The sequence below is a fragment of the Sorangium sp. So ce128 genome, assembly GCF_051525245.1.
GTDB lineage: Bacteria > Myxococcota_A > Polyangia > Polyangiales > Polyangiaceae > Sorangium > Sorangium cellulosum_B.
On the sequence record NZ_CP150313.1, the window covers coordinates 6719872 to 6947446 of the forward strand.

Sequence of the window (227575 nt, forward strand, 5' to 3'; positions counted from 1 at the left end):
GATTGGACGGCCGACGGCGGCTGGTCCGGCCCCATCGGCCTCGGCGGCAACATCAAGAAACAGCGGACCGTCAGCAACTTCGACGGCACCACCACGACCTACGTGAAGACCAAGGTGCCGTTCAACACCGAGGCGATGACGGATGGCTGGGGAAAGCTCGGCCGGTGCGCCGCGCAGGTCCTTCTGAGGAACGCCATCGGCCGCGGCCTCAAGGACATCGAGCTCGCCGAGGTGTGGCTCGACGTCAAAAAGGATCTGGGCACATCGGGCTTCCAGCACCAGCACGAGATCGGATCCTGCGAGCAGTGCCGCCGCTGCCTGGGGCGGCTCCTCTGCGAGGTGGGCGCCTGACCCGCAGGCACGGAGAACGTTCATGAACCTCGTCGACCGTTGCATCGAGTTCTGCACATCGCTCGATCCCGATTTCAGCCGCGCCCTCCGCGGCTCGACCCCGGATCAGATCGCCGAGCTCACCCGGGCGATGGGCCGGCCGCCGAGCGCGGTGCACCTCGCCTTCCTCGAGCGCATGGGCGAAGACACGGGTGCGTTGAAGCTCGGCCTCTACGCCACCTCCCCGCGCGAGATGATCGAGCGGCGCCCGGACATGCTCGAGGACATGCCGGAGGGCGTGGAGCCGTTCGCCGTGCCCGTCGGCGACGACGAGGAGGACATCTTCCTGCTCGGCGGCGACGATCCCGAGGTCGTGCGCCACGACGGCGCGCCCCTCGACGACGAGGGGCGGCTCGATCTCTCGCGGACCGAGCCCGTCGCGGGCTCGCTGTCGGAGCTGATCTGCCTGCCCGTCCTCAACGCGCGCCTCGCCACCCGGCTCCCTTTGCAGGCGATGTACACCGAGCGGGAGCTGCGCCCGGACACGCTGGCACGCTGCCGCTGGCTGGCCGGCCTGTTCGGGTTCGAGCCGTACTGGTTCTCCAATGCCCACACCTTCGCGGCGAAGCGAGGCTCGTTGCTCCTTGTCGCCAAGCAAGCGCCGGAGTTCTATCTCTCCGTCGGCCTCGCCGGGAGCGACGAGGCCGACTGGGGGGTCGTGTCGCGCACCCTGCAAAGGGAGCTGGAGCTCGATCCCTATCGGTGACGTGACCCGTTGAGGGCGAAGGGGCAGGTGCCCATGACAGCGCGGGCGCCGCGCAGAGCCGTTGCGCGGGTCGGGGTCCGCGTCTATGAGGCGGGAGATGAAGGACTGGGAAGCGCTCTTCGCAAAGAAGCTCGAGGAGACCGACCTCGGCAAGGATCCGGCCCATGATCTGGCGCACTTCGCGAGGGTGGTCGCCACGGCCAAGGCGCTCGCGGCGGACGAAGGGGCAAGGCTCGAGATCGTCGTCCCCGCGGCGTGGCTGCACGATCTCGTCAACGTCCCCAAGAACGACCCCAGGCGCTCCCAGGCGTCGCGGCTCTCCGCGGAGGAGGCGCTCTGCTTCCTGCGGAGCGTGGAGTACCCCGAGGCGTTCCTCCCCGACATCGCCCACGCCATCGAGAGCCACAGCTACAGCGCGGGGATCGAGCCGACGACCCTCGAGGCCAGGGTGGTCCAGGACGCCGACCGCCTCGACGGCCTGGGCGCGATCGGGATCGCCCGCTGCTTCGCCGTGGGCGGCCTGCTCGGCGTGCGGTTCTACGATCCCGGGGATCCGTTCGCCGAGCGGAGGCCGTGGGACGACCGGATGAACGCGATCGACCACTTCCACGTGAAGCTGTTCAAGACCGCCGAGAGCCTCACGACGGCCGCAGGGCGCCGCGAGGGCGCGCGACGCGCGGAGTTCATGAGACAGTACCTCGCTCGCCTCGCGCTGGAGATCGGCGGCGAGATGGCGCCTGACGTTATCTGACGTCAACTGACGTCAACTGACGTCAGATAACGTCAGCCCGCGCCGGCGACCGTCACCGCGGCCGCCACGGCGACCGGGATCGTGAAGTTGTCGTCCATCCGCGTGGAGAAGAGCTCGGTCGCCGCCCCGGCCAGGCCCGCGACGGCGGCCAGGAGGAGCCGCGAGGAGAGCGACGCCGGGCCGAGCGCCCACATCACGACGAGGGCGCTCAGCGCGCCCGCCGCGAAGAAGGCGAGCGTGCCCTCCAGCGAGCGGCCGTCGCGCAGCCGCGTGCGGCCGAAGCGGCGGCCGATGAGGGCCGCCGCCGGGTCGGCCACCGCCAGCACCACCACGGCGAGCGACTGGCTCAGCCGCGTCCCGAACAGCGCCAGCAGGAAGAGCGCTGTCACGTACCAGGTGGACGAGTTCACCCGGTAGCGCTCGTGCGGGTGCGCCACGAGCCGGAAGACCCCCATCAGCCGCTCGTTGACCCGCTCGCTGACCCGGCGGGCGATCTCCATCGACCACACCGCCACAACGAACGCGCCGCTCGCGGCCACGAGCCAGCCGCGCTCCGGCAGGAGCTGGATCAGCCCGAGCACCGAGAGCCCCGAGCCCACGTGCCACAGGCTGCGCACATGGTTCGTCGGCCTGACGCTCGGCGGCGCGGCGACCACGCCGCGCAGCGTCAGCAGCAGCGACTCGTAGGCAGGCTGCACCTCTCGCTGGAACGCAATCCACGCCGCCTTGGGCGAGGGTGTTCCGGTCGGGGTCGCCCGCTCGACCGCCGCGAGCAGCACGCGGAGCCGCTCGCGGAGCCGCTCGAGCCTGCCCCCGGTATCGTCGCGCTCGGCCGCCACGACGAGCTCACGGAGCCGCGACGCAACCCGTTCGACCCGGGCGCGAACCTCGGGTTCGTCGTGGAAGACGAAGACGGCGGGATCGACCTGACGCAACAGTACGCAGAGCTCTTCGGAGACGAGCTTGGTCTCGACGTGCAAGGCGTGGATCACGTTGGGTTTTGCGAAGATAATCCCCGGGGGTCGGGCGCCATGTCAGCGCTTCGTCATACTGGCACCCCGCGCGTGAGCTGGCTCGCGGCGCCAGCCCTGCATGAGTCCGCACATCACGAGCTCGCACCCCACGAGCCGGCCCTGCACGACGCGCCGCGCGAATCCGCACCCCACGAGCCGGCCCTGCACGACGCGCCGCGCGAGCCGACCAGAGGCCGTCCAGGTCCCGGAGCGGATCGCGGGCGCGACAACCACCCTCCTTGCACACCCCGCGGCGACCGAGGGAGCCGCTCGGCTCGCCTCGCGAGGACGCATGACACGGCAATTCATGGATTCATGCAATGCGCCAGCAAGGATTGCTTCTCTATTCCATTCTGGTCTCGGCGCCGCGTGACTCGCGCTCTGCAGAGCGCCCGGACGAAATCGCATGAGAGGCGCCTTACGACGCCGGACAGAGCGAGAGCCGTCGCGCTTTCCCTGCGCGCACGCTGGGGCTAGGTTGCCTCGCGCCGCGGATTCGACGGGTGGGCGCGAGGCGCCCGGGGAGGAAGCGCGCGGCCTACCCGCGCGCGGCCGGTCATGCGTCGTCCGTCGGAGTCGGAGAATCGAGGAACATGAAGGTCTCAGTTCGGTACACCGCGCTATCGCTCGCGCTGCTCGCAGGCCCCATCGCCCATGCGCGGGAGCGCCCGGACTACGACGCATACTTCAAGGCCCCACCCGCGCCGCCCCTCCGCGCGGCGCGCCGCGCGGCGCGCCGCGCGCGCGTCATCGACGTCGACGAGCGCGCGTCGACGACGCGCGCCGTCGTGGCGTCGACCGATCCGCAGCGCGGGGTGCCGACGTTCGTGTGGGCGACGTCCCCGGGCCACCGGCCGCCGGCCGCGACCCACGCGACGCCCGAGGCCGCGGCCCGGTGGTACGTGCAGCGGTACGCGCGCCTCTACGGTCTTCCGCAGGCCGCGCTCGATACGGCCGTGGTGCGCCACGTCCACGACACCGGGCGCGGCGGCATCGTCGTGACGCTGGGCCAGGACGTCGACGGGATCCCGGTCTTCCGGAGCGGGCTCAAGGTGCTCATGAAGCGCGACCTCGGGCTCGTCGCCCTCGCGGGCAACCTCCACGCGTCGGCCGTCCCCCTGGCGCCCGGCGCCGCCTCGCCGGCGGCCGGCTCGCTCCGCGGCCGGGCGTTCTCCGGCTCGCCGGCGCAGGCGGTCGTCCGCGCCCTGCGCGACGCGCACCGCATCGACATCAAGACGGCCGACCTCCGCGAGCTCGGCGAGGCGAAGGGCGGGTATCGGCTCTTCGACGTCGCGGACACCGATCACGCGCGCCAGCGCGCCGGGAGCCTGCGCTTCACGCAGCCGGCGCGGGTCAGGAAGGTGCTCTTTCCGCTGCCCGACCGGCTCGTCGCCGGCTACTTCGTCGAGCTCGTCTCGGGCGACGCCGGCGGCACGAGCTCCGCGGCGTACGCCTGGGTGTTCGGGGCCAGCGACGGGCAGATGCTCTCCCGGGAGAACCTCTCCCACGCCGCGTTCGATTACCGGGTCTGGGCGGAGGAAGGCGGCGATCACAGGCCGCTCGACGGCCCACTCGCGGATCTCTCGCCGCACCCGACCGGGCGGCCCGACGGCCAGGTCCCTCGGTTCGTCGCGCCGAGCCTCATCTCCATCGATGGCTTCAACACGAACCTCGACGGCGGGGCCGATCCGTGGCTGCCGGCCGACGCGACCTCGACCCGCGGCAACAACGTCGACGCCTACGCGGACCACAACGCGCCCGACGGGTTCTCCAGCGGCGATACGCGCGCGGCGCTCTCGGGGCCGGGCTCGTTCGATCACATCTATGACCCGCTCGCCGAGCCGCTCGCCACGCCCGAGCAGACCATGGCGGCCGTCACCCAGATCTTCTACGTCACGAACTGGCTCCATGACTGGTACTACGACTCCGGCTTCACCGAGGCCGCGGGCAACGCCCAGCGCGACAACCTCGGTCGGGGCGGCCTGGGCGGCGATCCGCTCCTCGCGGAGGCGCAGGACGACGCGACCGGCGGCAGCCGCGACAACGCGAACATGGACGCGACGTACGACGGCGCGTCGCCCCGGATGCAGATGTACCTGTGGTCCGGGCCGGATCAGCGCTCGCTGAGCGTCACGCCGCAGAACGCCAGCTACGCGTCGAACACCGCCCTGTTCGGGCCCCAGCGCTACGAGGTGACCGGCGAGCTCGCCCTCGCCCAGGACGGCGCCGAGCCCCGCGGCGACGCGTGCGGGCCGATCACGAGCGACGTGGCCGGCAAGATCGCCCTCGTCGACCGGGGCGGGTGCACCTTCGGCGAGAAGGCGCAGAGCGCGCAGGCGGCGGGCGCCATCGGCGTGATCATCGCCAACAACCGCGAGAGCGACGGGGCCCCGCGGCTGTCCGGCGAGGCCCCCGAGGTGACGACCCCCGCCCAGAGCGTCTCGCACGAGGACGGCAGCGCGCTCAAGGCGGCGCTCGCCGCCTCGGACGCGCCGCTCACGGTCACCATGACCCGCGAGCCCGGCGTCGAGCGCGACGGCACGATCGACAACAGCATCGTGGCGCACGAGTGGGGCCATTACATCCACCTCCGTCAGGTCGCGTGCGGCACGAAGATGTGCGGCGCGCAGAGCGAGGGGTGGGGCGACTTCATCGCCCTGCACATGGCGCTGCGCGACGGCGACGACCTCGACGGCGCCTTCCCGCTCTCGAGCTACGGGAGCGCGGCGCTCGGCGACAGCTACTTCGGCATCCGCCGCGCCCCCTACTCCGTCGACTTCACGAGGAACGGGCTGACGTTCAAGCACATCTCGGAGGGCGCCCGCCTCCCCGACCACCCGCTCAACTCCTCGTTCTCCGACAACTCCGAGGAGCACAACGCGGGAGAGGTCTGGGCGAGCATGCTGTTCGAGGCCTACGTCGGGCTGATCCGGCACGGCAGCGGCCTGACCCCGCCGCGCGCGTTCGAGCAGACCCGGCGGCGGATGAGCGATTACGTGGTGGCCGGCATGCAGCTCGCGCCGGTGAGCCCGACGTACACCGAGCAGCGCGACGCCCTCCTCGCCGCCGCGCTCGCCAGCGATCAGGGCGACTTCCTCGCGCTGGCGGAGGCGTTCGCCCGGCGCGGCGCCGGCACGTGCGCCGTGTCCCCGCGCGCCGACTCGCACGATTTCTCCGGCGTCGTGGAGAGCTTCAGCGTCCAGCCCGAGATCTCGCTGGTCCGGGCGGAGCTCGACGACAGCGCCGGCTCCTGCGACCGCGACGGGCTGCTCGACGCGGAGGAGTCCGGCACGATCGCGATCGAGATCGTCAATCGCGGCGCGGCGCCCCTGACCGGGGCGGTGGCGTCCATCGAGGTGCCTTCCGCCGGGGTGACGTTCCCGGACGGCGCGCGCGCGTCGTTCGGCGACATCGCGCCGTTCGCGACCGGGACCGCGACCGTGGCGGTGAAGCTCGACCGGACCGTGGCGCCCGCCGAGGACCTCGAGCTCAGCCTGACGCTGAAGAGCGCCGCGGCGTGCACGCCGGTGCGGGTCGAGGCCCTGGTGCGCCGCGTGAACTTCGACGAGCTGCCGGGGTCCTCGGCGGTCGACGACGTGGAGGCGCAGAGCACGACCTGGCGCGTCGAGGGGCTCTCCAGCGAGCTCGTCTGGTCGCGCGTCGAGGGGACCACGCCGAACCGCGTGTGGCGCGGCGTCAACCTCGGGAGCGTGTCCGACACGGCGCTGGTGTCGCCGGCCCTGGAGGTCAGCGAGTCCGAGCGCTTCGTGCTGACGTTCGCGCACCGGCACCAGTTCGAGATGAGCGACGAGACGTTCTGGGACGGCGCGGTGGTCGAGATCAGCGCCGACGGCGGCGCGACATGGCAGGACATCGGGAGTCGCGCGCAGCCCGGCTACAGCGGGAGGGTCACCGTCGAGTCGGGCAATCCGCTGGGCAGGCGGAGGGCCTTCGTCGGCCAGAGCCCCTCGTGGCCCGAGGTCGACCACGTGGCGATCGACCTGGGGACCGCGTTCGCCGGGAAGACCGTGCAGGTGCGGTTCCGCGTCGGCACGGACGCGGCCGCGGGCGACGCCGGCTGGGAGCTCGACGACATCGGGTTCGCGGGCCTGAAGAACAAGCCGTTCGCGACGGTGGTCGAGGACACCGCCTCCTGCCAGGGCGGGCCCGTGGCCGACGCGGGGGCGGACCAGGCGGTCGCGCTCGGCGAGCTCGTGACGCTCGACGCCTCGGGGAGCTCGGACCCCGAGGAGGACGCGCTGACGTTCTCCTGGGTGCAGACGGCGGGGCCCGCGGTCGAGCTGACCGGCGAGGGCGCGCGGGCGACCTTCGTGGCGCCCGAGGTCGCCGCGACGACGACCCTGGCGTTCGAGGTGACGGTCAGCGACGGGATCCTGGAGGCGACCGACCAGGTCAGCGTGGTGGTCGATCTGGCGAAGGAGCCGGCAGCTGAAGGCTGCGGGTGCGCGATCCCGGGGGGCGCGCCGCGCGGGCCGCTGGCCGCGCTCGGGGCCGCCGCGGCGCTCGCGGCGTTTGCGAGGCGGCGGCGCGGCGGTGGCGCCGGGCGAGCGATGAGCGATGCGCGATGAGCCATGAGCCCGGCAGCTAACATGTGAGGCGGAAATTTCACCCATTGACGCCCGCGGCCCGGTCCCCCACCGTGGCCGGTCAGCATGGGACTCAGCAACGCTCCGCCCGCCTCTCCCGTCGTGCCGGCCGATCAGGCCCTGGAACGCCTGATCGAGGGCAACCGGCGCTTCGTGGACAACATCCGCGGCGAGCACGTCATGATGGGACAGCGGGCGCGGGCCGCCCTCGTGGAGGGGCAGCAGCCCTTCGCCATCATCCTCAGCTGCTCGGACTCGCGGGCGCCGTCGGAGCTCATCTTCGACCAGGGGCTCGGGGACCTGTTCGTCATCCGGGTCGCGGGCAACGTGGTGGCGCCCTCGCTCGTGGGCAGCGTGGAGTTCGCCGCCGCCGCCTTCGGGACCCGCCTTGCCGTGGTGATGGGCCACTCGCGCTGCGGCGCCATCGACGCCACGCTGAGCGAGCTGCTCCACGAGGACAACGGCGGCCCGCTCACCGACAACATCCGCGATATCGTCGAGCGCTGCCGAGCTCCCGTCGAGACGGTGGTGAGCGCCGCCGGCCGCCACGCCGACAGGAACTTCCTCCTGCGCGAGGCGGTGCGCGCCAACGTGCGCAACTCGTGCGATCACCTCCGGCACGGCAGCCGGCTTCTCGAGCGGCTGTGCACCGAGGAAGGCATGCTGATCGTGGGCGCCGAGTACGCCCTCGAGACCGGCAAGGTGACGTTCCTCCCGCGCGCGTGACGAGCTGCGGCGTTTCGTGTGCCTCACTCGCCTGCCTGGCGGCTGAGCCCGTATCCCACGAATCTGCACCCCCGCGCTAGCGCTCCGAGATCACGGTTTGGCGCGGCTCCGGCGCAGGACGAGCGGGAGCGACTCGAACCCGAGCGGCATGATCGCCCGCGTCTGCCGCAGCGGAGGCGCCTCGCCGGGCGTGATGGACTCATAGCAGTCGAGGAGCGCGTTCAGGGCGATCCGCGCCTCCATCCGCGCCAGCGCCGCGCCGATGCAGAAATGGGTCCCCTGCCCGAACGCCAGGTGCTCCACCGGAGGCCGGTCGAGCCGGAACGCGTCCGGCTCCTCGAAGACGGCCGGATCCCGGTTCGCCGCGCCGAACACGACGTCGACCAGGTGCCCGGCCGGTATCGTCACGCCGCTCACGTCCACCGGCCGCGTGGCGACGCGCAGGAGGCGCTGCACCGGGCTCGAATGGCGCAGCGTCTCCTCGATGATCGGCTCCACGAGACTCCGATCCTGCTGCGCGCGCCGGTAGAGCTCGGGCCGCTCGGACAGGAGGTGCGCCATGTTGCCGATGAGGTTCGTCGTGGTGTCGTTGCCGGCGACGAGCAGGCCGACGCAGAAGCCGACCGCCTCGGGCGTGTCGAGGCGCGCGCCGTCGATCTCGGCCTCGACCAGCGCCGAGATGAGATCGCCTGACGGCGCGCGCCGTCGCGCCTCGAGCTCCGCCGCGAAGAAGTCGACCATCGCCTTACCGCGGCTCGCGCGCTCCTCCGCCGGTATACCGCTGTAGGACATCACGGACTCGGACCAGCTCCGAAATTGCACATAGCGCTCCGCCGGGATACCGAGCAGGGTGGCGATCACCATCATCGGCAGGGGCATCGCGTAGGCGCCCATGAGGTCTGACGGCCCGTCGCCCGTCGCTTCGAGCAGCGAGGCGGCGAGGCGGCCAATCCACGGCTCGAGCTCTGCGATGCGCCGCGGCGTGAACGATCGGCTGACGAGCCTGCGGAGGTGGGTGTGCCGGGGCGGATCGTCGTGCAGCAGCGTGATCCGCGGCAGGACACGGATCTTGTCCGTGACGTTCGACGAGAACGTCTGGGGATCCCGCAGCGCGTCGAGCACCTCCGCGTGGCGCAGGAGCGCGTAGGCACAAATAGGCTCGCCGAGGCCCGCGGCGCCGCCCGCGGGCACGCGCGCATAGAGCACCGGAGATCGCCCGCGCAGCCCGTGGTACGCGGGGTAAGGATCGGCTATCACCGAAGGCGCAGAGAGGTCGATCTGCTCGGGCGAGGGGCGCGGGGCGGTCTCGATTTCCATGTCAAGCTCAGCGCGGCGCGGCCGCGCTGCCGGACAGCACATCCAAGCGGTTCGTGGAAGTCAAGTCCTTTCCCCTGGCGTGACGACAGCATAGGTGTGACCCCATGGAACACCGGGCGGCGTCCGCTCGATCACCGTCATGAGGCACCGTCATGAGGCACCGTCATGAGGAGCGCAGTCTTCGCATCTCGTCCGAACCCCCTCGCCTCGCGGCGTTCCGGGCCGAACGGATTGCACAGCATCCTGGGCGCCGATCACGATCACACATCGGGAATGGCCTTAGCGCGAGTTCCGGATCTACCCGGCCTCAGCCGGAGATGTGCGGCTTGTAATCTCGCAATGCAAGCTGGAACCCTCGCTGGGATCGAAGCGTTTGCACATCTCCGGGCGCTCTCGCCATCGCGCTCGCGGGTCCTGGGAGGGGTGAGTCTGCTGGCGCCGATTCTTGGTCAAATACATGCACGATCCACGGCCCCTACGAACGAAGTGAGCACAGGTAGGAGGCCTGAATCGGGCTTGGGGGAGGGCAACATTCGTCATGACACAGCATTACACGAGTTCACGCGATACGTGGGAGGCAGCCTATCTCTACTCCCCCGAGGCGCTGTTCGTAGCGGATGTCGACGGCACGCTGTCGCACTTTAGCGAGTCATTCGGCCACACGGTCGGGCACGCGGCCACGCCGGGGACGGCGTTCTTCCAGCTCTTCCACGACGACGACCGGGAGGCGGCCCGGGCGAAGTGGTCCGGGCTTCTGGAGGCGACCGGGGCCGTCGAGCTCCGCGGGCGGGTGATGACGGCCGGAAACGTGTATGCGTCATTCTCCTGCGTGCTGCGCAGAGCGCCGCACGGCCAGGCGGTCTACGGCTCGCTGCACGCGACGTCCGGCGCCGACGATCACCCCGCCCCCGAGCCCGGGAAGGGAGAGGCCGCGGACATGCTCCGCGCCCTCTCCGAGAACCTCCCCGTCATCGTCTGGTCGTGCGACGCGGAGGGGGTCATCACCCGCCACGACGGGAGGGGGCTCGCGGGGCTCGGCCTCAAGCGGGGGCAGCTCGTCGGGACGAACGTCTTCGACATCTATGCCAACGCCCCCGAAGGTACGGAGAACGTGAGGCGGGCGCTCCGCGGGTCTCCCATCCATTCGATGAGCCACGTCCCCGCCAACAATTCGTTCTGGGAGAACTGGATGGTGCCGATCCAGAGTCCGCTCGGGAGCGTGGAGTCCGTGATCGGGCTCTCGCTCGATGTCTCCGAGGCGAAGAGAGCGGAAGAGGAGCTCCGGCTACGGCTATTGCAGATCCAGAAGCAGCAGGAGGTCATCGGCAAGCTCTCGACGCCCATCATCCAGGTCTGGGACGGGGTGGTCGCGCTGCCCATGGTCGGTGTCGTCGACAGCGTGAGGACCGCCGACGTCATGCAGAATTTGCTCGACGAGATCGTCCGCACCAACGCGCGGTATGCCATCCTCGATCTCACGGGCGTCGAGATGGTGGACACGCAGGTCGCGAACCACCTGATCAAGCTCGTGAACGCCATCCGGCTCCTCGGCGCGGACGGGATCATCTGCGGCATCAGGCCATCGGTCGCGCAGACGATCGTCGAACTGGGCCTCGATCTGAACAGCATGGTGACGCGGTCGAACCTGCGGGCCGGAATCATGTTCTGCATCAACCAGATGCGCCAGCTCGCGTCGACGTCGGCGACGAACGGGTCGTCGGGCCGCTGACCCGCGATCCCTCCCCTTGCGCTTGCGTTGCTCGCGCGGTGCTGGCGTACGGCGTCGTCGATCCGCCAGCGGCGTCTAGCGCCTCCGGCGGCGCGCGACCAAGTTTGTGAAGGCGACAACACAGGCGCCGCAGCAATCGCGCTCGCAGCGAAACGAGGTCTGTCATGCTCTCCAGCGGTCGCACGGGCCGAGACGAGATCCCCACCGCCGCCGGCGAGCTGCCGGTGGTCGGCCACTTGCCCATTCTCTACCGGGACGCCATCGGGCTGCTTCGCCGCAGCAGAAGCGCGCTGGGTCCGCTCTTCTGGGTCAATTTCGGGTTCGCGAAACGTCGGCTCTTCTATCTCGGATCCGACGCTCTCGATGTCCTGCGCATGCCCGAGATGGTCACGGACTATCCGAAGCACCTCAAGGACGTCGTGGGACGCTCAACGACGGTACAAGACGGCGCGCTGCACCGACACATGCGCTCCGCCATCAGCCCTTCGTTCTCGCCGCAGAGCCTCGCCAAGGGAGCCTCCGCCACCATGGCCTCCGTGATCTCTGCGAGGATCGATGGCTGGCTCCGGCAAGAGAGCTTCGCCATCCATCCCGCCATGCTGGAACTGACCCTCGAGATCATGCTTCGCGTCTGCGGCGTCCCGGCGCGGGATCTGCACGCCTGGAACCGGGCCTACTGCGAGTTGATCTTGGGTGTTTACCCGATCCCGGGTCGACTACCGGGGCTTCCCGCATACCGCTCGGCTCGGGCGCGCGCGTGGATCGACGACCGATTGCGGGAGCTTCTCGCGCTCGCTCGCGGCGGCAGCGCGGCGGGCTCATTCATCGAGCTGCTCTCGAACGCTCGCGACGATGAGGGCGAGCCCTTGTCTGACCAAGAGATCATCGACAACGTTCGCGCGCTATTGCTCGCTGGCCATGAGACCAGCGCCTCGACCCTGGCCTGGATCGTCATCCACCTCGCGCGCCAGAGCGAGCTGTGGAGCGCGATCTGCGAGGAGCACACAGCCGACCCGGACGCCCCTGTCCCCATGTCTGTGAGGGAGGCCCATCGGTTTCCCGTCTCCCACGCCATCTTTCGTGAAATTATGCGTCTGTACTCGCCGGGCTGGTTCATCTTTCGGACGGTCACCGACCCGATCACGCTGCACGGCAGACGCATACCTCGAAACACCCCTCTGGCCATCAGCCTCACGTGTCTCGGTTATGATCCGTCGCTCTTCCCGGATCCCGATCGCTTCGATCTGAGCCGCTGGAAAGATCGCGCCAGCTCACCAGGGCCGCTGGATCTGGCTCAGTTTGGAGGAGGACCGCACTTCTGTCTGGGATACAATCTCGCTTACATCGAGGCGATCCAGTTTCAGTTCACCCTCGTCAGGGCATTGCGCCGCGCCGGGCTCATTCCATACCTCCGGGGGCCCTCGCCGAAGCAGTTGTACTTGCCAGTCGGGCGTCCGACGGCGGCGACGCGGGTCGCCTTTCGCCCTGGCTGAACGGGCGCACTCCAGCGTTGCAACGCACCGAACCGACGACCACGAGCTCCGAGAGGACGACACCGCTCACCATCGACGCCATCGCCGGCGGCAGCCGGCCCTCACCGGGTGGATCAGCACATGAGCACCTCACCGCATTCGAGTCCTTCCGATCGCGCTCTGGCCGTTCTTCGCGAGCTCGTGGCGGAGCTCGGGCGAGGCGGAGGTCTTGTCAGCCCGTCGGTGTACGACACCGCCACCGTGCTGATGTTCGATGTCTTTCCCGATGCCAGGGCGAGCATCATCCCATGGCTCCTGGATCAGCAGCGGTCGGATGGGGGCTGGGGGCTCTCGTCGGTCCCACGCGCGCGCGATCTCCCGACGCTGGCGTCGCTCGTGGCCCTCCATCCCTGCCGCGAGCTCATGCCGCAGGTACGCCGCGCCTGCGAGGGGGGCCTTGCGTTCCTGCGCAACCAGGCAGCGCATTGGGGGACGTCCTTGCCGGACGACATCCCTGTCGGGCTGGAGCTGCTCATGCCCAGGCTCCTCGACCGGGCCTCCTCGCTCGGCCTCGGCGTCGATTGGGGCCCGTACGGGGCGCTCATTGCGCTCGGCGAGCGGCGCCGGGCCTTGATCGGCAAGGCCCGGCCGGCGGCCGGCAGCGCGGCGTCGCACTCGTGGGAGGGCTGGGGGAGCGGCCCCTCGCCCGACCTCCTCGACGCGAGCGGCGGCGTCGGGCACAGCCCCGCGGCCACGGCCGCCTGGCTTCACGCATCCCGGGACAAGGTCGGCCTCGCGGCCGCACGAGCGGCGGCGCGCGAGTACCTGCTTCGAGCGAGCGACGCGACCGAGGTCGGGATCCCCGGCGTCGTCCCCACGGTGTGGCCCATCCGCCGATTCGAGCAGGCCTGGGTCCTGTATGCGCTGCGGGCCTTCGATCTCCTCGACCATCCACGGCTGGGCGATGTGGCGCGGCCGCAGCTGCTCGACCTCGGCGCCGCGCTTCGCCCCGAGGGCATCGGCATGAGCGACGCGTTCACGCAGGACGGCGACATCACCTCGACGGTCATCGCCACCTTGGGAGAGCTCGCGGCGCCCCGCGCCATCGAGACGCTGCGGCGCTTCGAGCAAGGCGGGATGTTCATCACGTACGCGAACGAGCTGCAACCCTCGCTCACGACCAATGCACACGCGATGCACGCCCTCGCGTCCCGCGGGGAGAAGGCGTCGGAGCCGGCGCGGTACCTCCTCGAGCGTCAGCAGCCGGACGGGCGGTGGGTTGGCGACAAATGGCACAGCTCCTGGCTTTACACGACCAGCCAGGTCATCCTGGCCCTCTCGCACGAGGGGCAGCTGCCCGCCGTGAAGCGCGGCATGGAGGCGCTGCTGCGCGCCCAGCGCGGCGATGGCGGCTGGGGAGCCGGCGGCGCGCCCACCGCGGCAGAGACGGCGTACGCCGTGCTCGCGCTCCGCGCCGCCCGAAGGAACCGCGAGCTCGAATCGATGGCGCGGGGCGCCTGGCGACGGGGGCGCGACTGGCTGATATCGAACCATGACCTCGGCGCCGGCCAGGAAGATCTCCGCTGGATCGGCAAGGAGCTGTATTGCCCGGCGCGGGTGGACCGCGCGTGGGTCCTCGGCGCGCTCCTCGTGTCGCAACCGTCATGGGAAAGCTAGACGATCTGATGGAAAGGACGTGGCAGAGCCACGTCTTCGGCGATTCCTACCCGACCGCCGTCGGCCGCCGCGCGCTCTCCGAGAGGATGCGCGCCGTCCACGCGTGTTTTCTCGACAGGTTCCGCCCGATCGTCCAGGGCGCCTTACCCGACCTCGATCCGGAGCACGTCGAGCGCGTCGTGCGCCAGATCGGCCCCAAGGCGACGGCGTTCTGCGCCGCGATCGCGATCGAAATCGAGGAGGTCGAGCGCCTCGCCGAGGTCTCCATCGTATTTGGGCTCCTGTTCCTGTTCGATGGCCTGATGGATGACGGGGACCTGGCGATGGTGGTCGCGACGCACCGGTTCATCGAGGTTCACGCGCCGCGCCTGCACGTTCCCGCGTCGAGCGACGCGAAGCAGCTGGCGTCCGCCGTCCTCCGGCGCGAGCTCGACGCAGCCAGGGCGCCGCGCCCCGATCCTGCCCTCGTCGCGGCGCGCGCTCGACCTCTGGCGGAGGCGGCGCGCCTGCTGCGTCGCCTGAGCTCTCCCGAGGACGCGGGCGCGCTCATCGAGTCGCCTGTCGCCGGCTTTCTGAGCCATGGTTCCGCCATGCGGCAGCTCAGCCAGCGTTATCTCGAGCGCGAAGAGGGTGCGTTCTGGGACGACCACGCCGACGATTTCGTCGCGCATGCGATCGGGAGCATTCAAACGGCCGGGACGGTCGCCGTCGTCTACAGCCTCTACCGGAGCGCGAGCCCCGAGCTCCCCACGATAGGACAGGTGCTGGCCTCCCCGGCGGTCAGGCGCGTGTGCGAGCGGTTCGTCGACGCGGCTTCGCGCATCTTCGACGACGTGGGAGATCAGGACGTCGATCGGCGCTCGGGCCCCCGCGGCCGGTTCGATCTCAACCTCTTCAACCATCCGAACCGGAGGCTCGTCGAGGCCACCCTGCGGTTCGTCGGCGTCGATGACGAGGACGTCATCGCGGCGACGCTGCGCGACCTCGCCGCCGACGACAGCGCCGGGGATGGCCGCGTCGTCGAGCGATTCGTCGACGTCGTGCGCGGCGGCGTGGCGAGCTTGCCGGCGGAGTGCTGGCGCGACGCGGGCGTGTTCCTGATGCTCCTCAAGAGGATCATCGAGTCGGGATACGTGAACACGCTGGGCGACGCTGCGCTCGCGGAGTGACGCAGCGGCGCCGGGCGCGCCGCCCGGCGGAGCGTCGCCTGCCCAGGGGGCGCTCAGGCGAGCGCCTTCGCCATCGCGGCGATGCGCTCGGCGCCGGCGGGGCTGAGCTCGCCGAGCGCGCGGACGAAGTTCGGGTGGGTCATGCCCGAGCCGAGGAACGTCCAGCGGTAAGAGCGCTGCTGCGCCTCGAAGATCTCGGCCTTCTCGGCCTCGGCGAGGGGGCGGCCGGCGGCGCGCTCCAGGGCCTCGATGTCGAGCCTGGCCTGCGCGGCGAGGCCGCCGTCGAGCATCGTGCCGATGGATACGTAGTCGTCGAAGGCCCGGGCGATGCCCTCCGGCCCGGCCTCGCGGGCGAGCTTGGCCACGAGCAGCGTGTCGAGCTTGGCGTGCTGGGCCTCCTCCATCCAGTGGTGGCGGAGCAGGCTCGAGAACTGTGGGTCGAGGCCCTCGGCGTCACCCTCCTTGACGCTGTCGAGGTAGTGGCGCTGCGTCATCCACTCGAGGTGCAGGGTCACCATCGCGACGCCGAGCGCGCCGTGCTTCAGGATCGCCGCCGCGACGTCCTTCGCGGGGCCGATGGCCCCGCACTCCGCGCCGAAGCCGCGCGCGAACTCCGCAGAGAACCGGCGGAAGAGGTGGATATGCTTCGCCTCCTCCTCGGCGAACGTGACGAGCGCGCGCACCTCGACCGCGTCCGCGCCGTGGACCGCGGCGCGCGCCTGATCGAGCACGAACGGCAGGATGAACTCCTCCACGAAGCCAAAGAGGTAAAGATAGCTGTTGCCGCGGATCTGGTTGAGCAGGAGCTGCTCTCGCGCGCTCAGACAGCGGATCGACGCCGTGCCCGCGAGCGACTCGGGCAGGAAGGGCTTGGAGAAGTCGAGCTGCTTGTCACCGCCGATGATGTCCTCGACGCGCCAGGTGATCTTGTGCGAATCCGCCAGGGCCGCCTCGTAGGTGTAGCTGTGCGTGAGCATGATCCTCCCTTTCCTGGTCGAGCCGCTCGGCGTCGCGCGACGCGAAGCGGAACGAGAGCACACGAGCGCTCGCCAGACGTCAAGGCGCGCCGGCGACGCCCCATCGTCAGCCAACGTACGCAACCACCGCTCGTCGGCGCCTGGCGGCCTGGGCGCCCAGGCGCTCTGCTCTTTGCCGGTGTGTTCGATCCGCTCGTCGCTCACGCGCTCGCCGTTCCCTGGCGCGCGCTCGCCGGATCGACGATCCTCCCTGCCCCATGCCAGCCTCCACGATCGTCCTCCTGACCGGCGGCGCCGACAGCACCACGTTGCTCCACGTCGTGAACGCGCGGGCGCCTGTCGTCCCGGTGTTCGTCGATTACGCCCAGCGCGCCGCGCACCGGGAGCACCAGGCCGCCGAGCGGCAGTGCGTGGCCCTCGGTCTCTCGCTGCGGCGCTTCGACATGGCGGCCGTCGGCGCGGCGTTCCGGGCGGAGCAGGAGGCCAAGCTGCACATCCCGCTGCCGCACAGGAACCTGGTCGTCCTGAGCCTCGCGCTCTCGTACGCGGCCCAGATCGAGGCGACGTCGATCGCGATCGCCGTCATCCGGGACGACGTCGACGGGTACGCCAGCGCGTCGCTGCGCTTCCTCGAGGCGTTTCGCGGCCTCGCGTCCGCGCTGGGCTCCGTCGCCATCGACACGCCGCTCATCGGGCTCGACAAGCGCGCGGTGCTCGCCGAGGGCGTCAGGATCGGCACCGACTACGCGCAGACGTACAGCTGCATGCTGGGCTACGAGCGTCATTGCGGGCGGTGCTCGCAGTGCAAGAAGCGCCGGGCGGCGTTCGTCGCTGCCGGCGTGCCGGAGAGCCCCGGGTTCTACCTTCACGACGTTCAGGGGCCCGACGAGGGCTCGTGAGCGCCTCCCCCGCGTCCGCCCCTCGCGCGGCGCGGCCGGCGCGGGGACAGGCCGCTGCGGGCGCCCGCGCCCTCCGCGAGCGCGCCCTCCGTCACCTCTCCATGGGCAGGCTCGGCGAGGCCCGCTCGGATGCGGGCGAGGCGCTCGCGCTCGTCGAGCGGGAGCTCGGGCCCGCCGACCCGGAGGCAGCCGGCGCGCTGCTCGTGCTCTGGCGGATCGCGGCGGCGTCCGGCGACCCTCCGGCCGCCGAGGCGCACGCGCGCCGCGCCGTCCTCGTGCTCGCGCGGGCGCGGCGGGGCGGCGAGATCAAGCGGCTCCGCGTCCACGCGTGGCTCGCCCTGGCCGCGACCGCGCGGCTCCAGGGCCGCTACGCAGACGCGGCGGCGCGCGCGCGCCGCGCGCTCCGGCTGGCCGAGGCCGCCTTCGGCGCCCGCGACGTCGAGGTCGCCGCCTGCCTCAACGAGCTGGCGATGAGCTGCAAGTACCGAGCGCGCTTCGCCGAGGGGGCGCGGCTCTACCGCCGGGCGATCCGCGCCCTCGAGCGGGTCCACGGGCCGGATCACCCCGAGCTCGCGCCCCTGCTCCACAACCTTGGCGGGCTCGAGCACGCTCGCGGCCGGGCCGCCCGGGGAGAGCCGTTCGCGCGCCGCTCGGTGGCGCTGCGGGAGGCCGCGCTCGGGCCCGAGCACCCGCTCGTCGCCGAGGACGCGGCCGCGCTCGCGGCCATCCTCGACGCCCAGGGCAAGCGCGGCGAGGCGGAGGCGCTCTACCGGCGCGCGCTCGCCATCTTCGAGCGCGCGTACGGCCCCGCGCACCGCGAGGTCGCCTTCACGACGAGCAACCTCGCCGCCCTGCTCTACGCCGATGGCGAGCTCGACGCCGCAGCGCGCCTGTTCCGCAAGGCGATCGGGACGATGGAGGGGCTCCTCGGCCCGACCCACCCCGACCTGGCGATGGCGCTCAACAATCTCGGCGTGCTGCGCCTCCGGCAGGGCAAGCGGGCGTCGGCGCGCCGGCTGCTGGAGCGGGCGCTCTCCATCTACGAGGCGACGCTCAGCCCGGGCCACCCGACGATCGCGGCCTGCCGGGAGAACCTGGCGGAGGCGGGTCATGCCGCCTCGATCGTGGCCTGACGAGCCGCCACGCCGCGCCGTCGCCGCGGATCGAAGCGTGGCGCGTCGCTGGCTCCGGCCCGCGGCGGCGCGCGCCGTGGGTCACCGCGCGCGCCGCGTCGAGCGCGCGGCGCCCGCGGTCCGCGCCTGCCGGGCGGCCTTGCGCCCGGCCTTCGGCTTCGCGCCGCCGGCCCGGAGGAGCGTGCCGTTGTGGTTGGCGCCGATGGGGACGACGGCGCTCAGATTGCTGGTTGCAGAGGGCGAGGACGGCCCGCCGCACGTGATGTTGAACGTCGCGGTGTACGTCCCCGGCGACCCTGGCGCAGTAAAGGACACGCTGACGTTCCGCTGGCCTTTGAAGGAGGCCGGGCAGTTCGAGACGCCGAAGTGCTGGCTCGAGACGCTGCATTGGCAACCAGCCAGGGTCACCCCTTGGCTGTCCACGGTGACCGTGCGCCAGGCCGTCGTCTGCGCCTGAACTTGCCCGAAGTCACGGAGCGCCGGGCTGGACGAAAGCGCCTGCTCTGCCTCGCCGAGGGCGTCTTCTCCTCCCTCGTTCTCGACGCTCTCCACCACGCAGCCCGCGGTTCCCAGGCTTGCGAGCAGCAGCGTCCCGACCATCACACATGAATGTTTCACAAAACCTCCGTCGCTGGACTCGACCCATGACGTGCGGGGCCCCGAAGCAACGACCAGGGCGCCGATCGCCGCCGGGCCAGGCCCCAGAGCCCGTCGCGGAGCGGCCATAGCAACCGGTGCGCCAGCGCCAGGACAACACGGCCTCTCCGCCGCAGCCGCTCGACGTGGCTCTCCGCGGCCCGAATGGGCGGCGGATCCTGCCGAATCAAGCCCATTCGTCTGACGCGCTGGAGCTCGGAGCCCAACCCCATCTCCGATGGGCGACCGTGACATGTCACGCCGCGACCGTGACCTCGCGGACAGGCGCGGCGCGATGCCCGACGAGGCGCCCTGATGACATGGAGCGACGACGCGAGTCGCCCGTCCTCGGCCGCCCGGCGATGGGAGGCCCTTGGATCAAGGCGGCGGCGGTGGATCCTGCTCCGGGCGCGCCTGCCGCGGGGCCCACAGCGGGTAGTCGACGCCGGCGAGGCGATTGATGAGGATGGCCTGGAGCGTGAGCAGGACGACCCCGCCGAGGAGCACGAGGAGCATCGGAGGCCGGGACAGGATGCCCAGCGAGACGATGAGCGTCGTCGCGCCCGCGGGAGGGTGTGGCGCGCGGGCGAGCACCATGAGGCCGGCCGTGAGCCCCAGCGAGAGCGCCGCGGCGATGGCGCGCGGGAGGGTCACGCCGGTCGCGGTCGCCGGACCTGCGTGCGTGAGCCCGGTGATGAGCAGGCTCATATACGCGACCGCGATGCCGATGCTGTGCCCGAGGATGGTGGTGCGCGGCGCGGCCGACGCCGCCGTGGGAGTGTAAAAGAACAGAAAGGCCGTTGGCCCGAGCGACGGAAAGACGAAGGGCGACTTCGTCACCACGGCGAGCGCCGCCATCAGGCCGATGCTCACGAACCCGTTCACGCAGCTGAAGACCGCGAGCACCGGTATCTTGGAGTAGCGCTGGAGGAGCCACGGGAGCCTGAGGCGCGTGAAGATGCCGCGCACCACGTCCGTCATCTCGCCGCCGAGCGGGTGCCGCGGCGAGATCGGGCCGTAACCGCGCCCGTTTCCCCACGGCTCCACCGCCGGGGTCGATTGCCTGTCTCTCTCTGTCATCCTTCGTTCCTTGCGAGCGGGCCGCGCCTGGGCGCGCCCGCTTCCGCGGCTGCGCTCGCCGACGGGCGCCACGGCCAGCTCACCACGATTCTACCCCGGGCTCCGCGAGATGGATCGGGGATCTCGTCCGACGCGCTCGGGCCCGCCGAGCAGCGCGCCTGCCCGCGGCGCTCGCGATCGATGGCGCGGCCCGTCGAGCGATCGACACGACCCCTTCACGCTCGAGACGACCATCCCACGCTGGTCGGTCGCCGCGCCTCCCAGGGCAGGGTCAGAACTTCTCCACGGACGGGCGCACGTCGATCTCGAGCGTCCAGGCGCTCGGCGCCTGGGCGTGGAGCTGGAAGTAGGTCTCTGCCAGCGCCTCCGGCGATAGCAGGGTGGCGGCCGTTCTCCCGGGCACCATGGCGCGCACCCGCGGGGTGTCGATCAGCCCGTCGATGACGACGTGCGCCACGTGGATGCCGCGCGGGCCGAGCTCGCGCGCGAGCGATTGCGCGAGGGCGCGCAGGCCGGCCTTGCCGACGGCGAGGGCCGCGAAGCGGGCTCCGCCGCGGAGCGAGGCGGTGGCGCCCGTGAAGAGGATCGTCCCCCGGCCGCGCTCGAGCATGCCGGGCAGCGCCGCCTGCGCGCTCAGGAAGCCGCCGAGGCAGTTGATCTTCCAGTCGTCCTCGAGCTCTCGCGGCGTGAGCTCCAGCGCGCCGGCCACGCGGAAGGCGCTGGCGTTGTAGATCAGCACCTCCACCGGCCCGAGCGACTCCTCGACGCGCGCGAAGCCCGCCGCGACGGAGGTCGCGTCGGTGGCGTCCCCCGGGACGCTCAAGGCGCGCCCTCCGGCTCCCTCGATCTCCCGCTGCACGGCCTCACACGCGGCGGCCGTCCGGGCCATGAGGCCGACGGAGAACCCCTCGCGCGCGAAGCGCCTCGACACAGCGGCCCCGAGTCCGGGGCCGACGCCGACGACGACCGCTGCCTTGTTCGAGCTCATGAACGCACACCCTCCCGCCGGCCCTCGCGCCGGCGAACCGCGGCAGCGTAGCCCGTCCTGGCCCGCGCGAGCGACACACGCCGGCCGAGCGCTTCGCCGGCTCGTCCCGCAGGTCAGCCCCCCAGCGGGACTACGGGTCTCCCGGCGCCGCCTTCCACTGCCGCACGAAGAACGGCCACGCGTCGTGGAGGTACAGGCCGAAGGGGATCCACCAGACGAGATCGTTCGTCAAGCAGAGCACGGCGGACCGAGGCGGCCATTGCCCGGTGACGAGCAGCCCAGCGAGGCCGATCGGCCCGAGCACCTTGCCGAGCAGACCGACGCTCGCAAGGAGGAACCCGCGCTCGGGCGCGCGCGCAACCTCCGCATAGAGGATGGCGTACACCCCGACGACCATCCCCAGGCAGGCGAAGATCGGCGGGTGATTGAGGGGTTCCATGCCCGCGAAGCGAAAGAGCCATTGCGGGTCGGCGGCGGCGTAGAGCCCCCAGCAGGCGTTGTAGAGGGCAGCCAGCGCGAAGACGGCGCGGTGCAGGCGGCGGCGGGGGATCATCGCGGGGCGGCCTCGGCGGGAGGCCGGCGCTCATACACCGCGTCGGCCCCGGGCACGAGCCGGATCTCGCCCGCGCCGAGCGCGCCGTGACGACGCGCTCGGACCCGTCAGATGCCGCCGCCGTCCTCGAAGACGTCGCTCCGCACCTGGGCCTGGCTGATCCGGCTGTTCGGCGGGACGCTGCGCGTGAGCCACACATTGCCGCCGATGCTCGATCCGCGGCCGATGGTGATGCGCCCGAGGATCGTCGCGCCGGCATACACCACCACCTGGTCCTCGACGATGGGGTGGCGGTCGATCCCCTTGATGGGGTTCCCGCTCGCGTCGCGCGGGAAGCTCTTCGCGCCGAGGGTGACGCCCTGGTAGAGGCGCACGCGCTCGCCGATACGGCACGTCTCCCCGATGACGACGCCCGTCCCGTGATCGATGAAGAAGCTCGCCCCGATCTCGGCGCCGGGGTGGATGTCGATGCCGGTGTCGGCGTGCGCGATCTCGGAGAGGATGCGCGGGATGAGCGGTACGCCGAGCGTGTAGAGCAGGTGCGCGATCCGGTGGTGCATGATCGCGGTGATGCCCGGATAGCAGAACACCGCCTCGTCGATGCTGGTCGCCGCCGGGTCGCCCTCGAACGCCGCGCGCACGTCGGTCTCGAGCAGCTCCTGCACCGCGGGGAGGCCCGCGGCGAAGTCGCGCACGATCTCGGCGGCGCGCCCCTCGCGGCGGGCGGCCTCGCGGGCGTCGAGCTCCCTCGGGAAGCCAAGGCCCCTCCGGACCTGCTCGTGGAGCGCGAGCAGCGCCGCGTCGAGCGTGTGCCCGACGAAGTAGTCGGTCCCCTCCTCGGTGAGATCCGCGGGCCCGAAGTGCGCCGGGAAGAACACGGCGCGCAGATCGCGCGCGATGCCGACGAGCACCTCGCGCGACGGCAGCGCCTGCCGCCCGAGCTTCTGGCGCGCGCCGTCGATCCCCCGGCCGGCGGCGCGCAGCTCCGCGACCACCGAGCCGAGCGCCCAGGACGCGCCGGACACGGCGGGCGCGCGGTAAGCCCCGTGATCGGCCTCGCTCATGTCGCGAGCCCCTTCTCGTCGAAGAGCCCCTCGAAGAGGGCCGTGCTCAGGTAGCGCTCGCCCGAGTCGGGGAGGATGACCACGATCGTCTTGCCCTCGCTCTCCTTGCGCTTCGCGATGCGCGCCGCGACCGCCACCGCCGCGCCGGACGAGATCCCCGAGAGGATGCCCTCCTCGCGCGTCAGCCGCCGCGCGTAGGCGATGGCCTCCTCGTTGGTCACCTGTTCGATCTGATCGACGATCGACAGATCGAGCACGTCGGGCACGAAGCCCGCGCCGATCCCCTGGATCTTGTGCGGCCCCGGCCTGAGCGGCTCCCCGGCGCGCGTCTGCGTGAGCACCGGGCTGTGCGCGGGCTCGACCGCGACGGAGGTGATCGCCTTGCCCTTCTGGTGCTTGATGAAGCGCGAGACGCCCGTGATCGTGCCGCCGGTCCCGACGCCGGACACGAGGATATCGACCTTCCCGGCCGTGTCCTCCCAGATCTCCGGGCCCGTCGTCCGCTCGTGGATCGCGGCGTTCGCCGGGTTCTTGAACTGCTGGAGGAGCACGTACCGGCTCGGGTTCGACGCGACGATCTCCTCCGCCTTCGCGATGGCGCCGCTCATCCCCCGGGGCCCCTCGGTGAGCACCAGCTTCGCGCCGTAACCCACGAGGAGCTTGCGGCGCTCGATGCTCATCGTCTCGGGCATGGTCAGCGTGAGCGGATAGCCGCGCGCCGCCGCGACGAAGGCCAGCGCGATGCCCGTGTTGCCGCTCGTCGGCTCGACGATCTCCTTCCCCGGACCGAGGAGCCCCCGCTTCTCGGCGTCCCACACGAGCGCCGCGCCGAGGCGGCACTTCACGGAGTACGCCGGATTGCGTCCCTCGATCTTCGCGAGCACGAGCGCGCCCGCGCCGTCGACGGCGCGACGGAGGCGCACGAGCGGCGTGCGGCCGATGGATTCTGCGTTGTCTTCGAACCAGCCGCGTGTGACGTTCGACATGGGCCCTCTGGGGTGCGACGGCATGCCTCCGCGTCCTCGAGGTCGGAGGACGTCGAGCGGGCAGCGAACGCCGCGCTTGATTACCAGCGGATGTTCATCTAACATAACGGACAGAGCACGCCAAGCACTTTATGCCCCGCCGAGGCCGGTCGCCGCTCAGTGCTCGTGGCGCGCCGGTGGCTCGGGGCCGGCGCTCCATCACCCGACTCCTCATCTTTCATTTCGGACGACACCGCAACGCCGCCGCAACGCTGCCGCAACGACACCGCAACCCCCTTGGGCCTCGACCTCAGCTGACGTCCGCCGATGTCCCCTTCCACCACGGCACGTGCGGCTACGCTCCACCATCGCAGAAGGAAAATCCGCTTTATAGGAGTCCGACATGGTGGAAATTACATCTGCTTTACAGGAGGAAAGCGTCCAGTGCGTCACGAGCGCCATTGCGGCAACCCAGGAAGAAGCTGTAGTACTGGCTCAGCTTTGGCGGAGACATCCCCCCCACGCGCCAAAGCTCGAGGAAAAGCCCTGCCATGACGAACCACGAAAGCCATTTGCTTGGCGAGCGCGCCGCAAGGCAACACGCCAACACGAGCAAGACTCCGCCTCAGTGGGCCGGTTCCACCCCGCGTTGGCTCGTGCAGCTGCTCCCCTGGACGCCCGTCGAAGCAGGCGTGTACCGCCTCAACCGGGTCACCGATAGCGATTTCGCGGTCGATTGCAGCCCGGATGACGCGGCCGAGCTGCCCACGGCGCGCATTCACTATGAAGAGCAGCCGCGCGAGTTCGTGCTCAACACGGTGACCACGACGATCCAGGTGCACACCCGGATCTCCGACCTGTTCCGCAGCCCCATGGATCAGGTGAAAGAGCAGCTCACCGTCCTCGTCGAGAAGCTCAAGGAGAAGCAAGAGGACGAGCTGATCAACAACGGCAACTACGGCCTGCTCAACAGCGTGCATGAGAGCATGCGGATCAAGCCGCGCGGCGCCGGCCCCACGCCGGACGATCTCGACGAGCTCATCGCGCGCGTGTGGAAGGAGCCGGCCTTTTTCCTGGCGCACCCGCGGGCCATCGCGGCGTTCGGTCGCGAATGCACGAAGCGCGGTGTTCCGCCGCCGACGGTGACCCTGTTCGGCTCGCCGTTCCTCACCTGGCGCGGCCTCCCGCTCATCCCCACCGACAAGCTGCACCTCGCGGGCAACAAGACCGATATCCTCCTGGTCCGCACCGGCGAGAAGAAGCGCGGTGTCGTGGGCCTGTTCCAGCCCGGGATCCCCGGCGAGGTGAGCCCGAGCCTGTCGATTCGCTTCATGGGCATCAACCAGCTCGGGGCTGCCTCGTACCTCGCGTCCCTGTACTGCTCGGCGGCGGTTCTGACCGAAGACGCGCTCGGCGTGCTCGAGGGCGTCCAGGTGGACAGCTACTATGAGTACAAGTGAGATCCTGACAGCGGATCTCCAGGGTGCTCTGCCGCAGGTGACCCACGCCGTAGGGAGCTCTGGGATCGCGCCCTTGAACGTGCCTCTCTCGGCGCCGGGCGGCGCGCCCGCGCCGGCGCCCGGCGTCCCCGGCTTCGACCCCGCCTCCCTGGCCGCTGTGATCGCGCAGCTCGCGAACGAGATGCTCGGCGCACCGGTGAAGCAGGAGGCGGCGGCGCAGGCGGCGCCGCTTCCTGGCGCCGCGCCGTCGCAGTCACCCGTCCCGCACCTGGCGGCGGCTGGCGCGGCGCCGTCACCTGTACCGGGGCCGTCCGCGGCGGCGGCCCCCGTCTACCCCGGGTCGGCCCCCGCCTACTCCGGCTCTGTCCCCGCCTATTCCGGCTCTGTCCCCCCCTATTCCGGCGCGGCGCTGCCGGCTCCCGGCTCGGTCCCCGCTTCTTCCGGCGCGACGCCCGCCTTCCCCGGCGACGTGGCGCTGCCGGACTCGACGGTGCGCGCCGGCTTCGTCCGCGTCCCGCTCGTGGGCTCCGATCCGCTGAGCCTGGGAGCGGCCGACGAGGTGCTCCGCATCCCGGTGCTGGGCGATCTCGCGGGCCGCGACGCCGACCCGTACTTCGTGCCCGGCGCGCCCGCGCTGGGCATCGAGTCGCCGGTCGGCCCTCCCCAGGTCGAAGCGCACGAGATCCGCGCCGTGGATCCGGCGCTGGTCCGCGGCGTGAGCGGCTCCGCCGGCATCCTGGACCCCCACGCGATCCGCCGCGATTTCCCCATCCTCGAGGAGCGGGTCCACAACAAGCGGCTCATCTGGCTCGACAACGCGGCGACGACCCAGAAGCCCCGGGCCGTCATCGATCGTCTCTCGTACTTCTACGAGCACGAGAACTCCAACATCCACCGCGCGGCGCACGCGCTCGCGGCCCGCGCGACGGACGCGTACGAGGCGGCGCGCGAGGCGACGCGCCGCTTCATCAACGCCCCGTCCACGCGCGAGATCGTGTTCGTGCGCGGCACCACCGAGGGGATCAACCTGATCGCCCAGAGCTGGGGCCGGAGGAACGTGAGCCCGGGCGACGAGATCGTCATCACGTGGCTCGAGCACCACGCCAACATCGTGCCCTGGCAGCAGCTCTGCTCCGAGAAGGGCGCAAGGCTCCGTGTCGCTCCCGTGGACGACCGGGGCCAGGTGATCCTCGAGGAGTACGAGAAGCTGCTCGGCCCGCGGACGCGCATCGTCTCGATCACGCAGGTGTCGAACGCGCTCGGCACCATCACGCCCGCCCGCGAGATGGTGGCGATGGCGCACCGGCACGGCGCGCGCGTCGTCGTGGACGGCGCTCAAGCGGTGTCCCACATGCGCGCGGACGTGCAGCTCCTCGACTGCGACTTCTACGTGTTCTCGGGCCACAAGGTGTTCGGTCCCACGGGCATCGGCGCCGTCTTCGGCAAGAGCGAGGTGCTCGACGCGATGCCGCCCTGGCAGGGCGGCGGCAACATGATCGCGGACGTCACCTTCGAGCGGACGATCTACCACCCGCCCCCCGCGCGCTTCGAGGCCGGCACCGGCAACATCGCGGACGCGGTCGGCCTCGGGGCCGCGCTCGACTACGTGACGCGGATCGGGATCGAGAACATCGGCCGCTATGAGCACGAGCTGCTGCACTACGCCACCCACGCCCTCGCGACCGTCCCCGGGCTGCGGCTCATCGGCACCGCGGCCGACAAGGCGGGCGTGCTCTCCTTCGTCCTCGATGGGCAGCGCACCGAGGACGTGGGCGGGGCGCTCGACAGGGAGGGCATCGCGGTGCGCTCGGGCCACCACTGCGCGCAGCCCATCCTGCGCCGCTTCGGCCTGGAGAGCACCGTGCGCGCGTCGCTCGCCCCCTACAACACCTGCGAGGACATCGACGCGCTGGTTGACGCGCTGCATAGAATCCAGATCGGGAGGTCGCGCTGACTGGCCGTCCGGCGGCTGTCCGCTGAGGCGGACGCCGCCGGGCTCCCTGCCAGCCGCCCATGACGCCCAGCCCCCTGGTTGGATCTTCGAAACAGGCTGAGCACACGGGATTTCGAAGGTTTTCGTCTCGACGGCGAACTTGTGTCCCCCGGGTTGCCACTATCGCACGCGTCCGTTATAATGGACGCATGATCCAGACGATATCGCCCAGGGACGCGGACGAGCTGATCAAGAGCGGCGAGGTGGACGTTGTGGATGTGCGTGAGCCACGCGAGTGGTCGGTCGGACACGTGCCGCACGCGCGGCTGGTGCCCCTCGATCAACTGAGAGCGGATCCGCAGCGGGCCCTGCCGCGTGATCGGGTGGTGTTCGTTTGCGCGAAGGGCGCCCGCAGCCTGACGGCGGCGAAGCTCGCCGAGCGGCTCGGGTTGAACCAGCTCTACAACCTGGATGGCGGCACGAGCGGCTGGGTGAAGGCGGGGCTTCCGCTCGAGCACAGCTGAGCTGGGCTCACGCCGGCCGCATTTGCCCCGCGTTGCGGCTGGCGCGCGGCGGCGCCGTCGCAAGATGTGCGGCATGGCCCTGCGCGCACTTCGCACCTTCGTCCTCGTCCCCCTGTTCGCCGCTGCGTGCGCCCGAGGCGCCCCGCCTCCTGCCGCCGCGCCGGCTCCCCTGCCCTCGCCGGCGCCCTCGGCGGCCGCGAGCACCGCGCCCGCCGCGCGCTCGGCACCTGCCGCGGCCCAGCGACTCCCGGCCTGGGTCGAGCGCAGCAACGAGCACGCAAAGGTCCTCCTCGACGTGCTCGTCCGGTTCTCGCCGGAGCGCGCCGGAGCTCTGGGAATCGAGCGCGCGGACCGGGAGATCGCGGATCTGTCGCCCGGGGTCGAGGCGCAGAAACGCGCGGCCTTCCGCGCGGCCATCGTGGAGCTCCAGAAACGGCGAGAAACCCAGAAGGACCCGGCGGTCGCCGAAGATCTGCAGATCTTGCTGGACGCCGCGGACCGGGCCGTTCGCCGCTCGGAGCTCGCGGAGAAGTACAGCGTCACTTACGTGCACGTCACGGGGCTCGTGTTCGACGGCATCTCGAACCTCCTGGACGACCGGGTAACACCGGCGCGGCGGGCTGCGGCCCGCACGCGCCTCCGGCGCTATGCCGGCATGGAGGCGGGCTACGTGCCCATCGCCGAGCAGGCCATGGCCAGGCTCCTCCAGGACCTCGAGAAGCCCGGATTGCTCGCCCCGCCCAGGATGGAGATCGAGCGGCACCTCGCCACGAACGCCCGCGTGCGGGAGGGCATCGGTGAGCTGTTCAGGAAATACGGCATCAGCGGCCATGACGAGCCGCTCGCGGCGCTGAATCGCCAGCTCGAGGCGTACGACGCGGCGCTGCGCAGCGACGTGCTCCCCCGGGCGCGGACCGACTTCGCGTTGCCGCGGCCGCTCTATGCGTTCGCGCTCGAGTCGTACGGCGTCGATCTGCCGCCCGCCGAGCTCGCGCCCCTGGCCCACGCCGCCTTCGAGGATCTGACGGCGCAGATGCAGGAGCTCTCGAGCTCGGTCGCCAGGGCGCGCGAGCTGCCAGGCGCGGATTACCGCGACGTGCTCCGCGCCCTGAAGAAAGAGCAGCTGGTGGGCGAGGCCATCTTGCCGCATTACAAGGCGCGGCTGGCCCAGATAGAGGACATCATCAGGAAAGAGCGCCTCGTCACGCTGCCCGAGCGGCCTGCGCGCATCCGGCTCGGCACCGCCGCCGAGAGCGCCGAGACGCCAGCGCCGCACATGCGGCCGCCGCGGCTGCTCGGCAACCAGGGGGAAGTGGGGGAGTTCGTGTTGCCGCTCAGCCTCCCGGGTCCCCCCGGCGCCGCGGACGGGCTGCAGAAGGTTGACGACTTCACCCATGCAGCGGCGTCGTGGACGCTCACCGCCCACGAGGCGCGCCCCGGACACGAGCTCCAGTTCGCATCGCTCGTCGAGCGCGGCGTCTCGATCGCCCGGGCGGTCTTCGCGATGAACAGCGCCAACACCGAGGGGTGGGGGCTGTACTCCGAGGCCCTCGTGTTCCCGTTCATGCCGCCCGAGGGTCAGCTCGTCTCGCTGCAATACCGCCTGCTGCGGGCCGCGCGCGCCTTCCTGGATCCGGAGCTCCAGGCCGGCAAGATCACGCCTGCGGCCGCGCGCGCCTTCCTGGAGCAGGAAGTGGTGCTGTCGGCGCCGTTCGCTCGGTCCGAGGTGGAGCGCTACACGTTCCGCGCGCCGGGTCAGGCGACGTCCTATTTCTACGGGTTCACCCGGCTGATGGAGCTCCGGGCAGAGGTCGAGTCCATGATGGGCCCTCGCTTCGATGCGCAGCGATTTCACGATTTCGTGCTCGCCCAGGGGATCCTGCCGCCGGAGCTGCTGCGCAAGGCCGTGTTCGAGCGATTCGTCGGGGATCAGCCGGCGCGCTGAGCGGGGAGGAGCGAGCGAGAGCGGTCTCGATCCGGTGCGGGGTCCCCTTGCGGCACGCCTCGCCGGCTCCACCTGTCGTGTCGGGCACGGGAGCGCCGGAGGGTGACGCATGGGAACGAACGAGAAGAAGGCAGCGGAGCGACAGCCGGAATCGCCTGAAGGCGCCGCGGCCGTACCCGAGGCGACGAGGGCGAAGACGCGCAAGGAGCGGAGCCCGCAGACACCGCTCGATCGCGGCGGGGCGGTCTCGCAGCGCGAGGCGTGGGAGCCTGTGGACGAGGCGTCGGACGAGTCGTTCCCCGCGAGCGACCCGCCGGCCTGGACGCCTATCCACCCGGGCTGAGCGCCGCGGCATGGCGGCGGCGGGGACCCTCGCCGGCCGCACGCCCGTCACGGCTCGGGAACGCCCTCTTCGAGCCACGCCCGCGCGCTCTCGGCGGTGAGCTTGAAGTCCGGGGGCACCCTCGACCGCCTCACGGTCTCCCCTGCCGCGTCTCGCCCCGTGAGGATGGCGTGAGGATCGTCCTCATCGGGCACGATGTCGAGGTCCACCCGCATCCGGGCGCCGCCCCCGACCACCGTCGTCACGCTCCGGTGCAGCTGCGCCCGGCGTTGCTGGTCGTGCCGCGAAAGGATCTCGTTCGCCGTCTTCACCAGGGTGGCGAAGGCGCTCGCGTCGAGCGGCTTCGGGTTCTTCTTGTCACGCCCCATCGTCCACGGCCCCACCAGCGAGGGCTCGCTCTGGCCGTCGCACGTCATCTCGACGGCCCACCCATCGTCGTCCTCGTTCTTGATGACCCGCGCCGTCCACCCCTGGCCCCTCCACAGCTTCGGGTCTTGGTCCTCGGGGCGAACGGGGCGCGCCTGCCCCACCTCGTCGGTCGCGTCGTGCGTCGTGGCCATGGGCGCCCCGTTGTACCCGCGCGGCGCGCGTCGCGTCCACCCCGTCGAACACCTGTCGGTCATTTCCTGTCAGCCCTGACACCTCCGGGTAGCCGCCCAGCTCGGCCCACGGAGGACGCGCAGCGGCTAGCCGAGCCCTTGTCACAGCGCGTTCAGGTACTCGATGAGCCGACGAGAGCCCACCGCTCCGCCTCGATCGGCGCGGGACCGGCGGCACCGCTTCTCCGCTGATCGTCACGGCACTCGCTGAGGTGTTCGGGTTGCGCTGAAGATCCGTCACGGTTGCTGATTCAACGGCGAAGGCGGCGGATTGGACGGGGGCTGACATTCCGCTAGCAGTCTCTCAAGATTACTTATCCTCTCTCCGGCCTCACGGAGTTGCTGCCCGAGTCGATCGATCTGCCCGACTTGCACAGCGATCTTCTTCTCGCCATCAGCGACAGCTCTCTTAGCAGCCTCGAGCTCAACCCCGTTCACAGCAAGAGCGTCTTTGGTGACCTGAAGATCATCCCTAGCCTGCTTCAAATCATACATAGCACGTGCAAGCTTCGCCTGCAGACCCTTCTCCGAATCCTGCAATTGAGATATTTTCAGCTCGAGCTCACCCTTGGTCTTATTGCTCTCCTCGACGGCCAAATTCTTCGCGACCTCTGCAGCGCCGGCAGCCTTCTTAGCTTCATCTGCCGCCTGCTCAGCGGTTTGTTTCGCCTTTGCCATTGCGTTTCGAGCAGCGCGAGCCGTATTCGCATCTGCGCTCACCCGCTCGACCTGCTCAAATGCATTCTCCATATCCGACAGCGCTCTCGCCATCTGCTCGCGCGCCCGCTTCTCAGCTTCTGCGTGATCGATCGCAGCTCGCTTCGCGGCCTCCTCGCTCAATGCATGCCGACGCGCCGTTTCCTGTGCTCGCTGTGCCTCTTCTTGCGCATCCTGCGCTTTTCCGCGCGCCTCTTTGGCGTCAATCCACAAATAAGTCGTTGCGAAGAAGAGTGCCGCAAGCACTAACACTCCGGCAACCAAGGACATCCGCACCATGCGCTCGTGCGCCGATTCGGCGGCCGTAGCACTCTCCAGGAAGTTGCGTTCTTCAGACGTGAGATCGTCAACATCGCTGGCCCATGCTGCGAACTCGTGTAGCATCTTTCCGCGCGGCAAGAATTCGGACTTCTTGTTGCCATTAATCCAGCTCAGCAGCGCAGTCTCGAACTCAGGCTTGGCTCGCCCGATCCGCCGCAGCGTAGCAGCTACCCGTACCATGGCCGGTCGCTGCTGTGAATCCTTCGCGAGCATTTCACCCACCAGATTGCTCAGTTCGGCCGAGACTTCCACGCGCATTGGGGGAGGCCACGGCTGGCTCTGCTTGTCTGGTTTGGATCCTTCAAGTAGTTCGTACAGAATTACTCCGAGCGAGTAGACGTCAGCGCGATGGTCGACGCTGGCAGAATGCTCCTCCTGCTCGGGAGGCATGTAATTTTTCGTTCCCATTCCCCTAATGCCATCCTTCGTATATGGCATCGTTGGCGCTATCGGGGGCCTGTCCACCCGACGAGAACCTATTATCGATTCATCGGGGAGGAATGATGCCGCGATCGCGGTCTGGGAGGTTCCTGAGTGAGTGGAGGGGAGCGACTCGGGCGAGCCTTGCAGGGTCGGCGGCGGTCCATTCGTCGATGCGACAGGCGAGACGGTCGGATCCTGCAGGCTCCTAGGTGACCCATCGGCTACCGATGGAAGCGTCCGGAGCGGTTCGCCGCTGCCTTCCGCCGTGCCTCGCAGTGTTGTGGCTGCGGCGTCGAACGACAGCCCGAAGCGCTCCGCCTCGATTGACGGCTGGCGGGCACTTGGCGGCTTCATGGATTCATCCACTTCAATCACATCCGCTACATTCGTCCAGATCACCTTGGCGATACCGAAGTCCAGAATCTTCGCGCGGCTGCCCCCAGGAGCGAGGCTGTCATCGACAATCATGATATTCTCGGGCTTCAGATCGCGGTGAACGACCTTGCGATCGTGGGCCTCGGACATAACCGAGGCCACCTGATAACAGATCCGGACGACCTCACGCACCCGCGCCTCGCGAGGGATATCTTCAATCCACTCCCGGAGCACCTTGCCATGAAGATACTCCATCAGGATGTAAGGACGACCATCTCCGAGTTCTCCAGAGTCGAAGACGCGCACGATGCCCGGACTGTTGATAATATTGACAGCAATCGCCTCCTGACGGAACCGGGCAACGACATCGGGCCGCTTCGAATAGTCTCCGAGTAGCACTTTGAGCGCCGCCCTGGCTTGGGTTTTCGGGTGACGTACTCGGTAGACCTCTCCCATCCCACCTCGCCCGAGCTCTACCTCAACAATCCAGCCTCCAGGAACCACGAATGATCGCTCCGAAGCTTTTCCAACACCTTGGTTCAAGCGGCCCCCCTCATCGAGCAAGCAACTTCATCACATCACGTCACAAACTCACGTACACCGCCACCACTTTCAATTCATTCATCCAACCCGATCGATCACCCTGCTCTCTCCGAAAGCAATGGCGCACCTCGATCGATACCGCTCATTTCACGCTCCAACGCTCATGAATTAACGATAGTGGGCTTCGGCTTCTGCAATGGCATCAGTTCCGTTGCCTGTTGCGTACCCAGATCGGTTTGGTTTGCACTCGTTGCCCCCGCGCGGACCAATCGAAGCGCAGTTTCCCCGACGACGAGCCTGCCGTCTAGCAAGAGCCAGGCGCTTTGGACGCGCTGTTCCTCGATCTTCGTCCCATGTGTGCTTCCCTGATCGAACACTCGCACGCCTTCATCCCCGACGACGATCGTCGCGTGCTTTCGAGACACCTTCGGATCATCGAGACGAATGAGGCAGTCCGCTTCTCGACCTATCTTGGTCTCTCCGGGATGGAGCCTAAACCGCCGACCTGTCAGGGGACCGCTGCAGACAAGAAGCTCATATAAAATCGATACATCTGATGCAGGAGTCGTCGGCCTTTGTCGCGCTTTCGCGATCCGGAGCCGCCCCTCATACTTCTGCGTCCACATCTGCGGGGTCTGACGACCTCCCTCAGCCTGGACACTTGCCTGCACGTACTCGCAGAGCTCATGAACATCAATATATCCATCTCTCCCCAAATCAGCTGCGCCGGTCGACAGACCTTCGACAAGATGGCGCGTAAATATCGATTGAGGGAGATCCCCAACCAACCGTTCATCCTGCCAAGCCAGTTGAACCGAGGTCGTAGCCGAGAGCACCACGCGTCCTGAGCCGTCACCCTTGAAGGTCCCCGCGATGTCGATACTGTCCTGCTCTCCTTTAGCGGAGTTCTCGTACGCGCCGCTGTAGCAGCAGTCCAGGATCAGGATGATGCGCTTCGCTGGACATCGATCGATCTGACGGCTGATCCATGCCGCGTCGACAGATGTAGCCGCAAAGAACTCCTTCTCCGTGTCACGCGTAGCGAGGTAGAGCTGACCCCAATCATCCTTCAGGCCATGACCGGAGTAGTAGAGAACGAGCAGATCCTCCGGATGACGGCGGTGAAAAAGCTTGCCGATTGCCTTCCGGACTTCGATCTGGCTACCGTCCACACAGAGTTGAACGCGAAAATCACCGACGTCTGCACTCTGCAATACATCAGCAAGCCTCGACGCATCGAGAGCGGGCGCCTGAAGCGAATGCAGCCTGTGGTCCGCATACGTCCCGTTCGCGACGATGAGCGCGAGTCGCTCTCGCCCGCGCGTCGTCTGCTCTGCACCCTGGGACGTCATTTGATCGCGCTGATGCGCCGAGCAAGGTCGAGCACTTCCTTCTCGCTAAGCGGCTTTTCCGACGTGAACTCGATCTCTACGCCGTTCTTTCCCTTGATACGAATACGGCGTCGCGGTGCACGGACGACCCACTCGTTAATGAGCACAATCGCCTGGGGAAGCACCGTAGGGAGAGCAGCGATGGCGAGCGCGCCGAGGGTGAAGGCGTCTCCCTTCGCATTTTTTGGAAGTTGTCCTTCAGAGACGCGCGAGGGAATCGCGCCTGTGGCGCCGAGATCGCGCATCAAGCTTCCAAGCATCGTATCTAGCTGGTCCTTCTCGATGTCGGCGTCGTGAAATTCGATTAGCACATCCATTTTCAATGCACCTCCTCGCCGCTGCAACCAGCGGAGGAGCATACCAGCACTCGCCAGGAGGTACCAGGGGCAATTCCCGTCGGACCAGCGCTTCAGTCGCGGAATAGTTATAATAATTTCATATACTTACACCATAACCGACGCCAGCTTCCGCTCTACCCGGTGGCGCCGGTCCGACGGCATCGGTGCCATCCAGTACGCGGGCCCGAGCTGGTCTCGTTAATTCGGCTCGCGCGAAGCGACTCTACGAGGGCGCCCCCGCCTCACCGGCGTCCCCGGGCGCGACCTCCAGCGGAGCCGTCACTGCGAGCGAGCCGCTGGCATGCCATATCGTTCGGCCCAGGCCGCGCGAGGCTCACGCCAGGTCAGAGTCCCATGCACGCAGGCGCGGGCAGACGCGCGGCTCGGGCGTGGCGCCCCAGAGGGCGAAGCCGGACGAAGAGGAAGACGACATCGCGGTTCAAGCGCTATTGCCGGTCAGGACCACGGCAGAACTAGTGCGGGTTGGCTCGCCGCCTTCGAGCTGCGACACTCCGCGCATGCTCCTCCACCGGCGCCCCTTCCTGGCCCTGTGCGCCGCAGCCCTCGCCCCGAGCGCCGCCCTCGCCGACCCCGCCGGTGCCGCGCCGCCCTCGCCACCGCCCGCCGGCGCCGCGCCGCCCTCGCCGCCGCCCCCCGCTTCCCCGCCCGCCTTCGACGTCCGCGACCTCCAGGTCCCCGGCGAGCGTGCCCTCGGCAGGCGGTTCACGCTGCTCGTCCCGAAGCACCTCGCCCCGGGCGAGCGCGTGCCGCTGCTCGTGCTCCTCCACGGCCTCGGCGAGACCGGCGACGAGCGCCTCGGCGCCTTCGCGTGGCTGGAGCGGTACGGCCTCGGGTCGGCCTACGAGCGGCTGCGCCGCCCGCCGCTCGGCCGCACCTCGCGCCGGAAGGACTGGACCGACGCGCGGCTCGCCGAGGTCAACGCCGCGCTCGCGGCGCGGCCGTTCCGCGGCCTCGCGATCGCGTGCCCCTTCACGCCCAACGTCCACAAGGCCCCGAACCCCGCCGCGGCGCTCGACGGCTACGCGCGCTGGCTCGCGGAGGTGGTCCTGCCGCGCGCCCGCGCCGAGGCGCCCGCGTTCGACGACGCGGCCCGCACCTCGCTCGACGGCTGCTCCCTCGGCGGCTTCATCGGGATCGAGGTGTTCCTCCGCCGGCCCGAGCTCTTCGGCGCCCTCGGCGGCGTGCAGTCCGCCATCAGCGCCCACCGCGCCCCCGCCTACGCCGACCGGCTCGCCAGGGCCGTCGCCGCGGCGGGCCCGCGCGACCTCCACCTGCTCACCAGCGAGGGAGACCCGTTCCGCGACGCGAACGCCGCCCTCGCCGCGCAGCTCGCGAAGCGCTCGATCCCCCACACCCTCCGCGTCCTGCCGGGGCCGCACGACCAGCCCTGGCTCCGCGAGGCCGGCACCATCGAGATGCTCCTCTTCCACGACCGGCGCCCGCGCTGAGCCGGCGCCGCGCGCCCGATCGCCTACCCGAGCAGCCCCGCCTCCCGCAGGAAGGCGCCCTCGACCGCGGCGTGGTCGGACTCCACGTCGAGCCGCGCGAGGACCGAGCAGAACCCGAACTGGAGCCGGTTCGGGTATAGCATGGCCCGGCCCATCGCCATGAAGACCAACGCCGCGCGCATCCTCGACAGCCTCGGCATCCCCTACGAGCTGCGCACCTACGAGGTCGACCCGAGCGACCTGACCGCGGGCACCGTGGCCAGGAAGATCGGCCTGCCCCCGGAGCAGGTGTGGAAGACGCTGGTGGCGCGCGGCGATCGCCACGGCGTCTGCTTCGCGGTGGTGCCGGGCAACGCCCAGCTCGATCTCAAGGCGATGGCCAGGCTCACCGGCGACCGGAAGGTCGACACGGTGTCGCTGAAGGAGGTCCAGCCGCTCACCGGTTACGTGCGCGGCGGGGTCACGGCGCTGGGCGCGAAGAAGGCCTATCCCGTCTACGCGGACGAGACGATCGAGCTCTTCGAGGTCATCTCCATCTCGGCCGGCGTGCGCGGCACGCAGATCCTCGTCGCTCCCGGCGATTATCTGCGCGCGACCAGGGCGAAGGTCGGCGCCATCGCGGCTCCTGGCGGCGACGCGGATTGAACGCGCGGGCCGCCGGATCCGCGGTATGCTGGCAGAGCTCGCCTCCGGTCCGGCGCCGGGCGGCGACGAGGGATATGACCAGAGCGGCATGCGACCTGCGCGATCCGAGCGAGCTGAGCACCGCCGAGCTGCGGCAGCGGTGCCGGGGCTGCAAGCCGTGGGAGCTCGGGCTCGGCGCGGTCCAGCTGGCCGCCTCGGCGGCGGCCGGAGGCGCCGTGCTCGCGGCGGCCGGCGCCTGCATTCCGGGGCTGGTCCAGTGCATCAGCGTGGGTCCGGCGCTCGCGGCCGGGCTCGCCGTCTGGGAGTCGATCGGCGTGGCCAGCGGGTGGCTCCCGGGCGCGGCGTACCGCGATGAGCTCGCGTTCCGCGCGTGGCACGCGGGGCTCTCGCCGTGGGTCGGGCCAGCAGCGCAGCGCCGCTGGGCCAGGCGCGCGCTGGCGCGCCGGCCGGCGGCCCCCGACTGGCTGCTCGTCCTCGAGGGCGTCGCGCCGGCCGGCGGAGGGCGCCGCTGGGTCAAGGTCGAGCTCTCGCTGTCCCCCTCCTCGGACGGCCCGTTCCGCTCGCAGGCCAGCGGGCACGCGCTGCTGCGCGCGGGCGGCGACGGCGCAGAAGCGCCGCACGAGCGGCGCCTCGCGATCGAGGAGCTCGACGACCTGAGGCGGGCCGTCGCAGAGCTCCCGGAGGCGCTCTCGCTGGACCCCCCTGCCTCGCCCCGGGACCCCGCGGTGTTCAACGGCCGCTGCGAGCTGCTCATCGCCAGGAGGACGCCGTTCGCCGCGGCCCAGCTGACGAGCGCGTTTCCGTCCCTCGAGGCAGGCCCTCAGGCGCCCTCGCTGTCGCTGCTGCACCGCCTGGTCCAGCTGGCCTGGCGCGGGGGCGAGTCAGGTCCGAGCCGGCGCGGCCGCTGACGCGGGCGCCTCGCGCATCAGGCGCCGGCCGACCAGCATCAGCAGGACACCGGACGCGAGGAAGGCCAGGTCCCAGCCGAGCTGCCCCGGACCTGGACGGACATGGTGGATCTGCAGGAGGTGATGATCGATCACCCCCTCGACCAGGTTGAACAGCCCCCAGCCCATGGCGGCGGCGCCCGGGAACATCCGTCCGGGGAGCTCAGCTCCGCCCGCGCGCAGGGCGCTCCAGAGCTTGATGACACCTGCCACGGTGAGGCTCAATGCGACAACGCCGAACAGACCGTCGGCGAAGATGTTCCGCCTCACATCGTCGATGGTCGCGCCTGGATGGCAGCTGAAGCAGATCAGATGATGCCACTGCAGGAGCTGATGAAACAGGATGCCGTCGATCAGGCCACCTGCGCCCATGCCGAAGATCACCCCCGCCGTCTTCACGGCGCGTGATGTCCTCGTGGCGGCGATGATCTCCAGCGGGCGGGCTGTGCTCATGAAATCCTCCTGAGCGCGCCCCCATGCGAGCGGCAAACCACAGCCGTCGGGCGGCGGAGGACGGATCGGTCGGGCCGGCGGAGCGACCGGTTCGCCGCCGTCGGACCGCGGCGCTTTCGCCGGCCATGAACCAACGGCGCCCCGACTCCATGGACTGGCCAGCTCGGGCCTGGCACGGAGTTGGCACATGTCGGGGAGAGGAACCCACGTATCCGCAGAAATCGCTGAAAGGTGTCAGATGGACAATCGAATGAACCCGGAACGCGCCGCAGGAACGGCGGAGCCGGAGCACCAGGGTCCCAGGCCGGTCCCTTACACGTACCATGACGGCCGCGAGGATTACCTCCATGTCGGCCGCCGGGAGGGCGCGGAGCCGGATCAGCCCGAGGCGCTGGTCCCGCCTTCCGAGGGGATGACTTCACCTCTCCAGGCGGCGTCCCCGCCGCCCGAAGCCGCCTCGGTGGCCGCCGCGCCGATCGCCTCGCCGCCCGAGGCGACGGCGCTGCCGCCCGAGGCGACGGCGCTGCCGCCCGCGGCGACGCCCGGGTCTCCCGGGCCGACGCCTCGCGCAGCGGCGCAGCGCCCTCAGCAGGCGATCCGGATGAGCGAGATCGTCACGCGCGGGCTGCGGACCGGCGCCGTGCTGACGGCAGCGACGATGTGCACGATGATGGCAGCGTCCACCCTCAAGCGCGGATCGCCCTGGGCCGCCATGAACGCCATGGCGGCGGCGGTCGGCCTCGGGGGTCGCCGCGCGAAGCGCCGGTTCGACCCGGTCGCCACGCCCGCAGGGATGGCGGCGCTCGCCGGGGGCCTGCTCGTGTGGGGCATCGGCTACGAGAAGGCGCTCGACGCGGCGGGGCGGCGCGGCGGCGCCCTCACGGGCGCGCTGTCGGCGCTCGGCTGCTTTCTGGTCGACGACCTGGTCTTGCCCGACCGGCTCATGAAGAGCCTCCGAGACACGGTGGGCGTGGCCGGCATCGTCGGCCAATACGTCGCCATCGGCGTCGCGAGCGCCGTCGCCCCGCGGTGAGCGCGCGAGGCGCCGGCGCGAGCGCCGCCGTGGCGCCGCGCCCCGCTATCTCTGCCCGGCGGCCTTGCGGTCCTTCGCGCCCGGCTCCTCGTGCTGGGGCAACGCGCCTCTCGGCTGCGCCTGTTCGGTCGCGCCGCTCTCCGGCGGCGGCTCCTCCTCGGACGGGGCCGTCGCGCCCGCGGCCGTGGCCTCGGCGCCGGTCTCCCGCAGCTCGAGCGAGCCCGCGGGGCCGCCGCGGCCCGACTCCTCGTACGGCCCGCCGCCGAGCGAGCCCGGCGCGCGGAGCTCGGCGTCCTTGGGGTGCGGCCCGTCGAGCCGGAAGATCCCCTTCGATTGATCGACCTCGTCGAACCGCCTGTTCTCCTGCGCCTGCGCCTCGGACCGCTGCTTGGCCTTTTGCCCCATGATCCCCTCCCTCGCCCGGCGCGCGGTGCGTCGACCGCACACACGCCCGCCTCGACCCGCGGCGTGCATGCGAGGTGCCGGACCGCGCCGGCCCCGCCCGCTCACGCCGGCCGCGCCGCGCCCTGCTCCTCCGAGGCGGCCCCCACCGCGACCGGCTGGGTGAGCTGCTCCGAGGGCGTCCCGGCGGCCATCTGCTGGGCGATGATCAGCTCCCGCGCCTGCTGCCGCAGCCCGGGGAGCCTCGCGGCGAACACCGCCGCCGCGGCAACGCAGCACGCGCCGCCCGAGGCCACGGTCGCGGGCGCGCCGATCTTGCCCGCGAGCCAGCCGGCGAGCAGCGCGCCGAGCGGGGCCATCCCCATGAACATCATCGCGTAGACCGCCATGACGCGCCCGCGGAGCGCGTCCGGCACCATCGCCTGCACGAGCGTGTTCGACCCCGCCATCTGCACCATCATCGAGAAGCCGACGGGCACGAGCAGGAGCGCCGAGAGCCAGAACGACCGCGACAGCGCGAACAGCCCGAGCGCCACCCCGAACCCCGCGCAGGCCGCGGCGACCCAGCGGCCGAGGCCCCGGAGCCGCCTCCGGCTGGCGAGGACGAGCGCGCCGAGCAGCGCCCCGACGCCCGACGCGCCCATCAGGATGCCGAGCCCCTGCGCCCCCCCGCGCAGGATCCGATCGGCGAAGATCGGCATCAGCACCGCGTACGGCATCGCGGTGACGCTCACGACCCCGAGCAGGAGGAGGAGCGCGCGGATGGCCCTGGTGCGCGCGACGAACCGGAAGCCCTCGACCGTATGGGCGAACGCGGAGCCGCGCCCGGCGGCGGCCGGGCGGGGCGCGACGCGCATCGCCAGGAGGCTCCCGAGCACGGCAAGGAAGCTCACCCCGTTCGCGACGAAGCACCACCCCTCGCCGATCGCGCCGACGAGGATGCCCGCCACCGCCGGGCCGAGGATCCGCGCGCCGTTGAACATCGAGGAGTTGAGCGCGATGGCGTTGGCGAGGTCCTCCCTGCCCACCATCTCGACGACGAACGCCTGCCGCGTCGGGATGTCGAAGGCGTTCACGACGCCGAGGAGCACGCTGAACCCGAGGATGTGCCGGACCTGGACGTGCCCGCTCAGGGTGAGCGCGCCGAGCCCGAAGGCGAGCGCCATCGCGGCGGACTGCGTGGCGAGCAGGATGCGGTGGCGGCTCCGCCGGTCGGCCACCGTGCCGCCGATCGGGGCGAGCAGGAAGACGGGGATCTGCGTCGCGAACCCGACGGTGCCGAGCAGCAGCGACGAGCCCGTCAGCCGGTAGACGAGCCACGACTGGGCGACCGACTGCATCCAGGTGCCGACCAGCGAGACGAGCTGGCCGGCGAAGAAGAGCTGGTAGTTCCGGTGGCGGAGCGCGCGCAACAGCGACGGGGCGGCGGCCGCCGGGCGCTCGCCACGACCCGCCGCGGGGGGCGGCTCCGCTTCAGGCTGACCCATGGCCGAAGTATGGGGCGCAGGAGGCTCGGGAACCCGGGATTCGGAGGATCCGAGCGCGGCGGGGTGAGGCGCGTGGCCTCCGGCCGGGCTCCGCCGCGGCGCGCGGATCAGCCCCCGCCCGCGTAGTTGGCGGGCCACGCCGCCGAGAGGAGGCCCCCGTCGACGGCGACGTCCTGGCCGGTGATGAACGAGGCCTTGTCGCTGAAGAGGAAGGCGACGAGCGCGGCCACCTCCTCGGGCCCGCCGACGCGGTTCATGGCGTGGAGCGACGCGGCGAAGGCGCGTCCCTGGGGATCGTCGAGGCGCCAGCCGGCCGTCGACATCTCCGACTCGACGACGCCGGGGCTCACCGCGTTGATGCGGATCCCCTTCTGCGCGTACTCGACCGCAGCGGTGCGCGTGAGCGCGACGAGGCCGGCCTTGGAGGCAGCGTAGACCGCGAGCCCGGGGAAGAAGCGCGACGCGGCCACCGACGCGCAGTTGACGATCGAGCCCCCGCCGCTCGCGAGCATGGCTTTGATCTGGTACTTCATGCACCAGAAGACGCCGCGGAGGTTCGTGTCCATGACCAGGTCGTAGTCGGCGTTGGACATGTCGGCGAGCGGCATCAAGAAGCCGGATCCGGCGTTGTTGAAGCTGCAGTCGAGGCGCCCGTAGGTGGACACCGCGGCCTTCACGAGCGCCTCGACGTCGCGCTCGACCCGCATGTCGGCGGTGACCCAGGTGATCACCCCGCCGCGATCCTTGACGGCCGCGACGAGCTCGCGCCCTTGCGCCTCGCGCCGCGCGCTCGCGACGACCCTGGCGCCCTCGGCGGCCAGCGCGACGGCCGTCGACCTGCCGATGCCCGAGCTCGCGCCCGTGACGATGACGACCTTGTCTTTCAGAGCTCCCATGCCTCACATCCCTCGCGAAGGTGGCCGGCGCCTCCGTGACAGGCGCCGGCGCTTGTGAAATGCAGAGTTAAGGAACAACCGTCTTCGACCGTCTGGAGCGCGAGCTGAGCGCGCAGAGCGGGCCCATGACGATGCCAAGGGCGGGTACGAAAGGGAAGCGATTCCGGCGTTTTACGCGTCGTAACGCGACGCGCTCGCGACGCGCAGCGTGGCTCCTTGTGCCGTGATGTCGCGCGTGCGTCGCCCTGGTTGCGCAGGGCTGCGCGGATGTGGGTCACGTCACCCTTGACCGAGGTGGCGTCGGCGCGGAGCGCGCGGCCAGGGCGGAGATGGGCTATAGGCCAGCGCCCATGAACCGACCGTACCTTATCGCCGGCGCGCTCTTCCTGGCCGGCCAGCTCTTCGCGCTCGGCTGCAGCGCCCCCAAGCCGGAGCCCGAGATCGCGTCCTCGGCCTCGCAGAGCGGCTACGCGGAGCGCTACCCGGCCGAGCTGCAGGCGACGGCCACGTCGTTCGGCGAGCGCGACGACCTCGCGAAGCGCGCCACAGCGCAGTTCGCGGGCTATCCCGATCAGCTCAAGAAGCCGGACTGGAAGCAGGTCCTCGACGTCATCGAGCAGGCGGACGCGGCGGGCCGGAGCTACGACTACGTGGAGCGCGTGCGCGCCGTCGACGGCGCGGCGGCGTTCTTCAACGACAACAAGGAGGACCTCACCCGCAAGGTGAGCGGCGCCGCGCAGTACGTCGTCAAGCAGAAGGGGTGCGACGTCGACGTCACGGGCGCCACGGCGCACGCGCTCGAGGAGGGCGTCGAGCGCCAGCTCGAGAAGTACGTCCGCGAGCGCAGCGAGGCGCACCGCCGCATCGAGCGCTACCGCGCCTCGCTCGGCAAGGAGAACGCCGCGACGCTCGAGAAGCAGGCCGACGCCGTGAGCTTCGTGAGCTACGTCGTCCACATCGACATGGTCGAGCACAAGCTCCGGCTCCGCCGGATGCTCGAGGAGATCGAGACCATCAAGAAGTCGATCGACGAGGCGGTCGAGGCGGAGCGAGCATTCCAGTCCTCTGGCCGCCGCACCGACGAGGAGAAGAAGGCGTCGGAGGCGCGCATCGAGGAGCTCGGGCGCAGCAAGGCGATGCTCGACTCGTCCGCGACCCAGGCGAAGCAGATCGACGAGACGATGGAGGAGCGCATCGCCGCGGTCCAGAAGAGCTACCGCGAGGCGATGGACCGCCTGATCGCCACCCTCCGCAAGAACGCCGGCCTGCCGGCCGAGCCCGGCGAGGGCTGATCCCCTCGTCCCGTAGGCGCTAACCAACCTTCACGCCGCGTTCTCCTACATTCGAACGTTTACGTGGTCGTGGTCGTTTACGTGGTCGTGGTCGTGGTCGTGGTCGTCAACGATAGGCCGTGAACGACCACGACCACGACCACGTAAACGTCCACGTAAACGTCCACGTTCACGTTCAGGTTGGTGACCGATGGTGGAAGGGGAGTGGGCTTCCGCTCCCTCCTATCCCGCCCACCGCTCGGCCATCTCCAGCGTCCGCTGGTTCTCCGGTATCGTGAGGAACCGCTCCCTCCATACCGGATCGCTGATCTTCCCCGCCCTCTCCATCAATCTCTCCCTCGCCGCCGCGATCGCCGCCGCGCAGTCCGCCTCCATCCCGTTCGCCGCCAGCGCCTCCGCGTAGACGTTCCTCACCGCGGACTCCCCCTCCTCGATCGCCCCGATCGCCTGCAACATCGAGAACGCCTCCCCCGCCGCGGACAGCGCCTCGTCGAACCTCCCCAGCCCGAGCAGCGCCCTCGCCCTCGCCGCCACCGCCGCCGCGCGCAGCGGCGGCGCGCTCTGCAGGATCTCCGCCGCCGCCCTCGCCTCCTGCTCCGCCCCCTCGAAGTCCCGCGCGAGCAGCGCGATCCGCGCGAGGTACGTCCGCGCGCTCCCCTCCGTGCGCGGATCCCCGAGCCGCTGCGACAGCGCGATCGCCTCGCGCTCGGTCCGCTCCGCCTCCTCGATCCGCCCCCGGTAGCCGAGGACGTGCCCCAGGTTGCTGAGCGTCGCCACCGCGAGATCGTGCAACCCCATCCGCTCCGCGCCCGAGAGCGCGCTGCGCAGCACCTCCTCCGCGCCCGCGAAATCGCCGAGCTCCGCGTGCATGTACCCGACGTTCATGCGGAACGCGCACGCGTTGCCGCGGTCGCCCGCGCGCTCGAACGCCGCGAGCGCCGCGGACAGCCCCGCGAGGCACGCGCTGGGATCGCCGCTCACGAGCGCCCGGGCCGACCGCGCCGCGTGCAGCCGCGCCACCACCTCGACCTCCCGCTCCGCGAGATCCGTCCCGTCGCCCTCGATCGCCTCGATCAGCGCGTCCGCGAACGCGTAGCGCCCCCCGAACACGAGCAGCAGCGCCCCCTCGCCGAGGCACATGTGCTTCGCCACGAGCGCGCCCTCCGCCTCCGCCTCGGCGGCCTGCGCCGCGCTCATCCAGCGCTCCACCCGCTCGAAGCCGCCCAGCTTGCCCGCGGCCATGGCGACGTGCTTGATCGCCGAGAACCACGCCGCGGAGCCGGCGGGCAGCCGGTCCACCGCCTCGGTCCCGCGCTGCTCCGCGAGCGCGAGCTCCCCGCGCCAGACGTGCGCCTCGGCCTCCACGAGGCGCAGCGCGCCGAGCGCCTGCGCGTTCGGGCCGCACGCGACGCCGCGCTCGGCGCGCTCGATCGCCGCGGCGAGGTCCTGCGCCCGCAGCGCCTGCTCCGCCGCGCGGCAGTACGCGGCCGCGGCCCGCGACAGCTCGCCGCCGCGCTCGAAGTGCTCGCCGAGCGCCATCGCGTCCACCGCGCCCGCGCCCGCGCGCGACAGCCACTCGCCGGCGAGCCGGTGCCCGAGCCGCCGGTCGCCGTCCGTCAGCATCCCGTAGGCCGCCTCCCGCACGATCGCGTGCTGGAAGCTGTACTCCACCTCGCCGGGGAGGCTGCCCTCGCCGCGCCGGGAGATCACCTCGCGCTGCTCCAGCTCGACCAGCTTCGGCGCGACCTGCGCCCCGCCCACGAGCGCCGACACCCCGCCCTGCCAGAACGTCTGCCCGAACACGCTCGCCGCCCGCAGCGCCCGCCGCGCCTCGATGTCGAGCGCCTCGATGCGCGCCTGCACCATCGCCACCACCGTCTCGGGCAGGTCGGCGCCCTTGCCGTCCGCCACCGCGCGGAGCTGCTCCTCCAGGTAGAACGCGTTGCCGTCGGCGCGGTCGACGATCATCGCGAGGAGCTCCGGCGCGACGTCCTCGCCGAGCACCTGGCGCACCAGCCGCTCGCTCGCGCGCCGCGGCAGCCCCGACAGCTGCACCTCGTGGACGCCGCGCCCCGCCCAGAGCTTCGGGAAGAGCTCCCGCACCTCTGGCCGGCCGAGCGCGAGCACCATCAGCCGCTGATCGCCGAGGTTGCGGAGCGCCGAGTCGACGAGCAGCACGCTCGGCAGATCGCCCCAGTGCAGGTCCTCGAGCACGAGCAGCACGGGCCTCGCCGAGCACTCGGCCCTGAGGAGCTCCTCCCAAGCGACGCGGATCTGGTCGCTCATCAGCACGGGGCTGCGCCGCGCCGCCATCAGCTGCACGCTGTCGCCGTCGGGGAACGGCACGCCGACGAGCTCCCCGAGGAACGCCGCGGTGCGCGCCGATTCGGCGTGGCCGTACCGCGCGACGCGCGCGCGGAGCTTGCGCTGCCGCGCCTCGATGGGCTCGCCCTCGAAGAGGCCGATCGCGCGCCGCAGCGCCGGGGCGAGCAGCGCGAAGGCCGAGCCGGCGCTCATCGGGTCGCCGCGCCCGATCCACACCTCCAGGTCCTCGCCGCGGTCGCGGAGCCGCCGGATCAGCTCGGAGCGCAGGCGGGATTTCCCTGCGCCCGCGGGCGCGGTCACGAGCACGGCGCTCGGCGTCGACTCCTCGACGCAGTGAGAGAACGCCGCCTCCAGCAGCGCGAGCTCGCGGTCGCGCCCGACGCACGGCGTCGGCTTGCCGAGCAGGGGCGGCGTGGAGGCGAGCTCCTCGCGCTCGCCGTGCAGGCGGAGGGCGCCCGCGTCGCGGGTCACGTCGAACCGGGCGCCGAGCAGCCCTGCGGTCACCTCGTCCATGCAGACGGCGTGCGCGCCGGCGGGCGCGTGCGCGGGCGGCAGCAGGTGGACCGCGCGGTCGATGAGCTCGCCGACCGGCAGCCGCGCGGACATCTCCGCGCGGCCCGTGACGAGCGCGACCGGCACGCTGCCGAGCAGCGCGTTCAGCGCGAGCGCGCAGCGGGCGGACTGCGCCGCGAGGTCGGTCGGGGCGCCGCCGGCGGTGAGCACGATGAGCGGCGAGCGGGACTCCAGGATCTCGAGCTCGCCCTGGTAGCGCTCGGCGACGGCGATGAGCGCCTTGCTGCGCTCCAGGTCCTCCTCCTGCGAGCGCGTCGCCTCGGCGTCGCCGCTCGCGTCGCGCGCGAGCACGAGGCACATCATCTTGCGCTCGTTCGTGGTGATCTCGCCCCCGCGCAGGGTGTTCGACGGGCGGCTGCTCGCGGCGCCGACGCCCGCGTCGTCGAGCGCGAGCAGCTCCGCGGCGACCGCGTCGCCGTCGCGGGGCCGGTCCTTCGGCGGCTTCGCGAGCATGCGCGCGACGAGGTCGTCGAGCGCCTCGGGGATGTCCCCGCGCAGCTCCCGGAGCCGCGGCGGCTCCTCGAGGATGACCTTGATGAGCACCGAGAGCCCGTCGGCGCCCTGGAACGCCGAGCGCCCGGTGAGGCACTTGAAGAGCACGCAGCCGAGCGAGAAGACGTCGGCGCGGGGGTCGATGTTCGGCTCGCTGCGGGCCTGCTCCGGCGCCATGTAGCCCGGGGTGCCGAGCATCGTGCCGGGCATGGTGAGGTGCCGGTCCATGGCGCCGAGGCGCACCACGCCGAAGTCGATGAGCGTGACCCCCTCGATCGCGCCGCCCACGAGGAGCAGGTTGCTCGGCTTGAGGTCGCGGTGCACGATGCCGGCGCGGTGCACGACGCCGAGCGTCGACGCGATGCGCGACGCGAGCGCGATGCTCTCGGCGATCGTGAGCGAGCTGCGGGTGAGCCGCTCGGTCAGCGTCTCGCCGGCGAGCCACTCCATCGCGAGGTAGGGCTGCCCCGCGTCGGTCGCGCCGTGCGCGATGTAGCGCACGATGCCCGGGTGCCGCAGCGCGGTGAGCGCCTCGAGCGCCTCGACCTCGCGCGCGAACCGGATCGCCTCCTGGAGCCCTCGCCGCTGCAAGACCTTCAGCGCCACCGGCTCGTTCGTGACCAGATCGCAGGCGCGGTAGACGTCCCCCATCCCGCCCGAGCTGGCGAGGCGCTCGATCAGGAAGCGACGGTCGATGACGTCTCCCACGCGCATCTCGTCCCCGCCTTACCTGAGACCTCGCATGAGCCTGCTTACAACGGAGTAAACGAACTCGGCCCCGATCGCCAGCGACTCCGCCCGCAGCGGCCGGACGCGGCGGTCCGCCGGCGGCTGCGAGCCCGATCGAAGTGTGAGCTGCCAAACATCGCTCATCAGCGCCAGCGTGGGGAGGGACATTTTCTCCACACCGAGGCAAAACGTCCTGTCTGCGGGGCGCGTGTCATGGGCGCGCATTGCGCTCGTCACCGCGCTTCGCCCTCGATCGCCATGGCACGACCCCTGCTGAGCTGGTGGGATCATGAAGACGAAGCTCTCCAAGAAGCAGAAAAGGAAGCTCACCAAGCTCGGCCGGAAGGTCCTTCGGCCGGTGGCCGCGGCGACGAGCCTCGCAGCGGTGTTCACGGCCGGCCTGTACAGCGGTGAGGCGAGAAACTATCTGAACAGCGCGAAGACCGCCGTGAGCCGGAAGGTGAGGGCGTGGGCGAGCGCGCTTGGCGGTTTGAAGCTGGCCAATGGCGTATCGGGGAGAGCTCACCCCGACGTCGAGCTGGCGCAGCCGTCATGAAGCCGATGAAGAAGAAGACCCGCCGTGCCCTCCGGAAGGCGGTCAAGGCGGTGTCGGCGGCGGCCGCGATGATCGCGGTCGAGACGCTCGGCTCCGCCGCGGGCAGCCTGCTGAAGGACGCGCTGAAGAAGCGGCGGCGCGACCGCTGAGGCGCGCCGCCGCGGGCCTGCACGAGCGCCTCGCGCCTCGGGCGGTCCTGGGGTAGGTTCGGCCGGCGATGGACACCCGAACTTATTTCCAGGGCAAGAGCGTTCTCATCACCGGCGGTTCGAGCGGCATCGGGCTGTCGTTCGCGAGGCTCGTCGCGGGGTACGGCGCCGCGGTCACGCTGGTGGCGCGCCGCCGCGCCCTCCTCGACGAGGCCGCCGTGGGCATCCGGCGCGAGCACCCGTCCGCGCGGGTCGACGTCCTGGAGCTCGACATCAGCCGGGCGGACGACGTGGCGCGGGCGATGGAGACGCGGCTCGCCGACCGGCCGATCGATCACCTCGTGAACAACGCGGGCGTGGTGATGCCGGGGCGCTTCCTCGAGCTGCCGATGGATCAGTTCAGGGGCATGATGGACGTGAACTTCTTTGGCGCCGTGCACCTGTGCAAGGCGGTGCTGCCGGCGATGGCGGCGCGCGGCAGCGGCCATGTGCTCAACGTCTCGTCGCTGGCGGGCGTGATCGGCATCTACGGGTACACGCCGTACGCGGCGAGCAAGTTCGCGCTGATCGGCTTCTCGCAGGCGCTACGCGCGGAGATGTGGCCTCACGGCGTGCGGGTGAGCGTGTGCATGCCGCCCGACACCGACACACCGCAGCTGGCGTTCGAGAACCAGTACAAGCCGGCGGAGACGAAGGCCATCGCGGGCAACGTGAAGACGCTCGAGCCGGACGCCGTGGCGCGCAGCATGGCCGACGGCATGGCGCGCGGGCGGTTCGAGATCTACCCCGACGTCGGCTCGCGGGTGAGCGCGATCGCGCAGGGGGTCATTCCTGGGGTGGTCCGCTGGGTCTGCGACAGCGCGCAGCGGAAGGCCGGGCCGGCGGTGGGGTGAGCGCGGGAGAGCGATAGAGGGCGGGACTCGTCGCCTGAGGTCCTCCCGCGCCGCGAGAGATCTCGCCTGATCGCCCGGCGCATCCTCGCCCTGGCCGGCTGCCTGAGAGCAAGCCGCGTCTTGAGACCGCACGCGCGTGGTCGGCTCGCGCAGGCGATTGGCAGCTCCATCAACACACGGCCTGCTTTCAGCCTGTCGAGCGCTGAAGGATGAGCTCGTCAAGCATCGAGCTCAACAACACCTGATGCGCTCACGCGGTAGGCCGCCGGCATCGCGTAGCCGATTGTCTCGCTGTCACAGCCTGGTGAGGCACGCTTGTCACCTGGGCCACACAATTCGACAACACAGCTGAATTTCTCGACAATTCCAGACACTACCATTGAACTTACACCTGGCATCACCCGTGAATAAGCAGCGACACGAGGACGAAATAGTCTTCAGCAGAGCGCGTGAGCGCCGGACAAATACGATCATCGAGAGGGCGCGCATGCATTTACGCACCGCGCGTGCAGGACGGCTCCATCACCGGAGTCCGCTCGATGAAGCATCGCAGATTCGATACCGGCGCGATGGCGCCGGATGGCGGCCACAGGTCGAGCTCGATCGAAACAGGCGCGCATCGGAGGATGCCGAGCCGCCCGACGATACGATCGGCTGAACAGCACAGTGACAGGCGGATGACAGACCGGCGCTCTGCGCTCTGAGCAAAAAATAACAGCAAACCGAAACCCAATTTTCGAGGACATACAAGATGAAGCCTCTCAAGTCTCGCGTTCTCTCGGGCGTTGGCGCTGCTCTCGTCGCTCTCAGCGTGTCGACCACCGCGCTGGCGAGCTATGAAGTCCCGTCCGCCTCCGACTTTCCGGACTACGGCAACTTGACCGGCGCCCTCGTGGCCATCCCCGTCCTGATCACAGATGTCCTGGATCTGAATGACGAGGTCATCGACGTCGACAGCATCAAGATCGTGTACATCGATGACATCCTCACGGGCGACCAGCTCGTGAACGTGAACAAGACGCTGAACAACCTCATCGTGAACCTCCAGATCCTCAACCTGCAGAACGTGCTGGAGGACGTCGACGTCGCCAACGGGATCAAGGTCGGCGACGTCCTCAGCAACAACGACGTCGACGTCAGCGATGTCGTCGCGGTCAAGGTGTTCGACGTCGAAGGCGTCAAGAAGCTGCTGGTGTTCGTCAAGTAGGGCTGCTCGCTCGCCCCGCCTCGCGCCAGGCCTCGAGACGAACATCGTGAAACATCGCCGGTGATCAGCCCTCGACGGCGGCTGGAGATCTGGCGCGCACCGCCACAGCGCGCCAGATCGCGCCTGCTCAACCTCCATCGCCTGGCCCCCCGACAACCCGGCGGCTTCCGGGGCTTCCACCGACAGCCTCCTTCTGGTACGTGGGGCCGTCGCCCGGGGCCCTGGCTCCGGAGCGGCCCTTCAGACCGAGGCTCGGCCGAGGAGATCCGCACCCGTGCTAAGGAACACACGCCGCGTCGCCGCGCTCCCGCTGTGCATCGCCCTGCTGGCCGGCGCGGCGGAGGGTCGCGCCGAGGCCCCTTCGGAGGCGGTCGCCCGGCTCATGACGCAGGCGAACGCGGCCGCTCGAGAGGATCGGCTCGCCGACTCGCGCGACCTGTGGATGGCGGTCTGGCGGCTGGAGCGCGCCCAGGTCGCCGCGTGCAACATCGGGGCGCTGTCGCTCCGGCTCGGCGACGCGCCGGCCGCCGTGCGCTGGCTGTCGCTCTGCCAGGAGATCATGCGCGCGCCCAGGACGCCCGCGGAGCGCGCGCTCGTCGCGTCGCGGCTCAGCGACCTGGCCCGCGCGCGGCAGCTCGCCGGCGAGCTCCACGTGGTCGCCCCCGCGGGCTCGAAGATCACGATCGACGGCGCGCCCGCCGAGCTCGAGGGCGACAAGCCCATCCCCGTCGCCCCCGGCCACCACGTGGTGCGCGCCGTGCTGGACGGCAACGTCGCGACGGCCGAGATCGACGTGCCGCGCGGCGAGGCGCGGGAAGTCGTGCTCACCTTCGCTGCCCGGCCCGCCGGCGTCCCTGCGCCGCCCCCAGGCCTCCCGGCGGCGCCCGCAGGCGCGCCGGCGCCGCCCCCCGGCCCCCGCGCCTCCCCCCTCGCCCCCCCGCCTCCCCGGCCCGGGCCGCGGCCGGAGCTCGTCGCCGGCGGCTTCGGGCTCTCCGCCACCCTGGCGGCGATCGGCGGCGTGATGCTCGTCGGCGCGGAGAAGAAGGACGACGCGGGCGACACCGCCGCGCTCTCCGCAGGGCCGAACCGTTGCTTCCGGCTGACCCAGCCGGTTTGCCAGCAGTCGGCGTCGGCCTACGACGACGCGATCGCCTACCGGGGCGTGGGCATCGCCGGCCTCATCGCGGGAGGGGCCGTCCTGGCCGCCACGCTCGGTTACACGTTCTATCCGCGCGGGCCGGCAGAGATCACGGTGTCGGCCAACGGGCTTACGCTGACGAGCACGTTTTGATGTGCGCTTCGACCTTGCCCCTGCTCTGATCGAAGGACGCGTCGCACGCCGCACGATCTTGCGAAAACTTGCGTGACGGCGGCCGCCTGACCGCGGCATACTGCGCCCCGAGACGACCTGGCAAACGACACCCCGGCGGATTGGGGCCGCCTGGGTGCCGGCGCCACAGCCTCGTGCCGGAGGACTGGACGCATGGGTAGACCCATCGCGCGTTGTGCTGCTGCTCTGCTCTTTCTCATCACCTCGGCGACCTTCTTTGCGTGCGGCGACGGGCCCTACGTGGGTGGAAGGTGCGCGACCACGGACCACTGCCAGTCGGACCAGCAGAATGTGCCAGGCACGATCTGCATCGATGAGCACTGCGAGTGCGGCGAGCCGGGGAAGGTCATCTGCTGCGCGCGCGGCGACGACACGCCGAGCTGCTTCGAGGAGTGCCGGACCTGCGACGAGTGCGCCGAGGGCACGGAGGAGTGCTCGGGGGTGCCGGTTCCGCCCGGGAGCTGCGAGGACGACGCGGAGTGCCCCGGCCCGCCGGACCCGCGGTGCGGGGTCGGGAGGTGCGCGGACGGCGCGTGCGTCGTGGAGATCGAGCGAGGCCCGATCGCCTCGCAGATCCGCGGCGACTGCAAGGTCGAGGAGTGCACGGCCGACGGCCGCGTGGTCAGCGTAGCGGCCGTCGACCCCTACGACGACGGCAACCAGTGCACCCTCGACGCCTGCGACATCGACGAGCCGCGACATCTCCTGTTGGATGGTGTCGCATGTCCCGCCTCGGGCGCCGGACGATGCCATGAGGGCGCGTGCGTGCAGTGCGTGGACACAGACCCGACGCTGCTGTGCCCTGGCGGGCTCGCGTGTGATGGTGTCTGGTGCGTGCCGGAGCACTGCGTGAACGGTGCGCGAGATGACGGGCTCCGCGAAACAGGATTGGACTGCGGCGGTTCATGCCGTCCCTGCCCATCGAGCGAGCGCTGCGAGGCCGCCACGGACTGTGAGAGCGGCGTGTGCACGAACGGAAGCTGCATGATCCCGACGTGCAGCGACGGGATCAAGAACGGCCTCGAGGCCGGCGTCGACTGCGGCAAGTTATGGTGCCCGCGCTGCCCGGTGGGCGGTGGCTGCGAGACCGGCGCAGACTGCCTGAGCGGCGTGTGCTGGAGCGGCATCTGCGAGGCGCCCACCTGCACCGACGGCGTGAAGAACGGCGACGAGGCCGGCGTCGACTGCGGCGGCGCGGCTTGCGCCGCGGCGTGCCCCGAGTGATCGCGCCGCAGGCAGGAGGCCGACGACGACCATGAGCTTCCAGGAGAGCGCGCTGCCCGGTAGGACCTCGCCGCCAGGCTCGTCGATGAGTTGCTTCATCGCGCCGGCCTGCGGGTCGATCCCCGCTCGGACGGCGGCGCTCTCACGCTCTCCATCTCGCGATCTCCCTGACCGTCGTTGATCCCCGAGTCCCTCGGGATCCCACGGGCGCCTCCACCACCGCGCCGTCCGCCAAGCACAAGCGCTCAGGCCACACGAGCTCACCTGAGACGCCGCCATCCCCTTCGTCAGGGCCAGACGCCGCCCCCTTACGAACGCGCTGCCGTCGATCAGGGCGCTCCCGCTTGCCTGTCGCGGCCACGGCGCCGCATGGACACGGCCAACGCCCGCGCAAGCACCTCGTGCAGGCGATGACGGCGTTCGTGTGGAAACACGGAATCAGCGAAGCACCAGGGGAGGACAGGGCCGAAAATGACGAGCAAGATCATCTTCAAGTATGCCGCGCTGTGGACATGCACCGCACTTGGCGCGCGAGCGCTCACCGGTTGTGTCGTCGACAGCTCATCTTACCACGAGACACCGCAGGACGGAGACCCGTCAGAGGCTATCCCGGCCCAGAGCGCCCTCAGCCGCGCGCCGCAGGGGGACCTCGCCACTGCAGTGTCCTGGTCTGACTTCCCTCACGTCTGCGACTTCGGCTTCCTCGGGGGCGCGGCGTGCGACCAGTACTGCAAGAGCCAAAGGCACGCATTGTGCGGCTATTGCGAATGGAATGACACCGAGCGTAGAAATCAGTGTCAATGCCAGTCGGATCCTCAGCGCTGCTCGCAATAGCCGCCGCTCCGCGATGTCCCTGAGGCGCCTCGACCTCCGGGAGCCCATCTCCAGCAGGGCCCTCCGTCAGGTCACCCCGGGCCGCGGTCCCCCAGGGTGGGCCGCCGCGGATCAAACGCCACGCTGCACCCCCACATCATGAGCTCATGTCGCCCCCCGCTCCCTGGAGCAGGTGGGTTCGCACACGACCCGCGACCCTGAGGTGCTCGAAACTCGGACACGTTGCCCCCGACTTTTCCGTTTGGGTCGTTCACGCGAGGCGCGACATCGACGGGGTACGTCCGCTAACCTCGCCTCGGGGGATTCCTGTGTCGCGGCTCAGCGACATCGACTTCGACACGCTTTTCGCAGGCAAGGCGGGGAGAACTGCCGTGAAAGACAAGAATCGTTTCTGGAAGCTAGCGTTTGCAGCGTTCGCCGTGGTGTCCATGACATGGATCGCCGGCTGCGCTCAGGGGGGCGGAGACGATGCGGCCAAGGGCCACGACGGCGACGGCAAGAGCGCCCCGACGACAGCCAAGGTCGTCAAGCTCGCCTTCGTGACGAGCGGGACGAGCGAGTTCTGGCGGATCGCGGGGGCCGGAGTCCACAAGTACGAGCAAGAGGCGAAGATTCAAGTGGACATCAAGGCGCCGCCGAACGGCACGCCCGAGGAGCAGAACCAGATCCTGGAGAGCCTCGCCAGCCAGGGATACGACGCCGTCGCCGTGACCGTCCTGGCGCCGAACGATCAGGTCGCCGTGCTCAACAGGGTCGCCGAGAAGGTCAAGCTGATCACGTTCGACTCCGACGCCCCGAAGTCGAACCGGCTGCTCTACATCGGCACGAACAACTACGAGGCCGGCAAGGCGCTCGGCAACGAGATCGTGAAGATCCTGCCGAACGGCGGGAAGATGGCCGTCTTCGTCGGCATGTTCGCGGTCGACAACGCGACCCAGCGCCTCAAGGGCATCCAGGACGTGGTCACCGCCCACAACATCCAGATCGTCGACAAGCGCGAGGACAATGCCGATCGCGCCAAGGCGCGCGCGAACGTCGAAGACATCATCAACGCCCACCCGGACCTCAACGTCGCGACCGGCCTCTGGTCGTACAACGGGCCGGCCATCATCGCGGCCGTCGAGGCGCTCGGGAAGAAGGGCAAGGTCATCCCGGCCGTGTTCGACGAGGAGGACGCGACGCTCAGCGGCATCGAGAACGGCACTGTCGCCTGCACCGTCGTGCAGAAGCCGTTCCAGTTCGGCTACCTGTCGAGCAAGTGGATGCACGAGCTCGCGACGAAGGGCGACGCGGCCATGGCCACCATCCCCAGGGACAAGATGGTCGACACCGGCGTCGACGTGATCCGCAAGGAGAACGTGGCGGAGTTCAAGGCCAAGCTCGTGGAGCTGAAGAAATAGCCTCCTTATCCGGCGGCTCGATCGGGGGCGCCCCCCTCGATCGAGCCCCGCGGTCCCGACCGATGACGTCGACTCCCGATCTCCCACCCCTGCTCGCGATGCGCGGGATCGTCAAGCGGTTCCCGGGCGTCACCGCGCTCTCAGGGGTGTCGCTCTCGCTCCGCGCCGGCGAGCTGCTCGCGCTCGTGGGAGAGAACGGCGCCGGCAAGAGCACGCTCATGAAGATCCTCGGCGGCGCTTGCCCGCCCGACGAGGGGCAGATCTTCCTCGACGGGTCGCCCGTGTCGCTGAGCGAGGTGCGCGCGGGCGTGAGCTTCATGGCGCTGCGCGGGGAGATCCTCGGCTTCGCGGGGCTGGTCGTCTCGGGGCGCACCGAGCTGATGCAGGCGATCTTCGGCGCGACCCGGGCGCTCGGCGGCACGATGACGCTCGCAGGAGAGCCTTATGCGCCGCGGACGACGCGCGACGCGATCGACCGCGGCGTGTGCCTCGCGCCGGAGGATCGCAAGCGGCACGGGCTCGTGCTCCCCATGACCGTCGTCGAGAACGCGTCGCTGCCGGGCCTCGCCCGCTTCGCCCGCGCCTTCTGGCTCGACCGCGCGGCCGAGCGCCGCGCCGCGCGCGCCGAGGTCGACCGGCTCCGCATCAAGACGCCGACGCTCGATCAGCGGTCGGTGAACCTCTCCGGCGGCAACCAGCAGAAGGTCGTCCTCGGGAAATGGCTGTCGATGGGCCCTCGCGTCCTCCTCCTGGACGAGCCGACGCGCGGCATCGACGTCGGCGCCAAGGCCGAGATCTACAGGCACATGGCCGCGCTCGCCGCGGAAGGGATCACGCTCTTGATGGTCAGCTCGGACATGGAGGAGGTGCTCGGCATGAGCGATCGCGTGGTCGTCATGCACGAGCGCCGGATCACGGGCGTGCTCCCGCGCGAAGGGCTGACGCTGCAGCGCGTCGCCGCGCTGATGACGGGGAGCGCGAGGGGCGCGGAAGGGGACGTGGAAAGCGCGGTGACCGCATGAGACGTGAGCTGGGCATGAGCCTCGTGCTCTTCGTGATGTGCGCGGGGCTCTGGATCTCCAACCCCGACTTCCTCGGGCAATCGAACGTCGTCAACACCACGCGGCAGATCGCGATGCTCGGCATCTTCGCGATGGGCATGGGGTTCGTCATCATCACCGGGGGCATCGACCTGTCGATCGGCTCGGTGATCGGCCTCACCGGCGTCCTGCTCGCCAAGATCTCGTCCTCGGGGATGGGGTGCCTGGGCTACCCGCTCTGGGTCGGCATCCCGGCGGCGCTCGCCGCCGCGGTGCTGGTGGGGCTCGCGCAGGGGCTGCTCATCACGCGGCTCAAGCTGCAGCCGTTCGTCGTCACGCTCGGCGGCATGCTCCTCGTGCGCGGCGTCTCGCAGACGGTGGCGGAGGGCGGAACGCTGAGCTTCGGCGACTCGCCGTTCCTCGGCCTCGCCAACGGCGGGCTGCTGCGCGTCTCCGGCGACGCGCTCATCCCCTACCCGCTCGTCATCTTCCTCGTGGTCCTCGCCGCCGGCGCGTACGTGCTGCACTTCACCGTGCTCGGGCGCTACATGTACGCGATCGGGGGCAACCGCGAGGCCGCCGAGTACTCGGGCATCGACGTGCGCCGGGTGGAGGTCTCGACGTACGTCATCTCGTCGGCCACGGGCGGGATCGCGGGCGTCTGCTACGCGTCTTACATCGGCCAGATGTCGCAGCAGGTCGGGATTGGCTACGAGCTCTACGCGATCGCAGCCGCCGTGCTCGGAGGCTGCTCGCTGCGCGGCGGCGAGGGCAGCGCGCTCGGGGTCCTCATCGGCTCTGCCCTCATGCGGGTCATCGACAACGGCATCAACATGTTCCAGATCCGCCACAGCGACGACGGCGTGCCGCGCGTCTGGCGCCTCGACCCGAACTGGACGTTCATCATCATCGGCGCCGTCATCCTCGTGGCCGTCGTCTTCGACCAGGTGGTGCACGTCGCCCAGGGGCAGCGGCGCGCCGGGCGCGCCGGCGAGGCGAAGACCGCCGGGCCGCGCCCCATCGAGGCGCCGCCCGCCGGGGCGGAGTAGCCGCCGCGCGGTCAGCCGCGCTTCGCCGCGCGGCGGCGCACCCTCGAGAGCGCATGGCGGAAGCCGCTCGCCAGGTTGGCGTGCGTCACCATCGAGCCGACGTCCAGGCCTTGCCGGACCATCATCTGCGCGGCCTCCGGCCGGATGCCGACGAGCACCGCCTCGGCGCCGAGCAGCGCGGCCGCCTGCGCCGCCTCGACGAGCCGGGACGCCGCCGTCGCGTCGACGAACGCCATGCCGGTGACGTCGATCAGCACGACGTGCGCGCGCTTCGCGTCGATCTCGCGGAGCATCGACGCGATGAAGTCGCTGGAGCGCTGGGCATCCATGACGCCCACGACGGGCATCACGAGGATGCCGTCCGCGATGGGCACCACGGGGCTCGAGAGCTCGCGGATCGTCTGGAGCATCGCCGCTTGCTGCAGGTTGGCGCGCTCGAGCTCCTCGCTCCGCGCGGAGATGCGGCGGAGCAGGCGGGCGTTCTCGACGCCGATCGCCACCGTGCCGGCGACGCGGACCAGGAACGCCACGTCGCCCGCGCCGCACGCCTCCCTGCGAGCGCTGCTCAGGACGAGGGCGCCGAGGACGTTGCCGCGGCCTTGCAGCGGCACCGCGATGGCCGTGCGCGCGCCGTCGTGCGCGGCAGGCAGGGCGGCGTCCGCGCCACCCTCGGCGGGGTCGATCACGACCGGGCGGCCCGACGCGATCGCGCGGCGCACGAGCGAGCGCGCCGGGATCGAGACCTGGTCCTCGACGACGGAGCTCGAGGGGGGCGAGAGCCCGATCATCATGACCTCGATGGCAGGGGCGACGGGCGCGATCCGACCGCCGTTCCCGGCCGCGGCCCGGCGGGCGGCCTCGAGAGAGAGGTAATCGCTCAGCGTCGTGGACCACGGCGTCTGCTCGAGGGTGACGCAATCGACGCGGGTGTGGAGGACACGGGAAGGCGGCAGCTCGGCGAGGGTCGGCCCGACGCCGCGCGTGATCATCCGGTGGATCGTCTCGATGGCGCGGAAGCCCATGTCGTCCTCGCGCTGGACGATCGTCGCGTGGATCGCCCCCTGCCGGAGCAGGGCGACCGTGCGGGCGACGAGATCGAAGCCGACGACCTTGAGATCTCCGGCCCTGCCGAGGGCTCGCGCCGCGCGGCCCCAGGACGGCCCGTTGTCCGCTGCGGCGCCGAAGGCGCCCGCGACGTCGGATCGCCCCTCCAGCGCCACCGTGGCGAGCCTCGTCCCGGCCTCCTGATCCCAGTCGCACGGGATCGTCGGCAGCACCGTGAGGTTCGACCCGAGCGCCGCCGCCCAGAAGCCATCGACGCGCTCGCGGATGTTCAGCGCGAGCCCCACGGCGCCGAGGGACGCGACGACGCCGCCGCCCGGGAGCAGCCGCTTCATCACCTCGGCCGCCAGCCTGCCCGACGCCACGTTGTCCGTCCCGATGTAGAGCAACGCCCGACTGCCGGGGATCGGAGGCGTGTCGATCACGACGACCGGGATGTCCCTCTCGGCCGCCCGCCTGAACGCCTCCTCCGCGCTCTCGGGGTTGCTGGGCGCGACGATGATGCCGGACATGCGCCGGTCGATCGCCTCATCGAGCAGGGCGCGCTGAGAGCCGTCGCCGTCGCCGCCATGGCCGGTCCGCCAGTCGATGGAGACGCCGAGGGGCCGCGCGGCGCTGTCCGCGCCGGCGCGGATGTTCTGGAAGTAGGTCGTCGGCTCCGACGCCGGGGCCCGGTAGACGCGGGCGCAGAGGTCGCCCTGCGCGAGCCCGGGGCCGTCCCCGACGCGGTCCTCCTCGAGCAGCCAGATCTCCACCGTGTTCCAGCTCGGATCGAGCTGCACGCTCTTGATGCCGTGAGCGATGGTCTCGATGAGGTCGTGCAGCGCGAGCGTCGTGCCCACCGCGTGGAGCAGCCGCTCGAACAGGCGGATCTCCTGCGCCGCGCTCGCCTTGTCGTCATAGAGCCTGTGCCGCTCCAGCGCATCTCCGGCCGTGCCCGCGAGGACCTCGATCGTGGCGCGGCGCTCCTCGCCCGGAGACTCCATGGTGGCCTGCTCGATGGCGAGATAGCCGGCCGGCTCGCCGCACAGCTGGATGGGCGCGACCAGCACCCCGGCGCCTTCGGGGACGCCGCAGCCCGCCCCGAGCGCGAAAGGCAGGTACGTCCGGTACCACGCCCGCGCATCGACGATGCGGCTCGCGTGCGCGCCGTCAGAAGGCGCCGCCGTGCCGGGCGCGCCCCCCTCGACCTCCACGCCGACCGGAACGCGCGAGGAGACCCCAGGTGGCGCGTCGAACCCGACCAGCGCTCGGGCCACGAAGCGGTCGCCCTCGCGGAGCAGCAGGCTCCCGCGCGGCGCGTGCGGGAGGACGGCCATGGCCCGCCGCACGATCTGCTGGAGGACGGCGAGGAGGTCGGGTACCTGACGCATCCGGATCGTTCGACGATCTCGCCTGGATCCAGGCGGCCTTCAACAACTTCGCGCGAGATCGATCGATCGGGTCAATCGGGGGTCGGAAGAGGCTGCGCGGCCGAGACGCGGCGCGGCTCGCGCCGGTTACGGCGACACCGCCGAGCCGAACCGCTCGAGCGCGCCAGCCGAGCCGAAAGCGACATCGACGCGCTGGCTTCCGGGCACATGCGCCGACACCGCGCGTCGATGAGCGCAAGCGTGGTGCGTCGCGACGGCGTTACCGCCGGCGAGGAACCGCTCACGACATCGACTCATGACGACGCGATCATGAGCTGGGCGCTCGTGGCACAAACAGGCAGCGACCTCCGCCCGCTTCGCGGGGAGCGCGCCGGCCCGCGTCACCCCGGCAGCCGAAGGCCCGCCCCGCTGGAGCCGGCCCCGAGCCCCTGTCAGCCCACCGCAAGGAGCAGCGCCCGCGCGGGCCCCGAGCCGCGCCGGGCGCTCCCCCAGCAGCGCTGCCGCAGGCGCGCAGGTTGCAGGGAAAGCGCAAAGATCTCGCGGAGCGGCCATGGATTCCGCTTGCGGACGCCGGCGAAATTTGTGTCATTATTGCGTGGTTACCGTAACAACTTTGCGACGCGTAGCAGCGCGGCGCGCTTGCCCTTGACGACCGAGGAGGCGAGAGTCCTGGACGTCATCGAACGATACGAGTTCAAATACCTGGTACCGGAGCGTCTGGTCCCGGCGATCCGGGCCACCGCCTGCGCGATCGGCCGGCTGGACCGGTACGCCGGCCCGGGCGGCGTGTACCGCATCCGGTCGCTCTACCTCGACACCCGCGGGTTCGACCTCTACTGGGCCAACGCCCGCGAGCAGCGCGACCGCTTCAAGCTGCGGGTGCGCACCTATCCCGGGAAGACCAGCCCGGCCTTCCTGGAGGTGAAGCGGCGCGTCCAGGATGTGATCATCAAGTCGCGCGCGGCGGTGCCAGCGAGCGAGTGGCGCGATCTGCTCGCGCCCGGCCGCCCCGCCTCGCTCGATCGCCTCCCGCCGGGCGCGCGGAAGGCCGCGGAGAAGTTCATCGGCGCGTTCCACCGCCACGACCTCAGGCCGATGCTCCTTGTCGACTATGAGCGCGAGGCGTACGAGAGCACCCTCGACACCTACGCGCGCCTGACGTTTGACCGGAAGATCGTCTGCCAGCGCAGGGAAATGCTGGATCTCGACGCCTCCGAGGGCGGGTGGCGCCCGGTCGACCACCCCGTCCAGACGCAGACGCCGGAGCCCGTTTGCGTCCTCGAGCTCAAGTTCGAGCGCAGGCCGCCTGCGTGGATGGTGGCGCTCGTGCGGCGCCTCGAACTCGTCCGGCACTCGTTCTCCAAGTACTGCTACAGCGTCACCGCGCAGCTGATGCTCCCGGAAGCGCGGGCGACCCGGGTCGCAGGGTGGCAATGATGGACTGGCTGGCGGCGCTCTCGCACGGCGAGGCCGTCGAGTGGCGCGACGCGCTCCTCGCCCTGCTCGTCGCCTTCGGGCTCACGCAGGGCATCGCCGGCGTCTACATGCTCACGTTCCGCGGCCTCTCGTACTCGCGGACGGTCGTCCAGAGCATGGCGCTGGGCAGCATCATCACATGCACGCTCATGCTCGCCGTCGGCAACAACATCGCGGCCGGCATCGGGATCGCGGGGGGCGTCTCCGCGATCCGGTTCCGCACCACGATGCGCGACCCGCGCGACGTCGTGTTCGTCTTCGCGTCGCTCACCATCGGCATGGCGAGCGGCGCGCGGGCCTACGGCGCGGCGATCGCAGGGGCGGCGATGTTCGGCGTCGCGACGCTCTTGCTCCACGTCACCGGCTACGGGTCGCGCCGGCAGCCGGACGGGCTGCTCCGGTTCGTGGCGCCGGCCGGCCAGGCCGGCGCGGAGATCGCCGGTCCGATCGCGGGCATCCTCCGCGAGCACTGCGGTACCTTCTCGCTCGTGACCCTGCGCGAGGCGGCGCAGGGCACCGTCATGGAGCACGCCTACCAGATCCGCGTTCGCCACCCCGACATGCGGGCCGGCCTCGTGACGAGCCTGCAGGCGTTGCCCGGCGTGGCGGACGTGAGCCTGATGCTCCAGGAGCCGACGCTGGACCTCTGACCACGGCGACGCACCACATCGACTGGTGCGTGGGCAGCAATCTCACCTGGGCGCGTCGCGTCGCCGCTGCACCGTGGTAGCCGTGCTAACAGATCGCATGCACAAGAGTCGCCTGGCTGGGTTCATCATCGACTGCCGAACCGACGATCTCGATGGCGCCGCCCGCTTCTGGAGCGCGGCGCTCGGGATGCGATCGCGCGGCCAAGACGGCGAGGCCTACGTCCGCCTGGACGCGTCTGCGCGCGATCTTTCGGTCGAAGTGCAGACCGTGAAGCACGGGAGCCGCGTTCACCTCGACATCGAGACCGACGACGTCGAAGCCGAGGTGCGCCGCCTCGAGCGGCTCGGCGCCAAGCGGGTCACGCAGGCCTCGACGTGGTGGGTGCTCGAGGCGCCGACCGGCCAGCGCTTCTGCGTGGTGAAGACCCATCATCCGGACGCGCACGGCTTCTCCACGTGGGACGACGAGGGGAACCCCGTGTAGAAGCGGCGGCCCCGGCCTCGACGCCCGCAATGGGCAACTCATTACCTCGTGCAATTCACCATGACGTAGCATAACCCCATCCATTCTTGCGCTCACGCCCGCTCCTCTGCAAAACTCGATAAAGCGGCCCTGGCGAACTGGTTCCGAGCCCGATCCATCCACGCATCCCCGTCGAGCGCCTTGGCGCCGCGGTGCCCGTTCGCATCGCTCGGCCGTCGGCGCCGGCGCCAGCGCCCGCGGCGCACACCGAGGCTTCCAGACCTGCAATTGGCCATGCAGTTCCGCGGACACTGGACGCGCTTTGACCATCCTGAGATGGCCCGCCTGCGATCTCGGCGCGCCGGTCTGACAGGAGAGATAGGCCCAGATCCCCGCCTGAGCCCTCCGGTCGACGCGACGTGACGGCGCGCGACGCCATCGCCCGACGGCGCGATCGCTAGCCAGGGCAGCTGGGCCGGCGCTCATGCGAAGGCCACCCAGGGGGACCGACGGACCAACCCAGCGGGGCCCACCTGAAAGCGGCTGATCCTCGCCACCTCGCCTCGCCCTGGGGCCCGAGGACCCGGCGGTCGGCGTGGCCGCCAGATTCAAGCGGACGCCCGCGGATCGCCCACGGCCGCCGGCGACCAACCCGCCGCGCAAGCGGACGCAGGGCGCGCAGTTCGCGCGCTGGCCGACGTGCCGGGCTGGCCGCGCTGGCCGGCCATTCTGGACCACCGGGCGGCCACGCCACGGGACAAAGCCACGGCCAACAGCCCCGTAGCCCGGTTTTCCGGGGTGCGTAGGCAGGCCGAGATTTTGCAATGCCTCCGGATGGCTCCCGACGCTCGCGAGAAATCGAGGCGAGCCCGGGTCAGCATCAATTTTGGCCCACGCCTGTAGGCTGATGTAGCCAAACGTGGGAAGAGGTTAACGTGCGTATCCTGGGTTTCACGGTACTGACACTGCTTGGCGTTGCGACCTCGAGTTGCACCGGTCCCTCGGACAGCGGCGGGAGCGGGGGCGGAGGTGGAGGCGACGCCCGGCACGTCGAGATTCCCGAGCAGTCGGCGGAGATGTCCGACCCGCTGCCTGTCGAGACGCCGGCGACGGAGGCGGAGAACTCGGACCCGCTGCCGGTCGAGCCCCCGGCCACAGAGAACGACGAGCCGCTGGACCAGCCGGCGATGATCGAGGTGCCGATCGCGCTGCCCGGCTCGACCCAGGGCTGCCCCGACGGGATGGTGCGGGTGGAGGGCGAGTATTGCAGCGCCGTGGTGCAGGAATGCCTCGAGTACCATCCCGAATGGACAAAGCGCCACGGCGAGCCGGGGGTCGCCGCCCGATGCTTGCGATTCCGCGAGCCGTCGCGGTGCGTCGCTGAGAAGACAGAGCACCTCTCGTTTTGCATGGACCGGTACGAGTACCCGAATGTCCCGGGCGCGCTGCCGCGCACGCTGACCTCGTGGGAGCAAGCCGCCGGGCTCTGCGCGGCGGAGGGCAAGCGGCTCTGCACCGAGGCCGAGTTCAATTTCGCCTGCGAAGGCCCTGAATCGCAGCCTTACGTCTACGGCTACGAGCGGAATGCCGAGACGTGCAATCAGGATCGGGACTACCGCTTTCCAGACCACTCGCAGCGGCTGCTCCACTACGAAGCGTGCCAGCAGAACGCGCGGTGCGCCGCCGAGCTCGCGCGCCTGGACGGCCGCGAGCCGGCCGGCGGGCGCGCGGAGTGCGCCTCGTGGGCGGGCGTCTTCGACCTGAACGGCAACGTCAACGAGTGGGTGGTGCGCACCGATCAGAAGGCCCCTTACCGCAGCGGGCTCAAGGGCGGATGGTGGGGTCCGATCCGGAGCCAGTGCCGCCCGATGACGACCTTTCACAAGGAAGACGACTACGGCTACGAGGTCGGCTTCCGCTGCTGCGCGGACGCCGAGACACACCCCGCGGGGTGAGCGCGGCCCGCGGGCCACACATCCGCCCGGGCTTCTGACGTCGCGCCCGTGGGCCGCGGGAGCAACGGTATCCCCCTGAGCGCACATCTCGGCCATCGAACCATCGTTGCAGCTTCAGGAGGGCGGACGGCACGCACGTCGTTCCGTCGCGGGCCAGTGAATGCAACGTGACTGTATCAGGGAACCGATCGCGCGAAGCGCTTGACATCGGTTCCCAGTTGCATGCTTAAGTCACATGCCATGCTCGGCATCGTCTCGCGCCGGGCATGGCATGTGTAAACCTTGCTTCGACAGTCACGGTGTGATCGTGCAACGGCCATTGTCGATCGCATATCACTCTGGCCGCAATCTTACAAACTCGACCCTATGGGCGGCAGGGCTCGCAGACGCAACTCTGTTTTACTTATTCGCTTTGGGCACACCCCTGCGGCTCGGCCGGCCGGATCATGGAGAACCTTATGCGTATCGATCGCTTACTTGGCCCTGTCTCCTTTTCGTTCGCGTGCTGCCTGGTCGCCTGCGCCATGGAGCCTGCTGACCTGGAGGACAGCGACGCCCTCGAGTCGGGGTTGAGCAGCCCGGACAACACGATGAAGGCCGAGCTCGCGTTCCAGTCGCAATGGACCGGCGGGTACTGCGCGAACGTGACGGTGACGAACACGAGCAACGGCCCGGCCACGTCCTGGGGTCTGGTCGTCGGGCTCAACGGCGCCACGCTGGCCAACCTGTGGAACGCGCGCTCCACGACGTCGGGCGGGCAGCTGAACGTCACCAACGAGAGCTACAATGGCTCGGTCGCTGCAGGCCGCTCGACGTCATGGGGGTTCTGCGCGAGCGGCACCGGGAGCCCCACGATCGTCTCGGTCAAGGGCAATGGCGGCTCGAGCACCAGCACGAGCGCCTCATCATCGAGCAGCAGCAGCTCGAGCTCCTCATCGACCAGCAGCAGCTCGAGCTCGTCCGCGAGCTCCTCGGCCAGCAGCGGCGGGGGCGGTGCAGGCGGCTCCGGTGGCGGGGGCGGTTCCGGCGGCTCCGGCGGCTCCGGCGGCGGCACCCCGACCGGCGCGAAGTTCGTGGGCAACATCACGACGAATGGCGCCGTGCGCGCCGGCTTCGCGAACTACTGGAACCAGATCACGCCCGAGAACGAGGGCAAGTGGGGCTCCGTCGAGAGGGCGCGCGGCCAGAAAGACTGGAGCAAGCTCGACGCGATCTACAAGTACGCGAAGGACAACGGCATCCCGTTCAAGCAGCACACCTTCGTGTGGGGCAGCCAGCAGCCGGACTGGCTCGCGGGCCTCTCCGGGTCGGAGCAGCAGGCGGCCGTGAGGGACTGGATGCGGTCGTTCTGCACGCGCTACCCCGACACCAAGTACATCGACGTCGTCAACGAGCCGCCGCCCCACACGACGCCCTCTTACAAGAACGGCATCGGCGGCGACGGCGCCAGCGGCTATGACTGGATCGTCAACTCCTTCAAGTGGGCTCGCGAGTTCTGCCCGAACGCGAAGCTGATCCTCAACGACTACAACAACATCGAGTACGAGGGTGAGCACCAGAACTTCATGCGGATCGCGAGGGCGGTGATCAACGCAGGCGCCCCGGTCGACGCGCTCGGCGCGCAGGCCCACGACGCATACAAGCTCAACACCAACACGGTGAAAGGGTACATCGACAAGCTCGCGTCGCTGGGCAAGCCCGTGTACATCACCGAGTACGATATCGGCATCGCGAACGACGAGGAGCAGCGCCGGGTGATGCAGGAACAGTTCACGATGTTCTGGAATCACCCTTCCGTTCCCGGCGTCACGCTGTGGGGTTACATCGTCGGCTCCACCTGGAGGGCCAACACGGGCCTCCAGCAGCCGAACGGCACCATGCGGCCGGCCATGACCTGGCTGATGGACTTCCTCGACCGCTGACGACCAGAAGCGCGCGCGGCGCGCGTCGAGCCGTGCTATGCGAGCCGGATGTCCAGAGACGTCGAGCTCCAGTGTCGCTGCGGAAAGGTCCATGGATGGCTGCGCGGTGCATCGCCGGACGCGGTGAACCGCGCCGTCTGCTACTGCGACGACTGTCAGGCGTTCCTGCACCATCTCGGCCGCGCCGACCTGCTCGATGAGCAGGGCGGCACGGACATCGTGCAGGTGGCTCCTTCGTCGGTCTCCTTCGACCGCGGCAGCGAGCTCGTCGCCGCGGCGCGCCTGACGCCCAAGGGCCTCTATCGCTGGTACGCGAGCTGCTGCAAGACGCCGCTCGGCAACACGTTGACGCCGCGACTGCCGTTCATCGGCATCGTCACCGAGCTGTTCCAGCAAGCGCCGGGCGCGCGCCCGTGCGACGAGGTCTTCGGCGCGCCGCGCGGCGCGATCCTGGGCAAGTTCGCCATCGGCGAGCCGCCGCCCGGGTCGCTGAGGCCGAGCGTGCGCTTCCTCGCGCACGTGGCCCGGAAGCTGCTTGGCTGGAAGCTCCGCGGCAAGGCGTGGCCGCATCCGTTCTTCGATCGCGCGAGCGGCAATCCGAAGTATCCCATCACGGTGCTGTCCGCGGCCGAGCGCGAGGCGCTGCGCCCGCTGTGCGGCCCGCGCCCCGCGCGCGCATGACGGGCCGGCTCGAACCTCCCCCGCTCGTCCTCGCGGCGACGCCGCGCTAGCGCTCCGCACGCCCTTCGCGCGGGGTACCGCTCCAGCGCAGGTCGGCGACGATGGGGAGGTGATCCGAGCCGAGATCCGGGCCGATCCATGCGCGCTCTGTCGTCCAGCCAGGCCCGGCGAGCACGTGGTCGATGCGGACGCCAAACCAGCGCGTGCGCTTCGTCGCGCCGAACCCCAGGCCGGCGCGCGAGAACGCGTTCTCGAAGCCTGCCCAGAAGCGCCGGTAGATGGCGCTGTCGACCGGCATGTTGAAGTCGCCGGCGATGACGACCGGATAGGGCGCCTCGTCGACCCACTGCCGCGCGAGCTCGGACTCCCAGAGACGCAATGCGATGACGCGGTCGTGCTCCGCTGCCTGCTTCCACAGGCCGTGGATCAGCGCCTCGATCGCCTCGCGGGGCGTCTCCAGATGCAGGTTGAGGAAGCTGAAGACACGGGTCCCGCGCGGCTCCTCCGAGCTCGGCCGCAGCGCGTCCGGCAGCGCGATCGCGTAGCGGAGGATCGCGCCGTGGCCGCCTTGATTCCAGACGTCGCGGCGATCCCTGGACTCGGCCTTGAGGAGAGGGTGCCGGCTCACAAGGCACATCCCGGTATCGACGTGGACGGACCATCCTGGAAATGCCGCGTTCAGCTCCGGCTCCGACGCCGAGCACTCCTGCAGCGCGAGCACGTCGGGCCGGGTCTCGGCGACGAAGCCCTTGAGTCGATCGATGTTCATGGCGCGGCTCCCCGTGTTGAAGGAGGCGACGCGCAGATCGGGACTGTCGGCGTCTCCGGAAAGGGCCCGGAGCGAGAACGTGAAACCGAGGATCGGCCCGGCCACGATCGCCGACGCCAGCGCCGCCGGGAGGAGAGCGCGGCGCTGCACGAGGAGCGCGGCGGGCACGATCACGAGGAGAGGGAGGGCGACGATCTGGCGCGGGCCGAAGAGAAAGAGCGTCCCTGGCCACCACCGGTCGCCCACGATGGGCAGGGCGAGCCAGATCGACGCGACAGCGAGGAGGTAGAGCACGGCGACGGCGAGCACGACGAACCGGAGCCGGCGCCAGCGTGGTGGGGACGAAGGAGGCCTGGCGGGTTGCGGTTGCGGCTCGGACGACGCATCCCTGGATGGCTCGCGGTGGCGCATCGATGTTCCTCCGTCGGCGTGTAGAGTCCGTCTCGATGCGCGGGGGCGGCGACGAACGCACTCAGCCTCACCGGCCGGGCGCGCTGGCCGCGTCCGCTGGCGCCGCCTCGTTCACAAGCGTTATGGACTTCGCCGGCTCTCCTTCTCCACCGCCTTCTTGGCGGGAGCCCCCTTCTTCGCCGCAGCCTTCTTCGCCGGAGTTCCCTTCTCCGCCACAGCCTTCTTGGCGGGAGACCCCTTCTTCGCCACAGCCTTTTTTGCCGGAGTTCCCTTCGCCGCTGCCACCTTCTTGGCGGGAGCCCCCTTCTTCGCCACAGCCTTCTTGGCGGGAGTCCCCTTCTCCGCCGCAGCCTTCCCCGCGGCAGCGGCCGTCGCGTGCGCCTCTCGCTGGCTCGCCGCAGCACGCGCTGCTGGAGCGCTCGTCTTGATTGGCTTCCCTGGCCTCCCGGGCGTCGGCGCCGCGCCATCCAGCGACTGCAAAGCTCGCTTCGGCGCCACCGCGCGATAGCTCTCCTCGATCCACTCGAGCAGCATCGCCTCGGGCACGCGATCCTTCGGCCCGAAGCGCGCCGTCACCCAGCCGCTCTTGCCGAGGTTGTACCCCGTGGCTTCCGCGAACGGCAGCATGAGCGCGGCCTCGCCCGACTGCGGGAGCTTCGCCGTGACAACGAGCTTCCCTTCGTGGGTGTTGAGGAAGACGAAGATCTTCCCGCGCACCTTGGCGACACGGTCGCCCCAGGGGAACTCCTCCACGGCCTCGGGATAGGCCAGCGCGGCGTCGCGCAGCCTCGCGAGGATGGGCGTGAACTTCGCGTCGTCCTGGCGCATCGTCATCCGGCGAGCGTAGAGCGCTCGCACGACCTCGTAAAGCCGGAACGGCGCCTCCTCACCGCCCGCTCAAGAGCTGATTTCTCCGGTGCCATGAGGTAGGGTGGCGCCTTGCAGGAGCGCGCTATCCCAATGTTTTCGCTCGAGAACCGTGTTCAGGAGTACGCCTGGGGCTCCCGGGACGCCATCGCGACGCTGCTCGGACAGCGCCCCTCCGACAAACCGCAGGCCGAGCTCTGGATGGGAGCCCACCCGGCGGCCTCCTCGTGCATCGAGCTCGACGGGGGCCGAGAGCGCCTGATCGACGCGATCTCCAAGCACGCAGACGCCTTCCTCGGCGGACCGACGCGCGAACGCTTCGGCGCTCGGCTCCCCTTTCTGCTCAAGGTGCTCGCGGCCGACCAGCCGCTGTCGCTGCAGGCACACCCGGACGAAGCGCAGGCGCGGCGCGGGTTCGACGCGGAGAACGCCGCCGGCGTCCCGGTCGACGCCCCCGAGCGCACCTACCGCGACCCGCACCACAAACCCGAGCTCATCTGCGCGCTCACCCCGTTCGACGCCCTCTGCGGTTTCCGGCCGGCCACCGCGCTGCCGGAGGTCTTCGAGCTCCTCGCCGGAGGCCCAGGGGACGCGCTCGTCCCGCGCAGCGCCGATGTGATCGACGCGGCCGCGGTCGCGCGGCTCGTCCAGGGCCTGCTCGCGCTCGAACCGGCCGCCCGGCGCGAGCTCGTGTCCTCGGTGGTCGAGGCGTGCCGGGAGCGCGCCCAGGCGGGCGGATGGCTCGCGCGGGCCGCTGGCTGGGCGCTCCGCCTGCACGAGCTCTACCCGGGCGACGTCGGCGTCGTGATCGCGCTCCTGCTCAACGACGTGCACCTCGATCCGGGCGAGGCGCTGTACCTGCCGCCGCGCCGTCTGCACGCCTATGTGCAAGGGGTCGGGATCGAGATCATGGCGAGCTCCGACAACGTGCTGCGCGGCGGGCTCACGCCGAAGCGCGTCGACGTCGACGAGCTCGTTCGCGTCCTCGATTTCGCGCCGTGGCGTGTCGAGCCCATCGTGCCACGCCGGGTGGGCGTTGAGTCCTTCTATGACACCCCAGCGCCGGAGTTCCGGCTCTCCCGCATCGACCTCGACGCCGCGGCCCCCTGGAGGACCGATGACCGCCGAGGCCCCGAGATCGTCCTCTGCACCCGGGGACAGGCCTCGCTGGTCGACGCGCGCGGCGCTGCCCGCGAGCTCCGCCAGGGTGGCTCGATCTTCGTCCCGTTCTCGTCGGGGAGCTACGCCGTCGAGGGACACGGCCAGTTCTTCCGGGCCACCGTCGGCCTCTGAGGCCACCTCGAGAGACGCACCGAGACGCCGGGCAGCGGTCGCATTTCCCCGGCGAGAGTTCCCATGAAGGTGGGAAGATCATTGAACTGTTCTTCCCATCTTCCCGCCTTCCTGTTCAAATGCGACCACCCTCCGATTCCGGCCCCGGGCCTCTGCCCACAGAAGAGGAACAGAGGGCCACAGAGCGCGGGACAGGAGCCTAGGATTTCTGTTCTTGGCGAACAGCTCGCTCCGAGGCGGCTCGCTCACGCACTGCCCGCGGGGGGATGGCGGGATCTCCCCTGGGCGACCGCGGGCTCGCCGCGCGGGGTCTCCTGCCCATCCGCGGGCCCGCGCGCGAGCGACCCGGCGGCGGCGCGCCACGTCGCGAGGACGCGCCGCTTCAGCGCGCGGAGCTCGTGCGCGGCGAGCTCCGCGGCGCGGCGGGCGCTGTCGTTCACCGAGGGGCGCGCGGCCCGGAGCTCGATGAGCGGCCGTGCCGATAGCGAGAGGGCCAGCTTGTACTGGCAAGGGCTGTCCAGAAAATCGTACTCGTGCCGCCCCTCCGCAATCGCAGCGCGGATGGCAAAGGCGTGGATCACGGTCCCCGGCCGGAGCCCCTTCGGCAGGTCGACCCTGCGCCCGCACTGGTAGAAATAGATCTTGTTGTTCCACACAAGGTTATAGAGCGCCGCGATGGGCTCGCCGCGCGCCGAGAGCCACGCGAGATCGAGGGCGCCGCGCTCGAACATCGCGGGCATCACCTCGTCGTGGAACTCGCGGAAGCGCTCCGAGGCGAACACGCCGGCGCGCCCATCGGCCGACCAGCGCTCGGCGTGCAGGCGGAGCAGGATCTCGCGCGCGCGCTCGAGCTCCGCGCGAGTCCTCGCCCGATCGAACGTCAGCGTGCCGCCCGCCCACGCCTCGAGATCGCGCGTCGAGCGGCGCACGAGGTAGCGGCGCGACGCGGAGAGCGCGCTCAGGTACTTCTCCCAGCTGGACGGCAGCGGGATGTAGGGCGAGGCGTCCGTGACCTCGATCCGCGCGTCGATGCCGTGCTGCCGGAGCTCGCGCGAGAGGATCACGGCGAGCGCGCCATCGGGGCGCATGGCCGGCATCACCAGCTCGTCCCACGCCCCGAGCGCCGCGCCCGTAAGCGCGCCGGCGAGCGCGTGCGCGACGTCGGCCTCGGCGCCCCGCTCGGCGATGACACCGAGGTTGCAAGAGCAGACCTCGTCGGCCTGATCCTCCCCCGAGGCGATGAGCTCCAGCCGGCGGAACACGATGCCGCTGCGGTGCCGGCAGCGGCGCTCCAGCAGCGGCGCGAGGCCGACCAGGCGGGACCCATCGAAGAAGAGCGCGGCGCGCAGCGAGCGGCCCTGCGCCCCGAACACGCGCCACCAGGCGAGCATCCAGTCCGGCGTGAGCATCGGCTCGTTCATGCCGCTCCGCCCCATCAGTTCTTCCCACGCCCCACGCATCGCGGCGAGCTCGGCGACATCGGTCACCAGGTGAAACCGCAGCATCTCCCCCTCCCTTCCGCACAACCCCGCACGCCGTCCGCCGCCGCTCCGCCGGGCCTCGCAGCCGAGCGGCGGCAGCGTCGCTCCCCCTCAGCGCCATCGTGGCCGCAGGTGGGCGAGCGCCGCACGCGCCGCGACGAGGCGCCTGTCAAGCCATGTCATTCTATATCCCTCCTCGGCGGCGCGCCGCTCGGCGCGCTCGTGATCATAGGGGACCCGATGAAACGAGATCTCCTGTCGCGACGAGTCGAAGACGGCGAGCTCGGCGAGCTTCTCACGCCTCCGCGCCGCGTCGACCGAGCCGGGGTTGATGAAGAAGCAACGGCGCCCGTGGCCGAGCGAGATCCGCTCGCCCGTCGGCCGCGGCGTCGCGACCCCCGCCTCGACCTCGTAGAGCGCCTGGACGTGGGTGTGCCCGAAGAAGCAGATGCGCCCGCTCGGCTCGCGCTCCCTGAGGAGCAGCGCGTTCGCCTCGATGTGCGCGGGGCTCACCATGTACTGGCAGGCGTCGGCGACGCCACCGTGGACGAGGACGATCTCGCCCTCGATGAGGCGCCGCCTGGGCAGCAGGGCGAGGGCCCGCTTGCTGTCTGCGGAGAGCGCGACGCGCGTGCGCCGGAGCGCGAACGCCGCCTTCGTGCCGCAGCGCTCGATGCCCATCCGACCGATCGCGATGAGATCGTGGTTGCCCGCGATCGCGAGGGCCGGCGGCCGCGCGAGCAGGCGCACGCACACGTCGGAGTCCGCGTTGTACCCGACGATATCCCCGAGGCAGAGCAGGCGCTCCGCCCCCCGCTCCGCGAGGAACGCCTGCACGGCCGAGAGGGCCTCGAGGTTACCGTGAATGTCCGCGATGATCCCGTAGAGCATGGCGCGCGACCTTTCGTGTGAGGAATGAGCTGGCCCATCGCGCGAATGGCTTCGGGTCGTCCCAGGCGAACGCGTCATAGACGGTGCGCGCCCCGGCGACCGTGCCGAGCCAGCCCGCGAGGGATGCGCTGCTGCGCTGCTCCCGGAACGCGCGGTAGACACGGTAGACGTCGAGCCAGCGGTAGCTCGGGGCGGCGCGCGGCGGCGCAGGCGGGCGCCGGCCCTCGACCAGGTAGTCGTACGCGACGCGCGGCAGGTTGACCCCCGCCGCGGCGCCCACGTGGTTCCAGAGGGTGTACCGGGCATTGACCTCGAGGGTGTAGAGCGCGCCGCTCCTTGCGTCGCGGACGAGGTCGATCTTGAAGGGCCCCTTGAGCCCAAGCTTCCCGGCGACCTCGCGCCCGGCCGCGGCGACCGCCTCGTCGCCCGTGATCTCGACGACCGCGCTCTCGCCGGCGAAGGCCGGGTGGGTGCGGAGCTTGCGCCCGCAGAACCACGCGAGCAACTCCCCCTCCTCGTCCGCGAACCCGTGGAACGACACGAGATCGACGACGCCGCCCGGGATGTGCTCCTGGACGATCAGGTCCTGCTTGAGGCGCTCGAAATGCGGGTGCGCGAGGAGCTCGGCGCGCGTGTTGAAGAGGCGCGCCTTGCCAGCGCCGCCGAGCAGATCGCGCTGTATCTCGGCCCAGGCCAACTTGCGGCGCGGCTTCACGAGGAGCGGCTCGCGCAGGCTCGCGGGATCGCCGCCGGGCCGCAGCGTGCGCGGCGCGAGGACGCCTCTCGCCTCGCAGAGGTCGTAAAAACCCTCCTTGTCGAGGAGAGACCAGCAGACGTCCTCCTCGTTGAGGAGGAAGAGGAAGTGCTGCGCCAGCGCTCTCCGGTGGCGGTAGACGAGCTCGAGCTGCGGGTCGGTGCCGTAGACCAGCGGGATCCTGCGTCCGAGGGCGGCGTGGAGCCGCGCCCCGAGGCGCAGCAGGGTCGCTGCGGACGTGGCCCGGCTCGCCTCGTCGAAGCCGGGCACGAGGCACGCGGCGCTCACGTGGCGCGAGCACAGGACCGCGTCGGTCGGGTCCTTGGTCACCGCGATGACCGGGATCCCGGCCATCCCGTGGGGCCGGACCAGGGTGATGTCTCCTAGCACGAGCGCGGGGGGGCGCTCGGGGGAGAAGCGGGCAACGTCGATGTCCTGTCCGTCCCTGATCACCACGTTCGACATGAGTCCCCCTTCGAGAGCCTTTGACCGCGGCGAAGATCGGTGGCGGCAGCGCTCCGGCGCCCGCTCAGCTCGCGAGCGCGCCGTCCAGGGCATCGCCGGAACGGACCTGGGACGGTCGGAGCCTCGATCCGGCGGATCGACACGAGCGCTGCGACACGCCGCACGACGACATGGCGGACGGCAGGAGCGTGACTCACAATCAGTATACGGCGAATTTGCTGGCTGACAAGCGAAACACACGACCAATGGAAAGCCTAGGCACAGGGCTGTACACGCAAGATAAGGACATGGTTCGCCGCTCCGAACCGCGGTGTTCTACCCGGTGTCCGGGCGGCTGCGCGCCTCGCGAGCGGCGCTCGCCGGGCGCAGATTGGCCGAGGGCGCCTGCGGGTCGGCGAGCTCATTCGTCCACGACGTGGATCGGCTTCGGCCAGTTACGAAAGGTGAGCCGTCGGCAGATCGCGCGGGCACTGTAGAGGGCATGCGGTCGCCTGGGTGATGCGCTGGTCTCCAAACAAGCGTCAATGGTCGCCGTTCGGCCTTTGATGACCCATGCGGAAGAGCGCTGAGCCGCGCCGGCGGCGTCCGCGCAGCGCCTTCGGGTCATCATCTCGTCACGGAGCATGAGGACACCTGAATGAATGTTACCGAACGGCGGAAACCTCGATAAGATTGCCGCGAACGCCCGGCCTACCGCGCAGATGGCCGCCGTCGCCCTCCCGCTCGTCGCGCTGGGCTGCGGAGCTGCCCCAGAGAAGGTCGGCGATGAATGTGCCCCCGAGGACGGCCGCCCGAACGGCCTCGTGTGGGCCAAGGGGGCGAAGACCACACCTGCTACGCGCCGGCCGGCGCCGGCTGCGATGCGGAGGGCACCGACTACTGCCTCGATGAAGCCGTCGGTGGCGACCACGGCACGTGCTGAGTTCCGCTCGGCGACCCCTGCGCTGGGGACGCGAAGGACTTCTGCGAAGAAGGCACGAGGCGTGCCGGGCGCGCGCCCAGGCGGGTGGATGGCTCGCGCGCGCCGCTGGCTGGGCGCGCCGCCTGGACGAGCTCTACCCGGGCTACCGTCGGCCTCTGAGCCCTCTCTGCTCATCGAATGACGGCGCCACCCATGCGCGGCGCGCTATCCCAGGGCGTCCTCGATCCGGACGCGCACGAGGCGCACGCCGGAGGGGACCCGGAGCAGCGTGTCCCACCACTCCGAGCCCGCGAAGCGATAACGGATCTGCACCCCGAGCGCGGTCCCGTCGCCGAGCGCGCGGCGGGCGAGGGCGAGCTCGCCGCCCGCGCTGCCGGCCCGCTGGAGATCCCCCGCGCGTGCAGTCGCACCGGCCTTGAGCGACACCGAGACGAGCTCCGCGGCCTCGGCGAGGTCGAAGAAGAGCTGATCGAGGGTCGCGTCGTCGAGCACGGCCTCCTGCAAGGGCGGCAGCGGGATCTCGGGCTCGATCTCCTTCTGATCTATGGAGTGGGACTTCATGGCCTGTCCGCTCCCATGCTCGGCGGCGGCCACGCCGAAAGGGGCCTGGGCGCGCGCTGATCCAGCTCGGCCGAAGGCGCGTGGCACTGGGTGCAGCTCTGCCGGTAAGGGTGGGTCGAGCGCATGCCGAGGGCGCCATGGACGCCGTGGCAGCTCGCGCACTCCGAGCGCATCAGCGTCGGGTGCGGGATCGTGGGCGGCGCGCCCTCGTAAGCGCGGGCGCCTCGCCGCGGCGACGGCATGCCAGCAAAGGTGTTGTCGGGCGGAGGCGGCGTCTCCGCGAGCGGCCTCGGGTCGGCGCCGACGACATGGCACTGCGTGCAGCTCTCGTAGCGACGGTGGCTCATCCTGGGCGCGGTGAGGTTCGCGACGCGCAGCCCGCGCTCGTGGCACGAAAGGCAATCCGGGGCGCCGAGCTGCTCGATGCGATGCGGGATCGTGGGCGGCGCGCCGTCGTAGGCGCGGCGGGAAGCGCGCCGCTCGAGCGCCGCCTCTCGATCGGCCTCCGACTGCTCGACAGGGGCGTAGAGATCCGCATCCGCCGCCTCGAGCCGGGCGAATGCGCCCTCGTACATGCCGGCGTTCGGGCCGTGCGCGCGCTCGCGCATGTCGGCGTAGCTGCGCGCCTCGACGCTCGCCGAGGGCGGAGGGGAATCGCCGCGCAGCTCGGCGACCCCCTGCTCCGTGCCGCGAACTCCCGAGAAGTAGCCCGCCGCCGCGACGGCGACGATCGCGGCGAGGCCGACGTGCAGGCCGCGGGCGTCCTTCATCGCGCCTCTCCCCGCTTGCCCTGCGGTTTGCGCCGGATCCTGACCGCGCACTTCTTGTAGTCCGGCTGCTTCGAGAGCGGATCGTACGCCTCGAGCGTCGCGCGGTTCACCATCACGGTCTCATCGAAGAACGGCACGAACACCGTGCCAGGCGGCGGCGCGCCCCGGCCCTCGATCCAGACAGGCAGCTCGAGCGCGCCGCGCCGGCTCTCCAGGATCACGACCTCGCCGTCGCCGACGCCGAGCCTCCGCGCGTCCTCGCGGTTCATCTCCAGGTACGACTGCGGCATCGCCCGCTGTAGCTGGGGTATCCTCATGGTGAGCGACCCCGTGTGCCAGTGCTCGAGGACGCGGCCCGTGCACAGCCAGAAGGGATACTCCGCGTCGGGCGACTCGGGCGGCGGCTCGTAGGGGTGAAACCAGATGAGCGCCCGGTCGTCCTTGGTCACCGAGTGGTAAAACTGGATCTCCTCCTTCGTGGCATAAGGGTCGTCGAACCTCGCGAAGCGGAACCGCGTCTCCCGCCACGAGCCGTCGGGCTGCTCGACGACGGGCCAGCGCAGGCCCCGCGCCTTGACGTACTCGCGGTACGGCGCCAGGTCCTTGTGCTTGAACCGGCTGAACTCTCGGTACTCCTCGAAGAGCTGCTCGTCGACGTTGACGTCGTGGTAATGCGTGTAGTCCCAGACCGGCACCTCCTTGCCGTCCTTCCGGATGTCGAACAGGAAACGGCCGTCCTTGTCCTTCATCCCGGCGAATCCCATGTCCTGGAGCTTGCGCGCCACGGCGATGATCTGCCATGCATCGTCCCGCGCCTCGCCGGGCGGCTCGACCATCTTGAACCACTGCTGCGTACGGCGCTCGGAGTTGCCGAACATCCCGTTCTTCTCGACCCACATGGCCGAGGGCAGGACGAGGTCCGCGGCGCGCACCGTGGCCGTCGGGTAGACGTCGGACACGATCAGGAACTTGCCCGGGATCTTGCGGCTCGCGTCGAAGAGCTCGTTCGTGTTCGGCAACGACTGGCCTGGATTGGTCACCATGACCCAGATGGTGTCGATGTCGCCCCCCTGCTCCTTCGGGGTCGAGAAGCGCTTCCAGAGCTCGACCGTGTGGTAGCCGGGCTTCGGGTTGATCCGCCCCTCGGGCAGGTTCCAGAGGTGCTCGGCCTCCTTCCGGTGCTCTGCGTTCGTGACGACGAGGCCGCCGGGGAGCCCGTGGGCGAGCGTGCCGACCTCGCGCACCGTGCCGCAGGCCGACGGCTGACCCGTCAGGCTGGTCGGGGCGTCGCCGGGCTTGCCGAAATGGCCGCTGAGCAGGTGCACGCCGTGCACCAGATCGTTGATCGCGGTGCCGCGGGTGTGCTGGTTCATCCCCATGCACCAGAGGCTCGTGATCCGCAGATCGCGGCGCCCGAAGAGATCCGCCAGCATCCGGATGTCCTTCGCGGCGACGCCCGAGATCGCCTCCACCCGCTCCGGCGTGTATTCGGCGAGCGCCATCTTGTACTCCTCGAAGCTCATCCGCTGCCCCTCGAGGGTGGGGTGCTCCGTCCGCTCGCGGAAGTTGCAGAACCTGTCGACGAACGCCCGGTCGAGCGTCCCGCGCTCGACGAGCAGGTGGGCGATGCCGTTCGCGATCGCAAGATCGGTGTTCGGCTTGAAATACAGCGTGTGCTGGCAGAAGGCCGAGGTGCGGGTGCGCCGCGTCGTGAGATCGATGAGGAGCACCTGCTCGCCCCTCGATCGCCGGTCGACGACGCGCGAGAAGAGCACGGGGTGCATCTCGGCCGGGTTGTTCCCCCACATGAGGAGCACATCGCACTTGTCGAGATCCTCGTAGCAGCCGGCCGGCTCGTCCACGCCGTAGGTGGAGAGGAAGCCTGTCACCGCAGAGGCCATGCAGAGGCGCGCGTTCGGGTCGATCTGGTTGTTCCCGAGCCCCGCCTTCACGAGCTTGTTGGCCGCGTACCCCTCGGGGATCGTCCACTGGCCGCTGCCGTAGAGCGCGAACCCCGCCGGGTTCTGCATCGCGCGCCGCGCGACGATCGCGATGGCCTCATCCCAGCCGATGGGCTCGAGCTTGCCGTTCCTGCGGAGCAGCGGCTTCGTGAGCCGGTCTCTGCCGTAGAGGGCGAGGCCGACGTGATACCCCTTCACGCAGAGCAGGCCCTTGTTGACGTCCGCGCTCTGGTCGCCCGCGACCGCGACCACGCGGCCCCCTTTCACGCCCACCTGCACGTGGCAGCCGGTGCCGCAGAACCTGCACGGCGCCTTGTTCCAGACCACATCGGAGGCGGTCCCCGGCCCGGGGGCCGCCTGGGCGGCGGCGACGCCGTCCTTGCCCAGCGCGAGCCGACTGGCGGCCACGGTCGCCGCGCCCATCGCGGAGCACCTCAGAAAATCGCGGCGATCCATCATGGCTCCAGATCCGAGAAGTCGACCGAGACCACATCGACGAAGTCCACCCCGTCGGTGCAGAGCATCCGCTCCACGAGCTCTTCGCCCGCGAGCAGGGTCGCTGTCTCGGCGATCGCGGGCAGCCTCGAACCACAGGGCGGACCGAGCGAGAGCGCCGCCTCTGCGGCGAGCGAGCGACACGCCCGCGCTCGCGCGCTGGGCTCATCGGAAAGCGTGATGACAAGAGCACTGAGGGGCATCGGAACGCCTGCTTGGGGTTGATCGGGTGGATGTGTTCGAGCGGGTCGAGCGCCACATCGCAAGGTCCACGCCACACGAGATCGTCGCCGGGAGGCCCGTCCATCGCGGCGTGCGCCCTGCGCCTCACCGGAGATCCCTGGCGCGCGCGGACCGTGGGTCAGCGCAAACGGTGCGTCCGGACGCGCACCCTGCACCGCGCGGAGCCGCGGGCCGCGGCGCCGCCCCGGACGCGCGCGATGGCACGTGGCGTGCGATGTGAATCGCGCCGTGCACTCCTCTCTTCATCTTCCCGGGGCCACCGCGATCCTGGGACTCCTTTGCGTGGCGCACGCGGCAGGCTGCCAGGGTCGCGACCAGCCGCTCGGGTTGCGCCCCGCGCTCGACGCGACGCCGATCGCCTCCGCGAGCATCCACCGCCCTGACAAGCTCTCCGGTGTCGCCACGGACAAGCGGGACTCGCTGGGCCGGCCGATCCGCGCGGCGTGCGTGACGTGCCATTCGCTCCGCAGGCCCGATGCGCTGCCGACCTCGACGGCGGAGCTCGACGAGTTCCACGTCGGGCTGAGGTTCGAACACGGCGGGCTGAGCTGCTCCTCGTGCCATGTGATCGGCGAGCAGGACACGCTGCGCAAGGCCGATGGCGCGCTCCTCCCGATGCGCGACGCCATGCAGCTCTGCGCCCAGTGCCACGGCCCCCAGCTCCGCGACTACGCGAGCGGGGCGCATGGCGGGATGAACGGCAGTTACGCGGGCGGCGCGCGGGTGCGCAACCACTGCGTCGACTGCCACGATCCGCACGTGCCGGCGTTCCAGCCGTCGATGCCCGTCCTGCCCCCGCGCGACCGCTTCGTGGAGGCGCGCGGCGCAGGAGAAGGAGCCCACCGATGACCCAGACATCCAGGCGCGTCGCGCTCAAGGTGCTCGGAGCCACGCTCGGCGCCTCCGCGTTCGCCCACGCGATGGAGCCGCTCCGCGCGTGGAGCAAGGACCTCTCGCTCGATCAGTTCCTGCAGCGCCATTACAAGGAGCTCACGAGGGAAGAGCTCGCCGAGGTCATCGACCGCCTCGAGCGAGAGACGCGCGAGGAGTACGGCCGCGAGGTCACGATCCGCGACGTCCGCCCGCAGGAAGGGGTGCAGTTCGGCTACGCGCTCAGCCTGAGCGTGTGCATCGGCTGCCGCAAGTGCGTGGAGGCGTGCCACGTGGAGAACAACCACGATCGGCGCACGAACAACTCCTACATTCGCGTGCTCGAGATGGATCAGGGCAGCTTCGACATGGAGAAGGGCGACGCGACGTACGAGCACGCCGTGCCCGCGAAGGGCAAGTACTACCTGCCGGTGCAGTGCCAGCAGTGCGACCACGCGCCTTGCGTGAAGGTCTGCCCCGTCCAGGCGACCTGGAAGGAGCCCGACGGCATCGTCGCCGTCGATTACAACTGGTGCATCGGCTGCCGCTACTGCGAGGCCGCCTGCCCCTACCACGCGCGGCGCTTCAACTGGACGAAGCCCGAGGTGCCCGCGGACGAGATCAACCCGGACCAGGGTTACCTGTCGAACCGCATCCGGCCCCAGGGCGTCGTGGAGAAATGCACCTTCTGCCTGCATCGGACGCGCGAGGGCCGGATGCCGGCCTGCCTCGAGGCCTGCCCCACGGGCGCGCGCGTCTTCGGCAAGCTCCTGGATCCGAAGAGCGAGATCCGCTGGGTGCTCGAGAACAAGCGGATCTTCATCCTCAAGGAGGAGCTCGGCACGCGGCCGCGCTTCTTCTACTTCTTCGACGTCTGAGCGAGCGGAGCCACGATGGGCAAGGACACGCACGCCATCACCTACCCGCGCTTCCTGCTCCGGGTCATCGGCCAGAGCTTCGAGGGCTCGTGGCGCTTCTATCTCTGGATGACCGTGCTCACGGCGATCGCCCTCGTCGGCGCGAACGCCTGGGCCCACCAGCTCGCCGAGGGCATGCGGGTCACCGGCATGAGCGACCACGTCTCGTGGGGCCTTTACATCGCGAACTTCACCTTCGGCGTGGGGCTCGCGGCGGGCGCCGTGATGATGGTGATCCCGGCGTATCTCTACGACGACCACGAGATGCACGACGTCGTGATCCTCGGCGAGCTGCTCGCGATCGCCGCCATCGTCGTGTGCCTCCTGTTCATCGTGGCCGACATGGGGCGCCCGGACAGGTTCTGGCACATCTTGCCTGGGCTCGGGCGGTTCAACTGGCCGATCTCGATGCTGACCTGGGACGTCATCGTCCTCAACGGGTACCTGTTCATCAACCTGCACATCTCGGGCTACCTCATCTACACGAGGTACCTGGGCAGGAAGCCGGACAGGAAGTGGTATCTGCCGTTCGTGTTCCTGTCCATCGGCTGGGCGGTGTCGATCCACACGGTGACGGCGTTCCTCTACTCGGGCCTCGGCGGCCGCCCCTTCTGGAACTCGGCGCTGCTCGCCCCCCGCTTCATCGCCTCTGCCTTCATCACCGGCCCGGCCTTCGTGATCCTGCTGCTCCAGCTCGTCGCCCGGCTGACCCGGTTTCGCGTGGGCGACGGGCCGATCCGCACGCTCACCTCCGTGCTCCGCGTGACCGTCCTGCTCAACCTGTTCATGCTGGGCTCGGAGCTCTTCACGTCGCTCTACACCGGCGGCACGCACAGCACCGCGGTGACCTACCTGTTCTTCGGCCTGCACGGCAAGAGCGCGCTCGTGCCGTGGATCTGGTCGGCCGTCGCGCTGAACGTGGCCTCCGCGGCGCTCCTGCACCTGCCGGCGAGCCGCGGGAGCCGCGCAACCCTCAACGCGGCCTGCGTCGCCGCCTTTGCCGGCGTCTGGATCGAGAAGGGCATGGGCCTCATCATCCCGGGCTTCGTGCCGAGCACCCTGCACGAGCTCGTCGAGTACGTGCCCTCGATGGCCGAGTGGAAGATCACGGCGGGCATCTGGGCCGTCGGGTTCATGGTGCTCACGATCGCCATCAAGGTCGCGCTGACGGTGCTCACCGGCGAGATGTCGGTCGAGCCGCGCTCCGGTGCCACCCGCACGGACGAGCACGCGCCGGCGCTTGGGCAATAGCGCTGCTGTGTGGCATGGCGCGCCGCCGGACACACCTCCGGCGTCGCTCGAGCGCGCGTGTCGGCCTGCGTGGTCGTTGGCCCGGAAAGTGGCACTTCCTCGGACAATATAAAAGCTGAGCCGTCCACGGATCGCCCGGGCACTGCAGGGGGCATGTGCTGGCCAGCTCGTTGACCCAGGGCGAGAGTGGCAATCGCCTCATGTCATCCAGATTGCCCGGGCGAGTGAGCGCTGAGCCGCGCTGGCGACCGCGTCGCATTTCAACTTACAAGAGGGAGGACACTTCAATGAAAGTTGCCGAGTACGCTCGTCTGGCCGCGCAGGCCGCCGCCGTCGCTCTCCCGCTCGTCGCGCTGGGCTGCGGGCCTGACCCGGAGAAGGCCGGCGATGAATGTGCTCCGGATGACGGCTGCCCGAGCGGCCTTGTGTGCGCCGAGGGCGGCGAGGACCACATCTGTTATGCGCCGCCGGGCGCCGGCTGCGATGCGGGCGGCACAGACTATTGCCTGGACGATGCCGTCTGTGGCGACGACGGCACATGCCGAGTTCCGCTCGGAGGCCCCTGCGCCGGGGACGCGAAGGACTTCTGCGCAGAAGGCACGACGTGCGGCGCCGACGGAACCTGCCAGACCCCGCCTGGCGGCGCGTGCGATCCAGCGGGCCCCGATCTCTGCCTCGACGACGCGGTCTGCGGCAAGACGCGAGACGGCGGGGGAATCTGTGGCATCGCCGAAGGCGGCGCGTGCGATCCGGAGGCCCCGCTGTGCGCGGGCGGGCTCACCTGCGCCGAGCTCGTCGCAGGCGGCCATGCGTGTTATCCGCCCGTGCTGGCGAGAGGGACCGTGTTCGACTCCGAGAGCACCGCGGGCATCGAGGGCGCGCTCGTGCTCGCGCTCGACGATCAGGCGACCGCGCTCACGGACGTGACGATCACCGACGCCGCAGGGAATTACGTGCTCGAGGTGCCGGTGCCCCGCACGGAGAACGGCGCGCCGATCGGGGACGTGATCTTCACGCTGCGGGCGAGCGCGCAGGACCACCAGCCCTTCCCCGGTGGGCTCCGCACCGCCCTGCCGATCGCCTCCAGCGAGGCGACGTCGGGCGACGACGGGTGGAGCATCGAGACCGCGCTCACGGATATCGCGCTGATCCCGCTGCCCGAGGACCAGCGGGGGCTGCCGAGCATCTCGGGCTCGGTGCTCGCGGACGAGCAGTCCGGCGGCGTGCTCGTCGTGGCCGAGGACGAGGGCGGCACGGGGTTCAGCGCGGTGACCGATCGCGGCGGCGCCTACACCATCTTCAACGTGCCGGCCGGCGGCTACTCGGTGAGCGGCTACGCGGCGGGGCTCGCGCTCGATCCGAAGGCCGCGGAGGTCGGTGACACGGCGGTCACGGGCGTGGATCTGGCGCGCTCGGACGCCGCCCTCGGCACCCTGACTGGCACGCTCAACATCGTCGACGCTCCTGGCGGCTCGACCACAAGCGTCGTGGTCGTCGTCGCGTCCACGTTCAACGACGCCTTCGTCCGCGGGGAGGTGCCGCGAGGGCTGCGCACGCCGCTCAGCGGGCCGCCCGACGTGAGCGGTGAGTTCAGCATCTCCGGCGTACCCGCTGGCAAATACGTGGTGCTGGCCGCGTTCGAGAACGACAGCCTCGTCCGCGATCCCGATCCGAACATCGCCGGCACGCAGCTCGTCACCGTGGAGATGCCGAGCCCCGGCGAGGACGTCTCGCTGCCGACCTCGTTCAAGATCACCGAGTCGCTGCCGTTGATCGGCCCGGGCGCGACGGATCCCGAGCCGGTGACGGCCGCGCCCACGCTCCGGTGGGGAGACGACTCCAGCGAGGATTTCTATACCGTGGTCGTCTACAACGCCTATGGCGACCTCGTGTGGTGCCTCGGGGACGACCCGACGTGCGCTGGGCCGAGCATCCCGGGATCGAGCGGCGTCGACGAGGTCTCGGTCGAGTACGGTGGTCCCCTCGATCCGGGCATGTACTATCAGTTCCGCGTGACCTCCTGGCGCTCCCCGGGCGGCGAGCCGGGCGCCATCTCCGCGACCGAGGATCTGCGCGGCGTGTTCTACGTCACAGGCCAGTAACGACCCTCCAGGCGTTCTGGGTGGACAGCGCTGCCCGGCTCACTCCGCGACGATCGCGACGGAGGCCGGCAGCGCCCCGACCACGGCCGTGACCACGCCGTCCTCGTACGAGAAGGGCACCACGCGATCTTCCTCGAAGTCGATCGACGCGACAGTGACCTGCGTCGGGCTCGCGTCCACGGGGAAGCTCGCCGTCACTCCCGCCTGCTCCACCACACCTGCGCTGTACTCGTGGTTGATCACGTGGAGCACCGTGCGGCCGTCCGCGAGGCGCACGAGGTTGTGGCTCATCTTCTTCTCGCCCGCGCACGCCTCGGGCTGCTCGGCGGACGCGCACTCCTCGAAGGAGAGGGTCACGGGCCCTGGGACGTCGGTCGCTCCGTGGACCAGGTCCTCGTGGGACTTGTAGAAGTCGCGGAAGCGCGCGAAGAACTCCATCATCTCGAGCGCGGTCGCCGTGCTCTCGTCCGTTGTCGTGTGCAGCGGCAGGGCGAAGTACAGGCCGTTCGCGTAGGCCTCCGCGGCGAAGACGCGGAAATAGTCCTTCCGCTCCTCCAGCGGGAGCCCGTAGTAGCGGTTCATCATGTCGTTCGGCCAGTCCAGGAACAGCATCAGCGGGACTTCCTTGCCGCCGACGAGCTCTTGAACGCGCTTCGAGCGCGCCTTGAGCCCCCGCAGGGCTGTCTGGAACGACACGGTCCCGTCGAGGTGTCCCTCCACGACAGGCACCCAGTTCATGCCGCGCGGGCCGTCGCCGTCGATGTTCCAGTCGTACAGGCCCACGCTCTGCATGTCGACGAACGGCACGATGCCGTTCGACGAGATGAAGATCTCGCGGCCGTGCTGCTCGCGCGCGTAGCGGCGGAGCTCGAGCACCACCTCCTGCCAGTAGACGAGCGCCGGATAGACCTCGACGAAGGTCCCGAGCTGCGGGTCTGGACGGTTTCCCACGGTCCGGCCCCACTCCTCGACGAGCAGCTCGTTCCCGCTGTCGAAGGGCTTCGCCGTGGCGTTCACGCGCTGGAGGTAACCGCGGAAATCGAAGCCTCTCCCGGCGGTCTCGGGCGCCCCTCCGCAATCGAGCCCGTCCTCGGGGAGGAGATCGAACCCCTGCTGCCAGCCGTCCGGACGGCCGCCGTGCTTGCGACAGAGATAGTTGCCGAAGTCCGCGACATGGTGGTCGTCGAACCCCTCGTTGCCGTCATACTCCGCGCCCCCGTAGCCTCCGTTGATCTCGTCGAAGTTCAGCCCGTCGACGCCGAGGTCGATCTGGAGCTTGCCCATCTCGACGAGCCGCGCGCGGTAGCTCGGGGACGCCATGCTCGACCGGTGGGCGCCTGGCACGATCTGGTCGTGGGCGACGAGCTCGCCCGCGGCGTTGCGCGTGGTCTGCTCCAGAAACTGCTCCTCGCTGTCGACCTCGTCCTCGAAGACGATGGATGCGGTGCTGCCCGCGACGAAGCGGATGCCGCGCTCTCGGCAGCTCGCCAGGTACTCGGCGTCATAGTCGTCGGCCTGGATTCCGGTGTCGCGCCAGCGCTGCCACGCTCTCGGCACCATGTCCGGGGCGAGCTCCAGCACCTGGGGATCCGCCTCGTTCACCTCCACCTGGCTGAACGCGAACACCGTCAGCTCCGACGTGTCGAACGTGCCGAACACCTCGGGGTGGATATCGGGCATGACCGGCGTGATCTCGCCTCCACCCCCCTCTCCCCCCGCGCCGGTCGCCGTGGTTGCGCCCTCGCCGCCCGCGCTCCCGCTGGACGCGGCCGTGCCGCCGGTCCCCCCGGCCCCACCGGGGTCCGGATCCGAGCTGCACGCGCTCCCGGCCATCACCATGCAGGCCAGCAGCCCGGAGCAGCCTGATCTCCCGATGCGGGCCGCGCGGCCCTGGTACCCATGCGCCGAAGCCCCTCGACGCCCAGCGCCGCCCGCGATCCCGTCGTTTCGATGAGTTGCCATGGGCACAGAGGGAGTTCGTGCCCTTCGCCATGTCAAGGTTGCCCTGCCCCACGGCACGAAGCCGTCACCGTGGGAGCTTCTCAGACAGCGACGTCAAATTCCAGCACCACCGCTCGCGCTTCATGGTTGAATTCCGCGTGCACAAAACGTCGCTCCGCCGACTGGCGGCCTTCATCGCCACCCACGTCCTCGGCGCCGCGCTCTCCTCTTCCCACGGTCCTGCATTCACGATTTGCTCTTGACGGAGACGATCATGCCCATTCGACCTTCATTGTCGCACACCATTCTTCTTGGCTTGCTCGCTGCCGCCTGCAGCTCGAGCGAACCGGCTCTGGAGGGCTCCGGCGGCGCGGGCGGCGCCGGCGGCTCGGGCGGCGCCGGTGGCTCGGGCGGCGCCGGTGGGTCCGGCGGCGAGGCGGCTGCGCCGCTCGTCGAGACGGAGGCGGGTCCGGTGGAGGGCGCGCTCGTCGGCGCGACGCGCACCTTCCTGGGCATCCCATACGCCGCGCCGCCGGTCGGGGAGCTGCGCTGGAGAGCGCCCGCGCCGCACGAGCCGTGGACCGAGCCGCGGGCTGCCGTCGAGGTGGGCATCCCCTGCTCGCAGCTGAACCTGCTCACCCCGGGCTTCAATGAGAGCTCGGGAGAGGACTGCCTCACCCTGAACGTCTGGACGCCCGAGCGCCCGGCGTCCTCGTCCGTACCCGTCCTCGTCTGGATTCATGGAGGCGGCTTCGAGCTCGGCAGCGGCGGGGAGGCCGATTACGACGGCCAGGCGCTCTCCGAGGCGACCGGATCGGTGGTGGTCACCTTCAACTACCGCCTTGGCCCGCTCGGGTTCCTCGCCCTCCCGGAGCTCAAGTCGGAGGATCCCGATCACCCCTCGACGGGCGCGTACGGCCTGGAGGACCAGCGCGCCGCGCTCGAATGGGTCAAGGCCAACATCGCCGCGTTCGGCGGGGATCCCGGGAGGGTCACCCTGTTCGGCGAGTCCGCGGGCGGCATCAGCGTCTGCATGCACCTGGTGTCGCCCAGGAGCAAAGGCCTGTTCCAGACCGCCATCATCGAGAGCGGACCGTGCGACTCCGCCACGGACGAGGCGACGGCCAGCGCGCAGGGGCAAGAGTTCGTCGAGGCGCTGGGCTGCACCGACGCGCCTTCCGTCCTCGAGTGCCTCCGCGGCAAGTCGGCCCAGGACATCATGAGCGCGCTGCCGCGGGGCGCGGCCTTCCTCGAGGGCGCCGGCCCGACCTGGTTCCCGGTCGTCGACGGATGGAACCTCCCCGACACGCCGGGCAAGCTCCTCGAGGCCGGGAGCTTCGAGAAGGTGCCGACGATCCTCGGCAGCAACGCGGATGAGGGCACGCTCTTCGTCACGCTCTGGGGGGAGTCCGCGGCGGTCGCCGACGACGCCGCGTTCGAGGCGTTCGCCGAGACGCTCGCCCCAGGCCACGGCGAGGAGGTGGTGGCGCTCTACCCGAGCGAGACCTACGGCTCGGCGCAGGCGGCGGCGATCGCGGCGCTGGGTGATGCGATGTTCGTGTGCCCGACGCGGCGGGCGGCGCGCGCGATCGCGGGCGGCGGCGCAGCGACGTATCTCTATCATTTCACCTATGCGCCCGAGAGCTCGCTGCTCGGCGATCTCGGCTCCTTCCATTCTGCCGAGATCAAGTTCGTGTTCGGCAACCCGACGCTGGTGTTGCCGGAACCGCTGACCGAGGGTGAGCTCGCGATGTCGCAGCAAATCATGGGGTACTGGTCGCGCCACGCGGCGAGCGGGGACCCCAACGGCGAGGGCGCCGTCGCGTGGCCGAGGTATGAGGCGGAGGGGGACGAGAGCCTCACCCTCGATCGCGACATCGCTCCGCAGGCCGGCCTGAAGGGAGAGCTCTGCGACGCGTGGGACACCATCGCCACGGCGGCTCCCTGACGGTGCTCGCACGGAGGGCCGCGGCGCGTCACGCCATGGCCGAGGCCCGGCGAGCGGCCTGCGCGGCTTGAGTGTTGAGTCCGGGCCCGCCGCGAGCGCGATCCCCGAGCGCCGCCGCCGCGCGCTAAATAGCGATAGATATTATGCTATCCTGACCACGGTGCTCTCCTCCTACGACCTCGCCGCCATCATGGCCCGCCTCGACGCGCGCGAGGCCGCGCTCGACCTGCTCACGCAGGAGCGCCAGGCCGCGGTCGCCGCAATTTTGCGGGCGCCGGCGGGGCCTCTGGGCACGGCGCTCGATCCTCTTGCGGAGGGCCGGGAGCCCGGGGAGGCCGAGCTCCTCCTGATCCGCCGGGCCGAACACCCGGCCGATCCCTGGTCGGGGCACATGGCGCTCCCGGGCGGGCGGCGCGAGCCGGCGGACGAGAGCCTGCTCGCCACCGCGATCCGCGAGACGCGGGAGGAGGTGGGGATCGACCTCGCGGCGCACGGGACCCTGCTCGCGCGCCTGCCCGAGGTCCCGGTGGTCGCGCGCGGGCGGCGCACCGGGATGATCGTCGCCCCGTTCGTCTTCGCGCTGCGCTCCACGCCGGAGCTCACCCTGAGCGACGAGGTGGCCGAGGCGCTCTGGACGCCGCTCGGGCCGCTCGCGCGCGGCGAGCGCACCTCACGTTATGCGTACACGCACGAGGGAAACGTCCTCCAGCTCCCGTGCCTGCTCGTGGACGAGCGGGTCGTCTGGGGGCTGACGTACCTCATGCTGAAGCAGCTCTTCGAGGTGCTTCACCGGCAGCTCCCGTAGCCGCCGGATCAGCCGGTCTGCCGCGGCGTCGCTGACCGCTTGTCCCTCAGAAGCCGCCCTCGATCGCGAGCCCCGGCATCGTGATAGGCCCGATCTTCCGCGGCGTGCACCCGCTGTCATCGCAGCTCACGTCGAACACCTCCTTCGCCAGCGTCGCGTTCTGCACGTCGAGCACGAGCCCGAGGTACCTCCGCGCGCCCAGCGCCCAGCGCTTCGACAGGCGCATGTCGAGCCGGTAGAACGGCGCGATGCGGTCCGGGTGCTCGCGCGGGGAGCGGCCCGGGGCGGCCTCGTCGGCGGGAAAGCCGGTGTAGAAGACGTGGCGGATCCCGGCGCGCCAGCCCGCGCCGAGGTCGTAGAGCAGCGCGAGGTGCGCCACGTGCGTCCGGTCGTAGGCGGAGGGGATCGTCGCCCTGCCCCGCGTGCGCGTGGAGCGCGACAGCGTGTACGACGCCAGGAAGAACATGTCGCGGCGGAGCGCCCCGCGCGCCCCGAGCTCGAGACCGTACGTGTCGCCGAGGCTCCGCGTGAGGAAGCGCTCCGTGCTGAGGGTCGTGCCGCGGCCCGTCCCGATCGGATCGCTCAGGCCGAAGGTCGCCTGTCGAAACACCGTGGCGCTTAAGTTGACCGGGCCCGCGTCGACCTCGACGCCGAAGCTCGACTGCAGGCTGCGCTGCAGCCCCCCCGGGATGCCGCCGATCTGCAGCGCCGGCAGCGGGGCGAGGCCGGGCAGCTGCGAGGCGAGGCCGAACGCCGGGATGAGCCGCACGTGGTCGCCGACGCCGAAGCGGCCGACGATCCTCGGGTCGACGGCGAGCGCGCTCTTGCCGAGCGAGGTGTAGTGGTCCACGCGCACGCCGGGCGTGAGCGTCGACCGCTCGTCGAGCACCAGCAGCGCGTCGGCCCACGCGCCCAGCGCGAGGTCGAGCCGGCTGCGGAAGAGCTCGGGGAAGCTCTCGTCGAGCTGGGCCGTCCCCTCGGCGGGCGTGTCCTCCCCGGCGGACGCGCCGCCTCCGGGCTCGCCGCCCGACGCGCTGGGGCGCGGCGTCACCACGTAGCGGTCGACCGCGGCGTCGACGCCCACCCGCACGAGCGCGCGCCCCGCGAGGATGGGCCGGGCGAGGCTCACCCTCGCGTTGAGCTTCCAGGCCTCGGCGCTCTCCACGCCGACCCCGCGCGACCGGTCGAGCCCGAGGGTGAGCGCCGACCTGACGCGCGCGCCCGAGGCGGCGTCGTCGCGGTCGTAGCGCAGGTCCAGGCGGTGGAAGTCGCTGTCGAGGAGGACGTCGGTCGCCTCGGCGCCGTCCTCCTCGCCGATGCTGGCGAGGTAGTCGTACGCGCCGAAGGCGAAGACGGCGAAGCGCTCCTCCGGCCCGAGCCGGTGCGTCATCCGGCCCTGGTAGTCGGCGTAGCCCACGTCGACGCTCGGGACGAGCGCCGAGGTGAGCGCCGCGCCGGCGGCGTAGCGCCCTCCCACGAGGACGTGGGTGTCGCTGTCCATCGGCCCCTCCACGACGCCGCCGAGGTCGACGAACCGGAGGCTCCCCTCCCCGCGCCAGACGTCGGACGGCGGCGCGCTCTCGGCCTCGATCGCCGCGCCCGCGAGCCGCCCGATGTCCGAGGGATAGGGGCCGAGGTGCATCTCGACGCGCTGGACCATCGCGGCCGGGATGACGCTGGGGCCGGCGCCCACGTGAAAGAGGAGCGGGACCTGGATGCCGTTGAAGAAGTAGCCGATGTTCCCCGGCGGCGCGCCGCGGATGTAGTAGTACGGCATGCCGCTCGCGATGGAGGTCACGCCGGGCTGGATCTCGATGGCGCGGTAGGGGTCGCCGAGCGCGCCGGGCAGCTCGCGGACGTCGCGCCGCGTGAGCGAGACGGAGCCTGGCGGAGCCCGGTTGCCCTCGACGGTGACCTCGATCCCGGCGGGCGCGACGGCCTGTCCGTCGGTGACCACGGGAGCCGGCGGCTCGGCCGGGGCCGCGCCGGGCGCCTGCGCCGCCTCGGTTCCTGCCGGCTCACCGGCCGGGCGGCCTGCAGGCTGAGGGCGCGCCTCGCCCGCATGCAAGGTGGCGGCGGCCGCGAGCGCGAGGGAGAAGAGTGCGCCTGGGGATCTCACGCGGATGTCGTCAATGCGCCGCCGGGCAGCCGGGAGAACCTCCCCCGTGGCGCCCCGGAATTAGCAAATCCATCGGCTCGGCGGAAGCCAGGGAGTCCAATCCACGCTCGGCCACCCACGCGCCCCGGACGCGCATCCCCGCGCTCGCAGGGAGCCCGTCAGCCACATCGATGGGCAGCGCGTCCCCTCGCGTCCCCTCGCCCGATCCGGCGAGACAAAAAACAGAGCGCCCATTCGACGGCGGGGGGGGAAGCCGTCACGGGCGCTCTGACATCCGTACTTAGCAGGACACGGGCCAAGGCTATCCCCTTCTCTGTTCCTGGGGTTACCCTTAAGGACACCCCCGACACCTTTCAATTCTGAGATCTCCGACTTCAAACCTGGCATGGGATCCGCGCCTTGAACATCCCGCCGGGCCTCCGTACCGCGCCGAGCTCCTTGAGATGCAAACCAGGCCGAGGACGTTGGCACAACGCTTAATTTGACAAGTAACTGTCAATATGACAGGTTACTTCCAATGACGAGGCTCACCGCGGAGGCGACCGCGCTCAGCGAGCTGGTGATCGAGGTGTTCCGCTTGAATGGTCTGGCGCTCGAGGCCGGGGACGCCCTGGCCAGGCCGGCGGGGCTCACGAGCGCGCGCTGGCAGGTGCTCGGCGTCGTGGACCACGGCCCGGCGCCGGTCTCGAACGTCGCTCGGACGATGGGGCTGACCCGCCAGGGCGTGCAGCAGATAGCCGACGCCCTCGAGCGCGAGGGGTTCGTCGAGTATGTCGAGAACCCTCACCACCGCACGGCCAAGCTCATCGCGATGACGGCGGCAGGGCGCGAGGCCCTGCGGCAGGTAGAGGCGCGCCACGCCGCGTGGGCAGATCGGATCGGCAAGCGGCTCGATCTGTCGAGCCTGCACGCGACCCTGGATGCGCTGCGACAGGCCCGACGTGTGCTCGAAGAGGACGCGGCGTCGCCTGCGCGACCCGCTCGAAAGGCGTGATCCCATGAGCGGAGCGATGACGATTCCCGTACTCCCGTGCGTGTCGCTGCCCGAAACCCTGGCGTTCTACGGCGCCCTGGGCTTCGAGGTCACCCACCAGCAGACAGCGCCGAACGTGTATGCGGCGACGCGCCGCGACGAGGTCCACCTGCACTTCGTGGGCCTCAAGGGGCTGGATCCCAGGCAGGCGTACAGCACGTGCCTGGTGATCGTCCCCGAGGTCGAGCGGCTCCACGAGACGTTCGCGGAGGGGCTGCGGCGGGCGTACGGCAAGCTGCCGATCTCCGGCCTGCCCAGGATCTCGCGCATGAAGAAGGGGCAGAGCCGCTTCACGGTGGTCGACGTCGCGGGCAACTCGGTGATCTTCATCCGGCGGGACGCGCCGGACGACTACGACGAGGGGGCCGCCGGGTCGCGCTCGGACTCGAGGCTGGGCAAGGCCCTGCGCGCGGCGGCGCGGCTGCGCGACTTCAGGAACGACGACGCCGCGGCCGCCAAGGTCCTCGACGTGGCGCTCGCCCGGAAAGGGCCGGACGACCCGCTCGAGCGCGCCCGCGCCCTCGCCGCCCGGCTAGAGCTCGCTGTCGCCCTGGGCGAACAGGCGCGCGCCCGCGCCCTGCGCGACGAGATCGGCGAGGCGCCGCTCTCCGACGAGGAGCGCGCCCTGCTCCGGCCTCAGCTCGACGCAGTGGACGCGTTCGAGCGGTCGCAGCAATAGGCGCGCCCGCGCCGCCAGGCCTCAGGTCGCTCGCCGCCTCCGTGTCGCGCCCGGCGGACGCGCGACACGCTCGTCCTTGGCCAAAAGCTCGAGCGCGCGATCGAGCGCGAGCCCGAGCGAGCGCGCGCCCTCGACCGAGAGGTCGGAGAAGAGCATCTGCGCGCCGACGAAGGCCGCGTACTCCAGCCGCGCGAGCAGCAAGGCGGCGCCGCGCGCGCGCCCCTCGGAGGCGTACAGGGACGCGAGGTACTCGACGCGGCGCGCGTCGACCCGCCGGAGCACGGCCGCGGCGCGCTCGTCTCGGAGCGCCCACGCCCGCACGGCGAGCTCGAGGCGGCCGTCGAGCGAGCGCACGACCGCGGAGAGCCGCTGCCGCTTCTGCTCGGGGCTCCCGCCCGCCTCGGCGTGGTGGATCGGCGCCGACGTCTGCCGCTCCTCCCAGCGAGCGAGGAGCGCCGCGAGGAACGCCGCGATGTCCTCGAAGTGATGATAGAACGAGCCCTTCGTTCGCCCGAGCCTCGCGCAGAGCCCGTCGATCGTCAGCGCGCCCTCGCCGCCGTCGCGGAGCGCGTCGAGCCCCTGGTCGAGCCAGTCGTTCCTCGAGGTGCGCGCCATGCGGGTCAGTCAAGCGTGGCGCCCGCGACAGCGGCCGCGAGGGTGAGCGAGAGCGGCGAGTACACGAGGCGGTTCAGCCGGTGATACGGCAGCGCGCGTGTGTCGGGCCGAAGGCGAGCCTCGAGGTAACCGCCGACGCCCCGCGCCCCGAGCACCAGCGCGACGGCCCACGCGCCGAGCCGGAGCAGCGTCGGCGAACCGCCGCCGCCGTACCGCTGGGCCAGCACCAGCGCGGCAGACGACGCGAGGAGACACGCCACGACGAGACATGCGCCGAGGGAAGGGAAAGGACTCCCCTTGGGCAAGCCGACCACCATCTCCACCTTCTCGTGCCGGGCATCCCCGGGCCACGCGCCTCCCAGGCCCCAGTAGACGTGAATCGCCGCGAGCACCCCGAGGGCGCCGCTCGATGCCAGGGCAAGCACGTCCCGCCGTGGGACCCCCACGCCCGGCGCCCCGGCCGCGCACAGGATCGCGAGCAGGCCAAGCAGCGTCCATGGCGACACGCCGCGCGGCGCTCCGAGCCGGGACACGCCGGCGACCAGCACGATGAGCGGGGCGACGACCGCCGCGCTCGAGAGACGTGGATCCATCGTGGCCTCACCTTCGAACCATACCATACGGTATGGTATAACTCTGGACAAGCGTCTGCTCCTCACTGAACGCACGGCGCAGGGAACGTCGCTGTGTCGCTCCGCCACGGACGCTCCGGAGCCGCGCGAGGCCCTCGGCTGCTCAGGTTGCTCTCGCCCGCCGCCGCGCGCGCTGCCCCGCACCTGCCTGCGCGCGCCGCCCGCCACGCCCGGCGCAGCCCGATTCCCGCCGGCAGCGCGGCAGCGCCACCGTGCCTTCCACCCTCCGCGGTGAGATTCTCACGAAAAGCGCACGACCAACAAATGCTGAGATCTTCTCGGGGCCTATCGAAATACACTCGATATACACTCGATTCATCGCGCCTTCATGGCAGATTCGGCTTCCTTGTCCTCGCCTGCCCAAGTATGAAATAGAAGTGCGAGCTCTCCTTGGCTCCGAAGTGACAAGGGCGCCGCGCGCCCCCGGTCGGGTCGCCTCGCCGGCGTGAAGGAGCGGGAAGAGAGAGGCTTGGGGCAGCGCCGAGCGATCGTCGCGGTGCCCCTGCCGAAGAGCCGAAACGCGACACGCGAGAGAAGGACCATCACGATGAGGAGAAGGAAGGACCCGTTCGGCATCGCGCTCGCGCTCGCCGGCGCCGGCAGCTTCGCGGGCTGCTGGGAAGGCGGCGCTGTCCAGATCTATTCGTGCAACGAGCCGTGCTTCAGCCTGGATGCTCACGAGTGCAATGATCCGTGCCCCGTGTGCGACGGCGCGTGCGTGCCGCCGCCGTCCCTCGGGTTCGACGCTCCCATCCTGCTCTGGAGGGGCGACGCGACCGGCGGGACGTCCCCACCGGAGTGCCCGGTGGAGGCGCCGGATCTGTTGTTCGACGGCTACAGCGGATTCGGCGGCGAGCACAGGTGTCCGACGTGCGTTTGCACGAAGCCCTCCTGCGAGCTGCCTTCAGGCCTTCTGGGGAGCGCCTCGGCCACGTGCGACGGGACGGCGTCCACGTCGTTCGCCGCCCCCGAGGGGTGGAGCGGCGCGTGTACGGCGCCGGCCGCGGCGACCTCGGGCGAGCTCGGCTCGCTCCTCATCCCGGCGCCGACCGTGAGCGTCTGCGCCCCGACGCACGATCCCGGAGGAGCGCCGCCCGAGCTGGCCGCCCCCGCGAGCACCCGGGTGCGCGCGTGCACCGGCGCGGCCGACGAGAACAAGTGCAGAAATCCCTCGATGATGTGTGTCGCGGCCCCCAGGCAGCGGTCCGGGGGATTCACGATGTGCATCCGCTATCTCCTCCAGCACACGCCGGAGTGCCCTGAGCCGTATCCCGATCTGCTGGCGGTCGCCGAGGGCTTCGACGACACGCGCAGCTGCACGCCTTGCGTGTGCGAGGAGCTCGAGGACGCCATGTGCACCGCGCTCGTCTCGGTCTACGAGGACAGCAGCTGTCGCGAGCTCCTCGGCGCAGAGACGGTGACGATGGCCGGGCCGAAGTGCGTCGCGGGGCCGGATCTGCGGCTCGAGAGCATGGAGGCGCGATGGATCAGGGACGACCCAGGCAGGTGCGCCCCGACCGGAGGAGTCGCCATGGGCCAGGTGACACCGGAGAGCCTGGCCTACTATTGCTGCCAGTCAGACGAGGTCATCCCTATCTACTGATGACCCCGCCCGCCAAGGGCTGTTCGACCTGGACGCCCCATTGAGCGAGGGTGCGACTTCGTGTACCCGTGAGCGCGCTTCGCGGCTATAAGAGCGAATCACGCGAAAGGGAGAGCGGATATGCGAATCGCACGATGGTGCTTCTGGATCGCGCTCGCCGCGGCCGGTTGCAGCGCGTCCAACCGCGGCACGTCCGCGACGGAGACCGACCCGTCCTCGGGCGCCGGAGAGAGCGGCGAAGAGAGCGGCGAAGGGAGCGGCGCGGGCGGCCAGGACGACCCGTTTGGCTCCGGCACCGATATCGGCGGGAACAGCGGAGACGTCGGGAATGGGGGGAACGGGAGTGGGGCCCCTGACAACGGGTGCATCGAGCGAGCATCCCTCGTGTACGTGCTCTCACAGGACAACGAGCTCTACAGCTTCAGGCCCGATCGTAAGGAGTTCACGAAGATTGGTGTCCTGGGGTGCCGGACCGGCATGGATCCGAACTCGATGGCGATCGATCGCAACGCGGTGGCGTGGGTCAACTACGTGGAGCCCGACGACAGCGAGGGGACGTTGTTCAAGGTCAGCACCGAGGACGCGAGCTGCGAGCCCTCCGGGGCCACGCTCTCCGACGGGTGGTCCCGGCTCGGCATGGGCTTCTCGAGCGACCTCTCGCGCCCGGACACCGAGGAGCTGTTCGTGGCGGGCGCCACGGGCACGCCGGGCATCGGGCTGGGGAGGATCGACGGCGCGTCCGTGACGCCGGTCGGCGAGTTCAGCGGCTCGATGCGCGACATCTCGGCGGAGCTCACCGGCACCGGGGATGGACGCCTCTTCGGCTTCTTCACGACCACCCCGGTTCAGCTCGCCGAGATCGACAAGGAGAGCGGCGAGATCATCGAGACCACGGACCTGCCGGGCATCGAGACCCCCAGCGCCTGGGCGTTCTCGTTCTGGGGTGGCGACTTCTATTTCTACACCGCCCCGAGCGAGCTCGGGTCCCCGTCGCGCACCACCAACGTGAGCCGCTATCGCCCGTCGGACGGCTCGATCGACACGGACTACATGACGGACATCGGCTTCCGCATCGTCGGCGCAGGCGTGTCGACCTGCGCCCCCCTCGTTCTCCCCCGCTAGAGCGAGCGACGGTCGCCCGCTTCGGATACGGGCCCACCTCGACGTTTTCGGTGCTCAGCGCACCGGAGTGCGCTTGCGCGCCGAAAACGCCGATCTGGGCCCGTCTCCTGTGCGGGAGACCGCCGCTCGGCTTGGCATGTAGCTGAGGGGGGCGGAGTGGGAAGAGCCCTCGGGACGGACTCGCCAGGGGCGTCCCCGATGACATCAGGAACGGATCCGTGAAGCGCGCTCCCGGCGGTACAGGCGTCTACCGGTCCGGCATCACCGGCATCACGTTGCGCATGGCCGATCGGGCACACCCGATCGGGCGGCGAGGTGTTGCGATGCGGATGAACCTTCTCCCCGGGCGCGCTCACTGGCTACTCGCGCTCACGCTGTCGCTCACCGCAGCGTGCGGGACGGCGCCGGGCGCCGAATCCCCGGCGCGCGAGGACATCTTCCGCGCCGCGGGGCCGAACGAGTTCATCCTGCTGACCGCCCGGGGCGAGCTCGTCAGCGCCGACTTCGAACCGGGGCGCGTCGTCGGCCCGGACGTGAACCTCGGCGTGTACGCCGCCGACAGAGGGCGCGACGGGCAGACAGTCCGGGGCGTGGCGTTCAACCGGACCGTGAACGTCACCGCGACGGGCCAGCGCGCGGCCGGCATCGTCGGCGCCATGCCGCTCGATCTCTCGGTGACCCGGGCGGAGGCAGGGCTCCGCGCGCAGGGCCTCCTGGCTGGCGCCCTCTCCGACTACCGGCTGGACGAGCGGCAGCTCGCGGGCACGATCGGGCGCTGCAGCTACGAGCTCACGCGGACGGGGCGCACCTACGAGGGATCGCGGCGCTGCGAAGGCCAGCCTCATCACGCGACCGTGCTCCTGCCCCGCGGGCTGTCCTCGTGGAGCGACGCCGCGCTCGCAGCCGCCCTCGGGCTGCTCCTTGGCGCCTGAGCGCGCCGCGGCCCGCCCCGTCGCGTGGGCGGTGGTGAATGACAGGTCGCGCAGCGGCTGCTAGAGCTCGGGGCGACCCGGCAAGAAAGACGAAGCGCGCCGGAAGCCCGTCGGGTACGGAAGGGCCGAGCCTCCTGGGCCCCGGCGGTCCTTTCTTCGCGCCCTCGCGCGGCACCCCCTCTCCTCCGTGACGAAGCCCAGATCCGATGGCAACGCGCCGGGCAGGCCGACCCCGGCGACTTCACCGAACCTCCTCGAGGGACGCTCCGCGCCCATCCCGCTCGGGCCGCGCCTCGAGGCCGTGCTCGAGCTCGCCTACCGCGCGCGCCGCGCGGTGCTGCTCGAGGGGCCCACGGGGATCGGCAAGAGCGAGCTCGTCCGGCAGCTCGCCGAGCGGCTCGGCATCGCCACCGTCGTGCTCGATCTGAGCCTGCTCGAGCCGCCCGACCTCGTGGGCCTGCCGGTCATCCGGGACGGCCGGACCACCTACGCGGCGCCGTCGGTGCTGCCCCAGGACGGCGCCGGCATCCTGATGCTGGAAGAGCTCAACCGGGCGGAGCGGTACATCCAGCAGCCGGCGCTCCAGCTGCTCAGCGCCCGGCGGCTGCACGAGTACGAGCTGCCCGCGGGCTGGGTGTGCTTCGCCGCCGTCAACCCCGAGTCGGCCGATTACCAGGTGACCCCCCTCGATCGCGCGCTCCGCGCGCGGTTCCTTCACCTGAACGTCCGCGCGGACCGCGCGTCCTGGCTCGCCTGGGCGCAGGTGAACGGGCTCCACCCGGGCGTGATCGCCCTCGCGCAGGGGCACGAGCGCGTCCTGGACGACGTGCCCCCGCGCACCTGGACCTATGCGTCGCACATGCTGAGCGCGCTCCGCCCCGAGGAGCTCGCGGACGGCGTGCTCCTGCGCGACGCCCTGGGCGGGTACCTGCCCCCGAGCTGGGTCGAGCTCCTGCTCGCGTCGAAGGACACCTGGTCGACGCGGCTGCCGTTCGATCTGCGCGCGCTGCTCGCCGATTACGGGCCGAGCTCGCCGGCGGGCAAGGTGCTGCGCGGGGCGCGCGAGCGCGGGGAGACCGACCGGTTCGACGAGGTGACGACGCGGCTCGCGCCGCTGCTCGAGGGGCCGGAGGTCGGCGTGCTCGCGGCGCAGCGCAAGCTGTCGCTGGGGGCGTTCGAGGCGCTGCTCGCCGACCTGCCGGGCGACCACCGCGAGCGGCTCCAGGACGCGCTCGGCGGCAACGCGACGGCCACGCAGCTCATCGACGTCCGCCCCGAGGAGCTGCTCCAGAACTACGCGGGCAGCGCCGCCGAGCAGAAGGTGCTGGCGTGGCGCGCCGATCCGCTGCGGCAGCACCGCGTGGGGCTCGTCGTGACAGCGCTGTCGGCGCACCTCGCCCAGCAGGCGAAGCTCGTCGACGTGCGGCGGAGCAACGTCGCGCGCGTGTGCCTGGGCCAGCTGCTCGCGCAGCTGCCGGAGCGCTGGGCGCTCCGGCTCGCGGGGGCGCTGAAGAAGCACGGCGTCACGCCGGTCCGGCCGCAATGAAGGAGACCGCGGGGCGCGGCGAGGTGCCCGAGGACGCGATCGCCGCGTGGCTCGACGCCTTCGTGCGCGATCCCGGCTTCCTGGAGCGGTACCCCTGCTACGCGGCGATCCTCGCGCGGCTCGCGCCGGTCGCGGACCCCTCGGTCAAGCGCATGGCCGTCTCGCTGTTCGATGGCCGCTTCTTCCTCCACGTCAACGTGGAGTCGTTCATGGACGAGCCCGTGTTCCTGCGGGGCGTGCTCCTCCACGAGGTGCACCACGTCGCGCTCGGGCACCTGTGCCACCCCAAGTTCGCGGGCGCCGACGAGCCGGAGCTCATGGACCTCGCCCTGGAGATGTCGGCCAACGAGTACATCGAGGAGCCGCTGCCCGATCCGATCCGCTGGCAGCCCTACGCCCCGATCGGCCTGCGCGGCGGCCAGAGCACGCTCGAGCGCTACGAGCTGCTCGTGAGCGCGGCGCGGGAGGGCAAGCTCCCGCAGCGCGGCGGCGAGGCCGTCGACGATCACCGCGTGCTCCGGCGCCCCTCGCGGGAGCCGGGCGCGGTGGAGCAGACGCGGCAGCTCCTGCTGCGCGCCGCCGAGGAGGCCGACGCGCTCGCGAACGACGGCGATCCGGCGGACGTGCCCGGCCTGCTGCTCGCGGGCAAGACGCCGGGGCGGCTCATCGAGGAGCTGACCGACGCGCTGGGCCCGCCCGCGCACCCGCTCGACTGGAAGACAGCGCTCAGGATGTTCGTGGCGAGGGAGCGCGCGCCGGTGCACACGTACGCGCGGCCGAACCGGCGCTTCCCGGGCCGCGTCGGCGAGGTCCCGGGCAGGACGTACGCGCCCCGCGCGATCACGAAGCCGTCGGTGCTCGTCGCGATCGACACGTCGATGAGCATGCGGCGCGAGGAGCTCTCGGAGATCGCCCGGCAGCTGCAGGTGATGAGCGAGTCGGCGCGCATCACCGTGGTCGAGTGCGACGTGGAGATCGGGCGCGTGTACGCGTTCGACGGGCGGCTCGACGAGGTCGGCGGCCGCGGCGGGACCGATCTGCGGCCGGTGTTCGCCCCGGAGTTCCTGGCGGCGCGGAAGGTCTCCGGCGTGATCTATTTCACGGACGGCGCGGGGCCCACGCCCCCGGCGCCGCCGCCGCTGCCGGTGCTCTGGATCCTGACGAAGCCGCTCGATTTCGCGTGCCCGTGGGGAGACCGGGCGTGGCTTGCGAGGAAGCCTCGGCGGGGGTGACGTGAAGATGGCAGGCAAGCGCGCGAAGACGACCACGCGGCCAGGGATCGCCGCGTCGAAGCGCGGCGGCGGGGCCGCGCCGGGCGGCCTCGCGGAGGCCCCGCCGCGCGGCGGGTTCTACGACGGCTGGTCCGAGGAGATCGTCGAGCACCTGGAAGACGAGTTCCGGAAGCTCCGCGCCCTCGCGACCCTCGAGCTCGGTCCCGAGCTGGAGATCGCGATGTGCCATGCGCTCCGGAAGTTCCTCCCCGAGCGCGCCGGCGTCTGTCGCGGCTGGGTGGTGGATGTCACGGGGGACAAGCAGGGCGAGGACATCATCATCTACGACGCCGCGCGCTTCCCGACGCTGCGCGGGCTGGGCGGCGACCTCGCGATCCGGGAGCGCGTGCCAGCCGAGGCCGTCCTGGCTTACATCGAGGTCAAGCACACGCTGTATGCGCAGGCGAAGGTGCCCGCGAAGAGCCAGGGGCAGTCCGTCGTGAAGGCGTGTCGCCAGGTAGCGGCGGTGAAGCGGCTGACGCGCGCCCCCGTGCCGCTGAAGATGATCGCGCCGAGGATCTCGCTCGAGGACGGGGCCATCCAGCGGGACAGGGGCTTTCCGGCGATCCGCAACCCCTGGTACGCGGCCATCTGGGCGCTGAACCTCCGCGTCGACAAGGCCCTGGAGGGAAACCCGGCGGAGGCGGTGAAGCGGCGCGTGGCCGCCGCCCGGCGGGCCGGCACCCGCGTCGAGCACCTGCCCGACGTGATCGCCGCGGGCCCGGTCCTGATGACGCCCGCGATCGCCGCCGCGGGGGCCCTGGAGCCGCGGCCGTTCACCACGCCCGACACGGAGCTCATCTTCACGAACGGGATGAAGGCCCTGGGAGCCGCCATGGAGCACCTCACCTGGGCGATCGACGACATCCTCCTCGGGGAGATCCCCTGGAGGCGCATGCTCGCCCATCAGCTCCAGCGAGCAGAGGATGAGGCAGGGAGCGTCCGACTCACCATCACCTGATCTGGCCGGCTCTCCAGCGTCGGAGCGGCAAGCGCCGGCTGGCGCGGGGCGGGCCCCCTGCCCTCCTCGACCCGCGGAGAGCGGCGAGCCGCGGTGAGCGGCGCGGTCATCGGGGGGAAGATGACCGCGCGCGAGGCGGCGCGCCGCGGCCCCAGGCTCAGGGCACGCTCGCCGGATCGGCCGGGTCGGTCAACGCGTCCGCCTCGTCGCCGTCGAGCGCCCCATCGCCGTCGCGGTCGAGCGCCATCCGCACCCCCGAGCCCGGCGGCGCGCAGGTGAAGGTCAGCGCCTTGCCCGACGCCGCGATCGCGCGCAGCGCCGCCTCGCTGATCGCCGCGCTCGCCGCCCTGTCCCGCAGGAATGTGCCAGCGCCCTGTTGATAGAGGAAGCCCTCCTCGTTCCCGTGCCTGCGGACCTTCGCCACCAGATCGCACTCCCCCGCGTCGGCGCGGGCGATCAGGAGATCCACCCGCAGCTCGGCGGCCGTGTCCCCTGTGCCGGCGAGCGTCGCTTGCTGGCCCACGATGGGCGCCAGGTTGCTGTCGAAGGCGTGCAGGAAGTCGGTCACCTGCCCGCGCAGCACGTCGCCCGCCGCGCCCGGCGGGAAGCCGGCGATCCCCGGCGCCTCGTTGAAGCCGTTCTGATCGTGGAAGCGGAAGATCGTATCCATCGTCCCGTCGTGGCCAAAGCCGAACCCGCGGATCTGATCGCCCTGGAACTCGAAGTTCCGGTTGTTGAAGCGGGGGTTCTGCACCATGCCGAACATACCCACCTTCTGATAGACGTTGCGGAGCTGGGCGACCTTGAAGCTCTGGAAGATGAAATCGAACGTGTAGCGCCCGTCGGTCCCGAAGAAGCCGGGAAACGCGACCCCGTGCTCGGCGTTGGCCGTGGGATCGAGCACGTGGCACGAGGCGCACGCGCCGCCCTCGCTGGGCGGCAGGGTGAAGAAGGCCTTGCCCGCCGCCTGATCGGCCGTGAGCGAGTTGTCCAGCTGACGGATGGGGTTGGGCGGATACATCATCTGCATGGTGAAGTCGGTGAACGCCTGCATGTCCCCCGCGGGGATGGGCGCGTTCCGCCCGAGCAGGCCGACGAAGGCGACGCTGAACTTCTTGAACGCGGCCTCCTCGTCGAAGGTGCCGCTGTCCGGCTGCGCGCTCGGCGCGTCGTTCCCGCCGGTGCGGTCTCCGCGCCAGTGCATCGGCCCGTGGTTGGCCATCCCGCGCAGGCTCTGCGTCGTCATCGGCCCCTTGAGCGCGGCGAACTCGCGGGGCGCGCCGAAGATCGCCGGATCGAGCACGAACGGGCCCGGCATCGGCGTGTTCACCGCGTCGGGGTCGCCGAGGTCCCACGCCAGGCTGTCGAGATCGCCGAAGACATGGCAGCTCGCGCACGCCGAGTCGCCGTGGCTCGACGTGAACGACGCGTCGTAGAGGAAGCGGCGGCCGCGGACCACGCTCTCGGGCTCGGGGCTGTACATGGGCACGTGCGCGATCTCGGCCCTGGCGCCGACGTCGATGATCGAGATGGAGTTGTCGAAGCGCGTGAGGGCGTAGAGCTGCCCTCGCGCCTCGTCCAGCACCACGCCGGTCGGCCCGCCGCCGGAGACCGGGATCTGGCGCGCGAGCCTCGGCACGAAGGTGTCGGCCTCGAGCGCGGCGGTGTTGAAGACGCCGATCTTGTCCGAGCCGAGCGCGGCGACGTAGAGCTTCTTTCCGTTGCTGGAGACGGCCATGCCCGTGGGCAGCGCGAGGCTCTTGCGGTTCTCGGCGTTCGGGACCGGCGCGCAGCACGCGTTGTAGTCGATGTGTTTGTTCAGGTGCCGCGGGGCGACGCCGCCCGTCGCGGGATCGATCACCGTGATGTTGTTGTGGTTGAAGCGGCCGCGCACGGTGTGGCCGGCGAAGACGCCGGGGCCCTCGAAGCGATTCTCGTTGAACGCCTCCGTGTTGGCCACGTAGACGCGCCCGCTCACCGGGTTGACGGCCATGTTGTAGAGGACCGTGCCGACTCCGCGGAACACGCCCCCGGGCCCGTCGACGGGCGCGGGCGGGTTGGCCAGGGCGTCGATGACGAAGACGTCCTTGTCGGGCAACGAGAGGTTCACCTTGTCGTCCCAGGATCGATTCAGCTCGTCCACCCAGTGCGTCCCGTCGAATTTGACGATGAGGGGCGCCGAGGGCTGCGCGACCCCGGCGGCGTTGGTGGTCGGCGGGGGCAGGCCGAGGCCCAGGTTGACCACGTTGGTCTCGATCACCGTGGTGCGGTTTCCGGAGTGGAAGGCCGCCGCATAGACGCGTGAGCCGTCGGGCGTGGCGGCGAGCGCGCGCGGCGTGTCGCTGAAGAGGGTGATGATGTTGAGCGGCGCGGGGCTCGGGCTCGCCGCCGAGAAGACCCAGACGTCGGCGCGGCCCACGCCCGGCGTGGTGAGCGCCGGATCCACAGGGCTGTTCTGGCCGCGGTGCGCCGTGGTGATGAAGGCGCGGCTCTTGCCGGCGCCGGCAAAGACGATGTCGCGAGGCTCGTCGCCGACGAGGAGGGTGCGCACGACGCGGGGCTTCCTCGGCCTCGAGACGTCGACCACGCTCACACTGTCGGAGAGGTGGTTGACGACCCAGACCTCGTCGTCGCTGCGGGCCGCCACAGCCACCGGCTCCAGTCCCACGGAGACGGAGCCGCGGTGCTCGAGCGTGCCGCTCCGGACCTTGAAGATCTCGAGCCGGTTGTCAGGCGTGTTGACGGCGAAGAGCATCGAGCCGTCGGGCGAGAGGGCGAGAGGGCGGACCTGGCCGCTCTCGAAGAGGGAGTAGGGCCGGGCCGCGGCGACCGTGATCGGGGCGCCCGCGACGGTCGGGGTTTCGTCGACAGGCGTGCCGTTATCAGCGCATGCGGCCAGGGCGAGAGCCGGGAGCGACCAGAGGACGAGCTTGTTCATGGGCACCTCGAAGGCGGGAGAAGAGCGACATTTCATGATCCATCGAAAGGCGCCCACGGAGCAAGAGACAGACGAATGGAATCAACACACGTTGTTTGGCAAGACACTTTTAAAGCGCGGAGTGCCCCGGCGGCGGGAGCGCTCCACAACACACCACAGGTCTCCCACGGTGGGGCCCCGACCCACAACAACGTTGTTGCCATCGGCGGCTCTCGTCGTTGATCACGAGATGAATGCCCGCATACAAAAAAAGAGCGACCCATCGGGGCGGCGCGCGCCGGCGAGGATCCGGCGGCGCTCCCGAGGCAGAGGGCGTCTCGGGGGCGCGCGCCGCGGCGGAGATGCGGCGTTCGCGGCCGACGGCGCTGATGCCGAGTTGGATGGGCGGTGGGGTCGCGCGCCTCGGCGCGAGGCGATGAGGGTCAGGCCGCGGCGAGCTTGGCCGGGCGGCGAATCAGCGAGAGGGCGACGTAGACGACGAACGAGATGGCGAAGCCCGTGAACCAGGCGTAGTTGTAGAGATCCATCCATGCCTTGGAGACCGTCGCGACCTTGATGGTGCCGAAGAAGCCAGGCAAGTTGGGCAAGACGCCGAGGACGAGGGCGACGATCGCGACGGGGTTCCACCCGCCCGCGTACCAGTAGATCCCTTCCCGCTTGTAGAGCTGGGTGAGATCGAGGTTGGTCCTGCGGACGACGTAGTACTCCGCGATCAGGATCGCGCCGAGGGGGCCGAGCAGCGCGGAGTAGCCGACGAGCCAGGTGAAGATATACCCCGTCGGGTCGCTGACGAGCCGCCACGGCTGCATCAGGATCCCGATGATTCCGGTGATGAGGCCGCCGGTGCGGAAGGAGATCCGCGACGGCCAGAGGTTCGAGAAATCGTTGGCCGGGCTCACGACGTTCGCGGCGATGTTGGTCGCCAGGTTGGCGATGCAGAGGGCCGCGAGCGAGATGATCAAGACGACCGGGTTCTCGAAGCGGGTGATGACGACGACCGGATCCCAGAGCGTCTCGCCGTAGATGACGACCGTGGCGGAGGTGACGGCGACGCCGATGAACGAGAAGAACGCCATCGTGGGCGGCAGGCCGATCGCCTGCCCGATGACCTGATCGCGCTGCGAGTGCGCGTAGCGAGTGAAGTCCGGGATGTTGAGGGCCAGGGTGGCCCAGAAGCCGACCATCGCCGTGAGCGCCGGGAAGAAGAAGACCCAGAACTGGCCCTCCTTGGGCTGCCCCACCCCGAAGGACGAGGGCTTCTCGAGCATCGGGCCGAACCCGCCGGCGCGGCTATAGGCCCAGAGGAGCAGCGCCAGGCCGAGGCCGATCAGGAGAGGCGCCTTGATGTTCAGCAGGATCCGGATCGACTCGATGCCCATGCGAATGATCCAGATGTTGACGCCCCAGAAGAGCAGGAAGCAGACGAGCTGCGCGACGTTGATGCCCAGCGGCGTCGGCGGCATCTGCTCTATCGACGGGACGAAGACCGCCACGATCTTGTAGATGGCCCACCCGCCGAGCCACGTCCCGATCCCGAACCAGCCGCAGGCCACGAGGGCGCGCAGCACCGCGGGCACGTTCGCCCCTCGGATGCCGAAGGCGCTCCGGCAGTAGACGGGGAACGGGATGCCGTACTTCGTGCCCGCGTGCGCGTTGAGGATCATGGGCATGAGCACGATCACGTTGCCGAGGAGGATCGTGAGGACGGCCTGCCCCCAGCTCATCCCTTCGGCGATCAGGCCCGAGGCGAGCATGTACGTCGGGGTGCAGGCGCACATGGAGACCCACAGCGCAGCGATGTCCTTCATCCCCCATTTGCGCTGGTCCAAGCGCACGGGCGCGATATCTTCGTTGATGTAACGCGAGTCGATGTCCCCTCCTATCTGCTGAAAGCCCTCGCTGGCTTTCGCGCCGTGAGCAGCCGAATGCACGTCGGGTTGAGCAGTCGTTTGCGTGTGCGCCATCGTCGATGAGGCTACACGATCGCACGTGAGACTGGATAGTGGGCAGGCGCGCCCTCTCCGGCGCACGCCGGCTGTCCGGTGAGCCGGAACGAGCAGGCGCAGCGCGAGCGGCGCTCGCTTTGTTTCCTTTGTTTCCTCGATGTTGCGCGCCGAGCCTCGGCGTCCGCTCCGCGGTTGTTCTGGTTCCGTGGTGCGGTGATCCCTGGCGGGATCTCCGGGGCTCGGAGCTAGCTGCCCTGGCGGGCCGAAGGTCGAGGGGCGGTGAGCCCGCGCCGCAGGGCGAACGCGATACCCTCTTTCAGGGTCCGGAGCGTCACGACGCCACCCACACCGACGCCCTGCGCGACCAGCGTCTGCGCGATCCGCGGCTGGATGCCGGTGAGCACCACCTGGGAGCCGAGGAGGTTCACCGCCTTGGCCAGCCGGATGAGCGAGTCGGCTACCTGCGAGTCGATGACCCCCACGCCGGTGATGTCGAGGACCACCGTCCTGGCGCTGTGCGTGACGACCCCGTTGAGCACTGTCTCGAGCGTCGCCGCGGCGCGGTCGCTGTCGAGGAAGCCGATCAGCGGCACCGCGATGACCTGATCGGCCACCGGCATGAGCGGGGTCGACAGCTCGCGGACCATCTGCTCGAGCCGCTTCGTCTTGTCCGCCACGCGCAGCTCGAGCTCGGCGTTGAGGCGCCTCACCTCGTCCTCGGCGTGCCGGCGCTCGGTGACGTCGACGCCGATCGCCTGGAACTCGGCGAGCGGCCCCCCTTCGCCGAGCGGTGCGCGGTTGGTCCAGTGCATCCAGCGCACCGCGCCGTTCGGGAGGATGACGCGGTGCTCTGTGTGGACGATCGGGTTCTCGGGGCCGAGCTTCGCGAACTGCCGGGCGAGGTGCGGCCCGTCCTCGTCGGGGACCATCGGCATGAAGCGGTGGCCGACCAGCTCCTCCCGCGTCTTCTCGAAGTACCGGCAGTAGATGTCGTTGACGAAGGTCAGCGTGCCATCCATCCGAAAGCGGCAAATGAGCTCGGTCTGGTCCTCGACGATGCCCCTGTAGCGCGCCTCGCTCTCCCGCAGGGCGGTCTCCACGCGCTGCTTCTCGGCGAGCTCCCGCTCGAGCTCGGCGTTGCGCCAGCGGAGCACCTCCAATTCCGCTCGCATCGTAGCGAGAACATCCGCTTCGCCGTCGTTCATGATCCGGTGATTCCCTTGGCGCGCCGTGTGGACAGTTACGTCCGTCCTAGCTATCTTATCAAAGGACGACCCCGCCGGGTGAACTTCGAGCACGAGGAAGGCACGCGCAGCGCCTCCGACAGCGCACGTCCTCCTGTCCCGTCGACGCACCCTGACGCACCAGATCCGCTGTCTGCGGGCATCCCGCGGTTCGTCTCGTGTGCGAGCGTACGCTTCAGGGCGCGGCCACTCCATGGGATCGGACGAGCCGCCGCCTCGTCGCAGGACAGGCGCCCAGGGCCGCGCGGGTAGATCCGTGCGCGTCATGACTCGATGCGCAACGCGCCTCGGCGAACCGAACACCCGATCTGATAGGCGCACAGCGCGCCTCGGCGGACGTGGCGACTCCACGGCGACGCGACGAGAACCCCACCGGAAGGCCACATCGCCCCCCACGGGCCCCGGCCCCCGCCGCGTGAGCGAAAGTAGATGGCGCGCGAGTCGCTCCCTGAGGGCAAGTACCCACCCTCAATAAACTACAACAACATACACGAAACCACAAAAATCACAAAACGTCTTCGTCGAATGATAATTTTTTCTCCTACGACACAATGGTCACGTGTATCACATGCCTGTGTCAGCACGTGCTGCGCGAGCGAAGGGCAGTGCCGGAGGTGGGTCGGAGCCGGGGTCGGGGAAGCGCGGGCGCGGTGTCACGCTCGACTCGCTGGAGGCCGTGCTCCGCGCCAGCGCCTCGCCGCGGGAGTGGGGCAGGTTCGTCAAGGCGACGGGCATGTCGGCGATCCCGGGTGCGGGGAAGAGCGGGACGAAGGTCGACTACTCCGCCTATTTCTACGCGCTCCCGACGGGGACAACCGCGGAGGTGGATCCCCTGTACCTCTACGGAGATCTCCGTCCGGTCCCCGGGGAGGAGACGAGCGCCCAGCTCAAGCTGCGCTGGGAGATGATGCCGGAAGGGTCCATCCCGCAGCGGATCAAGGGCTCCAGCCGCGCCGTCGGAGGGTGGCCGAAGGTGCTTCACCGCATCGCGACATGCTGGCCAGGGGGCGAGGCGGCGAGCGTCGATGTGACGGCGACCTTCGTGGTCGATGAAGGGGCCTACAGGCCGCTCGCGGCGCTCAGGCTCAAGTCGAGGCCGTCGATCGCGGGCTCGCACCGGCTGACCCAGACGGCCGTCGCGTGGTCCGTCGATCCGCCGAGCGGACCGGTGGCGCGGCTGTCCGTCGCGCTCCTCCGCGCGACGGAGCTCGTCCTCGTGGCCTCGGGGCGACACGCGCTGACGCTGGGCCCGGACATGGCATCAGAGCTGGAAGGTGCGGTATGGGAAGGCGCCCGCAGGTTCCTCAAGGCGACGTGACCGCGCCCGGGCGCCGGCGCTCGCCGCGCGCGTCCGCGAGGCTCTGGTCGGGGGGCGAGGTGACGCAGCCGCCCTCCACCGCGAAGGAGCCGGAGACGATGCGGGTGTCGCGCACCACGGTCTACGAGCTCGGAGGCCCGGAGACGCCGCCGACGCTCGCCGCGCACGAGGACCGCCTCCGCAGCCTGGAGCAGCAGGTCGCGCAGCTCGGGATCCAGGTGGAGGAGGGCGTCGGCCGCCTCGCGCGGCAGATCAAGCACCTGCGGCGCGACGTCGACGGGCTCGCCCGCGAGCCGGCGCGGGGCGCTCGTCGGCCTGGTTGACGGGTACGGCAGGAAGCGGCGCGCCGAACGGCTCACCGAGGTACGGGTCGGCGAGCCAGGGACGAGCCGACCGCCGGCCCTTCCAGGCAGGCTGGGGCAACGCGAGCTGGGCGAGCTCGGCGAGCGAGGAGCTCGCTGCCGGGAGCGCTCGCGCCGCTCCGTCCACCGCTGCCCGGCCGCGCGACGGGACCGGAAGCGCCTGGGCGTCACCTGGGGCGCGCCGGATGAGCGGATCACCCGACGCGCCTTCACCGCGTTGCGACACGAGGTCTCCCCTGTGGAGTCGACTCGCCATGAGCCGACAGTCAGGCCGTGCGCGACGGATTAGAGCCGCCGGGGCGGTGACGCAAGGTCAAGAACGCCGAGCTGCGCGCGCAGAACGGCCGCCGGAGCATTACGCCAACGGGTCACAAATTCTCATCCGGCGAGTGGATTCAGCGCATTGCCGGACCCGGTTCGATTTTCTCAACTGAAGAGACTTACTGCGCCCGCCGGAGCGTGGCGACGCCCTTCCACGGCGGCGTCTGCGCGTGCACGACGAGCTCTCCCTGGTCCGAGAACTCGCACAGCGCCTCGTAGGCGACCCCCGCCTCGTCGTAGGAGACCAGCTTGAACCGATCCCACGCGGGATCGCGGATCTCGTAGGCGCGGTCCACGTGGAGGCCGGGCGAGTCGGCGAGGATGCGCTTTCCGTCGAAGCGGACGACCAGGTGCGCGTACTGGAACTCGAGCATCGACGCGAGCATCGGCTCGAGCGGGACCTCGGGCTCGAACCGGACGAGCCGGAAGCTGCCGCGCAGGCGCGCGTCGATCGACGCGATTTCGGCGCCCGCGTCGGGCCCCCGGGCGGCGCTCGATCCGCAGCCGGCGGCCTGTGCGGTAAGGACGGCGGTGCAGGCGGCGACGAGGAAGCGCGAAGCGCGGGATGGACGCGGGGAGAGGCGACTCGCCGAGGGCGACATGGGGCGGAGCTTAGGGCGAGCGGACGGACAGCGCAAAGCGGCGCAGGAGCGCGCGGCCGTGGACACGCCGCAGGCGAGAGCGCGAACCCTCTTCCTGCCGCGTCCGCTTCGGCTCACGCTTCCCCCTGGAGCGCCGCGGTCGCGCTCGCGGGAGGGGGAGCATGACAGACGTCCTGAGAGGCACCGATTTCGTCGCAGGCCTTCCAGAGCGCGCGTGCGCCGCGCGCGAGGAGGCCATCCTCGAAGCGGTGCAGGCCGGCCACCTGGCGCCGATCTCGTGGATCCCGGTGTACAGCCAGCTCGACGAGCGCCGCGCGACGTTCCTCGTGAGCGCCGACGCGCTCCGTATCGGCGACGCGGAGGACTCCGTCCGCGTCAACGTCTCGGCCCGGACGACCCAGCGAATCGCGGATCTGCTCGAGTGCACGATGCTGACGACGCGCCTCTGCGACCTCGTGTGGGAGCAGGCCACCGTGCGGATCCCGCCGTGCATCGGCGCCCCGGATGCCTCGATGGCGAACACCTCCCGCATGCTGGAGCACCACCGCCGCCTCGAGGAGCAGGTCGCGGGGAGGACCGGGCTCATCGAGAACGTGGGCAAGCACTGGGTACTGACCAACCGCCTCGCGGACCGCCCCGACCGGGCCGCCAACTACGGCTGGTTCGACCCGGGAGCGGCCCACAGGTATGGCCCGCACACGCTGTGGCAACCTCTCGGGCTCGCGCACGATCCGGATCATGTGGACTACTCGCAGGTCGTCCGCCTCGTGCGGCGATGGTGCACGGTCGACGAAGCGGAGCGCGACCTCCTCGAGGTGATGACCGACCCGGCGCTCGCCGGTCTGGTCTCGTCCGAGGGTCCCCTGCGCGTCCTCCGGCTGCCCGGGGTGCTGGAAGAGGCGCGGCTCGCCGCGCGCCCGAAGGAGCGCGCCGGCCGCGCGCCCGAAGAGGTGTGATCGGCGCGCGCCCCTTGGGGCCTCCGCCTCACATCCCGATCATCAGTCGCGGGCTGGCGCCCTGTGTAACGCGCCTTCGTGCCGCGCGGATGTCTCCGCCGCTGTGCCCCGCGCGCCTGGCCATTCCTGCGCAACGCCGCCCCGATTGCGCGAGTCCCTGCTCAACTTGAGCAAACCAGCGCAGGCCACCCCGCGCTCACGCCGCGCGGCGTCGTGTCCCCGGAGCGCCTGGCCAGGTCGTGGGCCCTCGACGCGGGCGTGGCACGGAGCGTGATTGGACGCCGGCCGTGGGGAACGAGGACACCCGCGGGAGACGGCTCTCGACGACCTCCAGGTGCCCGACATCGCTTCAACCCACATCGCCCCGCGCCGGGACACGCCCGGGCTCAGCGTCGAGCTGAAATTTCCTCAGACACCCAAGGCCACAAAGGATCGCTCCATGACCGAAAGAACTCACGGGCTTCTCGCCAACAATCCTCGCCGAACGTACCGAGCCGCGCCCCTGCTCGCCGCGGCGCTCATGATGGGCTGCACCGCCGCGTCGACCGAGGCGGACGACGCCGCCCCTCTCGCCCAGCCCTCGGCTGACGGCGGGCTGCGCTTCGCGAGCGAGCACGACGCGCTCGGGTGGGTCGCCAGGCGGGCCGAAGAGCTCGAGATGGGCCCGGTGATGGTCGAACGAGACGAGGGCGGCCGGCCCATCAAGGTGGCCGGCGTGTCGATCGGCTCGCCCGACGAGATCGCCGCGGCGAAGGCGGGCTTGATCGGCGAGCTGGGTGGTGAAGACCATGCGGTCGAGATCGCGGGGGAGCGCTATCTCCTGGAAGGCCAGGAGTCCGGGCTGTTCGCCGCGGTCGCCCACTGCAACGGCGGCCTCTGCACGAATGACGAGTCGTTCAAGAACGACTACGTGTTGTATCGAGAGCTCGGCAGCCGAACCTCGGTGACGTCAGGGGGGTTCGAGACCCGGCGCCAGACGATCCAGGGCCGCGGAGAGTACGAGTGCGTGGACCTGCCGGGGCCCCTGCCCGTCAAATGCACCGGCTACTGCACGTATCCGTCCAGCTGCCCTTCCGGCTTCACGGTGGAGAGCACCGCCGGCTACCCCACGTGCAGGACGACCTGCGTCGGCCAGGTGCGCAACGTGACGCTCTCGATCTCGATCGAGGGCTTCGAGTTCTTCGAGTCGAGCGGCATCCTCGTCCCCTCCATCCCGGCGCGAAGCGGCACGACCAACGACTCGAGCCTCGAGGTCAAATACTGGGAGTACGGCATCGGCATCGACTCCGTGATCTCCGACGCCGATGGGCTGTGCGGCTCACACTCGACGTCCGGCCCGGAGGGGTTCGTCGTCGCCAAGAGCCACTGGGGCAGCGTGCCCACCGCGTGCCAGTAGCCCTCCCTCGGCGCTCGCGGCCGCGGGCCGAGGCGCGCTCTTCAGGCCGCCTCGCTCACTGGTTCACGAGCTGCATGCCGGGCGCCGGATAGCGGAGGCCGGCGGCCGCTCCCTTCGGCGCCACCGCGTCGAGGCGCCGCAGATCGGCCTCGCCGAGCGTGATCGCCTCCGCGGCGACGTTCTCCTCGAGGTAGGTGCGGCGCTTCGTGCCGGGGATCGGGACGATGAAATCCCCCTGCGCGAGCACCCACGCGAGCGCGAGCTGCGACGCCTTCACGCCCTTCTCCCGCGCGACGCCCTCGACCTTCGCGACGAGGTCGAGGTTCCGCTGGAAGTTCTCGCCCTGGAATCGCGGCGAGATGCGGCGGTAGTCGTCCGGCGCGAGATCCTCGAAGCGCCGGATCTGCCCCGTGAGGAAGCCGCGGCCGAGGGGGCTGTACGCGAGGAAGCCGACGCCGAGCTCGCGGCACGTGGCGAGCACGTCGTCCTCGGGATCGCGCGTCCAGAGCGAGTACTCCGTCTGCACCGACGCGAGCGGGTGCACGGCGTGGGCGCGCCGGAGCGTCGACGAGCTCGCCTCCGAGAGGCCGATCGCGCGCACCTTGCCGGCCTTCACGAGGTCCGCCATCGCGCCGACGCTGTCCTCGATGGGCGTCTTCGGATCCACGCGGTGCAGCTGGTAGAGATCGATCACGTCGACGCGCAGGCGCCGCAGGCTCGCGTCGCACGCCGAGCGGATGTACTCCGGCGCGCCGTTGATGCCGCGGACCGTGACGTCGTTCGGGTCGCGGACGACGCCGCACTTGGTCGCGAGGACGACGCGATCGCGCCGGCCCGCGATGGCCCGGCCGACGAGCTCCTCGTTCGTGAAGGGACCATACATGTCCGCGGTGTCGAGCAGCGTGACGCCGAGCTCGACGGCGCGGTGGATCGTCGCGATCGACTCGGCCTCATCGCGCTCGCCGTAGAAATCGCTCATGCCCATGCAGCCGAGGCCGAGGGCGGAGACCTGGAGAGTTCCGAGCTTGCGTGTGTGCATGGTTGGGCTCCTTGGCGCCGCGGAGAGCGGCGGCGGACGCCACCGTAAGAGATAGCGGGCGGCCGGCGTCAAGAGGCGGCCTCCTGCAGCAGCGCTAGAAGCCGTCCCTTGCCAGCAGCGCGCCCGTGCCCGTCGCAGCGAAGAGCCTCCCCTGCGCGCCCGCGAGCGCGCGCACGTCCTTCGCCTCTCCGATCGAGACCCATGGGCTCTCGTGGCGCACCGGCGCACGCCATGAGAGGCGCCCCTCCCCCGTGACCGAAACCAACTTCCCGTTGATCGCCGCCATGGCGACCACGCCCTCCGCGCGCCCGACGGGCTTCCAGGAGACGTCGCCGCCCCGCGTGGGGCGCGTGAGCAAGAGGCCGCCGCTCGTCGCGGCGAACAGATCGAAATGGGTCGTGGCCATCGCCACGATACCGGGCCCAACGCCGACCGGCCGCCAGACGACCTCCTCGCGCAGGGGGTCGCGGAAGAAGAGGCGCCCCTCGGCGGTCACAAGGAAGATCCCGATCGGCTGCTCCGCCTCGGCCTCGACCGGGCACGCCATGGCGACGACGCCGCGGGCCACCCCCGCGGACCTCCAGGGGAGGTTCTGGCTCGACGGCTCCCGCCACAGCAGCGCGCCGTCCTCGGTGGCCGCGAAGAGGAGGCCCTCGGCGCCCGTCATCGCCACGATGCGCGGCGCGCTGCCCACCCGCTGCCAGCCGTGCTCGGGGTACCGGCGCGAGAGCCTCTCGAGCACATTGCGCGTGATGCGCTCGATCTCCGGAGCGGTCCCCCTGTCGAACGGGGCCGCCCAGTCGACGCTCGCGGCCGTGAACACCGTGCCTCCGCGGCGGTAGATGCCCATGGTCGAGAGCCCGCCTTGCCCCTGCGCCCGCCATTGCCGGAGATCGGCGACGGCCAGCACCACGAACGTCGGCGGCGTGCCGCCCAGCCCGGTCGCGCGCGCGATCCCGTCGACATCGACGATATCGGCCGCGTCGGTCTCGTAGCCCACCGAGCCTCTCCCGAAGGCATCTCCGAGCGCGAGCCCCGTGCCGTCGAAGACCCAGTGCTCGGGGAAATTCACCCGGTAGACCGCTTCCTTCTGCGCCTCCGGGTCGAGCCAGTTGCCGGCGCCAACCCGGTAGCCCACGCCCGTCATGTGATTCTCCGGGCGATCCACGGGGGCGTTGGCCCATTGCACGGTCACACGATCGTTGTCGATCCCCGCCAGCGGATCCTCGACGGCGTCGCGGTAGCAGACCATCGTGCGGCCGTGGTCCTCGATGCGGACCTGCCAGTAGCACGTATTGCCGCTCAGGAACGCCACATTCCCGCCTGCGCGCACGAATGCCTCGACCGTATCGCGCATCTCTCTGGACCAGTACTCGTCGTGGCCCGTGCTGACGAGGAGCTGAACACCTCGCAACAGGTCGGGCTCCGCGTGCAGGTCCATGCTGGAGCAATAATCGACCGCGATCTGCTCCCTCTCCAGCCAGCGCACGAGCGGAAGCGCGCTCTTCGCTTCCGTGCCGCCGGGGCGCTCGAAGGACACCCTTCTGGAGCGGTCCGGCGAGGCCCATGGATAGAGCCTTTTGCCACCCCACCCATTGTAAGCCTCGTCCGTGAAGAACGGGATGCAAACGAGGATGCTCGCGCCAGGGGCGCGGGCTCTCACCACGAAGCGCAGCGACGCCTCCTCGCCATCCGTGTTCTTCAGGGTGGCCAGATAGACGCCGCTCGGCCAATCGGGGGGGACGAGCCATTCATGGGCGCAGGGCCAGCCGCAGCCCACCGCGTAGGCGTCCGGCGGCGTCGCGTGGGCGCCTGCGGAAAACCTGACAGAAGCGCCGAGCGACGCGCGCGCCCCGATCCGCTCGATGGCCATCTGCACCGCGGGATCTACCGCGGTGTTGCTCACGTGAAACCCGATCGCCGCTCCCTGCATGACCGATTTGCGCGCGGTATACGCGTCGATAGCCATGAGCCTCCTGCCCTTCCGCTTCCCCCGGGAGCAACGGGCGGGCCGCGGTCAGGCGTGCGGGGGGGTGACGGCTACGCCCGGAATCACCGCGCCAGGAATCACGGCCGTTCCGTGGAACGGAGTCCAAGCATTTCGGGAACGTCAAGCCCCGATCGCGGAACCTGCCCCGGCACCTGCTCCGCCGCGCTCGCGGCGACAGACCACGCTCGGACCACCGGGAGGAGGGTGCCGAGACCCTGCCGGGAGAGATGAACCTCTGGCCGGAGGCTTCAGACAGCCGTCACGCTGTACAATTCATATGATGATGTAATCGTCGCAGCTTGCGCGCTCAGGAGGGCGGAGGCCCATCCATCAGCGGTAGCACCTCGCAGTGACCATCCCCGGCGACCTGGAGGAAGCGCTTCGCCCCCGCGATCGCCTCCTCCTTCGAGGCCGCCCGGATCAGCGCGTAGCCGACCATCGGCTCCTTCATGTCCGGGAGCGCCCCATCGCTCACGGTGAGCTCGGCGCCTGCTCTCCGGACGCGCGCGCCCATCGCGGTGGGGAGGAGCGCGTCGGTGCCGAGGAGCACGCCCTCCCGCGTCATCTCGTCGATGAGCTTCCCCATCTGCGCCATGTGCTCCGGATCGGGTGCGCAGAGCTCCTGGCTTCTGTCAGGCCGATATAGCATCAAGAATCGCATCGTCGTCTCTCCTTGGGTGCTCGCCCGGCACGGCGGGCGTTCCTCGATCAAAGACCGCGCGACCCGCGCGGATTCATCGGTCGCGCGACGATTTCTCGATCCCCGCTACTTCCGGAGCGGGAGCAGCGCGCGCAGCCGCTCGTCGCGCAGGAGCAGCCCGCCCCAGATCATCGCGGCGACGTACACAGGGAACAGGACGTGGCTGAACAGCGGGTTGTCGACGCGCACGTGCGTGGCGACGGCGCCGCCCAGGAAGCCCGTCAGCAGGATCGCGCCGAGCACGGAGGTGCGCGGGATCATGTAGGTGACGACGCTCGCCAGCAGGACGAGCCCGATGCCGCGGACCGAGCTCACGGGATAGCCGAGCTGCTCGGACCCCTCCAGCACCTGGGGCACCATCATCAGCTTCCCGATGCTGTCGAAGAGCAGGAACGCCACCGAGAGGCCGCTGAGGATCCGCCCGGCCCAGACCTTCTTGTTCGACACCACCACCGGCTCCACGTGCTGCTCCGACATCAAGGCGCTCGTCTCCATCGTCTCCTCCTGGCTCGCTCTGGACAGATCGGTCCTCCCGCCCCGGCGTCATGGCGGCGCGGCGCGGCCGATTCGATCCTTAGGACGCCGCGGCGGCGCCCGATTCATCGGTCGTCCGGAAGATTTTTTCGGAGCTACGTCTCGGGCCGCAAGGGCAGGCCAAAGAGCGGGAAGAGCCGCTCGGCGTCGAGGAACGAGCACACCCCGACGATCTCCCCGGCGGACACGTCGATGACCTGGATCGCCCACGGGACGAAGGCGCCGCCAGGGCCGCTCGGCCGGTACTGCCCCAGCGCGAACGATCCGTTCGCCGCCACCGGCAGGAGCCTCGAGCCTCTGCACCCCTCGCCCACCTTGAGGAGCCAGGCGTGCACCGAGGGACGCCCGCGCAGCCACAGGCGGTAGGGCGGCATCGACCAGGTCGCGTCCTCGCGGAGCAGCGAGACCAGCGCGTCGACGTCCTGCCGCTCGAAGGCCGCCACGTAGCGGCCGAGCAGGGACCGCTGCGCTTCGTCCATCGGCTCATGGAGATCGGCCCTGTCCTCGTGGCCCATCGTCGCCCGGGCGCGCTGCAGCGCGCTGTTGACCGAGGCGACGGTCATCCCGAGCAGCTCCGCGATCTCCGCGGCCTCCCAGGACAGGACCTCCTTCAGCAGCAGCGCGGCGCGCTGCCGGGGCGGGAGCCGCTGGAGCGCGGCCACGAACGCGAGCCGGATCGTCTGCCGCGACGAGACCAGCTCGGCCGGGTCGCAGGACGCCGCCAGCACCCGGCCGTCGGGGATCGGCAGCACCCACGTCGCCTCCGCCAGCGTGTCGAGGACCGGGTTCTCGGCCGAGCCCGCCGGGCCGAGATCCATCGGTCGAGCCCGCCTCGACCGGCCCCGCAGCATGTCGAGGCACACGTTGGTGGCGATGCGGTAGAGCCACGATCGCAGCGCCGCGCCGCCCTCGAGCTGATCGAAGCTCCGCCACGCCCGCACCATCGTCTCCTGCACGGCGTCGTCCGCGTCGAACGCGGAGCCGAGCATCCGGTAACAGTGGCCGGTCAGCTCCTGCCGGTGCTGCTCCAGGCGCAACTCCATCGCACTGGGAGGGGGGTTGGCCGCGGGGCTGGAGATTAACACGGCCTCAACTTCCCTTCGTGGGCGGGTTGCGGAGCCAACCGACGGGGAGGCGGGTCGCAGGATCGATGTCTCCCTGAAACCTCGGCCCGTAATAGACCTCGGTGACCTCGATGGTCCCGACGAGATGCCGGTTGAACCCGTCCAGCTCCTCGGCGGGCACCCAGAGCTCCTCGTGGGAGCGTCCGCCCGCGATCTGCACAGGATACCTGCGGGCAAAATCGTCCTCGACCTCGAACCGCGTCACCCACCCCGCGAACCCGGAGGTCTCATCGGCGGTGTTCCAGTCGCGGGCGATCTTGCGCGCGTACTCCTCGGTCAGCACCGGATAGAAGATCGGCTGATGCGACAGCCGCGGCGGGAACGCTCGATAGCCGGCCTCTGCGATGAGCCGGAGCTCGGCGAGGCCCACGGGTCGGTACAAGATCATCGTCGTCTCTGCTTCCTTTATACCCCCGCTGGACGTGGATCTCAGCGTCCGTCTGCCGGAGCCGACACGGCGACCTCGACGCGATGCGCGGAGGCTCACACAAGCGGGCCGCGCGCGGCCCCTGCCCACGGGCGGGTGGTGGCGGGTCCGGGCCGAGCGAGGTGCTGTGGGCCACGGCCGCGCCCGCTGAAAAAAGATCGAGGGGCGCGTAGGGAGGGCGGCCCGGGGAACGTCTCACGAACAGAAGCCGGCAAGAACAGGCTGGCCCTTGCACCAAGGAGCACGACCCCGATGAAGCTCGCCCTCTTTTCCCACAAGCCCCACAGCGCGATCCGCCGCCTCGTCCTCGGCAGCTTCCTTGCCGCGGCCGTCCTCGCCGGCGGCGGAGCGGCCTACGCGGCGAACGGCGCGGGCGGAACGGGGAGCAAGCCGGCGCCGCACCAGGGCCAGGGCAAGGACGCCCACCGCCAGCACGGCCCGAAGGACCCGGCCCGCCTCATCAAGCGCTTCGACAAGAACGCGGACGGCAAGCTGACCGTCGCTGAGCTCCCCGAGAAGGCGCAGAAGCGGCTCGGCAAGGCCGACACGAACAAGGACGGCACCCTGTCGGCCGAGGAGCTCAAGGCGCACGCCGAGCTGCGCACGAAGGACCGGGCGGCGAAGCAGAAGGCGCGCTTCGCCAAGAAGGACAAGAACGGCGACGGCTTTCTCACCAGCGACGAGGTGGGCGACAAGCGCTGGGAGCGGGTGAAGGCGGCGGACGCGAACCGCGACGGCAAGGTGAGCGCCGACGAGCTGCGCGCGGCGCGCCCCGCGCGCAAGCCGCCGGTAGCCCGGTAGCTCCACGGAGAGCGCGCGACGCGGAGAGCCGTGATCGGCCTGCTCCGTTCACGGCTCCGGCGCGGACCGGAGCAGCTCATCGCCGAGCGCTCGCAGCGCGCTCTCCAGCGCCGGCAGGTCGCTCCCCTCGATCTCCCATTCCTTCCGGCTGTAGTACTTCGCCGCGCCCCGCGGAGCGCCGCTCAGATCGAGGCAGTAGTCGAAGCCCTTCACATCGCACGACCGCGCATCGAAGGCGACCTCGTGCCTCGATTTGTCCTGCGGGAAGAGCAGCTGCACCTTGTCGTTGCCGCGGAGCTCGTAACGAAACAGGGCAAACGAGCCCTCGTACTGAGACGCACGCCGGAAGATGCCGATCGGCTCGTCGGCGAGCAGCGCGACGAGCTCGACGCGGTCCGTGTCGCCCTTCGGAATCCGCTCGATCCAGACGCGGCCGACCAGCGTCTTCGGGTCGGAAGCGCGCGAGCTCAGGAGCCCGTAGCCGGCTGCGGCCGCCGCGAGCGCGATCACCGTGACCGTCATCCTCTTGGAAACGCGGTTCATGGGCGGCATCCTACCCCTTGCAGCGCCGCACGGGGCCCGAGATCGAGGCCCGCGGTCCGCCTGCCGCGGCGCCGCGGAGCAGCCGAGAGCGCTCTCTCAAGAGCCGAGCGGCGCGCCGCAGCGATCGCACCCCTTCGAGCGGTACGAGTGCTTCGCCTCGCAGTTCAGGCAGTGCTTCGGCAGGAAGTAGAGGAGCGCCAGGCCGATGCAGGTGACCACCCCGACGATCCCCCACGCGCCGCTCCGGCCGCGCATCTTCGCGTAATACACGAGGGCGGTGATGAACAGGGCGACGCCGAGGAGCGTGACGGTAGCGCTGTCCATCGCGCGACCCACCGATTGCAGAAGGAACCCTGGCACCCCGCACAGGAGGCTCAAGTTGCTGTAGCGACTCAGCTTCTTCTGGATCTCGAGGCGCTGCTCCGGGCTGATCTGCGCGACGCCCTCGGCGTGAGGCTCGATGGATGCGGTCGGAGGTGCATAAGGGTTCATGCGTTCTTCCTTCCCGGCGCGGTCTCGCTGGGCGCCGCGCGACGAGGATCCCAGGTTATGCACCTTCCCCGACCCGGAATAGCGGGATCCGCCCGCCGGGCCCATCTCCTGGAAAGATCGAGGGGCGCGTAGGGCCGAAAGACCCGGCCCGCCTCATCAAGCGCTTCGATAAGAACGCGGACGGCAAGCTGACCGTCGCTGAGCTCCCCGAGAAGGCGCAGAAGCGGCTCGGCAAGGCCGACACGAACAAGGACGGCCCCCTGTCGGCCGAGGAGCTCAAGGCGCACGCCGAGCTGCGCACGAAGGACCGGCAAGCGAAGCAGAAGGCGCGCTTCGCCAAGAAGGACAAGAACGGCGACGGCTTCCTCACCAGGGACGAGGTGGGTGACAAGCGCTGGGAGCGGGTGAAGGCGGTAGACGCGAACCGCGACGGCAACGTGAGCGCCGACGAGCTGCGCGCGGCGCGCCCCGCGCGCAAGCCGCCGGTAGCCCGGTAGCAGCGAGGTAGCAGCGAGGTCAGCGCCGCGGCGCTGTCTCCTCGCCGGAGGCCGTCCCCTCGCCCGGCGCTGTCTCCTCGCCAGCGCTCGCTGCGGCCGCGGCGCCGCGCTTCCTCGAGCGCTTCGGAAAGAGCGGGAGCTGCCGCTCCAGCACCTGGCTCCGCCAGGCGAGCAGGGTCTGCGCGCGCCGGCGCGCCGTCTCCTTCCCGATGCCCGCGGTGAAGCGGAAGATGCGCCGCGCGAGCGCCTCCCGCGTCGGCGCCGCGGGCTCGAAGAGATCCGGCGCGACCTCCTTCACGACCTCGCACGCGAAGATCGCGCGCCTCAGGAGCGTCCGCTCGTCGGCAGAGCCGGACGAGGAGGCGAGAAGCTCGCGTGCCGCAGGCGTGATCGAGGCGCCGTCGTCGCCGAGCCAGCCGAGGACGCGGGCAGCGGCGAGCGCATAACCGACGTGCCGCAAGGAGATGCCCGTCTGCTCGGAGATCCGCTCCTTCTCGGTCACCCCGCCCGAGAGCGCCTCCAGCACGCGCCGCACGTTCGCGAGGTTGTCGGCCTGGGGGATCTCGGCGCTGTGCAACAGGCGGGTCGTCGGCATGGGCGGCAAGGAACCCCCGGCCCCCGGCCGGGAGACGACACCATAGCGCGCCAAGGCACGGCGTGGGTCTCGAAGACGCCCGCCGGGGCCGGGCGCGCCGTCGCCCCACCTCTCCAGCGCGCACGCCGCGCCGGCCGGGCCGTGCGCGCCTGGTCCCTGTGCCAGAGCTGTCTGCGCCTGGCACACGTGGCGCAACGCGCTAGCGAGCGCGCTCGGGAAAGCGCCCGGATTGCGCGGAGCGCGCGATGGAACGGTTGCTGCCAAGTCTGCCAGGGCCGACGCTCGCGTCGAGCCCGCCGCGGCCCTCCGGGACATCGCGCCTGAAGGAGGGAGCGCTCCGGCTCTCCCCTTCACAGCGCCCTCGCGTATTCCAGGTGCTCCCATGAGATCTTTCCTTCGCGCATTGACCCGCTGGCAAGCGACTCCCGTGTTCACCCTCGCGCTGCTCTGTACCCATTGCAGCTCGAGCGTCGAGGTGGACGCGATGGGCGGCGGCTCCACCGGCGAGGGCGGTAGCGGTAGTTCCACCGGAGAGGGGAGCGTCGACAGCACCTCGACCGGCGAGGGCGGCGGCGGAAGCTCGAATGGATCGGGCGCTGGCGGCTCCACAGGGGAAGGGGGCGGAAGCTCCGCAGGAGAAGGCGGCAGCTCCACGGGGGAAGGCGGCGGCGGAAGCTCCACGGGGGCGGGCGGTGGCGGCGGGTGCCGTCTGCCGGACGACCCCGCGGTGTTCGAGATCGGGACCGGCGAGACCTGCTTCGAGAGCATCGAGGAGGGCGCCACGCTCCCGGTGATGGCGGGGCCCCAGGGGGGATATCACCTCTGGTTCGCCGTCGGCTGCAGCGATTGCGGCACGAGGGTCCGCGTGCGGTACAGCGTCAAGGACCCTGCGACCGGGGACCTGTTCCCGCCGGGCGTGCCGCAGGAGGGGATGGTCGAGCTCCTCCCCGGGGAGTTCCCGCACGCGTTCGGGCTCATCGCGTTTCTCCCCGGAAGGCAGTGGGAGCCGGACGCCGTGCTCAAGGAGGGCACCCACGTGATCCTCGCGGCGGAGGCGCGCAACGACGACGGCTCGACGAAGCACACGGCGCAGGTGGAGGTCGTCCTCGGCGCCACCGTGGCCTGGGGGCTGCCGTGCAGCGACGATCCGGCGACCTGCGACGCCCCCGGCGGGGCCCCGTGCTGCACCGACTGAGCGATACGGCCAGAGGTCTCTGACGACCGGCCCTCCCTGGTGGAGATCGCCGCGCTCCCAGCTGCAGTGAGGACAGCGAAGCGAGGGCAGCGCGAAGGCCGCCGTCCACCACGGGATCACGCGGCCGTCGAGAGCAGATGCCATGTCCGGCGCGCCTGGTTGCGGGTTCTCCTGACTTGTCGGGTGTCGCTCGCGTGTCATTCCATCACCATGCCTACACCCGCCGCGGCCACTCCGAAGACGACAAAGAAGCCCGATGGCAAGCCCAACGTGCTCATCCTCAATGGAGACGACATCGGCATCTGGAACATCAGCTTCCATAACCGCGGGATGATGGGGTATCGCACCCCGAACATCGATCGTATCGCGGAGGAGGGCCTCGCCTTCACGGATTACTACGGTCAGCAGAGCTGCACCGCTGGCCGAGCCGCGCTCATCACCGGCCAGAACCCGCTCCGCACCGGGCTCACCAAGGTGGGTATGCCCGGCGCCGCGGTCGGCCTCCAGCCCGAGGACCCCACGATCGCCGAGCTCTTGAGGCCGCTCGGCTACGTGACCGGGCAGTTCGGCAAGAACCACCTCGGCGACCGGGACGAGCACCTCCCCACGAACCACGGCTTCGACGAGTTCTTCGGCAACCTGTACCACCTGAACGCCGAAGAGGAGCCGGAGCTCCCCGACTATCCGAAGGATCCATCGTTTCGCAAGCGGTTCGGGCCGCGGGGAGTGCTCCACTGCTTCGCCGACGGGCGCATCGAGGACACCGGCCCGCTCACCCGCGAGCGGATGGAGACCATCGACGACGAGATCACGGACCGGTGCCTCGAGTTCATCGAGCGCGCCCACCGCGACGGAACTCCGTTCTTCGTCTGGTACAACACGACCCACATGCACTTCCGCACCCACCCCAAGGAGAAGGTCCGGGGGAAGAGCGGCCAGGGCCCCTACAACGATGTGATGGTCGAGCATGACGAGTACATCGGCAAGGTGCTCGCCAAGCTCGACGAGCTCGGGATCGCCGGCGACACCATCGTCGTCTACACGACCGACAACGGGCCTCACTTCAACACCTGGCCGGACGCCGCGATCACCTGCTTCCGCAGCGAGAAGAACACGAACTGGGAGGGCGCGTTCCGGGTGCCCACGTTCGTGAGGTGGCCCCGGAAGATCCCCGCCGGCAAGGTGCTCAACGGGATCGTCTCCCACCAGGACTGGCTGCCGACGCTGCTCTCGGCGGCGGGCGTCCCCGATATCAAGGACAAGCTCCTCCACGGCCACCAGGCCGGGAACAAGAAGTTCCAGGTGCACATCGACGGCTACGACATGCTCCCCTACTTCACCGGGCAGGTGGAGGAGAGCCCGCGGAGGGAGTTCTTCTACGTCGGCGACGACGGCGATCTCCTGGCGATCCGGTATGACGACTGGAAGCTCGTCTTCATGGAGCAGCGCGCCACGCGCTTGCAGATCTGGGTCGAGCCGTTCGTCCACCTGCGGACTCCGAAGATCTTCAACCTGCGTCGCGACCCGTTCGAGCGGGCCGACGATGGGTCGAACACGTACTGGGACTGGTTACTCGACCACGTGTTCATGCTCGTGCCCTGCCAGGCGTACGTCGCGAAGCTCCTCGATTCGTTCCAGCAGTTCCCTCCCCGGCAGAAGCCGGCGTCGTTCAACCTCGACCGAGTGCTGGAGAAGCTCAACCAGAACCGCATCCACGGTGACTGACGACGGAGCGACCTGATCCTTCCCGCCGCCGCGGCGCGCGTCACGGCGAAGCCCCGCGAGCTCCAGCAAGATCCCCACGACCGCTTGACGCCGGCTCGCTCGGGATCACGCGCCGAGCGGCGGCGGCGTGGTTCAGAAGACGACGGCGCCGGGCGAGCAATACTGGTCGAGGAGGGGCGAAGGCGTCGCCGACACGTTGGCGTCGTCCACATAGTACACGGCCGGCCCGCCGATCGTGTAGATAAAGACCTCGTTGTTGAACGACGTGCCGCAGGTCTGGAGGTACTCCCACTTTCCAGTCTGGGTCGAGGTCCTGGTTGTGTAACCCGTCCCGCCGCTGCCGAGCCCTATCGTCACCTGCCCGGTCACGGTATAGACCCAGACGCTGAACCGCAGGTAGGCGTTGTTCGGCGGCGGGCTGGCGGATGTCCAGTACTGCTGGGCGATGCCGCCGTTGGTCGTCGTCGCGGACACGAGGAGGCTGCGCTTGTTGGCGGTGTGCACGACGTCGGTCTTGAGCCATGTCGCGATGGCGCCGTAGTTCAGGTCATTGCTCGTGGCAGGCCAGGAGTCCGCCGCGGTGCCCCAGCCGGCGAACCAGGACGCGTTGGCGCTGCCATGATCGATGAAGCCCGACGGGATGCCGGCCTGCGCGTTCTCGAAGCCGGGGTTATAAAGCAGGTTGACGATCGGGAGCTGGAGGAGGACGAGGGACTGTGCGCCGCCGGAGCCGACAACGATCTCTGCGGCAGACTTCCCGGCGGGGCTCAGCGCCTGCTGGGCGAGGGCGTCCGCGGCCGGCGCGGTGTTCTGCGCGCCGATGCCTTCGAACGGCTGCACCTCCGCCGGGGCGCGGGCTGCCTCGGGGAAGGCGGCGGCCTCCTCGACGTCCATGAGCCCCTCGTCGTGAGGTTCGGAGCCCGAGAGGCAACCGACGAGGGCGAAGGGGACAACGAGGCTGCTGAGGATGAATGCGGTAGATTTCATGACGGGTTCTCTCCGGTCGGGGTTTGATGGATCGACGGACTGTCCTTCCTGCTGAGCACGCTGAGCACGCAGCGTGCCCGCTCGGCGGGCGTGGATTTGCGGTGATCTTGAGGGGGCGCTCGTGGAGCGAGCGCCGGAGCGGGAGCACACCAACCGTCCTGCTAAAATGCTCCAGGCGCCGATGTGGAGGCTGTGGCCTGGAGGCCAGGACCTCCAGGCGCAGAGGCGTGCCTCTCCAGGAGGCCACGCCGGCGGTGCTGCCTGCAAGCGAGCGCCGCGTAGATGGAGGGCGCGCTGCGCTGGAGCGTGCCGTGGCGCTGCCGGGCTTCAGCCCGGCGGGAGCAGGGCGAGCAGCGCTCGGGCGGCGACCCTCTTGTCGAGGACAAGCACGCTCCGGATCAGCTTCGCGCTCCCGGTGAGCTTCTCGCCCAGCGCCTCGCCGGCGATCTCGAGCCGGCAGGCCAGGAGGCGCTGCGGGTAGCGGGAGAGGAGCGCGTCGCAGTCGCGATAGAAGCGGGTGCTGCCGTCGCTCGCGAGAAAGAGGATGCGGGACGCGCGGGCGTTCTGCGGGCTCTCCGGGGCCCTCCTGGCCGCGGCGTCCAGCCCCTTCTGCTCCCTGGCGAGCTTGTCGGCGATGAGCTCGAGGCCGTGGCAGGCGTGCTCGGCCGCGAGCGCGCCGCGGAGCTCCGCGGCCAGCGCGTCGGTCATCGGGAGCGTCGCCACCTGGTTCCGGCCGCTCTCCCACAAGAGACCCGCGTGCTTGGTGAGGAGCTCGGACACCGCGTCATGGCGCGGATCGGCGACGAGATCTTTCGGCAGCTTGAGCACAGGCACCTCTGCGCGCACCCTACCAGACCCGGCGCTCGGCGACGACCGCCGCGGCGGCGAGCCTCCCGCACGCGGGCCCGTCGGACCAGGCCATCCCTCCCGGCCTGGTCCGCTGGCTTCGGTTGACCAGTCGACTACTCGTTGAGCCGACGATGATACCGATCATGGCAACGCAGAGGAGAACGGCCGGCTGCGCGTCGCGCTGCGCCTTGCACCGCCGAGCTTGCTGGCCTCGACGGCCCATCGTAAACTAGGATATGGCCGTTCAAGCCGTTACCGTGAACTTGCCCGAGCCGCTGTACGAGCGGCTGGCTCGCCGCGCGCAGAAAACGCAACGAACCGTCGAGTCCGAGCTCGTCGACGGGGTGGCGACCTCCCTCCCTGACGAACCCGACGAGCTGCCGGTCGACATGGCGGAGGCCATCGCCGCGCTGCACTTGCTAGGTGACGAGGATCTCTGGCGGGCCGCCAGGCAGAGCCTCGCCCCGGAGAAGGCAGCAGACCTTGAGGATCTGCACATCAAGCGCCAGAGCGAAGGGCTCTCCGCGTCGGACATCGAGGAGCTCGCGACGCTCATGAAGGAGTACACGCGCATCATGCTGGTTCGTTCCCGATCTGCCGCGCTGCTCAAACAGCGAGGTCATGACATCTCGGGGCTTCACCAAGGACATGAGCCGTAGCTACATCGGGAGGGCGCTGCGTGAGCAGGTCGCCAGTGAGGCGCGCCATCGCTGCGGCCACTGCCTGATCTCGGCGCGTATTATCGGCACGCCGATGGAGATCGACCACATCATCCCTCAGTCGCTGGGCGGATCTGCAGAATGAAGATTCAGCTTTACTACTATCCCGGCAACGCGAACCTCGCGCCACACCTCCTGCTGCAAGAAGCGGGCTGTGACTTTGAGCTCGTGCTCGTCGATCGCGACCGGCGCGAGCAAAAGAGCGCGAACTACTTGCGTCTCAACCCCAACGGCGTGATCCCCACGCTGGTTTGTGGCGAGCTCGTGCTCTTCGAATCTGCGGCGATCTGCCTGTACATCGCGGATCAATACCCGAGCGCACGGCTGATCCCACCTCTGGGGTCAAGCGAACGAGCGCATCTCTACAAGTGGCTCTTCTTCCTGAGCAACACGGTGCAGCCCGCGTACGTGGCTTACCGCTACCCAGAAAAATACGCGGCAAATTTGACCCAAAGCGACGGCGCACAGCCTACCAGCGGGGCTGTCGACGAGGTGCGAGCCGCGGCGGCGGCGCGAGCCATGCAGGCCTTTGAGGTCATCGAGAACGCCTGGGGCTCCGGGCCCTTCATGCTGGGCGAAGCATATTCGGCGTGTGACGCCTATCTCTATATGCTGACCTGGTGGGCGCGGAAGTTGCCACGACCCCCGCATCGGATGGAGCGCATCGGTGCCTGTATCGACGCTGTTGGACGACGTTCCGCGACGCAGCGCGCGTGTGCAGCCGAGGGCATCGAAGTTCGCTTCGAGACCTGAACGCGGTGCGCGAGAGCACAAGAGAGAAACCATGAGCGGAAAGCTGCATAGCGAAGCGTTGCAGCAGACGGTCGCCGCCGGTCGCAGATGCTCCTGTGGCGCCCGCAGCTGAACGCCGGTGCGTGAGACTGGAGAATTCAGCCAGAGGGAGGTCTCGTCGGTCGTACTCCCGACCGCTCTCTCCGTCCCGTGCGCGGAGCGCAGGGTTGTCTCTGCTCTGCCCGCGCGTGTGGGCCGAGCCCTCTCGGCCGGCACGACCCCGGACAGGCGCGGGTACCGCAGAAGATGCTGGAATTATTGGACAATCGGACGAAAATGGCCCACGAACATCCTGGCATGAGGCACTGCCCGCCGGGCGTGATCTCCGGTGGAATTTGCGGTATAATTTCGGATATGACCCTCCCCGCGATGCCCCCTCCAGGTTTCGACGACCTCTCTCCCGCTGAGAAGCTCGATTACCTACAGGCCCTCTGGGACCGCGTGGCGCTCCATCCTGAGGCAGTTCCCGCCCTGGAGTGGCATCGCGAGATCATCGCTGAACGCCTGGCGGCGCACCGAGCTGGTCAGGGTTCGAGCCGCTCGTGGGAGGAGGCCCGCCGAGACCTGCTCTCGCGCCTGCGCGCCGCGCAGCGATGAGACGGCTTGAAATCCGCCAGGAAGCGGAGGTCGAAGTCTTCGACGCTGCGCTTCGCTACGAGCGGGAGCGGCGCGATCTCGGATTCCGATTCGAGTCTGAAGTGGATGTCACGATCCGCCGTGCCATGGAGAATCCTCTCCAGTTTCCTGAGATCGAGCCCGGCATTCGTCGCGCACTGGTTCGAATCTTTCCTTACGGCGTCTTCTTCGTGCTCGAAGAACCCTTGGTGCTCGTGATAGCGGTGCTTCACCTGCACCGCCATCCGGACGCGTGGAAAGAGCGGCTGTGAGCACCGAGATGCGTATAGTGGCATTCTCGGTCTAACAATTCGCCGGTGCCGACACCGCTCCGCGGCGCTGCACCCCGCATCTCTTGGGCAGACGGGCAGACAGAAAGGCGAGTTGTAGACGCAGGCGCTGCTCGGCCGCCATGGGCAACGTTCGATGCTCTCACTGTCGAGGGAAAGCTCTGGTACGTGCAAAGGACCCGGCGTGCCGGCTCCCTTGGATCCTTGATCGATAGGCTTCAACCAGGACCTTTTTCATGGCGCCGATCATTCCCAATCCAGACAAGATCAAGAGCTTCCCCACCGAGGCAGCGTTCGAAGCCTGGATGGCCGCGAACCACGCCCGCGAGACCGAGCTGTGGCTGAAGATTCACAAGAAGGACTCGGGCCTGCCGACGGTCACCTACGCGCAGGCGCTGGACGTGGCCCTGTGCTGGGGCTGGATCGACGGCATCCGGAAGTCGTTCGATGACCTCTCTTTTCTGCAGCGGTACACCCCTCGCAAGGCGAGGAGCGTCTGGAGCCAGATCAACACGGATCACATCGCGCGGCTGACGGCGGCCGGCCGGATGACCCCGCACGGCCAGCGGCAGGTCGACGCCGCGAAGGCAGATGGCCGCTGGGAGGCCGCCTACGCCCCCATCCGCAGCGCGACCGGAGCCACCGTTCCCGACGACCTTCGCGCGGCCATCGAGGCGAACCCACGGGCGCGCAAGACGTTCCAGACCCTGGGGCGCCAGAACCTCTTCGCGCTGGCGTTTCGCATGAACAACATCAAGACGCCCGCCGGGCGCGCGAAGAAGATCGCGGCGCTGGTGGAGATGCTGGCGCGCGGTGAGACCATCGTGCCGGAAGGGCAGCGCTGACCTCGGTCAGCGCGCGCGGCTCCCCTCCAATGAGCGTGCAACGTGTTGCCTACGTGGTCCTCCGGTGCGCGGACCTCGAGCGCTCGCGGCGGTTCTACGAAGGCCTTGGCCTGCGCTTGTCCCCGGAACAGCACGGCAGCGGAGCGAAGCACTACTCGTGCGATGTGGGTGGAATGGTCCTCGAGCTCTATCCGCTCTCGGACAAGCCGACGTCCGGCCTCCGCCTGGGGCTCGTCGTTTCCGACCTCGATCGGATCCTGGAGTCGCTCCGAGCGCTGGGCGCGGTGGTCGGCGCCATCGGCTCCGAGGGCAGCTCGCCCGTGACGGTCATCGATCCCGATGGCCATCGGATCGCCCTGGAACAAGAACGCTGAGCCGCTCCAGGACAAAACCGGGGAGCGGGCGCTGCTCCTCATGAACCGCTCCCCCCTCCTCCTTGGGCGACGAGGTACCCGTCGCAACCAGCGCGCGGAACTTGGCCCTCCCGCGCGCCCCCTGGCATCTCCGCGGGGTGCGATCGCGTCTCTTCCTCGCGCTCGCCGCCGCGATCGCCGTCGGGATCGCGCCGGCGACGGCATCTCCGGCCCCGCCGGGCGTCCGAAAGCTCCACGTCGAGGCCGGCGCGGTCCACGCCACGGTCGGCGCGTCGGGCAAGCAGGTGCGCCTCACGCTCGATCCCGAGCTCCAGCGCGCCGCCGAGCGCCTCCTCGCCCGCTCCGGCGCCCCCGAGGGCGCCATCGTCGCCTCCGACGTCCGCACCGGCCGCATCCTCGTGTGGGCGAGCCGCGGAGACCGGGACTACGTCGCCACCCCGCTCGCCCCGAGCGCGAGCCTCTTCAAGATCGTCACCGCGGCGGCGCTGCTCGAGGGCCGCAAGGTGAACATCGCCACGCCCGTCTGCTACACGGGCGGCATGAGCGCGATCACCGCGGCTGATCTGCAGGGCCGCGGCGCCACCTGCACCGTCTTCGGCGAGGCGCTCGGCCGCAGCATCAACGGCGTCTTCGCCCGCCTCGCAGGCCAGCACCTCACGGCCGACGACCTGCGCAACAAGGCCCGCGACCTCGGCTTCGACGGCGAGGTCCCCATCGACATCCCCGTCGCGCCGAGCGCCGCCCATGTCCCGGCCGACGGGCTCGGCCTCGCCCGCGCCGCCGCGGGCTTCTGGAGCGGGCGGCTCAGCCCGCTCGGCGCTCTGTTCGCCATGCAGACGATCGCCAACGACGGCGAGCGCGTGCGCCTCTCGCTGCTCGCGCCGCCGGGCGCGCACGACGCGCAGGACCGCCGAGACGCGGGCGCGCTCGCGCCGCGGAGCACCGACGGCCGCGGGCTCCGGGCCGACGTCGCGCGCACCCTCCGGTCGATGCTCGAGGTCACGACGCGGCGGGGCACCTGCGCCAAGGCGTTCCGCAAGCCCGACGGCACCCGCGCCCTCGGCACCATGCCCGTCGCCGCCAAGACCGGCACGCTGGTCGGCGGCAGCCCGTCGCGGATGTTCTCGTGGTTCGCCTCGTTCGCGCCGTCGGATCGCCCCGAGATCGCGGTCTCCGTGATGCTGGCCAACGACATCGCGTGGCGCACCAAGGCGAACCTCGTGGGGCGCGAGCTGCTCGAGATCTACTTCGGCCGGAGACGCCCGGGGCCCGTGGCCCGGCGCCGCTGACGGGCCGAGCCCCGCTGACGGGCGGCCCGGGGCTGGGTTACGCTGCGACGATCCCCATGAACGCCCGAGACCGCATCCCCCTCCTCCTCGAGCAGCTGCGCAAGGAGTACCCCGACGCGCGTTACGAGCTCGACTGGAAGACGCCGCTCGATCTGCTCGTCGCGACCATCCTGGCCGCGCAGTGCACGGACGAGCGCGTCAACCGGGTGACCGCCACGCTCTTCCCGAAGTACCCGACGGCGCAGGCGTACGCCGACGCGCCCACGGCGGAGCTCGAGGAAGAGCTCAAGCCGACCGGCTTCTACCGCCAGAAGACGAAGACGGTGCAGGCCACGTGCAGGGAGCTCGTCGCGCGCTTCGGCGGCGAGGTGCCCGCGACCATGGCCGATCTCACAACGCTGCCGGGCGTGGCCAGGAAGACGGCGAACGTCGTGCTCAACACGGCGTTCGACATCCCCTCGGGGATCATCGTCGACACCCACGTCGCCCGCCTCAGCGGGCGCATCGGCCTCTCGAAGCGCGAGAAGCCCGAGCAGATCGAGGAGGATCTGATGAAGATCGTGCCGAAGGACCAATGGACGTTCTTCGGCCCTGCCCTGGTGCTGCACGGCCGCTACACCTGCGTCGCCAGGAAGCCGAAGTGCGGGGAGTGCCGGATGAGCGAGTTCTGTCCGAAGGAAGGGGTCTGAGCGAGAGATGAAGATCGATCTACCTGCCTCGTGGGAGCGCGTGCTCGCCGGAGAGCTCGAGCAGCCGTACTTCAAGAAGCTGGCGCGCTTCGTCGAGGACGAGCGGAAGGCGCACCAGGTGTTTCCGGCGGAGGAGGACGTCTTCGCCGCGTTCAAGCTCACGCCGTACGAGAGCGTGCGCGTGCTGCTCCTCGGCCAGGACCCGTACCACGACGACGGGCAGGCCCACGGGCTGTGCTTCTCCGTGCGCCCGGGCGTCACGCCGCCGCCGTCGCTGGCCAACATGTACAAGGAGGCGGTCTCGGATCTGCCGGGCTTCACGATCCCGAGCCACGGCTGCCTCACCACGTGGGCCACGCAGGGCGTGCTGCTGCTGAACACCGTGCTCACCGTCCGGGCGCACACGCCGAACTCCCACAAGAACCAGGGCTGGGAGTCGTTCACCGACGCGGTCATCAAGAAGGTCAACGACAGGCCCGACGGGGTGGTGTTCGTGCTCTGGGGCGGCCACGCGCAGAAGAAGGCGAAGCTCATCGACGCGAAGCGCCACACGGTCATCAAGACGGCTCATCCCTCGCCGCTGTCGGCGAGGAGCGGCTTCTTCGGCAGCAAGCCGTTCTCGACCATCAACAGCGCCCTCCGCGCCCGCGGCGCCGACGAGATCGACTGGCGGCTCCCGGAGACGGCGTAGCGCCGCGATGACGCGGCGGAATCGCTCCCTGCCGCTCGCCCCCGCGACGCGGTACACCCCCGCCATCCTCGAGGGGATCGCCGACGGGGAGCGCGCCGCGCTCGCGCTGTCGCTCGCCACGCGCACCGAGGCCGGCGCGGTGTCGGCCGCGGCCTCGGCGCTCGCGCGGGCCGAGGCGCTGCAGGGGGCATCGGTCGCCGCCGAGCCGCCCGATCGGCCCATCGCCTGCAGGGCCGGCTGCGCGACCTGCTGCGTCAGCAAGGTGCTCGTGCTGGCGCCGGAGGTGCTCCGCATCGCGGCCCACCTGCGCGCCACGCGGAGCCAGGCGGAGCTCGCCGCGCTGGAGGAGCGCGTCCGCGCCGCCGACGCGGCGACGCGCGGGCTCTCCCGCCTGGAACGCGCCGAGGCCGGCGTCCCCTGCCCGCTGCTCGACGAGCGCGGCGCCTGCTCGATCCACGCTGTCCGCCCGATCGTGTGCGCGGGCTGGAGCTCCCTCGACGCCGCCGCGTGCGAGCGCCACTTCGCCGCGCCCGCGTCCGTGCCCACGGCGCCGATGCACCGCCCGGGATACGAGGTCGCCAACGCCGTCCTCGCCGGCCTGGGATGGGCTGCGAAGGAGCAGGGCCTCGACGCCGCGCCGCTCGAGCTGATCGCGGCCCTGCGCATCGCGCTCGATCGCCCGAACGCCGGCGAGCGGTGGCTCGCGCGCCTCCCGGTCTTCGCCGCGGCCCGCGACGCCGAGTGGCAAGAGGATCGGCGGCGCGAGGGCTGATCGCGCGCCGCGATCGGCCCGCGTCATCAGGGCGCTCGCGGTCGGGGAAATCCGTTTAGGCTAGCGCGCCGCGGAGGTCGCCGCCGGTCGGCGCCTCGCGACGGAACACAGGACAAGGAGACACGATGAAGATCTACGGACATCCCATGAGCACGTGTACGCGCAAGGTCCTGACGGTGCTCGCCGAGAAGGGCCAGGAGGCGCAGTTCGTGCTCGTCGACCTGATGAAGGGCGCGCACAAGCAGCCCGAGCACCTCGCGCGCCACCCCTTCGGCGTGATCCCGGTGCTCGAGGACGAGGACTTCACGCTCTACGAGTCGAGGGCGATCATGCGTTACCTCGATCACAAGCTTCCGGGAGCTCCGCTGACGCCGACCGAGCTCAGGGCCAGGGCGCTCATGGATCAGTGGCTCAGCGTGGAGCAATCGTACTTCGCCACCCCGGCGGTCAAGATCGTCTTCCAGCGGGTCTTCCTGCCGATGCAGGGCAAGCCAGGCGACGAGGCGATCGTCGATGCGTCCAAGGCCGAGGTCTCGAAGGCGCTCGACGTGGTCGAGAAGGCGCTGGCCGGCCAGGAGTACCTCGCGGGCTCGAGCTACTCGCTGGCCGACATCTCGTGGATGCCGTACCTCCAGTGTCTCGTTGTGTCGAAGGTCGAGGACCTCATCACCGATCGGCCGAACGTCGCGGCGTGGTGGAAGCGCATCAGCGCGCGTCCCGCCTGGGTGAAGGTGTCGTCCTGACGCCTGCCGGCCTGCCCTGAGCGGGCGTCTTCTGCTCAGAACGCAACGGGGTGGTCGGCGACGCCGGGGACGCCGGTGCATCGCTGGCGCCCCTGCGCGGCCGCGCTCCCGGACCGCCGGGCGCGGCGGGTGCTCCTCGGCCCTTCAGCTCGGCGCGCCGAGCACCTCGTCGAGCGTCCGCGCGCCGAGCATCCGCTCGCCCCACCGCTCGAGCTCGGCCACGTCGGCTGCATCGATGCGAGCGACGACGGCCGCGGGCAGCTCGCCGAAGCGGGCCCGGAGCTGCCGCAGCAGGAGGTTGCGCCCCCCTTCCTTCAGCCCCTCGTCGCGCCCTTCCTTCAGCCCCTCGTCGCGCCCTTCGTTGCGCAGTTTTTGCTGGTAATCCTCGAACCACGCCCGGATCTCTGCGCTCACGTCGTCCTCCTCGCTCGTCGCCTGCTCATCGAGCCCGAGCCGAAAATGTACCAGGAGAGGCGTGGCGACGCTCCTCTCCCAAGCGTCCTCCGGGGTCGATGCGTCGGGTTCCGCATCGTTCGACGAGGCGCCGACTGGAGACGCTTGCGCGCGGGCCCGGCGTTCGAGCTCGTGATACCAGGTGAGCTGCTTGCGCAGACACGAGCGGACCTGCCGCAAGCCGGGCGTGCGGTGAAACGGCTCGAACAGGCTCGGCTCCGCGGAGAGCTCGCCCAGCAAGCCCATCCCGGCGCGCTCGGCGTCCCGCGCCGGATCGGGCACGCTGTAGACATCGATCTTCTGCGTCGCCGCGAGCACCTCCACCTCCGTCTCCGGAGACGAGGCTCGGCTCAGCGCCTCGCGCAGAATGTTCTTCGCGAACTGGTCAGCGCCGTTGTGCATCGGCGTCGCACCCTAACCGCATCACGGAGAACTGCCCACAAGATAGAGCGGAAGATGAGCGGCAAGCATGCTTACGCGTGGAGCACTGTGCTCATCACGAAAACGACTCTCCAAGCTGCGGTGCCCGCCAATGACCACTGCGGAGCCATGTCGGGTTCGGCGTCTTCAGGCCGCCTCATCCCTCGCTTCCCCCTGCGGTCTGAAGGATGCGGCCACAGACATCGATCGCCCGGCGCGAGCCTGGCTCCACCCCGTCGAGGAGCCCCACCAGGTTGAACAGGTCGAACGCCGCGCCCCAGCGCTCGAACCCCTCGGGAAGCGGCGCGCTCTCGCGGTAAGCGCCCGCGAACGCCGCGACGAACTCGCGCCCCGGACTCCAGCGCAGGAGCTGGCCGACGTCCATCAGGCTCGGTCCCGCGTACGCGAACTCCCAGTCGAGCACGAGGAGCTCGCCCGACGACAGCCAGTGCAGGTTCGACGCCTTGAAATCCCCGTGGAGGAGCACGGGCGCCGGCGCCAGCGCGCGCAGCGCCTCCGCGTTCGCGTCGAGGAACGCGCGCACGCGCTCGCTCAGCTCGCCGCGCAGAGCAGGAGCCAGCCTGTCGAGGACCGCGTCCACATGACCCCGCAGCGCGCCGATGCAGTCGGCGAACGGCACGGACACGGCGAGCTCCGGCCCCAGGAAACCCGCGCTGTCGTAGCCGACGCCGTGAATCTCCGCGAGCGCGCGCCCGACCGCAGCACCACACGTCGCGGTGTCCTGGAGCGGTCCGTGGGGGACGTGCTCGAGGACGAGGAAATCCTCACCCGCCGACAGGACCGCCGGGACGCGGAACGACCTCCAGCCCCGCGCGAGCAGGCTGGCCTCCTTCGGCGCCGCGGCCGCGTCTCGGCGGTACACCCGCAGCACGCGCTCGGCGCCGAGACGCACGTTCACGTTGGCGTGCCCGCCGGAGAGCACCTCCGCTTCGCCGGTGAACGACCGGACCCGCCGCTCGATCTCGGCGCGCGCGAGGGTCTGGACGTGCGCGGCGCGCTCCCACGCGCGCTCGGGGTTGGGGAGCAGCCTCATGCGGTCTCTCTTCATTTGAGGCACGAGGCGCGCCGCGCGTCGAGCGCCCTCCCTCGGACAGCGCCCCCGCGGTACGATGCGCGCATGCCCGTGTACCGCACGTCCGCCGTCGAACACGCCGCGGCGGTCGCCGTGGCGGCCCGGACCGACGTGGGCCTCAGCCGCGAGCACAACGAGGATACCTTCCTGATCAGCGATCTCGCGCGCGGGCTCGCCCATGGGCCCGCGGCCGCCCAGGCGTCCGTCGCGCCGCCGCTCGCCCTGTCGCTCGGCGTCTACGACGGCTCCGGCGGCGCGTCGTCCCCCGACGCGGCGAGCCGGCTCGCCGCGCGCATCGTCCACGCCATCCTCACCCGCTCCGCGCCCCGATCGAGCGACGCCCTCGAGCGGAGCCTCCGCGAGGCGATCGGCGAAGCCGGGCGCGCCGTCCGCGACAACGCCCGCCGGAGCTCACAGCACCGGAACAGCGGCACCACGGCGACCGTGGCCGCGCTCTGCGATGAGCGCCTCCTGCTCGCGCAGGTCGGCGACAGCCGCGCCTACCTCCTCCGGAGCGGCGTCCTCACCCAGCTCACCCGCGACCAGACCCTCCTCCAGTCGCTGCTCGACAGCGGCAAGCTGCGGCCCGAAGAGGCCGCCACGTTCGAGCACAGGGGCGTGATGCTCCAGGCGCTCGGGCTCCGCGAACACCTCAGGATCGCGCTCTCCGCCGTCGAGCTCCGCCGCGAGGACACCCTGCTGCTCTGCACCGACGGGCTGAGCGACCTCGTCGACGATCGGCACATCGCCGCCGCGCTCGACGCCCACCCCGACCCCGCGGCGGCCGCCAGCACCCTGATCGACGCCGCGCTCGCCGCCGGAGGCCGCGACAACGTGACCGCGCTGGTCACGCGGTTCGACGGCCCCTGGCTCGCCCCGCCGGCCAGCGACCGCGCCGCGGAGATCATCGAGATCGCCAGGTTCGCCGAAGGGCCGACGCGCCGCTCCTGACGGCGCGCCGGCTCGCGATCACGAGCGCCGCGACCCGCGACCGGCAGCGTCCTGCCGCGGCGCCAGCCGGCCTCGCCTCCGCCCGCGCGCCGCGAGCGCGAGGGCGGCGAGCGCGCCGAGCCCCGCCGAGATCGGAGCCCCGCCCGCCGCGCCGCCGAAGCTGCACCCGCCGTCGTCCTCCGCCGCGCCAGATCCCTCGTCAACGCCAGCGCCCGTCGTCGCGCCCCCGCCCGTGCCCGCGCCCGCCCCTGTCGTCGCGCCCCCGCCCGTGCCCGCGCCCGTCGTCGCGTCTCCGCCTGCGCCCACCGTGGCGCTGCTGCTCGCGCTCGCCGCCGCGTCCCCGCCCGCGCCCGTCGCGCCGCCGCCCGTGCCGGCGCCGGAGCTCGCGGCGCTCGTCGCGGCGCCAGGATCGGAGGACTTGAGCACCAGATCCGCACAGCGGTAGTACAGCGTGGCCGGCCTCCTGTCCGTCATGACCTGGATGAGCTGAAGCGTGCAGTTGTCACACTCCACGTCCGGGAGCGTGACCTCCGCGGAATACGACCCTCCGCGCTTGTCGGCGATGCCGTCGAGCAGGCAGCCCTTGTCCACCCCCGGCTCGCAGAGATCGTTCTCGTTCGCCGGCTCCGGGAAATCATCGAAGCCGTCGTCGTCGAACATGATCCGGAAATGCCCGGGGTGATCGATCGTCTCGTTCCACGTCACCGTGATGGTCTCGCCCGGCTCGAACACGGTGACGGTCTCGCCCCGCGCATCGCCGCGAGCACCGCAAGGCGCCACCTTCTGCTGGTCGTCCGCGTGCCTCGGCGCGGGGGACGTGAGGTCGATGTGCGCGCGGCTCACGCCAGCGAACGACATCACGGCGGCCAGTACGAACGATCCCATCAGCATGCAACGCATCGATCCACCTCCTCGGAGCCCGCGGGCAGCGCAATCTACACAGCGGCTCATCGTCTGTCTGCGACGTCCTCAAGCAAGGAATTTTTCATGGACAGGGCGCCAGCGACCTACGTCGCGAACCGCCGGGCTCAGCCCGGTGAAAGCGCTCGGGCTTGCTTTTCGTGGTGAATTCAGCGATCCCACCTGGGGCGGAGGGGCGCCTCTGCAACGCCGATCAGGTAGAAACGCTGTGTCCATGCGGCTCTCCGTGAAGGGAGGCCAGCACGGACCGCGTGGGGGTGGGGCCCCGCCGGCTCTGCCGGCGGGCGGGGGCGGCGCGTGCCGCCCCCGGTGACAAAAGCGGAGGTTCATCATCATGGAGCAGCGCGCACTCGGTTCTACTGGCGTCACGATCCCGGTCGTCGGACAGGGCACCTGGCAGATGGAGATGGACGATGAGGCGGCCTGCATCGACGCCATCCGGCGGGGGATCGACGCGGGCATGACGCACATCGACACGGCAGAGATGTACGGCTCGGGCGCTGTCGAGGCGCTCGTCGGCAAGGCGATCGCCGGCCGCCGCGACGAGGTGTTCCTCGCCTCCAAGGTGCTGCCCAGCAACGCGAGCTACGCCGGCACGATCGCGGCGTGCGAGCGAAGCCTGGAGCAGCTCCGCACCGACAGGCTCGACCTCTACCTCCTCCACTGGCCCGGGTCGCACCCGCTCGAGGAGACGTTCCGCGCCTTCAAGGACCTGAGGGACCAGGGCAAGATCCGGTATTTCGGCGTCAGCAACTTCGACCAGGCGGAGCTCTCGAAGGCGATCGCCATCGCCGGAGCGCGCGAGATCGCCTGCAACCAGGTGCTCTATCACCTGCTCGAGCGGTCGATCGAGCACCGGGTGCTGCCGCTCTGCGAGCGGCACGGCATCGCGGTCGTCGCCTACAGCCCGTTCGGCTCGGGCCGGTTCCCGGCGCCGGACAGCACGGGGGGCAGGGTGCTCGCGTCCGTCGCCGCCGCCCACCGCGCGACGCCGTGGCAGGTCGCGCTGCGCTTCCTGCTCCGCCGCCAGCCGATCTTCGTGATCCCCAAGGCCGCGAACGCCGCACACGCGCTCGACAACGCGGCCGCGGGCGATCTGCGCCTCAGCAGCGAGGACATCGCCCGTCTCGAGACGGCCTTCCCGCTCGGCCGGGATCGCGGCGTGCTGCCGACGCTGTAAAACGGGCAGTGAGCTGATGAAACCGTGAGAACGCCAGAAGACACCGAGGTTGGAATTCCACCTTGGTGTCTTCTGGACTCTGGGCCGTTTTCTCCTTCAGGAGCTTCGCGGGCCACGCTCGGCTCCGCCGAACGGCATGGCTGCTCTTGGCGGGCCGGCGCGCATGCCATACTGCGCGTATGAGCCACGCGCGCCTATCCTCACTTCTCTTCGGGCTTCTTCTCGCCGCCTGCGACGGCGCGGTCGAGATACCCTCCATCAGCGGCAGCACCGGCGACAGCGGCAGCACCGGCAACGGCGGCAGCACCGGCAACGGCGGCAGCACCGGCGACAGCGGCAGCACCGGCAGTGCTGGGGGCTCCGCCAGCTCGACCTCGAGCGGCGCGACACCGCTCGCATGCGGAGGGCGAAGCGGCGGGATCTGCGGCAAGGAGGACTTCTGCGACTTCCCCGACGACTCCTGCGGAACGTTCGACACCGTAGGCCGGTGCGCCCCCCGGCCCGGGGGGTGCCCGGAGGACTGCCCGGGCGTCTGCGGGTGCGACAACCAGTTCTACTGCAATGCGTGCGCTGCGCAGCAGGCCGGGGTGGATATCTCGGACAATGCCTCCTGCGTCGAGACCGAGGTCGGCCGCTACACCGCCACGTACTGGCCCGGCGGGTACGATCATCTCACGATCTACAAGGCCCGGCCAGAGGCGGACCTCTGCGTGATGCTCTATGCCGAGGCGCCGAGCAGGCAGTCGCCTGCGGACTTCGACATCGTCACGGTCCCGGAGATGTGGAGTGTGTCGCGCATCCTGATGAGCAAGGGGGCGGCCGACTGCACGCCGGAGGGCCTGGGCTCCGCTGGCGCGGCCGTGAGCGCGACGGGCGCCACCGGGAGCCTGACGATGGAGCTCCTGCCGGGGACAGCCACCCCGTGCACCGTCGACGTGGACATCACCGTGACCTTCCCGGAGGACCCCGCGACCGACCACCTCCGCGCGACGGACCTGATCGTGGACGCAGGGTGCCAGTAGCGGCCGCCAGACGCCGCCGCTGTCAGCGCTTCTTCTCGCCGCGCTGGGCCTTCTCCGCCTCGGCGAGCCGCCGCCGCGCGTCGTCCAGGGCCGTCTGGCTGGCGTGGCCCTTGGGGAGCGCCTCGTAGCCGGCCACCTCCTCGCGCAGCGTGGCGATCTGCTCCGCGCCCCGCCCGAGCCGCTGCTGGATCTCCGCGCGGAGCTTCAGGTAGCGCAGCCGGCGCGGGCCATAGGCGCGGCCGATGGCCCGCTCCACCGCGGCGAGCGCCTCCGCCTCGCGGCCCATCGCGTGGAGCACCTGCGCGAGCCGCGCGGGCGGCTCGTACGAGGCGGGCATCTGCGCCTCGCGCTGGGAGAGCATCGCGACCGCCTCCTCGCCGCGGCCGAGCGCGATATACGCCATGGCGCGCCCGTAGTCGTATGCGGCTGCCGCCTCGGGCGTCTTCGCCTCCTTCGCGGCCCGCTCCAGCACGGCGAGCTTCGACTCGCTCGCAGCGCGGGCCCCGCCCGCGTCCCCGAGCGCCTCGAGCCCCTCGGCGAGCAGGCCCCACGCGTCGGCCCTGTCGTCCGCGCTCGCGTCCGCGGGCGGGCTCGCGACGATCGACCGCAGCCGGGCGACCGCCGCCTCGCGCGCGGCCCGCTGGGCCTTGCCGCCGGGGAGCGCCGCCGCGCAGGAGAGCAGGACGCTCGCGAAATCGGCGGGCAGCGCCGCGCCCTTCACCTCGCCGACGTGCGCGCTGCCGAGCTCCGCGCACGCCGCGGCGTCCTTCTTGCGGTAGAGCGCCGAAAGGAGGCCGAGCAGCGCCTCGCTGCGCCGCGGCCAGGCCTCTCCGCCCCGGGCCAGGGCGCGCCGGTAGGCGGACACCGCCGCGGCGTGGTCACCCGCGCTGTGGGCCCGCTTCGCCTCGACCAGCAGGCGGTGCGGATCGTCCGCGGGCAGCGCCGACGCAGCCTGCGAATCCATCGCGAGCAGCGCCTCGCGGATCAGCTCGCGCAGCTCCTCGACCGAGGCGGCGCCCCGCCAGAGCCCGATCACCTCGCCGCCCGCCGGCTCGAGGACGAAGAACGTCGGCCACACCGTCACCTCGTGCCGCTCCAGGAACGGCGCGCTCTCCGGTCGATCCGTGTCGACGTCCGCGAACACCACCCGATCGGCGAACGGGCGCAGCGACGGATCGGTCAGCACGTAGTGCTTCATGCTCAGGCAGGTGTGGCACCACGGCGCCCACGCATCGACGAACAGCGCCTTGCCCTCGGTCCGGGCCTTCTCGCGCGCTCGCGGCACGTCGTCGTGGATGAACTCGAGCGGCGGCTGCGCGGCCGCCGGCTCCGGCCCGGCAGCGGGCGAGGGCGCCGCGGCTGGCGGCGACGGCGCGGCGGCCGGAGGCGCCGGCGCACGTGGCGGCGGCTCGACGGCGCAGGCAGCGAGGGCGGCGGCGGAGACGAGGGCGGGGAGCAGGGCCAAGGCACGCACGGCCAGACAGGGTAGCCGAACCGCGGCGAGCTCGCCCTCGCTGCGACAGGCGAGCGCGGCACCGGGACCGAGCGCGGCACCGGGACCGGATCGCGGCGTCGCTGGCAGGCGCCTCCGTGCGTCGACAAGGCGCTCCCCGACAGCCGCAAAGCTGGTACAGTCCCGCCGCAGTGAACGATTACGCGGGTCGGTGCGGCAGCTGCGCGGCATTCACCCGGGCGCACGACGATCCAGCGCGCGGCCGCGTCGGCGAGTGCGCCCTCGAGGTGTACCCGCCGCCGATCAAGGCGACAGCGACGTGCGCCCGTTACCGTGCCAAGGGCGCGCCTCCGCCGCCACCGCCACCCCGGGCGGCGGGCCAGCCGCGCGGCTCCGGCGTCAGGCCGCGGGCGCCCGAGCGCGCCCCGTTGCCGGAGCGCCGGCCGAGCGCGGCGCCGCAGCCCTTCCGTTCGCCGCTGCCAAGGGAGATCGACATCGACATGGATATCGACGAGTTCCGCCGTGTGCTGCGCGAGGTGCTGTCCGAGGAGCTCGGCGTCGGCCGCGCGGAGATGGGCGGCCGCTGGGAAGGCGGGGAGATCGTGCTCCGGCCCGGGAAGGAGGGCACGGCCGAGAAGCGCATCCCGCTCGACGTGTTCTTCCACAAGATCGTGATGCTCCGCGACAAGCTGCGCGTGCTGGAGCAGAAGATCAACGGGCACGAGGGGCTGAGCGACGCGGAGAAGGTCCAGCTCCAGGCGTACATCACGGGCTGTTACGGGACGCTCACGACGTTCAACGTCCTCTTCGCGCGCCGGGAAGACGGATTCTCAGGCAGCGGCCGAGACGGCGACTGATACGCCATTTGCCCTGCGCCGAGAGCGCCACGGCTCTCCCTCTCGTGCCTCGTGCGGGCCATGGGGGCCTGATCCCTGGCTCGGCCCTCCGCTTCGGCCTGCTGGGCCTGGTCGCGGCGCTATACTTGCCCCGTGTTCCGTTCCGATCGAGACGCGCTCGCGGGCAAGCTCGACGACGTTCAGGCCGAGAACGAGCGCCTGCGCCGACAGAACGAGGCCATGCGTCACGCCCTGCTGGCGCAGCGCGTCGGCGGGCAGCCTGTTGCCTCCAACACGTATCGCGGCGGCGTGGCCGGGCTGGGTGCCGGCGAGCGGGTCGCGCTCGCGCGGCATCAGCTCGAGGCGTTTCCGGTGTGGGCCACGGCGCTGCTGCACATCGTGACGTTTGGAATCGTGTCGTTCATCCGCTTCAACGCGATGCACGCCCAGCTGCCCCGGGCCGAGCGCGACGATCCGTCCGTGGGGAAGGCCATCGGCCTGCACTTGGCCCCGTACTTCAACTACTACTGGATCTTCTGGAACGGCCTCCGGCTCTGTGATCGCGTGAACCTGCAGTGCCGCCTGCGGGGCATGCCCGACGGCGTACCGCGGGGTTTGGTCATCGCGGCGTGCGTGGCGAGCGTCATCCCGTACATCCAGCTCCTGGCCGGCCCGATCACCTGGCTGTTCGTCGCCATTGCCATGCAGCGCACGGTGAACCGGATCGTCGAGCTCGACGCGCGGACCACGAGGGAACGCGTGGAGCCGGTCGACGCGGGCGCTGGCGTGTTCGGCGTGCGGTTCCCTGCGGTTCAGGCGCTGCCGCTGCCGGACGACGTCGCCGTCCAGGCGGAGGCGGAGGCAGAGGCCGCGGCGGCGATCGCCGAGCGGCGGCAGCGCCGCTAGAAATCCCGCCAGAGAAGGCGGTCGATGACGAGCGGTCGCCTGAAACAGTAGAGATTGCCGAAGTCCTCATTCGTGAAGGTCGCCCACTTCCGGTACGGGCTTCCGCAAGCTCGACGCGCGGGGCAGACGCCTTCCCGCTCGGCTGGACTGCCCGAGGGCACCAGCAGTACGGGCATGCCAGCGCGCAGCGATCCGACCGTCATGCCCCCTCCAATGCCTATGATGCCTCATCCCCTCTAGAACATCCCCGGATCAAGCCGCGCCCCTTCGGACCAGGGCCCGCAGGCGCGGCGAGAGGGCGCGGCCAGAGAAGAAGAGGTCGCGGAACCAGCGCTGCGCCGGGTCGTCGTCGTGGCGCTGCGACCATACGGCGACGACCTGGGCGGCGGGCAGCTCGAAGGGGGGCGCGAACACCCGAAGCCCGAAGAGCTCGCGGGCGCGCTGGGCGACGCTGCTCGGGATCGTGCAGAGGAGGTCGGAGCTGCGCACGGCGAGGGGCGCGGACATGAAGTGAGGCAGGCGCAGGGCCACGCGCCTGGTCTTGCCGAGGCGCGCCAGGGCGCGGTCGACGGCGCCGTCCCGGTGGCCCTCGACGCTGACGAGGACGTGGCCGAGGGCGACATAGGTGTCGAGATCGAGGCGGCGCTTGATCGCCGGGTGGCCTTTACGGGCCACGACGGCGAAGGGATCCTGGTAGAGCGGGGCGCGGCGGAGGCCGGCGGCCGGCACGGGCTGCGAGGCGCCGACAAGGGCCAGATCGATGTCGCCGAGGACCAGCGCGGGGGTGACGCCAGGGGAGAAGCGCTCGATCTCCAGGCGGACGAAGGGGGCGTGTTCGCCCAGGTGGTCGAGCACGTCGGGCAGCGTCGTGAGCTCGAAGTAGTCGACGGTGGCGACGCGGAAGGTGCGCGCCGAGGTGCGCGGATCGAAGGGCTCGGGGGAAGCGAGGGCGCGGCGGAGGTGCTCGAAGGCGGCGGGCAGCGCCGCGCGGAGCTGGAGCGCGCGCGGCGTGGGGGTGAGACCGCGGCCGAGGGGCACGAGGAGGGGATCGCCGAAGAGCTCGCGCAGGCGCGCGAGGGAGTGGCTCATCGCCGACTGGCTGACGTGGGCGCGGCGCGCCGCGGCGCTGACGCTCCCCTCGACGAGCAGCGCCTCGAGGGCGGGGAGGAGGTTCAGGTTGATGCTCCGGAGTTCGATCTCGCTCATGCCTGGCACGAGATACATCCCATTTTCCTCATGGGTCCAGCGACGCATGCCGGGCGGCCTATGAGAGCGTGCGATGTCGAGGGTCCGCTGCGCATCCCGAGGCTTCAGGCAACCTCGCTGACCTGCTCGCCTCACCGGACAGGACGAGCACCTTCCGCTCCCGGGGCTCCACCAGCCCGAGCAGGTCCAAGAGGGCGCGCGCGTCGACCTCCCCGTGGGGTGACGGTGCTCGGTCGCGGCGAGCGACGTGGGCGAGCCGATCGGGCACGGCGACCTCCCGCGGTCGTAGGCATGACGCCACCGGCGCGAGCTCGCTCGCCCCTCCGCTGCTGGAGCAGACTGCCGCGCGCGAGGGGACCGCGCTCCGCGATGTCCGGCTCGCGATCGACAAGCTGTGCAAGGGCGAGGCGCGTCCCCGCTCATCCGGGGACACCACCTTCGCCGAGTTCGCTGCGCGGGTGCTATCTGGCCAGCTTGCCGAGCAGTACCCGCTGCATGTGAAACCACTTCGACATCCGGAACAGCACCGACATGAGCTGAATCATGCTCTGGGAGTGCTCGGCCCCGTCCCTCTTCCTCGCTTCACGGTCGATCACGCGGATCGCGCGGTCTCCATGTTGCCGGCACATCTTGAGATAAGGCATCGCAAAAGTTATTCACCGGATACTCGCTCTCGCGACCTATCCGGCGCGTATCATCGCCAACAATCCGTTGCCACGTGGATGGGTTCCCAAGGCGGACAACAACAAGGCCCAAAGCCCTCGATACCCCGACGACGACAAGCGCCTCATGGCCGCGGTGGATATTCCACTGTCTTATCGGATCTATTACGGGTCTCTGATCCGTGAGGGGATGCGTGCAGACGAAGCTGGCAGGCTGGAGCGCTCATCGGTTCCGGGCGACCGCGGCGGTGCTCTTGCGCAAGACCAGCTCGGCCTCGACCACGACGCGCGAGCAGGAGCGGCGGCCGCTCTCGATCTGCCCGAGCAGCAAGTGGAGGCACCTGCGCCCCAGCTCGGAGAAGTCCTGGCGGACGGTGGTGAGCGGAGGCGTGAAGTAGGCCGCCTCCGGGATGTCGTCGAAGCCGACGATGCTGATGTCCCGCGGCACCGCGCGTCCGATCTCGTGCAGGTAGCGGAGCACGCCCAGCGCCATCTGGTCGTTGGCCACGAACACGGCGGTGACGCCTGGCGTGCGCGCCAGCTGCGGGGCGAGCTCGTAGCCCGAGCGTGCGCTCCAGTCGCCGCGCAGGAGAGGCGGCGGCTCGACGCCCGCGGCCTCCAGCGTCGAACGCCAGCCGTCGATGCGCTGCTCGGCCTCGAGCGAGTCGGTCGAACCGGCGATGTGCCACACCGTCCGGTGACCCAGGTCGACGAGATGGCGGGTCGCGGCCGCCGCGCCGCCGTGCTGGTCGACGGCGACCACCGGGACCGAATCGTCCGGCCCCCCCTCGACGGCGACCACCGGCACGTCGGAGGTGACGTGGCGGAGCGCGTCCACCGCCGACCGCAGCGGGGCGATGATCATGATGCCGTCGGCGCCCTGATCGCACAGCCCCTTCACCGCGTCCACCACCGGCGCGCGGCTGAGCGATTTCAGGCTGACGACGCTGACGCCGTACCCGGCGTCGTGCGCCGCCGTCTCGAGCCCGTGGAGCGTCGACGCCGGGCCGTAGTGCGTCGTGTCGAAGCTGACCACACCGAGCGTCCGCGAGCGCCCGGTGACGAGCGCCTGCGCCACGGAGCTCGGGCGGTAGTCGAGCTGGCGGATCGCGTCGAGCACGCGCTCCCGCGTGTCCCGATGCACGTGGGGGCTGTCGTGCAGGACGCGCGAGACCGTCTGGTACGAGACGCCGGCGAGCTTGGCCACGTCGACCATGACCGCGGCCCGGCGCCCGCCTCTCTTGATGCGCCCCTCGGGAGGAGAGTTTTCGTCCATCGGGGCCAAGCTTAGTCGCGCGCGGGGGGAATGGTATCGACATCCGCCACGACCGCCCCCCGGCGCCCGCCTCTCTTGATGCGCCGCCCGAGCGGAGCCTTGCCATTGGCCGGGCCCGATCTCGGCGGCGGAGGGGCGGATCGGTGTGAACGTCCCCGGTCGGGCCTCGTCCTCCGGCTCTGCCCTGAGTGGGCCGTCAGCCGCCGGTGCTCGCGCCGCTCGCCTCGAGCCGATCACGATCAGCCCCCGCACGCGTCGGCGACCCAACTCGCACCTGCCTTTCGCGCGCGCCGCTGCGCCACGACCGCGCCCAGCGCGACCAGGGCCGCGACCGCGCCCGCCGGGGAGCTGGGCCCCGATTCGACCCGGCAGGCGCGCCCGCCCTCGTCCTCGCTGGCGTTGTCCGCAGGGGCGGCGACCGCCCCCGTGCCATCCGCGCAATGGATACTCACCCTCGAACCTTGCTCGTCTCCAGCTGCTGCGCCGGCGATCACACCTCTCTTCAGGATTGATACCTCCACACGTGAGACGAGTCTTTAGCCGTGCTTGCGATGCTTCGCCGGGTCGTACTTCTCCTCGCTCTTCCACATCGAAAGAGCGATCGCGGCGACCCTTGATCCCCTACTCCTTCAGCACGGCGCGCAGCTGCGCGACCTCGTGACCCGCGAACTGCTCGGCCTTCAACCACGGGCCCGCCCAGACGCGCCCGTCCTTGTCGTCGGCGCCATCGATCTTGCGGTAGCTGGTGAACTGATACTTGGTCATGGGCTCTCTCCATCACAGGCCCCACCCGGCTTGTTCGCGGCGTTCGTGACGGCGAAGTTCCAGACCAGGGTGAGCAACGCTTCGGGGTTCTCGACCTGTGGGAGGTGGCCAGTGTCGGCGAGGAGCTCGAAGCGGGCGCCGGGGATGGCCGCGGCGTAGGCGCGGCCGTAGTCGGGCGTGCTGATACGGTCGCTGTCGCCCCACACGATGAGGGTGGGCAGGGAGATGGCGGACAGCCGGCGGCGCAGGGTCGGGTCCATCATGCTGCCGCCGTAGATGCGCAGGGCGGCGAAGTTGCTGGCTATCGAAGCCTCCATTGCGGCGCGCTGGGCCTCGCTGAGGCGGGTCACGTCGATGCGGAAGCGCGCGGGGTCGTGGTAGCTCCGCTCGGCGAGCTGGCCCTTGGGCAAGCTGAACACGTCGGCGATGGGCTGGTCGGCGACGTCGATGCCGACAGCATCGACGAGGACGATGCTGCGGATGCGGCGACTGCCAAGCAGCGCAAGCTCCGCGGCGATCCAGCCGCCGATGGAGTTGCCGACGACGGTGACGTCGGTGAGGTCGAGCTGATCGAGCAGGGCGCGGTAGAGCCGGGCGAGGACCGGAATGCTGTCCAGCCATTCCGGTCGCGGGGTGCCGCGGAAGCCGGGGTGGGTGGGCGCGATCACCCGGGCGTGTTCGCGCCTGGCGAGGGCCTGGGCGAAGCGGTCCACCGACTGAGGGCCGGCGCCGCCGTGCAGGAGCAGGATCGGCTGCCCGTCGCCGTGGGCAGCGACGGTCACCTCGGCAGGCCCGCGGTCGGGCACAGTGACCGTGTACATCGTGGTGGTCATGAAAAGGTCCTCTCGGATCGGATGATTCAAGGAGCAGGCCGCGCTCATGCCCTCACTTCGCGCGCGCCGCCTCGCGCTCGATGATGAACGCCTTGAGCGCGCGGGCGGCGGCCGACAGGACGGTGCCTTTGGGGTGAATCAGCGAGAACGGCCGGCTCGCGCCTCGGAACGGCGCGAGCACTTGCACCAGCGTGCCGCGCGCGACGTCGTCCTCGACAAGGAAGTCGTACGTCTGCACGAGCCCGACGCCGGCCCGCGCGAGGCTGATGATGCCGAGCACGTCTTCCGAGCACCGGTAGTGGGCGTCGAGGACGAGCGTGGTCGGGCCGGGGTGGAAGACCCACGGGAGCGCTCGACCCGAACGCGGCATCTGGAACGCGATGCACGTGTGCTTCTCGAGATCGGAGGGCGAACGCGGCGCGCCGTGGCGGGCCAGGTAGCCGCTGCTCGCGTAAACGCCGAGCGCGAAGTCACCGAGCTTGCGGGCGACGAGCGTCCTGTCGGCGATCGCTCCCATGCGGATCGCGAGGTGGTGACCCTCGCGAACGAAGTCGACGTTCTGGTTCGACACGTGGATGTCGACCCGTATGCCGGGGTAGCGCTCGCGAAACACGCCGAGGGCCGGGAGCAAACGGTGGTGGCCGAACGTCGTCGGGGCGCTGATGCGCACGAGCCCTTCAGGGGAGGAGCGCTCGCTCGCGAGCTCGCGCTCACCCGCGGACAAGAGCGCGAGCGCCTGGGTGCACAGCTCGTAGTAGCGGCGCGCCTCGTCGGTCGGCGCGAGGCTCCGGGTGGTGCGCCGGAAGAGCGTCACGCCGAGCCTGCGCTCGAGCCGCGCGACGCTCCGGCTCGTCGCCTGCGGCGTGACCGCGAGCAGCCGCGCGGCGCGGGTGAAGCTCCCCGTCTCGTAGGTGCGGCAGAACGCCTCGACGTTCGGGAGCGTGCCGGCGAGCGAAGGTGCGACCATTCTCAACACCCTAGTACAAATGCTTCGCCCTGTCGTCGTCTACCGGGCTCGCGCCGGAGAGCCTAGGAGTTGGATATGACCAATCCAGATCGCCACCCCGGGCGCCGCGCGGCGTTGACCACGCTGCTCGCCGCCCTGTCCGCCGTCTCATCCGGGTGCGCGGGCGGCAACACGCCCGACACCGCTCACCCGAACCAGGCGCAAACCGAGGAGAAGAACATGACGCAGCGGGTGCTCATCGCCATGACCAGCCACGACAAGAAGGGCGCCACCGGGGAGAGCACGGGCGCCTACCTGCCCGAGATCGCGCACCCGTACGCGGAGTTCACGAAGGCGGGGATCGCCGTCGACTTCGCCTCGACCCGCGGCGGCCGCGTGCCGCTCGACGGCCTCGACAAAGTCGAGCCGGCCAGCGCTCCGTTCCTCGACGGCGGCGCGCTCGCGGGGCGCCTCCACGACAGCACGCCGGCGGACCGCGTCGACCCGTCTCGCTATGCCGCTGTCTTCTTCGCCGGCGGGCACGGCACGATGTGGGACTTCCCCGAGAACGAGGCGTTCGCGCGTGTCGCCGCGAGCATTTACGAGCGCGGCGGCGTCGTCGGCGCCGTGTGCCACGGGCCCGCGGCGCTCGTGAACGTGCGCCTCTCGTCCGGGCAGTACCTCGTCGCCGGCAAGGCGGTGAGCGCGTTCACGAACGAAGAGGAGCGGGCGGTGAAGCTCGACGCCGTGGTGCCGTTCCTGCTCCAGGATCGGCTCGTCGAGCGCGGCGCGCTCTTCCAGCCTGCAGCGCCGTGGCAGAAGCAGGTCGTCGTCGCGGAGCGCCTCGTGACCGGGCAAAACCCTGCGTCGGCCGCGGGCGTCGCCGAGGCGATGGTGCGCCTGCTCCCTCCAGAAGCGCGTTGAGGGGTCATACGCCCGATGCGCTCCCCAGGTCCGGCGATTGGGCGCCGTGCCCACGGCAGGCCCCCGTGGGGGGAGCGCGTCGCGCGGGGAGGTCCCAGAGCGGGTATCGGAGGCCGGTGCGACGTTGAGGACGACAGGGGCGCTCCGCGGCGTTGAGACGGCCTCCGGCCGGGCCCGCGAAACGCGACGGCGGGCCCGCTGGGCGCGAGCCTCGTGACACGGAGCCAGCAATTCCGCCGCGCCATGGATTCGCCGGGATCGGCCGCCGGCGCGGGGGCGGCGGCGCGAACGGGGAATCGGCGAGATCTGCGCCGTAGGCGCTCGCCGAAGAGATGCACGGCGCGTCGCCCACCATGGTACAAGGTGCGAGGAGGTCGCCGCGCAATGGCCATCAAACAGCTCACGCCAGAGCAGGTTCACACCATGTCGCTCGAAGAGAAGGACGCATGGTGGCTGAAGAACGTCTACCGCGGCGACATGCCCCAGCTCACGTGGCGCTCGGCGATCACGGGCATGCTCCTCGGCGCGTTCCTGTCGCTCACGAACCTGTACATCGGCGCGCGCACCGGCTGGTCGCTCGGCGTCGGGATCACGAGCGTGATCCTGGCCTTCGGGCTCTTCAAGGTGCTCTCCAAGCTCGGCCTCGCAAGCGACATGACCGTGCTCGAGAACAACGCGATGCAGTCCATCGCGACGTCGGCCGGATACATGAACGCGCCGCTCTTCACGAGCCTCGCGGCCTACTCGATGGTCACGACGACGATCATCCCCATGGGCCAGGCGATGATCTGGATGTTCGTCCTCGCCATCCTGGGCGTGCTCTTCGCCTTCCCGATGAAGAAGCGCTTCATCAACGACGAGCAGCAGCCCTTCCCCGAGGGGATGGCCGCCGGCGTCGTGATGGACGCGCTGCACGAGAGCGACGAGAAGGAGGGCCTCTTCAAGGCGAAGCTCCTCCTCGGCGGCGGCCTCCTGAGCGCCGCGCTCGAGCTCCTCCGCGACGACAAGGTGATGCGCGCGCTCTTCGCGCTGAAGAACATCCCGCATTACTACGACGAGTTCCTCTATGGCGGGCGCTTCGCCGATCTGCTCAAGCGCTCGGGCCTCTCGCCGGCCATCCGCGGCACCCCCCTGAACGAGCTCACCATCCGGTTCGACACGAGCATCATCTTCGTCGCCACGGGCGGCCTGATGGGCATCCGGACCGGCGTGTCGCTCCTCCTCGGCGGCATCCTCAACTACTGGATCCTCGCCCCTCTGCTGATCGAGCGCGGGATCATCCTGCCGAAGAACGGGCATTTCGGGTTCGGCGCGATCACCCTCTGGGCGCTGTGGGGCGGCGTCGCGTGCATGACGACGTCCTCTCTCTACGCCTTCTTCTCCAAGCCCAAGGTGATCATCGACGCGTTCAAGGGCCTCACCAAGAAGGGTGGAGCGACCGACGTGCTCGCGGACATCGAGCTCCCGGTGAAGCTGTCGATCATCGGCATACCCATCGTCGGCGTGGTGATCGTGGTGCTCGGGCAGCTCTGGTTCGGGATCTCCTGGTGGCTCGGGGCGCTCGCGATCCCGCTCGTCTTCATCTTCTCGCTCATCGCGGTCAACTCGACGGCCATCACGGCGATCACCCCGACCGGGGCGCTCGGCAAGCTGACGCAGCTCACCTACGGCGCGCTCGCGCCGAAGAACATCACGACGAACCTGATGACGGCCGGGATCACCGCCGAGGTCGCGAGCAACACAGCGAACCTGCTGATGGATATCAAGCCGGGCTACATGCTCGGCGGCAAGCCGCGCCACCAGGCGATGGGGCACGTGCTCGGGACCGTCGCGGGGCTCGTGCTCTCGGTGCCCATCTGGTACCTCGTTCTCATCCAGGGCGACATCGGCCGCTACGGGACGGAGCGGCTGCCGGTCCCGAGCGCGCTCACGTGGAAGGCCGTCGCCGAGGTGCTGATGAAGGGGCTCGATTTCCTCCACCCGACGGCCAAGTCCGCGGTGGTGGTCGGGGCGATCATCGGGATCCTCGTCGAGATCACGAGGCAGGTCACGAAGAACCGATTCCCCCTCTCCGCGGTCGCCCTGGGGCTCGCGTTCATCCTCAACTTCACCGATATCTGGTCGATGTTCCTCGGCTCGTTCCTCTTCTGGCTGCTCGAGCGGCGCGCCGCGCTCTGGCACAAGAAGCGCGAGCAGGAGACACGGCTCAGCGAGACGGCGCCGGGCGGGCGCTCGGACGCGCCGCCCGCGCGGCCCTGGTACGCGCTCGCCGCGGAGAACACCGAGGCCATCTGCGCGGGCGTGATCGCCGGAGGCTCGCTGATGGGCATCGGCCTCAGCGTGCTCGGCGTGCTCGTGCTGCCCGACGTGCTGGAAGCCGAGAGCCTCACCAAGGCGCTCAGGCAGATCCTTCATTTCCTCCCGAAGTGAAGCGCTGGCGGCCGACGGGCGGGCCCATCCGGCTCGCTCGCGGCCGCCTGCTGAGCCCGATCCGGCGCGCGGGCGTGCTCGGGACGGCGCCTCGCCACGCGAGCGCACGCGGAGGCGGAGGTGCGTTGGCGGCGCGCCGCGCCGGCCCCAGCCATGCAGCGGCGCCTCACTGTGACAGGAATGCGCGCCGTGGAGGGCCGCGGCGAGCGCATACCAGGACCGCGCGGGCGCAGCACGTCGCGCTGTCGAGCCGCTCCGCTCGGAAGCGCTCGTGGCGCGGTTCATGCAGCCTTGTTTGCACCGCGTCAACACGAGGTCAGCCAAGGACGCGCGAGGAAAGAACCGTCCATGCCGGTGAATGCGCCCCCCTCCCGAGGAACGCCCAACCCCGAGCCCGTCGGCGATCCCGGACGGGGTCCGCCGGTGCAGGATCCGGCGCCGCGCGAGCCCCCGCGGCGCGATCCCGATCCTGGCGAGCCGGCGCGTCGGGATCCGCCGCCCCCTCCACCGGCGCCCGGAGAGCGCTCTCCGGAGATCGAAGATCCGCCGGCGCCGGGGCAGCCCCCCAAGGAGCCCGGGGTGATCGCGAGGGCCGGCCGCGCTCGGCGCGCGGCGCAACGTCATCCCCTAACCGTCGAGAGGTTTCCATGAACACGTGTGACTGCTGCGGCAACAGCTACGACAAGGCATTTCAGATCATGGTGGGCGGCACGAGCTACACATTCGATTGCTTCGAGTGCGCGATTCACAAGCTCGCGCCCGTGTGCGCCCACTGCGCCTGCCGCATCGTGGGGCACGGCATCGAGGCCGGCGGGGCGTTCTACTGCTGTGCGCACTGTTCCAAGCAGGAGGGCGTGGAGGGGGCGATCGATCGGGTGGCCTGAGCCGCCGCCGGGGCGCCGGCGGCGCGCGGCCCGCCGTTCGCGTGGCCGCGCGGGTCGATCTGCGCGAGGTCGTACCGCGCGCTCGGCGGGGTCGACCCGCCCTGCGCCGGGGGCGTCGCCGCGAGCCGATCTGCGATCAGGGCGGTGGCCAGGATGAAGAGCAGCAGCGCGACGCCCGTGTGCCCGCGAGCCTGCGTGAGCATGAATGCCTCCTTCGCGGCGAGGCGGTCGCCTCGCGCTCCAGAAAACTAGATCCGGGACGCGCGTGTGATAATGCTGGCCCGCCGACGAGGATTGCGTCGCGGAAGGAACGAATGGGATGGATCCGGCGGGCGGTCACCTCGGTGAGATGAGGGCGTTCCTCGAGGTGGCGCGGCGGCAGAGCTTCTCGGCGGCGGCGAGGGCGCTCGGGCTCACGTCGTCGTCGGTCAGCAAGCAGGTCGCGCGGCTGGAGGAGCGCCTCGGCGCGCAGCTCCTCCGGCGCACCACGCGCCGCGTGAGCCTCACGGAGGCAGGGAATCTGTACGCAGAGCGCGCAGACCGGATCCTCTCGGACATCGAGGAGGCGCAGCGGGCGGTCGCGGATCTCGACGGGACGCCGCGCGGGACGCTGCGCATCTCGGCGCCCACCGTCCTCGGCTCGATCCGCGTCGCGCCCGCGGTGCTGGCCTGTCGCGCGAGGTACCCGGAGCTCCGCATCGATCTCGACCTCACCGACCGCATCGTCGATCTGGTGGCCGAGCGCATCGACGTGGCGGTGCGCCTGGCCGCCGAGATCTCCCCTGCTTCCCTCGTCGCGCGGCGGCTCGCCGACGACCTGCGCGTGCTCTGCGCGAGCCCGCGGTACCTGCGGCGCCACGGGACGCCGCGCTGCCTCGAGGACCTGGCCGACCACGACTGCATCACGCTCAACCTCGAGCCTGTCGCCCGGTGGACGCTCGTGGGCCCCGAGGGCGAGCGCGTCGTCCCGGTGAGCGGCACATTCCGCTCCAGCGACACGATCACGCTGCGCGACGCCGCGGTCGCCGGCGTCGGCCTGGCGAACCTCCCCGACTACGTCGTCCAGGATCAGCTCGAGAGCGGCGCGCTGCGGCGCGTGCTGCCGGAGTACGGCGCATCGAAGCGCGCCAGCTTCGCGGTCTACGCCGCGCCCGCGCGCGCCGCGGTCCGCGTCGTCGTCGACGCGCTGGCCAGGGCGATGGGGGCAGCGGAGGCGGCGAAGCCGACGGCGCGGAAGCCGTGAGCCAGCGCGGCGGTCGTGAGGGATCGCAGGGGAGCCGAGGGAGCGCCGCGCCGGAGCGGTCGTCCGCGCGGCGCTGTCACAGGGGCCGCGGAGCAGCGCCCTGGAGCGAAGCGTGCGCCGCGCCGGCCGCGCGCTCCTTGGTCATCTGACGGATGCAGAACTGGAGCGCCGCCCGGAGGTTGCCGAGGGTGGTGATGTTGGCCAGATCGAGCCCGAGGCTGACGATGGTCTGGGCGACGTTCGAGCGGATGCCGGCGACGATGCCCTCGGCGCCGAGCAGCCGGATCGCGGCGACGAGATCGAGGAGGTAGCTCGCGGTCTTCGTGTCGACCAGCTCGACGCCGGTGAGATCGAGGATGGCGAAGCGCGAGCCCGTGCGGACGATGGCATCGAGCAGGGTATCCATCACCTCCGCCGTCCTGGCGCTGTCGAGCACGCCGATCATCGGCAGGGTCAGCACGCCGTCCCACACCTGGATGATGGGAGTCGACAGGTCGCGGATGACCCGCTGTTGCCGCTCGATGAGCTCCAGCCTGGACCGGAGCTCCTGCTCGGTGTTCTTTGGCTTGCTGATATCGAGGGTGAAGCCGACGACCGAGAACACCTCGCCCTGCTCGTCGCGCATGGGGACCTCCCAGTTGTCCCAGAACACCCCGTGCGTCAGGGACTCCGAATGGCTCGCTTCGCCCGCGAGCGCCCGCCGCAGCACCTCGCACCCGTGCGGGTTGCTCGCGTAGAGGTCGAACACGTTCTTGCCGATGTGCGCGCCCTGCTGGAGCCCGATGCCCTCGAGCGCCTTGCCCTCGTGGCACGTGAAGATCCCCTCGCGGTCGATGGCCCAGACGATGATCGGGAGCGACTGCGTGATGGCCTGCAGGATCACCTCTCTCTGACGGTGGCGACGGGCCTGCTCGGTCCGCTCCGTCACGTCCTGCCCGAACACGCCGACGCCGATGACCTCTCCGTGCTCGTCGAGGATGCGCTCGTGGCGCCACTCGACGCTCAGCACGGCGCCGTCCTTCCTGGCGTGGCTCCACACCCGGGGGGCCGCCCCGTCCTCCGCGAGGAGCTGCTGCCACCCGTCGGGGCTGCCGGGCGCGCCCAGGAGCTCGTCCACGCGCTGGCCGAGCGCCTCCTTCCGCGCGTGGCCGAGCAGGCGCTCGGCCGCGCCGTTCCAGTCCTCGATCGTGAGCTCCTTGCCGTACTGGACGATCGCGACCGGCGCTCGCTCGAAGAGGCGTGCGCGCTTGCCCGCGAGTTTCTCGGCGTCGATTTCTCCCGATGACGTGGTGGCGGCGGTCATGGGGTGGAAATTTACCCTGGGCGTTCGCGCACGTCGAAATAACTGTCATTCGTCTTCGTCGGACCCTCCGCAGACCCGCCCTGGGTTCGTAAGGACGGATCCACTGTTGCTGTAGCAACACTCCGTGAGCAAGCGCCTGCTGCTCCAGCAGCAGGCCGCCGTCTGTTATAGCGGATTTGCGTCCAGGGAGCCGGCTCACGCTTGGTACGGGGCGTGCTCAACGCCAGCGGAACGGTCGAGGATGGCGCTCCACGACCGCGCCTGAATGGGCCTCGTCGCGGTGCGACGGTGCGCACCGGATTGCGGGATTTGCGGTCGTTCTATGCTGGATGGGCTCGACTTTCCTAACGCGTTTGGACCTCTTCGTCCCACCCCCGACGGCCGCCATCCCCTCGCTGAGATCGCCTGGCGGAGCCTCGCCGCGCTGCTGCTCGCGCTCGCCTCGCTCGGCTGGTCAGCGCTGAAGTGCTGGCGGAGCGCGGGCGTGGCCGGCAAAGGGGGCTCATCGCCGAGAGCGAGCTCCACGTGTGGATCGGCTGGCTGGTGAGAACGGCGAGCTCAAGCAGGTGCGGCGGAGCGAGCTGTACACCGACGAGTTCAACCCGTTCTGGAAGGGCGGTCCGTGAAGGGGCCCCACCCTCGTCGAGGTTCGGGAGCAGGAGGAGCCATGAGCAACAAGATCCAGTTCCACAATGTGAGCAAGACATTCGCCGTCAAGGGGCCGGCCGGCGCCAAGGAGAGCGCGCGGTTCACGGCCATCGAGGACCTCAACCTCGACGTGAGGGCCGGCGAGCTGATGGTCCTCGTCGGGCCGAGCGGGTGCGGCAAGTCGACGCTCATCGATCTGCTCGGCGGCCTGTCGAAGCCGAGCAGCGGCAAGCTCCTGCTCGACGGCAAGCCGATCACGGGCCCGGCCCTCGATCGAGGCATCGTGTTCCAGCAGTACGCGCTGTTCCCGTGGCGGACGGCGCGCGAGAACGTCGAGTTCGGGCTCGAGGCCAAGGGCGTCCCGGAGAGCCGGCGCAAGGAGATCGCCCAGGATTACCTGGATCTGGTCAGCCTCTCCGGCTTCGAGGATCGGTATCCGCACGAGCTGTCGGGCGGCATGAAGCAGCGGGTGGCCATCGCGAGGAGCCTCGCCTACGACCCGGCGGTGCTGATGATGGACGAGCCGTTCGCGGCGCTGGACGCGCAGACGCGCGAGTCGCTGCAGGCGGAGCTGCTCCGGATCTGGGAGAAGTCGCGCAAGACGATCCTGTTCATCACGCACAGCATCGACGAGGCGGTGTTCCTCGGGCAGCGGGTCGCGATCATGACGTCCCGGCCCGGCCGGGTGAAGCGGGTCATCGATATCCCGGAGGAGATCCGGGGCTATGAGGACGCGCGGTCGACTCCGGAGTTCGGCAGGCTGCGGCACGAGATCTGGACGCTGCTGCGCGAGGAGGTGCTGAAGTCCGAGGAGCAGGAGCGGAGCAAGCGGCAGAAGCGCGCGGCGGAGAGCCGCCCCGTGGCGGGCGTGGTGGCGGTCAATGGCTAGCCTGGAGCAATCGATTCCGCTGCCCGAGGAGTCACAGCAAGGGCAGCTCGTGGGCGACGCGTCCCGGTGGCTCGGCCGCGCCATCGCGCGGTCGGGGATCCTCCTCGCGGTCGCCGCCCTGTGGGAGACGGCGCCGCGGGTGGGCCTCGTGGAGGGGGCGTTCCTTCCGCCGCTCTCCGAGGTGCTGGGGACGGGGTGGCAGCTGCTCCAGAACGGGCAGCTCCTGAGCCACATCAAGGCGAGCCTGTCGCGCTCCCTCGTGGGCTTCACGCTGGCGATCTCGGTGGGCGTGCCGCTCGGGCTCGCGATCGGGTGGTACAAGGGCGTGGCGGACGCGCTCAATCCGCTGCTCGAGGTGCTGCGCAACACGGCGGCGCTCGCGCTCCTGCCCGTGTTCCTGCTGCTGCTCGGGATCGGGGAGTCCTCGAAGATCGCGCTCGTCATCTACTCGTGCACCTGGCCGATCCTGCTCAACACGATCAGCGGGGTGCGCGGGGTCGATCCGCTGCTCGTCAAGTCGGCGCGCACGATGGGGCTGTCGCCGCTCCAGCTGTTCCGCAAGGTCATCCTGCCGGCCGCGGTCCCGACGATCTTCGTGGGTATCCGCCTGGCGGGCGCGTACTCGCTGCTCGTCCTCGTCGCGGCGGAGATGATCGGGGCCAAGGCGGGGCTCGGATACCTGATCATCTACGCGCAATACAATTTCCAGATCCCGAGCATGTATGTCGGCATCTTGACCATCACGGCGCTCGGGCTGACGTTCAATCACCTGCTCATGCGCGTCGAGCGGCGGTTCACGTCGTGGAAGGTCGCCCCGAAGGAGTGAGCCCAGGCCCGGCGTGGGCGCCGTGACGATCATCGTTCATCGAGGGAGAGGACCATCGTGAATCGAATCATCCTGGGCCGGACCGGCCTCGAGGTCAGCGTGCTCGGCCTGGGTGCGGGCGGCGACAGCCGGCTCGGGTCCGGGCGCATCGCGGAGGCCGAGTCGCTCCGGCTCGTCCGTGCGGCCATCGAGCGCGGCGTGAACTTCATCGACACGGCGGAGGCGTACGGGACCGAGGGGCTCATCGGCAAGGCGCTCCGCGAGGTGCCGCGCGACCGCGTGGTGCTCTCGACGAAGAAGACGACGCGCCTCGAGGCGCCGCTCCGGCCGGAAGACGTGGTGTCGTCGCTGCATGCGAGCCTCGAGCGGCTCGGCACGGATCACGTCGACGTCTACCATCTGCATGGCGTGCTGCCGGATCAGTACGCCGATCTGCGCGAGCGGATCGTCCCCGTGCTGCTGCGCCTGCGCGAGCAGGGCAAGATCCGCTTCCTCGGCATCACGGAGGCGTTCGCAGCCGATCCGACGCACGCGACGCTCGAGCAGGCGCTCCGCGACGATGTGTGGGACGTCGTGATGGTCGGGTTCAACCTTCTGAACCAGTCGGCGCGAGCGCGGGTGTTCCCGCTGACGCGGGCGAAGGACATCGGGACGCTGATCATGTTCGCGGTCCGGCGCGCGCTGAGCCGGCCCGATCGGCTGCGGGAGCTGCTCGCGGATCTGGCGGCGCGCGGCAAGGTGTCGCCCGAGCTCGGCGACGAGGGGCTGGACCGGCTCCTGGAAGGAGAGGAGGCCTCGTCGCTCCCGGACGCGGCGTACCGCTTCTGCAGGGACGAGCCCGGGGCGCACGTGATCCTGTCGGGGACGAGCAGCGTGGAGCACCTCCTGGAGAACGTGCGCTCGATCGAGGCGCCGCCGCTGTCGGCGCGGGCGCGCGAGCGCCTCATTCAGGCGTTCGCGCAGGTCGACGACGTGTCGGGGCACTGAGGGGCGCGCGCAGGCGGGAGCGCGGCGGAGGGTCACGCGACCGGCGCGGCGAGCCCGGGCGGCGCGGGGGGCGGCGCGACGTCGGCGGCGTCACGCGCGGCGTCGCTCCCGAGGAAGCGCGAGATCCGCTCGCAGAGCCGCGCGCGGAAGGCGTCGTCGGTGGGGGGCGAGTGGCGGCACCCCTCGAGCAGCTCGGTCTCGGCGCGCGGCAGGAGCTCCTTCGCGCGCGCGAGCAGCTTCGCGCCGGGGAAGCTCACGTCGTCGTCGGCGCCGAACACGAGCGCGGGCCGCGTGAACCCGGCGAGGGACGCGGGCGTGGCGAGCGGCGGCGGGCGGAAGTCGAGCCGGTAGCCGCGCACGGCGTCGCCGAAGTAGGAGCACCACATGTCGTCGTGCGTGGAGAACAGCCCGGAGACGAGGCGCGCGAGGCGCTCTTCCGAGGGGAAGGCGCGGTAGAGGGCCATCGGGATCGCGATGCGGGTGAGGCCTTGCCACGCCGAGCCCGACACCAGGGCCGCCGGCACGATCAGGACGAGCCGGTCGATGCGGGCGGGCGCGACCTGGGCCATGCGCAGGGCCGCGAAGCCGCCCCAGCTCACGCCGAGGAGGTGGACGCGCGCGAGGCCGAGCGCGTCGAGGACGTCGGTGAGCCACTCGGCGTAGGCGGGTCCGTCGATCGGCAGGCGGACGTCGGCGCTCTTGACGGACTGGCCGATGACGTCGACGACGTGGACGCGGTAGTGCGCGAGGAGCGGGCCGAGCTCGGGCATGAGGTGCGCGGAGCTGGCGAGCGCGCCGTGCAGGCAGACGAGCGGCGGGGCGTTCTCGGGGCCGGCGATGAGGACGTGCGTGGCGCCGAAGCGGGTGGAGACCTCGCGCGATCGGGTCGGGACCGGGAGCTTCTCGTGGAACCTGTCGAACCACGCCGCGATGCGCGCGCGCGCCTCTGGACTGCGGAACATGATGGATGACGTCATCGAGCCCTCCTGACGTTGGCTGCGGGGCGGAGGCCGCAGAGGTGCTGAGCGACGAGCCGATCGAGCAGGGCGATGGGCGACGGGTGCGCGCCCTGGGCCCAGGCGATCAGCGCGAAGTAGTAGAAGGAGAAGAAGGCGACGCCGAAGAGCGCGGGGTCGGCGTCGTCGGCGACCTCCCCCTGCGCGCGGGCGGCGTTGAAGAGATCGACGACGCGGCCGTGCACGGCGGCGACCTGCTCGGTGAAGCGGGCCTGCCAGGGCGGGTCGGCGAACAGCGCGTCGCGGAGCAGCGTCTTCGAGAGGGCCGGCCGGCGAGCGTAGTACGCGAAGAAGGCGGCCCCGAGCCGGTGCAGCCGCTGCTCGAGGGAGCCGGGCTCCTCGTCGCGGACGGCCTCGGCCGCGGTGGCGGCGAGGTCGTCGAACAGCGCGGCGTGAAGCAGGTCGCGCTTGTCGGCGAAGTGGAGGAGGACCGTGCCGGCGGCCACGCCCGCGTCCGCGGCGATGGCGCGGACGTTGGCGGCCTCGAAGCCGTGGCGCTCGAAGTGGTCGCGCGCGGCCTCGAGGATCCGGGCGCGGGTCGCGTCTTTCTGGGCGTCGCGCCGACCGGGTCTTTGAGTGAACGCGTTCACTGAACGAGTTCATTACATGGGACAGAGCGGTGCACAAGGGGAATCGAGCCCGAGCCCTGAGGGCGTCCCGACCGAGGTTGAGGGCGACCCGACCGACCGAGGTTGAGGGCACCCCGACTGAGGGCACCCCGACCGAGGTTGAGGATGAGGGCACCCCGACCGAGGTTGAGGATGAGGGCACCCCGACCGAGGTTGAGGGGGTGAGGGGGCCGACCGAGGTTGAGGGCACCCCGACCGACCGAGGTTGAGGGCACCCCGACCGAGGTTGAGGCTGTTCAAGGTCGAGGCAGGTCGTCCGACCCAGGTTGAGGGCGACCCAGGTTGAGGGCGCCCGAGGTCGTCCGCAGGCGGCGATCGCCGGTACGGCTCAGCCCGCCGCGGGCGCCTGCTGCGCCTGGGCGCGCGCCCGGAGGCGCTGCTTGGCGGAGGGGCCGCCGGCGTGGCGCACCGAGGCGACGGCGCGATCCATCGCGTCCTGCCAGTAGCGCGCGACGTCCTCGCGCTCAGTGAGGAGGGCGTCGATGGGCCCGTGGTCGGTCTCGATCTCGACCGCGAACCGGTCGCCGCGGGGCAGCACGCGGATGTCGCGGACCTCCCCGGCGGAGATGGCCGCCCCCAGCCGGCCCTCGGGGCGCAGGTCGATCGCGCCGGTGCGGCTCACCCAGGGGGCGACGACGAAGCGGCCCGGGCCGAACGACACGACCGGGGCGGAGCGCGCCGCGTAACGGGACGAGAACCTGGCGACGCCCAGGAAGGCGTAGCCCGCGAGCGAGAGCAGCGCGGCGGCGCTGCCGACGCCGATGGCGATGCCGCTGTCGCCCGCGGAGACGCTCCGCATGACCTGGATCCAGAGCGCGAGCGCGCCGAGCAGCAGCGCGGCCCCGATGAGCGCGTTGCGGGCCGCCGAGCCGCGCGGGCCGTGGCTCGCGTGGTCCCGCAAGACGAGGAGCTCGCCCTCGCTCCGGATCGCGAACCGCGACAGCGCGGCGGCCGGCAGCGCTGGCGGTGGAGTCGGGGCAGGCTCCGGGAGGGACCGCGGCGCGATGGCGCCGGGCGGCTCGGTACCCCGCGCCGTTTCGAGCGGGACGCCCAGCGCGGCCGCGAGCGGCGCCGCCACCGCCTCGACGAGCGCCTCCGCCCGCGCGGCCTCGAGATCCTGCGCCTCGGCGACGAGCAGACGCCGCGCCGCCGTGACGCGCGCAGGCGCGGACGCGGGCGCGGCGAGCGCGAGCCAGGCGGCGACGTACGTCCGCTCGCGCGCGCACGTGGGTGCGCCGCAGCATGGGCGCCGCTCCGAGATCACCTGGACGCTCACCGCGTCGCGAGGCTCGGCCGTGCCCTCCCCGGCCGCGCCGGCGCCGCCTGCCTCGGGCCGCGCGTGGCGGGCGCCCGCGAGCCTCAGCGGCGCGAGCCGGAGGACGCTCGCCCCGCGCTCGATCCGGAGCCATACGGGGTCCCGCGGCGCCGGGCCGAAGCCTGTATCCTGCTCCCGCCGCGGCGCGCCAAGCTCGGGCGCCGCCCGGAGGATCAGCGGCGCGCCGCCGCCCTCCGCCGAGAGGGCGCGCGCCGCCCCGGCCGGATCGCCGAGCGGATCGAGGGCGGAAACGGAGCTGTCGGCCTCAAGGGAGCGGAGGGCACGCGCGACCTCCGCCTCGAACGCTGCGGTGCTCGGCTCGGGCATGGCAGGACGTTTGCCCCGGCTGCGCTGGGTTGTAAAGCGCACCCGTCCGCGCGACAACGCGGGGGGCGCGCTCTCCTACCCCGCCCGATCGCTGCCGCTCGCGCAGGGTCCGGCGCGGCCGCCGGCCGCAGATGGCCAGCAGCGCGCCGAGCGCCGTCATCGGCAGGGCGCCGGGAGCGATCGGCGGCTGGCCAGCGCCCGAGCAGGAGCAACCGGCGTCGCCCTCGGCCTCGTCCACATTGCCGCTCTTCGGCCTGTCCCCGCTCCCCGACGCCGCGCCGCCCGCTCCGCCCGAGGCCGCCATCGCGCCCGCGCCGGAGCCGCCGCCCGAGCTCGCGGCGCTCGTCCCGGCGATCGGGTAGAGGGCGCAGACCCCTTCGATGTCGTCTTCCTCGAGCGTGCGCGCCGACGTGCCGCCCGGGTAGAACCCCAGCATCGTCGCGCCGCGCACGCTCGTGTGACCCAGGCCGAGGAAGTGCCCTTCTTCGTGCGTGGCGATCGATCGCACATCGATGCAGTCTCCATCGCCCGTGTCGTTCCAGCAGAAGCCGACGTTGTTGAAGATCATGTCGGCCTCGCCGATGACGCCGTCGGCATCCCAGACCGGCATCGTGACGGCGATGACCGAGTCGGCTTGCCCGAGCTCGCCAGGCCAGCCGTCGCTGATCCAGAGGAACACGCTCTTGCCGTCGTCGAAGTCGTAGCCGTCCCCCGTGTCGCCGAGGAGCTCGGCCTCCCACGCCGTGCAACCGGGGCTCGACCAGGCCGCGAAGCCGGCCTCGATGCTGGCGGCGGCGAAGCCGGAGAGCGGCCCCGGGATCGTCCCCCCGTTGATGTGGTAGCGGGCCGGCAGCTCGCGCCAGCGGGGGACGACATCGAGATCGAGCGGCGCCCACGCGGCGGCCTCGCGGGCCCCCGCGAGCGGCGCCAGCGCGGCGGCGAGCGGGGCGACCAGGCCGAGCGCGGCCCTGAAGCCTCTCTTCATTCCCCCATCATCGGCTCATCGGTCCTGCGGGACCACCTCGAGCTCCTCGGGCGCCGCGCTCCCCTCGAGGGGCAGCGTCACCTCCACCCCCTCGTGCACCGGAAGGGTCGCCGCGACGGGCCAGGAGCGCGGCGCGCTGCCCTCGCCCGCCGCGACCTCGCGCAGCGTCACGCCGCGCGCCGGATTCACGCCGCCGTTGAAGAGGCACGCGCGCAGCCGCCCCTCGACGACCGCGGCCGAGCACGGGATGACATCGGCCGTCGCGCGCCGGATCCGGCCGAGCATCACCTCCTCCGCGGGTGCGGCGGGCAGGAGCGACACGAGCGCGTCGCGGGCGCGCGGGTCGCGGAGCCAGGCGAGCATCATCGCCGCGTGGATGCGCACCACGCGGTAGCGCGCGCGTGTCAGCTGGAAGAAGGCGTCGGGCGACGCCACGCCGGTCTCGCCGTCGAGCATGCCCGTCACGCCCGGCTCGATCTTCACCTCCGTCCCGGGCGCCTCGACGTGCCACTTCACCGCGCGCCCCGGCCCGAGCGCGCCTTCCCAGAACAGCCCCCGCTCGGTGATGCCGGCGCGCTCGCCGCGGCGATCGCGCCGCGCGAACGTGAGCAGCACGCGGAAGTCGCTGACGGGCGCGCCGCTGTTGTTCACGACCGCGAGCTCGAAGTCGTAACGGCCGCGCGCGGGCCGCGTCGCGCCGCCGTCCCGGCCAGCGTCGCCCGGCTCTGCCCCGGCGTCGCCCTGCTCCCCGGCGGCGTCGCCCTGCCCCGCGCCGGCCTCGCTCTCCGCGTCGTCGTCCGCGCGGTCCCGCCGCAGAATCGGCGCGATCACCCCGGCGCCGTCGTCCGGCCCGGTCGATCCGAGCAGGCTGAGGATCGGCACCCCCGCCCGCCAGAGCGGCGAGTCGGCGCGATCGCAGAGGCAGTGCGGGAACGACGGCTCGGCGCGCTCCCGGACCTCGCTCGCGAGGAGCGCGGCCGTGGCTCCCCGGGTCGCCTGCCCGACGCCGCGCGCCGCCTGCCGCTCGGCCGGCGGCTGATCGCGAGGGGCCGCGAACCGCTGCACGAACGCCATCGTCGCCACGATGCCGATCACCGCGAGCGCCGCGGGCACGAGCACGCGGGCCCGGAGCGGGAGCGCGTCGATCCCCTCCTCGACGCCGCGCCTTGGTTCGCGCCCCGGCCGCTCGCCGAGCGGCGTCGGGCGGGGCGCGAACACGGGCGCGGCCGGCGAGCCGGGGGACAGGGCGGCCGCGAGCCGCTCCGACGCGAAGCCCATGCGGCTCGACATCTCCGCCACGAGCGCGTCGCGCAGGCGGTCCGAGGGCGGCCCTCCCCAGGTCGCGAGCCGCGCGACGAAGCGCAGCGCGAGCCAGGTCGCGAGCGCGACGAGGCACGCGAGCGACGCGGTCCCGAGCGGGCCGCTCGCGAGATAGTCGGGGGACAGGGCGGCCGCGAGCACGCCGAGCGGCGCCGGCGCGATCCAGCTCGCCATGCGGGCGTTGAGGCGCGCGCGGTAGGCGCTCTCCATCGCCTCCATCGCCGCCGGCGAGGTCACGCCGGGCACGCCGGGCAGATCGCCCTCGAAGCGCGCGAGGACGAAGCAGTTGTGGGGCGAGCACGCGGACGGATCGAGCGCCACGCAGAGCGCCTTGCCGCGCCGGAAGAGGCCGCGGATCGCGGTGTAGGGCACCCCGAAGCGGACCGGCGCCGCCACGGCGCCCAGGGCGAACCCCTCGGCGTAGCCGGCGACCCGGACCAGCTCGACCTCGAGCTCCGCCTCGGCGCACGTGAAGCGCACCGCGCCAACGGCATTGGCGCCCCCCTCGGCGATCGCCAGGGCAGCGACGGAGAACGCGCGAGCCAAGGTGGCCGCACCCTAACCGCGCGGGCCGGAGCGCTGCAACGGAAACCCGGACGGCCGGGAGGCCCCGTGCGCGTCGGGTGACCGTTGATCGCCCAGCGCTAGGTGCGTAAGACGTGGCGCCATGAAGCCCCTCCAAATCGTCATCGCCATCTCCTGCGCTGTCCTCCTCGGCCCGGTCGCGGGCTGCGAGGAGAAGGTCCCCGAGCCGGATCTGCCGCCGGGCAGCGCCGTGCCGGTGGTGAAGCCCGTCGAGCCGGAGCCCGCCGATCTCATCAAGGAAGACACCGTCGTGGGCACCGGCCCGGAGGCGAAGGACGGCGACAAAGTCCGCGTCCACTACACGGGGCGCCTGCTGAAGAACAACGCCGAGTTCGACTCCTCCGTCGGCCGCGAGCCGTTCGAGTTCACGCTCGGCGCGTCGGAGGTCATCAAGGGCTGGGACCAGGGCGTGGCCGGGATGAAGGTGGGCGGCAAGCGCAAGCTCACGATCCCCTCCCGCCTTGGCTACGGCGACGCGGGCAGCCCGCCGAAGATCCCGGCCAAGGCGACGCTGGTCTTCGACATCGAGCTGCTCGGCGTCGGCGACGCGGCGAAGGACGCGGCCGGGGACGACAAGGCCGGGAAGACCACGGCCGACAAGGCGGCCAAGCCCGCGGCCGACAAGGCGGCCAAGGGCGACAAGCCCGCCGCGCCGCCCGAGAAGAAGGAGGCGCCCAAGGAGGCGAAGTGAGCCGCGGGCCCCGCGCTCAGACGACGCGCGCGAGCGCCTTGAGGAAGATCTCGTAGGCCTCGAGCGGGTACTCACCCATGTGGAAGATCCGGAACAGCCGGTCCGAGAGCTTCCCCTGGGCGGCGTAGATCTCGAACACGTGCCCATCGACCGGCTCGCTGGCGAGCCGGCTCGCCATCTCGTCGTACGTCCGCCCGGCCGGGATGTGCAGCGCCGTCCCGATCGACTGGAGCGGCATGTTCTCCCAGCGCGCGATCGTCAGCCCGAGGCGCTCGTAGCCGGGGCGCAGGATCGCGCAGCGCGCCTGGTACACGGCGTGACGCCCTGCGACGCCGCCGGTAGCGGCGAGGTGATCGAGCGCCGCGATCACCTGGCAGAGGCTCATCGGATCGATCGTGTAGGGGTGCGCGCCGCCCTGCTGGGCGCGCCAGGTCTTGTGGAGCTCCAGGCTCGGGACGCGGGCGGGGATCCGCTCCATCTCGGCGAGCAGGTCCTTCCGGACCAGCGCCACCGTCAGGTTCGGGTGGCTGTGCAGGCCCTTGTTGCACGAGCCCATGACGGCGGCGATGCCTGAGCCCTCGAGGGCCAGCGGCTCGACGAAGAGCGCGCTGATGCCGTCGACGAGGAGCTTCTTGCCGTACTTCCGGGCAAGCGCGCCCACCTCGGGCAAGGGGTTCAACGTGCACGTCGACGTGCCCCCGTAGACCATGGCCACCGCGTCGACCTCGTCCGCCGCCAGGGTGGCCTCGATCTTCGCGAGGTCCGGCCTCTCGCCGTAGGGCAGGCACATGTCGACAACCGGCTGGCCGAGCGTGGCGGCGTACTCGAAGATCCGGTCGCCGTAGGCGCCGTTCCGGACGACGAGGAGTCGCTCGTCGCGCCGCAAGCAGGAGCCGAGCACGGCGGCCATGGAGGTCGATCCCGAGCCCGTGAGGAGGATGGCCTCGTAGCTGGGCGCGCCGAGGGCCTCGACGATGCCGTGCCGTGCCCGGTCGAGCAGCGGCCGGAGCCGAGGGCCACGCGGGACGATCGGGCTCTCCCCGTAGGTGCGGGAGACCTGGTTCACCGCGTCCGGCAGGTGGAAGACCGCGGGCGTGAGCGAGACGACGCGTGGCGTTTCGGCGGCGATCATGCGGCGAGATCTAGCCCGGAACGCGCGCGGGACGCAGGGGAGATTGCGCTACGCCCAGCGGAGCTGGCGCAGATCGTCCCAGACATCGCGCGCGGAGTGGTAGCGGTAGGCGTCGCGGCGGCGCAGCAGCTTGGCGATCACCTGGCTGAGCGGCGTGCCGAGCGCCTCGGCCTTCTGCCGGGGGGTGCCCTCGGCGATCTGCCGCGTGATCTCCTCGTAGGCGACGTTCACGTCGATGGCCGGTTGCCCGGTGTGCATCTGGTACATGAGCAGGCCGAGCTGGTAGAGGTCGCTCTGCGTCGTCGTGTAGCCCGCCGTCACGAGCTCTGGCACGAGGATCTTCGGGTTCGCGACCTGCGGGCGGAACCAGCGGGTGACGCCGTCGAGCTGGTGCGCCACGCCGAAGTCGGTGAGCTTGACGAGCGGCCTGTGGTCGAGCTGCGAGATGAGCACGTTGCCCGCGTGCAGGTCGGCGTGCACGACGCCGTTGTCGTGCAGGTACTGCAGCGTCATCAGCAGCTGGCGCGCGAGCTCCAGGAGCAGCGGCGGCTGGAACGGGGCGCCGAGCAGCGCCCGGAGGCTCGTGTCGCACCGCTCGAGCGCCAGGTAGAACAGGTAATTCACCTCGAACGCGTCGTGGATGTAGACGATGTTCGGGTGGCGGAAGCTCTCCAGGCGGAGCATCTCGCGCGACCACTCTTCCTTGACGACCTGGTAGGGCTTGTTCGCCGGCCGCAGCATCTTCAGGGCGTACACCTGATCGAACGGCCCGCTGCACTCGTACACCGAGCCATACTGCCCGTCGCCGATGAGCGCCCCGATCACGTACGTCCCCCGGGTGGAGGTCAGCGCTGAGCCCGGCACCGGAAACGGGATCAGGAAACTACCAGTGGAGGACCAGGTCACGGCGAGGCCATCGTAACCGAAAACGCCGGCGCCCGTTCACCCCGCCGCGCGCGGCCCGCGTTCGCGGCGCAGGAGGCGCCCCTGTCCCCCCGCACGCGGCGCGCCGAGGGCGGCCGGCCGCTCATGAAGCGGCGAGCTTCCGCACGATCTCCGCGGCCTCGGCCTGATCGAGCTCGAGCGCCGCGGCGACGTCGAGCAAGAGCTCGCGCTCGCTGCTCCTGACGATCCCGTCGGCGACCACGACCTGAGCGGCCAGGAAGAAGGCGACCTTCCGGGCCTGCGGGCTGGCCAGCCGTTCCTTGAGCGACGCGAGCCGGGCCGCGCGGCCCTCCTTGTGGAGCTGCTCCACCACGGTCTGGAGGAGCGTGTCCATGGTGCTCTGCGGGATCCGTCGATCCGTGAGCGACTCTACGCTCCGGGCGAAATGGATCCTCTCCTCCGGGCTGAACTCGCCGTCGGCGAACGCCGCGAGGAACATCAGCTCGACGAGCGCCTCGAGGTTCGGCTCATCAAGCGTTTGCAGCGGAGGAGGGCTCATCTGGGGCATCGGCTCCGTGTACACCGAGGCCCGGCGCGGGACCAGCCCTGGAGCGCCCCCCTTACCCCGCGCGCCCGGGGCAAACGTGCGCGCCCGGGGCAAACGCGGCGGGGTTGAATGTGCCCGAGGGGCGGCATTGGGAGAGCGCTCCCTGTGTGTCATGAGTTCGAGCATGCACGTGCGCGAACTCGCCCAGTCGCTCCTCGGCGCGCTCTTCCTCTGCGGCTGCAGCAGCGCGACCGCGGCGCGGCGCCCTGCCGATCCGGGCCGACCTGCCCCCGAGGGGCGCGCGGCGACGCCGCGAGCCGCGGCGAGCGCCGAGGCGGCCCCGCCGCCGCTGCGGCTGCCCTGTGAGGCGGACGATCTCGTCGGCTGTACGAACGGCTGCGCCGACCACCAGATCGAGGACTGCGTGACGCTGGGATCGATGTACCTGGGCGGAGCGATCGTCTCGATCGACGTGGAGCGAGCGATGACGCTGTTCGAGAAGGCGTGCGCGGAGGGGAGCGCGCGCGGCTGCTTGCGGCTCGGCGACGCCTACCACGATCGGCTCGCGCGCGCGGACGGCGCCGGCGGGGCGAGCGAGGCGGACGAGGCGGCGCTCTACTGGCACGCGCGCGCATGCCACGCGGGCGCGAACCTCGGATGCCTCGCGGCAGGCAGGGCCTACCTCCACGGCCAGGGCGCGAGCGCCGATCCCGGGCGCGCGGCCGCGCTGTTCCAGCGCGTCTGCGAGCGCGGGAACGCCCCCGCCTGCGTCGAGCTCGGACATCTGCACGCGGAGGGCGAGGGCGTGAAGCGCGACGACCGGAAGGCGGTCGAGCTGTTCACGAAGGCGTGCAAGCTGGGCCTCGACGAGGGGTGCCTGCGGGCGAGCCGGTCCGGCGACGTCCTCCCGCCGCGCGACTGACGCGCCCTCGACCGCCGCTCTTCGCCGTCAGTCGGTCCGGCGGCGCTGGGCGATGTCCAGCGCCGCCGTGATCATCGCGGTGAGCTGTGTGTCCGACACGTTCTCGGAGGGGAGCACCACGAGCTCGGCGCCGATGCGCCGCGACAGCTCCATGAACCCTTCCGGATCGAACGCCCGCACGTCCTGCGTCATCACGATGGCCAGCGGGTTCAGCCATGCCGCGCTGCCGCGCAGCGACACGAGATCGCACGCGAGCAGGTCGGCGCCTTCGACGAAGACCAGCCGCCGGCAACGCTCCGCGAGCTGCTCGCTGGCGCTCACGATGAGCACCACCGAGGCCGATGCCGTCCGCTTGCTGCGCCCCGCTGGGCGCGTCGGTAGTTCTCGCGTGCTCATGAAGCCCAGGTCAGCGAGCGAGCAGCGGGCGCCCGTACGGGACGGGCCCGGCGCCCGGCGCCCGAGCCCGCGCCTCGTCGGCGAGGGCGAGATCCATGACGAAGGAGCCGAACGGCAACCGGAAATCCCGGTCGTTCGGTTTGGTCGCGTAGAAGGCGAGCAGCGAGAGAACGCTCCCGATCTGCGCCGCGGCCGGATCGCCCTCGCACGCGTTGAAGCGGTCGGCGAGCGTGCACAGCTGCCGGAAGAGCGGACCGCCCGGGTGCGGGCCGGCGCTGCACATGGCGAAGGTGCCGCTGCCTCGATATCCGAGCTTCCGGCGCTTCCTGGCGGGGGTACGGGACGGAGGTACCATCGTCATGATTGCTGCCCAAGTCGCCTGTGAGGGGTGAATCGCCCCACGCCGGGGCTGACCTGCCGCGGGACGCTCTCCAACCAGTAATAGAGCAGCCCGAAGAGAGTCAATCGGAGAGGACGCCGCGGGCCGGGCAACCGTGAAATTCTGCGGAATGGTCACCCGTCCGGGCAGCGCGTGGGTATACGTCATCGCATGAAGGCAGTCGTGCTTGCCGGCGGCAAAGGCTCCCGGCTCCGCCCCTACACCGCCCTTATCCCGAAGCCGCTCATGCCGATCGGGGATCACACGATCGTCGAGATCCTCCTCCGGCAGCTGGCGCGAGCGGGGGTCACCGACGTCGTGATGTGCGTCGGCCACCAGGCCGCGCTCATCGAGGCGGTCGTCGGCGAGGGGAGCCGATACGGGCTGCGCATCGCCTACCAGCGCGAGGACACGCCGCTCGGGACCGTGGGTCCGCTCCGGATCATCGAGCGGGACCTGCCGGAGCGCTTCCTCGTGATGAACGGCGACATCCTCAGCGATCTCGACTTCACCGCGCTCCACCGGACGGGCGAGTCGACCGGATCGCCGCTCACCGTCGCCGTCTGCGAGCGCGCCTCGAAGATCGACCTGGGGGTGCTCGACCTCGGCGCCGACGGGCGCGTCGTCAGCTTCCGCGAGAAGCCGACGTACACGTTCTGGGTCAGCATGGGCATCTACGCGATGAGCCGCGGCGTGCTGCGCTTCATCCCCGAGGGCCGGCCGTTCGGGTTCGACGACCTGATGCACGCGCTGCTCGGCGCCGGCGAGCCGGTGGCCACCTTCCCCTTCCGGGGCCACTGGCTCGACATCGGAAGGAGCGACGACTTCGCCGAAGCGCAGGACGAGTTCGAGAAGAACCGGCAGCGGTACCTACCGGAGTGACGCGGCGAGCGCCTCGCACACGGCGTCGACGTCGGCGTCGGCCATGCGCGGGTGGAGCGGCAGCGTGAGCTCGCGGCCCGCGATCGCGTCCGTCCGCGAGAGCCCCTCCTTGCGCACCCGGTCGGAGGCGCCGTGGTGCGAGAAGCGGTGGATCGGCGTGTAGTGCACGCTCGTCTGGACCCCGCGCGCCTTCATGGCCTCCATCACGGCCTCGCGCGAGGTGCCCTCGGGCAGGAGCACCGGCATGAGGTGGTGCGCGCTCTCCCCCAGCCCGCGCGCGTAGAAGTCGCGGTACGGCAGCCCGAGGCCCCGCACCCCGGCGAGGCGTTCGTGGTAGCGCGCCGCGAGCGCGCGCCGGCGCGCGTTGCCCGCCGCGAGCCGGCCGAGCTGCACGAGGCCGATGGCGCTGCGGATCTCGTCGATGCGGTAGTTCATGCCCGCGTCCACGACGTCATAGGTGAACGCGTGCCCCTTGTGCCGATCGAGGGTGAGCGTCGTCATCCCGTGCGCGCGGAGGAGCCGCATGCGCGCGTGGAGCGCGTCGTCCCTCGCGATCACGGCGCCCCCCTCGCCGACCGCGAGGTTCTTGTTCGAGAAGAAGCTCAGGCAGCCGACGTCCCCCAGCGTCCCGAGCGCCCTGCCCCGGTAGCTCGCGAGCGGCGCGTGCGCCGCGTCCTCGACCACCGCGAGCCCCCGCTCGGCCGCGATCGCGCAGATCGCGTCCATGTCGCAAGGGTAGCCGGCGTAATGGACGACCGCGATCGCCCGCGTCCTCGGGGTGATCTTGCGGACGATGTCGGCGGGATCGATGCTGAGGTCGTCGCCGCCGACGATGTCGGCGAGCACCACGTTGGCCCCGCACAGGAGCGCGGCGTTGGCGGTCGCCACGAACGTGAGGCTCGGGCAGATCACCTCGTCGCCGGGGCCCACGGAGAGCGCGGTGTACGCGAGGTGCAGCGCGGCGGTGCAGTTCGTCACGGCGAGCACCCGCGGGGTGCCGAGCGCCTCGCCGAGCTCCCGCTCGAACTGCGCCGTCCGCTCTCCCATCGTCAACCAGCCCGACGCGACGACCTGCCGCGCGGCCTCCGCTTCTTCAGGCCCGAACGAGAGATCGCTGAGAGGTATCTTCCACATGGCCTTCCATCCATCCAGCCGGCGCCTCGCGGAGAGGGCGCGCGAGGCGCTGGCCCCCGGCCGCGCGGCGGCGTGCGTCAGATCGCGTACTCGCGCGGCCGGTAATCGGTGAGGTGACGCTCGACATAGGCGTACGTCCGCGCGAGCCCCTCCTCGAGCGGCACGCGGGGCGCGTAGCCGACGAGCTCCGCGGCGCGACGGAAATCGGCGAGCAGCACCATGACCTCGCTCGCGTCGGGGCGCACCCGGGCCTCGTCCGTCACGAGCTCCGCGCGCTTGCCCGTCACCTCGAAGATGAGGCGGACCAGATCGCCGATGGAGATGGCGCGCCCGCTCCCGACGTTGAGCGTCTGCCCCACGGCCCGCGCGCTCGATCCGACGAGGAGGAAGCCGGCGACGGTGTCGGCCACGAAGTTGAGGTCCCGCACCGGCGCGGTGCTGCCGATGCGGAGCGCGGCGCTGCCGGCGGCGAGCTGCTGCATCACGCTCGGGATGATCGCGCGCGACGACTGCCGCGGGCCGTAGGTGTTGAACGGCCGGATGGTCGCCACCTCGAGGCCGAACGAGAGGTGATAGCTCTCGGCGAGCTTGTCGGCGCCGATCTTCGTGGCCGAGTACGGGGACTGGCCGGTCAGGGGGTGCGCCTCGTCGATCGGCGTGTAGCGCGCGGTGCCGTAGGTCTCGCTCGTCGACGTGTGGACGACGCGCGCGCCGTGCTCGCGCGCCGCCTCGAGGACGTTCAGCGTGCCCTGCACGTTGGTCGCCACGTACTGCTGCGGGGCCACGTACGAGTACGGGATCCCGATCAGGGCCGCGAGATGGAACACGACGTCGGCGCCGCGCACGAGCGACCGGACCGCGCCCGCGTCCTCCACGTTGCCGGGGACGACCTCGACCTCCGCGAGGACGTCCTCGGGGAGCCGGTCGAGGTGCCCGCGCCGCGAGCCCGACGTGTACCGGACGAGCGCCCTCACGCGCGCGCCCTCCCGGACCAGCGCCTCGACGAGGTGGCTGCCGATGAACCCGCCGGCGCCGGTCACCACGACGCGCTTGCCGCGATAGAAGCCTTCGCTCACGGCCGCGTCCGTGGCCCCTGCGGGTTCGCGCGTCAAGCGCGTACCGAGGCGGCGCGCCCGTTTGCGCCCGGCAGCGCACTCCCGCGCGCGGCGCTGGCCGGCGCGCGCCGCGCTCGGGCAGCGCCGCCGCGCAGCGGCCCGCGGGGCTCGCTGGCGGACGGCGTGGCGGGGATCACTGGATCTGGATCTGGTCGGTGGGCGTGTTGCCCGCCCCCTCCGGCGTGCCGATCTCGCGGTGCACGCAGAGCCCCTGCTTGCAGTAGGCGTCCGGCGGGGCCTTGCAGTCCACCTTGGGCTCCTCGCACTTGCCCGTCTTGTAGCTCTCCGAGAGGGGCTTGATCTTGTCGAAGGTCGCGTTGCTGATGGGCTTCGCACAGCCCGGCCACTCGCTCTGACGGCAGTCGGCGTCCGTGTTGCAGTGCTGCGCCTTGTTCACCATCTCGAAGGCGTCGCCGCGGACTTTGTCGCACTCCTTGGGATCCATCTTGCTCTCGCAACCGGCGACCAGCGCGAGCAGGAGGAAGCTCGCGGTCATGCGGAGCGAGGTCCGAGGTCGGAAGGAGGCCGATCCAGGCCGCCCGCGTCGACGAGCACACGTGATCATTCAGGTTCTCCCGGTCAAGGCCGCCCTTCCGCGCCGGAGGGGCAGCGGCCTGCGCCGGGCCCTTCGTATCACGGCTGGATCCGGGCGCGCAGCTGGCGTAGCCCGTCGGCATGGAACGTCCTCGAGAAGGCTCCGGGATCAGCGGCTCCCCGCACGGCGGATCCGGCATCCGTGTTCGCAGCTCCCTCCGGGTGCTCAGCCTGAACATCTGGAACCGCCACGACCCGTGGGAGGCGCGCCTCGAGCTCATCCGGGAGGGTCTCCGCGAGCTCGATCCCGACGTGGTCGGCCTCCAGGAGGTGCTGTCGTACGAGGGTCGATCGCTGGCCGACGGCATTGCGGACGGGCTCGGCTACGAGGTCGCGTTCGGCGCCGCGCACGACCTCGGCGGCGGCGTGCTCTTCGGCAACGCGGTGCTGTCGCGCTGGCCGATCGCGCGGAGCCAGGCGTTCCCCCTGCCCACGGGTGAGACCGACGAGAAGCGCTCGATCCTGCTCGCCGAGCTCGGGTCGCCCCACGGCGCGATCCCGTTCTTCGTCACCCACCTCAACTGGAAGTTCCACCACGGCGCCGTGCGCGAGGCGCAGGTCGCGGCCGTGGCCGACATCGTCATGCGCGAGGCGCCCATGGAGGGCCTGCCGCCCATCGTCGTCGGCGACTTCAACGCGCAGCCCGAGGCCACGGAGATCCGGTTCATGAAGGGGTTGCACGCCCTGAACCAGAAGAGCGTTTACTTCGCCGACACCTTCGACCAGACGGGCAAGGGCCCCGGATTCACCTTCGATCCGGTGCGGAACCCGTTCGCGGCCATCACGAACGAGTACCCGCGCCGCATCGATTACGTCTTCGTCCGCGGCCCGGACGCGCAGGGGCGAGGCAAGCCGCTCTCGTCGAGGGTCGTCTTCGAGGAGATCCGCAACGGCGTCGCCGCTTCGGATCATTACGGGGTTCTCTCGGAGATCTCGATGTAAAGCGGGGCCGGCGCCCCTGGAGGGGCGTGCGCTCCGGCACGTTGCCCGGGGATGCCCTGTTCACGTGTACACTGGCGGCATGTCGTCCCCTCGAGCACCGGGCGACGGACCGCCGAGTCCGCCCGACGCGCCTGGTGAGAGCTCGGCTCCTCCGCCTGCTGGCGTCCGCGTCGGTCCGGTCGTGCCGGACGCCCTGTCGCTCATCGGCGGCACGCCGCTCGTCCGCCTTGCTCGGGTCTCGCCCGAGGGCGGAGGCGTCGTCTACGGCAAGCTCGAGTCGATGAACCCGGGCGGCAGCGTCAAGGACAGGGCGGCGCTCGGCATGGTGCTCTGCGCCGAGCGCGAAGGGATCCTCAGGAGAGGGTCGACCATCGTCGAGGCGACGAGCGGCAACACGGGGATCAGCCTCGCGATGATCGCCGCCGTACGCGGCTACCGCTGCGTGGTGGTCATGCCCGAGGACATGAGCGTCGAGCGCCGGCACGTCCTCCGCGCGTACGGCGCCGAGATCGTCCTCACGCCCGAGGGCCAGGGCATGGCCGGCGCGGTCGCCCGCGCGATCGAGATCTGCGAGGCGACCCCCGGCGGGTGGATGAGCCAGCAGTTCCAGAACCCGGCGAACCCCGGCGCCCACGCGCGCGCCACCGGCCTCGAGATCCTCGCGCAGACCGGCGGCGACGTCGCGGCCTTCGTCGTCGGCGTGGGCACCGGCGGCACGCTGACCGGCTGCGGGCGCGTGCTCCGGGATCAGCTCGGCGGCGCGGTCCGCATCTGCGCCGTCGAGCCGACGAAGAGCGCCGTGCTCTCCGGGCGAGGCCCCGGCCCCCACGGCATCCAGGGCCTCGGCCCCGGCTTCGTCCCGGCGATCCTCGAGCGGTCGCTCATCGACGAGATCCTCACGGTGACCGAAGCGGGCGCCTCGCGCATGGCGCGGCGGCTCGCCCGCGAGGAGGGGCTCCTCGTCGGGCCGAGCTCCGGCGCCAACGTCCACGCGGCCGTGGAGATCGCGCGCAGGGTGCGCGGGACGATCGTGACCGTGCTGCCCGACTCGGGAGAGCGCTACCTGCTCTGAGCGATGGCCGGCGGCGGCGAGCGCAGCGCGCGCCGTCCGCCGGGCGCGGCTCAGGGCGACGGCCGTCCGTCACGACGGGGCGCCCGGCCGTCCGCGTCGATGGATCGGCGGTTCGCGGCTGCCGCGAGGCGCGCCTGCGCGCCGTGCGCCACGTCGTGGAGGACCCGCTCGACCACCGGCTCATGGATCGCGATCAGCCGCGCCGGGGCCACCCCCAGGACCAGGGTGAGCGCGACCAGCGCGAGCAGGAACGCTCGCTCCCGGAGCACGAGCGCCTCCAGCGCGGCGCCCTTCAGGTGGCGCCGGAGCGGCCCCAGGAAGGTCCGCTGGAACGCCCGGAACAGCGTGATCCCGTTGAGCGCCGCCGCCGTCAGCGCCAGCACCGCGAGCACGGGATGGGCGTGCAAGATTCCATGCAGGAGCAGGTCCTCGCTCACGAACGAGAGCGCCCCCGGCATCCCGATCATGGCGCACGCGAGCAGGAAGAAAAAAGCGGCCATGCGGGGCGTCCGGGCGACGAGGCCGCCGAGCTCCCGCGTGTCCGCCGTGCCGGCGCGCGCCTCGATCGCGCCGACGACCATCGTGAGCCCCGTGATCGCGATCGACAAGGCGATGCTCTGCAGGAGGGCGCCGCTCACGCTCTGCGGGCTCAGCGAGGCGACCCCCAGGAGCACGAGCCCCTTCTGGCTCGCCACGAGGTAGCCGAGCAGCCGGCGCAGATCGGTCTGGACCAGCGCGAGCACCGCGCCGTGCAGCGCGCTGATCAGGCCGAGCACGGCGAGGATCGGCATGCCGTCGGCGGAGCCCACGGGCAGGAGCGTCACCCCCACGCGAACGAGCACGCAGACGCCGACCTGCATCTGGGCGAGCAGGATGGTCACGCCGAGCGGCCCCCGCTCCAGCAGCACCGGCAGCCAGCCGTGGAACGGCACGGCGGCCATGCGCATCAGCACGGCGATGCCGACGAGCGCGAACAGCGGCGACTGCCATGCTTCGGGGACGCCGACGCGGGCGATCTCCTCGACGTCGAACGGCAGGGCGGCGCCCTGGCGCGCGGCGAGCACGGCGATGGCGCCGATCGCCACGACGAGCGGCGCCGTGCCCCCCAGCAGGAAGATGCGGCAGGTGCGCCGGAGGAGCGGGTCCTGGGCGCCCTTCCTGGCGACCAGGCGATCCACCGGCACGAGGGCGGCGACCCACGCGGCCGCGAGCACCGCGAGATCGACCGCGCAGAACACGCCGAGGATGGCGCTGCCGGTCGCGAGCAGCGCGGCGGCGCTGGGCGGATCGATCGCGGCGCGCGGGCTCGCGGCGAGCAGGGCGAGCAGGACGAAGCCGAGCAGCGGGAGCAACGTGATGGTGAAGCCGTCGAGGCCGAGGCGGAGGCGCGCTCCGAGGAGCGGCAAGGTGGGCCCCCCGGCGGTGAGCGTGACGCCGGCGTGGGAGAGCGCGAGCGGCAGCAGCGAGAGGAGCAGGGTGAGCGCCGCGCCGATGAGGGCGACGCGGCGCGCGCGCTCGTCGCCGCGCGCCCGGGCGGCGAACAGCGCCGCGATCGCGGGCGTGAGGACGAGCGTCCCGAGGAGCGGAAAGGCGTTCACGTGCGAGCCCTCTTCGTATCGCGCGCGCGGGGCTGGAAAGCCGCCGCGATCTCTGTCTCTTCGCGCGCGCCCTCGTCGCCGGGCGTCGCGGGGGCGCGCTCAGGCCAGCCGCTCAGCGCCGCCACCCAGCGGCGCTCGCTCCGGTCGAGCAGGCGCCCGAGGCGCATCAGCGGCGCGGCGACCAGCCGCTCCTGCAGCCCCTCGAGGTGGAACCGGTCGAGCGACAGCCAGTACGCGCGCCGCACGAGCGCCGCCGGCAGGAGCCGGCCAGCGAGCCCGAGGTGCGGCAGCGGCTCACCGGCGTGCGCGGCCCGGATGTCCTGCGCGTCGCGGAGCGCCGAGGGGGCGCGCAGCAGCTGGAGGCAGCGCAGGCAGGCGTGGGCGAACAGGTGGACGAGCGCGAGCCAGTAGAGCCCGAGCCCGATCTCCACGAACATGAGCCCCACCTGCGTCATCGTCGCGTGCGCGAGCGCGCCCTTCACGTCCGCCTGCACGCGCCCCACCATCGTGCCGTAGACGGCCGTCGCCGCCCCGACGCAGGTGATCACCACGCTCGCGGCGAGCGAGCGCTGGAGCAGCGGGGCCACGCGGAGCATGAGGTACACCCCGGCGTGCACCGAGATGGCGCCGTAGAAGAGCGCGCTCGATGGCGTCGGCCCCTCCATGGCCCGCGGCAGCCAGCTGCCCAGAGGAAACTGCGCGCTCTTGCCCATCGCGGCGAGGAACAGGCACAGCGCGAGCGCCGTCGCCGCGCCGGGCCCGAGCGACGCGGCGGTCCCGGGCCAGGGCGAGCCGCCGAACACCTCGCCCCACTGCGAGGAGCGGGCGACGTCGTGCATGAGCACCGCGCCCCCGAGCAACCCGACGTCGCAGAGCCGGTAGGTGATGTACACCCGCACCGCGGCCCGCGGCGGCGCCTCGCGCTCGTGGAAGAAGGCCACGAGCAGCACGCTCGTCGCGCCGACGAGCTCCCAGCCGGCGAAGAGGAGGTCGACGGTGCCCGCCGACACGAGCCCCAGCATCCCCGTCGAGAACAGCGCGAGGAGCAGGAAGAAGCGCGCGAAGCCCGGCTCGCGGTGCAGGTACGCCACGGAGAACCTGCCGACCAGGAGCGCGATCAGCGAGACGAGGAGCATCATCGTCGCCGACAGCCGATCGACGAGCAGGACGACCTCGAACGCATAATCGCCGAGCTCGAACCAGTGGCCGAGCGCCACCGGGACGAACGCGTAGGGCGCCGCGACGGCCGAGAGCCATATCGCCAGCGAGGCCGCGAGCGAGAGCGCGAGCGTGGAGAGCACGACGCGCGACACGACGCGCTCGCTCGGCGTGCGAAGGAGCAGCAGGTAGGCGCCGAGCGCGGCGAACGCCGCCGCCGGAGAGAGCACGGCGAGCGCGGCGAGCTTGCCGAGGAGCACATCAGACAGCATGGTCGACGACCTCACGTGGCCGCGTGGACGCGGCTCGAATGAGCGCAGGCGGAACGAAGCCGGACCTCCCGGCGTACCAGTCGGCGGAGCGCTGGACCGCAGGCAAGGGTTGATCCGGTGGAGAGAACGGCGCGAAGCCGTCGCCCGTGAAGCACGCGATCCGGCGCGTCGCCGGATCGACGCAGGCGAGCTGGATCCAGCCGTTGCCGATGAGCTCGCGGAGGGCCGGCTGCCGCGCGTAGAGCGCGGCGGCCGTGTCCGTGCTCGCCTCGACGACGACGAGCAGGCGCACCGGCTCGTGGATCTCGATCATCTGCCTCGGCAGCCCGGTGCGCAGATCGCTCAGCGATCCCTCCATGACCCCGAGCAGCGAGGCGAGGTTGTGAGGGAGCTTGGTGCCGGCGCCATAACGGCGGTTGTCGACGCAGGAGAAGTAGTACTCGAGGTTGATCCCTGCCCCGACCGGGCCGACCGCGAGCAGGATGCGCTCGAGGATCGCTCCGCCCTGGTCCTGGGTCGGGTCGTACGAGACGAGGAACGCCCTGCGGTCGAGGAACAGCCCGCGGGTGAGCGAGCGGCGGCCGACGACGCAGACCGCGTTGGTCACGTGCCCCAGCTCGGGCCGCGCCTCGCTGAGATCCGCGGCGCGCGCCTCGACGTGCGCAAGCGCCCGCGCGGCGTCGCCCTCGCGCGGCGCCGACGCGAACCTCCGGCAGCGCTCGTGCGCGTGCTGCTGGCGCGCGGCGTCGAGCGCTCCGACCAGCGCCGAGAGCTCGCCGCGGTGGGACGCCGGCACGAGGTGCTGATCGTAGAGGACGATCTCGTCCGTCGTCGTGTTGTTCATGCCGCCGAGGAAGAAGGTCCCGCCCGGGATGTCGATCCCGCGCGCGGCGAGCAGCACGCGGACCTCGGGATCGTTCGCCATGACCGCGAACAGCCGCGCGTTCGGGCCGCCGTGGCGGCCGCCGCACGCGCCGCAGTCGTACGCCGACTGGTGCGGGTTGTTCACGCTGGTCGCCCCGTGGCCGAGCACGACCACGATCGGCGCGAAGCCGCGCGTGAGCCCCATGTTCTCCAGCGTGGCGGCCACGCGGGCCGCCTTGGCCGCGGCGGTGAACGGCTGCCCCTCGCCGCCCGCGGCGGAGCCCTCGTCATGCGGGCTGTGGAGCCGCGTCGGCACCGGCGGGAGCAGGCGCCGCTCGAGGGCGCGGCGCAGCCGCGCCACGGCCCGCGGAAAGAGGGTCCGCCCCACGAGCGGGACGGTGGACAGGAGGCCCAGGGTCGGGGTGAGCAGCACGCCGCGCGCCATGGTGCGGGTACCGCGCCCCAGCGCGTGCAGGAGCCGCGCCCAGCGCTTGCGGCGAGCCCTTCGGCGCCATCCCGCCTCCTCCTCGTGCGGCCGCTCGACGATCTCGTGCGCCGGCTCCACGCCGACCGGGCAGAGGCTCACGTGGCCGGCGTCGTCGAGCCCGCGGTAGCGGATCGGCACGCCGAAGAACCCGGCCACGCCGAAGGTCTCGTGCCGCGGCGAAAGCTCCTCGAAATGCCTCCGGAGGCCCTCGCAGCGGTCGTCGATGCAGAACGCGACCTGGAAGCGGGGCGCCTCGACGGAGCGCTCCTCCTCCGGGCGGCGGAGGTTCGCGGCGACCCCGTGCAGCACCTCGGCACGGTGGTGGTGCTCGTAGGCCTCATGCAGGACGCGGCGCCGCGCGATCTCGTCGAACGCCTCGAGCGCCTCGAGCGCCCAGACGCGCTCCGCCTTGGATAGCGGCTCGATCTCGGCGGCCGAGAGGCCGGCGAGCTGAGCGAGCTGGAACAGACGGAACGGCCGAGCAGGGTCGGGCGAGCTCGACGGCGGCGCAGGTGGCCGCGCGGCGCGCCGGGCATGCTCGACGAGGCCGGCGAGCGGTCCTCGGTACCCCAGCCGCCGGCGCGCGACGTCGCGCAGCGCGTACCGGGCGAGCGTCAGGCGCACGGCGAGGTACTCGACCAGCGACACGGGCGGCGATCCCGGAGGCCGGTCGCTCGGCGTGTGCTCGAGGCGGTGGATCATGCCGGCCCAGCCCGGCAGCTCGAGCAGCACGCGTGTCACGTACACGTCCCAGTGATCCTCGGCGACGGAGAGCTCCTCGAGGGCGCGGACGGCGATCGCGGGCGGCGACAGCGCCTCCGCGTCGAACCGGCGGACCTCCGCGTCGAGCCCGACGAAGGCCGGGGCGGCCAGCCGGGAGCCCTCGAGCGCCATGTCGCGGAAGCAGCGCCAGAGCCCCTTCGCTCGATCGGGCATCGTCCAGTGTGCAATGCCCTCGTCGAGGTAGGCGCCGAGGAACCGGATCATGGGCGGATCGATGAGCTCGGCCGGATCCTCGCCAGCCAGCTCGACCAGCAGATCGCGGTGCGACCGGTCTGCGCCCACGCGCTCGACGAGCGGCGGATCCGTGGGCGGGGCGGGCGGCAGCGGCACGGCGCGGCACGCGTCCCAGAGCGCGAGGGCGGCGCGCGACTCCGGATCGCGGCCCCCCCGGTCGCGGAGGCGCGCCGCGATCTCCTGGCGCGCCTCGAGCCAGCGCTCCGTGCTCTGGACGATGCGCCGGCGCCGCTCGTCGGGGACGTCGGCCCGGAGCCTGCGCGTCTCCCCGGCCTCGGAGATACGCCACAGCAGGCCCGCTGCCGTCTCGGCGTCGATCGGATGGCGCAGCGCGAGCCGCTCGATCTCGTGCCGGGACAGCGGGCCCCGGCGCTCGTCCGGCTGCGCGGCGAACCGCCCCGCGAGCGCGGCCTCGAGGTCCTCGTCGCCGATCCGACCCGACGCGATGTGCGCGCGGTAGTCTGCCTCGGAGAGATACGGCTCGGCCTCGAAGATGGCGCTCGCCGCGGCGAGCGCGTCATGGAACGGCAGGTGCTGGAACGCGTGCAACGTGTTGTGGTGGACGAATACGCCGATCGGCCCCTGCGCCGGCAGGAGGTGTCCGGCGTGATCGACCACGTCGCGCAGGTGCTTCTGCCGGGCGGCGCTCGCGCGAAGATCTTGAGAGAGCTCGCTGTTCATGGGGTTCCCGAGTGGCGGTTGTTCCTGGAGAGCCCCACGCGCGCATCCCCCCTTCGCGCCATGGCGTCTCGACTCGATTCAGCGCTCGGCGACGGGGCTGATGACAGGGCGCTTCCTCGCCGAGAGCGGGTGGGATGACATCTGAAAATGATCGCCGAGGCCGGCGAGCGTCAACTTCCGCCCATTTCGTTCCATCACGCCCTGGAGCTCATGCAGGTTGGACATGACCGTGTGATCGACCAGGCGGGCATTCGCGAAGTCGATCTCGATGTTCGAGACGTGCGCGTGGTTCTCGATCTTCCGCTGGATGCTGAGGTAATTGCTGAAGATGGCGGCGTGCTTGACGCGCAGCACGACCCGCCCCTCCTCGACGCGCTCGTCCACCTCGGAGCGGAAGAGGACGCGCAGGGGCGCGCCGTTCGTCAGGTGGATGAGCAGCTTCACGGCGATGCCGGCCGCGACGCCGACGAGCAGATCGGAGACGATGCACATTGCAGCCGTGGTGGCGAAGATGACGAGCTGCTCCCTGCCGATGCGGAGCGTCTTCGCGAACTCCTTGGGCGACGCGAGGCGGGTGCCCGTGAAGGTGAGCATGGCGGCGAGCGCGGCGAGGGGGATCCGGTGGATGAGGCCCGGCGCGAAGGCCACGAAGAGGAGGAGGAAGGTCCCGTGAAAGAAGTTGGACAGCCGGCTCTTCGCGCCGTAGCCGATGTTCGCGGAGCTGCGAACGATCTCGGAGATCATCGGCAGCCCGCCGAGCAGGCCCGCGATGAGGTTGCCCACGCCCGTGGCCAGCAGATCCTTGTCGAGGTCGGAGCGGCTCTTCGCGGGATCGAGCGCGTCGACGGCCTTCGCGGACAGGAGCGACTCGATGCTACCCACCAGCGAGAACATGACGATATATTTGATGGACGCGGGCGTGCCGACGTGGCTGAAGTCCGGGAAGACGATCGCCTGGATGAGGTTGCCCGGCAGGTTGACGAGGAAGCTCGGCCCGATCGCGTACGTCGTGTGGGTCGCCGCGAGCGTGTACGTGTGCTCGTGCTCGAGATCGAAGAGATAGGCGAGCGGTACGGACAGCGCCAGCACCAGCATCGGCGCGGGGATCTTCTGCATCCAGCGCGCTCTCTTGGCGACCACTGGATAGCCGAAGAGGAGGATCATCGAGAGGATGCCGATCGAGGCGATCTCGGGGTTCAGGCGCAACAGGCTGCGCGGGATCTCCAGGATCAGGTGGAGCGGGTCTTTCGCCGACGGCGTGACGCCGACGAGCGTGTGGACCTGTTTCGAGCAGATGATGATCCCGATGGCCGCCAGCATGCCGTGGACCACCGAGGAGGGGAAAAAGTCGCCGAGCGTGCCCGCGCGCGCCAGGGCGAAGACGATCTGTGTCACCGCGGCGACGGCGATGCAGGCGAGCGCGCGGCGGTAGCCCACGGCGTTGTCCCCACCGCCGAGCTCCTGAACGGCGCCCAGCGCAATGACGATGAGGCCCGCGGCGGGCCCCTTGATGGTCAGCGGCGCGCTGCCGAGCCAGGTGGCGACCATGCCACCGACGACGGCGGTGAGCACGCCCGCGATGGGGGGGAACCCGCTCGCCATGGCGATGCCCAGGCAGAGCGGCAGGGCGATCAAGAAAACGAGGAACCCTGAAACCAGGTCGTTCCTCCATGTGGACGCCGAGGACGTCGACGCCCTCGAAATGTTCGGATTGGACATGCGGTGCTCGCCTTGGAGTTCGGGCACCATGTGGGCCCGCTGTTCGTCAGAACACGGCCCAGGACGGGACCAGTCGGTCGGAGGTTCCCGCTCGGGGTGACGATTTCGCACGGCGCCCAGGAACCTCGGCGCGGATCCGTTCCGTCCCAGGGCGGCCGATGGACATTTCTTGCTCCTTCGGGGTGACGTCGCTCGCCCCCTCGTGGCGCGAGCAGCGGGCGCTACCCCTCCGTCCATTCCACGCTAGAGTTCCGGTCTTCGACGCTCTAGATGCTCGAGCGGCCCTCATGACCGAATCGCGACCCCCCCTCGGCGAATCGCGCGCGGAGTTCGAGTCGGCGGTGCGCCCGGTGCTCCCTCGGCTCTATCGATTCTGCGCCTTGCTCTGCGGCGCGCGAGATCAGGCGGACGATCTGTTCCAGAACGCGTTGCTCAAGGCATACCTGCACGCGGCGTCCTTCGAGGGGCGCTCCGACCTCGGCGTCTGGCTCTGCGGGATCGCTCGGCACGAGTACTTGGAGGCTTACCGGACCGAGGCGCGGCGCCGCAGCCTGCTCGAGCGGCTCGTCGAGGTGTGCACCGACGCGCTCGGCATCCTCCCTCGCGCCGAGGTCTCGAGCCCGGAGGCGGCCGCGATCTTGAGCCAGGACACTGGAGTGCTCCTTGCGTGCCTCCAGGAGCTGCCGGAGGAATTCCGCACCGTGGTGGTGCTATGCGACATCGAGGAAGTCGGGTATGACAGCGTGGCCGAGATCCTCGGGATCCCCAAGGGAACAGTGAAGAGCCGCCACGCCCGCGGGCGCGCGCGGCTGCGCGACGCCTACGAGCGTCTGGCGGCGCCGCGCGTCGTCGCGGAGCGGGAGGGTTCGACGTGAGCGAGCGCGACGACGATCTGCCCCCCATTCCGCCGGATCTCGCGGCGAGCATGCGGGCGCTGCGCTCGATGAGCCCCTCCGATGCGCTCGTCGAGCGCGCGCTGAGCAAGCTCCCCGAGCGACCGGAGCGCCCGGCGGCGGCCGGCGGCGCGCGCTCGCGGCGGGCGAGCGACCGCCGGGGGCGGATGGCGTTCATCGCAGCCCCGGCGCTCGCCGCGCTGGCGGTCGCCGTCTTCGTGGCGGGCGACAGGGGCGCGTGCTCTCCGGCGATCGAGCGATCCGAGGAGCGTGCCGTCGCCTTGCCTGACGAAGGGCACGCGTGGACGCACCTCGATCTGTGGACCCACCGCCACGCGGACGAGCCGGCGGTGGTCCAGCTCGAGGTGCCGGAGCACGTGCGCGTGCGGTTGCCTGACGGCGAAGGTGGATCGCTGGAGCAGCACTGCCGGCAGGAGCGCTGCTCGCACAGGCTGACGCGCTACCGCGGCGACGCGCCGCTCGGCGTGGCCGTGGCTCAGCCGGGCCGGTATGAGATCCGCGTCCGTCACGAGTCGAACGAGGCGCGCGTGCGCGAGCGCTTCGTTCTGATAGCTGAACGCGAGTGAGCCCAGCGAGACATGTTTACCGCAACCTGGGTGGCTCCGGTCGTTACCGCAGCCTGCGGGCAGCCCCAACGTAGGTAGTCGGCCGGGCCGGCCCGGCTCACTTCTTCGCCGCCCTCTGCTCTCCACGGACAGGCCCGCTTGGCACCCGCACGCGCCCCGCTGCGACGTAGCGTTGCACCGTCCTCAGGCTGATCCGAAGTCGCGCCGCCGCCTTGACCTTGTCGCCCCCGTCGCGCTCCAGCGCCGCCTGGACGATCTGCTGGATGAGCGACTCCAATCCGTCGTCGAGGTCGAGCGCGGGCGGGGTGCTGGCGCGCGACACGCCCGCGGCGGCTTCTTCGGGCACGACCAGCGAACGGACGCCCTCGGGCAGATCGGCCACGCGCACCTGTCGCCCATCCCGGAGCAAGCAGAGCGTCTCCACGACGTTCCGGAGCTCGCGCACGTTGCCAGGCCAGTCGTAACGGAGCAGCAGCGCCTTGGCCTGCCGGCTGAACCTCGGCGGGCGAACCCCGTGTCGCGCCGAGTGCTGCGCGGTGAACTGATTCAGCAGGGGCGCGATGTCAGCGCGTCGCTCACGCAAAGCGGGGACATTGAGCGTGATGCCCTGGATTCGATAGAACAGGTCGGCGCGAAAACGACCCGCGCGCACCTCCTGATCGAGGGGTCGTAGCGTGGCGAACATCAACCGGACATCCGCCTCGATCTTCGTCGCGCCGCCGACGCGCATGTACCGGCGGTTTTCGAGGAATCGCAGGAGCTTCGCCTGCATCGGCATCGGCATATCACCGATCTCATCGAGCAAGAGAGTGCCCCGCTCGGCCGCTTCGACTTTGCCCTTCGCTCGCTCGCTTGCCCCGGTGAACGCGCCGCGCTCGTGACCGAAGAGCTCGCTTTCGAAGAGTGCGTCGGGGATGGCCGCGCAATTGATGGGCACGAACGGCCCCCGCCGGCGCTCCGAAAGCTCGTGCGCGCGCCTCGCCAGCACCTCCTTGCCGGAGCCGCTCTCGCCGATCAGCGTCAGGGTGACGTCCTTCGCTGCGACGGCGCGAAGGATCTGGTCCGCCTTCTTCATGGCGTGGGAGCGCATGATCGGCTCAAACACCACGTCAGGTCGTCGTTTTCGCTCTCGCACGCGAGAAATACTGAGCGATCTGGTCGCAATCTGCAAGCCCGACCACGAGATCGGCTCCGCCGATCCACGTCGCCCCTCGACTGGCGAAATTCGTCGGCTGTTCGCCTTAGGAATGCCGAGAAAGCGCGCCGCTTCGAGCGCTCCTGGCGCGGTTCACGGCCAGCCCGTGCTCCGGCACGGATTCTGCTGTGACCAGGACCAAGACCATGAACGAAGCTCCCACGACGAACCGCGCGCTCCGCGCCTGGGTCCAGGCGATCGCCGAACACACGCGACCCGCACGCATCCGTTGGTGCGACGGCAGCGAGGAGGAGCGGACCACCCTCGAGCGCGACATGGCGCTCTCCGGTTCGTTCATCCAGCTGGATCCACGGACCCACCCTCGTTCATTCCTGCATCGTTCGGATCCAACGGACGTCGCGAGGACGGAGCACCTCACCTTCATCTCGACGCCACGACAGGAGGACGCGGGGCCCACGAACCACTGGATGAGCCGAGAGGAGGCGCAGACGCGCATATGGTCGCTCTTCGCTGGCGCGATGAAGGACCGGACGATGTACGTGGTGCCGTACCTGATGGGCCCCGCGGGGTCGCCCTTCAGCCGCGTCGGGGTCGAGCTTACCGACAGCCCGTACGTCGCTCTCAATCTCCGGATCATGACGCGCATGGGCCGCGCGGCGCTCGGTCACCTCGGCGCTGCGGAGAGCTTCGTTCGTGGCATCCACAGCCTTGGGGACCTCTCGCCCGACAGGCGCTTCATCGTCCATTTTCCCGAGACCCTCGAGATCTGGAGCATCGGCTCGGGGTATGGCGGCAACGCATTGCTCAGCAAGAAGTGCCATGCGCTGCGCATTGCGAGCGCGCAAGCGCGCGCGGAAGGCTGGCTCGCCGAGCACATGCTCATCCTCGGCTTGACGAGCCCCGAGGGGCGCACGCACTACGTCACGGCTGCCTTCCCGAGCGCGTGCGGCAAGACCAACCTGGCGATGCTCGTCCCCTCGCTCCCCGGGTGGAAGGTCGAGACGGTTGGTGACGATATTTGCTGGATGCATCCTGGCAGCGACGGACGGCTCTGGGCCATCAACCCGGAGAACGGCATGTTCGGCGTCGCACCAGGGACCAGCCTAAAGACCAACCCGAACGCGATGCAGTCGCTCGCGCACGATGTCATCTTCACGAACGTCGCGCTGCGCGCGGGCCGTCGCGTATGGTGGGAGGGGATGTCCCAGCTCGACGAGCATGAGGTCATCGAAGATTGGCGCGGCGCGAAGTGGACGAACGGCGCCGCGACGTCTCCTGCCGCGCATCCAAACTCGCGCTTCACCGTCCCGCTGCGGCAGTGTCCCAGCGCGGCAGGCTCCTTCGATCTCGCCACGGGGGTGCCGATCTCGGCCATCCTCTTCGGGGGGCGCCGATCGAAGCTCGCCCCTCTCGTCTACGAAGCGCGGAGCTTTCGTCACGGCGTCTACGTCGGTGCGACCATGGCGAGCGAGACGACCGCCGCGGCGACGGGCGCCGTCGGCGTCCTCAGAAACGATCCCATGGCGATGCTCCCCTTCTGCGGGTACAATATGGGCGACTACTTCGCGCACTGGATGGCCGTTGGGAAAGGACTCAGTCGTCCGCCGAAAATCTTTCATGTCAACTGGTTCCGGACGGGGGACGACGGGCGCATCCTGTGGCCCGGGTTCGGCGACAATATCCGCGTCCTCAAGTGGATTCTCGAGCGTGTCGAGGGCAGGGCGGCCGCGCGCGAGTCCGCAATTGGCCTCCTTCCGCATGAACGGGGAATGGATCTGACCGGGATGGACCTCTCGAAAGACGACCTCTTCCAGCTGCTCGCGGTCGACAGCGGCGCGTGGTTGAGGGAAGCCGACGGTGTCCTCGAGTTCCTTCGCAAGTTCGCGGATCGGCTCCCCGCGGCGCTGCTGGCCGAGCACCGTTCGCTCGTCAAGCGGCTGCACGATTCGCTGCATTGAGCTGAGCTGGGAGGACTCGTGGAAGACCATACCAAATCTTCGGCGGCGAACGTCTGCCGCGACAGAAGCCATCCCTCCGTAGATGGCCGCGCGGCCGGATCACTGGCAGGTGCCGTCGCGCAGGCGCTGCGAGCGGGGCGCAGCCCCAGAAATCACGACTTCGACCGCTTCCTTCCTGACGAGCTACGCCGCGTCTCCGCTCAGTTCTGGACGCCGATCGAGGTCGCTGTTCGCGCGGCCCAGTGGCTGGACGAGCTCGACGTTCGCACCATCGTCGATGTCGGGTCGGGCGCCGGCAAGTTCTGCGTGGCGGCGGCGCTGGCGGGACGCAGCCACTTCACGGGGATCGAGCAGCGACCTCGGCTCGTCATGGCGGCGCGCAGCCTCGCGCGGGTCTACGAGATCGAAGACCGCGTTTGTTTCGTCGAAGCCGCCCTGGGGAGAGCGGAAGTTCCTCGCGCGGACGCCTACTACTTCTTCAACCCGTTCGGCGAGAATCTCTTCGGACGAGAAGACCACCTCGATGAAGACGTCGAGCTGGGCGTCGATCGATACCAGCGCGACACTGCGGCCGCCGAAGAGCTCCTCAATGAGGCGCCACTCGGGACCTATCTCCTCACGTACAACGGATTCGGCGGGCGGGTACCGGACAGCTATGACGAAGTCCGCATCGATCGAGAGCTCCCAAACGTCCTGCAGATGTGGCGAAAGGCGCGCCTCGTGGCTGCCGGTCCGTGTCTACGTGCGGATGAGCTCTGATCACCACGACGACGCGTGACGCACCGTCGCGCATCACGCGATCCCGAGCAGATCGAGTATCGCGTTCACGAAGGTGAGCGGGTGCGGTGGACACCCAGGGACGTAGAGTGAAGGGCCGACGCTCTCCAGGAAGCCGCGGTCGACGCCCGCGGCGCCGTCGTAGAGCCCCCCGGAGATGGCGCAGGCCCCCACGGCGACGATGAACCGCGGCTCGGGCATCGCATCCCAGGCCAGTCGAACCGCCTCCTTCATGTTGCGCGTGAGCGGACCTGTCAGGACGAGCGCATCCGCGTGCCGCGGAGAAGCCACCCACTCGATCCCGAACCGCTGCACATCGAAGTTGACGTTGGTGACGGCGTTCAGCTCGAGCTCACAGGCGTTGCAGCCGCCGGCCGAGACCTGGCGCATCTTCAGAGACCGCCCGAACAACCTCGAGAACGCCGCGGAAGCGCGGACCCGCACGATCTCCTCTTCGCCCTCTCGAACCGTGAGATCAAAGGGCTCGTTCCCGCCCATCCTCGGCTCCGGCGTGAACTCGATCTTCGCCTCGGGGCAGGCCTCCGCGCAGGCGTTGCAGAAGACGCAGCGGCCCAGATCGAGCGTCACCGGAGCCAGCCGGATGGCCTGGGTCGGGCACGCGTCACGGCACGCGCTGCAATCGGCCGCGCACGGGTCGCGACGGATCCTCGGGCGACCGCGAAGGCCGGTCGGCGTTGCCTTGCGGAGATCCGCGATAGCCTGCGTGCCCTGGGAGGCACGTACACGGAGCGACAAGAACATGCTCATAGATCGTTCCCGCAGTAGGAGAGGTCGAAGCTCTTGTTGCAGATCGGGAAGTCCGAGATCTCGTTGCCGCGCACCGCGAGGGCGAGGCCCATCCAGTTGCGGAGTGATGGATCCTGGACTTTGTAATGGACCACCTCACCGCGCGCGCCGGTTTCGATGCAGTGGACGACCTCTCCCCGAAAGCCCTCGACGAGCGAAATGGCGAGCTGGTTCGGCGCGAGCTCGCCGATCGATAGCCGCGGGCGCTCCCAGTTCGCGTAGAGCGCGATGACGGTCGACACCCACGACAGGGACGCTTCGATCTCCGCGATGCGGACACGCGCACGTGCCCAGCAGTCGCCGTCCGGCAAGACGGCGGGCTGGATGGGCACGACGCTGTACGCCCCGTCCTCCATGAGGTGGCGCGCGTCGAGCTCGATCCCCGAGGCGCGCGCGGCCAGTCCGACGAGCCCGAGCTCCCGCGCTTGCGCGGTCGTCAACGTTCCCGTGGAACGCAGACGGTGCTGAACCGTTCGTGCCATGAGAAAGCAATCGTTGATTATCGGCAGATTTGCTTGAAGCAGATCGAGGTTCGCCCGAACGTCAGGCAGCGTCTCCGGCGGCAGCCGCATCCGGATTCCACCGGGACGTAGCGCTCCTTTGCCGAAGCGGCTGCCACATAGCCGCATCATCGTGTTGATCGCCGTGGTTCGGAGTCGGCCGTACGTCGTCGCTCCCTGCAGAAATCCGACGTCCGCCGCCATCCCGGCGAGCGTCGATAGGTGCATCGCGACCCGCTCGAGCTCGAGGACGACCGCCCTGGCGAGCTCGATTTCGATGTCCAGCCGGCATCCCGCGAGGCTCTCGAGGGCGGAGCAGTGCGCCCATGCGTGAGCGACGCTGGTATCTCCCGCGATGGTCTCGATGAGCGGGGTCAGGCTGCGCGGGTCACGCTCGAGAAGGCGGCGTTCGACGCCACGGTGCTGATGACCGAGATGGATCTCCAAGTGATGCACCTGCTCCCCGAGGCACATGAAACGAAAGGAGCCGGGCTCGATCACCCCGGCATGGATGGGGCCGACAGCGACCTCGTGCACCTCCTTCCCTTCAATCTTGTAGAACGGGTGCGAGCTCATCGCCGATTGCTCCTGCCCCTCGTAGCGGATCGGCTTGAGCCACGGATGTCCGGCGATCCGCACGCCGGTCTGCTCGTGGAGCTCGCGCTCGAAGCAGTGAAGCGCGGCGTGCTCCGTCGTCATCTCGTGGTACCCGCGCTCCGCGGCCACCTCGGTCCTCGAGACGTGCAGGGAACGGTCTGACGCCTGAAGCACCGCCGTGACCGCGACACGGTCCACGTCGCGCCTGCCATACAGCGTGACCACACGCATGTCCGCGCGGAGCTGCTTCAAGAGCTCGTCGCGCCACGGTCCCGGCTCGAGCCTCGGGATCGCGCCGACGGCGACCTGGTGGACGGTCATCGATGCCTTCACGGCCCCTCCAGGCACTCAGCCACCTGTGCGAGCAGCGAGTTGATGGACGGTGGGATGTAGACGCCCAGCACGACCAGCGCGACGAGGAATCCGAGCTTGGGCAGGGCGACCGGCAGCGTCTGCCGAGGCCAGCTGCGCTGCCTCGTGGGTTCACCCCAGATCATCGGAAACACCGCTCGCCCCGTCGCCACGAACGTCATCGTGATCAGCACGCAGAAGGCGGCGAAGACGAGCATCTGCCCCGAGCCGACAAGGGCAGACAGGATGAGAAGCTCTCCGAGAAAGCTGCCGAACGGGGGGAAGCCGAGCAGAGCGAAGGTGCCGACCATCAAGAACCCGCCGCTGTACGGGAGGTCCTCGATGAGGCCCGATATCGCGCGCGTGTCCTTGGAATGATAGTGAGCCTTGATCGTGCCCGCCGTGAGGAAGAGGATCGCCTTGATGAAAGCGTTGCTCAGGACGTAGAGCAGAAGTCCGTAGGACGCTGACTTGCCGACGCCGAGGCCGATCGCGATCACTCCGGCGTGGTTGATCGACGCATAAGCGATGAGACGCTTCAGGTTGCGAGTCGCTATGATGCCGACCGTCGACACGATCACCGAGGCGATGCCCATCGTGAGGAGCTCGCCCGCCAGAAGCGCCGCATGGGTCGGTCGGAGCACCTGAACGACGCGGAAGAGCGCGACGAGGACGCAGTTGAACTGGATGGCGCCGAGGAGCGCCGCGACGGCCGGCGGGGCTTCGTCGTAGGCCTCCGGAAGCCAGCTGTACATCGGCGCGAAGCCGAGCTTGGTGCCCAGCCCGAGGAGCGCCAGCGCGGCCCCGAGCTTCGTCCAGCTGTTCACCGGGATCGCGGGAGGCGCGAGGAGGCGATCGAGGAAGAACGTCGGAGCCTGACCGCCGGACTCGAGCCCGCGCCCGAGGCAGATGAAGCCGACGAGGAGCACGCCGAGCCCGACGGACGAAAAGAGCAAGTAGCGCCATGACGCGCGATGGGACGCGGGTATGCCGGGTCGCACGATGAGGGGCGCGGCCGCGAGGGTGGTCGCCTCGAGGGCGATCCAGAGCAACACCAGGTGATTCGCGAGCAGCACCGTGTTCGCAGCAGCCAGGAACAACAGAGCCAGCCACACGAACCGCGCGATGTCCTGGCGGAGCTCCGGGGTCGTGTACACCCGATGCATCACGTAAAAAGAGATGCCGAGGAAGATCGAGTCCACGACGGTCGTGAAGAGCCGTGAAGTCGCGTCCACGCGAAAGAACCCCCCGAGGAGGCCCGGGACGTCGGGGGGCATCGCGGCTCCCATGATCGCGAGGGCGGTCGTGATCGCAGAAGCGCCGACCAGGACCAGCGTGGCTCGCTCGCGGGCGGCGCGCGCGATGAGCGCCAAGGATGCCAGCGCTGGAAGCAGGACGAGGGCGATCGAGCTCATAACGTGGGCCCCTCCACGGGGCTCTCGGGCTGCGCGACGGTGCTCGCGCCGAGCATCTTGAGATACCAGCGATAGAGTGCGATCGTCACCGCGACGACGGCGACCTGACCGAGCTGAATGGCGAGCATGTCATGCACATGCGCACCGCCGAGCTCGAACAGGGCGATCGCGTTCTCGATGCGAAGAACACCCACCATCTGGCTGAACGGACCGGATTGCGTCGATAGCACCAGGAAGCCGAGCAGCACCCCGGCTGCAGCCACCGCGACGAGTGTTCGCCGTTCTCCGTGCTCGGGGACGAGCGATTCGGAGAAGTTGAAGGCGAGGAGGACGATGCCGAGGGCGATCGTCCAAGAGAGCAGGTTCGGCGAGATGACGTCGTTGCGCCTGGGCGCGTTCTGCGATCGAAGCACGCGGTAGAGCGCGATCGGCGCGGCGAGCCCGCGCAGGAGGACCAGATCGCCCAGGGTGACCCAGTCACCCACGGTGTCGAGCTCCGGATTCAGGCGGTACGCCACCCACGCCATCAAGAACCCTTGACAGGACAGGCCGAGCAGGCTCGTCCGCCACGTCGCGACGAACAGGGGGATGAGCAGCACGCCGAGCAGCGTATTCAAGAGAGGGCTCATCCGGGGCCCCCCGCCCGCCACACGGTCGCGAGGAGCGCGACGACGCCAGCGGCGAGCGCGACGACGATGTACTGGGGAACAGAGCGTAGCTTCAGCCGGGCTACCAGGGATTCGATCGTGCCAATCACGACGCCGGCCGCGAGGGTCAAGGCGAGGTTCGCGGCGGCGCAGGCCGCGCCGCCGGAGCCCGCCCACGGATTGAGGAGCGTCGCGACGATGGACGCGCCGACGAAGAGCTTGATCGCGGACCCGAGGTGGATGCACGCGAGATCCGGGCCGCTGTGGTCGAGGATCATGACCTCATGCACCATCGTGAGCTCGAGGTGGGTCGTCGGGTCGTCGACGGGCATGCGCGCCGTCTCGACCTGAAGCACGATGAGCATGGCCACGACCGCGGCGCCCCAGACGAGCGCGGGCGCGCCGGCGTGGAGGTGCGGCGCCAGCGCCTCGTGCAGGGTACGTCGGCCCCCGACGAAGCTCAGCGCGCCGGTGACGAGGAACAGCGCAGGCTCGAGGAGCGACGAGAACACGGCCTCCCGCGCTGCGCCCATCCCCTCGAACGAGCTCCCCGTGTCGAGCGCGGCGAGCATGACGGCGACGCGGCCGAGCCCCCACACGTACGCGAACCACACGAAATCGAGCTGGAACGATGCGAGGGGCGTCGAACCGAGAAGAGGCGCGATGAGGGCGGAGCCCACCGCGGTTGCGAGGAACACGTACGGCGCGATCCTGAATAGCGGTGTCGTCGTCGTGCTGTAGACGGACGATTTCCGGAAAAGTCGTCTCACGTCATGGGCCAGCTGAAGGACCGGCGGTCCCTTGCGTCCAGACCACAGCGACTTCACGCGGTTGATCACGCCGGTGAGGACGAACGGCATGACGACGAGCGCGGCGACGTTCGCGAGGCGGGCGATCATCATCGGCCGACCCCTCCGATCACCATCGCTCCGATGATGACGAGCGCGACGAACCCAGCGGAGAACGCGAAGCGCGGCTGTTCTGGGATGCGTTCGAACGCTTGAGCGATGAAGCTCTCTCCGTGCCCGAGCACCTCGAACATGCGTCGCTCTACGGCGTCGACATGGTGGGTTGAAAGATGGCCGGGCTGCTGCGGGAATGGCCCCTCGGGCAGCCGCTCCCTTCGAAGCGACGGCAAGAATGATGCGAAGATTCGCGTGAACTGCTCGGAGAATGAGCTCCCCGTGTACTGCATGCGAGAGGAGGTGGCGGTGGTTCCGCACCCCCATGTGACGCTCCGCCGCGCCGCTAGACCTCGACGCCAGCCGATCACGCCGGCGACGAGCAAGGCGCCGGCGAGCGCGCGGCTCGCCCATGCGAGCGGAGTGAGCAGGGCTGGCAGCGTGCTCGCGCTGGACTCGATGGGAAAGAGCCTCAGCGCGGCGCCTATCGCTGCGATGCCCAGGTCTGGAGCTACGCCGATGGCGACCACGAACGCGGCGTGAATCACCATGGGCCAGAGCATCGACCCCGGCGCGTCCTCGCCGACGTGGAGCCCTGGCTCCCGCGGCATGCCGAGGAATGTGAGGCCGAAGGCCCGCGTCATCGACAGCGCGCTCACCGCGCCGACGAAGGCCAGCGCCGCCGCCGCTGCGATGGTCACCACGCTGCCTTGACTGGAAGGCGCGCGCCCTGCGAGGAGCCCGGCGTAGATCAGGAACTCGCTGACGAAGCCGTTGAGCGGCGGGAGCGCGGAGATGGCCAGGCATCCGATGAGGAAGAGGATGGCCGTCCGCGGGAGGCGCTTCGCAAGCCCGCCGAGCCGCTCGAGATCGACGGTGTGCGCAGCGCGGTAGATCGCTCCAGCGGCGTAGAACAGGAGGCACTTGAACAGCGCGTGATTCAGGATGTGCAGGAGGCCGCCGCCGAAGCCGCACAGGGTCAGCGCAGGGACTCCCCAGGTCCATCCCAGGTATCCCACCCCGAAGCCCATCGCTGCGATGCCGACGTTCTCGGTCGACGAGTACCCGAGCAGGCGCTTCAGATCGCGTTCGGCTGACGTGGAGAGGACGCCGAAGAACGCGGAGAGCGCGCCGAAGCCGAGCACGCTCCATCCCATCCACTCGTCGGGTCGTCCCATGAGCAGCGTGAAGCGGAGAAAGGCGAAGAGGCCGGCCTTGTGGATCACGCCTGACATGAGCGCTGAGATGTGCGCCGGCGCCGCGGAGTGGGCTCGGGGAAGCCACGTGTGAAACGGAAAGAACGCGGATTTCAGCGCGAACGACACCCCGAGGAGCAGGAAGAGCGTCCCCCGCGTCGGGTCCTGGCTCGACAGGAGTTCGCCGAACGCGGCGAAGTCCATGGAGTCGGTCTTGCTGTGGAGCAGCATGAACGCCGCGACGAGGACGAAGAGCCCGACATGGGTTGAGATGAGATAGTTGAAGCCGGCAAAGCGGATCTTCTGGTTGCGGTAATCCCAGATGACGAGCAGCCACGCTGCGAGGGCGGCGATCTCCCATCCCAGCAAGGCCACGAGGGCGTTCTGCACCGAGTAGATCAGCACGAAGGACAGGGCGACCATGTTCAAGAGGGCGAAGTGTGGGCCGCCGTTCCTCCCTCGATCGAAGTAGGGGCGAAGGTATCCGACGGCGTAGATCGTGCCGAGCAGCGTCATCGGAAGGGACCACGCGAGGAAGAACGCTCCGAGCGCGTCGACGCGAAACGCCATGCTGTCGATGGGCGTCGGCCAGCGCCACACGATCTCCAGAGCCTCGCCGCCTCGAAGGATGGGGACGGCCCTCGCGAGCACGAGCGCGGCGGCCATCGCTTGCGACGCGATCGCGGCCGCGCCTCGCGCGGCGTTCGAGCGCAGGCCCAGCGAGAGCGCCGCCCCGACGAGCAGCACGGGCATGCTGAGGAGCAGAGATCCCGTCACCTTGCTGTCCTCCCGCGACGTCTGCTGGCGCGTCGCGCCGCGCCGGCAGGAGGTGAACTCCGTCGAATGATTGAAGCAGTCATATGGACTCCGAATGAGCGTGCGCACGAAGAGCGTCGAGGATGGTCCAGCCAAACGCCGGCTTCGGCAGCACCATGGGTGGCAAGGAGTGGCCGTCTGGTCCCAGCGCGGAGCGAAAGGACTGTGGTGTGCCCGTCACGAGGAGGATGAGGAGCTTCGGTCGCGCGCTCCGCAGCGACGTGATGAACGTCACGATGTCGCCGGGATCGAAGTCGTCGGGAAACAGAACCAGGGCGGTCGCCGCGGGCGCCATCCTGTTCGCGTCGTTCAATGTCCTCTTGCCGTTCGACGCAACCCCGGCCTGGCTGAAGTAGGCATGAAGCGCGTCGATCGTCTCGGGATTGTCCGCGACGACGGCGACGTGGAGCAACCTGGCGGAGGAGCGGTTTGCCATGGCTGCCCGGGCGTCTAGCAAGCCGTGGGCCGCCTCGCGAAAGGCGCAAGAACCTTGAGGACGTGCCTATCGGGATGGAAGAGCCGACGACCCTTTCGGAGAACAGCGGCACAAAACGACAAATTGTCGCGACAAATTCGAACGGATCACATGAATTTCGTCACGATCTGGCCGCATTTTGATGCGATGGCGCCTACTTGACCGCTCCGAAGGCCAGCCAGCGGAGGCAGCGTCGCGTCGGTCTCGACGCCGTCGGAGCGCCGCTCGACCTGGATTGGCCGCTTGTTATGCCGTCGGGGCGCGCCGCTCGACCTGGATTGGCCGCTTGGAGAGGCCGCCTACGTGACGCCGGATGCTGCCAGCATCTCCCCGGCGCGCATCTCGCCAAGACCGTCCGCGCGCCGCGGTCAGGTCAGGTCTGCCGCTCCGCGCGCTTGGCTTCGTCCCAGTAGCCGTCGAGCTCCTCGAGCGTGAGCGTGTCGTGGGACGCCTTGACAGGCCAGCCCCCGTGCCGCTCAATGACCCGCCGTTCGACGTGATCGAAGCGGCGGGTGAACTTGTCGATCGTCCGACGCAGGGCCCCCTCTGCGTCGACGCCGGCGTGGCGCGCCAGGTTCCCGAGCGCGAAGAGCACGTCCCCGAGTTCCTCCTCGATCGCGGCGGAATCGCCGCCATCGAGGGCCCGATCGAGCTCCCCGAGCTCCTCGTCCACCTTCGCGCGCGAGCCCCGCGCGTCCGGCCAATCGAAACCCACGCGCGCGACCTTCTCGCCTACCCGCTGCGCCCGGGTCAGCGCCGGCAGGCTGCGGGGAACGCCGCCGAGCACGCCGCGGTCCTTCCCCTGCCTCGCCCGTTCGTCCGCCTTGATGCGCTCCCAGTTCTGAAGCACCTCGTCGGCGTTCTCGGCGCTCTCGTCCGCGAACACGTGGGGGTGGCGCCGCACGAGCTTCTCGCAGATCGCAGCGATCACATCGTCCGGCCCGAACGCCCCCTCGGCCCGGGCGAGCTCGGCCTGGAAGACGACCTGGAGCAAGAGATCGCCGAGCTCGGCGCACAGCTCCTTGCGGTCGCCGCCGTCGATGGCGTCGATGACCTCGCACGCCTCCTCGAGCACGTAGCGCCTGAGCGTCGCGAAGCTCTGCTCGCGATCCCAAGGACATCCGTCGGGTGCGAGGAGCCGCTGCATCAGCTCGACCATGCGCGGAAACGTACGACCGACCTGCTCGGGGAGCGGCGGGGCCTTCACGGGCTCGAAGGAACGAGGCATGCAGTGCTACTAGCGCAAACCGCCCCCGCTCCGGAAGCAGAGGAAGAGGAAGAGGAGACGATGCAGGGCGCGCTATCGCAGAGCGTCATCCTGGCTTCCGAGGCCGTAGCATGAGAAAAGTACGGAGGGCATCGAGGCTCCGACGACGAGGACGACCATGAAGAGCGCAGGCTATGTGGTGCTGTTCGCGATCGCCGGCTGCTCGCAGGGGGTGTGTCGGAGCATCGGGAGCGCGCCGGGCACGGCGCCGAACCCGGGAGAAGCGGCGGAGGAGCCCGTGACGGCGGCCCTGGTCAACAGCGGCGAGCAGGAGGTGCTGGACGAGGAGATCACCCCGCTGCGCAAGGGCGGGCGCCACCTCATCGCGGAGCCGCCGGACGACGCGGAGGAGGTGACGTACGCCGCATGGATCGCGGCGGCAGGGCTCGCCGCGCAGAACAGGCAGCCGCCGCCGGCCGCACCACCGGGGTTCGCGCTGCGGGCGGTCCGCGAGCGCGACCTGTGGGTGTTGTCCGAGGACGGCACGCGCCGCCGCGGCGCAGCCGCGGTCGTGCTGCGCGTAGGGGCGGCCGTGCCGCTGATCGTCGAGGCTCCGCACACGTTCTTCGATCAGGGAACGCTGCCCGTCGCGCTGGCCATCTTCGAGGCGCAACGGGCGCGCGCGCTGATCGTGAATACGTCGCACCGGTACGGCGGGGGTCCCAACCCACGCGACGCCAGCGCGGACGACGACGGCGCAGAAGGCGGGCGCCCCAACCTGGGTGCCGCTGTCGGGGGCGGGCGCAACCCGGGTCACACCGCGGATGGTGACGAGAGCACGGAAGGCGCTGGTGGCGAGGACGGCGGTGATGAAGACGGCAACACCACGCAGGACGGCCCTCAGGGCACCGGCGGCAGCGCTCGTGGAGATAACCGTGCTTCCCGAGAGCGGCTGATTGCGTCGCTCGCCTCCGCAGACGTAGCCCACGCCGAGCGTTCGTTCTTCCTGTCCGTGCACCGGGCGCTGCTCCAGAGCTTCCCCGGCACGCCCACCGTGCAGCTGCACGGCTTTCAAGACCGTTCGGCTCCGAATGCCGCCATTATCGCCAGCGCGGTGGGACACGGCGCCGCGCTGGACCGGCTGCTCGCCCCTCTACGGGCGATCATCAACGATGGAAAGGTCCTCGCCTACCCCACGGAGATCGATAGGTTGGGAGGTGCCACGAACGTGCAAGCACGCTGGTCACGTCAGATGGGCGCACCGTTCTACCATGTTGAGATGTCCCGAACGCTGCGCGACAAGCTGATCGTGGATACGGATTTCCGGCGCCGCTTCGCGGCGGCCTTCTCGGGGCTCACAGTCGGAACAAGTCGGATGCGCGACCCGGGTTGACCGCAACGGCATTGTCCTCAGCGACCCGGCTCAACGGATGCCAAGCGCGCGTCCTGCACGGCGAGCCGCTCCAGATCGTCCCAACAACTGGTGAACTATGACGTTCGCTGATCAAACGCAATCAGCGTCACCCGGGGCCGATCCATCCGCGATCGACACCGCATCCCCCGTTCGTAGACGTGCGCGCAGCGCCCTATGAACACTTCGCCCGCCCGCGCCAGCTCCTCCAAACGGATGTTCCCATGAGACGGCAACGACGCGTCGGAGCCGCCCCTTCCTATTCCGCACCGCTGTGAAGCTCGCCACCCGATATCTACACCGTGAGCCCGAAGTCCCTCGTGCTGGCGCCGTGGAACGTGCACATCCACCATGTCCCCGCCGGAAACACCACACTGCGTACCCCGGCGCGCCACCGTTCGAGCGCCGCGCGGTACGACGCGCGAAACGCCCGCACAGCGGCGCCAGCAATTCGTCGTACGTCCCCCTGCTCGCGGCCGACTGCAAAGGTCGGATTGCGTTCACCCAGCGCCTCAAAGCTCGTTACGCGCTCATACGGGGAGATCTTGGTGACTCGCTCAGCACCAAGAAAACGACGCCCCTGCTGCTGCAGCGCAGAATGGGCCTGCGCCTCCCGTACGTTGAGTTCGACGGCGACCTCGTGGCGAAAGTCATCGACGCAGTCCTGCGCTACCGCCGGCGGCAACGCGAGAGGTAACGTCACTTCCTCGGGCCACTGTGGATTTTCCGGGTCAAGATACGCCACGGGACGCGCCGCTCGCAGCACGCCGCAGCCGAGCTCTCTCACATCGACTTTCGCCCCCGGCCACTCACGCGCATGCCGGACGAGGCCAGCGGCTACAGGGTTTGCGAGTACGTAGGCTATTTTTTCCACCACGGCAGCGCGCGTCAGGAGTCGCACGACGCTCGTGGCTTCGTGGTCCCATACCGGTCCTTCCCACGCGCGAAGCACCTTGGTCCCGAGCGCCACAATACGATGAAAGAACTGCAAGAAGCGCGGCAGGACTCCATTCACATCCGTCACGACCAGGTGCAGATGCGTTGACATCGCGCAGAACGCGTGAACCTCGATTCCGAAGCGCGGGGCCGAGACCGCGAGGGCGTAGACCAGGAGCTGGGTGATGGCTGCGTCGGGGCGAAAGAGCAGGTGCCGACGCAAGACGCGACGGGTGATCATATAGGTAGCGCCGGGCGCGATCTCGCGGGGGTGGCTCATAGCCCGTCCACATCAACAAACGCTGTGCCAGAGATCGCAGTCAATCATTTCAAGGAATTGCCGCGCCCCGCAGGTGGCGGCTCCTACGCCAGGGGTGGCGGCCGCCATGCCACTCGGATCGCCCTACCTGGGTAGAGTCCACAACCTGGGTCGGCGAGTCCGGAGAGTCCACAACCTGGGTCGGCGAGTCCGAGTCAGTCAGTCAGTCCACAACCTGGGTCGGGTCGCCCCGCCGCCGCGGCTCGGATCGCGCGCGGCGCGGCGCGGGACCCAACCTGGGTCGGATCGGCGGGGGGCCGGCCGGGGTCGGCGGCGGCGGGGGGTTGGGTCGCGGGTCGGGTCGGCGTCAACCAGGGTCGGGCCGCCGCCGGGCCGCCAACCTGGGTCGGGTCGCGAAAATTACACGAGCAGCGCCGGAATCTGGTCAGGTCCGAACGCGGCAGCGCCGCGCGGCGCCGTTGAGAACGTCGGTTGCACGGTCGGATCGGCCCGCAGCGCCGGAAAGCGCTCGAGCAGGAGCGACACGCCGATCCTCGCCTCCATCCGCGCAAGCGGCGCCCCGACACAGTAGTGCGGACCGCCGCCGAAGTTCAGCATCCCCACGGGTCGTCGATGGATGTCGAAGGTCTCCGGTCGCGGGTAGATCTCCTCGTCGTAATGGCGAGCGATCAGCGACAGGTAGAGGATCGTCCCCGCAGCCAGCGTCTCGCCGCCGATCGTCGCCTCACGCTCGACGAACCGCACGATGCCCGCCGCGCTGTTGCACCAGCGGGTCGACTCCTCGATGGCCTGCGGCAGGAGCGAAGGTTGCTGACGCAGCTGGTTCATCGCGTCGGGGTGGGCGAGCAGCGCCACGAGCAGGTTGGCCAGCATCCAGCTGGTCGTCTCGTAGCTGGCGAGGATCAACGTGAGCACGACCCCCTCGCACGCCTCCACGCCGCCCAGCCCCTCCGCGACGATCGCCCGCGCGATCTCGCCGAGCAGCGTATCGCTCGGGTGCGCCACCTCGCGCTCAGCGATCTCCCGGAGCTGCGCTTCCATCGCGGCGTGGGCGCTCCGCCCTTCGGCCACGACGACGGGATCCTGCGGCATCACGACGCTGCGGATCATCTTGCGAATCAGCACGTCATTCTCGGCGATCCGCTCCTCAGGGAGCCCGAAGAGGGCGCTCGTCACGCCCATGGGCATCGACATCGCAAAATCATCGAAAAGATCCGCCCGCTCCTTCTGCACGAGCCGTTCCACGACCCTGCGCGCCACCGGGGTCACCGTCGCCTCCTCGTAGCGGGAGATCACGCGTGGGGAGAGGACCGCGTTGAAGAGCCGCCGCATGCGCGTGTGCGACTCACCGCCAAGCGTCACGAGCGTCCCTTTCATGATCCCGGTGTCGTAGGCCCGGGTGCTGAAGGTCTCGCTGTCGCGCAGCACCGCGGCCACATCGGGCCCGCGGAGTACGACCGGCACGCCGAGTCCCTCGTCGAAATAGACGGAGTGCTCCCTCGCCGCAGCGGCGAGATGGATCCCGAACGCCGAAGGGTCTTTCGAGGTGAAAGAAAATAGATTCTTACGAGGCAGCATACATAAAGCTTAGTATTCCATCTCGAAACGCGAATCAAGCCGCTTTGCCATGACTTCGACTGGGACGTAGGTGTGGAAGAGCGGTTATTGCGGACGCTTTTCCTACGTTGGCTTCGCGTGCGGGCCCTGTAGGTGCCCCCCGCCTGGTCCTGGGTCACGCCCGCACCGTCACGTCACGCCCGCACCGTGGTTGTGTCGCCGTCGCCCGCACCGTGGTTGTGTCGCCGTCGCCCGCACCGTGGTTGTATCGCGGTCGCTGTTGTCGTCGATCTGCGGCGATCGACGCAGTTGGCGGTCGCCCTACGCACGCCATAGACCGGCGCCTTCATGGCGCTCGATCAGACGGTGACGCGCCGCGGACGCGCCTAGATCCGTCCATGGTGGTTCGTCGAATCCCTGGCGACGAAAAGCTGCTCGACTCGGGAGTTCTGCTCGACCCGGGTTGAAGGCAGTGGATATCGCGGATGGAGGCGCCGTGACCCGATCATGGCAGCGAAGCCCGGCCGTCGTCGGGCCGGTCACCGAGAGGATGGATAGATTCCATCGCCTGCCTTGAGAAAGCGCCGGAAGCGGCCAGCAGGCGCGAGCGCATCCGCCATGGACGGTCGCCAGGCCCCGTGAGCCGAGCCCAGACACTCATCGTGCCCCCGCACCGGCGCCTATGGCAGGAGCACAAAAAAACAGAGCGCCCATTCGACGGTGGGGGGGAAACCGTCACGGGCGCTCTGCTTGCGTCTCTTGCAGGAGGTGAGCCAAGGACGTCCCTGCCTGATTTCAGATGCTTTTCCTACAGCGACAGACGTGCACCTTTCGGTTGTGGAATCGTAGCTTGCAGCGCTGTGAGCGGAGCGTGGCGGCCTTCGGCCACCGGCTCGCCGGAACCGCGCCGATCAGCTGGAGCCGTTCCGCTCTCCCGGCGCCCCCCGTCCCCCGCCGACGCCCCACGACGGCCGGGCGTTGAGCTCCTCAACGTCGGTTCCAATCATCTCCGTGTAGCTGCGACCCATCGCCTCGAGCTCGTCGCTGCTCAGCACGTCCTCGATCCGGGCGAAGCCCGCCGGCGCTCGCTGCTCCACCATCGAGAGGACCCGGTCGGCGCCCATCGCTCGGTTCGCGAGGACAAGGGAGCTCGTCGGCGGACGGCGCGCAGCTTCATAGGCGGCGAGCGCCTCTTCGGGGGCGCTCGTCTGGGCGAGGTGCCAGGCCAGCACGCGAGCATCGAGGATCGCCTGGGAGGCCCCGTTGGAACCGACAGGGTACATGGGATGTGCAGCGTCGCCGAGCAGGGTGACCCGGCCAGCGCCCCACCACGGCAGCGGATCGCGATCGATCATGGGATACTCGAAGATGACGGGCGCCGCGGCGATGAGCGCCGGAATGTCGAGCCAGGAGAAGCGCCACGCCGCGAAGTGGGGCAGCACGTCCTCCAGGCGTCCGTGCCGGTTCCAGCTCCCCGGCGCGACCGCCGCCCCCTCGTGCAGCCGCACCTCCGCCACCCAGTTGATCGCGGCCCGGCCGCCGAGCTCCGCGCGGCGGGAGATGGGATAAGCGACGAACTTGGCGGCCAGGTTGCTGCCGGCCATGATCATGCTGCGCCCCCCCAGGAACGGCTCGCCCTCGGTCACGCCGCGCCACATGTGAATGCCGTTCCACCTGGGCGGCCCCTCCGCCGGGTGGAGCTGCGCGCGAACCACGGAGTGGATGCCGTCGGCCCCGACAAGCACGTCCGCAGGGACCACGTCGCGCTCACCGGTCCGCCGATCCCGCACCGTGACCTGCACATCGGACGTCGTCTGCTCGAACCCCTCCACCGCCAGCCCGACGCGCACGCTGGAAGCCCCCAGGCGCCGCTGCACCGCCGCGAGCAACATCAACTGGAGCTCACCACGGTGGATCGACACCTGTGGCCAGCGATACCCGGCGGAGATACCCCGCGGATGGCCCCAGATCCGACCCCCGAACCGATCGTGGTGCACGACCTCGGCGGTCGGGATCCCTGTCGCCACCAGCGCATCGGCGAGGCCAAGCTCCGTCAGCTCTCGCACGGCGTGAGGGAGGAGGTTGATGCCGACACCGAGCGGCCTGATCTCTCGCGCGGCCTCCACAACACACGCATCGATGCCGGCCGCGTGCAGGCTCAAGGCCGCCGTCAGCCCGCCGATCCCCGCGCCCGCGATCAACGCCCGCATCACGCGACGCTCGCACGGCGCGCCGGACCCGGCAACGAGGCTCGTGGCGCCCGCGACCGCGGCGCCGAATCCGGGTAAGATCCTGGAACGAGGGACATACCATGCGATTGCTCGTCTCGATGGACGCTTGGGGTGCGAGGCTGCTCTCGGTGCTGGCGATCGCGCCTGCGCTGAGCTGCGGTGGAAACGTCACGTCCGGTGAAGGCTCGGGCGGCGGCACAGGTGAAGGCACCTCCAGCAGCACAGGTGAAGGCACCTCCAGCAGCACGGGCGAAGGCACCTCCAGCAGCACGGGCGAAGGCACCTCCAGCAGCACCGGAGGCCTGCCACCGGAAGGGTTTCCGTTCGCTTGCGACGATCCGGAGCCCATCGTCGTCGCGGACCAGAACACCGGGTACGTGCGCTGCGCCGACGGCTGGATCCACCGCGCCGAGGTCGTCACCTGTCCCAGCCCGCTCCCACGTGCCAAGGCCTGCGCGGACCCGAGCGGCGCGACGGGGAACTGCACCTCCGACGCCGACTGCACCGAGCAGCCACACGGCTACTGCGACGTCATGACCGGAGGCGAGGTGGCTCCAGGGTGCTTCTGCCAGTACGGATGCACGACCGACTCCGACTGCGGCGAGGGGCAGATCTGCCTGTGCGGCGATCCGATCGGGCGGTGCGTGCCCTCGCGGTGCACCAGCGACCAGGACTGTGGAAGGCTGCTCTGCTCCAGCTACGTCCTGCACCCCGGATGCGGCGGGACCGCCTTCGCGTGCCAGACGCCCTCGGACGAGTGCGCCAGCGACCAGGACTGCTCAGGGGACGAGCAATGCTCGCTCGAGGCCCTGCGGCACACCTGCACGCAGCAGATCTGCGCGATCGGCCGGCCGTTCCTCGTCGAAGGCGTCGTGCGCACCGCGCAGCCCGCCGCGCGCGACGACTGGCGGACCGCCGCTCCGGGCGCGCCGCCTCGCCTGGAAGAGCTGTCCGTCGAGCAACGGGCGGCCCTCGCCGAGCACTGGACCCGCGCCGCCCTCCTCGAGCACGCGTCGATCGCCGCGTTCGCGCGCTTCGCGCTGCAGCTCCTGTCGCTCGGCGCGCCGCCGGAGCTCGTCGGTGCCGCGCAGGCGGCCATGGGCGACGAGGCCGACCACGCGCGCACGTGCTTCGAGCTGGCCAGCGCGTTCGCCGGCCGCGGCGTCGGCCCAGGGCCGCTCGCCATCGACGGCGCCCTCGGCGGCGAAGGCGCCCGCGAGATCCTCGTGACGACCCTCCGCGAGGGGTGCATCGGCGAGACCGTCGCCGCGATCGAGGCGGCAGAGGCCGCCCTCCACGCGACCGATCCCGCGGTACGGCGCGCGCTCGAGAAGATCGCCGAGGACGAGACGCGGCACGCCGAGCTCGCCTTCCGGTTCGCGGCCTGGGCCCTCGACCGCGATCCTTCCCTCGCGAGCGCCATCGTCGACGAGCTCGCCGCGGCCTCCTCGGAGCTCCCCGCACCGAGCGAGGCCAGCCACGGCAGCCTGCTGCTCGGCTTCGGCGTGCTCTCCCTGCAGCACCGGCGCGCGATCCGGGAGCGCGCGCTCGCTCAGGTCATCGCGCCCTGCGCGCGGGCGCTGCTCTCGCGCGGCGGCGGCAGCATCGAGCGCAGCCGCCCGCGCCCGGCGGACGCCCGTCAGCGCGAGGAGACCGACAGCTTGGCGACGAACAGCTGACCATCCTCGGCCTCGACAGGGCAGTTCAGGAGCGCGAAGTCGGCGCCGGACGTGCCTGCGAGGAACACGTCCGTTCCGGAGACGGCGAGCGCCAGGATCCGCTGGAGCGCAGGGCCGCCGAGCGCGCCCAGCCACTCGACCTCGCCGTCCGTGGCCCGGAGCCGCGCGAGGAAGGCGTCCCCCTCGCCGGCCTCCCCGCCGATCTCGACGTCATCGATCTTCATCTGTTGATCGAAATGTCCGGCCACGACGATCTTTCCGAGCTCGTCAACGCCGACGACCCGCGCCGATTGAGCCCCGCTGCCCCCGAGCTGCTTGGCCCACGTGGCGGCGCCGCTCCGGTCGAGGTGCGCGGCGAAGCCGTCCTCTCCGGTGGAGACGCTCTCTCCGGCGAGATCGATCTGCCCCTCGAACGAGCCGGTCAAGACGACGCCCGCCTCGAGCATCGCCACGGCGCTGGTGCGCTGATCGCCGCGGAGAGCGGAGTAGTGTCGATACCAGACGTCCGCCCCATCGGCGCTCCATCCATCGCAGATCCACGACGCCGGAAACGACGCCAGGAGAGCGTCGATCCCGTCCGAGGCCGCGCCGCCGGGCGGCAGCGCGCTCTCGAAGCCGGGGAAGCCCACGTTCACCCGGCCCTCGAAATCGGCGATCACGAAGGCGTCGCCGGAGGCCACACGGAGATCGCGAGGCCAGAAACGCGCTCCCTCACGGCCCGCAAAGACGCCGCTGCACGGATTCAGGAGGGTCTGCGCATCGTAGCTGGAGAACCCGATGTCCAGCCCGCCCTGGAGCGACGTCAGTACGAAGACGCGGTCGCCCTCCGCCGCAACCGCCTTCGCCTCGTCAAGACCGCTGGACCCGTGCGTCACGCACGCCGCTACCCCGTCGGGATCGCTCTTGTCGAGCCGCGCCACGAACGCGTCGCCGGCGCCCTCGGGCAGCCCGCAGTCCGCGCCGAACGACAGGCTGCCCGTGAAGCCGCCCGCCACGTAGACGCTGCCGCCGTCCAGCGCGATCGCGGTTGCCTGGTGGACGTGGGTCGCGGTGTCGTTCTCCGCGTTCCCGAAGCGCTCGCTCCACACGTGGTTCCCGTCCCGCGCGAGGTGCGCCACGAAGACGTCCTTGCCGGCGCCGCCCGCCGTGAGCGGGGCGCCGCCGGCAACGGTGAGGTCCCCCTTGAAGCCGCCCGCGAGCCACAGGGTGCCGTCCTCGTCGGCCGCGATCCCGCCGAGCGTGGTCTCGGCGCCACCGAAAGACATCACCCACTGGCACGTATAGCCGGGCTCGCTGAACGAGCCGCCGCCGACGCCTTGCTCGTCGATGAGCTGGATGCCCACGATCTCCGCGCAGCCCGCGCTGCTCGCCGCGACGAGAGAGCTCGCCAGCCACAGCCGAGCGCGCCTTTCGAGCCTCATCGTCATCAGAACGCCCCGACGACGGAGCCACCGACGACGCCCGGAGCGAGCTGGACGCGGGCGGTCGCGCGCGGCCCGTCCGAGGGCAGCGTCAGCCAGAGGACGGCCGTGCCGGCGAGCGCCACGCTCGCGGCGATGAAGGAGAAATCGGACACGGTCGCATACGACATCGCCTTGCTGGCCAGATCGGGCACCGGCTGCGCGCAGTCCCGGTAACGCCTCGGATTCGCGCACGCCGTCTTCGCCGCGTCGTCGACCTTGTCCCACGTGGAGATCGCCAGGCCACCGAAGGTGCTTCCGAGCGCGATGCCCGCCAGCGTGAGCCCGCCCGTCACCCACATCAGGTTCCGGTGGATCGGATCCGGCCTTGCGCCGTAAGGCGTCGGCCTGCGCGGCTCGATGTCGCCGGTGGAAGGCGCGGGATCCTGCGCTGCCGCGCTGGGCGCGAGCGCCCTCACGGGGACCTCGACGGCCTCTCCCGTCCGCGTCACCTCGACGTCGCGCGCGAGGGCGTACCTCGCGGGCGCAGCCGCGATGACCTTGTGCTTCCCCGGCTCGACAGGGCGGGCCGCGCCGGCCCCTTTCGCGGCCACGCCGTCGAGCGCCGCCGGGAGCGCCTTCACCTCATCGGACACCTCTGCGGCGGTCTGCTCGGCCCGGGCCACGCCCGCCTGCGCCCAGGCGGCCAGCGTCACGAGGAGCCCGAGCGCGGGCCGACCGAGCCCCCTTCGCCCCGCGCGCCCCACACCCTTTGCGGAGCGCCGGGAGCCTCTGCTGATCGCTTCAGGCATCGAGTCCCCTGGAAGGTCGGCGAGCGACACCTGCTTCAGGTCCCCGCGCTGGACCACGATGACCGATAACAGGGCACCGCGACGAGCGCCAGACGAAAGACCCCCGCGCCAGCCGCCACGCCGCGCCCTGTTCGCGCTTCGACGCACGCGGCCTTTGCGCTAGCGTTCCGCTCTCGGTTCCTCGTGGTTCCTCGTGGTTCCTCGCGGTTCCTCTGGTTCCTCGCGGTTCCTCTCAGTTCCTCTCGGTTCCGGTCTCGCCCCTCGCTCCCAGGTCGTCGAGCGTACCGGCTGGAGCGCCCTCGCGAACAGGTGCCCTGATGTCCTCCGTGCCAGCCCCCAAGAAGAAGCGGTCCAAGAAGAGCGCGCGCTCGCTGCCTCGCAGGGACGAGGAGTGGATCGGCGGCTTCTTCTCCCTGCGCGCGTTCGTGCACGAGGGCGACGACGCGTACCGCCCCGAGGCGGTCGTCTGGATGACCGAGCGCGGCTTCGTCCTGAGCTGCGCCGCCCTGCGTCCCGGCGACGTCGTGACGGGCGCGGTCGACAGCTTCGAGGCCGCCACCAAAGGTCCCCTGGAGGGCAAGCCGCGCCTGCCCGAGCGCGTGCGCGTGGCCTCGCCGGCGCTCGCGGAGGCCCTGCGGGCGCGGCTCGGCCCGGAGGTCGAGGTCCGCGTCGCGCCCACGCCGGAGATCGACGTCGTGGCCGAGGACCTGGAGGCCCACCTCGGCTCGCGGGACGGCCGCCTGACGCCGAGCTTCCTCGGGGGCGGCATCGAGGCGCCGGCGATGGCCTCGTTCTTCCGCGCGGCGGCCGCGCTCTACCGCGTGACGCCCTGGAAGGCGGTGCCCAGCGACGCCGACATCATGGCGCTGTCGATCCCGTCGCTCGGCGCGCGCGATCTCGCGCTGTGCGTCGTCGGGCAGGCTGGCCAGAGCCACGGCGTCCTCCTGTTCGAGAGCGCGCGCGGGTTCGAGCTCTACCTGGCCGAGACCGCCAAGCTCCCGGACGCGCCGCCCGCGTCGCTGCCGGCGAGCTTCTTCTCGCTGAGCTTCGATCGCGCGAACGACCTGCACCCCGCGCTGCGCGCCGAGGTCGCCGAGCAGCGCTGGGAGCTGGCCGACCCGGACGCCTACCCCACGCTCGCGATGGTCGACGAGGACCTCATCGGCCGCAAGCCGACGCCGAAGGAGCTCACGGCCTCCGAGGCGCTCGCGCTCGGCCTGGTCGAGCTGATGAAGCGGCGCAAGGAGATCACGAGGGCGTTCCGCGGCGGCGCCCCGGTGGAGGCGAGCTACGTCGTGGAGACGCACGCGGGCCCGGTGGAGGTGCTCTTCCGCGCGCCCCACCCGGAGCGGAGCTGACCCGGCGGCGGCGCCGGCGAATCGGTCATCAGGGCTCGGGCGATCCGACGGGCGAGCGCAGCAGCGGGGAGGCCCCGCCCTCAGCGAGCGACGAGCCGGTAGAGATCGGCGTTCACGATGAACTCGCAGAGGACGTTGCCGAACTGGAGCATGTCGCCGCTGCGGAGGGGCACGCCGTCCCCGGACGGCGCCAGGAGCCGGTCGTTCAGGAAGGTCCCGTTGGTGCTCTTTCTCGCGTGGAACATCGGGGTGTCCGCGACCAGCACCGAGATGTGGGCGTGGACCTTGGAGACGGACGCGTCGCGGAGCACGATATCGCTGTTCAGCGCCCGCCCGATGAGGATGCGATCCTGCCAGGGACTCTCGGGGCGCTTCGCCACCGGCAGGAGCTCGCAGCCGTGCGACGTGGCGATCATCCCCGACGAGATCCGGTGACGGGACAAGGTCGGCTGGCCGCTCATGCCAGGCGCGGTCCCGGCGACGAGGGTCTTGAACGACGGAGGAGGTTGGTCATCGGGGCCGAGCTCCCGGAGCAGCCAGGCGTGCGGGTACTTCCGATCGAACGCCATCCGTGAAATCGCCCGGCTCTGAGCACAAAGCGCCGCGAAGGTCAACATGACGAGATCTTCCCCCAGGTTCCGGGCCGTTCGAGAGAGCCGAGCTCCCCGAGCGGCGCATCGCCCAATTCGGCGGGGCCCGATAGGCCCTTATACATCAGGAGACGACGGAATCACCGGACGCCACGAGACACCTTCGAGACGACCTCCGGCGCTGAACGGACTACATCGTCGGCGCTCGCCACACCCGGCTCCCGCGCGGGCGGCTCCGCCGTGCGACGCGCCTTTTGCCAGCCTCGCACGCCGGCCAGTCCGCAGGAGCGCTTCGCACGGCGGCTCCTGTATCGTGCCGCCGTGAGCTCCTCCTACAACGTTCAGCATGCGCCGGTCGGCGCCTTTGCCTCCTTCACCCTCGGCAGCGTCAACCGACGGGGCGGCTTTGCCTCCCAGGTCGGCCGCCCGGGAGGGTCGAACGTCTACATCGGTTACCGCGAGGGCAACGGCCAGTTCTTCTGCCTCCCTTACTTCGAGACGAGCAGCGCCCCCGGCTCGGAGGTCCCGTTCGGCGTCACGCTGACGTACGACACGCAGATGCGCCGCGTCTTCGGCGAGCAGGACATCCGCCGCGAGCTCGGCTGGGCCACCGACACAATCCGCGCTGGACGGATCACGTTCACCCTCTTCTCGCCGTTCGGCGCGATCCCGGATCCGCGCACGGCGCCGGCCGCCGAGGTCGCCCAGCGGTGCTGTCCGGCCCTCATCGCGCGGATCGAGCTCGACAACACCGGCCGCGCCGAGCCCATGACGGGCGTCTTCGCGCTCGATGCGCCGAGCATGCGCGACCTCGAGTCGACGAGCGGCGGCCAGCTGATCGGCGTCGCCCACGCCCGGCGCTGGGGCTTCGCCTGCCGCCCGGAGCCGGGCGTCCGCGCCTTCCAGGCCTTCTCGCCCGAGAACGCGCTCGAGGGCAGCGCGGATCGGCTGTTCCGCCTCGGCAAGACCGGCGGCCTGCTCATCGACGTCCCGCCGGGCGCCCGGCGCGAGGTCTGGATCGCGCTGGGGTTCCACGAGGCCGGGACCATCACGACCGGCATCGAGGCGCGCTACGCGTACACCCGCTACTTCCGGAAGCTCGAGGACGTCCTCTCCCACGCGCTCGACCACCGCGAGGCGCTCGTCCGCGAGGCGGCGCAGCGGGACGAGGAGCTCGCGAGCTCGCCGCTGAGCCCCGCCCAGAAATGGCTGCTCGCCCAGGCGACCCACGGCTATTTCGGGTCCAGCGAGTGGCTCGACACGGCGCTCGACGACGCCTCGCCCCCCGCGCCGCTGTGGGTCGTGAACGAGGGCGAGTACGAGATGATGAACACCTTCGATCTCACGATCGATCACCTCTTCTTCGAGCTGCGCTACGCCCCCTGGGTCGTGCGCGACGTCCTCGACCTCTACGTCGATCGCTACAGCTTCCGCGACGAGGTGAAGCGCCCCGGCGCGCCCTCCGAGCTCCTCCCGGGCGGCGTGTCATTCACCCACGACATGGGCGTCAGCAACCACTTCTCGCCCGCCGGCGACTCCAGCTACGAGCGCCCGAACCTCGACGCCGCCTGCTTCAGCCACATGACGCACGAGCAGCTCACGAACTGGATCTGCTGCGCCGGCGTCTACATCGCGCGCGCGGGCGACGAGGGCTTCCTCGAGCGCCATCGGGGCCTCTTCGCCGAGCTCCTCACGAGCCTCCTCCACCGGGACGCCCCGGAGCCCGGCGCGCGGACCGGCGTGATGTCGCTCGACAGCAACCGCTGCGGGACCGGCGCCGAGATCACGACCTACGACTCGCTCGACCACTCGCTCGGTCGCGCGCGCGGCAACCTCTACCTGGCCGGCAAGACGTGGGCGTCGTACGTGATCCTCGCCCACCTTCTCGAGCGCTGCGGAAACGCCGCCCAGGCCGCGGAGTCCAGGGCAGCGAGCCAGCGGTCGGCGCGCGCCATCGTGTCGGCCTTCCACGAGCCGTCGGGCTACATCCCCGCCCTGCTCGACGGGAGCTCGACGAGCGCGATCATCCCCGCGATCGAGGGGCTCCTCTATCCCCACGCCATGGGCCTGCTCGACGACAACGCCGCGGAGGGCGAGCACGGCGAGCTCGTCCGGACCCTCCACCGGCATTTCCAGGCCATCCTCAAGCCCGGTCTGTGCCTGTTCCCCGAGGGCGGCTGGAAGCTCTCGAGCAGCAGCGACAACTCCTGGATGAGCAAGATCGCGCTCTGCCAGCACATCGCCCGCGCGATCCTGAAGGCCGACCTCTCCGATGACGGGCGCCACGACGAGGCCCACGTGCGCTGGCAGATCGAGGGCTCCGGCTACTGGGCCTTCTCCGACCAGATGCAGCGGGGCGTGCCTGTCGGCAGCCGCTATTACCCGCGCGGCGTCACCGCCATCCTCTGGCTCGACGAGCGCTCCGCCGGGGCGAAATCGGCGAGCCGCTAGCGCGCGCCGCACCCCAAGGCCGACGTGACCTCCCGGAACCCCTCCGGATCGGGAAGCGTCAGGCAGCGCACCTCGCCCCTCCCCTGAGCTCACAGTTCGTCCGGCGACGATCCCCTATTGTATATCGTCCGTCGTGAGCCAGAGTCCGCCCAGCGCACGCGGGAGCGCGACGACGTCAGGCGCGCCGCCCGGGCCCAAGGCGGGCCCCTCCGACGCGGAGCTCGTCCTGGCCGCGCGCGCGGGGGAGCGCTGGGCGCAGGAGGCGCTCTTCCTGCGGCACGTGCCGTACGTCTCGGGGATCCTCTGGCGCCTGATCCCGAACCGCGCGGACCTCGACGACGTCGTGCAGGACGTGTTCTTCACGGCGTTCGTCTCCCTCCACAAGCTCGAGAACCCCCAGGCCTTCGCCTCGTGGATCGCCTCGATGGCGGTGCGGCTCACGCACAAGCAGCTGCGGCGCCAGCGCATCGCCGAGCGGCTCGGGCTCGCGCGCCGCGGGGAGGTGTCGTTCGACGACGTCGTCGGCGCGGACTGCCCGCAGGACGTCGCCGTCGAGGTGCGGCAGCTCTACGTGCAGGTCGAGGCGCTCCCGGTCGCCGAGCGGGTCGCGCTCCTGCTCCGGCGCGTCGAGGGCATGTCGCTGGAAGAGGTCGCCGAGGCGACGGGCGCGTCGCTCGCGACGGTCAAGCGGCGCATCGCGGCCGCCGAAGAGCGCCTCTCGGAGCAGGCCGGGCGCCCGCGCAAGCCGGGCGCGTGACGACCGCTCACGGCGCGCTCGCGACCGGCGTGAAGACGAGGCGCCGCTCGAGGTCTCCGGCGCCGAGCTGGCCGCGATCGTTGAGCCCGGCGCACAGGACCGCGCCGTCGCGCTTCCGCGCGCACGTGTGGTGCCGCCCGGCCGCGACCGACGCCCAGTCGGAGGCGTCGCCGACGCGCACCGGCGTCGTGTGATCGCTCATGTCGCCCAGACCGAGCTGGCCCTCCAGGTTGTAGCCCCAGCAGTAGAGCTCGCCGTTCGCGCGCACGCCGCACGTGTGGAAGGTGTCGATCGAGAAGCTCACCCAGTCGTCGAGCGCGCCGACGCGCGCCGGCGCCCGGAGGATCTCCTCGTGCCCGACGCCCGCCTCGCCGAACGAGTTCTCGCCCCAGCAGTACAGCGCGCCCTCGTGGCCTCCGCGTCCTGCGTCGCGCAGCCCGCAGGCCCCGTTCTGGCCGGTGCGGACGTCGATCCAGTCCGCGGCGTCGCCGACGCGGTGCGGATCGCGAAGCTGCATCTCGGCGTCGTCGCCGAGGCCGAGCTCGCCCCGGGAGTTGCGCCCCCAGCAGTAGAGGTGGCCCGGCGCGCGGATACCGCAGCTGTGGCCCTGGCCGCCGTCGACGAGCGTCCAGTCGTTCGCCGACCCGACGCGCGTGGGCTGGTCGCGGTCGACGCCATCCTCCGGGAAGGGATCGTCGAGGCCGAGCTGGCCCTCCTCGTTGTCGCCCCAGCACCAGAGCGCCGCATCGACGTCCACCCCGCACGTGTGCAGGTACGTGCTCCCGAGCTGCGCCATCGGCGCCGCGCTGCTGACCAACGCCGGCGTGACCTCGGAAGCAGCGGACCCGATCCCGAGCTGCCCCTCGCCGTTCGCGCCCCAGCACCACAGGCTGCCGTCGAGCCGCCTCGCGCAGCTGTGGAGCTCGCCGAGGGCGCTCTCGGCCCAGCCGTCGCCCTCGACCGCAGCCGGGGCGGTCCGGTCCTCCGTGTCGCCGACGCCGAGCTGCCCCTCGTCGTTGGCCCCCCAGCAGGAGAGCCGCCCGCCCTGGATGACGCACGTGTGGTACGGGCCCGCGGCGAGGCCGTCGACGCGCAGGACGGTGTCCTCGGCAGCGCCGCCCGCGCCGGCGCCACCTTCACCGGCTCCGCCCGCACCCGCTGTTCCGGCGCCGCCTGCGCCGGCTCCGACCGCGCCGGCGCCGCCCGGCCCTGCGTCGAGGACGACGCCGCTCTGGGTGCACGCCCCCACGGCGACGGCGACGGCGATCGCGCGCCACGCCTGCGGCCGCGTCGAGCGCCGTGTCAGAACACCACCCCCGCGCCCAGCGCGGCGAGCACGCCTGGGCCGCCCATGCTCGTGACGACCGCGTCGCCCGCGAGCGCCTCCACCATCATGAAGGGCGCGAGCGCGCCGACGCTCGCGCCGAAGCGCACGGGCCGCACGTCGACGTCCGCGGTCACGCCGAGCGCGGCGAACGCGGTCGGCCCCCCGAAGCGCGACGCCGACGCGCCCTCCTCGGCGCGCCCCTCGAACAGCACGTAGCCCGCCTCGACGGCCGCCTCGAAGCCGAGCCGGGCGCGCCCCGTCCGCGCGACGTACGCCGACAGCGAGGCGCCGCCGCCCGCGGCGTGCCCGAGCACCGTCCCGAGCGCGGCGGACGCGGGCAGCGCCTCGCGCGCGTACACGAACACCGAGCCAGCAAGCCAGGGCAGTACGTCCCGCCGGAGGAGGAGCGCGCCCCCGAGCTGCACCTGGCCGCCGCCGTACGCGGCCACGGTCGCGCGCACGCCGATCTCGGTCGCGCGCCGATCCGCGCCGCCGCCCGCGCCCGGCGCCGCGCGGACCCCGCCCGCGGGCGCCGGCGCCGGCGCGGCGCTCGCCATCGCGGCCCGTCGCCTCAGCGTGGGCTCGACCCAGCTCGCCCGGAGGAGCTCGTCGGCGGCGATCGCGAGCGCGAGCGCGCGGCCGTCGTCCTTCAGCCCGGCCACGTCCACCGTGCGCTCGAGGCGCTTCTGGGTGATGGCGTCGTCGATGCGGACCGCGGCGACGCCTTCCGGCGAGATGCGGATGGTCACGCGCGCGATCGCCCGCTCGCGCCCCGCGCCGCGCGCGTCGGGCGAGGCGCCCGCCTCGAGCCGCGCGCAGAGGTCTGTGCGGGCGAGCTCGGCTGCCAGGTCCACGAAGATCGCGCGCTCGAGCTCCGGCGTCGCGCCCTCGACGAGCACGGCGATCGGCGGCGCATCGCCGCCGCAGGCGTCTCCTTCGGCGCGCGCGACCCCGGCGGTGGCGGCGAGGAGGGCCGGGAGCACGAGCCCGCGCCCCGCCGCCATCACCGCGGCGCGCAGGCGGCCTTCACGGCGGCGACGTGGACGCCGCTCGGGTAGGTCGTGAGGTAGCGACGTCGGGCCTCTTCGCACGCGGCTCGTTTCCCCTGGCCATCGTAGAGCCGGACAAGGCGGGCGAGCGCATCTTCGTGGACCGACGAGCCTGCCGCCGACGAGGCGGCGGTCTTGAGCGCGTCCTCCGCGTTCGTGCCCTGGCCTCGCTCCATCTCGATGCGGCCGAGCTCGAGCGCCGCGATCTGCGCGCGCGCGTCGCCGGGGTGCCTCGCAACGAGCTGCCGGTACAGCGTGGCGGCGCGCGCGAGATCCCCTGCCCGCCGCGCCTGGTTGGCCGCGTCGAAGAGCCTCTGCGCGGCGTCGGCGCTCGGCGCGGAGGGCGCGGCCGCTGCGCTCCCCTGCGCTGGCGCGGCAGGGGCGCCCGTGGCGAGCGGCTGGGCGGGCGGGGGCTGGGCGGGCACCGCGTCCGTGGGCGGCTCCGCCTTCGCGGGCTCGGGCCTCGTCGACCACGACTCGCCCGCGTGCAGCCGCTTCACGTCGTCGGGCCGCGCGGGGTGACGGACCTCGACGATCCCCTTCGTCACCGAGACGGTGACCTCCTCCGTCGCCCCGTCGACGGCCACGCGGAACTCGGTGCCGACGACGCGGACCTCCACGCCGCGCGCCACGACGGTGAACGACCGCACGGCGTCGGGGACGACCTCGAAGCGGGCCGCGCCCGAGCGCAGCGCGGTCGCGACGTGGCGAGGCTCGTCGCGCTGCACCTCGAGCTCCGCGCCCTGGTCGAGCGAGATCGTCGAGCCGTCCGACAGGGACAGCACCGAGCCCATCGCCGCGACCGCGGCCGGCGGCGCGCTGGACGAGCCGCCGCGCGCCCCCACCCACAGCGCGGCCGCCCCGAGGGCGAGCGCTCCGGCGAGGGAGCCGGCAAAGAGCCACCGGCGGCCATGGCGAGCGCCCCGGGCCTCGAGCCGCTCCTCGATGCGCTGCCACTGGCGCGCCACGCTCCCCTGGGTGACGGGCGGTCGCACCCAGGCGCGGAGGGGCGGCTCGGGGTTCATGCTCATTATGTACCCCGACGGGCCGGGAACGGCTCAGCCGGCGGACACGAGCTCGGGCGCGCTCCCGCCTGGAGCCGCCGGGACGAGGAGCGCGCCGGCGGCGGCGCTCAGGGCAGGTTCGCCAGCGGGTCCGTCTTGCCGACGCCCGCGTGCTCCAGGACGAGCGCCTTGACGGCGGCCGCGCGGTCGAGCGGGTACTCGTACGGCGCGGTCCAGGAGCAGTCGTCACCCGACTCCTGCGTCCCCGTGGTCTGCTCGAACACGTTGTCGATGCGGTGCGTACCGCCGGCCGGGCTGTCCAGGGTGGTGATGGGGTTCTGCACCTTGTAGAAGTGATTGCCCTCCACCCTCAGACAGGCGCCGACCCGCGAGTTCACCCCCGACGTGGGGACGTCCTCGAAGTAGTTGTTGAAGACGTGCCCGTTACCGCCGCGATAGCTCGGGATGCGGGAGTTCACGTTGCGGAAGCGGTTGTGATGGAAGGTGATGCGGCGGTCGCTGTTGTCCTTGTCCGACGAGCCGACCAGCATGCCCTTCCAGTGGTCGTGCAGGTAGCTCCACGAGATCGTGATGTTCGAGGACTCGTGGGTCGCGTCGATGAGGCCATCGTACTTGTCCTTGTTGGAGTTCACGGCGGGAGACTCGGCCCAGAGCTCGCAGTGGTCGATCCAGACGTTGTGGCTCTCGTCCATGTGGATGCCGTCGCCGTTGCCGCTGCCGGCCAGCACGTGGTGGATCTTCAGGTTGCGGACGATGATGTTGGAGGCCCTCCTCAGATTGAGCCCGATCCCCTCCAGCTCTCCGCTCGACCCGACCCCCACGAGGGTCTTGTCGGAGGTGACGTCCACGTCTTCCAGTTCGTCGCCGCTGCCGCTGATCTTGCCGGTGATCCGGATGATCAGGGCGCCGTCCCTCGCGGCCTCCCTCCTCAAGGCGTCGAGCGAGCTCACGGAGACGACGTCTCCGCCCTTGCCGCCGGTGGTGCCGTCGCCGGTCGTGGCATAGCCGTAGAGCCTGAAGTCGACCGCGCCGGTGTCGCCGCCGCCGGCGCCGCTGCCAGAGCCGCCCGCACCGCTGCTGGAGCCGCCGGTGCCTTCGTCCGAGCCGCCCTCACCATTGCCGGAGCCGCCGGTGCCTTCGTCCGAGCCGCCCTCACCACTGCCGGAGCCGCCCTCGCCGCTGCCGGAGCCCCCGGTCCCGCCGCTGGAGCTGCCCGCGCCGCTGCCCGCGCCGGTCCCACCGGTCCCGGCAGCGCCGACGCTCGCCGTGGAGCCTGCGCTCCCGCTGCTCGTCGGCTGCCCCGCGTCGTCTTCCGGCTCTGACGTCTCCGAGCCGCACCCGACCACCGAAACGCCGAGGATGCCGAGCGCGATCAGCGCAGCCCAAGCGACTCGAGATTCGCACTTCATGAGCAAGTCACCTTTCCGTGATGAGCCAAGGCCAAGCAGCTCGCGCGACGCGGGCGGAGGCGCCGGACAGCACACAAGCCGTTCGCTGGAGCTTCACAGCAACGCACATGCCATCAGCTCAGGACGAACCAGCCCTGTCTGGATCGCACGGTTCCACCGCATTTCCCGCAGGGATCTCTGCAGCGCCGCGCCTCTCCCCCGGAGCTCCCGGGCAGGCGCCGCGACCGAGGCTGTCAACCACGGGTTGACACGGTGGACACGTGCAACACCGCGTCATCAGCCCCGGCGCTGCACGAGGCCCGCGATATCGAGCGCCGCGGCGTGGCCCCGCGCTCGGCTCCGCGGCTCCTCCCGGGGATCAGGGGCCGATTCGAACGAGCTCGACCCAGTCGAGCCTCGCCGCGTCCTCGCGGCACCCGAACGAGACGATGTGCATCCCGGGATCGAGCGGGAACTTGAGCAGCAGCCCTGTCTCGTCCTCCGAGTCGTGAACGTAATCCTCGTGGAACGCGGTCCCGTTGAAGTCGTACCTGGTTCCGAGCTCCGGCTGATGGTCCATGCGGACGAGGAACGAGTTGTCCGTGCTCTCGTCGGGCCCCGTGGCGACCCTGGCCCTGATCTGGTACGTGCCGGCCTCACCGATCTCGAACGAGCAGTCGACCCGGTCGCTCTCGCAATTCGCCTCCTCGGGGACCGCCACGTACGTCCCGCCGCTCGCCAGCGGGTCGTCCACGCGCTCGAAGCGGCCGGAGAGCTCGCAGTCCTCGGCCTCGATCCTGATCCTGAACGAGCTGCTCCCCCCTCCCGTGGGCGCCGACGAGGCGTCCCACTCGGCGGACAACCCCTCCAGCGAGCACGCGCAGGCCAGCACCGGCAAGAGCGCCCCCCAGCGCCCCCATCGCGCTGCCCGCGCGGCGGCCGCCGTCGCGAGCGCCGTGGGAGCCTCCCCCGCGCCGCAGCCCGCGCGAGGTCTCGTGTCCGCCCCAGGTCCCGAGCTCTCGTTCATCTCCCACGACGCTAGCAAGACGCGCACCGGCGGCGCGGCACAACTTGTCGAGCCGGCGCGATTCACGCGGGGCGCGCGACTCACGCGATTCACGCGATTCACGCGGGGCGCGCGGACGTCAGAAGCACGCCCCGCGCGTGTCAGCGCGCGGCGGGACGCGCGTAGTCCTGCGCGCGGAAGAGCACCCCGTGGACCTCGCCGTCGACCAGCGCCGGGACGAGCGCCCCAGGCAGCACCGACTCGACGTCGTTCGGCGCTTTTGGCCCGCCGAGATCGGTCCGCAGCCACCCCGGGTCGAGGAGGTTCATCAGCACGCCCGTGCCACGGAGCGAAGGCGCCATGTCGCGCACGAACTTGTCGAGCGCGGCCTTCGACGCCGCGTAGGCCATCAGCTCGGGCTGATCCTGGATCCCGGAGGTCACCTGCACGATTCGCCCGAACCGCCGCTCCAGCATCGTCGGCAGCAGCCGGTACGTGATCCGTATCGGGCTGATGACGTTCACCTCGAAGCTGAGCCGGTAATCGTCCGCCGGCGTCTGCAGGTGCGAGGCGCGGAACGGCGTCATGATGGCGGCGTTGTTGAACAGGAGGTCGATCCCGCCCGACGCCGCGATGGCGTCGTCCAGCATGCGGTCGACCGCCGCCTGATCCGACAGCTCGCCCGAGACGGCGCTCACCCGGATCCCCTTGCCGGCGAGCTCCCCTTCGAGCTCGCGCGTGTGCGCCGCGTCGCGGCTGTGCAGGACGACGTTGCAGCCGAGGTCCGCGAGGCCGCGCGCGATCCGCTTTCCGATACCCCGGCTCGCGCCGGTGACCAGCGCCCACTTTCCACGAATTTCAAGCGTCATGGCGGCCTCTTATGGCAGAGGCCGCCCGGCCTGGCAGCTCGAAAAGCGCTGCGGCGGTGGAGGCGCCGCGGGGACGCCGCTCCGGTGGCGCCGCGCGCGCCGGCGCCTACGCCCGGCGCCGCGGGCCTCCACGCGCGCGCCTCCGGCTGACCTCCAGGCCGCGGCCGAGGCTGCGCAGGACGAGCAGCTCCTCGCCGAGGTCGACGTCGACGAGCGCGCGCGCGACCTCCGGGCGGACGCCGGTGAGGATCGGCCTGGACCCGAGCAGCTGGATCGCGTGCGCCAGCCGCTCCAGGGCCGCGGCGCCGTCCGGATCGAGCGCCTCCGCGCCGGTGACGTCGAGGACCACGTGGGACGCCCGCTGCGCCACGATCGCGGGGAGGAGCCGCTCTCCGAGCTCGCCGCCGCGCTCCGCGTCGAGCCGCCCGATGAGCGGCACCGCGAGCGTGCCCCGGCCGACGTCGAGGATCGGCGCGGAGAGGTTCAGGATCTGCCGCCGTTGCTCCTCCACGAGGGCGAGCGAGCGGTTCAGCTGGTCGATGAGCCGGCCCTGCTCCTCGACCTGCCCCTCGGCGCGCCGCTGCGCCGTGACGTCGAGCTGCTGCACGAGCACCGCGCGCGCGCCGGTCACGGGATCGGTCGTGGGGCGCGCCTCCACCTGGTGCCACCGCTCGCCGTCGGTCGTGACGACCCGCACTTCCCCTGCCCACGCCGCCTCGGCGTCGATCGCGCCGCGGACCGCCGCGCTCACGCCCTCGTCCGGGAACGCCGCGTCGATCGTCGGCGCGTCGCCGAGGGCGCGCAGGGCCGCGGGGTTGTGGAAGAGCACCTTCCCCTCCCGGTCGACGAGGCTGACCAGCACCGACGAGTGCCGGACCGCCTCCACGCCGCGCACCATCGAGGCGCCGACGCTGGCGGCCTGGGGGAGCGCCTGGAACAGGATCGCGAGCCGCCCGTCATCGAGGTCGATCGGCTTCCCGTGGAGCGTCACGGTCGCGGGCGTCCCGCGCGGGTAGAGCGTCCAGTCCTCCAGCACCGTCCCCCCTTCCGCGAGGACGCGGAGGTAGCCGTCGAGCCGCGCGCGGACGGCCGGCGACAGGTCCGAGAGGTCGCGGGAGAGCAGCTCGGCGCGATCCGCCGCGCGCCAGAACTCGACGGCCTTCGCGTTGCCCCATGCGAACCGGTACCGGCCGTGGTCGTAGACCCAGGTCGGCAGGACGGACAGATCGAGAGCCGACAGGCGCTGGTCGAGGGACGTCATGTCGTGGCGGCACGTCATACGACGCCCCCGTCCGTCCTGCACGCCCCTTGACGTCTCTTCACCGGCGCGGCCGGCGCGCGCGGACGCTCAGCGGGTGATCTGCCACAAGAGATCGAGCAGCTCCTGCACCGCGGCCCGCCGGCCTTCCCAGCGGGATTCCCAGGACGAGGCAGCCACGACGGCGCTCGCCCGACGCGCCGCCTCCCTGGCGATCTCGGCCTCCCGGCGCGACCGCGCCTCTTCCTCGATCTGCTGCTGCCGCGCCCTCGCGGTGCCGCCCGACGCGGCGAAGGCGAGGAGCTGCGGGAGCTCGCCCCGGTCGAACCAGGTGCCGTGTTCCCTGCAGATGTCGACGATGATGCCGCTCTTGCCGGCGAAGTTCTTGCGGTTCATCCGCTGGCCGCACGCCGGGCACCGGACGTAGCGCACGCGGACGTCGACGTGCTCCGGCCGCCGCGGCGGCCTCGGCGCGCTCGTCCCGTAGCTCTCCCGGCGCTCCAGGAGGTCCAGCAAGAGCGCGTGGTCGACGAGCTGGCCGCCGCACCGGCCGCAGTCGCGCAGGAGGCCGGCCGCGGCGCGGAACGCCGAGAAGGGCACGCCGCAATCGGAGCAGAGGAGCGCGTCGGGCTCGGGGATGGGCTCCAGGCCGAGCTCGTGCCCGCACCCGTCGCAGCGCTCCGCGTCGGGGAGGTTCAGCTGGTAGCAGCCGCCGCAGCGCACGGTGGCGAGCGGCCCCTGGCACCCGGGGTAACAGCGCCCCTCGGCGTTGATCAGGAGGCCGCATCGCGGGCACGTGCTGCGATCGGCGCGCACCCTGGGAGTCTAGACGCCCAGCGCGCTCACGAGAAGCGCCGCGACAGGCGCCCTCGCTCCGGGCGCCAGCGCCACCTTCACATCGCCCACATCGCCGGACGGATGATCGGGCTCAGCGCTGCCTGGCGGGGCGCATCCACGCATGGGGATGGGAGCTCCGGGGGCGGCTGTGCGGCGGCGCGCTGGACCGGCGCACCTGCTTTCCGAGCTCCTCGAGGAGAACTCCCACGGCGGCGTCGTCGTCCTGAAGCACGACGACATGGTCGTTGTTCTCCTCACGCAGGAGCCGGTTCACCTGGAGGGCGCCGACCGCCGTCCGCACGACGATGGCGACGCACGCGAACTCGCTGACGAGCATGCTGCGCGTGCGCATCGTCGCGGCCTCGAACGCCGGATCGTTGTTCATGGGCGCCCGGCGGAGGTCGAGCAGGTGGCCGAGGCACCAGCGATCGAGCGACTCGTAGACCTTGAGCGCTTCGGAGTGGACCCGGATGAAATCGTCGGGAGACGGATAGGGGACCTCGGAGCGGGTGCTGCGGACGATCGACATCTCCTGATCGAGGGTGACCGTCAGGTGGTCGTTCTGCAGCAGGACATCCATCCCACCACAGGATAGCGAGCCGGCGGCGCGCCGGCACCTAAAAGCAATGGCGAGCTCAGCGCTGCGCCGACAAATGCTGCGTGATCGGCCAGAACGGACCGCCGCGCAGCGACGTGGGTTCAGGTGTGCGTGGAGCGATGAGCGGCCCAGAACCAGCGGAGTCCGCATTCCCTCGCGATGGGCGCGGGCAGCGGGAACGAGTCTCCTTCAGGCCAGCGAGTCGGTCCTCGGGACGACGACCGGCGATCATGTGTCTTGGTCATGTTGGTTGATCGTCCCGCACGCCCGAGACTCGCGCCTTCAACCCGTGCCGCCCCCATTGCCGCTCACTCGAACCGCAGCGCCTCCACCGGATCGAGCCTCGACGCGCGCCTCGCCGGCCCCACGCCGAACGTGATCCCGATGAGGATCGACACCCCGAGCGCCAGCCCGACCGCGTACGTCGGCACGATGGTGGCCCACTCCCCGAACCGCGACAGCAGCACCGCCGCGCCGTATCCCAGGCCCACCCCGGCCACGCCGCCCGCGAGCGACACGACGACCGCCTCGACAAGGAACTGCCGCAGGATGTCCCCGCGCCGCGCCCCGACCGCCATCCGCACGCCGATCTCGCGCGTCCGCTCCCGCACCGAGACCAGCATGATGTTCATGATCCCGATGCCCCCCACGATCAGCGACACCGCCGCCACGCTGCCGAGCAGCATCGTGAAGGTGCCCGTGATCTGCCCCATCGTCGCCAGCATCTCGGCCTGCGACCGCACCTCGAAATCGCTCGGCTGATCCGCGCGCAGCCGGTGGCGCAGGCGCAGCAGCTGCTCCAGCTGCGCGATCACCATGTCGGACCGATCCTCGCTCGCCAGCTGCAGCGAGATCGTCGACAGGTGATCCTGCCCGAACAGCACCGACCGGTGCGTCGACAGCGGCACGAACACGCCGTCGTCCGGCGAGCCCATGCCCGACCCCTTCTCCGCCAGCACCCCGACCACCCGGAACGCATTCCCGTTGATCTGGAGCCGCGTCCCGAGCGGCGACGCCCCCGGGTAGAGCTGCCGCGCCACGTTCGCCCCGAGCACGACAACGCGCGCCCGCTGCTGCTCGTCCAGGTCGGAGAACGAGACGCCGCTCGCCACCGAGAGCGAGCGGACCTCGAGGTACGCCGGCGTGATCCCCGTCACGGACGCGTTCAGGTTGCTCGCCATGTACCGCAGCTGCGCGCTGCCGCTCCGCTCCGGCGCGATCGCCGCCACGCCGTCGAGCCCCTTGAGCGCCTCGGCGTCGTCCTCGGTCAGCGTCTTCACCGTGCCCGACCGGACCCCGCTCGCCGACGCGGACCCCGGGCGCACCATCAGCAGGTTCGCGCCGAGCGACCGGATCCGCCCCTCGACGCTGCTGCGCGCGCCCTCCCCGATCCCGAGCACCGCCACGACCGCCGCGGTCCCGATGATCATGCCGAGCATCGTCAGCAGCGTGCGCAGGCGGTTCGAGGCGAGCGAGCGCCACGCGCTCTTCGCCGTCTCCTTGATCAACATGCCGCCTCCATCTCGCCCGCGTGGAACGCCGACACCACGTCGGCCGAAGGCCCGTCGGCCACGATGTGCCCGTCCCTCATGTGGATGGCGCGCGAGAGCGACCGCGCCACGCCGAGGTCGTGGGTCACCATGATCAGCGTCGTCCCGTCCGCGTTCAGCGACAGGAGCAGCTCCAGGACGTCGCGCCCCGTCTTGCTGTCGAGCGCGCCCGTCGGCTCGTCGCACAGCAGGATCGACGGCCGCGTCACGAACGCCCGCGCGATCGCCACGCGCTGCCGCTGCCCGCCGGAGAGCTCCGACGGCAGGTGCCGCGCGCGCGCCGCGAGCCCCACGCGCTCGAGCGCGCCCTCCGCGAGCGCGCGGCTGTTCTTCACCGCCCCGTAGAGCAGCGGCAGCTCGACGTTCTCCGCCGCCGTCATCCGCGGCAGCAGGTTGAAGCTCTGGAACACGAACCCGATGTGGCGGTTCCTGAGCGCCGCGAGCTCGTCGTCGTCGAGCTCCGCCACGTTGCGCCCCCCGAGCCGGTAGGTGCCCTCCGTCGGCCGATCCAGGCACCCGAGGATGTTCAGCAGGCTCGACTTCCCGCAGCCGGAGGGCCCGATGATCGCCACCGACTCGCCCCGGCGCACCTCGAAGCCGATCCGGTCGACCGCCCGCACCGCGAGGTCCTCGCGATCGGCGTGGTACACCTTCGAGAGCCCGCTCACGAGGACCGGGACGTCCATCTCAGCGCCCTCCTCGACTGGCGCCCATCCCCATGCCCATCCCCCGCATCGGGTTCTGGCCGCCGCCCTGCCGCTGCCCCTGCCCCTGGCCCTGCGGCCCCGCCGCGCTCGAGACGGGCGCGCTCGCGAGCACGTCGTCGCCCTCGCTCAGCCCCTCGGTCACGACCATCTGCGAGCCGTCCGTCGCCCCGGTCTGGATCGGCCGCTCCTCGCCGCTCGCGAGCCGCACGAACCGCCGCTTGCCCTGCGACTGCACGGCCAGGAGCGGCACGAGCAGCACGTCCTTCTGCTCCGCGGTCACGATCTCCACGTCCGCGCTCATCCCCGACCGGAGCAGCGACGCGTCCTTGTCCTTGACGACGATCTCGACGTCGAAGGTCACGACGCTCGACACCTCCTTGCCGAGCGGGCTCACGCGGTCGACAACGCCCTGGAACACCCGGTCCCCGTAGGCGTCGACGCGGATGTCGACCCGCTGGCCCGGCGCGACGCGCCCGATCTGCGCCTCGTCGATCGCGCCGACGATGCGCAGGTTCGACAGATCGGCGAGCGTCATCACGGCGCTGCCGCCGCTCACGTTGGTGAGCGCCGACGAGACGAGCGTCCCCTTCTCCACGGCCACGTCGAGCACCGTCCCGGCGATCGGCGCGTAGATCTGCGTCTCCTTCAGCCGCGTCTCGGCGTCCTGCACCGCCAGCTCGGCCGCCTTGAGCTGCGCCTGGGTCGAGCTCAGCTGCGCCCGCCGCAGCGTGATGTTGGCGCCCGCGACCTTCGTCGAGTGCGCCGCCGTGCGGGCCGCGTCGGTCGGCCCGAGGCCCATCTCGGCGCTCTTCTCGGCGACCTCCTGGCTCGCCTGGCTGTTCTTGCGCTCGAGCTCGGCGACCGCGACCGACGCGTTCGCCGCGGCGAGATCGGCCTTCACCCGGTCGCGCGCCACGCGCGCCTCGGCGAGATCGCGCTCCGCGTCCGTCGGGTCCAGGCGCACGAGGAGCTGCCCCGCCTCGACCGTATCGCCCTCCTTCACGAGCACCTCGATGACCTGCCCCGGGGCGCGCGACTTCACCTCGACCTGCACGTCGGGCTCGATCTTCCCGGACGCTGCCGCGGTCTCGGTCAGGCTCCCGCGGCGGATCTCGACGGTGGGGCCGGCGGGGGTCTTCTCGGGCTGCTTGTACCAGGCGTACCCGCCGATCGCGAAGCTCGCCACGAGCACCGCGGCCACGCCGGACATCAGGTAGCGCTTCTTGTTCCTGTTCATGACGACCTCCTGGGGAGCACCGACGCGAAGCGGACGAGCAGCGCGCCCGTCTCGTGATCGAGCTGGAGGCGCGACGTCAGCTCCGTCACCGCGGCCCGCAGCCTGCGGAGCTCCGCCTCCCTCCGCGTCTGCTCCGCCTGCACCACGTCCGCCGACGTCGCGGTCCCGAGCGAGAGCCGCTGGCGCTCGGCCTCGGCCAGCTCGCCCGCCATGCGCGCCGTCTCGGTGGCCAGCGCGACCTGCTCGGCCGCGGCCTCGAGGCTCGCGCGCAGCGAGCTCACGTCGGCCGCGATGGCCTCGGCGCGCGCCTGGTACCGCGCCTCCGCGGCCGCGAGCTGCGTGCGCGCGCGGGCCGCGTCCGCGGACGCCCTGCCGCCGCCGATCGGCAGCTCGACCTCGATCCCGCCCAGCACCCCGAACGCGGGCCGGCCGCCCGGCAGCGAGAGCCCCGGCAGGCCGTCGCGCACCCACTGCCCGTCCATCGAGGCCGTCGCGAACAGGTCGAGGCGGATCTGGTCCGCGTCCTCCGCCGCGCTCACCCGCGCGCGCTGCGCGTCGAGGTCGGCGCGCAGGGCCGCGAGCTCCAGCGACCGCTCGCTCGCCGCGCGCACGAGCGCGTCGGCCGACGGCAGGGCCCCGAGGGACGGCGGCGCGCCGGTCGGGGCGAGCGACGCCGCGCTCGCCGGGGCCATGCCGAGCGCGCGCCCGAGCGCGATCGCCCGCGCCGCGCGCGTCGCCCGCGCCTGCGACAGCGCGTCCGCGATCGACGCGGCCGAGGTCGAGAAGCGCAGGACGTCCACCTTCGTGCCGGTGCCGAGGGTCTCGGCGCGCGCCTTCGCGTCGGCGAGCAGCCGCTCTGCGGCCGCGAGCGCCTGCTCCTGCACGAGGATCGCCTGCTCCGCGTACCAGAGCTCCCAGTACGCCCCGAGCACGTCGAGCGCGGTCTGGCTCGCGGCGAGCTCGCGCTCCTGCTCCGCGGCGACGGCCGACGCCTGCGCCTGCGCGTAGGGCGCGAGGACCGCGTCGGTCCCGGCCCCCCGCAGCAGCGGCTGCCGCGCCGAGACGTAGGCCTGAGCGCCGTAGTTCGGCCCCGGGGTCCCGTCCGCGGGCGAGCGCGCCGACGCGCCCACCTCGAGGCTCGTCCCGACGTCGGTCGTGTACCGCAGCGCCGCGTTCGACGCGACGGACGTGCCGCCGGAGCGCTGGAGCGCGCCGGCTCCATTGCCCGGCGCGCCTCCGTTGGCGTCGGCGACCCTGCCATAGCTCTCCTGGTACTGTCCGGTCACCGAGGCCGAGAGCGTGGGCCTGCGGGCGCCCTCCTCGGCGGCGACGGCCTGCCGCGCCGCGGTGGCCTCGAGCAGCGCCGCGCGGAGGGACGGGTTCTGGGAGGCCGCGCGGCGGACCGCCTCCTCGGCGGTGAGCGTCTCGGCGCGCGCCGCGACGCTCAGCGAGCACGTGGCGGCGAGGGCGAGAGACGCCAGCCACGGCAAGCGAATCGAGCGAGTGAACGTCATGCACCGCAAGCTAAAGGGCAGTGTCTCAAGAGGTGTCCTGGTCGTGTAAAGATTCGTCAAGACGCCTCTTGACCAGGCCTTACACGGCGGTGCGACAGCCGCGCTACAGTCGCGACATGGCGGATCCGCCCCAGATCCTGGTCATCGACGACGACGCCGAGCTCTGCGAGCTCCTGGCCGAGCTGCTCGGTCAGGAGGGTTACGCCGTGGAGAGCGCGCGCGACGCGATCTCCGGCCTCGCGCGCGCGCAGGAGGAGAAGGAGAGGCCGTTCACGCTCGTGGTGCTCGACGTGATGTTGCCTGGGCTCAACGGGTTCGAGGTCCTCACGCGGCTGCGGCAGA

Annotated in this window: 202 protein-coding genes (2 of these 202 running past the window's edge); 98 read left to right on the top strand and 104 right to left on the bottom strand. The window is 70.8% G+C overall.

Features of this window, described 5'->3' with window-relative positions:
• The 3 genes from WME82_RS25370 to WME82_RS25380 all read left to right on the top strand — a co-directional run.
• On the top strand, positions 1 to 351 hold the end of the coding sequence (locus WME82_RS25370; RefSeq protein WP_438037402.1) for a hypothetical protein. 3576 nt of this gene lie to the left of the window's left edge; the window shows 351 of its 3927 coding nt (coding positions 3577-3927); the start codon falls outside the window, past its left edge; its stop codon occupies positions 349 to 351.
• Positions 352 to 373: 22 nt separating this feature from the next.
• On the top strand, positions 374 to 1096 hold the full coding sequence (locus WME82_RS25375; RefSeq protein WP_438037403.1) for a hypothetical protein: 723 nt from the start codon (positions 374 to 376) through the stop codon (positions 1094 to 1096).
• A 97-nt stretch (positions 1097 to 1193) separates the two neighbouring features.
• Positions 1194 to 1847 carry an HD domain-containing protein gene (locus WME82_RS25380; RefSeq protein ID WP_438037404.1) on the top strand — a complete coding sequence of 218 codons (654 nt, stop codon included), beginning with the start codon at positions 1194 to 1196 and terminating at the stop codon, positions 1845 to 1847.
• A gap of 32 nt (positions 1848 to 1879) precedes the next feature.
• On the opposite strand, the gene WME82_RS25385 is transcribed toward WME82_RS25380, so the two are convergent.
• Positions 1880 to 2839: a diacylglycerol/polyprenol kinase family protein gene (locus WME82_RS25385; protein ID WP_438037405.1), complete on the bottom strand. Its 960-nt coding sequence runs from the start codon at positions 2837 to 2839 to the stop codon at positions 1880 to 1882.
• Between the two features lie 614 nt (positions 2840 to 3453).
• On the opposite strand from WME82_RS25385, the gene WME82_RS25390 reads away from it, so the two are divergent.
• Together WME82_RS25390 and WME82_RS25395 are read left to right on the top strand one after the other, a co-directional pair.
• Positions 3454 to 7449, top strand: coding sequence for a M36 family metallopeptidase (locus tag WME82_RS25390; protein ID WP_438037406.1), 3996 nt, complete (start codon positions 3454 to 3456; stop codon positions 7447 to 7449).
• Between the two features lie 84 nt (positions 7450 to 7533).
• Entirely contained in the window at positions 7534 to 8193 is a 660-nt protein-coding gene (locus tag WME82_RS25395; protein WP_438037407.1) for a carbonic anhydrase, read from the top strand.
• 90 nt (positions 8194 to 8283) lie between these two features.
• On the opposite strand, the gene WME82_RS25400 is transcribed toward WME82_RS25395, so the two are convergent.
• Positions 8284 to 9510, bottom strand: coding sequence for a cytochrome P450 (locus WME82_RS25400; RefSeq protein ID WP_438037408.1), 1227 nt, complete (start codon positions 9508 to 9510; stop codon positions 8284 to 8286).
• Between the two features lie 538 nt (positions 9511 to 10048).
• Between WME82_RS25400 and WME82_RS25405 the strand changes: the two genes are divergently transcribed.
• From WME82_RS25405 to WME82_RS25420, 4 genes are all read left to right on the top strand, one after another.
• The gene (locus WME82_RS25405) at positions 10049 to 11239 is read left to right on the top strand and encodes a PAS domain S-box protein (RefSeq protein ID WP_438037409.1); all 1191 of its coding nucleotides are present in this window, start codon (positions 10049 to 10051) and stop codon (positions 11237 to 11239) included.
• A 164-nt stretch (positions 11240 to 11403) separates the two neighbouring features.
• Positions 11404 to 12732, top strand: coding sequence for a cytochrome P450 (locus WME82_RS25410; protein WP_438037410.1), 1329 nt, complete (start codon positions 11404 to 11406; stop codon positions 12730 to 12732).
• A gap of 120 nt (positions 12733 to 12852) precedes the next feature.
• A complete protein-coding gene (locus WME82_RS25415) occupies positions 12853 to 14388 on the top strand; it encodes a hypothetical protein (protein ID WP_438037411.1) in 1536 nt (511 codons plus the stop codon).
• On the top strand, positions 14376 to 15557 hold the full coding sequence (locus WME82_RS25420) for a hypothetical protein (RefSeq protein ID WP_438037412.1): 1182 nt from the start codon (positions 14376 to 14378) through the stop codon (positions 15555 to 15557). The genes WME82_RS25415 and WME82_RS25420 overlap by 13 nt, the downstream gene beginning before the upstream one ends.
• A gap of 53 nt (positions 15558 to 15610) precedes the next feature.
• Here WME82_RS25420 and WME82_RS25425 read toward each other — a convergent pair whose 3' ends face one another.
• Entirely contained in the window at positions 15611 to 16534 is a 924-nt protein-coding gene (locus WME82_RS25425) for a hypothetical protein (protein ID WP_438037413.1), read from the bottom strand.
• A 257-nt stretch (positions 16535 to 16791) separates the two neighbouring features.
• Between WME82_RS25425 and WME82_RS25430 the strand changes: the two genes are divergently transcribed.
• Both WME82_RS25430 and WME82_RS25435 read left to right on the top strand, forming a co-directional pair.
• Entirely contained in the window at positions 16792 to 17433 is a 642-nt protein-coding gene (locus tag WME82_RS25430; RefSeq protein ID WP_438037414.1) for a 7-cyano-7-deazaguanine synthase, read from the top strand.
• Entirely contained in the window at positions 17430 to 18566 is a 1137-nt protein-coding gene (locus WME82_RS25435) for a tetratricopeptide repeat protein (protein WP_438037415.1), read from the top strand. The genes WME82_RS25430 and WME82_RS25435 overlap by 4 nt, the downstream gene beginning before the upstream one ends.
• Positions 18567 to 18647: 81 nt before the next feature.
• On the opposite strand, the gene WME82_RS25440 is transcribed toward WME82_RS25435, so the two are convergent.
• From WME82_RS25440 to cysK (WME82_RS25465), 6 genes are all read right to left on the bottom strand, one after another.
• Positions 18648 to 19184 (bottom strand): hypothetical protein, encoded by a 537-nt coding sequence (locus WME82_RS25440; RefSeq protein ID WP_438037416.1) that lies wholly within the window; start codon positions 19182 to 19184, stop codon positions 18648 to 18650.
• Positions 19185 to 19580: 396 nt separating this feature from the next.
• Positions 19581 to 20282 carry an HPP family protein gene (locus WME82_RS25445; protein ID WP_437911264.1) on the bottom strand — a complete coding sequence of 234 codons (702 nt, stop codon included), beginning with the start codon at positions 20280 to 20282 and terminating at the stop codon, positions 19581 to 19583.
• Between the two features lie 271 nt (positions 20283 to 20553).
• A complete protein-coding gene (locus tag WME82_RS25450) occupies positions 20554 to 21270 on the bottom strand; it encodes an SDR family NAD(P)-dependent oxidoreductase (RefSeq protein ID WP_438037417.1) in 717 nt (238 codons plus the stop codon).
• A gap of 130 nt (positions 21271 to 21400) precedes the next feature.
• Positions 21401 to 21823: a hypothetical protein gene (locus WME82_RS25455; RefSeq protein WP_437911266.1), complete on the bottom strand. Its 423-nt coding sequence runs from the start codon at positions 21821 to 21823 to the stop codon at positions 21401 to 21403.
• Between the two features lie 107 nt (positions 21824 to 21930).
• Positions 21931 to 22887 carry a serine O-acetyltransferase EpsC gene (epsC, locus tag WME82_RS25460; RefSeq protein ID WP_438037418.1) on the bottom strand — a complete coding sequence of 319 codons (957 nt, stop codon included), beginning with the start codon at positions 22885 to 22887 and terminating at the stop codon, positions 21931 to 21933.
• A complete protein-coding gene (gene cysK, locus WME82_RS25465; protein WP_438037419.1) occupies positions 22884 to 23873 on the bottom strand; it encodes a cysteine synthase A in 990 nt (329 codons plus the stop codon). The genes epsC and cysK (WME82_RS25465) overlap by 4 nt, the downstream gene beginning before the upstream one ends.
• Positions 23874 to 24403: 530 nt before the next feature.
• On the opposite strand from cysK (WME82_RS25465), the gene WME82_RS25470 reads away from it, so the two are divergent.
• The 5 genes from WME82_RS25470 to WME82_RS25490 all read left to right on the top strand — a co-directional run bounded on the left by WME82_RS25470 (position 24404) and on the right by WME82_RS25490 (position 30057).
• Positions 24404 to 25312 (top strand): family 2A encapsulin nanocompartment shell protein, encoded by a 909-nt coding sequence (locus tag WME82_RS25470; RefSeq protein WP_437739069.1) that lies wholly within the window; start codon positions 24404 to 24406, stop codon positions 25310 to 25312.
• The gene (locus WME82_RS25475; protein ID WP_438037420.1) at positions 25299 to 27266 is read left to right on the top strand and encodes a family 2A encapsulin nanocompartment cargo protein cysteine desulfurase; all 1968 of its coding nucleotides are present in this window, start codon (positions 25299 to 25301) and stop codon (positions 27264 to 27266) included. Before WME82_RS25470 ends, WME82_RS25475 begins: the two co-directional genes overlap by 14 nt.
• Positions 27267 to 27454: 188 nt before the next feature.
• Positions 27455 to 27769, top strand: coding sequence for a rhodanese-like domain-containing protein (locus tag WME82_RS25480; RefSeq protein WP_012237276.1), 315 nt, complete (start codon positions 27455 to 27457; stop codon positions 27767 to 27769).
• A 64-nt stretch (positions 27770 to 27833) separates the two neighbouring features.
• A complete protein-coding gene (locus WME82_RS25485) occupies positions 27834 to 29714 on the top strand; it encodes a DUF885 domain-containing protein (RefSeq protein WP_438037421.1) in 1881 nt (626 codons plus the stop codon).
• 109 nt (positions 29715 to 29823) lie between these two features.
• Positions 29824 to 30057 carry a hypothetical protein gene (locus WME82_RS25490; RefSeq protein ID WP_438037422.1) on the top strand — a complete coding sequence of 78 codons (234 nt, stop codon included), beginning with the start codon at positions 29824 to 29826 and terminating at the stop codon, positions 30055 to 30057.
• Between the two features lie 47 nt (positions 30058 to 30104).
• On the opposite strand, the gene WME82_RS25495 is transcribed toward WME82_RS25490, so the two are convergent.
• The 4 genes from WME82_RS25495 to WME82_RS25510 form a co-directional block, all read right to left on the bottom strand.
• Entirely contained in the window at positions 30105 to 30617 is a 513-nt protein-coding gene (locus tag WME82_RS25495; protein ID WP_438037423.1) for a hypothetical protein, read from the bottom strand.
• 276 nt (positions 30618 to 30893) lie between these two features.
• The gene (locus WME82_RS25500) at positions 30894 to 32996 is read right to left on the bottom strand and encodes a protein kinase domain-containing protein (protein ID WP_438044932.1); all 2103 of its coding nucleotides are present in this window, start codon (positions 32994 to 32996) and stop codon (positions 30894 to 30896) included.
• A gap of 200 nt (positions 32997 to 33196) precedes the next feature.
• On the bottom strand, positions 33197 to 34387 hold the full coding sequence (locus WME82_RS25505) for a caspase, EACC1-associated type (RefSeq protein WP_438037424.1): 1191 nt from the start codon (positions 34385 to 34387) through the stop codon (positions 33197 to 33199).
• Positions 34384 to 34743: a hypothetical protein gene (locus tag WME82_RS25510; RefSeq protein ID WP_438037425.1), complete on the bottom strand. Its 360-nt coding sequence runs from the start codon at positions 34741 to 34743 to the stop codon at positions 34384 to 34386. The genes WME82_RS25505 and WME82_RS25510 overlap by 4 nt, the downstream gene beginning before the upstream one ends.
• Before the next feature lie 539 nt (positions 34744 to 35282).
• Here WME82_RS25510 and WME82_RS25515 point away from each other — a divergent pair.
• From WME82_RS25515 to WME82_RS25525, 3 genes are all read left to right on the top strand, one after another.
• The gene (locus tag WME82_RS25515; protein ID WP_438037426.1) at positions 35283 to 36233 is read left to right on the top strand and encodes a hypothetical protein; all 951 of its coding nucleotides are present in this window, start codon (positions 35283 to 35285) and stop codon (positions 36231 to 36233) included.
• A 159-nt stretch (positions 36234 to 36392) separates the two neighbouring features.
• Positions 36393 to 36878, top strand: a complete 486-nt coding sequence (gene ybaK / locus WME82_RS25520) for a Cys-tRNA(Pro) deacylase (protein WP_438044933.1) — start codon at positions 36393 to 36395, stop codon at positions 36876 to 36878.
• A gap of 74 nt (positions 36879 to 36952) precedes the next feature.
• Positions 36953 to 37786, top strand: coding sequence for a hypothetical protein (locus WME82_RS25525; protein ID WP_437849432.1), 834 nt, complete (start codon positions 36953 to 36955; stop codon positions 37784 to 37786).
• Here WME82_RS25525 and WME82_RS25530 read toward each other — a convergent pair.
• Entirely contained in the window at positions 37760 to 38278 is a 519-nt protein-coding gene (locus tag WME82_RS25530) for a DUF2243 domain-containing protein (RefSeq protein ID WP_437849433.1), read from the bottom strand. The genes WME82_RS25525 and WME82_RS25530 overlap by 27 nt on opposite strands.
• Before the next feature lie 238 nt (positions 38279 to 38516).
• On the opposite strand from WME82_RS25530, the gene WME82_RS25535 reads away from it, so the two are divergent.
• The gene (locus WME82_RS25535; protein ID WP_438037427.1) at positions 38517 to 39311 is read left to right on the top strand and encodes a hypothetical protein; all 795 of its coding nucleotides are present in this window, start codon (positions 38517 to 38519) and stop codon (positions 39309 to 39311) included.
• A gap of 45 nt (positions 39312 to 39356) precedes the next feature.
• Here the strand turns inward: WME82_RS25535 and WME82_RS25540 are convergent, their stop codons facing one another.
• The 3 genes from WME82_RS25540 to WME82_RS25550 all read right to left on the bottom strand — a co-directional run bounded on the left by WME82_RS25540 (position 39357) and on the right by WME82_RS25550 (position 42096).
• Positions 39357 to 39716, bottom strand: a complete 360-nt coding sequence (locus WME82_RS25540; RefSeq protein WP_438037428.1) for a hypothetical protein — start codon at positions 39714 to 39716, stop codon at positions 39357 to 39359.
• A 101-nt stretch (positions 39717 to 39817) separates the two neighbouring features.
• Positions 39818 to 41200 (bottom strand): MFS transporter, encoded by a 1383-nt coding sequence (locus WME82_RS25545; protein ID WP_438037429.1) that lies wholly within the window; start codon positions 41198 to 41200, stop codon positions 39818 to 39820.
• A 107-nt stretch (positions 41201 to 41307) separates the two neighbouring features.
• Positions 41308 to 42096, bottom strand: a complete 789-nt coding sequence (locus WME82_RS25550; RefSeq protein ID WP_438037430.1) for an SDR family NAD(P)-dependent oxidoreductase — start codon at positions 42094 to 42096, stop codon at positions 41308 to 41310.
• A 350-nt stretch (positions 42097 to 42446) separates the two neighbouring features.
• Here WME82_RS25550 and WME82_RS25555 point away from each other — a divergent pair, with 350 nt between their 5' ends.
• The gene (locus WME82_RS25555; protein WP_437849442.1) at positions 42447 to 43388 is read left to right on the top strand and encodes a hypothetical protein; all 942 of its coding nucleotides are present in this window, start codon (positions 42447 to 42449) and stop codon (positions 43386 to 43388) included.
• 222 nt (positions 43389 to 43610) lie between these two features.
• Here the strand turns inward: WME82_RS25555 and WME82_RS25560 are convergent, their stop codons facing one another.
• Positions 43611 to 47492 carry a serine/threonine-protein kinase gene (locus tag WME82_RS25560; protein WP_437849444.1) on the bottom strand — a complete coding sequence of 1294 codons (3882 nt, stop codon included), beginning with the start codon at positions 47490 to 47492 and terminating at the stop codon, positions 43611 to 43613.
• 304 nt (positions 47493 to 47796) lie between these two features.
• Between WME82_RS25560 and WME82_RS25565 the strand changes: the two genes are divergently transcribed.
• The 9 genes from WME82_RS25565 to WME82_RS25605 all read left to right on the top strand — a co-directional run bounded on the left by WME82_RS25565 (position 47797) and on the right by WME82_RS25605 (position 57189).
• Positions 47797 to 48063: a hypothetical protein gene (locus WME82_RS25565; RefSeq protein ID WP_438037431.1), complete on the top strand. Its 267-nt coding sequence runs from the start codon at positions 47797 to 47799 to the stop codon at positions 48061 to 48063.
• Between the two features lie 5 nt (positions 48064 to 48068).
• A complete protein-coding gene (locus WME82_RS25570) occupies positions 48069 to 48212 on the top strand; it encodes a hypothetical protein (RefSeq protein WP_437849446.1) in 144 nt (47 codons plus the stop codon).
• A 68-nt stretch (positions 48213 to 48280) separates the two neighbouring features.
• A complete protein-coding gene (locus WME82_RS25575; RefSeq protein WP_438037432.1) occupies positions 48281 to 49105 on the top strand; it encodes an SDR family oxidoreductase in 825 nt (274 codons plus the stop codon).
• Positions 49106 to 49856: 751 nt separating this feature from the next.
• Positions 49857 to 50312, top strand: a complete 456-nt coding sequence (locus tag WME82_RS25580; RefSeq protein ID WP_438037433.1) for a hypothetical protein — start codon at positions 49857 to 49859, stop codon at positions 50310 to 50312.
• Positions 50313 to 50586: 274 nt separating this feature from the next.
• Positions 50587 to 51603: a hypothetical protein gene (locus WME82_RS25585; RefSeq protein WP_437849453.1), complete on the top strand. Its 1017-nt coding sequence runs from the start codon at positions 50587 to 50589 to the stop codon at positions 51601 to 51603.
• 192 nt (positions 51604 to 51795) lie between these two features.
• Positions 51796 to 52866 (top strand): hypothetical protein, encoded by a 1071-nt coding sequence (locus WME82_RS25590; RefSeq protein ID WP_438037434.1) that lies wholly within the window; start codon positions 51796 to 51798, stop codon positions 52864 to 52866.
• 1205 nt (positions 52867 to 54071) lie between these two features.
• Complete coding sequence (locus WME82_RS25595; protein ID WP_438037435.1) at positions 54072 to 55100, top strand: sugar-binding protein; 1029 nt, start codon at positions 54072 to 54074, stop codon at positions 55098 to 55100.
• 62 nt (positions 55101 to 55162) lie between these two features.
• Complete coding sequence (locus tag WME82_RS25600) at positions 55163 to 56122, top strand: ATP-binding cassette domain-containing protein (RefSeq protein ID WP_438037436.1); 960 nt, start codon at positions 55163 to 55165, stop codon at positions 56120 to 56122.
• Positions 56119 to 57189 (top strand): ABC transporter permease, encoded by a 1071-nt coding sequence (locus WME82_RS25605; protein ID WP_438037437.1) that lies wholly within the window; start codon positions 56119 to 56121, stop codon positions 57187 to 57189. Before WME82_RS25600 ends, WME82_RS25605 begins: the two co-directional genes overlap by 4 nt.
• A gap of 11 nt (positions 57190 to 57200) precedes the next feature.
• Here the strand turns inward: WME82_RS25605 and WME82_RS25610 are convergent, their stop codons facing one another.
• Positions 57201 to 59624, bottom strand: a complete 2424-nt coding sequence (locus WME82_RS25610; RefSeq protein ID WP_438037438.1) for a substrate-binding domain-containing protein — start codon at positions 59622 to 59624, stop codon at positions 57201 to 57203.
• A 639-nt stretch (positions 59625 to 60263) separates the two neighbouring features.
• Here WME82_RS25610 and WME82_RS25615 point away from each other — a divergent pair.
• The 6 genes from WME82_RS25615 to WME82_RS25640 all read left to right on the top strand — a co-directional run bounded on the left by WME82_RS25615 (position 60264) and on the right by WME82_RS25640 (position 66771).
• Positions 60264 to 61061, top strand: coding sequence for a polyphosphate polymerase domain-containing protein (locus WME82_RS25615; protein WP_438037439.1), 798 nt, complete (start codon positions 60264 to 60266; stop codon positions 61059 to 61061).
• Positions 61058 to 61750, top strand: a complete 693-nt coding sequence (locus WME82_RS25620) for a DUF4956 domain-containing protein (RefSeq protein ID WP_437540792.1) — start codon at positions 61058 to 61060, stop codon at positions 61748 to 61750. The genes WME82_RS25615 and WME82_RS25620 overlap by 4 nt, the downstream gene beginning before the upstream one ends.
• Positions 61751 to 61847: 97 nt before the next feature.
• A complete protein-coding gene (locus WME82_RS25625; protein WP_437849466.1) occupies positions 61848 to 62234 on the top strand; it encodes a VOC family protein in 387 nt (128 codons plus the stop codon).
• Between the two features lie 1055 nt (positions 62235 to 63289).
• Positions 63290 to 64168: an SUMF1/EgtB/PvdO family nonheme iron enzyme gene (locus WME82_RS25630; RefSeq protein WP_438037440.1), complete on the top strand. Its 879-nt coding sequence runs from the start codon at positions 63290 to 63292 to the stop codon at positions 64166 to 64168.
• A 458-nt stretch (positions 64169 to 64626) separates the two neighbouring features.
• Positions 64627 to 66090, top strand: a complete 1464-nt coding sequence (locus WME82_RS25635) for an endo-1,4-beta-xylanase (RefSeq protein ID WP_438037441.1) — start codon at positions 64627 to 64629, stop codon at positions 66088 to 66090.
• Between the two features lie 48 nt (positions 66091 to 66138).
• The gene (locus WME82_RS25640; RefSeq protein ID WP_438037442.1) at positions 66139 to 66771 is read left to right on the top strand and encodes a DUF6151 family protein; all 633 of its coding nucleotides are present in this window, start codon (positions 66139 to 66141) and stop codon (positions 66769 to 66771) included.
• Between the two features lie 46 nt (positions 66772 to 66817).
• On the opposite strand, the gene WME82_RS25645 is transcribed toward WME82_RS25640, so the two are convergent.
• Positions 66818 to 67849: an endonuclease/exonuclease/phosphatase family protein gene (locus WME82_RS25645; protein ID WP_438037443.1), complete on the bottom strand. Its 1032-nt coding sequence runs from the start codon at positions 67847 to 67849 to the stop codon at positions 66818 to 66820.
• A gap of 222 nt (positions 67850 to 68071) precedes the next feature.
• Positions 68072 to 68785 (bottom strand): MmcQ/YjbR family DNA-binding protein, encoded by a 714-nt coding sequence (locus WME82_RS25650; RefSeq protein WP_438037444.1) that lies wholly within the window; start codon positions 68783 to 68785, stop codon positions 68072 to 68074.
• 126 nt (positions 68786 to 68911) lie between these two features.
• Between WME82_RS25650 and manA the strand changes: the two genes are divergently transcribed.
• Positions 68912 to 70111 carry a mannose-6-phosphate isomerase, class I gene (gene manA / locus WME82_RS25655; protein ID WP_438037445.1) on the top strand — a complete coding sequence of 400 codons (1200 nt, stop codon included), beginning with the start codon at positions 68912 to 68914 and terminating at the stop codon, positions 70109 to 70111.
• A gap of 245 nt (positions 70112 to 70356) precedes the next feature.
• Here manA and WME82_RS25660 read toward each other — a convergent pair whose 3' ends face one another.
• From WME82_RS25660 to WME82_RS25690, 7 genes are all read right to left on the bottom strand, one after another.
• Positions 70357 to 71616: a GNAT family N-acetyltransferase gene (locus WME82_RS25660; protein WP_438037446.1), complete on the bottom strand. Its 1260-nt coding sequence runs from the start codon at positions 71614 to 71616 to the stop codon at positions 70357 to 70359.
• Between the two features lie 87 nt (positions 71617 to 71703).
• Positions 71704 to 72483: a metallophosphoesterase family protein gene (locus WME82_RS25665; protein WP_438037447.1), complete on the bottom strand. Its 780-nt coding sequence runs from the start codon at positions 72481 to 72483 to the stop codon at positions 71704 to 71706.
• Positions 72449 to 73702: a carboxylate--amine ligase gene (locus tag WME82_RS25670; protein ID WP_438037448.1), complete on the bottom strand. Its 1254-nt coding sequence runs from the start codon at positions 73700 to 73702 to the stop codon at positions 72449 to 72451. The genes WME82_RS25665 and WME82_RS25670 overlap by 35 nt, the downstream gene beginning before the upstream one ends.
• Positions 73703 to 74828: 1126 nt before the next feature.
• Positions 74829 to 75185, bottom strand: coding sequence for a hypothetical protein (locus WME82_RS25675; RefSeq protein ID WP_438037449.1), 357 nt, complete (start codon positions 75183 to 75185; stop codon positions 74829 to 74831).
• Entirely contained in the window at positions 75182 to 75955 is a 774-nt protein-coding gene (locus WME82_RS25680) for a nitrate reductase cytochrome c-type subunit (RefSeq protein ID WP_438037450.1), read from the bottom strand. The genes WME82_RS25675 and WME82_RS25680 overlap by 4 nt, the downstream gene beginning before the upstream one ends.
• Complete coding sequence (locus WME82_RS25685; RefSeq protein ID WP_438037451.1) at positions 75952 to 78375, bottom strand: molybdopterin-dependent oxidoreductase; 2424 nt, start codon at positions 78373 to 78375, stop codon at positions 75952 to 75954. The genes WME82_RS25680 and WME82_RS25685 overlap by 4 nt, the downstream gene beginning before the upstream one ends.
• On the bottom strand, positions 78372 to 78614 hold the full coding sequence (locus WME82_RS25690; RefSeq protein WP_012237335.1) for a hypothetical protein: 243 nt from the start codon (positions 78612 to 78614) through the stop codon (positions 78372 to 78374). The genes WME82_RS25685 and WME82_RS25690 overlap by 4 nt, the downstream gene beginning before the upstream one ends.
• Positions 78615 to 78882: 268 nt before the next feature.
• Here WME82_RS25690 and WME82_RS25695 point away from each other — a divergent pair, with 268 nt between their 5' ends.
• From WME82_RS25695 to WME82_RS25710, 4 genes are all read left to right on the top strand, one after another.
• A complete protein-coding gene (locus WME82_RS25695) occupies positions 78883 to 79503 on the top strand; it encodes a hypothetical protein (protein WP_438037452.1) in 621 nt (206 codons plus the stop codon).
• Complete coding sequence (locus WME82_RS25700; protein ID WP_438037453.1) at positions 79500 to 80402, top strand: 4Fe-4S dicluster domain-containing protein; 903 nt, start codon at positions 79500 to 79502, stop codon at positions 80400 to 80402. The genes WME82_RS25695 and WME82_RS25700 overlap by 4 nt, the downstream gene beginning before the upstream one ends.
• A 15-nt stretch (positions 80403 to 80417) precedes the next feature.
• The gene (dsrP, locus tag WME82_RS25705; protein ID WP_438037454.1) at positions 80418 to 81692 is read left to right on the top strand and encodes a sulfate reduction electron transfer complex DsrMKJOP subunit DsrP; all 1275 of its coding nucleotides are present in this window, start codon (positions 80418 to 80420) and stop codon (positions 81690 to 81692) included.
• Positions 81693 to 81979: 287 nt separating this feature from the next.
• Positions 81980 to 83794 carry a carboxypeptidase-like regulatory domain-containing protein gene (locus WME82_RS25710; protein WP_438037455.1) on the top strand — a complete coding sequence of 605 codons (1815 nt, stop codon included), beginning with the start codon at positions 81980 to 81982 and terminating at the stop codon, positions 83792 to 83794.
• Between the two features lie 39 nt (positions 83795 to 83833).
• On the opposite strand, the gene WME82_RS25715 is transcribed toward WME82_RS25710, so the two are convergent.
• Positions 83834 to 85756: a hypothetical protein gene (locus WME82_RS25715; protein WP_438037456.1), complete on the bottom strand. Its 1923-nt coding sequence runs from the start codon at positions 85754 to 85756 to the stop codon at positions 83834 to 83836.
• Positions 85757 to 86009: 253 nt separating this feature from the next.
• On the opposite strand from WME82_RS25715, the gene WME82_RS25720 reads away from it, so the two are divergent.
• The gene (locus tag WME82_RS25720; RefSeq protein ID WP_438037457.1) at positions 86010 to 87683 is read left to right on the top strand and encodes a carboxylesterase/lipase family protein; all 1674 of its coding nucleotides are present in this window, start codon (positions 86010 to 86012) and stop codon (positions 87681 to 87683) included.
• Between the two features lie 160 nt (positions 87684 to 87843).
• Positions 87844 to 88488, top strand: coding sequence for an NUDIX hydrolase (locus tag WME82_RS25725; protein WP_438037458.1), 645 nt, complete (start codon positions 87844 to 87846; stop codon positions 88486 to 88488).
• 46 nt (positions 88489 to 88534) lie between these two features.
• Here the strand turns inward: WME82_RS25725 and WME82_RS25730 are convergent, their stop codons facing one another.
• Positions 88535 to 90445: a TonB-dependent receptor plug domain-containing protein gene (locus WME82_RS25730; protein WP_438037459.1), complete on the bottom strand. Its 1911-nt coding sequence runs from the start codon at positions 90443 to 90445 to the stop codon at positions 88535 to 88537.
• A gap of 679 nt (positions 90446 to 91124) precedes the next feature.
• On the opposite strand from WME82_RS25730, the gene WME82_RS25735 reads away from it, so the two are divergent.
• Both WME82_RS25735 and WME82_RS25740 read left to right on the top strand, forming a co-directional pair.
• On the top strand, positions 91125 to 91601 hold the full coding sequence (locus WME82_RS25735; protein ID WP_437849502.1) for a MarR family winged helix-turn-helix transcriptional regulator: 477 nt from the start codon (positions 91125 to 91127) through the stop codon (positions 91599 to 91601).
• A gap of 16 nt (positions 91602 to 91617) precedes the next feature.
• The gene (locus WME82_RS25740) at positions 91618 to 92319 is read left to right on the top strand and encodes a hypothetical protein (protein ID WP_438037460.1); all 702 of its coding nucleotides are present in this window, start codon (positions 91618 to 91620) and stop codon (positions 92317 to 92319) included.
• A 21-nt stretch (positions 92320 to 92340) separates the two neighbouring features.
• Here the strand turns inward: WME82_RS25740 and WME82_RS25745 are convergent, their stop codons facing one another.
• Positions 92341 to 92934, bottom strand: coding sequence for a TetR/AcrR family transcriptional regulator (locus WME82_RS25745; RefSeq protein WP_437849506.1), 594 nt, complete (start codon positions 92932 to 92934; stop codon positions 92341 to 92343).
• 5 nt (positions 92935 to 92939) lie between these two features.
• Positions 92940 to 93527: a DUF3995 domain-containing protein gene (locus tag WME82_RS25750; RefSeq protein ID WP_438037461.1), complete on the bottom strand. Its 588-nt coding sequence runs from the start codon at positions 93525 to 93527 to the stop codon at positions 92940 to 92942.
• A gap of 586 nt (positions 93528 to 94113) precedes the next feature.
• On the opposite strand from WME82_RS25750, the gene WME82_RS25755 reads away from it, so the two are divergent.
• The 6 genes from WME82_RS25755 to WME82_RS25780 all read left to right on the top strand — a co-directional run bounded on the left by WME82_RS25755 (position 94114) and on the right by WME82_RS25780 (position 101001).
• Positions 94114 to 95169 (top strand): hypothetical protein, encoded by a 1056-nt coding sequence (locus WME82_RS25755; protein WP_438037462.1) that lies wholly within the window; start codon positions 94114 to 94116, stop codon positions 95167 to 95169.
• A gap of 120 nt (positions 95170 to 95289) precedes the next feature.
• Positions 95290 to 96291: a hypothetical protein gene (locus WME82_RS25760; protein WP_438037463.1), complete on the top strand. Its 1002-nt coding sequence runs from the start codon at positions 95290 to 95292 to the stop codon at positions 96289 to 96291.
• 218 nt (positions 96292 to 96509) lie between these two features.
• The gene (locus WME82_RS25765; RefSeq protein ID WP_438037464.1) at positions 96510 to 97223 is read left to right on the top strand and encodes a hypothetical protein; all 714 of its coding nucleotides are present in this window, start codon (positions 96510 to 96512) and stop codon (positions 97221 to 97223) included.
• Between the two features lie 187 nt (positions 97224 to 97410).
• On the top strand, positions 97411 to 98769 hold the full coding sequence (locus WME82_RS25770; protein ID WP_438037465.1) for an AAA family ATPase: 1359 nt from the start codon (positions 97411 to 97413) through the stop codon (positions 98767 to 98769).
• Positions 98766 to 100001 carry a vWA domain-containing protein gene (locus WME82_RS25775; RefSeq protein WP_438037466.1) on the top strand — a complete coding sequence of 412 codons (1236 nt, stop codon included), beginning with the start codon at positions 98766 to 98768 and terminating at the stop codon, positions 99999 to 100001. Before WME82_RS25770 ends, WME82_RS25775 begins: the two co-directional genes overlap by 4 nt.
• Positions 100002 to 100008: 7 nt before the next feature.
• Positions 100009 to 101001, top strand: a complete 993-nt coding sequence (locus WME82_RS25780) for a DUF6602 domain-containing protein (RefSeq protein ID WP_437849519.1) — start codon at positions 100009 to 100011, stop codon at positions 100999 to 101001.
• Between the two features lie 157 nt (positions 101002 to 101158).
• Here WME82_RS25780 and WME82_RS25785 read toward each other — a convergent pair whose 3' ends face one another.
• The 3 genes from WME82_RS25785 to WME82_RS25795 all read right to left on the bottom strand — a co-directional run bounded on the left by WME82_RS25785 (position 101159) and on the right by WME82_RS25795 (position 107057).
• Complete coding sequence (locus WME82_RS25785; protein ID WP_438037467.1) at positions 101159 to 103939, bottom strand: hypothetical protein; 2781 nt, start codon at positions 103937 to 103939, stop codon at positions 101159 to 101161.
• A gap of 422 nt (positions 103940 to 104361) precedes the next feature.
• Positions 104362 to 105903 carry an NCS1 family nucleobase:cation symporter-1 gene (locus tag WME82_RS25790; RefSeq protein ID WP_438037468.1) on the bottom strand — a complete coding sequence of 514 codons (1542 nt, stop codon included), beginning with the start codon at positions 105901 to 105903 and terminating at the stop codon, positions 104362 to 104364.
• Between the two features lie 227 nt (positions 105904 to 106130).
• Positions 106131 to 107057: a PAS domain S-box protein gene (locus tag WME82_RS25795; protein WP_438037469.1), complete on the bottom strand. Its 927-nt coding sequence runs from the start codon at positions 107055 to 107057 to the stop codon at positions 106131 to 106133.
• 640 nt (positions 107058 to 107697) lie between these two features.
• Here WME82_RS25795 and WME82_RS25800 point away from each other — a divergent pair.
• Together WME82_RS25800 and WME82_RS25805 are read left to right on the top strand one after the other, a co-directional pair.
• Positions 107698 to 108447 carry a hypothetical protein gene (locus tag WME82_RS25800; RefSeq protein WP_438037470.1) on the top strand — a complete coding sequence of 250 codons (750 nt, stop codon included), beginning with the start codon at positions 107698 to 107700 and terminating at the stop codon, positions 108445 to 108447.
• Positions 108444 to 108770 carry a hypothetical protein gene (locus tag WME82_RS25805; protein WP_437707273.1) on the top strand — a complete coding sequence of 109 codons (327 nt, stop codon included), beginning with the start codon at positions 108444 to 108446 and terminating at the stop codon, positions 108768 to 108770. The genes WME82_RS25800 and WME82_RS25805 overlap by 4 nt, the downstream gene beginning before the upstream one ends.
• 479 nt (positions 108771 to 109249) lie before the next feature.
• Here the strand turns inward: WME82_RS25805 and WME82_RS25810 are convergent, their stop codons facing one another.
• Positions 109250 to 109732, bottom strand: coding sequence for a hypothetical protein (locus WME82_RS25810; protein WP_437739124.1), 483 nt, complete (start codon positions 109730 to 109732; stop codon positions 109250 to 109252).
• A gap of 161 nt (positions 109733 to 109893) precedes the next feature.
• Between WME82_RS25810 and WME82_RS25815 the strand changes: the two genes are divergently transcribed.
• Together WME82_RS25815 and WME82_RS25820 are read left to right on the top strand one after the other, a co-directional pair.
• Positions 109894 to 110688, top strand: coding sequence for a hypothetical protein (locus WME82_RS25815; RefSeq protein WP_438037471.1), 795 nt, complete (start codon positions 109894 to 109896; stop codon positions 110686 to 110688).
• A 439-nt stretch (positions 110689 to 111127) separates the two neighbouring features.
• A complete protein-coding gene (locus tag WME82_RS25820; protein WP_438037472.1) occupies positions 111128 to 112084 on the top strand; it encodes a hypothetical protein in 957 nt (318 codons plus the stop codon).
• Positions 112085 to 112139: 55 nt separating this feature from the next.
• Here WME82_RS25820 and WME82_RS25825 read toward each other — a convergent pair whose 3' ends face one another.
• From WME82_RS25825 to WME82_RS25850, 6 genes are all read right to left on the bottom strand, one after another.
• Positions 112140 to 113123, bottom strand: a complete 984-nt coding sequence (locus WME82_RS25825; protein ID WP_438037473.1) for an aldo/keto reductase — start codon at positions 113121 to 113123, stop codon at positions 112140 to 112142.
• Between the two features lie 94 nt (positions 113124 to 113217).
• Positions 113218 to 115092: a N,N-dimethylformamidase beta subunit family domain-containing protein gene (locus WME82_RS25830; RefSeq protein ID WP_438037474.1), complete on the bottom strand. Its 1875-nt coding sequence runs from the start codon at positions 115090 to 115092 to the stop codon at positions 113218 to 113220.
• Between the two features lie 328 nt (positions 115093 to 115420).
• Positions 115421 to 115762, bottom strand: a complete 342-nt coding sequence (locus WME82_RS25835; RefSeq protein WP_438037475.1) for a YciI family protein — start codon at positions 115760 to 115762, stop codon at positions 115421 to 115423.
• 117 nt (positions 115763 to 115879) lie between these two features.
• Entirely contained in the window at positions 115880 to 116308 is a 429-nt protein-coding gene (locus WME82_RS25840; RefSeq protein WP_438037476.1) for a DoxX family protein, read from the bottom strand.
• Positions 116309 to 116442: 134 nt separating this feature from the next.
• Entirely contained in the window at positions 116443 to 117390 is a 948-nt protein-coding gene (locus WME82_RS25845; protein WP_438037477.1) for a sigma-70 family RNA polymerase sigma factor, read from the bottom strand.
• A gap of 46 nt (positions 117391 to 117436) precedes the next feature.
• Positions 117437 to 117859, bottom strand: a complete 423-nt coding sequence (locus WME82_RS25850; protein WP_438037478.1) for an ADP-ribosylation/crystallin J1 — start codon at positions 117857 to 117859, stop codon at positions 117437 to 117439.
• Between the two features lie 291 nt (positions 117860 to 118150).
• Here WME82_RS25850 and WME82_RS25855 point away from each other — a divergent pair, with 291 nt between their 5' ends.
• Positions 118151 to 118699, top strand: a complete 549-nt coding sequence (locus tag WME82_RS25855; protein WP_438037479.1) for an EF-hand domain-containing protein — start codon at positions 118151 to 118153, stop codon at positions 118697 to 118699.
• Positions 118700 to 118747: 48 nt separating this feature from the next.
• On the opposite strand, the gene WME82_RS25860 is transcribed toward WME82_RS25855, so the two are convergent.
• Positions 118748 to 119242: a hypothetical protein gene (locus WME82_RS25860; protein ID WP_438037480.1), complete on the bottom strand. Its 495-nt coding sequence runs from the start codon at positions 119240 to 119242 to the stop codon at positions 118748 to 118750.
• Between the two features lie 96 nt (positions 119243 to 119338).
• Complete coding sequence (locus tag WME82_RS25865) at positions 119339 to 119734, bottom strand: hypothetical protein (protein ID WP_437739133.1); 396 nt, start codon at positions 119732 to 119734, stop codon at positions 119339 to 119341.
• On the opposite strand from WME82_RS25865, the gene WME82_RS25870 reads away from it, so the two are divergent.
• Positions 119719 to 120231: an EF-hand domain-containing protein gene (locus WME82_RS25870; RefSeq protein ID WP_438037481.1), complete on the top strand. Its 513-nt coding sequence runs from the start codon at positions 119719 to 119721 to the stop codon at positions 120229 to 120231. The two genes, WME82_RS25865 and WME82_RS25870, sit on opposite strands and share 16 nt — an antisense overlap.
• 19 nt (positions 120232 to 120250) lie before the next feature.
• On the opposite strand, the gene WME82_RS25875 is transcribed toward WME82_RS25870, so the two are convergent.
• The gene (locus WME82_RS25875; protein ID WP_438037482.1) at positions 120251 to 120826 is read right to left on the bottom strand and encodes a hypothetical protein; all 576 of its coding nucleotides are present in this window, start codon (positions 120824 to 120826) and stop codon (positions 120251 to 120253) included.
• Positions 120827 to 121208: 382 nt separating this feature from the next.
• On the opposite strand from WME82_RS25875, the gene WME82_RS25880 reads away from it, so the two are divergent.
• Together WME82_RS25880 and WME82_RS25885 are read left to right on the top strand one after the other, a co-directional pair.
• Entirely contained in the window at positions 121209 to 122021 is an 813-nt protein-coding gene (locus WME82_RS25880; RefSeq protein WP_438037483.1) for a hypothetical protein, read from the top strand.
• Positions 122022 to 122231: 210 nt separating this feature from the next.
• Positions 122232 to 123746, top strand: coding sequence for an arylsulfatase (locus tag WME82_RS25885; protein WP_438037484.1), 1515 nt, complete (start codon positions 122232 to 122234; stop codon positions 123744 to 123746).
• A gap of 132 nt (positions 123747 to 123878) precedes the next feature.
• On the opposite strand, the gene WME82_RS25890 is transcribed toward WME82_RS25885, so the two are convergent.
• Both WME82_RS25890 and WME82_RS25895 read right to left on the bottom strand, forming a co-directional pair.
• Positions 123879 to 124733, bottom strand: a complete 855-nt coding sequence (locus WME82_RS25890) for a hypothetical protein (RefSeq protein WP_438037485.1) — start codon at positions 124731 to 124733, stop codon at positions 123879 to 123881.
• A 327-nt stretch (positions 124734 to 125060) separates the two neighbouring features.
• Complete coding sequence (locus WME82_RS25895; RefSeq protein WP_437849553.1) at positions 125061 to 125567, bottom strand: hypothetical protein; 507 nt, start codon at positions 125565 to 125567, stop codon at positions 125061 to 125063.
• Between the two features lie 272 nt (positions 125568 to 125839).
• Here WME82_RS25895 and WME82_RS25900 point away from each other — a divergent pair, with 272 nt between their 5' ends.
• The 12 genes from WME82_RS25900 (at position 125840) to WME82_RS25955 (ending at position 133401) form a co-directional block, all read left to right on the top strand.
• Positions 125840 to 126241, top strand: coding sequence for a hypothetical protein (locus tag WME82_RS25900; RefSeq protein ID WP_438037486.1), 402 nt, complete (start codon positions 125840 to 125842; stop codon positions 126239 to 126241).
• On the top strand, positions 126231 to 126386 hold the full coding sequence (locus WME82_RS25905; RefSeq protein ID WP_438037487.1) for an HNH endonuclease: 156 nt from the start codon (positions 126231 to 126233) through the stop codon (positions 126384 to 126386). The genes WME82_RS25900 and WME82_RS25905 overlap by 11 nt, the downstream gene beginning before the upstream one ends.
• Complete coding sequence (locus tag WME82_RS25910) at positions 126383 to 127054, top strand: glutathione S-transferase family protein (protein ID WP_437849559.1); 672 nt, start codon at positions 126383 to 126385, stop codon at positions 127052 to 127054. Before WME82_RS25905 ends, WME82_RS25910 begins: the two co-directional genes overlap by 4 nt.
• Positions 127055 to 127447: 393 nt before the next feature.
• Positions 127448 to 127690 carry an addiction module protein gene (locus WME82_RS25915; RefSeq protein ID WP_437849561.1) on the top strand — a complete coding sequence of 81 codons (243 nt, stop codon included), beginning with the start codon at positions 127448 to 127450 and terminating at the stop codon, positions 127688 to 127690.
• The gene (locus tag WME82_RS25920) at positions 127687 to 127980 is read left to right on the top strand and encodes a type II toxin-antitoxin system RelE/ParE family toxin (protein WP_437739143.1); all 294 of its coding nucleotides are present in this window, start codon (positions 127687 to 127689) and stop codon (positions 127978 to 127980) included. Before WME82_RS25915 ends, WME82_RS25920 begins: the two co-directional genes overlap by 4 nt.
• A gap of 254 nt (positions 127981 to 128234) precedes the next feature.
• Positions 128235 to 128843 (top strand): YdeI/OmpD-associated family protein, encoded by a 609-nt coding sequence (locus WME82_RS25925; protein WP_438037488.1) that lies wholly within the window; start codon positions 128235 to 128237, stop codon positions 128841 to 128843.
• 29 nt (positions 128844 to 128872) lie between these two features.
• Positions 128873 to 129217 (top strand): VOC family protein, encoded by a 345-nt coding sequence (locus WME82_RS25930; protein ID WP_438037489.1) that lies wholly within the window; start codon positions 128873 to 128875, stop codon positions 129215 to 129217.
• Positions 129218 to 129354: 137 nt separating this feature from the next.
• Positions 129355 to 130506, top strand: coding sequence for a penicillin-binding transpeptidase domain-containing protein (locus tag WME82_RS25935; RefSeq protein WP_438037490.1), 1152 nt, complete (start codon positions 129355 to 129357; stop codon positions 130504 to 130506).
• 56 nt (positions 130507 to 130562) lie between these two features.
• Complete coding sequence (nth, locus tag WME82_RS25940; protein WP_437911325.1) at positions 130563 to 131195, top strand: endonuclease III; 633 nt, start codon at positions 130563 to 130565, stop codon at positions 131193 to 131195.
• A gap of 7 nt (positions 131196 to 131202) precedes the next feature.
• Positions 131203 to 131886: a uracil-DNA glycosylase gene (ung, locus tag WME82_RS25945; RefSeq protein ID WP_438037491.1), complete on the top strand. Its 684-nt coding sequence runs from the start codon at positions 131203 to 131205 to the stop codon at positions 131884 to 131886.
• Between the two features lie 7 nt (positions 131887 to 131893).
• Positions 131894 to 132658, top strand: a complete 765-nt coding sequence (locus WME82_RS25950) for a YkgJ family cysteine cluster protein (protein WP_437849572.1) — start codon at positions 131894 to 131896, stop codon at positions 132656 to 132658.
• 125 nt (positions 132659 to 132783) lie between these two features.
• A complete protein-coding gene (locus WME82_RS25955; protein WP_437739152.1) occupies positions 132784 to 133401 on the top strand; it encodes a glutathione S-transferase family protein in 618 nt (205 codons plus the stop codon).
• A gap of 144 nt (positions 133402 to 133545) precedes the next feature.
• Here the strand turns inward: WME82_RS25955 and WME82_RS25960 are convergent, their stop codons facing one another.
• Both WME82_RS25960 and WME82_RS25965 read right to left on the bottom strand, forming a co-directional pair.
• Positions 133546 to 134256 (bottom strand): DUF4351 domain-containing protein, encoded by a 711-nt coding sequence (locus WME82_RS25960; RefSeq protein WP_438037492.1) that lies wholly within the window; start codon positions 134254 to 134256, stop codon positions 133546 to 133548.
• Positions 134257 to 134431: 175 nt separating this feature from the next.
• The gene (locus WME82_RS25965) at positions 134432 to 135328 is read right to left on the bottom strand and encodes a phosphotransferase family protein (RefSeq protein WP_438037493.1); all 897 of its coding nucleotides are present in this window, start codon (positions 135326 to 135328) and stop codon (positions 134432 to 134434) included.
• 84 nt (positions 135329 to 135412) lie between these two features.
• Between WME82_RS25965 and WME82_RS25970 the strand changes: the two genes are divergently transcribed.
• Positions 135413 to 136318 carry a PP2C family protein-serine/threonine phosphatase gene (locus WME82_RS25970; protein ID WP_438037494.1) on the top strand — a complete coding sequence of 302 codons (906 nt, stop codon included), beginning with the start codon at positions 135413 to 135415 and terminating at the stop codon, positions 136316 to 136318.
• Positions 136319 to 136336: 18 nt separating this feature from the next.
• Here the strand turns inward: WME82_RS25970 and WME82_RS25975 are convergent, their stop codons facing one another.
• Positions 136337 to 137218 carry an SCE4755 family polysaccharide monooxygenase-like protein gene (locus WME82_RS25975; protein WP_437849579.1) on the bottom strand — a complete coding sequence of 294 codons (882 nt, stop codon included), beginning with the start codon at positions 137216 to 137218 and terminating at the stop codon, positions 136337 to 136339.
• Positions 137219 to 137573: 355 nt separating this feature from the next.
• On the opposite strand from WME82_RS25975, the gene WME82_RS25980 reads away from it, so the two are divergent.
• Together WME82_RS25980 and WME82_RS25985 are read left to right on the top strand one after the other, a co-directional pair.
• On the top strand, positions 137574 to 138419 hold the full coding sequence (locus tag WME82_RS25980) for an aldo/keto reductase (RefSeq protein WP_437739157.1): 846 nt from the start codon (positions 137574 to 137576) through the stop codon (positions 138417 to 138419).
• A 179-nt stretch (positions 138420 to 138598) separates the two neighbouring features.
• Positions 138599 to 139441: a hypothetical protein gene (locus WME82_RS25985; RefSeq protein ID WP_438037495.1), complete on the top strand. Its 843-nt coding sequence runs from the start codon at positions 138599 to 138601 to the stop codon at positions 139439 to 139441.
• Between the two features lie 22 nt (positions 139442 to 139463).
• Here the strand turns inward: WME82_RS25985 and WME82_RS25990 are convergent, their stop codons facing one another.
• Positions 139464 to 140915, bottom strand: coding sequence for a thioredoxin family protein (locus tag WME82_RS25990; RefSeq protein WP_438037496.1), 1452 nt, complete (start codon positions 140913 to 140915; stop codon positions 139464 to 139466).
• A 170-nt stretch (positions 140916 to 141085) separates the two neighbouring features.
• Between WME82_RS25990 and WME82_RS25995 the strand changes: the two genes are divergently transcribed.
• On the top strand, positions 141086 to 141751 hold the full coding sequence (locus WME82_RS25995) for a hypothetical protein (RefSeq protein ID WP_438037497.1): 666 nt from the start codon (positions 141086 to 141088) through the stop codon (positions 141749 to 141751).
• 132 nt (positions 141752 to 141883) lie between these two features.
• On the top strand, positions 141884 to 142636 hold the full coding sequence (locus tag WME82_RS26000) for a hypothetical protein (RefSeq protein WP_438037498.1): 753 nt from the start codon (positions 141884 to 141886) through the stop codon (positions 142634 to 142636).
• 252 nt (positions 142637 to 142888) lie between these two features.
• On the opposite strand, the gene WME82_RS26005 is transcribed toward WME82_RS26000, so the two are convergent.
• The 7 genes from WME82_RS26005 to WME82_RS26035 form a co-directional block, all read right to left on the bottom strand.
• Positions 142889 to 143842: a LysR family transcriptional regulator gene (locus tag WME82_RS26005; RefSeq protein WP_438037499.1), complete on the bottom strand. Its 954-nt coding sequence runs from the start codon at positions 143840 to 143842 to the stop codon at positions 142889 to 142891.
• A 461-nt stretch (positions 143843 to 144303) separates the two neighbouring features.
• The gene (locus tag WME82_RS26010; RefSeq protein WP_438037500.1) at positions 144304 to 144486 is read right to left on the bottom strand and encodes a hypothetical protein; all 183 of its coding nucleotides are present in this window, start codon (positions 144484 to 144486) and stop codon (positions 144304 to 144306) included.
• A gap of 241 nt (positions 144487 to 144727) precedes the next feature.
• Positions 144728 to 145780, bottom strand: coding sequence for a LacI family DNA-binding transcriptional regulator (locus tag WME82_RS26015; RefSeq protein WP_438037501.1), 1053 nt, complete (start codon positions 145778 to 145780; stop codon positions 144728 to 144730).
• Positions 145781 to 146019: 239 nt separating this feature from the next.
• Positions 146020 to 146232, bottom strand: a complete 213-nt coding sequence (locus tag WME82_RS26020; RefSeq protein WP_438037502.1) for an MYXO-CTERM sorting domain-containing protein — start codon at positions 146230 to 146232, stop codon at positions 146020 to 146022.
• A 169-nt stretch (positions 146233 to 146401) separates the two neighbouring features.
• Entirely contained in the window at positions 146402 to 146545 is a 144-nt protein-coding gene (locus WME82_RS26025) for a hypothetical protein (RefSeq protein ID WP_438037503.1), read from the bottom strand.
• The gene (locus WME82_RS26030; RefSeq protein WP_438037504.1) at positions 146542 to 147378 is read right to left on the bottom strand and encodes an alpha/beta fold hydrolase; all 837 of its coding nucleotides are present in this window, start codon (positions 147376 to 147378) and stop codon (positions 146542 to 146544) included. The genes WME82_RS26025 and WME82_RS26030 overlap by 4 nt, the downstream gene beginning before the upstream one ends.
• 52 nt (positions 147379 to 147430) lie before the next feature.
• Complete coding sequence (locus WME82_RS26035; protein WP_437739168.1) at positions 147431 to 148345, bottom strand: LysR substrate-binding domain-containing protein; 915 nt, start codon at positions 148343 to 148345, stop codon at positions 147431 to 147433.
• Between the two features lie 75 nt (positions 148346 to 148420).
• Between WME82_RS26035 and WME82_RS26040 the strand changes: the two genes are divergently transcribed.
• From WME82_RS26040 to WME82_RS26055, 4 genes are all read left to right on the top strand, one after another.
• Positions 148421 to 149248, top strand: coding sequence for a type 1 glutamine amidotransferase domain-containing protein (locus WME82_RS26040; RefSeq protein WP_438037505.1), 828 nt, complete (start codon positions 148421 to 148423; stop codon positions 149246 to 149248).
• 384 nt (positions 149249 to 149632) lie between these two features.
• The gene (locus WME82_RS26045; protein WP_438037506.1) at positions 149633 to 151678 is read left to right on the top strand and encodes an OPT family oligopeptide transporter; all 2046 of its coding nucleotides are present in this window, start codon (positions 149633 to 149635) and stop codon (positions 151676 to 151678) included.
• Between the two features lie 647 nt (positions 151679 to 152325).
• Complete coding sequence (locus tag WME82_RS26050; protein WP_272093661.1) at positions 152326 to 152562, top strand: hypothetical protein; 237 nt, start codon at positions 152326 to 152328, stop codon at positions 152560 to 152562.
• 319 nt (positions 152563 to 152881) lie between these two features.
• Positions 152882 to 153805, top strand: coding sequence for a LysR substrate-binding domain-containing protein (locus tag WME82_RS26055; protein WP_437739171.1), 924 nt, complete (start codon positions 152882 to 152884; stop codon positions 153803 to 153805).
• A 76-nt stretch (positions 153806 to 153881) separates the two neighbouring features.
• Here WME82_RS26055 and WME82_RS26060 read toward each other — a convergent pair whose 3' ends face one another.
• Positions 153882 to 155108 (bottom strand): PAS domain S-box protein, encoded by a 1227-nt coding sequence (locus WME82_RS26060; protein ID WP_438037507.1) that lies wholly within the window; start codon positions 155106 to 155108, stop codon positions 153882 to 153884.
• Positions 155109 to 155775: 667 nt separating this feature from the next.
• On the opposite strand from WME82_RS26060, the gene WME82_RS26065 reads away from it, so the two are divergent.
• The 3 genes from WME82_RS26065 to WME82_RS26075 are packed head-to-tail and all read left to right on the top strand — an operon-like array spanning position 155776 to position 158458.
• A complete protein-coding gene (locus WME82_RS26065; protein WP_437911343.1) occupies positions 155776 to 156645 on the top strand; it encodes an ABC transporter ATP-binding protein in 870 nt (289 codons plus the stop codon).
• A complete protein-coding gene (locus WME82_RS26070) occupies positions 156638 to 157471 on the top strand; it encodes an ABC transporter permease (protein WP_438037508.1) in 834 nt (277 codons plus the stop codon). Before WME82_RS26065 ends, WME82_RS26070 begins: the two co-directional genes overlap by 8 nt.
• A gap of 57 nt (positions 157472 to 157528) precedes the next feature.
• Positions 157529 to 158458 (top strand): aldo/keto reductase, encoded by a 930-nt coding sequence (locus WME82_RS26075; RefSeq protein ID WP_438037509.1) that lies wholly within the window; start codon positions 157529 to 157531, stop codon positions 158456 to 158458.
• A 32-nt stretch (positions 158459 to 158490) separates the two neighbouring features.
• Here WME82_RS26075 and WME82_RS26080 read toward each other — a convergent pair whose 3' ends face one another.
• The 5 genes from WME82_RS26080 to WME82_RS26100 form a co-directional block, all read right to left on the bottom strand.
• Positions 158491 to 159435, bottom strand: a complete 945-nt coding sequence (locus tag WME82_RS26080) for an alpha/beta fold hydrolase (RefSeq protein WP_437911345.1) — start codon at positions 159433 to 159435, stop codon at positions 158491 to 158493.
• Complete coding sequence (locus tag WME82_RS26085) at positions 159432 to 160064, bottom strand: TetR/AcrR family transcriptional regulator (RefSeq protein WP_438037510.1); 633 nt, start codon at positions 160062 to 160064, stop codon at positions 159432 to 159434. Before WME82_RS26085 ends, WME82_RS26080 begins: the two co-directional genes overlap by 4 nt.
• A gap of 367 nt (positions 160065 to 160431) precedes the next feature.
• Entirely contained in the window at positions 160432 to 161745 is a 1314-nt protein-coding gene (locus WME82_RS26090; RefSeq protein WP_438037511.1) for a hypothetical protein, read from the bottom strand.
• Positions 161684 to 162730, bottom strand: coding sequence for a matrixin family metalloprotease (locus WME82_RS26095; RefSeq protein WP_438037512.1), 1047 nt, complete (start codon positions 162728 to 162730; stop codon positions 161684 to 161686). The genes WME82_RS26090 and WME82_RS26095 overlap by 62 nt, the downstream gene beginning before the upstream one ends.
• 15 nt (positions 162731 to 162745) lie before the next feature.
• A complete protein-coding gene (locus WME82_RS26100; RefSeq protein WP_438037513.1) occupies positions 162746 to 164596 on the bottom strand; it encodes a hypothetical protein in 1851 nt (616 codons plus the stop codon).
• 121 nt (positions 164597 to 164717) lie between these two features.
• Here WME82_RS26100 and WME82_RS26105 point away from each other — a divergent pair, with 121 nt between their 5' ends.
• Positions 164718 to 165326 (top strand): FKBP-type peptidyl-prolyl cis-trans isomerase, encoded by a 609-nt coding sequence (locus WME82_RS26105; RefSeq protein ID WP_438037514.1) that lies wholly within the window; start codon positions 164718 to 164720, stop codon positions 165324 to 165326.
• A 16-nt stretch (positions 165327 to 165342) separates the two neighbouring features.
• On the opposite strand, the gene WME82_RS26110 is transcribed toward WME82_RS26105, so the two are convergent.
• The 3 genes from WME82_RS26110 to WME82_RS26120 form a co-directional block, all read right to left on the bottom strand.
• Positions 165343 to 166458 carry a pyridoxal-phosphate-dependent aminotransferase family protein gene (locus tag WME82_RS26110; RefSeq protein WP_437739182.1) on the bottom strand — a complete coding sequence of 372 codons (1116 nt, stop codon included), beginning with the start codon at positions 166456 to 166458 and terminating at the stop codon, positions 165343 to 165345.
• A gap of 48 nt (positions 166459 to 166506) precedes the next feature.
• Complete coding sequence (locus WME82_RS26115; protein ID WP_012237410.1) at positions 166507 to 167364, bottom strand: serine/threonine protein kinase; 858 nt, start codon at positions 167362 to 167364, stop codon at positions 166507 to 166509.
• 121 nt (positions 167365 to 167485) lie between these two features.
• Positions 167486 to 167902 carry a tellurite resistance TerB family protein gene (locus WME82_RS26120; protein ID WP_438037515.1) on the bottom strand — a complete coding sequence of 139 codons (417 nt, stop codon included), beginning with the start codon at positions 167900 to 167902 and terminating at the stop codon, positions 167486 to 167488.
• Between the two features lie 172 nt (positions 167903 to 168074).
• Here WME82_RS26120 and WME82_RS26125 point away from each other — a divergent pair, with 172 nt between their 5' ends.
• On the top strand, positions 168075 to 168812 hold the full coding sequence (locus WME82_RS26125) for a tetratricopeptide repeat protein (protein ID WP_437739183.1): 738 nt from the start codon (positions 168075 to 168077) through the stop codon (positions 168810 to 168812).
• A gap of 27 nt (positions 168813 to 168839) precedes the next feature.
• Here WME82_RS26125 and WME82_RS26130 read toward each other — a convergent pair whose 3' ends face one another.
• Positions 168840 to 169208, bottom strand: a complete 369-nt coding sequence (locus WME82_RS26130) for a hypothetical protein (RefSeq protein ID WP_437739184.1) — start codon at positions 169206 to 169208, stop codon at positions 168840 to 168842.
• A 10-nt stretch (positions 169209 to 169218) separates the two neighbouring features.
• The gene (locus WME82_RS26135) at positions 169219 to 169569 is read right to left on the bottom strand and encodes a hypothetical protein (RefSeq protein WP_438037516.1); all 351 of its coding nucleotides are present in this window, start codon (positions 169567 to 169569) and stop codon (positions 169219 to 169221) included.
• Between the two features lie 189 nt (positions 169570 to 169758).
• Here WME82_RS26135 and WME82_RS26140 point away from each other — a divergent pair, with 189 nt between their 5' ends.
• The gene (locus WME82_RS26140) at positions 169759 to 170469 is read left to right on the top strand and encodes a nucleotidyltransferase family protein (RefSeq protein WP_438037517.1); all 711 of its coding nucleotides are present in this window, start codon (positions 169759 to 169761) and stop codon (positions 170467 to 170469) included.
• Here the strand turns inward: WME82_RS26140 and WME82_RS26145 are convergent.
• The 3 genes from WME82_RS26145 to WME82_RS26155 all read right to left on the bottom strand — a co-directional run bounded on the left by WME82_RS26145 (position 170458) and on the right by WME82_RS26155 (position 173214).
• Positions 170458 to 171603 carry a DegT/DnrJ/EryC1/StrS family aminotransferase gene (locus WME82_RS26145; RefSeq protein WP_438037518.1) on the bottom strand — a complete coding sequence of 382 codons (1146 nt, stop codon included), beginning with the start codon at positions 171601 to 171603 and terminating at the stop codon, positions 170458 to 170460. The two genes, WME82_RS26140 and WME82_RS26145, sit on opposite strands and share 12 nt — an antisense overlap.
• Positions 171604 to 171680: 77 nt before the next feature.
• Positions 171681 to 172679, bottom strand: a complete 999-nt coding sequence (locus tag WME82_RS26150) for an SDR family NAD(P)-dependent oxidoreductase (protein WP_437739188.1) — start codon at positions 172677 to 172679, stop codon at positions 171681 to 171683.
• 172 nt (positions 172680 to 172851) lie between these two features.
• Positions 172852 to 173214, bottom strand: a complete 363-nt coding sequence (locus WME82_RS26155) for a hypothetical protein (RefSeq protein WP_438037519.1) — start codon at positions 173212 to 173214, stop codon at positions 172852 to 172854.
• A gap of 179 nt (positions 173215 to 173393) precedes the next feature.
• On the opposite strand from WME82_RS26155, the gene WME82_RS26160 reads away from it, so the two are divergent.
• Together WME82_RS26160 and cysK (WME82_RS26165) are read left to right on the top strand one after the other, a co-directional pair.
• A complete protein-coding gene (locus WME82_RS26160; RefSeq protein WP_437739190.1) occupies positions 173394 to 174254 on the top strand; it encodes an endonuclease/exonuclease/phosphatase family protein in 861 nt (286 codons plus the stop codon).
• Positions 174255 to 174435: 181 nt separating this feature from the next.
• Positions 174436 to 175326 (top strand): cysteine synthase A, encoded by an 891-nt coding sequence (cysK, locus tag WME82_RS26165; protein ID WP_437748031.1) that lies wholly within the window; start codon positions 174436 to 174438, stop codon positions 175324 to 175326.
• A gap of 50 nt (positions 175327 to 175376) precedes the next feature.
• Here cysK (WME82_RS26165) and WME82_RS26170 read toward each other — a convergent pair whose 3' ends face one another.
• The 4 genes from WME82_RS26170 to WME82_RS26185 form a co-directional block, all read right to left on the bottom strand.
• The gene (locus tag WME82_RS26170; RefSeq protein ID WP_438037520.1) at positions 175377 to 176924 is read right to left on the bottom strand and encodes a complex I subunit 4 family protein; all 1548 of its coding nucleotides are present in this window, start codon (positions 176922 to 176924) and stop codon (positions 175377 to 175379) included.
• Complete coding sequence (locus tag WME82_RS26175) at positions 176921 to 178354, bottom strand: proton-conducting transporter transmembrane domain-containing protein (RefSeq protein WP_438037521.1); 1434 nt, start codon at positions 178352 to 178354, stop codon at positions 176921 to 176923. The genes WME82_RS26170 and WME82_RS26175 overlap by 4 nt, the downstream gene beginning before the upstream one ends.
• Positions 178344 to 181403, bottom strand: a complete 3060-nt coding sequence (locus WME82_RS26180) for a YbcC family protein (RefSeq protein WP_438037522.1) — start codon at positions 181401 to 181403, stop codon at positions 178344 to 178346. The genes WME82_RS26175 and WME82_RS26180 overlap by 11 nt, the downstream gene beginning before the upstream one ends.
• Positions 181404 to 181481: 78 nt before the next feature.
• The gene (locus WME82_RS26185; RefSeq protein WP_438037523.1) at positions 181482 to 183122 is read right to left on the bottom strand and encodes a SulP family inorganic anion transporter; all 1641 of its coding nucleotides are present in this window, start codon (positions 183120 to 183122) and stop codon (positions 181482 to 181484) included.
• Between the two features lie 287 nt (positions 183123 to 183409).
• On the opposite strand from WME82_RS26185, the gene WME82_RS26190 reads away from it, so the two are divergent.
• Entirely contained in the window at positions 183410 to 183997 is a 588-nt protein-coding gene (locus tag WME82_RS26190) for an RNA polymerase sigma factor (protein ID WP_438037524.1), read from the top strand.
• Complete coding sequence (locus WME82_RS26195) at positions 183994 to 184602, top strand: hypothetical protein (protein WP_437911352.1); 609 nt, start codon at positions 183994 to 183996, stop codon at positions 184600 to 184602. The genes WME82_RS26190 and WME82_RS26195 overlap by 4 nt, the downstream gene beginning before the upstream one ends.
• A gap of 97 nt (positions 184603 to 184699) precedes the next feature.
• Here the strand turns inward: WME82_RS26195 and WME82_RS26200 are convergent, their stop codons facing one another.
• Positions 184700 to 185692 (bottom strand): sigma-54 interaction domain-containing protein, encoded by a 993-nt coding sequence (locus WME82_RS26200; protein ID WP_438037525.1) that lies wholly within the window; start codon positions 185690 to 185692, stop codon positions 184700 to 184702.
• 233 nt (positions 185693 to 185925) lie between these two features.
• Here WME82_RS26200 and WME82_RS26205 point away from each other — a divergent pair, with 233 nt between their 5' ends.
• Together WME82_RS26205 and WME82_RS26210 are read left to right on the top strand one after the other, a co-directional pair.
• Positions 185926 to 187716 carry a phosphoenolpyruvate carboxykinase (GTP) gene (locus tag WME82_RS26205; protein ID WP_438037526.1) on the top strand — a complete coding sequence of 597 codons (1791 nt, stop codon included), beginning with the start codon at positions 185926 to 185928 and terminating at the stop codon, positions 187714 to 187716.
• 18 nt (positions 187717 to 187734) lie between these two features.
• Complete coding sequence (locus WME82_RS26210; protein ID WP_438037527.1) at positions 187735 to 188475, top strand: hypothetical protein; 741 nt, start codon at positions 187735 to 187737, stop codon at positions 188473 to 188475.
• 33 nt (positions 188476 to 188508) lie between these two features.
• Here WME82_RS26210 and WME82_RS26215 read toward each other — a convergent pair whose 3' ends face one another.
• The 8 genes from WME82_RS26215 to mazG all read right to left on the bottom strand — a co-directional run bounded on the left by WME82_RS26215 (position 188509) and on the right by mazG (position 197427).
• Entirely contained in the window at positions 188509 to 189255 is a 747-nt protein-coding gene (locus tag WME82_RS26215) for a 4Fe-4S binding protein (protein ID WP_438037528.1), read from the bottom strand.
• A gap of 2 nt (positions 189256 to 189257) precedes the next feature.
• Complete coding sequence (locus tag WME82_RS26220) at positions 189258 to 190718, bottom strand: hydrogenase (RefSeq protein WP_438037529.1); 1461 nt, start codon at positions 190716 to 190718, stop codon at positions 189258 to 189260.
• Between the two features lie 8 nt (positions 190719 to 190726).
• Entirely contained in the window at positions 190727 to 192163 is a 1437-nt protein-coding gene (locus WME82_RS26225) for a proton-conducting transporter transmembrane domain-containing protein (RefSeq protein ID WP_438037530.1), read from the bottom strand.
• Complete coding sequence (locus WME82_RS26230) at positions 192160 to 192792, bottom strand: hypothetical protein (protein ID WP_438037531.1); 633 nt, start codon at positions 192790 to 192792, stop codon at positions 192160 to 192162. The genes WME82_RS26225 and WME82_RS26230 overlap by 4 nt, the downstream gene beginning before the upstream one ends.
• Complete coding sequence (locus WME82_RS26235) at positions 192789 to 193712, bottom strand: respiratory chain complex I subunit 1 family protein (RefSeq protein WP_438037532.1); 924 nt, start codon at positions 193710 to 193712, stop codon at positions 192789 to 192791. The genes WME82_RS26230 and WME82_RS26235 overlap by 4 nt, the downstream gene beginning before the upstream one ends.
• Positions 193709 to 195685 (bottom strand): proton-conducting transporter transmembrane domain-containing protein, encoded by a 1977-nt coding sequence (locus WME82_RS26240; RefSeq protein ID WP_438037533.1) that lies wholly within the window; start codon positions 195683 to 195685, stop codon positions 193709 to 193711. The genes WME82_RS26235 and WME82_RS26240 overlap by 4 nt, the downstream gene beginning before the upstream one ends.
• A gap of 79 nt (positions 195686 to 195764) precedes the next feature.
• Entirely contained in the window at positions 195765 to 196136 is a 372-nt protein-coding gene (locus WME82_RS26245) for a hypothetical protein (RefSeq protein WP_438037534.1), read from the bottom strand.
• 436 nt (positions 196137 to 196572) lie between these two features.
• Positions 196573 to 197427, bottom strand: coding sequence for a nucleoside triphosphate pyrophosphohydrolase (mazG, locus tag WME82_RS26250; protein WP_012237435.1), 855 nt, complete (start codon positions 197425 to 197427; stop codon positions 196573 to 196575).
• A gap of 157 nt (positions 197428 to 197584) precedes the next feature.
• Here mazG and WME82_RS26255 point away from each other — a divergent pair, with 157 nt between their 5' ends.
• Positions 197585 to 198799: a hypothetical protein gene (locus WME82_RS26255; protein ID WP_438037535.1), complete on the top strand. Its 1215-nt coding sequence runs from the start codon at positions 197585 to 197587 to the stop codon at positions 198797 to 198799.
• A 313-nt stretch (positions 198800 to 199112) separates the two neighbouring features.
• On the opposite strand, the gene WME82_RS26260 is transcribed toward WME82_RS26255, so the two are convergent.
• The 3 genes from WME82_RS26260 to WME82_RS26270 form a co-directional block, all read right to left on the bottom strand.
• A complete protein-coding gene (locus tag WME82_RS26260) occupies positions 199113 to 200033 on the bottom strand; it encodes a transposase (protein ID WP_438037536.1) in 921 nt (306 codons plus the stop codon).
• A 399-nt stretch (positions 200034 to 200432) separates the two neighbouring features.
• Complete coding sequence (locus tag WME82_RS26265; protein WP_438037537.1) at positions 200433 to 201611, bottom strand: cytochrome P450; 1179 nt, start codon at positions 201609 to 201611, stop codon at positions 200433 to 200435.
• 890 nt (positions 201612 to 202501) lie between these two features.
• Positions 202502 to 203800, bottom strand: a complete 1299-nt coding sequence (locus WME82_RS26270; RefSeq protein WP_438037538.1) for a flavin-dependent oxidoreductase — start codon at positions 203798 to 203800, stop codon at positions 202502 to 202504.
• Positions 203801 to 203901: 101 nt separating this feature from the next.
• On the opposite strand from WME82_RS26270, the gene WME82_RS26275 reads away from it, so the two are divergent.
• The gene (locus WME82_RS26275) at positions 203902 to 205500 is read left to right on the top strand and encodes a ferritin-like domain-containing protein (RefSeq protein WP_438037539.1); all 1599 of its coding nucleotides are present in this window, start codon (positions 203902 to 203904) and stop codon (positions 205498 to 205500) included.
• On the opposite strand, the gene WME82_RS26280 is transcribed toward WME82_RS26275, so the two are convergent.
• Together WME82_RS26280 and WME82_RS26285 are read right to left on the bottom strand one after the other, a co-directional pair.
• On the bottom strand, positions 205461 to 206921 hold the full coding sequence (locus WME82_RS26280; RefSeq protein WP_438037540.1) for a hypothetical protein: 1461 nt from the start codon (positions 206919 to 206921) through the stop codon (positions 205461 to 205463). The two genes, WME82_RS26275 and WME82_RS26280, sit on opposite strands and share 40 nt — an antisense overlap.
• Positions 206922 to 206926: 5 nt before the next feature.
• A complete protein-coding gene (locus tag WME82_RS26285) occupies positions 206927 to 207712 on the bottom strand; it encodes a hypothetical protein (protein WP_438037541.1) in 786 nt (261 codons plus the stop codon).
• 317 nt (positions 207713 to 208029) lie between these two features.
• Between WME82_RS26285 and WME82_RS26290 the strand changes: the two genes are divergently transcribed.
• The gene (locus tag WME82_RS26290; protein ID WP_438037542.1) at positions 208030 to 209070 is read left to right on the top strand and encodes a hypothetical protein; all 1041 of its coding nucleotides are present in this window, start codon (positions 208030 to 208032) and stop codon (positions 209068 to 209070) included.
• 80 nt (positions 209071 to 209150) lie between these two features.
• On the opposite strand, the gene WME82_RS26295 is transcribed toward WME82_RS26290, so the two are convergent.
• Positions 209151 to 209639, bottom strand: coding sequence for an FHA domain-containing protein (locus tag WME82_RS26295; RefSeq protein WP_437739218.1), 489 nt, complete (start codon positions 209637 to 209639; stop codon positions 209151 to 209153).
• Positions 209640 to 209981: 342 nt separating this feature from the next.
• Between WME82_RS26295 and WME82_RS26300 the strand changes: the two genes are divergently transcribed.
• Positions 209982 to 212111 carry a glycoside hydrolase family 52 protein gene (locus tag WME82_RS26300; protein ID WP_438037543.1) on the top strand — a complete coding sequence of 710 codons (2130 nt, stop codon included), beginning with the start codon at positions 209982 to 209984 and terminating at the stop codon, positions 212109 to 212111.
• 133 nt (positions 212112 to 212244) lie between these two features.
• The gene (locus tag WME82_RS26305; protein WP_437849689.1) at positions 212245 to 212868 is read left to right on the top strand and encodes an RNA polymerase sigma factor; all 624 of its coding nucleotides are present in this window, start codon (positions 212245 to 212247) and stop codon (positions 212866 to 212868) included.
• Positions 212869 to 212875: 7 nt separating this feature from the next.
• On the opposite strand, the gene WME82_RS26310 is transcribed toward WME82_RS26305, so the two are convergent.
• The 13 genes from WME82_RS26310 to WME82_RS26370 form a co-directional block, all read right to left on the bottom strand.
• Positions 212876 to 214117, bottom strand: a complete 1242-nt coding sequence (locus WME82_RS26310; protein WP_438037544.1) for an RCC1 domain-containing protein — start codon at positions 214115 to 214117, stop codon at positions 212876 to 212878.
• A 53-nt stretch (positions 214118 to 214170) separates the two neighbouring features.
• Positions 214171 to 215178, bottom strand: coding sequence for a hypothetical protein (locus WME82_RS26315; protein ID WP_438037545.1), 1008 nt, complete (start codon positions 215176 to 215178; stop codon positions 214171 to 214173).
• 20 nt (positions 215179 to 215198) lie between these two features.
• Positions 215199 to 216269, bottom strand: a complete 1071-nt coding sequence (locus WME82_RS26320; RefSeq protein ID WP_438037546.1) for a FecR domain-containing protein — start codon at positions 216267 to 216269, stop codon at positions 215199 to 215201.
• 107 nt (positions 216270 to 216376) lie between these two features.
• Positions 216377 to 217678 carry a pectate lyase family protein gene (locus WME82_RS26325; RefSeq protein ID WP_438037547.1) on the bottom strand — a complete coding sequence of 434 codons (1302 nt, stop codon included), beginning with the start codon at positions 217676 to 217678 and terminating at the stop codon, positions 216377 to 216379.
• Positions 217679 to 218036: 358 nt separating this feature from the next.
• Complete coding sequence (locus WME82_RS26330; RefSeq protein ID WP_438037548.1) at positions 218037 to 218684, bottom strand: hypothetical protein; 648 nt, start codon at positions 218682 to 218684, stop codon at positions 218037 to 218039.
• 140 nt (positions 218685 to 218824) lie between these two features.
• Positions 218825 to 219532, bottom strand: a complete 708-nt coding sequence (locus WME82_RS26335; RefSeq protein WP_437292714.1) for an SDR family NAD(P)-dependent oxidoreductase — start codon at positions 219530 to 219532, stop codon at positions 218825 to 218827.
• Positions 219533 to 219638: 106 nt separating this feature from the next.
• Positions 219639 to 220793 carry a PAS domain-containing protein gene (locus WME82_RS26340; protein ID WP_438037549.1) on the bottom strand — a complete coding sequence of 385 codons (1155 nt, stop codon included), beginning with the start codon at positions 220791 to 220793 and terminating at the stop codon, positions 219639 to 219641.
• A gap of 87 nt (positions 220794 to 220880) precedes the next feature.
• Complete coding sequence (locus WME82_RS26345) at positions 220881 to 221606, bottom strand: zf-TFIIB domain-containing protein (RefSeq protein ID WP_438037550.1); 726 nt, start codon at positions 221604 to 221606, stop codon at positions 220881 to 220883.
• Between the two features lie 112 nt (positions 221607 to 221718).
• Positions 221719 to 222207 (bottom strand): hypothetical protein, encoded by a 489-nt coding sequence (locus WME82_RS26350; RefSeq protein WP_438037551.1) that lies wholly within the window; start codon positions 222205 to 222207, stop codon positions 221719 to 221721.
• 326 nt (positions 222208 to 222533) lie between these two features.
• The gene (locus WME82_RS26355) at positions 222534 to 223736 is read right to left on the bottom strand and encodes an ABC transporter permease (RefSeq protein ID WP_438037552.1); all 1203 of its coding nucleotides are present in this window, start codon (positions 223734 to 223736) and stop codon (positions 222534 to 222536) included.
• Positions 223730 to 224461, bottom strand: coding sequence for an ABC transporter ATP-binding protein (locus tag WME82_RS26360; protein WP_437911367.1), 732 nt, complete (start codon positions 224459 to 224461; stop codon positions 223730 to 223732). The genes WME82_RS26355 and WME82_RS26360 overlap by 7 nt, the downstream gene beginning before the upstream one ends.
• 1 nt (position 224462) lies before the next feature.
• On the bottom strand, positions 224463 to 225719 hold the full coding sequence (locus WME82_RS26365) for an efflux RND transporter periplasmic adaptor subunit (RefSeq protein WP_438037553.1): 1257 nt from the start codon (positions 225717 to 225719) through the stop codon (positions 224463 to 224465).
• Positions 225716 to 227233, bottom strand: coding sequence for a TolC family protein (locus WME82_RS26370; protein WP_437849708.1), 1518 nt, complete (start codon positions 227231 to 227233; stop codon positions 225716 to 225718). The genes WME82_RS26365 and WME82_RS26370 overlap by 4 nt, the downstream gene beginning before the upstream one ends.
• Before the next feature lie 116 nt (positions 227234 to 227349).
• Here WME82_RS26370 and WME82_RS26375 point away from each other — a divergent pair, with 116 nt between their 5' ends.
• Positions 227350 to 227575 carry the 5' portion of a response regulator transcription factor gene (locus tag WME82_RS26375; protein ID WP_437739234.1) on the top strand. The gene runs 521 nt beyond the window's last position, so only the first 226 of its 747 coding nucleotides appear in the window; the start codon lies at positions 227350 to 227352; the stop codon falls past the right edge of the window.

Bases quoted from the DNA above. Each gene is read 5' to 3' on its own strand.
- WME82_RS25755 (WP_438037462.1), top strand. From the start codon at position 94,114: ATGAGGAGAAGGAAGGACCCGTTCGGCATCGCGCTCGCGCTCGCCGGC.
- WME82_RS25745 (WP_437849506.1), bottom strand. From the start codon at position 92,934: ATGGCGCGCACCTCGAGGAACGACTGGCTCGACCAGGGGCTCGACGCG.
- WME82_RS25425 (WP_438037413.1), bottom strand. From the start codon at position 16,534: ATGCTCACGCACAGCTACACCTACGAGGCGGCCCTGGCGGATTCGCAC.
- WME82_RS25600 (WP_438037436.1), top strand. From the start codon at position 55,163: ATGACGTCGACTCCCGATCTCCCACCCCTGCTCGCGATGCGCGGGATC.
- WME82_RS25480 (WP_012237276.1), top strand. From the start codon at position 27,455: ATGATCCAGACGATATCGCCCAGGGACGCGGACGAGCTGATCAAGAGC.
- WME82_RS26090 (WP_438037511.1), bottom strand. From the start codon at position 161,745: ATGCCCGAGCCGAGCACCGCAGCGTTCGAGGCGGAGGTCGCGCGTGCC.
- WME82_RS25980 (WP_437739157.1), top strand. From the start codon at position 137,574: ATGGAGCAGCGCGCACTCGGTTCTACTGGCGTCACGATCCCGGTCGTC.
- WME82_RS25675 (WP_438037449.1), bottom strand. From the start codon at position 75,185: ATGAAGTCCCACTCCATAGATCAGAAGGAGATCGAGCCCGAGATCCCG.
- WME82_RS25470 (WP_437739069.1), top strand. From the start codon at position 24,404: ATGACGAACCACGAAAGCCATTTGCTTGGCGAGCGCGCCGCAAGGCAA.
- WME82_RS25670 (WP_438037448.1), bottom strand. From the start codon at position 73,702: ATGTCGAACGTGGTGATCAGGGACGGACAGGACATCGACGTTGCCCGC.
- WME82_RS26030 (WP_438037504.1), bottom strand. From the start codon at position 147,378: ATGACCACCACGATGTACACGGTCACTGTGCCCGACCGCGGGCCTGCC.
- WME82_RS25885 (WP_438037484.1), top strand. From the start codon at position 122,232: ATGCCTACACCCGCCGCGGCCACTCCGAAGACGACAAAGAAGCCCGAT.
- WME82_RS26230 (WP_438037531.1), bottom strand. From the start codon at position 192,792: ATGAGCCCTCTCTTGAATACGCTGCTCGGCGTGCTGCTCATCCCCCTG.
- WME82_RS25790 (WP_438037468.1), bottom strand. From the start codon at position 105,903: ATGGCGCACACGCAAACGACTGCTCAACCCGACGTGCATTCGGCTGCT.
- WME82_RS25910 (WP_437849559.1), top strand. From the start codon at position 126,383: ATGAAGATTCAGCTTTACTACTATCCCGGCAACGCGAACCTCGCGCCA.
- ybaK (WP_438044933.1), top strand. From the start codon at position 36,393: ATGAAGACCAACGCCGCGCGCATCCTCGACAGCCTCGGCATCCCCTAC.
- epsC (WP_438037418.1), bottom strand. From the start codon at position 22,887: ATGAGCGAGGCCGATCACGGGGCTTACCGCGCGCCCGCCGTGTCCGGC.
- WME82_RS26355 (WP_438037552.1), bottom strand. From the start codon at position 223,736: ATGTTGATCAAGGAGACGGCGAAGAGCGCGTGGCGCTCGCTCGCCTCG.
- WME82_RS25490 (WP_438037422.1), top strand. From the start codon at position 29,824: ATGGGAACGAACGAGAAGAAGGCAGCGGAGCGACAGCCGGAATCGCCT.
- WME82_RS25375 (WP_438037403.1), top strand. From the start codon at position 374: ATGAACCTCGTCGACCGTTGCATCGAGTTCTGCACATCGCTCGATCCC.
- WME82_RS26335 (WP_437292714.1), bottom strand. From the start codon at position 219,532: ATGACGCTTGAAATTCGTGGAAAGTGGGCGCTGGTCACCGGCGCGAGC.
- WME82_RS26065 (WP_437911343.1), top strand. From the start codon at position 155,776: ATGAGCAACAAGATCCAGTTCCACAATGTGAGCAAGACATTCGCCGTC.
- WME82_RS25905 (WP_438037487.1), top strand. From the start codon at position 126,231: ATGAGCCGTAGCTACATCGGGAGGGCGCTGCGTGAGCAGGTCGCCAGT.
- WME82_RS25835 (WP_438037475.1), bottom strand. From the start codon at position 115,762: ATGCTATATCGGCCTGACAGAAGCCAGGAGCTCTGCGCACCCGATCCG.
- WME82_RS26055 (WP_437739171.1), top strand. From the start codon at position 152,882: ATGGATCCGGCGGGCGGTCACCTCGGTGAGATGAGGGCGTTCCTCGAG.
- WME82_RS26080 (WP_437911345.1), bottom strand. From the start codon at position 159,435: ATGACGTCATCCATCATGTTCCGCAGTCCAGAGGCGCGCGCGCGCATC.
- WME82_RS25565 (WP_438037431.1), top strand. From the start codon at position 47,797: ATGAAGACGAAGCTCTCCAAGAAGCAGAAAAGGAAGCTCACCAAGCTC.
- WME82_RS26370 (WP_437849708.1), bottom strand. From the start codon at position 227,233: ATGACGTTCACTCGCTCGATTCGCTTGCCGTGGCTGGCGTCTCTCGCC.
- WME82_RS25890 (WP_438037485.1), bottom strand. From the start codon at position 124,733: ATGAAATCTACCGCATTCATCCTCAGCAGCCTCGTTGTCCCCTTCGCC.
- WME82_RS26135 (WP_438037516.1), bottom strand. From the start codon at position 169,569: ATGACGATGGTACCTCCGTCCCGTACCCCCGCCAGGAAGCGCCGGAAG.
- WME82_RS26160 (WP_437739190.1), top strand. From the start codon at position 173,394: ATGGAACGTCCTCGAGAAGGCTCCGGGATCAGCGGCTCCCCGCACGGC.
- WME82_RS25395 (WP_438037407.1), top strand. From the start codon at position 7,534: ATGGGACTCAGCAACGCTCCGCCCGCCTCTCCCGTCGTGCCGGCCGAT.
- WME82_RS26295 (WP_437739218.1), bottom strand. From the start codon at position 209,639: ATGGCGTTCGATCGGAAGTACCCGCACGCCTGGCTGCTCCGGGAGCTC.
- WME82_RS25610 (WP_438037438.1), bottom strand. From the start codon at position 59,624: ATGCGTCAGGTACCCGACCTCCTCGCCGTCCTCCAGCAGATCGTGCGG.
- WME82_RS25535 (WP_438037427.1), top strand. From the start codon at position 38,517: ATGGACAATCGAATGAACCCGGAACGCGCCGCAGGAACGGCGGAGCCG.
- WME82_RS25715 (WP_438037456.1), bottom strand. From the start codon at position 85,756: ATGGCAACTCATCGAAACGACGGGATCGCGGGCGGCGCTGGGCGTCGA.
- WME82_RS25880 (WP_438037483.1), top strand. From the start codon at position 121,209: ATGAGATCTTTCCTTCGCGCATTGACCCGCTGGCAAGCGACTCCCGTG.
- nth (WP_437911325.1), top strand. From the start codon at position 130,563: ATGAACGCCCGAGACCGCATCCCCCTCCTCCTCGAGCAGCTGCGCAAG.
- WME82_RS25660 (WP_438037446.1), bottom strand. From the start codon at position 71,616: ATGCTGCGGTTTCACCTGGTGACCGATGTCGCCGAGCTCGCCGCGATG.
- WME82_RS25965 (WP_438037493.1), bottom strand. From the start codon at position 135,328: ATGAGGCTGCTCCCCAACCCCGAGCGCGCGTGGGAGCGCGCCGCGCAC.
- WME82_RS25700 (WP_438037453.1), top strand. From the start codon at position 79,500: ATGACCCAGACATCCAGGCGCGTCGCGCTCAAGGTGCTCGGAGCCACG.
- WME82_RS25915 (WP_437849561.1), top strand. From the start codon at position 127,448: ATGACCCTCCCCGCGATGCCCCCTCCAGGTTTCGACGACCTCTCTCCC.
- WME82_RS25710 (WP_438037455.1), top strand. From the start codon at position 81,980: ATGAAAGTTGCCGAGTACGCTCGTCTGGCCGCGCAGGCCGCCGCCGTC.
- WME82_RS25530 (WP_437849433.1), bottom strand. From the start codon at position 38,278: ATGAGCACAGCCCGCCCGCTGGAGATCATCGCCGCCACGAGGACATCA.
- WME82_RS25450 (WP_438037417.1), bottom strand. From the start codon at position 21,270: ATGAGCTCGAACAAGGCAGCGGTCGTCGTCGGCGTCGGCCCCGGACTC.
- WME82_RS25620 (WP_437540792.1), top strand. From the start codon at position 61,058: ATGATGGACTGGCTGGCGGCGCTCTCGCACGGCGAGGCCGTCGAGTGG.
- WME82_RS25925 (WP_438037488.1), top strand. From the start codon at position 128,235: ATGGCGCCGATCATTCCCAATCCAGACAAGATCAAGAGCTTCCCCACC.
- WME82_RS26015 (WP_438037501.1), bottom strand. From the start codon at position 145,780: ATGGACGAAAACTCTCCTCCCGAGGGGCGCATCAAGAGAGGCGGGCGC.
- WME82_RS25985 (WP_438037495.1), top strand. From the start codon at position 138,599: ATGAGCCACGCGCGCCTATCCTCACTTCTCTTCGGGCTTCTTCTCGCC.
- WME82_RS26140 (WP_438037517.1), top strand. From the start codon at position 169,759: ATGAAGGCAGTCGTGCTTGCCGGCGGCAAAGGCTCCCGGCTCCGCCCC.
- WME82_RS26105 (WP_438037514.1), top strand. From the start codon at position 164,718: ATGAAGCCCCTCCAAATCGTCATCGCCATCTCCTGCGCTGTCCTCCTC.
- WME82_RS25780 (WP_437849519.1), top strand. From the start codon at position 100,009: ATGGCAGGCAAGCGCGCGAAGACGACCACGCGGCCAGGGATCGCCGCG.
- WME82_RS26235 (WP_438037532.1), bottom strand. From the start codon at position 193,712: ATGATGATCGCCCGCCTCGCGAACGTCGCCGCGCTCGTCGTCATGCCG.
- WME82_RS25760 (WP_438037463.1), top strand. From the start codon at position 95,290: ATGCGAATCGCACGATGGTGCTTCTGGATCGCGCTCGCCGCGGCCGGT.
- WME82_RS26220 (WP_438037529.1), bottom strand. From the start codon at position 190,718: ATGACCGTCCACCAGGTCGCCGTCGGCGCGATCCCGAGGCTCGAGCCG.
- WME82_RS25415 (WP_438037411.1), top strand. From the start codon at position 12,853: ATGAGCACCTCACCGCATTCGAGTCCTTCCGATCGCGCTCTGGCCGTT.
- WME82_RS25820 (WP_438037472.1), top strand. From the start codon at position 111,128: ATGACCGAAAGAACTCACGGGCTTCTCGCCAACAATCCTCGCCGAACG.
- WME82_RS25430 (WP_438037414.1), top strand. From the start codon at position 16,792: ATGCCAGCCTCCACGATCGTCCTCCTGACCGGCGGCGCCGACAGCACC.
- WME82_RS26035 (WP_437739168.1), bottom strand. From the start codon at position 148,345: ATGGTCGCACCTTCGCTCGCCGGCACGCTCCCGAACGTCGAGGCGTTC.
- WME82_RS25635 (WP_438037441.1), top strand. From the start codon at position 64,627: ATGCGTATCGATCGCTTACTTGGCCCTGTCTCCTTTTCGTTCGCGTGC.
- WME82_RS26110 (WP_437739182.1), bottom strand. From the start codon at position 166,458: ATGATCGCCGCCGAAACGCCACGCGTCGTCTCGCTCACGCCCGCGGTC.
- WME82_RS25475 (WP_438037420.1), top strand. From the start codon at position 25,299: ATGAGTACAAGTGAGATCCTGACAGCGGATCTCCAGGGTGCTCTGCCG.
- WME82_RS25975 (WP_437849579.1), bottom strand. From the start codon at position 137,218: ATGCGTTGCATGCTGATGGGATCGTTCGTACTGGCCGCCGTGATGTCG.
- WME82_RS25420 (WP_438037412.1), top strand. From the start codon at position 14,376: ATGGGAAAGCTAGACGATCTGATGGAAAGGACGTGGCAGAGCCACGTC.
- WME82_RS26260 (WP_438037536.1), bottom strand. From the start codon at position 200,033: ATGAGCCACCCCCGCGAGATCGCGCCCGGCGCTACCTATATGATCACC.
- WME82_RS25680 (WP_438037450.1), bottom strand. From the start codon at position 75,955: ATGAAGGACGCCCGCGGCCTGCACGTCGGCCTCGCCGCGATCGTCGCC.
- WME82_RS25545 (WP_438037429.1), bottom strand. From the start codon at position 41,200: ATGGGTCAGCCTGAAGCGGAGCCGCCCCCCGCGGCGGGTCGTGGCGAG.
- WME82_RS25445 (WP_437911264.1), bottom strand. From the start codon at position 20,282: ATGACAGAGAGAGACAGGCAATCGACCCCGGCGGTGGAGCCGTGGGGA.
- WME82_RS26060 (WP_438037507.1), bottom strand. From the start codon at position 155,108: ATGACCGCCGCCACCACGTCATCGGGAGAAATCGACGCCGAGAAACTC.
- WME82_RS25630 (WP_438037440.1), top strand. From the start codon at position 63,290: ATGTCCGACCCGCTGCCTGTCGAGACGCCGGCGACGGAGGCGGAGAAC.
- WME82_RS25505 (WP_438037424.1), bottom strand. From the start codon at position 34,387: ATGACGTCCCAGGGTGCAGAGCAGACGACGCGCGGGCGAGAGCGACTC.
- WME82_RS26185 (WP_438037523.1), bottom strand. From the start codon at position 183,122: ATGTCCAATCCGAACATTTCGAGGGCGTCGACGTCCTCGGCGTCCACA.
- WME82_RS26190 (WP_438037524.1), top strand. From the start codon at position 183,410: ATGACCGAATCGCGACCCCCCCTCGGCGAATCGCGCGCGGAGTTCGAG.
- WME82_RS26340 (WP_438037549.1), bottom strand. From the start codon at position 220,793: ATGACGTCCCTCGACCAGCGCCTGTCGGCTCTCGATCTGTCCGTCCTG.
- WME82_RS26290 (WP_438037542.1), top strand. From the start codon at position 208,030: ATGTCCTCCGTGCCAGCCCCCAAGAAGAAGCGGTCCAAGAAGAGCGCG.
- WME82_RS25525 (WP_437849432.1), top strand. From the start codon at position 36,953: ATGACCAGAGCGGCATGCGACCTGCGCGATCCGAGCGAGCTGAGCACC.
- WME82_RS26350 (WP_438037551.1), bottom strand. From the start codon at position 222,207: ATGGATGTCCTGCTGCAGAACGACCACCTGACGGTCACCCTCGATCAG.
- WME82_RS25960 (WP_438037492.1), bottom strand. From the start codon at position 134,256: ATGCACAACGGCGCTGACCAGTTCGCGAAGAACATTCTGCGCGAGGCG.
- WME82_RS25380 (WP_438037404.1), top strand. From the start codon at position 1,194: ATGAAGGACTGGGAAGCGCTCTTCGCAAAGAAGCTCGAGGAGACCGAC.
- WME82_RS25860 (WP_438037480.1), bottom strand. From the start codon at position 119,242: ATGAACCGCGTTTCCAAGAGGATGACGGTCACGGTGATCGCGCTCGCG.
- dsrP (WP_438037454.1), top strand. From the start codon at position 80,418: ATGGGCAAGGACACGCACGCCATCACCTACCCGCGCTTCCTGCTCCGG.
- WME82_RS25400 (WP_438037408.1), bottom strand. From the start codon at position 9,510: ATGGAAATCGAGACCGCCCCGCGCCCCTCGCCCGAGCAGATCGACCTC.
- WME82_RS26180 (WP_438037522.1), bottom strand. From the start codon at position 181,403: ATGAACAGCGAGCTCTCTCAAGATCTTCGCGCGAGCGCCGCCCGGCAG.
- WME82_RS26005 (WP_438037499.1), bottom strand. From the start codon at position 143,842: ATGAGCGAGATCGAACTCCGGAGCATCAACCTGAACCTCCTCCCCGCC.
- WME82_RS26200 (WP_438037525.1), bottom strand. From the start codon at position 185,692: ATGCGCTCCCACGCCATGAAGAAGGCGGACCAGATCCTTCGCGCCGTC.
- WME82_RS25720 (WP_438037457.1), top strand. From the start codon at position 86,010: ATGCCCATTCGACCTTCATTGTCGCACACCATTCTTCTTGGCTTGCTC.
- WME82_RS26120 (WP_438037515.1), bottom strand. From the start codon at position 167,902: ATGAGCCCTCCTCCGCTGCAAACGCTTGATGAGCCGAACCTCGAGGCG.
- WME82_RS26010 (WP_438037500.1), bottom strand. From the start codon at position 144,486: ATGCCTTATCTCAAGATGTGCCGGCAACATGGAGACCGCGCGATCCGC.
- WME82_RS26215 (WP_438037528.1), bottom strand. From the start codon at position 189,255: ATGTTCTTGTCGCTCCGTGTACGTGCCTCCCAGGGCACGCAGGCTATC.
- WME82_RS25775 (WP_438037466.1), top strand. From the start codon at position 98,766: ATGAAGGAGACCGCGGGGCGCGGCGAGGTGCCCGAGGACGCGATCGCC.
- WME82_RS26050 (WP_272093661.1), top strand. From the start codon at position 152,326: ATGAACACGTGTGACTGCTGCGGCAACAGCTACGACAAGGCATTTCAG.
- WME82_RS25795 (WP_438037469.1), bottom strand. From the start codon at position 107,057: ATGCGAGCGGAATTGGAGGTGCTCCGCTGGCGCAACGCCGAGCTCGAG.
- WME82_RS25665 (WP_438037447.1), bottom strand. From the start codon at position 72,483: ATGCTCTACGGGATCATCGCGGACATTCACGGTAACCTCGAGGCCCTC.
- WME82_RS25685 (WP_438037451.1), bottom strand. From the start codon at position 78,375: ATGATGGATCGCCGCGATTTTCTGAGGTGCTCCGCGATGGGCGCGGCG.
- WME82_RS26225 (WP_438037530.1), bottom strand. From the start codon at position 192,163: ATGAGCTCGATCGCCCTCGTCCTGCTTCCAGCGCTGGCATCCTTGGCG.
- cysK (WP_438037419.1), bottom strand. From the start codon at position 23,873: ATGTCGAACGTCACACGCGGCTGGTTCGAAGACAACGCAGAATCCATC.
- WME82_RS26285 (WP_438037541.1), bottom strand. From the start codon at position 207,712: ATGCCTGAAGCGATCAGCAGAGGCTCCCGGCGCTCCGCAAAGGGTGTG.
- WME82_RS25800 (WP_438037470.1), top strand. From the start codon at position 107,698: ATGCCTGTGTCAGCACGTGCTGCGCGAGCGAAGGGCAGTGCCGGAGGT.
- WME82_RS25640 (WP_438037442.1), top strand. From the start codon at position 66,139: ATGTCCAGAGACGTCGAGCTCCAGTGTCGCTGCGGAAAGGTCCATGGA.
- WME82_RS25955 (WP_437739152.1), top strand. From the start codon at position 132,784: ATGAAGATCTACGGACATCCCATGAGCACGTGTACGCGCAAGGTCCTG.
- WME82_RS25650 (WP_438037444.1), bottom strand. From the start codon at position 68,785: ATGACGATGCGCCAGGACGACGCGAAGTTCACGCCCATCCTCGCGAGG.
- WME82_RS26325 (WP_438037547.1), bottom strand. From the start codon at position 217,678: ATGAAGTGCGAATCTCGAGTCGCTTGGGCTGCGCTGATCGCGCTCGGC.
- WME82_RS25825 (WP_438037473.1), bottom strand. From the start codon at position 113,123: ATGCACACACGCAAGCTCGGAACTCTCCAGGTCTCCGCCCTCGGCCTC.
- WME82_RS25390 (WP_438037406.1), top strand. From the start codon at position 3,454: ATGAAGGTCTCAGTTCGGTACACCGCGCTATCGCTCGCGCTGCTCGCA.
- WME82_RS25625 (WP_437849466.1), top strand. From the start codon at position 61,848: ATGCACAAGAGTCGCCTGGCTGGGTTCATCATCGACTGCCGAACCGAC.
- WME82_RS25605 (WP_438037437.1), top strand. From the start codon at position 56,119: ATGAGACGTGAGCTGGGCATGAGCCTCGTGCTCTTCGTGATGTGCGCG.
- WME82_RS25865 (WP_437739133.1), bottom strand. From the start codon at position 119,734: ATGAACCCTTATGCACCTCCGACCGCATCCATCGAGCCTCACGCCGAG.
- WME82_RS26320 (WP_438037546.1), bottom strand. From the start codon at position 216,269: ATGAACCCCGAGCCGCCCCTCCGCGCCTGGGTGCGACCGCCCGTCACC.
- WME82_RS25850 (WP_438037478.1), bottom strand. From the start codon at position 117,859: ATGATCTTGTACCGACCCGTGGGCCTCGCCGAGCTCCGGCTCATCGCA.
- WME82_RS25580 (WP_438037433.1), top strand. From the start codon at position 49,857: ATGAAGCCTCTCAAGTCTCGCGTTCTCTCGGGCGTTGGCGCTGCTCTC.
- WME82_RS25590 (WP_438037434.1), top strand. From the start codon at position 51,796: ATGGGTAGACCCATCGCGCGTTGTGCTGCTGCTCTGCTCTTTCTCATC.
- WME82_RS25410 (WP_438037410.1), top strand. From the start codon at position 11,404: ATGCTCTCCAGCGGTCGCACGGGCCGAGACGAGATCCCCACCGCCGCC.
- WME82_RS25970 (WP_438037494.1), top strand. From the start codon at position 135,413: ATGCCCGTGTACCGCACGTCCGCCGTCGAACACGCCGCGGCGGTCGCC.
- WME82_RS25570 (WP_437849446.1), top strand. From the start codon at position 48,069: ATGAAGAAGAAGACCCGCCGTGCCCTCCGGAAGGCGGTCAAGGCGGTG.
- WME82_RS25875 (WP_438037482.1), bottom strand. From the start codon at position 120,826: ATGCCGACGACCCGCCTGTTGCACAGCGCCGAGATCCCCCAGGCCGAC.
- WME82_RS25510 (WP_438037425.1), bottom strand. From the start codon at position 34,743: ATGGATGTGCTAATCGAATTTCACGACGCCGACATCGAGAAGGACCAG.
- WME82_RS26255 (WP_438037535.1), top strand. From the start codon at position 197,585: ATGAAGAGCGCAGGCTATGTGGTGCTGTTCGCGATCGCCGGCTGCTCG.
- WME82_RS25830 (WP_438037474.1), bottom strand. From the start codon at position 115,092: ATGGCTATCGACGCGTATACCGCGCGCAAATCGGTCATGCAGGGAGCG.
- WME82_RS25815 (WP_438037471.1), top strand. From the start codon at position 109,894: ATGACAGACGTCCTGAGAGGCACCGATTTCGTCGCAGGCCTTCCAGAG.
- WME82_RS25950 (WP_437849572.1), top strand. From the start codon at position 131,894: ATGACGCGGCGGAATCGCTCCCTGCCGCTCGCCCCCGCGACGCGGTAC.
- WME82_RS26145 (WP_438037518.1), bottom strand. From the start codon at position 171,603: ATGTGGAAGATACCTCTCAGCGATCTCTCGTTCGGGCCTGAAGAAGCG.
- WME82_RS26330 (WP_438037548.1), bottom strand. From the start codon at position 218,684: ATGAACGAGAGCTCGGGACCTGGGGCGGACACGAGACCTCGCGCGGGC.
- WME82_RS25930 (WP_438037489.1), top strand. From the start codon at position 128,873: ATGAGCGTGCAACGTGTTGCCTACGTGGTCCTCCGGTGCGCGGACCTC.
- WME82_RS25785 (WP_438037467.1), bottom strand. From the start codon at position 103,939: ATGAACAAGCTCGTCCTCTGGTCGCTCCCGGCTCTCGCCCTGGCCGCA.
- WME82_RS25575 (WP_438037432.1), top strand. From the start codon at position 48,281: ATGGACACCCGAACTTATTTCCAGGGCAAGAGCGTTCTCATCACCGGC.
- WME82_RS25810 (WP_437739124.1), bottom strand. From the start codon at position 109,732: ATGTCGCCCTCGGCGAGTCGCCTCTCCCCGCGTCCATCCCGCGCTTCG.
- WME82_RS26125 (WP_437739183.1), top strand. From the start codon at position 168,075: ATGCACGTGCGCGAACTCGCCCAGTCGCTCCTCGGCGCGCTCTTCCTC.
- WME82_RS25840 (WP_438037476.1), bottom strand. From the start codon at position 116,308: ATGGAGACGAGCGCCTTGATGTCGGAGCAGCACGTGGAGCCGGTGGTG.
- WME82_RS26155 (WP_438037519.1), bottom strand. From the start codon at position 173,214: ATGACCGCGAGCTTCCTCCTGCTCGCGCTGGTCGCCGGTTGCGAGAGC.
- WME82_RS25515 (WP_438037426.1), top strand. From the start codon at position 35,283: ATGCTCCTCCACCGGCGCCCCTTCCTGGCCCTGTGCGCCGCAGCCCTC.
- WME82_RS26095 (WP_438037512.1), bottom strand. From the start codon at position 162,730: ATGAAGAGAGGCTTCAGGGCCGCGCTCGGCCTGGTCGCCCCGCTCGCC.
- WME82_RS26025 (WP_438037503.1), bottom strand. From the start codon at position 146,545: ATGACCAAGTATCAGTTCACCAGCTACCGCAAGATCGATGGCGCCGAC.
- WME82_RS26360 (WP_437911367.1), bottom strand. From the start codon at position 224,461: ATGGACGTCCCGGTCCTCGTGAGCGGGCTCTCGAAGGTGTACCACGCC.
- WME82_RS26365 (WP_438037553.1), bottom strand. From the start codon at position 225,719: ATGAACAGGAACAAGAAGCGCTACCTGATGTCCGGCGTGGCCGCGGTG.
- WME82_RS25690 (WP_012237335.1), bottom strand. From the start codon at position 78,614: ATGCCCCTCAGTGCTCTTGTCATCACGCTTTCCGATGAGCCCAGCGCG.
- WME82_RS26265 (WP_438037537.1), bottom strand. From the start codon at position 201,611: ATGCTGCCTCGTAAGAATCTATTTTCTTTCACCTCGAAAGACCCTTCG.
- WME82_RS25560 (WP_437849444.1), bottom strand. From the start codon at position 47,492: ATGCGCGTGGGAGACGTCATCGACCGTCGCTTCCTGATCGAGCGCCTC.
- WME82_RS25405 (WP_438037409.1), top strand. From the start codon at position 10,049: ATGACACAGCATTACACGAGTTCACGCGATACGTGGGAGGCAGCCTAT.
- WME82_RS25555 (WP_437849442.1), top strand. From the start codon at position 42,447: ATGAACCGACCGTACCTTATCGCCGGCGCGCTCTTCCTGGCCGGCCAG.
- WME82_RS25740 (WP_438037460.1), top strand. From the start codon at position 91,618: ATGACGATTCCCGTACTCCCGTGCGTGTCGCTGCCCGAAACCCTGGCG.
- WME82_RS26040 (WP_438037505.1), top strand. From the start codon at position 148,421: ATGACCAATCCAGATCGCCACCCCGGGCGCCGCGCGGCGTTGACCACG.
- WME82_RS25920 (WP_437739143.1), top strand. From the start codon at position 127,687: ATGAGACGGCTTGAAATCCGCCAGGAAGCGGAGGTCGAAGTCTTCGAC.
- WME82_RS26045 (WP_438037506.1), top strand. From the start codon at position 149,633: ATGGCCATCAAACAGCTCACGCCAGAGCAGGTTCACACCATGTCGCTC.
- WME82_RS25845 (WP_438037477.1), bottom strand. From the start codon at position 117,390: ATGGAGTTGCGCCTGGAGCAGCACCGGCAGGAGCTGACCGGCCACTGT.
- WME82_RS25735 (WP_437849502.1), top strand. From the start codon at position 91,125: ATGACGAGGCTCACCGCGGAGGCGACCGCGCTCAGCGAGCTGGTGATC.
- WME82_RS25485 (WP_438037421.1), top strand. From the start codon at position 27,834: ATGTGCGGCATGGCCCTGCGCGCACTTCGCACCTTCGTCCTCGTCCCC.
- mazG (WP_012237435.1), bottom strand. From the start codon at position 197,427: ATGCCTCGTTCCTTCGAGCCCGTGAAGGCCCCGCCGCTCCCCGAGCAG.
- WME82_RS26270 (WP_438037538.1), bottom strand. From the start codon at position 203,800: ATGCGGGCGTTGATCGCGGGCGCGGGGATCGGCGGGCTGACGGCGGCC.
- WME82_RS26070 (WP_438037508.1), top strand. From the start codon at position 156,638: ATGGCTAGCCTGGAGCAATCGATTCCGCTGCCCGAGGAGTCACAGCAA.
- WME82_RS25455 (WP_437911266.1), bottom strand. From the start codon at position 21,823: ATGATCCCCCGCCGCCGCCTGCACCGCGCCGTCTTCGCGCTGGCTGCC.
- WME82_RS25495 (WP_438037423.1), bottom strand. From the start codon at position 30,617: ATGGCCACGACGCACGACGCGACCGACGAGGTGGGGCAGGCGCGCCCC.
- WME82_RS25540 (WP_438037428.1), bottom strand. From the start codon at position 39,716: ATGGGGCAAAAGGCCAAGCAGCGGTCCGAGGCGCAGGCGCAGGAGAAC.
- manA (WP_438037445.1), top strand. From the start codon at position 68,912: ATGTTTTCGCTCGAGAACCGTGTTCAGGAGTACGCCTGGGGCTCCCGG.
- WME82_RS26275 (WP_438037539.1), top strand. From the start codon at position 203,902: ATGCGATTGCTCGTCTCGATGGACGCTTGGGGTGCGAGGCTGCTCTCG.
- WME82_RS26130 (WP_437739184.1), bottom strand. From the start codon at position 169,208: ATGAGCACGCGAGAACTACCGACGCGCCCAGCGGGGCGCAGCAAGCGG.
- ung (WP_438037491.1), top strand. From the start codon at position 131,203: ATGAAGATCGATCTACCTGCCTCGTGGGAGCGCGTGCTCGCCGGAGAG.
- WME82_RS26175 (WP_438037521.1), bottom strand. From the start codon at position 178,354: ATGCTGTCTGATGTGCTCCTCGGCAAGCTCGCCGCGCTCGCCGTGCTC.
- WME82_RS25550 (WP_438037430.1), bottom strand. From the start codon at position 42,096: ATGGGAGCTCTGAAAGACAAGGTCGTCATCGTCACGGGCGCGAGCTCG.
- WME82_RS25750 (WP_438037461.1), bottom strand. From the start codon at position 93,527: ATGGATCCACGTCTCTCGAGCGCGGCGGTCGTCGCCCCGCTCATCGTG.
- WME82_RS25855 (WP_438037479.1), top strand. From the start codon at position 118,151: ATGAAGCTCGCCCTCTTTTCCCACAAGCCCCACAGCGCGATCCGCCGC.
- WME82_RS26280 (WP_438037540.1), bottom strand. From the start codon at position 206,921: ATGAGGCTCGAAAGGCGCGCTCGGCTGTGGCTGGCGAGCTCTCTCGTC.